Below are 220,653 nucleotides of genomic sequence, written 5' to 3'. Positions count from 1 at the left end.
GGAGCTGGAACGCGCCTATCGCGAGGCGCGCAACGACCCCGCCTATGTGGCGGAGATGGCGAGCCACCGCACCCACTATATCGGCCGCCCTTCGCCGCTCTATTTCGCCGAGCGGCTGACCGAGCATTTCGGCGGCGCCAAGATCTACCTGAAGCGCGAGGAGCTGAACCACACCGGCTCGCACAAGGTGAACAACGTCCTCGGCCAGATCCTGCTCGCCCGCCGCATGGGCAAGAAGCGCATCATCGCCGAGACCGGCGCCGGCCAGCACGGCGTCGCCACCGCGACGCTCTGCGCCCGCTTCGGCCTGGAATGCATCGTCTATATGGGCGCGGTCGACGTCGCCCGGCAGGCGCCGAACGTCTTCCGCATGAAGATGCTGGGCGCCACCGTCGTTCCCGTGCAGTCCGGTGCCAAGACGCTCAAGGACGCCATGAACGAGGCGCTGCGCGACTGGGTCACCAATGTGGAGACGACCTTCTACTGCATCGGCACGGTGGCGGGCCCCCATCCCTATCCGGCGATGGTGCGCGATTTCCAGTCGGTGATCGGCGAAGAGACGCGCCAGCAGATGCAGGAGGCCGAGGGCCGGCTTCCGGACAGCCTCATCGCCTGCGTCGGCGGCGGCTCGAACGCCATCGGCCTGTTCCATCCCTTCCTTGACGACCCCTCCGTCGAGATCTACGGCGTGGAGGCGGCCGGCCACGGCCTCGACAAGCTGCACGCCGCCTCGATCTCCGGCGGCAAGCCGGGCGTCCTGCACGGCAACCGCACCTATCTCCTCATGGACGAGGACGGGCAGATCCAGGAGGGCCACTCGATCTCCGCGGGCCTCGACTATCCCGGCATCGGCCCCGAGCATTCCTGGCTCAACGACATCGGCCGCGTCACCTATCTCTCCGCCACCGACGACGAGGCGCTGGAGGCCTTCCAGCTCATGTCGAAGGTCGAGGGCATCATTCCCGCGCTGGAATGCGCCCATGCCATGGCCAAGGTCGCCGAACTCGCGCCGACCAAGCCGAAGGACCACCTGATGGTGGTCAACCTCTCCGGCCGCGGCGACAAGGATGTGCCCCAGGTCGCCGAAATGCTGGGAACCAAGCTGTGACCACCCGTCTCGACACCCGCTTCGCCGATCTCGCGCGCGAAGGCCGCGCCGGCCTCGTCACCTACGTCATGGCCGGCGACCCCGACCGCGAGACGGCGCGGGCGATCCTCAAGGCCTTGCCGGGCGCGGGCGCCGACGTCATCGAGTTCGGCATGCCCTTCACCGACCCCATGGCGGACGGCCCGTCCATCCAGGCGGCCGGGCTTCGCTCGCTCGCCGGCGGGCAGACGCTGAAGAAGACCCTCGAGGACATCGCCTGGTTCCGCGAGGGCGACGCCGCGACGCCGATCGTGCTCATGGGCTATTTCAACCCGATCTACATCTACGGCGTCGAGCGCTTCCTCGCGGATGCCAAAGCCGCCGGCATCGACGGACTGATCGTCGTCGACCTGCCGCCGGAAGAGGATTCCGAGCTTTGCATTCCCGCCCTGAAGGCGGGCCTCAACTTCATTCGGCTCGCCACCCCGACCACCGACGACAGGCGCCTGCCGACGGTGCTCGGCAACACGTCGGGCTTCGTCTATTACGTCTCCATCACCGGCATTACCGGCGCGGCGACCCCGGATTTCGGCAAGACCGCCGAAGCGGTGGCCCGCATCAAGCGACACACGGACCTGCCGGTCGCGGTGGGCTTCGGCGTGAAGAACGCCGACCATGCGAGCGCGGTGGCGCGCGGCGCTGACGCGGTCGTCGTCGGCTCGGCGTTGGTCGAAGCGCTGAAGGGTTCTCTCGATGCCGAGGGCAAGGCGACCGCCGGCACGGTCGGCGCCGTCACCGGCCTCGTCGGCTCCCTCGCATCCGGCGTGCGCCATGCCCGCAAGGCTGCCGAATAAGCGCCGCCTTTCACCGCCATAGCCTCGATCCAGAAACCTCATTTTTCGTCAGGACGACATTCATGAACTGGATCACCGACGTTCTGCCCCCGAAGATCCGCTCGTTCCTCAAGCGGGACACGCCGGAGAACCTGTGGATCAAATGCCCGGAGACCGGGCAGATGGTCTTCCACAAGGATCTGGAGAGCAATCTCTTCGTCATCCCCGGCTCGGGCGTGCACATGAGGATGGGCTCCACCGCCCGCCTCCGCTCGATCTTCGACAACGGCACCTGGTTCGACGTGCAGCTCCCCGACGCGCCGCTCGACCCGCTGAAGTTCCGTGACGAGAAGCGCTACGTGGACCGGCTGAAGGACGCCCGCACCAAGACCGGCATGACCGATGCGATCAAGGTTGGCTACGGCAAGCTGGAAGGCCTCGCCGTCACCGTCGCCGTGCAGGACATGGACTTCATGGCGGGCTCCCTCGGCACCGCCGCGGGCGAGGCGATCGTCAAGGGCATGATGACGGCGGTCGAGAAGAAGACGCCCTTCATCATCTTCACCGCCTCGGGCGGCGCGCGCATGCAGGAGGGCATCCTGTCGCTCATGCAGATGCCGCGCACGACGGTTGCGGTGCAGGCGCTGCGCGATGCCAAGCTCCCCTATATCGTCGTGCTGACCAACCCCACGACCGGCGGCGTCACCGCGAGCTACGCGATGCTCGGCGACGTGCACATCGCCGAACCGGGCGCGCTGATCGGCTTCGCCGGGCCGCGCGTCATCGAGCAGACCATCCGCGAGAAGCTGCCCGAGGGATTCCAGCGCGCCGAATATCTGAAGGACCACGGCATGGTGGACATCGTCGTCCATCGCCACGACCTCCGGGCGACGCTGGCGCGGCTCTGCCGGGTGCTGACCAAGGCGCCGGTCGAGGCCGCCCAGGCTCCCGCCCCTGCGCCGACGCCGGCCGCCATCGCCTCCTGACGCGTCTCGCGGCGGGCGGCCGATGCCGCCCGGCACGTACCCGCCCACCGCCGTCCTGCCGGCAGACCACCGCCCCAAGTTGCCTCGCCATGACGGTTGCAGTCCCCATCGCCACCATTCTCGACCGGCTGGCGAAGCTCCACCCCAAGCTGATCGACCTGTCGCTCGACCGGATGACGGGGGCGCTGGAGCGGCTCGGCAACCCGCATCTCGCCCTGCCGCCGGTGATCCATGTCGCCGGCACCAACGGCAAGGGGTCGACCTCCGCCTTCGCCCGCGCCTTCCTGGAGGCCTCGGGCCGCACGGTCCACGTCTATACCTCGCCGCATCTGGTGACGTTCAACGAGCGCTACCGGCTGGGGGCGGCAGGGGGCGGGCGGCTGGTGGACGACGCGACGCTCGCCGACGTTCTCTTGGAGGTGGAGCGGGTCAACGAGGGCCAGGCGATCACGCAGTTCGAAATCACCACCATCGCCGGCCTGATGCTCTTCGCCCGCCACCCGGCCGATGCGGTGATCCTCGAGGTCGGCATGGGCGGGCGGTTCGACGCCACCAACGTGGTACCGCGGCCGGCGGTGAGCGTCATCACGCCGGTGTCGATGGACCATGCGGATTTCCTCGGCGACACCGTCGCCAAGATCGCCGGCGAGAAGGCGGGCATCCTCAAGCGCGGCCGCCCGGTGGTCGTCGCGCGGCAGACGCCCGAGGCCATGGCGGTGATCGAGACGGCGGCCGAGACGACGCGCTCGCGCCTGTTCGTCTCCGGCCTCGACTGGTTCGCCCGCTCCGAAAACGGCCGCTTCGTCTTCCAGGACGACGACGGCCTGATCGACGCGCCGCCGCCGCGGCTGGCCGGGGCCCATCAGTTCGAGAATGCCGGCACGGCGCTGATGGCGGTGAAGACCGCCGGCTTCTCCATGACGACGGCTGCGGTGGAGCGGGGCCTCCAGACGGTGGCCTGGCCCGGGCGGCTGCAGCGGCTGACGGGAAAGACCCTCGAGGCGCTGCCCACCGGCGCCGAGGTCTGGCTCGACGGCGGCCACAATCCCGGCGGCGGCGAGGTGCTGGCAAAGGCCGTCACCACCATGCAGGCGCGCCAGTCCAAGCCGCTGGTGATGATCGCCGGGATGATCTCGACCAAGGACCCGCGCGGCTTCCTCGACCATTTCAGGGCCCTCGCCCCGCGGGTTCTGGCGGTGCCCTTCGGCTATCCGGCGGCCCTTTCCGCCCCCGCCCTCGCCGAGGCGGCGCGGGCGGCGGGCCTCGACGCCACGGCCTGCGACAGCCTCGAAGCGGCGCTCGCCGCCGTGAAGAGCGAGCCCGGCCGCCTGCCGCCGCGCGTGCTCATCACCGGCAGTCTCTATCTTGCGGGCGAGGTGCTGGCGAAGGACGGCTGGGAGCCTTCCTGATCCCCTTCGGGAACCCGTCCGGCCGCCTTTCGTTGGTCATCCGACCCGAGGAGGACAGCCATGGACGATCCCGACCAGACCGCCCCCGTTCCGCGCGACGACGGACAGGTGCCGCCGCGGCCGCCGACACCCCGCGACAAGGACGAGATGAAGACCGGCAACCACCGCGCCGAACCGCCGGAGGCGGGAAAGGCGCTACCGGTCGAGGACCTCAACGCCTCCAACGACAAATAGGTCAGAACCGGCGCCGGAAGCTGAAGAGGTCGGCGTCGGGATCGCCGGTTCCCGCGATCTGCCCCCGCAGGATCTGCGCCGCCATCATCGAGAAGGTGATGCCGTTGCCGCCATAGCCGAGGACGGCGTAGCAGCCGGGCATGCGCGGCACCGGTCCGATCGAGGGCGTGCCAGTTTCGGAGGCGCCGAAGGAGCCGCACCAGGCGTAGTCGGCCTCGGTGTCGATGCCGGGGAGGACGGCCTCCAGCTTCGCCTGAATCGTCTTGATCTTGACCGGCAGCAGCGCGTCGCGGGTTTCCTCGTCCGCGAGGTCCTCGTCCTCGCCGCCGCAGATGATGCGCCCCTCGTGATCGGACCGCAGGTAGAGGTAGGGCTCCGACGCCTCCCAGACGAAGGGAAGGTCGGGCGAGAAGGCCCGCGGTTGCGGTCGGGTGGCGAGGCAGTAGGTCGAGACGACCCGGTGGACCTTGCGCGGCACCTTTCGCGGCAGTTCATAGCCCGTGGCGAAGACGAGAGTCGTGGCGCGCACCACCGGACCTTCCTCGGTCTCCACGGAGACGCCGCCCGCGGTCGCCTCCACCTGCGCCGCAGTCACCGGAGCGTAGAGCCTGGCGCCGCGCCCCAGCGCCGCACGGAGGAACCCGGCGGCGAGGCGGCGCGGATCGGCGGCGAGGTTGCCGTGGCCGAGGATCGCCGGCCGTCCCGCGATGCCGTAGCGCTCGCGCACCGCCGGGCCGGTCAGCAGCGAGACCTCGAACCCGGCCCTCCTACGCGCATCGGCCTCCAGCGCGAGCGCCTCGCGGTCGAGCAGGTCGCCGGCGAGATAGAGCGTGTCGCGATCGGCGAGGTCTGCGCTGATCCCGAGATGCACGGCGCGCTCCCGCAGTGCGCCGAGGGCCAGCTTGGAGCGCCGCCAGATGCGCTCCGCCCGGTCGAGCCCGATGCGGGCGGCGAGCTTGGTCAGCGGCGTGTCGATCTCGTATTGCAGCAGGGCGGTGGAGGCGGGCGTGGAGCCGAGCAGAGGCCCGCGGCGATCGAGGATGACGACGTCGAGCCCGGCATCGGTCAGCGCATCCGCCACCATCGCCCCGGAAATGCCGGCGCCGATCACGACCACGTCCGCCGTGAGGTCCCGGGTCAGTTCGAGGGTAGGAATGGCGGCGAGCGGTCGCGACATCCAGGGGGATCGGCCCGTGCGCAGGTCCCTGGCGACGGTGGCGGCCATTGGCAAACCTCGGAGTTCAGGGGAGACGATGGTGGCGACGAGATGCGCCCGTCAGCGAACAGGAATGCGCGAGGCCCGCTTTCGTTCCCTCCCCGGCTACCGCGGGGCGCGGCGGCTCGACGGGAGCGGCCGCGGCGAGCGGCAGGCCGGCCGGCGGCGGGGAGCCACAGGTCGGGAACGGCGGTGCAGCCGGCGGGCTCGCCACGGAAGCGGAATCCTGCTGTTCTCCGCCCATGACGCGAGAAGACGCACAGCGCCGGCCAAGGCGGCGCAGCCACCGGCGCGGGGGCGCCGCCCTGCTGCTCGCCGGCCTTCTCGCATCCTCGGGGCCGGCGGACGCCGAGACGGCGGCCTTCACCGCGGCGGATCGAGGCCGGCTCGACAGGCTGTGCCGCGCCACCGGCACGGCGCCTCCCTCCCCCGCGGCGCTGGCCGTCGCCGGGACGGCGGTGCGTGAGCATGAGGCCTTCGGCGGCCACGTTATCGCGCCGGGCGGGGCACTGGTCCGCTTCGGGGCGGTCGAAGCGGATGCGACGCGCGACGAGGCAGCCGGGCGCGGCGCTCCCTGGCGGCAGGTCATGCGCTACTGGGAGACGCTGGGGCCGTTGGGCGACGGGCCGCTGCAGGTCCGCCGCTTCCCACGCCTGGCGGAGGACGCGACGGCACCGGGCACGGGGGAACTGGTGCCGCTCGCCGAGATTCTCGCCCGCCTGCGCGGCACCAGCCTGCCCGAGGCCGAGCGCGAGGCGCTGGCGCAGGCGGCCTTTCGCGCCGCGGCTTCGGACATTCCCTGGTCCGCCGCCTTCGTGTCCCACGTGGTGGTGACCGCCGGCGTGTCGCGGCTGCGCTTCCAGGCGGCCATGGCCCATCTCGACTATGTCGCCGAAGCGGCGCGGCGCAGCCGCGACGAGGCGCAAGGGCTGTCGGCAGGCGCCTTCTACCGGGCCTGCGACCCGCGGCTGACGCCGCTGCGGCCGGGCGACCTCCTGTGCCTGCACCGCCACGACGGCCCCGGCGACTTCGCCGGCCTTGTACCGGCCCTGGCGGCGGGTGAGCGCCCGGTGTGGAACCTCCACTGCGACGTGGTGGTGGCGACGGATGCCCGCCGCCGGCTGGCGACGCTGGTCGGCGGCAACGTGCTGCAATCGGTGGCGCGGCGCGAGCTGAAGACCGACCGGCGAGGCATTCTGGCCCGGCCGCGGCGCGGCGGTGCCTGCCCTGCCGAGGGGCGGATCGGTCCCCTGTGCCATCCGGAAGCGGCGCCGTGGTTCGTGGTGCTGCAGGCGACCGATCCGGTCGACCCCTGAGCCCGCGCCTGCATTGAATGCAGGCCTGCCCACAAGATGGGCGCGACCTGCCGCCTCCGTTTCTGCTATTGTTGCACTGCAATAAGGAGTCGCGCCATGTCGGAGCACGTGCTGCGCCACCGGATCCACGAAGACGCCATCGCCCTCGTCTTGGGCACGCTCTTCGTCGCCCTCGGCATCGCCTTCTACGCCAAGTCCTCGCTGCTGACGGGGAGCACTGTGGGCATAGCCCTCCTGCTGAGCTACGCGACGCCGCTCAATTTCTCCGCCCTGTTCCTGCTGGTGAACCTGCCCTTCTTCGCCCTGTCACTGCTCAGGCTCGGCTGGGCCTTCACGGTCAAGACCCTGGCGGCGGTTCTTCTGGTCTCGGTCTTCTCACGACTGATGCCCTTCTGGCTGGAGATCGGCCATCTCAACCCCGTCTATGCCGCCATCGTCGGCGGCGGCCTGTTCGGCATCGGCCTCCTCATCCTGTTCCGCCACGGCATGAGCCTCGGCGGCGTCAGCATCCTCGCCTACTACCTGCAGGAGCGGCACGGCCTGCGTGCCGGCTATTTCCAGCTCGGGGTCGACATGCTGGTCATGCTGGCGGCGACCGCCGTCATCAGTTTCGACCTCGTGGCGCTGTCGGTGGCCGGGGTCACCGTCCTGTGCGCCATCGTCGGCATGAACCACCGCCCCGGGCGCTATGCCGGCGTGAGCTGACGAGGGCTCAATAGGCGTCGCGGCGGCGGATGAGCGCCACCGCAGCGAAGGCGCCGACCGCGCCGACGACCGACAACGCCACCATGGGCACGGGACTCATGGTCGTGCCCACCAGGGTGCCGGCGATCTGCGCCGCGATGGCGCCGAGCCCCATCTGAGCGAAGCCGACGATGCCGGAGGCGGAGCCCGCCGCCTCCGGCCGCACGCTGACCGCGCCGGCGATGGAACCGGGCAATTGCAGGCCGTTGGCGAAGGCGATCCCCGCCTGCGGCAGGAAGAGCCAGGCGGGATGGACCATCCAGCCCGCCAGGGCGATGGCGAACTGCACCAGCGCCATCATCACCATCATGGCGCTGCCCCAGCGGATCAGCCGGTCGGAGCCGAAGCGCGCGGCGTAGCGGCCGCAGATCGCGTTCCCCGCCATGTAGCCGCAGGCGTTCACCATGAACCACAGGCCATAGACGGTGGAGGACTGGCCCATGATCGTGACGGTGACGTGGGGGGCGCCGCCGACGAAGGAGAAGAAGGTGACGGAGGAGAGGGCGCCGATCAGAAGATAACCAACGAAAAAGCGGTTTCGGCAGAGCCCGCCGGCGTCCCGGAGGAGTTGCCCGAAGCTCGGCGAGGAAACGACGGCGCGGGTCTCCGGCAGGCGGACGACGGCGAGCGCCAGGGTGACGAGCGCGATGCAGGCCGTGGCGGCGAAGACCCAGCGCCAGCCGATCGTCTCCGTCATCAGTCCGCCGATGGAGGGGGAGACCATGGGCGCCACCACCATGGCCATGGTGACCCAGCCGATCATCGAGGCGGCACGGTCCTTGTCGAAGACGTCGCGGATGATGGCGCGGCCGATGACCTGGCCGGCGGAGGCGCCGAAGCTCTGCAGCACGCGGGCGACGATGAGCATGGCGGCGCTGGCGGCGAGCGCAGCGAAGAGGCTCATGGCGGCCGTGACGGCCAGCGCACCGATGATGACGGGACGGCGGCCGTAACGGTCGGACAGGGGCCCGAGGAAGAGCTGCGCCACGGCCATGCCGGCGAGATAGAGGGTGATGGTGAGCTGGATCGTACCGGGATCGGTTTCGAAATAGCGCGCCAGGCCCGGAACCGCCGGCAGGGGCAGGTTCAGCGCCATGGGTCCGATCGCGGCGAAGACGACGAGCAGCGGCACGAGGGCGCGCGGCGCGAGGCGGGGATCTGACATGAAGGGGATCTCAATCGTGGCCCCCGATGTCGCCCGGTTGGTCGGCCAGCGTCAACCCGCCGGAACGGAGGGGCGCCGGTCGCTGCCGGGAGGGCTGAAATCGCCGGCCCCCCCTGACGTTCGCGCGGCTGACGCCACGGGCGGTGGCGATATACAAGCGCAGATGGACCGGCCCTCGCCGGACGAGGAGACAAGCCGCGTGAACCCCGAGAGCCTGGACACCGACCGCCTCCGCCTCGCGCCCGTGGCCGAGACCGACTTCGCCGACCTCTGCCGTCTCACCGCCCACCCCGAGGTCGGCGGCAAGCTGAAACATGGCGTGCTGACCGAGGCCGAAACGCGCGCCCAGCTCGACACCTATCGGGCTACCTGGGACAGCCGTGGCTACGGCGTCTTCGTGATGCGGCGGCGGGAGGACGGCGCCTTCGTCGGCATCGTCGGGCTGTGGGACCACGACGAGGGCGTCGGCGTGGCGATGCGCTACGCGGTGATGCCCGAGCACCGCAGCCGGGGCTACACCAAGGAAGGCGCAATAGCCGTTCTCAAATTCGCGGAACAGCAGAACATTCATCCTGTCATGGCGGTGACGCGCGAAAACAATCTTGTCTCCAGGCAGATTCTGGTCGATCTGGGGTTCGCGCTGCGCGAGATCCGCGACACCGGTCACGCGCGCCTCGCCATCTTCGCGCTGGCCTCCGGGGGACCTGCATGACCGTCCAAGCCATGGCGATGCCGCGCCTGCTGATGCCGGGCTTCGTGCTGGCGGCGGGCGTCGGGGTGGCGGCCGTCCTCGCCGAGCCGCTGCTGGGCCAGGCGACCGGCGGCCGGCTGGCGCTTCCGGTCATGGTCATCGCCCTCGTCATCGGCATCGTACTGCATCCCCTTGCGGCACGGCCGGTCTTCGAGCCGGGGCTCACCTTCGCGGTGAAGAAGCTGCTGCGCTGGGCCATCGCGCTGCTGGGGCTGCGCATCGCCTTCGGCGACATCGTCGGCCTCGGCCTCGGCACGCTGGTGCTGGTGGTGGGGTCGATGGCGGCGACCATCGCCGGCGCCGTCTGGCTGGCGCGCCGCCTCGGCGTCGCCGACGGTTACGGCGCGCTCGCCGGCGCGGCGACGGCGGTCTGCGGCGCCTCGGCGACGCTCGCCACCACCACCGTCGTGCCGAACTATCCAGCCAAGGCCGCCGATACGGCCTTCACCGTGGTCGCTGCCAACGCCCTGTCGACGCTGGTCATGCTCGCCTATCCGCCGCTCGCCGTGGCGCTCGGCTTCGATGCGACGCAGACGGGTATCCTCCTCGGCGCCACCATCCACGACATGGCCCAGGTGGTGGGCGCCGGCTATGCCGTCTCGGAGCCGGTGGGCAACACCGCCGTCGTGGTGAAGCTGTTCCGGGTCTTCCTGCTGCTGCCGGTGGTCCTCGCCATCGGCTGGTGGTTCGCAAGGCGCGGCGGGGCGGCGGGCGAGGCGCGGGTGCCGGTGCCCGTCTTCGCGCTGGTCTTCCTCGCCCTGGTGGTGGTCAATTCGATCCTGCCGTCGGTGCCGGCGCTGGCGGCCCCCTATGCCGCGGTGAAGCCCTGGCTCGTCCAGCTCTCCAATGCCGGCCTGCTCATCGCCATCGCCGCGCTCGGCCTCGGCACGTCGCTCACCGCCATCCTGACCATCGGCTGGCGGCACGTGGCCGTCTTCCTCGGCGCCACGCTCGTCATCCTGGCGCTGGTGACGGCCGGCATTCTGGTGCTCTGACCGGGCGGCGAGGCGCGCGGCAGTTCCGCCGCCGCGGCTCTTGCCCGCCGCCGCGCCGCCGTCTAGGCCATTTGCGACAGGATTTCCGCTGATCCCGGCAAAGGACCATCCATGAGCGTCGCCAACGGCCGCAGCCTTCTCGCCATTCCCGGCCCGACCAACATTCCCGACCGCGTGCTGCAGGCCATGATGCGCCCGGCCGAGGAGATCTATTCGGGCCCGATGGTGGCACTCACCGACAGCCTGCTCGCGGACCTGAAGCGCGTCTTCGCCACCACGGCGCGCACCTACATCTACGCCGCCAACGGCCATGGCGGCTGGGAGGCGGCGATCTCCAACGTGCTGTCGCGCGGCGACAAGGTGCTCGTCCTCGCCAGCGGCCGCTTCGCGGTGGGCTGGGGCCAGATGGCCGCCTTCATGGGCGCCGACGTCGAGGTGCTCGAAGGCTCCTGGCGCGCCGCCATCGATCCGGCGACGGTCGAGGCGCGGCTCAGGCTCGACCGCGACCACGCGATCAAGGCCATCCTCATGGTCCAGGTCGACACGGCCTCGGGCGTCGCCAACGACGTGCAGGCCGTGCGCCGGGCCATCGACGCCGCCGGCCATCCCGCCCTGTTCATGGTGGACGGCGTCGCCTCGCTCGCCTGCATGAACTTCGAGATGGACGCCTGGGGCGTCGACGTCGCCATGTCGGCCTCGCAGAAGGGCCTGATGACCCCGCCCGGCCTCGCCTTCGTCGCCGCCAACGACAAGGCGCACAAGGCCCATGCGAAAGCCGACATGAAGACGCTCTACTGGGACTGGACCGCCCGCCAGGGGGCCGAGCATTACATGAAGTACTGCGGCACCCCGCCGGAGCACCTGCTCTTCGCGCTGCGCGCCGCCCTCGACATGATCATGGAGGAGGGCCTGCCTGCGGTGTGGAAGCGCCACGCCCTGCTCGCCGAGGCGACCCATGCGGCCATCGGCAAATGGGCGGAGGGGCAGGTCGTCTCCTGCAACATCATCGATCCCGCCCACCGGTCGCCCTCGGTGACGCCGGTCGTCGTCAACGGCGCCGATGCCGGAGCGATCTCGGCCTATGCCCAGCAGATCTGCGGCGTGACGCTGGGCTCGGCCATCGGCGACCTCGCCGGTCGCGCCTTCCGCATCGCCCATATGGGCCATGTCAACGCGCCCATGGTGCTCGGCACCCTCTCGGCGATCGAGATGGCGCTGCAGGCCCTCGACATCCCCCACGGCGAAGGCGGCGTCGCCGCGGCGGTCGCCTCCCTCGCCAAGGGCGCCGGCCTGCCATCCCGGCCTGCGGACAAGGGCGTGGCGGAGACGACCCTCGCCCTCGCCACCGCGCCGGCCTGAGCCGGCGCGGGCGTCGCGCCTCAGGCGACCTTCACCACCAGCTTGCCGAAGTTCTTGCCCTTGAGGAGGCCGATGAAGGCCTCCGGCGCCTTGTCGAGCCCCTCGACGACGTCCTCGCGATACTTGACCTTGCCCTCGGCGATCCAGCGGCTCATGTCAGTGAAGAACGCCTTGGACTGGTCGGCGAAGTCGCGGACGATGAAGCCGCGGAAGTTCAGGCGCTTCGTCAGCACGTCGCGCATCAAGAGCGGCAGGCGGTCCGGCCCGTCGGGCAGCGAGGTCGCATTGTACTGGGCGATGAGACCGCAGACCGGGATGCGGGCGAAGAAGTTGAGCAGCGGGAAGACCGCGTCGAAGACGTGGCCGCCGACATTCTCGAAATAGACGTCGATGCCGTCCGGGCAGGCCGCCTTGAGGTCGGCCGCGAAGGTCGGCGAGCGATGGTCGAGGGCGACGTCGAAGCCGAACTCCTCGGTGAGGGCCCGGACCTTGTCGGCGCCGCCGGCGATGCCCACCGCGCGGGCGCCCTTGATCTTGGCGATCTGGCCGACGGCCGAGCCGACCGGGCCGGTGGCCGCGGCGACGACGACGGTCTCCCCCGGCTTCGGCTGGCCGATGGTGAGGAGGCCGGTATAGGCGGTCATGCCGGGCATGCCGAGCACACCGACGGCGGTGGAGATCGGAGCCGCGGTGGGGTCCACCTTGCGCAGGTCCTTGGCATCGGCGACGGCGTGGCTCTGCCAGCCGGAATGGGACAGGACGATGTCGCCGGGGCGGAAGCGGTCGCTGTTCGAGGCGACGACCTCGGCCACCGTGCCGCCTTCCATGACGCCGCCGACCGGCACCGGCGCGGCATAGGACTTGGCGTCGTTCATGCGTCCGCGCATATAGGGGTCGAGCGAGAGATAGCGGATCTTCAGCAGGACCTGGTCGGGCCCCGGCTCCGCCAGCGCCGTCTCGGCGATGGAGAAATTGGCGGCGGTCGGCTCGCCGTGCGGGCGGCTGGCGAGCAGGATCTGGCGGCTGGTCGTCGGCATGGATGGACCTCCTCGGTCGCGCCCATCGGCGGCGCGGATGCGCGGGGCCGTCGGCGCCTCGCGGTCATCAGTAGTCGGCGGCGGGAGCCTCGGCAATCGGCCGCACGGTCGAGACGCCCGTACCGGACCCCGCCACGGCGTCGTGTGGCAAACCACCGCGGGCGGGCCCGGCCTGCGCCGCACGCGGGACATGCTCCCCCGGCTGTTCTACTGCTTGGAATAATTTTGCCGAATTCAACAGGTTCAAAAGAAGAATTGCGTAAGACTTGGCACTATTCATCGCCCCCATAGACCTATTTTTTGCAACCGGGCTTGACGAATGCGGAAACCTGCCCCATCCTTGGATCACCATCGTCGTGACTGCGCTGCGCCGCCTTTGTGAGTAACCAGGCGTCGACAACCGGAGATCCGGTGCGACAATTTCGTCTGGGCCGCCCGGCGCGCGGTTCGTGACTTTGACCTGGAGGACGCGACAGCGCGTTTCCGGTAGGCTTGAAAGACTTTTTTTCTTGAACAATCGAACTTTTGCGGACCTCGGCCTCGCCGAGCCCCTCCTGCGTTCCCTGCACGAAGCCGGCTACGCCACCCCGACGCCCATCCAGGCCAAGGCCATCCCGCACCTGCTGGACGATCACGACCTGATCGGCATCGCCCAGACCGGAACCGGCAAAACGGCGGCCTTCGCGCTGCCGATCCTGCAGCACCTGTCGGAAGACCTGGTGCGGCCGCCGGCCAAGGGCGTGCGCGCCCTCGTCCTCGCCCCGACGCGCGAACTCGCCCTGCAGATCTCCGAGAGCGTCGCCCGTCTGTCGAAGAACCTGAAGCTGCGCCACACCGTCATCTTCGGCGGCGTCGGCCAGAAGCCGCAGGCCGATGCGCTGGCCCGCGGGATCGATATCCTCGTCGCCACCCCCGGCCGCCTCATCGACCTGATGAACCAGGGCCTGGTGCGCCTCGACACGGTGACCCACCTCGTCCTCGACGAGGCGGACCGCATGCTCGACATGGGCTTCATCCGCGACGTGAAGAAGATCATCGCCAAGCTGCCGGACCAGCGGCAGTCCATGCTGTTCTCCGCGACCATGCCGACCGAGGTCGCCAAGCTCGCCCGCGACATGCTGTGGGAGCCGATGCGCGTCGAGGTGACGCCCGAGACCGTCACGGTGGAGGCGATCGAGCAGCACGTCTATCACGTCGGCACCGCTGACAAGCGCAGTCTGCTCGAGAAGCTCCTGACCGACCCGGCCCTCGCCCGCGTCGTCGTCTTCACCCGCACCAAGCACGGCGCCAACCGGCTCGCCGGCCAGCTCCTGAAGTCGGGTTTCTCGGCCGACGCCATCCACGGCAACAAGAGCCAGAACGCCCGCCAGCGGGCCCTCGCCGCCTTCAAGGCCGGCGAGTGCCGCATCCTGGTGGCGACCGACCTCTTCGCCCGCGGCATCGACGTGGCCGAGGTGACGCACGTCATCAACTTCGACCTGCCGAACGAGCCGGAGAGCTACGTCCACCGCATCGGCCGCACCGGCCGGGCTGGCCGGACGGGCATCGCCCTCGCCTTCTGCGACCCCAGCGAGCGCGGCCATCTCGCCGCCATCGAAAAGCTGACCCGCGTGCGCCTCGCCGTCGCCGGGTCTCCCATCCAGGCCTCGGCACGTGGCGATACCCGCCCGCCGCCGGCGCCTGCCAGGCGTCCGCAGCCCCGGCGACGGGCTGCCTGACAAATCCCTCCACCGCCAAACATCGAGGAGCATTCCATGGCGACCGGGACCGTTAAGTGGTTCAACCCCCAGAAGGGCTACGGCTTCATCCAGCCGTCCGACGGCGGAAAGGACGTTTTCGTCCACATCTCCGCCGTGCAGCGCGCCGGTCTGAACGACCTGCGTGAGGGCGAGCAGGTGTCGTATGAGCTGGCCACCGACCGCCGCACCGGCAAGCAGTCGGCCGATCAGCTGAAGCTGGCCTGATTTCGCCGAAGGCGACGAGGCTGGCCCCGCGGTCCGGCCTTGATGGACGTCAATCGTGGTGCCGTCCGCGGCGCCGCGCAGCCTTTTTCTAATGCACCGTAGCGGTCGCGCTCGCCAGTCCGGCGCCGACCTGGTCCAGGACGACGATCTCGGGATCCTCGCCCTCGGGCGCAGGCGACACCGACAGGACGAGAACGCCCGGCCGCCGCGACGAGACGAATTTTGCCACGGCCTGCGCCTGCGGATAGGTGTCGAGGTAGTGGATGTCTTCCGCCACCATGCGCGACCCCTTCTGGACGAAGGACACGACGGCATAGCGCGTTGCGTCCCCGCTGCGGCTCATTCCGTCGTCATTGGTGTCGGCGGATGGGGCCATGACCCGTCCCTGCTGGTGATTCGCCATGATCGCATACCCGGCCCGGATGGGGATCGGGCTTTGCCCCCACGTGTTTCCGCTTAAGGGAAAGTACCGCGGGCAGCCCTCCACGGACGGGCGGCCGTCCGCGGGGCTGACTGTCAGACGCGTGAGCGGAGCGGAGGTTCCCCGCCACCGGCTGGTCACATGGCGTGGCGCTGCTTCCACTCGCGCATCGCCGCGGCATCGCGCGGCGTGATGTCGGGGAAATCGGGATCGGCGGTGGCGGGTTCGAAATATTTCCACGACCGGGCGCATTTGACGCCGCCCGCCTTGGCGGGGACGACGGCCACGCCCCTGATGTCCTCGGCCCGGAAGGCCTCGCCAGGCCCCTCGCCCGCGACGATGCGGATGCCGGAGGTGATGGCGACCTCGGCGAGGTCGACGCCTTCCAGGGCCGCCAGCAGGTCCGGCTCGGCGATGTGCACGACGGGGGCGGCCTCCAGTGACGAGCCGAGCCGCTTGGCGGCGCGCTCCACTTCCAGGGCGCCGGTGACGGCGCGGCGCACGCGCCGGACCTTCTCCCACTTCTCTTCGAGTGCGGTATCGCGCCAAGCGGCGTCGGCTTCGTAAAAGCCGGCGAGATGGACCGAGCCGTCGCGGCCGTAGCGGTCCCACCAGGCCTCTTCCGCCGTGAAGGAGAGAATGGGCGCCAGCCAGGTCGTGACCGCGCGGAAGATCTCCTCGATCACCGCCAGCGTCGCCTTGCGCTCGGGCGACGAGACGGGGTCGCAGTAGAGGCGGTCCTTGCGGATGTCGAAATAGAAGGCGGAGAGGTCGACGTTCATGAACTGGGTCAGGAGCGCGAAGACCTTCTTGTAGTCGTATGCGGCGTAGGCCTCGTGGATCTGCGGCGACAGGTCGGCGAGCCGGTGCAGCATCAGCCGCTCGAGCTCCGGCAGGGCTACGGCCGCCGGCAGGGCCGACCCGTCGTGATGGGCGAGCGCGCCGAGCATCCAGCGGATGGTGTTGCGCAGCTTGCGATAGGCGTCCGACGTCGTCTGCAGGATCTCCTTGCCGATCCTCAGGTCGTCCGAATAGTCGGAGGCGGCCACCCACAGGCGCAGGATGTCGGCGCCGGACTGCTTGATGACGTCCTGCGGGGCGACCGTGTTGCCGAGCGACTTCGACATCTTGCGGCCCTCGCCGTCGAGCACGAAGCCGTGGGTCAGCACCACGTCATAGGGAGCCCGGCCGCGCGTGCCGCAGCTCTCCAGCAGGGAGGAATGGAACCAGCCGCGGTGCTGGTCGGAGCCCTCCAGATACATGACGGTGTCGGCGCCGCCGTCGACCTTGCGCTTCAGGCCCTCGAAATTCGGGAAGTCCTGCGGGCTCTCCAGGGTGAAGGCGTGGGTGGAGCCGGAATCGAACCAGACGTCGAGGACGTCGTCGACCTTGTCCCAGTCCGCGGCGTCGTATTGCGGACCGAGGAAGCGCTCCTTCGCCCCCGCCTTGAACCAGGCGTCGGCGCCCTCCTGACGGAAGGCCTCGGCGATGCGCAGGTTGACGGCCTCGTCCTTGAGGATCTCGCCGCTGTCGCGGTGGACGAAGACGGCGATGGGCACGCCCCAGGCGCGCTGGCGCGAGACCACCCAGTCCGGCCGGTTCTCGATCATGCCGCGGATGCGGTTTTCACCCGATTCCGGCACCCACTGGGTCTCGCCGATGGCCTTCAGCGCCCGCTGGCGGAGCGTCGTGCCGTCCGCATAGGGCTTGTCCATGGCGATGAACCACTGGGGCGTGTTGCGGAAAATGACCGGCTTCTTGGAGCGCCAGGAATGGGGATACTGGTGCTTCAGGCGACCGCGCGCGACGAGGTTGCCGGCCGCCGACAGGGCCTCGATGACGGCCGGGTTGGCGTCGCCCTTGTCGCCCTTGTCGGTGATGACCTGACGGCCCTCGAAGCCCGGCGCTTCCGCGGTGAAGCGGCCGTCGCCGTCGACGGTGTAGGGGATGCGGGTCTCGATGCCGCGCTCGGCGAGGATGCGGCCGTTGGCCATCCAGATGTCGAAGTCCTCGCGGCCGTGGCCGGGCGCGGTGTGGACGAAGCCGGTACCGGCGTCATCCGTCACGTGGTCGCCGTCGAGCAGGGGCACTTCGAAACCGTAGCCGAGATTGGCGAGCGGATGGGCGCAGGTGATGCCGGCGAGTTCCTCCGCCGAGACGTCGGCGACGAGTTCGAAGCCCTCGACCTTGGCCTGCTTGAAGACGCTTTCGGCCAGGGACTTCGCGAGCAGGTAGGTGTTGCCGACGCGCGCCCAGTTGTCCGCCGGCGCCGCCATGACGCGGTAGAGGCCGTAGGCGATGCGGCTGGAATAGGAGATCGCCCGGTTGCCGGGGATGGTCCAGGGCGTCGTGGTCCAGATGACGACGGAGGAGTGGCGGAGCAGCGCGAGCTTATCTGCGACGGCGCGCGCATCTGCACCGATCGATCCGACCTGGCGTACCGGGAAGGCCGCCCAGATCATGTCGCTCTGGTAGTCGTGATACTCGACCTCGGCTTCGGCCAGCGCGGTCTTTTCCACCACCGACCACATGACCGGCTTGGACCCGCGGTAGAGCTGGCCGGAGGCGGCGAACTTCAGGATCTCCTCGGCGATCTGCGCCTCGGCGTGGAAGGTCATGGTCTGGTAGGGGTTGGCCCAGTCGCCGACGACGCCGAGCCGCTTGAACTCCTCGCGCTGGACGGTCAGCCAGTGGGTGGCGAAGGCCCGGCATTCCTGGCGGAACTCGACGACCGGCACCTCGTCCTTGTTCTTGCCCTTGGAACGGTACTCCTCCTCGATCTTCCACTCGATCGGCAGGCCGTGGCAGTCCCAGCCCGGCACGTAGTCGCTGTCGAAGCCCAGCATCTGCTGCGACTTCGTCACCATGTCCTTGAGGATCTTGTTGAGCGCGTGGCCGATGTGGAGATGGCCGTTGGCGTAGGGCGGGCCGTCGTGCAGCACGAAGCGGTGGCGGCCGCGGGCGGCGCGGCGCAGGCGCCCGTAGAGGTCCATCTCCTCCCAGGCCTTGAGGATCTGCGGCTCCTTCTCCGGCAGGCCGGCGCGCATCGGAAAGGGCGTCTCGGGCAGCAGCAGGGTCTTGGAGTAATCGAAGGTCTCGGACGCTGCGTCAGCGGAGGTCTTGGACGTGTCGGACATGGGGTGATCGGCCGGGAATGGCGGCGGCAGGCCGCAGGTATCGGATCGGGTGAGAGCTGGAACCCCGGACCTCCGGACACACGCGCGAGGGCCGCGCGGCCTTCAGGAGGCCGGGCCGGTAATTCGCGAAGCGGAGCGGGCGGCGATGCGCATGGCCGTCTCTTAAGGGGAAGGCGGGCTGAAAGGCAAGGGCGGAGCGGCCTCAGCGGCCGGAGAGCACCCCCGCAAAGCCCTCCAGCCGCTCCCTCACCGGCGCCAGGCGCACGGCGGGCAGGATGGTGCGGGTCACCTCGACGATGGCCTGCCGCTCGGCCGGCTCCAGCCCGGCGGCATAGCGCGGCGCGGAGTCGCTCAGGGCGCGGGCGAGCGCGTCCGCATGGACGGACGAGAGGCTCGCATCACCCAGCATCATCAGGGTCCCCCGGATGACCTGTGTCGCGCCGAGGCGCAGGCGGTTCCAGCCATCCCGGCGGACCTGGTTCATCTGGTCGGCGGGAAGGGAACCCATGAAGGCGGTGGCCGCCTCCAGCGTCGCGCCGGAACAGCGCACCGAGAAGGCGAAGCCGGACATGATTTCATCGCCGTAGGTCTGCAAGTTCGCTGCGGCATCCGGGGCACCCGTTCCACGCGGATTGAACAGAAAATAGGACCTCAGGACCTGGCTTCCCGCCTCGCAGTAGGGCATCAGCACCGGCAGGTCCGCTTCGCTGGCGCGGCGGGCGGGATCGAGGGGCCTCACGTCCCAGATCGTGGCCAGCGCCTGGCGCACGGCCGGGTCGGTGATGCGCGGCATCTGGCCGGCGGGCCTGACCGCCTGCGCCAGCCCTTCGAAACGGGCGAGGGCCTCGCGCGCGGCGGCACCGTCGATCGCCAGGGCCCCTTGCTGGGCGGAGGCGCCGACCGCCGACAACAACGGCGCCAGCATGAGAACCGCCGCAGCGGCGATAGCCTGAAACGGTCGTGCCATAGCGAGAGCGCTCCTGTCGCCGTGGCCAAGCCACAGCCCGTCATGATCTCCCTAGCAAGTCTGGACCTTCGGTGAAACGATCCGCCCTGCCCTCCCTCGTCTCGGCTGCCATTCTCGCGATCAATGCCTCTGCCGCGCCGGCGCGGGAGGCGATCCGCGCCTTCCCGCCAGCCATGATCGGCACCTGGGGGTACGAGGCGCGGTCATGCACCGAGGAAAGCGACGACGGCCGCGTGGAGGTCAAGGCGCGATCGGTCACCTTCTTCGCCTCCTCCTGCAGCCTCAGCCGGTTCCGCTCACATCGCAACGGCGCAGTTTCCGGCCACGGCCGCTGCCGCGGCGAGGGTGAGACGACCACCGAGCGGGGCAGCGTGCGTCTCAGGCTCGAGGGGCCGACCAGCCTCGTCGTCGCCCTCAATGGCGGCGACGACACGCGGTACCAGCGCTGCGAGCGGCCGCTTCCGGTGCGTTGACCCTAAGGCGGTGAAACGGGCGCGGGCCTCCCCGCCCCTTCCCGCGGCACGGGCCAGAAACGGGTCCGTGCGAGAAGAGCGTCGTCTGGCCAAGCCCGGTGCTTCGATGCTCCGCCTCGCTCTCCTCGTCCTCCCCCTGATCTCCTCACCTGCCGGCGCGACGCCCGCCGTCCCCGCCGCCGCCATGCCGGACGAAATCCACGGCACCTGGGGAGCCGACCCCGAGGCCTGCACGCGTGCCGACAGCCGGGGCCGGATCAGGGTGGAAGCACGGGCCGTCCAGCTCTTTCATGCCACCTGCACCTTCGCCCGTATCCGCATCGTCGCCGACGGCATCTTCGAGGGCCGTGGACACTGCGTCGAGGTGAAGGGCGGCCGCCGCTATGAGGGCGGCGTGTCACTCATGGGGCTCGGCGACCAGTTGATGGTGAGCTACCGGGGCAGCCAGATATCCCGAACCTATCACCGCTGCGCGCGGCCGCTTCCGGTGCGCTAGGTCGCCGCGGACGGAACCCCTGCCCGCCCCGCCTCGTTCGTCCTGGGATCCCCCTTTCCCAGGAGTTCTGCCCATGACCGATATCGCCCGCGCGAAAGTGCTCATCCTCGCCACCGACGGCTTCGAGCAGTCCGAGCTCGAAGTGCCGCTGAAGGAGCTGCGCGACCGCGGCGCCACCGTCCACGTCGCCGCCCCCGCCAAGACGCTGAAGGAGGGCGAGATCATGGGCTGGGACGGCGCCGACTGGGGCCAGCCGGTGAAGGTCGACACGACGCTCGACAAGGTCGACGCCGCATCCTACGACGCCCTCGTCCTGCCGGGCGGCGTCATCAACCCGGACAAGCTCCGGGTCGAGGAGAAGGTCATCGCGATCATCAAGAGCTTCGTCGCCGACGGCCGGATCGTGGCGGCGATCTGCCACGGGCCCTGGCTGCTGGCCGAGGCCGGCGCGGCGGACGGCCGCCAGATGACGTCCTACGCCTCGATCCGCACCGACATCGAGAATGCCGGCGCCTCCTGGGTCGACAAGGAGGTCGTGACTGACGAGGGCATCATCACCTCGCGCTCGCCGAAGGACCTGCCGGCCTTCGTCGCCAAGATCGTCGAGGAGATCGGCGAGGGGCGGCACCAGCGCGCGGCCTGAGGCTCCTGACATCGCTCCAAACGACGAAGCCCGGCCATCGGCCGGGCTTCTGACGTTTCAGGGGCCACTGCCGCGAGCTACTCCGCCGCCTCGGCGTAGGGCGCCGGCTTCGTCCAGCGCAGGATCGGCGTGCGGGCGGCCCGCGTCTCGTCCAGGCGCCGGCGGGGCGCGTGATAGGGCGCGCCCTTGAAGCGGTCGACGTCGCCGCGCTTGGCGGCCATGGCGAGGTCGCGCAGTGCCGCGATGAAGAGGTCGAGGGAGGCCTTGGACTCGCTCTCTGTCGGCTCGATCAGCATGGCCCCGTGGACGACGAGCGGGAAGTACATGGTCATCGGGTGGTAGCCCTCGTCGATCATCGCCTTGGCGAAGTCGAGGGTGGAGACGCCGGTGTTCTTCAGCCAGTCGTCGTCGAACAGCGCCTCGTGCATGCAGGGCTGGTCGCCGAAGGGCAGGCTCATGAGGTCGGCGAGCGAGGCGCGGATGTAGTTGGCGTTGAGCACCGCGTCCTCGGAGGCGAGGCGCATGCCGTCGGCGCCGTGGCTGAGCATGTAAGCCATGGCGCGCACGAACATGCCCATCTGCCCGTGGAAGGCGGACATGCGTCCGAAGGGCTGCTCGCCCTTGGCCAGCTTGCCGCCCTCCTCGACCAGGGCATAGCCCTTGCCGACGCGGATGAAGGGATAGGGCACGAAGGCGGCGAGGCGCTCGGAGAGCACCACCGGACCCGAGCCCGGGCCGCCGCCGCCATGGGGCGTCGAGAAGGTCTTGTGCAGGTTGATGTGCATGGCGTCGACGCCGAGATCACCGGGGCGCGCCTTGCCGACGATGGCGTTGAAGTTGGCGCCGTCGCAGTAGAAATAGGCCCCCGCGTCATGGATCGCCTTGGCGATCTGCACGATCTCCTTCTCGAAGATGCCGCAGGTGTTGGGGTTGGTCAGCATGATCGCCGCCACCTCCGGGCCGAGCGCGGCCTTGACGTCGGAGACGTGCACCGTGCCGTCGGCCTGGGCAGGCACCGAGCGCACCTCGAAGCCGATGAGGGCAGCGGTGGCCGGGTTGGTGCCGTGGGCCGATTCCGGCACCAGCACGATCTTGCGGTGGCCCTCGCCCTTGGCTTCCAGCGCCGCCTTGATCGCCATCATGCCGGCGAGCTCGCCATGGGCGCCCGCCTTGGGGCTCATGGCGACGGCCGGCATGCCGGTCAGTTCCTTGAGATAATGGGCCAGCGTGTCGATGAGCTGCAGCGCGCCCTGGACGGTGGAGACCGGCTGGAGCGGGTGGACGTCACCGAAGCCCGGCAGCCGCGCCATCTTCTCGTTGAGGCGGGCGTTGTGCTTCATGGTGCAGGAGCCGAGCGGGAACAGCCCGGTGTCGATGCCGAAGTTCTTCTGGCTGAGCCGCACGTAGTGGCGCATCGCCTCGGGCTCGGTGAGGCCAGGCAGGCCGATGGCCTCGTCGCGGGCGAGCTTGCCGAGGCGCGACTTCACCTTCTTCGGCTCAGGGATGTCGACGCCTGAGACCTCCGGACGGCCGATCTCGAAGATCAGCGCCTCTTCGATCTGCAGCGCCTTGTTGCCGGTGAAGGTCGGGTGGGCGGCGGCGGTGCCGGTCTCGCCGGCGGAGGTGGGACGACCCTGGGTGTTCATGGACATCGTTCCGCTCCTCAGATGCTGGCGCCGAGCGCCGCCACGAAGGCGGCGCGGTCGTCGTCGGTGTTCACTTCGGTGTTGGCGACGAGGATGACGTCGGCCACCCCCTTGGTCTTCGGCCACAGGCGGGAGCCCGGCACGCCGGCCAGCACGCCCCTCTTCGCCATCTTCTCCACCACCTTGGCCGCATCGCCGGGCACGCGGATGGCGAATTCGTTGAAGAAGCTCTTGTTGAGCACCGTCACGCCGTCCACGTCGGCGAGGCGGTCCGCGAGGTCGCAGGCGTTGGCGTGGTTGACGGCAGCGAGGCGGCGCAGGCCGCTCTCCCCGAGCAGCGACATGTGGATGGTGAAGGCGAGGCACATCAGCCCGGAATTGGTGCAGATGTTGGAGGTCGCCTTCTCGCGGCGGATGTGCTGCTCGCGGGTGGAGAGGGTCAGCACGAAGCCGCGCTTGCCTTCGGCATCCACCGTTTCGCCGCAGAGGCGGCCCGGCATCTGCCGGACGTATTTCTGCTTGGTGGCGAAGAGGCCGACATAGGGTCCGCCGAAATTGAGGCCGACGCCGATGGACTGGCCCTCGGCGACGACGATGTCGGCGCCCATGGCGCCGGGCGGCGTCACCGCGCCGAGCGACACCACCTCGGTGACGACGGCGATGAGCAGCGCGCCGGCGTCCTGCGCCTTCCTGGCGATGGCGGCGAGGTCGTGGAGGTTGCCGAAGACGTCCGGCGTCTGGATCACCACGCAGGAGGTCTCGGCGTCGATGGCCGCAGCCACCGCCTTGAGGTCGGCGCCGGCGTCCTCCGGGTTCGGGGTCAGCGAGACGAGCCGGTCGGCGGCCATGCGCGAAACGGTCTCGATCGTGTCGCGGTAGTGCGGGTGCAGGTTGCCGGCGAGGACGGCCTTGCGGCGCTTGGTGACGCGGTGGGCCATGAGCACGGCCTCGGCGGCACCGGTCGAGCCGTCATACATGGAGGCGTTGGCGACCTCCATGCCGGTGAGCATGGCGACCTGCGTCTGGAACTCGAACAGGTACTGCAGCGTGCCCTGGGCGATTTCCGGCTGGTAGGGCGTGTAGCTCGTCAGGAATTCCGAACGCTGGATCAGGTGGTCGACGGAAGCCGGCACGTGGTGCTTGTAGGCCCCCGCGCCGACGAAGAAGGGCACCTCGGAGGCCGAGATGTTCTCCGCCGCCATGGCGCCGAGGATGCGCTCGACCTCCAGTTCGCCGCGCGCCTTCGGCAGGTTCACCGGGCCTTTCAGCAGCTTGTCCTTCGGCACGTTGGCGAAGAGGTCGTCGACGGCGGCGACGCCGATCTTGGCCAGCATGTCGGTGCGGTCTTGGGGCGTCAGCGGCAGATAGCGCATGGAGGGCTCCACTGACCCTCTCCCGTGACGGGAGAAGGTGCCCGCAAAAGGCGGGCGGTTGAGAGGTCGTCAGGGCGCGTGGCCCGTGGGGATGCTGTGGTGAGGCGGCTCGCCTCACCCGGGCCTGCGGCACGCTCCGCTCCATACGAGGAGAGGAGCCGCCCGGCTCACAGCGTGTCGAGGAAGGCCTTGTAGGCGGCCTCGTCCATGAGCTCGTCGAGCTCGGCGGGGTTGGCGATCTTCACCTTGAAGAACCAGCCCTTGCCGGCGGGGTCGTCGTTGACGGTGGCCGGCGCGCCCTCGAGGTCGGGGTTGGCCGCAGTCACCTCGCCGGAGACCGGGGAATAGATGTCGGAGGCTGCCTTGACGCTCTCGACGACGGCGGCGCTGTCGCCCTTCTTCACCGCCTTGCCGGCGGCCGGGAGCTCGACGAAGACCACGTCGCCGAGCTGCTCCTGGGCATAGTGGGAGATGCCCACCGTGCCGGTGTCGCCCTCGATGCGGATATATTCGTGGTCTTTCGTATATTTGACGGTGGCCATGGCGGGTCCCCTGAAGGCGTGTCGTGGACTGGATCAGCCGCGGAAATAGCGGTGCGGCGCGAAGGGCATGGTGACGATCTTGGCGGGCAGGTCCTTGCCGCGGACCTCCAGCAGGACGGGCGTTCCCGGCTCGGCGAAGCGGCGGTTGACGTAGCCCATGGCGAGCGGGCCGTTGATGGTGGGACCGAAGCCGCCGGAGGTGACGGTGCCGATGGGCTGGCCGTCGGCGGACTTCACCGGCGTGCCCTCCCGGGCCGGGGCCCTGCCGTCGGGCAGGATGCCGATGCGCAGCCGCGGCGCCCCGTCGGCGAGTTCCTTCTGGATGCGCGCGGCGCCGAGGAAGCCGCCCTCGGCGCGCCGGCGCTTCTGGATCGACCAGGTGAGGCCGGCTTCCACCGGCGATGTCGTGGTGTCGATGTCGTGGCCGTAGAGGCAGAGGCCCGCTTCGAGGCGCAGCGAATCGCGAGCGCCGAGGCCGATGGGCTTCACCCGCGCGTCGGCCAGCAGCTTCTTCGTGAGCGCGACCGCGTCGGCGCTCTTCACCGAGATCTCGACACCGTCTTCGCCGGTATAGCCGGTGCGGGAAACGTGGGCCCAGATGCCGTCGATTGGGAGGTCCACCGACGTCATGAACTTGAGGTTCGCCAGGTCTGGCGCGAGCGCCGCGACGGCCGCCACCGCCTCGGGACCCTGCACGGCGATCAGCGCGAGGTCGTCGGCGATCTTCAGCGTGACGCCCTCCGGCAGATGCGCCTTCAGATGGGCGTAGTCGGCGTCCTTGCAGGCGGCGTTGACCACCAGGTAGATCCAGTGCTCGTGGCCGGGATGGCCGAGGCGGGTGACCATCAGGTCGTCGAGGATGCCGCCCTCGGCATTGGTGAACTGGGAATAGCGCTGCTGACCCGGCTTCAGGGCCAGCACGTCGGCCGGAACGAGCTTCTCGAGGGCCGCCGCCGCAGTCTCGAACCGGCCGTCGGCGGGAATGAGGAAGCACTGGCCCATGTGGCTGACGTCGAACAGGCCGGCATGGGTGCGCGTCCAGTTGTGCTCGGTGAGGACGCCGGTCGGATATTGCACCGGCATGTCGTAGCCGGCGAAGGGCACCATCTTGGCGCCGAGCTCGCCATGCAGGGCATGGAGAGGCGTGGTCAGCAACGGTCCGCTCTGGGGTTCGCCCATGGATCCTGCACTCCGGCGCGCGGACGCGCCCGGGGTCAGCCGAACCGTCCGAAATGCGGGCTTGTCGCCCGCTCGCGCCCCTCTGTCGCAGGACCTGAGAGATTCACGTCAGGCTCGGTGAGAGCCGTCGGCTTACTCCGTCGGTGGGCCGGGATTGGACCTCCGGCCACTTTCCAGAATGCCATTCCACCGGCGGTCCTTTTTGCCTGAGAGGTTCCGGGGCCGTTGCTCCTTCGGCGCCGGGGGATCCCATCAACATGAAGACCACCCGGACTCTCCCGCCGGGTTCTTATGGCACGCCACCGCAATGGCCGGATCGGGTGGCGAAGTCAAGGCGATGCTGTGGGCAGCATTGCCTCAACGTCAGGCAGGCCTCAGCGCTGGGCGGTGCGGGCACGGCCGCGGCGCGGGCGCTCGGGCTGGGTCGCCTGGTTGTCGAAACCGACGAAGACGATGTAGGTCGCGAGGTCGCCGGGTTCGGGCAGCGGGAAGGAGACCTGATCCTCCACCTGGGTGAAGGCGACGTTGGGCGAGCCGGCGGGAATGTCGATCGGCACCTGGTAGAGGCGCGTCCAGACCGGCGTCGACAGGCCCTTGGTCACGGCGATGCGGATCGGCAGGTTCACCCGGCCGCCGTCGCCCTTCGGGCCGACCAGCACCCGGCCCTCGACGCCGACGCGGATGGTCATGGTCTGCCCGTCGATACGGCACTCGCGGGCGAGATCGGTGATGGTTCCCTGGTAGCGCAGCTCCGTCGGGCCCTCGCCGCCCTGGCGCCAGACGGCCGAGCCGTCGCGAATCTCGACACGCGGGCAGAGGTTGGCGTGCAGGGCCTGCTGGCCCTCCGGCACCGGCTGACCGAACAGCGCGTTGTGGACGGGCGAGCCGACGCCGGGAGCGGGCTGGGCCGCGGCCTGCGTCGTCTGCTGCTGCTGGCCACCGAACAGGTTGCCGCCGGTGCTGCCGCATGCGCCGAGCGCCAGGCCCGCCGCCAGAACAGCCGTCACTTTCCACATCCGCACGCCGCTACCTCGATTTACCGTCGCGATCGGCGCTTATAGCAACAGGCTTCGGGCGGAACAAAGGCCATCCTGCTGTCGTCCACCGGCAGCAGTCCGCCGCTTCCATCGCTGCCGATGATGGACAAGGCGCGTGAATTTCATGAGAAGGAGCCCTCGCGACCGTTATGCTGGCGCCCTCCCGGCTCCGGCCTTCCCATCCAGGACCGTCCGCATGACCTCTGCCCTCCTCGCCTCGCTGCGTCCGGAAGCCTCCACCGCCCCCGCCAGCGGCATCGTCGAGCTGTCGAAATATGCCCGCGCCGCCGGTGAGGTGATCCAGCTCTGGGTGGGCGAGGGCGACATGCCGACGCCGTCCTTCATCTATGAGGCGGCGACGCGCTCGCTGGCCGCCGGCGAGACGACCTACACCTGGCAGCGCGGCATTCCCGAACTGCGGCAGGCGATCGCCACCTACGCTTCTGACCTCTACGGCCGCGAGCTGTCGGCGGAGCGCTTCTTCGTCTGCGGCTCGGGCATGCAGGCGATCCAGATCGCGATGACACTGGTCGCCGGCGTCGGCGACGAGGTCATCATCCCCTCCCCGACCTGGCCGAACGCCCCGGCCGCCGCCGGTCTGCGCGGTGCGACACCGGTCTTCGTCGAACTCGACCACGGCAATCGCGGCTGGCAGATCGACCTCGAAAAGCTGGAGGCGGCGGTCACGCCGCGGACCAAGGCGATGTTCATCAACACGCCGTCCAACCCCACCGGCTGGACCGCCACGAAGGAAGAGCTCGCCGCCATCCTCGCCATCGCCCGCCGCCACGGCCTCTGGATCATCGCCGACGAGATCTACACCCGCTTCGTCTGGACCGAAGGGTCGCCGCGCCGCGCGCCCTCCTTCCACGACGTGCGCGAGGAGGGCGACCGCATCGTCTGGGTCAACACCTTCTCGAAGAACTGGGCGATGACCGGCTGGCGCACCGGCTGGGTCGAGGCCGACCCGGCGCTGGGCGACGTCATCGAGAACCTCATCCAGTATTCGACGTCCGGCTCGCCGGTGTTCATCCAGCGGGCCTGCGTCGTCGCGCTCGAGCGCGGCGAGAGCTTCCTCGCCCACCAGGTGACGAAGGCGCGCAAGGCGCGGGACATCGTTTCGGAGGCGATCGAGGCGACGGGACGCTGCCGTTTCTCGCGGCCCGACGGCGCCTTCTACCTGTTCTTCGGCATCGACGGCGTGACCGATTCCAACGCCGCGGCGATGAAGCTCGTCGACATCGCCAAGGTCGGCCTTGCCCCCGGCAGCGCCTTCGGCCCCGGCGGAGAGGGCCATCTCAGGCTCTGCTACCTGCGCTCGCCCGAGCAGATCGCCCTCGCCGCCGACCGCCTGAAGGCGGCCATTCCGCAGCTTTAGGAGCCGGTTGACGTTTGGTGATGTGAAGGCCGTTGCGCTCCGCATTTGTCCGTAGCATGATTTACGGATGAGGCGGGATGTCGCAGGCTGTTCCGCCGCGCCCCGCCGGCGGAGGATCGCATCGAACGCGCCGTCCCACTCTTGCCGCATGCGAACGACGCCCTCCTGTCGAAGGTCATCGACATGGCGGGCGACGCTCTCGTCGTGCTCGACGGCCAGGGGCTGATCACCGCCTTCGGCCGCGCCTGCGCGCCGCTGCTCGGCTGGACCGCCGCCGAGACCCTGGGACTGCCCTTCGCGACGCTCTTCGCCAGCCAATCCGTGGATGCTGGCGCGCTGAAAACCTGGGGCGGCGCACGGGAGATCGTCGGTCGCCACAGGGACGGGACACCGGTCGCGCTGCGGGTGGACGTCGCGACCGTCGAAGCGGCGAGCGGACGGCAGTTCGTCGCCGTACTTCAGCCCCGCCCCGCGGCGGACGAGGCCCATGCGGAGCGGCTCGCGCTGGTCGCCGCGATGGGCCCCGCCCTCGCCCACGAACTCAGCCAGCCGCTCACCGCCGCGGCCCTCTATCTGAGGGCGGCCGAGGGGTTGATCGGCGGAGACGATCGCGCCGCCGCCTTCGTCGGCAAGGCCAGGCACGAGGCGGAACGGGCCGGCAAGATCATCCGCGCCCTGCGCCGCTTCGCCGAGAACAGGCCGCCGGAAACGACGGCCGTGGACTTCGACGCGACGGTCGACGAGGCCCTCGACCTCGCCCTCGTCGGCCGCTCCCCGCCCCCCGATATCCGACGCAGCCGGGCCCCCGGAGGCCTCGCGGTGATCGCCGACCCGGTGCAGTTGCAGCAGGTCGTGGTCAATCTCGTCCGCAACGGCCTCGACGCCGTCGCGGAGCAGAGCACCGCCCGGCTGTGGATCACGACCGACTGCGAAGGCGGCACGGTGCGCCTGTCGGTCCGCGACAGCGGACCCGGCATCGCGGAAGCCGACATGGCTCGCCTGTTCGCGCCCTTCCGGTCGGCCAAGGCCGGAGGCCTGGGCCTCGGCCTCGCCATCTCCCGGACCATCGCCGAGCGCCATGGCGGGTCCATCAGCATCGAGCCCGGCGGCGACGGCCGGGGGGCGACCGTGTCGCTCGTCCTGCCCCTCGCAGGCCCGGCCGAGCATCACGTCGTGCAGCGGAGCTCCTGATCCATGTCCCATGACGACATCTTCGTGGTCGACGACGACCCCGCGGTCCGCGACGCGCTCAGTTCCATCCTCACCATGCAGGGCTTCGACGTGACCAGCTTCGCCGACGGCACCTCGGTGGTGTCGGCCGTGAAGGGTCATGTGCCGGCCTGCGTCATCCTCGACGTCAACATCCCCGGACCCTCGGGCCTCGACGTGCTGAAGCGCCTCAAGGCCGACGCCTGCGCGGCGCCGATCTTCGCCATGTCGGGCCAGGCGAACATTCCGATGGCGGTCGATGCCATCCGCAGCGGCGCGGTGGACTTCTTCGAAAAGCCCTTCGACGCGGAGCGCCTCGTCGGCCGCGTCCGCGAGGTGCTCGCCGAGGGTCAGCGCCCGAGCCGCAGGTCCGGCCAGCTCGCCTCGCATTTCCCCGGCATGGAGCTGCTCACTCCGCGAGAACGGCAGGTGCTGGAGCAGATCGCCGGCGGCGCCTCGAACAAGGAGGCTGGCCGCACCCTCGGCATCAGCCCACGCACCATCGAGGTGCATCGGGCGCGGATCATGGAGAAGATCGGCGCGCGCAATGCCGCCAATCTGGTGCGGATCGTCCTGACGGAGCAGTAACGCGCCGGGCCGTCAGCCGCGGCTGACGGCCGCCTGCTCGAAGGTCGCCATGCCCTGGTGGACAGCGAGGGCGTTGCGGACGATGCCGCAGGCGAGCGCGGCGCCGGAGCCCTCGCCCAGCCGCATGCCGAGGTCGAGCAGCGGGCGCTTGCCGATCCTCTCGAGCACACGGCCATGGGCCGGCTCGGCGGAGCGGTGAGCGGCGAGGCAATGGTCGAGACTCGCCGGGTCCAGCGCATGGAGCACGGCCGCCGCGGCGGTGACGACATAGCCGTCGAGAAGGACGGGGATGCGCTGCAGTCGCGCCGCCAGGATGGCGCCGGCGACGGCCGCGATCTCGCGGCCGCCGACCCGGCGCAGCACTTCGAGCGGATCGAGGCCGGACCCGCCAGCACGGGCGACGGCGCGGGCGACCACATCGGCCTTGCGCTTCAGCCCCTCGGCGTCGACGCCGGTTCCGGGGCCCACCCAGTCACGGGCCTCGCCGCCATAGAGGCCGTGATAGACGGCGGCGGCGACGGTGGTGTTGCCGATGCCCATCTCGCCGAGACAGAGCAGGTCGGCGCCGACGATGGCCTCCATGCCGAAAGCGATGGTCGCGGCGCAGCCGGGCTCGTCGAGGGCGTCGGCGGTGGTGATGTCGGGCGTCGGCACCTCGATGGCGAGGTCGAAGACCTTGAGGCCGATGTCGTTGGCGATGCAAAGCTGGTTCACCGCCGCGCCTCCGGCGGCGAAATTCTCCAGCATCTGGCGGTTCACGGCATCGGGGAAGGCGGAGACGCCCTGTGCGGTCACGCCGTGAGCGGTGGCGAAGATCGCCACCAGCGGGCGGTCGACCCGCGGCTTGCCGTTGCCGCTCCAGGCGGCGACCCATTCGACGATGTCCTCGAGCCGGCCGAGCGCACCCGCGGGTTTCGTCAGTTCGGCGTCGCGGGCGCGCACCTCGGCGACCGCCGACTCGTCCGGCCCCGGCATGCGGGTGAGGAGATCGCGAATGTCTTCGAAGGGCAGACCGGTCGGATTGGGAGGCGGCAGAACCATGAGGCGCTTTCAGACTCGGGGGCGTCGCGGGAGGCGAGCGGTAGCAGGACAGGGCAACGCGGCACAAGCCGGACTGGCGAACGGTCGCGGCTCTGGCTATGCCATTCGCCATGGACAATCCAGCCCTCTGGCGTGACACGATCGTTGCGCTTCGTTTCTTCTCACGCCTGCCGCTGCCGACCCTGCCCGGAGAGGCCGATCCGCACGGTCTGCCGGACTTTACCCGGCTGATCCGGGTGGTGCCGCTGGTCGGGCTCGTGCTCGGCGGGCTCGCCGGGGCGGTGCTGATCGCCGCCGGCCTGTTCTGGCAGCCGGTGATCGCCGCCCTCCTCTGCGTCGGGGCCGCGGCGGTGATGACCGGCGCCTTCCACGAGGACGGGCTGGCCGATACCGCCGACAGTCTCGGCGGCATGAGCAAGGAACGCCGCCTCGACATCATGAAGGACAGCCGCATCGGCACTTTCGGCGCCACGGCGCTGATCGTCGGCCTCGGCCTCCGGGTCGCGGGCCTCGCCGGGCTCGTCGCCGCCGTCGGGACAGGCCGCACGGCGCTGGCGCTGGCGGCCGCAGGTGCGGTGTCGCGCACGGTGGCGCTCGGCCTGCAGGTGCGCCTGCCGCCGGCGCGGGTCGAGGGCGTCGCCTATGCCACGGGCACGCCGCGCGAGGCGGACTGGCATCGCGCCCTGGCGCTCACAGCCCTGATTGCGGTCCTCGCCGTCCCAGCCGGCGGCCTTTTCGGCACGCTTTGCGGACTTTGCGTCGCAGGCCTCGTGCTGCTTCTGGCCATCCGCTTCGCCGATTCCCATGTGGGAGGGCAGACCGGCGACATCACCGGCGCGACGCAACAGGTGATCGAGATCGCCATGCTTCTGACCCTGCTGGCGGCTGCCACCCCATGAACGCGATCTCAGCGCCGCCGGCCCTGGAGAGCCCCTGCATCCGGCTCTGCCGCATCGACCCACAGTCCGGCCTCTGCCAGGGCTGCGCCCGCACGCTGGCCGAGATCGCCGCCTGGCTCGGCATGACCGGCGAGGAGCGCCGCGCCATCCTGGCCGACCTTCCCCGCCGCCGCGCCGGCGGAGGCGCCAGCGCATGACGTCACGCACCACGCTGTGGATCCTGCTCGTCGCCATCCTCCTGCTGGTTCTGCTGGTCGCGATCCGCTCCAGCGGGGTCGCCGCCGGCACGCTGGATGCCGGCGACTGGGGCTCGCTCGTCGGCCTCTCCATGCTCGCGGTGCTCTGCGGTGCCAGCGTGCTCGGCATGTTCCGCGGAAGGGCGGGAGAGGCGCTGCAGGCGGCGGTCGCCTGGCTCGCCATCTTCGCCTTTCTCGGCGTCATCTACACCTACCGCTACGAGTTCGAGCTGGTGGGCCGGCGGGTGATGGCGAACCTGGTGCCGGGGATGGCGAGCGACGGCGTCACCGGCACGCGCGAGGTATCGGTGCCGCGCGGCGGCGGCGGCACCTACGTGGTGCGCGTCGCCCTCAACGGCGCGCGGGCGACACCCATGCTGGTGGACACCGGCGCCTCGGCCCTGGTGCTCACCGAGGCCGACGCCCGGCGGGCCGGCATCAAGGTCGAGGAACTGTCCTTCACCGTCCCGGTACAGACCGCCAACGGACCGGCCCTCACCGCCTTCACGATGGTGCAGACCGTCGCCGTCGGCCCGATCGTCGAGCGGAACGTCAGGGCGCTGGTGGCGCGCCCGGGGGCACTGACCACCAGCCTCCTCGGCCACACCTTCCTCGACCGACTGGAGAGCTACGAGGTGCGCGGCGGACGGATGGTGCTGCGCGGGCGCAACTGACAGGCCTTGCCACGGCACCGCCCGCGGCGGCATTGTCCCGCCCCGACGACGAGGTCCCGATGAACCGCATTTCCCGCCGCGACACCCTGACAGCCGGACTGGGAGCCGGCATCGCCGCCCTCGGCGGCGCGCAGGCCGGCGCCCAGGCGCCCGGCGGCGGTGCGGCCATGGTGACGCTGCTGCTGGTCAACGACATCTACAAGATGGGCGAGGAGAACGGCCGCGGCGGCTTCGCCCGGCTCAACGCCATCGTGCGGGCGGAGCGGGCGCGCGGCGTGCCGCTGCTCTACGTCCATGCCGGCGACATGTTCTCACCCTCACTGATGTCGGGCTTCGACCAGGGCGCCCACACGGTCGAGCTCTGCAACATGGCGCCACCGGACGTCTTCGTCCCCGGCAACCACGAGTTCGACTTCGGTCCGGAGGCCTATGCCCAGCGGCGCGTCCAGTCGCGCTTTCCCTGGTACGCCTCCAACATGCGCGCCGCGGACGGTTCGCTGCTGCCCGGCCACGAGGACGGGCGCATCGTCGATCTCGGCGTGGTGAAGCTCGGCGTCTTCGGGGTTGCCCTGCCCAATACGCCGGAGGTCTCCTCCACCGGCGACATCCGCTTCCTGCCCACCATGGAGACGGTGCGGCGGGAGACGGCGCGGCTGCGGCGCGAGGGCGCCGACCTCGTCGTCTGCTGCGCCCATACCGACCGGCGGGAGGACGACGAGATCGTCCGCTCGCGCCTCGTCGACGTGCTGCTGACCGGCCACGACCACGACCTCGCCATCACCTATGACGGCCGCACCGTCATGGTGGAGAGCTCCGAGGAGGGCTATTACGTCACCGCCATCGACCTGACGCTGAACCGCGTCACCGTGGACGGGGTGACCCGCATGGCCTTCACGCCGGCCTTCCGGGTCAACGACAGCCGCCACGTGACGCCCGATCCGGAAACGCTCCAGCGGGTGCGGCAATACGAAAAGGTGCTCTCGGAGGAGCTGGACGTCGAGGTCGCCACGGTCACGGGCGAACTCGACACCCGCACGGCATCCGTGCGCTCCGGCGAGCAGGCGATCGGCAATCTCGTCGCCGACGCCATGCGCCGGGCGGCGGGCACCGATATCGGCCTGACCAATGCCGGGGCCATCCGCGGCAACCGGATCTATCCCGCCGGCCACCGTTTCACCCGGCGCGACGCCCTCAGCGAACTGCCCTTCGGCAACCGCACCGTCGTCGCCAAGGTCTCGGGCGCCGACATCCGCCAGGCGCTGGAGAATGGGGTGAGCCAGGTCGAGCAGCGCGCCGGGCGCTTCCCCCACGTCTCCAACCTGACGGTGGAGGTCGATCCGCGCCGGCCGGCGGGCAGCCGCGTCGTCTCGGTGCAAGTGGGCGGCCAGCCCCTCGACGACGACCGGGTCTATAGCGTCGCCACCAACGACTTCATGCTGCGCGGCGGCGACGGCTACACGACCCTCGGCCTCAGGGCACCGGACAAGGACGTGCAGGGCAAGCTCGTGGCGCTCGACCTGATGGAGCATCTGCGGGCGCTCGGAACCGTCGCGCCTCGCATCGAGGGGCGCATCATCCTGCGCTAGAGCGGCGTCGGGTACGGACGCGTTCTGCGCGCAAGAGCCCGGCACCTGCCCAGAACGCGCCTTGATCGGGCGCTAGCCCTGCCGGCCCGCCCCACGGAAGAGCACCATGCCCCCTGCCCTCACGCGCCGCGACGCCCTCGCCCTCGCTGCCCTCCTGCCGAGCGCACCGGCGCTCGCCGCCAGCCCCGACCGGCCGGACCTCGCCGGCATCTTCCGCGACCACGGAGCGAGTGGCACCTTCGCGCTGGTGGACGGCGCAACGGGCGAGGCGACGATCTCCGACGCGCGCCGCGCCGGACGGCGGCTCGTTCCGGCCTCCACCTTCAAGATACCGAACAGCCTCATCGCCTTCGAGACCGGTGCGGTGGCCGACGCCGACACCGTGCTGCCCTATGGCGGCGGGCGCACCTCGAACCCGGCCTGGGCACGGGACATGTCGCTCCGGGACGCCATGCCGATCTCCAACGTGCCGATCTTCCAGGAGGTGGCGCGGCGGGTCGGGCTGGCGCGCTATCGCGACTGGCTCGCGAAGCTCGACTACGGCAACCGCGACCCCGGCACGGTGGTGGACCGCTTCTGGCTCGACGGCCCCTTGCGCATCAGCGCGACGGAGGAGGCGCGGTTCAACCTGCGCCTGGCGCAGAAGGGCCTGCCGGCCTCGCAGCGGGCGCAGACCCTGGTCCACGACATCGTGCGGCTGGAGACCGCCGACGGCGCGACGCTCTACGGCAAGACCGGCTGGTTCGTGAAGCGCGGGGAGACGTCGGTCGGCTGGTGGACAGGCTGGGTGGAGCGCGGCAGCCGCATCCACGCCTTCACGCTGAACATGGACATGCCGCAGATGGCCATGGCGCCGCAGCGGCTGGAGATCGGCCGCGCCGCGTTGAAGCGGCTCGGAATCTACGGCTGAGCCGGAGGCCTCAGCCGAGGCCGTGGGTCACCAGGTCCCAGGTGAAGCGCAGGCAGACGATGAGCAGGAAGATGCCGAAGGAGAGCTCGAGCTTGCGCTTGGGCAGGGCGTGGGCGAGGCGCGCGCCGAGCGGGGCCGTCCACATGGAGGTCGGGATGAAGAGCAGGAAGCCGATCAGCGAGACATAGCCGAGGGCGAAGGGGAACTGGATGGCGGCGACCCCGGGGAACTCCGCCGCCTTGGGCCAGCCGGCATAGATGTAGCCGAGCGCGCCGGGGATGGAGATGAGGACGCCGAGACCCGAGGAGGTCGCCACGGCGTTATGGATGGAGCGGCCATAGGCCATCATCACGAGGTTGCCGAGCTGGCCGCCGCCGATGCCCATCAGGCTGGACAGCACGCCGATGACGCCGCCGGAGGCGATCATGCCGGCGCGGCCGGGCATCCCGGTGCCGAAATTCAGCTCCTTGCCGGTGAGCAGCCGCCAGGCGGAGAGGCCGGCGACGAAGACGAAGACCGCCTTGAACACGGCCGGCGGCGCATAGCGCGCCATGAACGAGCCGGCGACGACGCCGAGCACGACCGGGACCGCCCAGGCGCGCAGGATGTCCATGTCGACCGCGCCTTTGGCCTTGTGGGCCTGGAAGGAGCGGATGGAGGTCGGGATGATGATGGCGAGCGAGGTGCCGACGGCGAGCGCCATGCGCAGCTCGACCGGGACGCCCACCACGCCGAAGAGCTCGTAGAGCACCGGCACGATGACGGCGCCGCCACCGACACCGAAGACGCCGGCGAGGATGCCCGTGATGGCCCCGGCCCCGAGGAGCCCGACGGCGAGAATGGCGAGCTGGTCGTAGGGAACGCCGAAGAACATGGGGGACATCCGCGTCACAGGGAAGCGCGCGACTTAGCCCTCATGGCCGGGCGCGGCAAGTGCAAGGCGCGCGCAGCCGGCCTGCACGCCGGTGCCGACGTGGAACAGCGCCTGCAACATGGCGGATACAGGGGAAACGGGGCGCCGGCCCGGCGGCGAGCGGCAGCAAAGGGCGGGGTGCACAAGGGCGTCACAGGCGGACGACACCGGCCGGCCGAGAGGGCCACCGGGCGCACCGCTCCAACCGACCAGGAGACTGTCAGATGACCCGTTTCAAGACCTTCGCCGTCGCCGCCCTTCTCGTCTGCGCCGCCGGTGGCGCCATGGCCCAGACCGCCGGTGGCGGCGGCAGCGCCGGCGACGGCGGCGGCTCGATCGGCTACGACGCGCCGATCATGGCCATCCAGACCCCGGGCATTCCCCAGTCGCGGGTCGACGCGCAGCGCGACTCCGTCGTGATGTGCCGCTTCGAGGTGCTCCGCGGTCACTATTGCGAATCCGTCCGCACCCGCTGACCGGCCGAAACGACCCGACGAAGGGCGGCGCCACGCGCCGCCCTTTCGCGTTCATGCCACCTCAGGCGGCCATGTCGCGCCCGGCGGGCCGGTCGGCGACGAGGGCGAGGGCCTCGCGCAGCACCCGCGCGTCGGCACCCGGCTTCACAGCCTCGACCGACAGGTGGCGGCGGAACTGGCGGGCGCCGGGCACGGCCTGGAACAGGCCGAGGATATGGCGCGTCATGGCGGAGAGCCGCACGCCCTCGGCGAGCCGCGCTTCGACATAGGGAATGAAGGCCTCGATGGCTTCGGCGAGACCGGCGACGGGCGGCTCAACCCCGAAGAAGGCGCGGTCGACATCGCGCAGCAAGGCCGGCGACTGGTAGGCGGCACGGCCGAGCATGACGCCGTCGAGTTGAACACCGTCGCGGGGCGCGAGCAGGCTCTCAGCCTCGGCGATGCCGCCGATGCCGCCGTTGATGGCGATGGGCACGTGGCGCAGGCGCGCCTTCAGGCGAAACACCCGGTCGTAGTCGAGCGGCGGAACCTCGCGATTCTCGCGCGGCGACAGCCCCTGCAGCCAGGCCTTGCGCGCGTGGACGATCAGCGCGTCCGCGCCGGCGGCGACGACGGCGTCGGCGAAGGCGTCGAGGCCCGTCTCCGGGTCCTGATCGTCGATGCCGATGCGGCACTTCACCGTGACCGGCACCGCCACCGCCGCCTTCATCGCCGCGACCGCCCGCGCCACCTGATCCGGCACCGCCATCAGGCAGGCGCCGAACTGGCCGCCCTGGACGCGGTCCGACGGGCAGCCGCAATTCAGGTTGATCTCGTCGTAGCCGAAGGCTTCGCCGATCCGCGCCGCCTCGGCCAGCGCCCCGGCATCGGCGCCGCCGAGCTGCAGGGCCACGGGCTGTTCGCCCGGGTCGAAGCCGAGCAGGCGGTCGCGATCGCCGTGGATCACCGCATTGGCGGTCACCATCTCCGTGTAGAGCAGGGCATGGCGCGTGAGGATGCGGTGGAAGAACCGGCAGTGCCGGTCCGTCCAGTCCATCATCGGCGCCACGGAGAACCGCCAGGGGCCGGCGCGTCCGGACAAGTCAGCGTTCATGCGGGTTTCCGCTATACACATCGCCATCGTCGAGCATCGAAGCTCCGACATCCGGCGTTGTCGACGCCGTTCCCTCAGCGGATGTCGCAGCTCTCGGGCTCCCATGGGAGCCCCGTGGGGTACGGGTACCATCATCGACCGCAAACGCAAAAAGGGCCCCACCGTGGCCTCTCTGGCTCAGGCCGCGTTAGAGCCCTGAGGGACCGTCGGCAGGTGTGATGTCAGGGCCTGCGGATAAACGCGTTGCGGGCGGGCCGATCCGGCGGGCCGCCGTCGTCGCCGGCCCGGATGCCGGTCGTTCCCCGGCCTCCGACGCCTTCGGATTCGCCGGTTTTACGCTGCCGTTACGGCCGGAAGGCCGCTTCCGCCTCGTCCCTTTACGCCCGGCGATCCTAGCCTCCGGATCACATCAACCGGAGCTCTTCCATGTGGGTCGACTTCCTCTTCCTTGCCGGCGGCCTCGCCGGCTTCGCCCTGATCGCCGCCGCGGTCACCGGCGCCGAGCGCGTGTGAGGCGGCGATGACCTTCGACATCGGCCTCGGCCTCGCCTTCGCGCTCTTCGCCTTCGGCTACCTCCTGGTCGCCCTGCTGCGCCCCGAGCGCTTCTGAAAGCCCATCCCATGACACCGGACCTCCTCCAGGCCGCGCTCTATGCGGCTATCCTCGTCGCCGTCGCCGTCCCTCTCGGCCTCTATGTGGCCCGCGTCTTCGCGGGCGATGCCACCTTCCTCGCCCCGCTGGAGCGGGCGCTCCTCGCCCCCGCCGGCGTGCGCCCTGGAGACGGCCAGCACTGGACCCGCTACGCCCTCTCCCTCATCGCCTTCAACGCGTGCGGCTTCCTCGTCCTGTTCCTGGTGCTGCGCTTCCAGCACCTTCTGCCGCTGAACCCGCAGGGCTTCGACGGCGTGCCGGCGCATCTCGCCTTCAACACGGCGATCTCATTCGTCACCAACACCAACTGGCAGTCCTACGGCGGCGAGACGACGCTCTCCCACCTCAGCCAGATGGCCGGCCTGACGACGCAGAACTTCGTCTCCGCCGCCTCGGGCATGGCGGTGGCTGCTGCCGTGGCGCGCGGCTTCGCCGGACGTCAGGTGCGCACCATCGGCAATTTCTGGAGCGATTTGGTCCGGGCGGTGCTCTACGTGCTGCTGCCGCTTGCCGTCCTGCTCGCCCTCGCCTTCGTCGCCACCGGCATGCCGCAGACTCTCGCCGCCTCGGTGCAGGCGACGACGCTGGAGGGCGGCCAGCAGACGCTCGCGCTCGGGCCCGTCGCCAGCCAGGTCGCGATCAAACAGCTCGGCACCAACGGCGGCGGCTTCTTCAACGTCAACTCCTCGCATCCCTTCGAGAACCCGACGGCCATCTCCAACCTGCTGTCGCTTCTCGCCATCCTCGCCCTGCCGGTCGCCTTCTGCTTCGCCTATGGCCGCATGGTCGGCGACCATCGCCAGGGCCTGGCGCTCTTCGCCGCCATGGGGGTGATGCTCGTCCTCGCCTTCGCGGCGCTCTACGCGGCCGAGAAGACCGGCAATCCGCTGCAGGCGGGCCTCATCGCGCCGGGCGCCGGCAACATGGAAGGCAAGGAGGTGCGCTTCGGCGTCATCGGCTCGGCCCTCTGGGCAGTCGCCACGACGGCGGCGTCCAACGGCTCGGTCAACGCCATGCACGACAGCCTGACGCCGCTGGGCGGGCTCGTCGCCATGCTGCAGATGCAGCTCGGCGAGATCGTATTCGGCGGTGTCGGCGTCGGCCTCACCGGCATGCTGCTCTTCGTCATCCTCACCGTCTTCCTCGCCGGGCTGATGGTCGGCCGCACGCCGGAATATCTCGGCAAGAAGATCGAGGCGCGGGAGGTGAAGCTCGCCGCCCTGACGCTGCTGGTCATGCCCGTCGGCGCGCTGGCGCTGGCGGCCCTCGCCATCGTCACCGGCGCGGCGCAGGGATCGATCCAGGACGCCGGCCCCCACGGCCTGTCCGAGCTGCTCTACGCCTATTCCTCGGCCACGGGGAACAATGGCTCGGCCTTCGCCGGCTTCAACGCCAACGTGCCGTTCCACAACACGCTGCTCGGCCTCGCCATGCTCCTCGGGCGCTTCGGCTACATCGTGCCGATCCTCGCCATCGCCGGCTCGCTGGCGGCGAAGAAGACCGCCCCCGCGTCGGCCGGCACCTTCCCGACCCACGGCCCCGTCTTCGTCGTGCTGCTGGTGGTCACCATCCTGATCGTCGGCGCCCTCACCTTCCTGCCGGTCCTCGCCCTCGGCCCCGTCGCCGAACAGGTGTCGATCCTCGCCGGCAAGACCTTCTGAAAGCTCACAGACATGACCCACGTCCCCACTCCGGCGCCCGCGGCCGAGATCGGCCTGTTCGACGGCCGCATCCTGAAGGCGGCGAGCCTGCAGGCCTTCGCCAAGCTCGATCCGCGCGGCCTGGTGCGCAATCCCGTCATCTTCGTCACCGCGCTGGTGGCGGTGCTCGCCACCGTCCTCGCCGCCCGCGAGGTCGCTTCCGGCGGCGTCAACGCCTTCATCGGCGTGCAGATCGCCGTCTGGCTGTGGTTCACCGTGCTCTTCGCCAACTTCGCCGAAGCGGTTGCGGAGGGCCGCGGCAAGGCCCGCGCCGACGCCTTCCGGGCGACGCGCTCCAATGCCCGCGCCAAGGTTCTGGTCGAGGCCGCGCGCCGCGACGTCTGGCAATCCAAGGACGTCGACGACGTCACCATCGACGACCTCATCCTCGTCGAGGCCGGCGACACGATCCCGACCGACGGCGAGGTGATCGAGGGCGTCGCCTCGGTGGACGAGAGCGCCATCACCGGCGAGAGCGCGCCGGTGATCCGTGAATCCGGCGGCGATCGCTCCTCCGTCACCGGCGGCACCCGCCTCGTCTCGGACTGGCTGGTGGTGCGCGTCACCGCCCGCCAGGGCGAGACCTTCCTCGACCGGATGATCGCGCTCGTGGAAGGCGCCAAGCGTCAGAAGACGCCGAACGAGATCGCCCTCGACATCCTGCTCGCCGGCCTGACGCTGGTCTTCCTCTTCGTCGTGGTGACGCTGCCGGTCTTCGCCTCCTGGTCGAACACCGAGATTCCGGTGATCTATCTGGCCGCCCTCTTCATCACGCTGATCCCGACGACCATCGGCGGCCTGCTCTCGGCCATCGGCATCGCCGGCATGGATCGCCTCGTGAAGGCCAATGTGGTGGCCAAATCCGGCCGCGCGGTGGAGGCTGCCGGCGACATCGACGTGCTGCTGCTCGACAAGACCGGCACGATCACCTTCGGCAACCGCATGGCGGACGCCTTCGACGCGCTGCCGGGCGTCACCGAGCGCGACCTGGCGGAAGCCGCCTGCCTCGCCTCGCTCGCCGACGAGACGCCGGAGGGCAAATCCATCGTCGATCTCGCTACCCGCAAGTTCGGCCTCGCGCCGGCGGACCGTGCCGGCATGACCTTCATGCCCTTCACCGCGCAGACCCGCATGTCCGGCGTCGACCTGCCGGACGGCACCGCCATCCGCAAGGGCGCCTCCGACGCCATGCTGCGGCTGGTGGGCCGGCCTGCGGAGCCGGCGCTCGACGCCATCGTACGGCGCATCGCCATGAGCGGCGGCACGCCGCTGGTGGTCGCCCGCGACCGCCGCATCCTCGGCGTCGTGCACCTCAAGGACATCGTGAAACCCGGCATCCGCGAGCGCTTCGCCGAACTGCGGCGCATGGGCATCCGCACGGTGATGATCACCGGCGACAACCCGCTGACCGCCGCCGCCATCGCGGCGGAAGCCGGCGTCGACGACTTCCTCGCCGAGGCGACGCCGGAGAAGAAGCTGGAGCTCATCCGCAAGGAGCAGGCCGCCGGCCGCCTCGTCGCCATGTGCGGCGACGGCTCGAACGACGCGCCGGCCCTCGCCCAGGCCGATGTCGGCGTCGCCATGAACTCCGGCACGCCCGCCGCCAAGGAGGCCGGCAATCTCACCGACCTCGACAGCGACCCGACGAAGCTCATCGAGATCGTTCTGGTCGGCAAGCAGTTGCTCATCTCGCGCGGCGCGCTGACGACCTTCTCCATCGCCAACGATGTGGCGAAGTATTTCGCCATCCTGCCGGCTCTGTTCGTCACCGCCTATCCCGGCCTCGGCGTTCTCGACGTAATGGGCCTCGGCACGCCGCAGTCGGCGATCCTCTCGGCGATCATCTTCAATGCGCTGGTCATCGTCGCGCTGATCCCCATCGCACTGAAGGGCGTCTCCTACGTGCCGGCGTCCGCCTCCGCACTGCTCGCCCGCAACCTCACGATCTACGGCCTCGGCGGCCTGATCGTGCCCTTCATCGGCATCAAGCTGATCGACATCGTCGTCGATCTGCTGCGCCTCGCCTGAAAAGGAGGCTTCCATGCTCGCCCTTCTGCGCCCCGCCCTCGTTCTGATGGCGCTCTTCACCCTCCTGACCGGCCTCGCCTATCCGCTGGCGATCACCGGTCTCGCCCAGGGGCTCCTGCCCCGAGAGGCCAACGGTTCCCTGATCACGCGCGGCGACCGCGTCGTCGGTTCCGAGTTGATCGGCCAGGCCTTCGCAGGTCCGCGCTACGTCCACGGCCGCCCCTCCGCCACGACGGCCGTCGACCCGGCCGACGCCACCAAGACCGTCGACGCGCCCTACAATGCCGCCGCCTCCGGCGGCTCCAACCTCGGGCCCTCGTCCAAGGCCCTCCTGGAGGCGGTGCAGGCGCGCGTGACGGCGCTGGGCGTGACGCAGGCGCCGGCCGATCTCGTCACCGCCTCGGCCTCGGGTCTCGACCCGCACGTCTCGCCGACCGCGGCGATGGCGCAGGCGGCCCGCATCGCCGCCGCGCGCGGCGTCGCACCGGCACGGGTCGAGGCCCTGGTGCAACGCCACACGGAAGGGCGTAGTTTCGGCATCATCGGCGAACCGCGGGTCAACGTTCTCGCGCTCAATCTCGCCCTCGACGCGGAACTGCCCTGAAGCGCATGCCGACGACCGAACCCGACCGTCCCGACCCGCAGGCCCTGCTCGACGCGCACCGGCGCGACGGGCGGGGCCGCCTCAAGGTCTTCCTCGGCGCCTCACCGGGCGTGGGGAAGACCTTCGCCATGCTGGAGGAGGCCCGCCAGCGCCAGCGTGCCGGGCGCGACGTGGTGGTGGCGCTGGTCGAGACCCATGGCCGGGCCGAGACGGCGGGCCTCCTCGCCAGCCTCGAGGTGCTGCCGCGCAAGAGCGTCTCCTACCGCGGGCAGGCGCTGGAAGAGCTCGATCTCGACGGCCTGCTCGCCCGCCGGCCGCAACTCGCGCTGATCGACGAGTTCGCCCACACCAACGCACCCGGCGCCCGCCACCCGAAGCGCTGGCAGGACGTGGTGGAGGTGCTGGACGCCGGCATCGACGTCACCACCACGCTCAACATCCAGCACATCGAGAGCCTCAACGACGTCGTCGCCAGCATCACCGGCGTACGGGTGCAGGAGACCGTGCCGGACGAGGTCCTCCAGCAGGCGGACGAGATCGAGCTGATCGATCTGCCGCCGGAGGAGCTGATCCACCGGCTGCGCGAGGGCAAGGTCTATGTTCCCCAGCAGGTCGGCCGCGCGCTGGAGAACTTCTTCAGCCGCGGCAATCTCACGGCCCTGCGGGAGCTGGCGCTCAGGACGGCGGCGAGCCGCGTCGACGCCGACATGCTCAGCTACATGCAGGCCAATGCGGTCAAGGGCCCCTGGCCGACGCAGGAACGCCTGCTGGTCTGCATCAACGAAGCGCCGGTGGCGAAGGCGCTGGTGCGCGCCGGCAAGCGCATGGCCGACCGGGCCCGCATCGCCTGGATCGTCGCCACCGTCGTCACGCCGCGGCACGAGGCGCTCGGCGAGGAGGCGCGCGGCGCGACGGCGGACGCGCTGCGCCTGGCGGAGACGCTCGGCGCAGAGGTCGTGACCCTGCAGACCGAGTCGGACGTCGCCTCGGAGATCCTGGGGTTTGCGCGGAGCCGCAACGTCACGCGCGTGCTCATCGGCCGCCCCCGCAGCCGCTGGCCGCTCGGCCTGCTGCGCGAAGCGGTGGCCGAGCGCATCCTCGACCGGGCGACCGATTTCGAGGTCACGGTGGTGGCGCACGGCGCGCGCGCCGCGCGCCGCCGCATGCTGGAGACGGCGCGCCTGCCGCAATGGCGCCAGTGGGGCCCGATCCTCGTCGAAACGATGGGAGCCATGGCGGCGGCGACGCTCTTCGCCTGGCCGTTCTCGCCGCATCTGCCCGTGGCGTCCCTCGCGGTGGTCTACCTTCTCGCCGTGTCGCTGGTGGCGTTCCGCCGCGGCCTCGCGGCCGCCCTGCTCGCCAGCGGCCTCGGCTTCCTCACCTACAATTTCTTCTTCACGACGCCCTACTATTCGCTGGCGGTCGAGCAGTCGGAATCCGTCATTGCGCTGCTCGTCTTCCTGATCAGCGCGGTCTTCACCGGCACGCTGGCGAGCCGACTGAAGGCGCAGGTGGATTCGATGCGGGCAGCGCAGCGGCGGACCGAGACGCTTTACGACTTCGCGCGCCGGATCGCTTCCGCCACGAAGTCCGACGACGTCCTCTGGGCGGCCGCGGCCCACATCGCCGCGAGCCTCAACTGCCGGTCCCTGATCCTGATGCCCGACAGGTCCGGGGTTCTCGAACAGGTGCAGGGACATCCCTCCATCGACGAACTGGACGCCAAGGCCGAGGGTGCAGCGCGCTGGGCCTTCGAGAAGAACGAGCCGGCCGGGGCCGGCACCACCACCCTGCCCACCGCGGACTGGCTCTTCGTGCCGATGGCCACCGCAAGGAGCATTCTCGGCGTCATCGGCGTCCAGTTCCGCGACGCCGCCGGCGGTCTGGACCCTGAGACCAAGCGGCTGCTCCTCGCGGTCGAGGATCAGGTGGCCGTCGCCCTCGAACGGTTCACGCTGAGCGCCGATCTCGAGGACGCGCGGGTGCGCGCGGAAGGGGAGAAGCTGCGCTCCGCCCTCCTGAACTCGGTCAGCCACGACCTCCGGACGCCCCTCGTCACCGTCATCGGCGCCATCACGACGCTGGCCGACGGCGCGCCGGGGCTCAGCCCGGACGACCGGACCGAGCTGACCGCGACGGCGCTCGCCGAGGCCCGGCGGCTCGACCGCTACGTGCAGAACCTCCTCGACATGACGCGCCTCGGCCATGGCGTGCTGGAGCCGAAGCGGGCGAGCCTCGACCTCCGTGAGATCGTCGGCCGCGTCAGGGCCGACCTCGCCCGGGTGATCGAGGCGAACCCAGTCGTGATCGACATGCCGAAGGACCTGCCGAGGGTCCTCGTCGATCCGGTCCTCGTCGGCCAGGCCCTCGCCAACGTGGTGGAGAATGCGTCGAAATATGCCCCGCCCGGCAGTCCGATCACCATCGCCGCCAGGGCGGACGGCGGCATGGTGCGCCTGACCGTCACCGACGAGGGGCCCGGTATCCCTCCTGCCGAGCGCGAGAAGGTCTTCGATCTCTTCTACCGGGCGGCGCAGGGCGACGGCGCGCCCGCCGGAACCGGACTGGGGCTTGCGATCGTCCGCGGGTTCGTCGAAGCCCATGGTGGAGCCGTCGGCATCGAAGGCGGCCCCTTGGGCCGCGGGGCGACCGTCACCATGACCCTGCCGGCAGCCCCCGACCCCGAGATGCGGGACGACGACCGATGACCGACACCCCTTCCCCCGCGCGCGTGCTGGTGATCGAGGACGAGGCGCCCATCCGCCGCTTCCTCGCCATCGGCCTCGCCAGTGCCGGTTTCAGCGTGGAGGAGGCGTCCCGGGGCCGCGAGGGCATCGAGCGGGCGGCGACCTCGGCGCCCGACGTCGTCGTCCTCGACCTCGGCCTTCCCGATCTCGACGGCAAGACCGTCGTCGCCGCCATCCGCGAATGGTCACAGGTGCCGATCCTCGTCTTGTCGGTCCGCGATGCCGAGGAGGAGAAGATCGCCGCCCTCGATGCCGGTGCCGACGACTACGTGACGAAGCCCTTCGCCACCGGCGAGCTGATGGCCCGCCTCAGGGCGCTGATCCGCAGCCGACGGCCCGCGGAGGCCGACAAGCCCGCCGTGCAGATCGGCCCGCTGGTGGTGGACCTCGCACGCCGTGTGGTCACGCTCGACGGCATCGACGTCAAGCTGACGCGCAAGGAATACGACGTCCTGGCGCTGCTGGCCCGCCACCGCGGCAGGCTCGTCACGCACCGACAGCTGCTCACTACCGTCTGGGGGCCGGCGCATGTGGAGGACACGCACTATCTGCGCATCGCCGTCGGCCATATCCGGGACAAGCTCGGGGACGACGCCGCCGACCCGCGCTTCATCCTGACGGAACCGGGGGTCGGCTACCGGCTGAAGTGATGCCCGCGCGGGACATCAGATGCGGATCAGTGGCTTGCCGGTGAAGCCCCCGGCGAAGAGCTCTTCAATGACGGTCGGCACGTGTTCCAGGCCATCCCATATCGTCTGGAGCGGCCGGACCCGGCCTGCTTCGATCCACGACCACATCTGCTCTCGAAACGGACCCAGGCCCTCGACATGATCGGCGAACGGCAGGTAGCCCTGGAGGCGAATGCGCTGGGTGACGATGCGGTTGAGATGATGCATCACGTCGCGCGCCTGGTCGCGATTGTAGCTGCTGATCATGCCGCTCATCGCGAAGCGCGCATGGGGCCTTGCCGCAGCCAGCGCCGCGTCGAGATGCTCACCGCCGACATTGTCGATGTAGATGTCGATCCCCTGCGGTGCAGCAGCCGCAAGCTTCTCGGTGAGCGGCCCCGGTGACCTGTAATCGATCGCCGCATCCGCCCCGAGATCGAGAAGCAGACGCCTCTTGGTCTCTCCTCCGGCCGACCCGACGACCGTGAGGCCGAGCGCTTTGCCGATCTGGACCGCCGTGCTGCCGACGGCGCCGGCGGCGCCCGACACGAACATGGTTTCGCCCGGCCGCGGCTCGCCGATGTGCAGAAGCCCGACATAAGCGGTGTAGCCCGTCGACCCCAGTGCGTTCAGATAGTGGTGCGGGGGCGGCCCCGGCTTCGGCAGCTTCTCGAAACCAGCCGCGGGGCCTTGGCTGTAGTCCCGCAGGCCGTGCTGATGCATGACCAGATCACCTTCGGCCAAGGCTTGCGTCTTCGAGGCGACGACCTCCCCGATGGCCCATCCCTCCATCGGCCTTCCCAGAGCAAACGGCGGCAGATAGCCGCGTGTCTGCGCGGACATCCGCACCCGCATGGCGGGTCCGACGGTGAGCCAGAGGTTGCGCACCCGAACCTCCGCCTCGCAGAGAGGGGGATCGTCGAAGTCGTGCAGCGCGAAATGCTCTCGCTTCGGCAAGCCGTCGGGGCGATCGATGAGCGTCCAGGCTCGGGTTTTCCATGCCATTGGGGGCGACTCCGGTCGAAGGGCGGTGATGAGCCAGCAGGTTCGATCCACGCTACAGGCGAAGCCGGTAGCGGCTCGCCGGCTCCGCATGGAAGACCGACTGCAACATCCTCTGCGAAAGTGCCGTGTAGTCGCCCAGGAAGAACCCGCTTTGGAGCGAGGGCGCGGTGTGGAGGCGGAAGGCCGTCTGCGCGGCCGCACGATCGAGGCGCGTCGCATCGCGCTGGCCGAGGCCCCGGCGACGGGCGCGGCGCCACCGTCCGTTCCGGACGCCACAGCGGCCCATGTCTGCAAAGGACGCGGGAAGCAAACGTCTGCTCCTCGCGCTTCGCATGGTCCGGACACGCGCCCGTCGTCGGTCGTCGACGATGCCGGTCATTCGGCGGGCTGTGCCAGCGGACCGGCCCCTTCGTGCTGGGCGAGCGGGCGATTGCCCGCGAGCGCCCGCATCAGAACGTAGAAGACCGGCGTCAGGAAGATGCCGAAGGCGGTGACGCCGATCATCCCCGCGAAGACGGCGATGCCCATGGCCTGCCGCATCTCGGCGCCGGCGCCGACCGAAAGGACCAGCGGCACCACGCCCATGATGAAGGCGAGCGAGGTCATCAGGATCGGGCGCAGGCGCAGGCGGCTGGCCTCGATCGCGGCCTGAACCGGGGTCCGGCCGTCCAGCTCCAGCTCGCGTGCAAACTCGACGATCAGGATCGCATTCTTGGCGGACAATCCCACCAGGACGACGAGGCCGATCTGCGTGAACACGTTGTTGTCGCCGGCTGTCAGCCAGACGCCCGTCAGCGCCGCCAGGAGACCCATCGGGATGATGAGCAGGATGGCGATGGGCAGGGTCAGGCTCTCGTAGGTCGCAGCCAGCACGAGGAAGACGAGCAGGATGGCGAGAGGGAAGACGAGGAGCGAGGAGTTGCCCGCGAGGATCTCCTGATAGGCTAGGTCCGTCCACTCGAAGGCGAAGCCGCGCGGCAGCGTCTCGTTGGCGATGCGCTCGGCCACGGCCTGTGCCTGCCCCGAGGAGAAGCCCGGCGCCGGCCCGGCGTTGATGTCGGCGGTGAGGAAGCCGTTGTAGCGCATGGCGCGTTCGGCACCCGCCTCGGCCTTCACCGTCATCAGCGCGCCGAGCGGCACCATCTCGCCGGAGGAGGAGCGCACCCGCAGCCGGCCGATGTGCTCGGGGTAGGCGCGATACTGGGCGTCGGCCTGCACCCGCACGGTGTAGGTGCGGCCGAAGCGGTTGAAGTCGTTGACATAGGTCGAGCCGAGATAGGTCTGCAGCGTCTCGAACACGTCGGTGACCGCGACGCCGAGCTGGCGCGCCTTGGTGCGGTCGATGTCGGCCTGAAGCTGCGGCACGTTGACCTGGAAGGAGGAGAAGATGCCGGCGAGCTCCGGGGCCTGCATGGCCCGGCCGAGAAAGGCCTTCGTCGCCTGGTCCAGCGCCGCGTAGCCGAGGCCGGCGCGGTCCTCGATCTGCAGCTTGAAGCCGCCGACCTGGCCGATGCCCTGCACGGGCGGCGGCGGGAACATGGCGATGAAGGCCTCCTTGATGCCGGCATAGTGCTGGTTGAGCTGGCCGGCGATGGCGAAGCCCGAGAGGTTCGGCGCGCGCCGCTCCGCAAAGGGCTTCAGCGTCACGAAGACGATGCCGGCATTGGACGAGTTGGTGAAGCCGTTGATCGACAGGCCGGGAAACGCCAGCGCCGCCTCGACGCCGGGCTGCTTCATGGCGATCTCGCTCATCCGGCGCATGACCTCTTCCGTGCGGTCGAGGGTCGCCGCATCGGGGAGCTGGGCGAAGCCGACGAGGTACTGCTTGTCCTGGCTCGGCACGAAACCGCCGGGCACGGTGCGGAACAGGACGACGGTGAGACCGACCAGCACCAGATAGACCGCCATCATGACGGCCTTGCGCGACAGGATGCGCGTCACCCCGCCGCCATAGGCGTTCGAGCCGGCGCGAAACAGGCGGTTGAAGCCGCGGAAGAACCGGCCGAACAGCGTGTCCATGATCCGCGTCAGCCGGTCCTTCGGCGCGTCGTGGCCCCGCAGGAGCAGGGCGGCGAGCGCCGGCGACAGGGTCAGCGAGTTGATCGCCGAGATCACGGTCGAGATCGCGATGGTGAGCGCGAACTGCCGGTAGAACTGGCCGGTCAGGCCGGAGATGAAGGCGAGCGGCACGAACACCGCCACCAGCACGAGGGCGATGGCGATGATGGGGCCGGACACCTCGCGCATGGCCTTGTAGGTGGCCTCGCGGGGGGAAAGGCCCTCCTCGATGTTGCGCTCGACGTTCTCGACCACGACGATCGCGTCGTCGACGACGATGCCGATGGCGAGCACGAGACCGAACAGGCTCAACGCATTGATCGAGAAGCCGAAGACATACATCACCGCGAAGGTGCCGATGATCGAGACCGGCACGGCGACCAGCGGGATGATCGAGGCCCGCCACGTCTGCAGGAACACGATCACCACCAGCACGACCAGCAGCACGGCTTCCAAAAGCGTCTCGACGACGGAGCGGATGGAGGCACGCACGAACTGCGTGGTGTCGTAGGCGATCCTGTACTCCACCCCCTCCGGCATGATCTGACGGATGTCCTCCATCACCGCGCGCACGCTGTCCGAGACGGCGATGGCGTTGGAGCCGGGGGCCTGGAACACGCCCATGCCGACCGCCGGCTTGTTGTCGAGCAGCGAGCGCAGCGAATATTCGGCCGAGCCGAGTTCGATCCGGGCGATGTCGCGGAGCCGCACCACCGCGCCGTTCGGGCCGGTGCGCACGATGATGTCGCCGAACTCCTCCTCTGTCTGGAGGCGGCCCTGTGCATTGACCGAAAGCTGGAGGTCGAGGCCGGCCGGGCTCGGCGAGGCGCCGATGACGCCGGCTGCGGCCTGCACGTTCTGGCCGCGGATTTCGCGCACCACGTCGCTCGGGGAGAGGCCATGCTCTGCGACCTTCTGCGGGTCGAGCCAGACGCGCAGAGAATAGTCTCCTCCGCCGAAAATCTGGACCTGCCCGACGCCCTGCACGCGGGCCAAGCGGTCGCGGACGTTGAGCAGGGCGTAGTTGCGCAGGTAGGTCAGATCGTAGCGGCTGTTGGGCGACAGCAGGTGGACCACGATGGTCAGGTCCGGCGAACTCTTCACCGTGGTCACGCCGAGGCGGCGGACTTCCTCCGGCAGGCGCGGCTCGGCTTGGCTGACGCGGTTCTGGACGAGCTGCTGGGCCTTGTCGGGATCGGTGCCGAGCTTGAACGTCACGTTCAGGGTCATGACGCCGTCGGTCGTCGCCTGGCTGGACATGTAGAGCATGCCCTCGACGCCGTTGACCGCCTCCTCGATCGGCGTTGCGACGGTCTCGGCGATGACGCGCGGATTGGCGCCCGGATACTGGGCCCGCACGACGATGGTCGGCGGCACGACGTCGGGATATTCCGAGATCGGCAACGAGCGCAGCGACAGGAGGCCCGCGACGAAGATGAGGACGGAGAGCACCGCCGCGAAGATCGGGCGGTCGATGAAGAACTTCGAGAGGTTCATGGCTCGCCCCTTCCGGGCGTGATTTCGAGGGTTGCCGATCAGCGCTGGGCGCTGCCGGCGGAGGTGTTGGCGGCAACGGGACGGGGGGTGAGATGCCCGGCCATCGGCACCTGTTCCGGCGCGACCGTCCCGCCGGGCCGGACGCGCTGCAGACCGTTGACGATGATGCGCTCGCCGGGAGCGAGGCCGCCGGTGACGATGCGCAAGCCCTCATGGACGGCGCCGAGCGTGACCTCGCGATAGACGGCCTTGTTCTCGGCGTCGACGACCAGAACGAACTTCTTGTTCTGGTCCGTGCCGACCGCCCGTTCGGAGATCGCCAGCGCCGGGGCGGCGCGCGCCTGGCCCATGCGCAGGCGCACGAACTGGCCCGGCATCAGCGCGCCGTCGGCGTTCTCGAAGATGGCGCGCACGCGCACCGTTCCGCTCGCCCCGTCGATGCGGTTGTCGACGAAGCGCAGGCGGCCCTGCCGGCCGTAGTCGCCTCCGCTGGCCGTGGCCATGAGGACGGGAATCCGGTCGAGCGCGCGGTCGTCGGCATTGGCTTCCGGAAGCGTTGCGAGAGCGCGCAACATCGAGCCTTCGTCGGCGTCGAAGCCGGCATAGATCGGGCTCACCGAGACGATCGTCGTGAGCAGCGCCGCTCCCGCACCCTGGCCGACGAGGTTGCCGGGGGTGACCTCCATGCGGCCGATGCGGCCGCCGATCGGGGCGCGGATCTGCGTGTAGTCGAGGTTGAGCCTGGCGGTCTGGAGGGCGGCCTGCGCCGCACGCAGGTTGGCCTGCGCCTCCTTCATGCCGTTCAGCCGGGTGTCGAGGTCGCGCTGCGACATCGACTGGGTGGCGATGAGCCGCTGGCCACGCTCGTGCTCGGTGGTGGCGAGGGCAAGGCGCGCCTCGGCTGCCTGCACCTGTGCGTAGGCGCGCTCGAACTCGGCCTTGTAGGGCTCGGCGTCGAGGCTGACGAGAAGGTCGCCCTGCGCCACCACGTTGCCTTCCCGGAAGTGGATGGCCTCGATCACGCCGGCGACGCGGGCGCGCACCTCGACCCGCTCCACAGCCTCCAGCCGGCCGGAGAACTCCGCCCAGTTGATGATCTGATGCTGCTCGACGGTCGCGACCGAAACCGCGGGCGGCGGCATGGCGGCGGGGCCGGTGGTGCTCTGTGCCTTGTCGCCGAGACCGGGCCAGAAGACGGTGCCCCCCGCGATGGCGAGGGTCGCGGCAAAGCCGCCACCGAACAAGGCACGACGAATCGTTCCCTGAGACATGGGTTCATTCCTGTTTGCAAAAGAAAATCGGGGTCGCGCCGCCGTTAGGGCGGCGCAGTCGATCTGAAGAAGGTCACTAGCGGGTCGTGAACCGATTCAAGGCAGCAAGGCTCTCTCTCGGCGGCGGAATAGGCGCCCGGCCAGTCGGTCGGGCCGGGTTCGACATGCAGCTCCGCCCGGACCCCCGCCTTGCGGAGCTTGTCGGCATAGGAGGCGCATTCGTCGCGCAACGGGTCGTCCTCGGCGGTGACGATCAGCGCCGGCGGAAGGCCGGATAGGCGAACGGCGCCGAGCGGCGCGGCGTAGGGATGGGCGGCCCTGTCGGGCGAGCCGAGATAGTCGTGCCAGCCGTCGGCCCAGCGGCAACCGACCGGACCGGCGTCGGCGATGCGCAGCGAATGGGTGGCGAGGCAGGCATCGAGCATCGGCGAGAACAGGATCTGGCCGGCGAGCCGGGGCCCGCCGCGGTCGCGGGCCATCATGGCGAGAGCCGCGGCCAGATTGCCGCCAGCCTCTTCGCCCGCCACATGAAGGGGCGTCGTGCGTCCGCTCCAGGCCCGCCGCTTGGCATGAAGGGCCTGGAGGGCGCCGTAGATGTCTTCCAGCGTTTCGGGAAAGCGATGACCGGGCGCCAGGGGGTAGGCGACCGAGGCCACCGCCGCGCCCGCGTCCCGAAGGGCCTCGGCGACGCAGCGGCCGTTCTCGACCGAACCCGTGTTGAACGTTCCGCCATGGAGATGCAGGACGAGCGCGGCCGGCGCGGCGCCTCCGCAGCCGTAGATGCGCGCGGCGAGCGGGCCGAACTGGACCTCTTGTACGGCGGGAACGAGGGGGGCGGACATGGCTCAGCCATCAGGGGATGATGCGGAAAACTAGTATCCGTCCCACATTGAATAAAGATGCATATTGCTCCTACATTATTCACATATAGAAACAATATCGAGGTATCCGGCTGATGGACCAGCTCAGCGCCATGCGCGCCTTCGCCCGGGTGGTGGAATGCGGCAGCTTCACCCGCGCCGCGGACATGCTCGATATGCCCAAGCCCACGGTCACCAAGCTTGTGCAGCAGTTGGAGGCGCATCTGCGCGTCAGGCTCCTGAACCGGACGACCCGCCGCGTGACGGTGACCACGGACGGCGCCGCATACTACGAGCGGGCACTGCGCATTCTCGGAGACATCGACGAACTCGACGGCAGCGTAGCGGTGTCGCAGGGCAGCCCGCGTGGCCGCCTGCGCGTGGACGTCAGCGCCCTGCTGGCCAATCTGGTGATCATCCCGGAACTGCCCGGCTTCTGCGAGCGCTACCCGGACATCCAGATCGACCTCGGCCTCGGCGACCGGCCGGTCGACCTCCTGGCCGAGAACGTCGACTGCGTGGTGCGCGCGGGCACCATCGCCGACCAGAGCCTGGTCGCCCGGCGTATCGGCGAGCTCCACGTGATCACATGTGCCGCCCCGTCCTATCTCGCACGATATGGCGTGCCGCAGCATCCGACGGACCTCGAGCGCGATCATGTCGTGGTCGGCTATCGGATGAACGCCTCGGGGCGCGCATGGCCGATGGAATTCGACGACGGCCGGGAAACCCTGGAGATCCGCGCGCCGTCCGTCATCACGCTGAACGACGGCACCGGCTACGTCGCCGCCGTGCGCGCCGGGCTCGGGATCGGGCAGGTCCCGACCTTTGCGGTCCAGGACGACGTCGCGAGCGGTCGGCTCGTGCCGATCCTCACCCACCTGTCGTCCGAGGCGGTGCCGCTGCATATCGTCTATCCGCCCAATCGCCATCTCAGCAACAAGGTGCGTGTCTTCGTCGACTGGCTCGCCGATCTGTTCGCGCGCTGCACTCTCATGCAGCGCCGCACGACCGTTTCGGACTTCCGATCGCCGCCTCAGGCGCCCGGACAGGACTGACCCGAGGTTGCCGCCGTGCCGGTGATGAAGCGGAAGAAGCTCTCCGCCGCCGGCGACAACGACACGGAGCGGGGGAAATAGACGGCCGTCTGCCAATGCACCTGCGGCCCCGTCAGGGGGCGAAAGGCGAGACCGAAGCCGCGGACCAGCGGCGCCGTCATGGACGGGCAGACCACCGCGCCGCCGCGGACCCGCAGCATGGACAGGGCCGTGTTGACGCGGTTGACCGCCAGGATGTTCCGCGGCTGGTGGCGCGCCGTCACCTTGGCGAGCACGCTGACCGCGAGGTTCGGCATGAAATTGATGAGCGGCCGCTCGGTGAGATCCTTCCAGGCGACGGTGGTCCGGCGGGCCAGCGGATCGTCGTCGCGCAGGGCGACCCAGACGGGATCCGCCGTCAGTTCCGTCTCGGCGATCCGCTCGTCCACCAGCACGCCGGCCGGGCCGAAGCCGATGTCGACGCTGCCGTTCTGCAGGCCGTCCTGAACCTGCGCGATGGGCACGTCGCTGAAGCGCACCTCCACGCCGGGATGGGCCGCGCCATAGGCAGCGATCAGTTCGGGCAGCAGCGTGCAGGAGAGCGGCTCGGGGGCAGCGATGCGCACGACGCCGCGGCGGAGCTCCTTGAGCTGCGCGAGGCTGTCCAACGCCTCCTCGAGGCTCGCGAGGACACGGCGCGCCATCGGCTCGAACTGGGCGCCGACGGCGGTGGGGCTGACACTGCGGGTCGTGCGGTCGAGGAGCCGCAGCCCCAGCCGCGTCTCCAGCTCGCGGATCAGGCCGCTGAGCGCCGCCTGGGAGAGGTGCATGGCCTGCGCCGCCTCCGAGAAGGAGCCGGTCTCCAGCACGGCGATGAAGGCACGCAACTGGCGGAGCGTGACGTTGCTCGTCATGGGCGACCTCCGACAGGCTTCGGAAAATCCGATCAATCTGTCGGAAAATACATTTTGTACGATAATGCCGCCACTCCTATCGTCACGACATGAACGGGGACCGAACCCCGTCGGCGCGGGGCCGCGCCGGAGCCGGAAGGGCCGCGTGATGCGCGGCGCCGCCGATCCGAACGCTCCGCATCAGGAAACGCCATTCTCTATGAGGAGTGCTGCCCATGTCGGTTTCACGCCGGACCCTGCTCGCGGCGGCCGCCCTGTCGGCGCCAGCCCTCGGCACCGCCCGCGCCCAGGGCTCTTGGCCCTCGCGGCCCATCCGCCTCGTCTCGCCCTACGCCGCCGGCGGCGCCAGCGACATCTCGCTGCGCGTCCTCGCCGAGCGCCTGTCAGGGGTGCTCGGCCAGCAGTGCATCGTCGAGAACAAGCCCGGCGCCGGCACCCGCCTCGCCAACGAGATGGTGGCCCGCGCCGAGCCCGACGGCCACACCTTCCTCTATGCGGCGGCGCCCTATGCGCTGGCCGAGGCGCTCTACAGCCCGCTGCGCTACGATCCGCGCAAGGATCTTCTGCCCATCGCCATGACGGTGCTGGCTCCGCTTTTCCTGATCGTCAACGCCGACAGCCCCGCCAAGACCGTCGCCGATTTCGTCGCCCTGGCCAAATCCAAACCGGAAGGCGTCACCTTCGGCTCGCCGGGTCCCGGATCGCAGCCGCACCTCGCGGGCGAACTGCTGTTCAAGGATGCCGGCATCAAGGGCCTCGCCGTGCAGTTCCGCGGCGATGCGCCGGCCTATTCCGAACTGCTCGCCGGCCGCATCGACGCCACCATCACCGCCATCACCTCCGCCCTCCAGCTCATCGAGGCCGGCAAGCTGCGCGTCCTCGGCGTCGCCTCGGCCGAGCGCAGTCCGCTGTTCCCGGCCGCCCCCACCCTGCGCGAACAGGGCCTGTCGCGCGTCGTCGCCGCCGGCTGGTACGGCTTCATGGCGCCGGCGGGCACGCCCGAACCGATCCGCGCGCGACTGGAGGCCGAGACCATGCGCGCCGTGGGCGAGGGCGACGTCAAGCAGCGCTTCGCCGCCCTCGGCCTGGAGGCGCGGAGCGCCTCCGCCGCCGCCTTCGGCCGGTTCATCGAGGAGGAGACCACGCGGTGGAGCGGCATCATCAAGGATACCGGCATCACCGTCACCTAATGAGCCCGGCCTCCTCAGCGCAGGACGAAGACGCCGTCCTGACGGATCGCCTGCGCCGCGCTGGCGAGCCGCGGCCCGAGTTCGGTCTCGAAGGCCTCCGCCACCGCCCGGTAGCTCGGCACGGCGCAGGCGATGGCGACGCAGAGCCCGTCCTCGGTGCGGCCGAGGGGCGCCGCGGCGGCGGTGAGATTCGGCCGCCAGTCGCCGTATGAAACGCAGAAACCCTCCGTGCGGCAGCGCGCCACGGCGGCGGTGGTCTTCTCCGCCGAGCCGGCGAACTCCTCGGGATGGAGGTCGCGCAGCTCGACGAGCTTGTCCTCGTACTCGCGCCCCTGAAGGATGGAGAGCAGCGCCCAGCCTAGCGCCGAGCGGTGCAGCGGCCCGGTCTGGCCGATGTCGGGAACGTGCGGCCAGCCCGGCGGATTGCCCGCCGTCTGGATATGGACGAAGCAGTCACCGGACATCACCCCCAGCGAGCTGTTGCCGGAGAACATCGCGGCGAGATCCCGCATCGGGATCAACACCTCGTGCCGCCAGGGCATGGCCGAGAGCACCGGATAGCTCAGGGCGACGAGCCGGGGCGCCAGGCGGAAGCCGCCGCGCGCATCGCGGCGCAGATAGCCGACATGCACAAGGGTCTTGCACAGCCGCGACACCGTCGGCCGGTTCAGCCCGACGCGCCGCGCGATCTCGGCATTGGACAGCGAGCGGTCCTCGGTGGAGAAGCACTGGAGAACCTCGAGCCCGCGGATCAGGGTGGAGGACAGCGAGGCGTCCGGTTGAAGGCGGGCCGCGCCCTCCCCGTCGCCCTCCCTTGGCTTCGTCATATGACCTTGTCCGCCCGATAGGTCGCAATCTCGTCGTCGGTCAGGCCGACGATGGTCTTATAGATGTAGTCGTTGTCGGCAGCCACGCCCTTGGCGGCCCAGCGGATCCGGCCGGGATTGCGCTTGAAGCGCGGCACGAGCCCCGGCATGCGGACCGCGCCGAAATCCTCATCCGCCACGGGCACGATCGCCTCGCGCGCCCGGAACTGCGGGTCCTGGAAGATCTGGTCGATGGAATAGATCGGCGCCAGCGTGCCGCTGGCGTCGCGGAAGGCGCCCACCACCTCCTCCTGCGTGCGGGCGCCGATCCAGCCGCCGAAGATGCGGTCGAGTTCGCCCGCATGGGCGACGCGGCCCGCATTGGTGGCGAAGCGCGGGTCGTCCGGCAGCTCCGGCCGGCCGATGGCGCGGCAATTGTTGGCGAAGGTGCGGTTGGTGCTGCCCGCCAGCGACACATAGCGCTTGTCGGCGGTGAGGTAGACGTCGGACGGGGCGGAATACTGGTTGCGGTTGCCGCTGCGCTCGCGCACCTCGCCGAGCTGGTCATATTCGATCGCCAGCACCTCGATGATGCGCAGGATCGCCTCCGTCAGCGACAGGTCGATCTCCTCGCCCTTCTCGCGCTCGCCCTGCGCGACCCGCCAGAGCGCGGCCATGATGGCGAAGGCGCCGAAGAGCCCGCCGATCGGGTCGCCAATCGGATAGCCGGTGTGCATGGGCGGCAGGTCCTCGCTGCCGGAAATGCCCGTGAGGCCACCGACCGCCTCGAAGATGCGGGCAAAGCCCGGCAACCGGGCGTTCGGCCCGTCCTGGCCGAAGCCGCTCAGCCGCAGCACGACCAGCCGCGGATTGGCCTTCCACAGCGTCTCGACGTCGAGGCCCCAACGCTCCAGCGTGCCGGGCCGGAAGTTCTCGATGACGACGTCGCTCTGGCTCACCATCCGCAGGAACAGGGCCTTGCCCGCCGGCAGGCGCAGATCGAGCGTGCCGAAGAGCTTGCCGCGGTTGGTGACTTTCCACCACAGCGACTTGCCCTCCTTGAAGGGGGGAAAGCCGCGCAGGCCGTCGCCGAGCCCCGGCAGTTCCAGCTTCACGACCTCGGCGCCGAAATCCGCCATCAGAGTCCCTGCCATCGGCCCCGCGATGATGGTCGCGATGTCGAGGACGCGCAGGCCCTTCAATGGCCCCTGCGCCGTCTCCGCTGTCATGGCAAGCCTCCTGTGCGATCTCGTTTGTTTTATTATATGAAACGATTCTTCTGAATGTTACACATATTTGTAAGCCACAGAGGGAGACGGTGATGGTCGAACAGGACGTCGGGCGGACGGAGGTCCGCCGCGAGCAGGACGGGCGCGTGCTGAGGCTGGTGCTGGACGGTCCGAAGACGCGCAACGCCATCGGCCCGGAAGTCTACGAGGCCGTGCAGGCCGCCGTCGTCACGGCGGGCACCGACACCAGTATCGGCGCGATCGTCGTCACCGGGGCAGGCGGGTTCTTCACCTCGGGCGGCAATGTCCGCGCGCTCGAGGCGAGCGCCCGCGGGACGCTCGCAGAGGCGACGGTCAAGACGGACCGGCTGAACGCGATGATCCGCACCATCGTGGAATGTCCCAAGCCCGTCATCGCCGCGGTGGAGGGCGGGGCGGCCGGGGCGGGGTTTTCGCTGGTGCTGGCCTGCGATCTGATCGTCGCCGGAGAGGGAGCGAGCTTCGCGGCCGCCTATGTGCGGGTGGGGCTGAGCCCCGACGGCGGCATCACCCATTTCCTCGGCACCGCCCTGCCCCGCCAGCTCGTCATGGACATGTGTCTGACCGGCCAGCCCGTCGCCGCCCCACGGCTGGCGGCCGCCGGGATCGTCAATGCCTGCGTTCCCGACGGCGAGGCGCTCGCGCGTGCCATGGATCTGGCGACGCGTCTCGCCGCGGGTCCACCCCGGGCCATCGCGACCATCAAGCGCCTGGTGAACATGGCCGGGCGGACGGACCTCGCCGGGCAGATGGATGAGGAGGCCCGCGCCATCAACCTCGCGCGCTTCGGCGCCGAGGCGGCGGAGGGACTGCAGGCCTTCCTCGCGCGGCGGGCTCCCGACTTCAACCCGCCGGGCAAAGCCTGAGGCTCACGAAGGGTCGTCCGACCGCGGACACTCTTATCCGGCCTCGCCGCGCCGCCGCAAAGGGGCGCCGGTGCGGCCGAGGGTCCGGGCGAGGTCGAGGAAGGTCCTGAGAGCGGCCGACGGGTTGCGCCGGCCGGGATAATAGAGGCTGATGGGCGCCGTCGGCGGCGTCCAGTCGTCCAGGACCCGCTCGAGCCGGCCGGCGGCGAGGTCCTCCCGGATGTCGGCCTCCATGAAGAAGCCGATGCCGACCCCTTCCAGGACAGCCAGACGCGCCAGGCTCGCTTCGTCCAGCGTGATGGGCCCTTCCGCATCGATGTGGACCGCCTGGCCGTCCTTCTCGAAGGGCCAGCGATAGAGGGCGCCGTTCGGCAACCGGACGCGAATGCAGTCGTGGGCGAGCAGGTCGGGCGGAACCCTGGGGCGCTCCCTCGTCCGGAAGTAGGAGGGGGCGGCAACGACGGCGTGTCTCTCCGGCGGCCCGACCGGAACCGCGATCATGTCGCTCGGCACGAGATCGGCTCTCCGCAGGCCGAGATCGAAACCCTCGGCGACGATGTCGACGATGCGACCTTCGGTGACCAGGTCCACGTGCACCTGCGGATGGCGACGCAGGAATTCCAGGATGAGCGGAGCCATGATCTGCCGGGCTGCCGTCGCGAAGGCGTTGATCCGGAGCGTTCCGGAGGGAACGTCCTGCTGCGAGCGGACCGTGTCCATCGCGGCGTGGATGTCGTCGAGCGCCGGGCCAACCTTCTCGACGAAGGTTCGACCGGCATCGGTGAGCGACACGCTGCGGGTCGTCCGGTTGAACAGGCGCACGCCCACCTCCGCCTCGAGCCTGGCGATGAGGTTGCTGAGAGCCGTGGTGGAAAGGCCGAGGTCGAGCGCAGCGGCGCGAAACGATCCCCGGCGCGCGATGGCCAGCACCGCGTCCAGTTGTGTCAGGCCGAGGCGCGACATTGTCCCGTTTCCCGCATCAACACGTCCCTCTTTATCCCTGTTATCACAACAGAGGTCCAGCCCTAGCTTGTGAAGGCGCAGCGGTCGCTGCTCCGGCCGGATGATCCGTTCCGGATGCACGGCCCTCCTTCGACAGGGAAGAGACCCATGACCATCCAACTTCCACCGATCATCGCCACCTATTTCGACGCCGACAGGAGCGGCAGTGCCGAGCGGGTCGCCCATTGCTTCACGGCAACGGCCGTCGTCACGGACGAGGGTCGGACCCATGCCGGCCGCGACGCCATCCGGCAGTGGAAGGACGAGGCTTCGCGGGCCTACACCTACACCGCCAGTCCGCGTTCCATCGCGAGCGCCGGCGACCTGGTGGTGGTGACGAGCCACGTTGCCGGCGACTTTCCCGGCAGCCCCGTCGACCTGAACTATGTCTTCCGCCTCGAGGGCGACGCCATCGCCGCGCTGGAGATCAAGCCATGACGCCGTTCCTCACCCTGACGGGCAAGCGGGCGCTGATCACGTCCGGCACCCGCGGCGCCGGCGCCGCAACGGTCGCCCTGTTCCGCGAACTCGGTGCCGAGGTCCTGACGAGCGCCCGCACCTCTCCTCCCGGTCATGAGGCGGGCCCGCTCTTCGTCGCCGCCGACCTCACGACGGCGGAGGGCTGTGACGCGCTTGCGGCCGCGGTGCGACAGCGCCTGGGAGGCGTCGACGTCATCGTCCACATGCTGGGCGGATCGTCGGCGCCCGCCGGCGGCTTCGGCGCCCTCTCCGACGCGACATGGCACCGGGAGCTGGACCTGAACCTCTTTCCGGCAGTGCGCCTCGACCGGGCGCTGGTGCCGAACATGGTCGCCCGCGGCAGCGGAACCGTCATCCACGTCACGTCCATCCAGAGGGATCTGCCGCTGCCGGAGGCGACGACCGCCTATGCCGCGGCGAAGGCGGCTCTGTCCACCTACAGCAAGAGCCTGTCCAAGGAGGTCTCACCCCACGGCATCCGGGTCGTGCGGGTCTCACCGGGCTGGATCGAGACTGAGGCCGCCGTGCAATTGGCCGAGCGCCTGGGCGCGGAAAGCGGCGGCGGCATCGAGGAGGGCAGGAGACGCATCATGGCCTCGCTCGGCGGCATTCCGATCGGCCGACCATCGACACCCCTGGAGGTGGCGAGCCTGATCGCCTTCCTCGCCTCCGACAGGGCCGGCAGCATCACCGGCTCGGAATTCGTCATCGATGGCGGGACCGTGCCCACGGTCTGAGGGCCGTGCAGGGGTCCGCAAGGATCGCGCCGGGGGACGTCGAGCACCAGCGGGGGGAGCGTCGGCCGCCATGCGTGACTCACCGGCGCGGGCGAGCGGCCGGCAGCCCCTCTCGCGCGGGATGTTCCTGTCCGGCCCTAGAGGACCATGCTGCGGCGCCAGGCCGCCGGCGGCAGGCCGACCACGTCGCGGAACACGCGGGTGAAGTGGGCCTGGTCGGCGAAGCCGGTGGTCACGGCGATCTCGTTGAGCGGGATGCGGGCGTCGCAGAGGAGCTTCTGGGCACGGCGGACGCGGGCCTGCATGTGCCAGCGATGGGGCGGCACGCCGGTCGCCTCCTTGAAGGCCCGGCTGAAATAGGACTGCGACAGGCCGGTGATGCCGGCGAGCTGCTGCAGCCGGATGGGTTCGACGCAATGGTCCTCGATGAAGGCGGTGACCTTGTGCAACTGCCAGGCGGGCAGCGAGGGGCGGCGCGACGCCACCGCCTCCTCGTCCTCACGCAGGAGTTCGCCCAGCATGGCGAGCGCCACGCCGTCGCCGAACAGGCCGTGGCCGCCCTGGCCCGCGCATTCCTCGGCGAGGAGCCGGGCGAGGGCCAACATGCGGCGGTCGTCGAAGACCAGCCGGGCCCCCGCGAGGCGCGACGGCGGCAGGGGTCGCTCGAAGCGGGATTCCAGGGCCGCGAGATCGAAATGGACGTCGAGGTGGCGGAGCTGGGTCGCGGCCGGCACCTGCAGCCACAACGGCACACCGGCGGGGATGAAGCTGGCGTGCTGAGCCGCCCGGAGGGCGACGTCCGGCCCCTCCGGCCGCAGCCGTGCGTTGATCTCGCGGCTGGTCTTGTCGAGCACGACGAACAGACGGTGGTGGCGCGAGAGATAGACGCCCTCGGCCCCGGTCTCGGCCCGTGCATGCCAGAGATCGGCCACCACGCCGTCCCAGGACCGCCATTTCAGGTCGCCGATGGCGGAAATGCCGCGGATGTCGGCTTTCATATCGGGTTTGAAGACCATGACGGCTCCGTCGGGACCAGGACCTCATGCGTGCGGCTGCAGGGGCGGCAGAGGGAAACAAAAACATTCAACCCCGGACATGATCATGCAATACGCGGGTCGTGCAAGCGCCTATGCACCCTAATGGCCATTGTCGGCAAGATTAGAACCCTTCTTATGTAGGTTCGAATTGTAGTTTGGAGGCACCGATGGCGGGCATCGGGACGTTCACTAGAACATTTCTTATTTTATTCTCGGCAACATTGCCCATATCCGTGGCCAAAGCACAGACGCAACCAGTATCGGCCCAAGGCGCCACAGCATTGGGCGAGGTCGTCATCGAGCGCGAGGGCAACGAGGATCCGCTGGGGCCGGTGCGGGGCGTCGTGGCCAACCGCAGCGCCACCGCCACCAAGACCAACACGCCGATCCTGGAGACGCCGCAGGCGATCGGCGTCGTCGGCGCCGAGCAGATGCGCCTTCAGCAGCCGACGACCGTGACCGAGGCCACGCGCTATTCGGCTGGCGTGCGCAGCGAGACCTTCGGCGCCGATGCGCGCAACGACTGGTTCCTGATCCGCGGCTTCCCGCAGCAGACGACGGGCTATTTCCTCGACGGACTGCAGCTCTACTCGACCTCCTTCGCCACCTGGAAGCTCGACCCCTGGAGCCTGGAGCGTATCGAGATCCTGCGCGGCCCGGCCTCGACCCTCTATGGCGGCGGCGACCCCGGCGGCATCATCAACGCCATCAGCCGGCGACCACCCTCCACCTTCGGCGGCCGTGCCGAGACCGGCATCGACAGTTTCGGCAACGCCTATGGCGCGCTGGACGTCGGCGGCCCCGTCGACGCCTCGGGCAAGTGGCTCTACCGGCTCTCCATGATCGGCCGGCTCGGCGGCACGCAGACGGACTACACCGAGAACGACCGGTTCCACATCGCGCCCGCCTTGACCTGGCAGCCCTCGCCGGACACCAGCCTGACCATCCTCGCCTCCTACACGCGCGACCTGACGCGCGGGCAGAACTTCCTGCCCTATGTGGGCACCGTGGTCTCGGCGCCCTGGGGTCGCATCCCCACCAGCCTGTTCACCGGCAATCCCGGCTACGACCATTTCCGCCGCGAGCAGGCCATGCTCGGCTATGCCCTGAGCCATCGGGTGAACGACACGCTGACGATCCGGCAGAACGGCCGCATGGCCTATCTGTCGGTCGACTACCAGACCGTCTACGGCGGCGGCTATGCCACCACCGCCGCCGCGGCCGATCTGCTGCGCTACAATTTCGTCACGTCGCCGACCGCCTATCAGTTCAACCTCGACACCCAAGCCGAGTGGCGCTTCAGCACCGGCGCGCTCAGCCACACGCTGCTCACCGGCATCGACCTCAAGCGCTATCAGATCAACGACGACCAGGGCTTCGCCTTCGGCACCAACCTCAACCTGCTGAACCCGGTCTATACGCCGGTGACGCCCGTCACCTCGCGCTACATCCTCGGCACGGTGGTGCAGTCGCAGGCCGGCTTCTACGTTCAGGACCAGATCCGCCTCGGCGGTTTCAACCTCGTCCTCGGCGGTCGCTACGACAGCGTCAGCACCAGCCTGACCAACCGCCTGAACCCCGCCGCCGACACCAGCGACACCACGGGCCGGTTCACCGGCCGCGCGGCGCTCATGTACACGACCGCCTTCGGCCTCGCGCCCTATGTCTCCTATGCGACCTCGTTCAACCCGCAGGTCGGCACGAACGGCCTGACCGGCCAGTTGCTGCAACCCGAAACCGGCCGCGGCCTCGAGGCCGGCGTCAAGTTCCGGCCCACCGGCTGGAACGTCACGTTCGGCGCGGCGGTGTTCGACATCCGACGGGAGAACGTCTCCACCACCATCTACACGCCGGCCTTCGCCACCTCGCAGATCGGCGCGATCCGGTCGCGCGGCGTGGAGCTGGAGGCCAATGCCGATCTCGGCTCGGGGTGGAAGGTGATCGCCGCCTATACCCATGCCGATCCCCGCGTGGTGAGCGACCTCGACACCACGCTCATCGGCCATACCCCGGCCGGCATTCCGCGCCAGTTCGCCTCGCTCTGGGCGCACTACACGGTGCAGGACGGCGCCCTGGCCGGGCTCGGCTTGTCCGCCGGCGTCCGCTATGTGGGGGAATCCTTCGCCGACGGCGCCAACACCCTGCCCGTGCCGGCCTATGCGGTGGTGGATGCGGGGCTGAAATACGAGTACCGGAACTGGACCATGCGCATGACGGTCACCAACCTCTTCGACAAGACCTATGTCGCCAGTTGCTCCTCCGCGTCGGCCTGTTTCTACGGCGACCGGCGGCGGGCGACGGTCAGCATCGGCTATCGCTGGTGAGCGAGGGCGGCGACAGCTCCGAGGGCGCAGGAGGCGGCTTCGTCCTGGACGGAGCCTGCCTGTCCGCCGAGGGACGCCGCATCGTCGGACCGATCTCCCTGAGCCTGACGCGCGGCCGCGTCTACGGGCTGATCGGCCACAACGGCTCGGGCAAGTCCAGCCTGATGCGGATGCTGGCGCGACAGGCGGAGCCGGACGAGGGCGCCATTTCCTTCGACGGCCAGCCCCTCGTCGCGCTGGGCGGTCGCGCCTTCGCCCGCAAGGTGGCCTATCTCCCCCAGATCCTGTCGACCGGCGCCGGCCTGACGGTGCGCGAACTGGCGGGCTTCGGCCGCTATCCCTGGCACGGCCCGCTCGGCAGGCCCTCGGCAACCGACGCCGCCCTGGTGGACGAAGCGGTCGCGCTGACCGGGCTCGGCGCCCATGCGGACCGGCCGGCGGACAGCCTGTCGGGCGGCGAGCGCCAGAGGGCCTGGCTCGCCATGCTGCTGGCCCAACGCGCCGAGTTCATGCTGCTGGACGAACCCACGGCGGCCCTCGACGTCGCCCAGCAGATCGACATCCTCGGGCTGATCCGCGGGCTGTCGCGCATCAGAGCTTGCGGCGTCCTCATCATCATCCACGACATCAACATGGCCGCCCGCTTCGCCGACGAGATCATCGCGCTCCGCGGCGGACGGGTGGCGGCCGCCGGCCCGCCCGAGGCGATCATGACGGAGGCGACCCTGGAGGCGATCTACGGGGTTCCGATGCACGTGTTACGGCACCCCGGCGCCGGCTGGCCCGTGGGGCTGCCGCATTGACCCTGGCGGATCCCCGGAGGCGCCGGCTCCTCGCCGGCCTGGCGGCGGTCGCCTGGTCGGGCGCGGCACCGCCGGCCCTCGGTGCCGCCGCACGCGTCGTCGCCATCGACTGGGGCCTGGCGGCGACGCTGGTCTCGATCGGCGTCACGCCGGTCGGCGTCGCGGAGATCCCGCTCTACCGGACCTGGGTGGCGGAGCCGGCCCTGCCGGCCGCCGTCGCGGATATCGGCCTGCGGACGGCGCCCAATCTCGAGCGGCTGGCGGCCCTCAGGCCCGACCTCATCGTCATGGGGCAGCAGACGGAGAATGCGCGGGCCCTGATGGCCCCCATCGCCCCCGCCCTGGTGCTCGACATCTATTCCGGGCGACGGACGCCCCTCGCCGCGGCACGGGAGGCGGCCCTAAGCCTCGGCGTGGCCACGGGCCGCGAGACCGAGGCACGCGCCTTCATCACCGCCTTCGAACGGACCGCCGATACGGTGCGGGCGCGCCTCGCCGGCATCGACCGCCCCCTCCTGCCGATCGCCTTCCTGGATGCCCGACACGTCCGGGTCTATGGCCGGGGCAGCCTGCTGGCGGACGTGCTGGCTCGGCTCGGCCTGCGCTCCGCCTATGAGGGCGCGACCAATCCCTGGGGCTTCGCGGTTCTCGGCCTCGCGGAACTCGCCAGCCATTCCGACGCTCTGGCCGTCGTCATCGGCCCCACCCCGCCGGGGGTCGAGGCGACGTTGGCGCGGCCCGGCCTGTGGCGGGCCCTGCCCTTCGTGCGCGAGGGCCGGGTGCGGAGCATCGGGCCGGTGTGGGCTTTCGGCGACCTGTCGGCAGCCGCGCGCTTCGCGCAGGCGCTGCCGCCCGTGCTGGCGGGCAGCGCCCCATGACTGCCGGCCCGCAGACCGCCGGAGCCCCGCTCCGAAGGGCGGGACCGCTGGCCTGGTGCCTCGGCCTGGCCGGGCTCGCCCTCGCCCTCTTCCTCCTGCGGGCGGGCGAGGCCGTGCCGCCGGCGCGCTGGCTCTCCGCCGGGCTCGGCCGCGACGGCGACGTCGGGGGGCTGGTCCTCCACTACAGCCTCCTGCCCCGGCTGGCGGTCGCCTTCCTCTGCGGTGCCGCTCTGGCGACGGCGGGCCTCTTGTTCCAGGAGGCGCTGGGCAATCCGCTCGCCGCGCCGACGACGCTCGGTGTCTCGGCCGGCGCCCAGCTCGCCGTCACCCTGGCAGTCATCGGCCTGCCCGGCCTCGCGGGCTTTTCGCGCGAAGCGGTGGCGCTCGCCGGTGCCGCGGCGCTGACGGCGGCGGTCTTTGCGGTCACGTGGCGGCGCGGCTTCGCCTCGCTGCCGGTCATCCTCGCCGGACTGGTGCTGAATCTCGCCTGCTGGGCGGTGGCGACCACCTTGAAGCTGGTCAACCACGAATATGTCGGGACGCTGTTCCTATGGGGCTCGGGATCGCTGGAGCAGCAGGACTGGTCCGTCGTCTCGTTCCTCCTGCCGCGCATCGCGGTGCTGCTGGCACTCGCCGCGCTGGTGGTCCGCCCGCTGGCGCTGCTGGCGCTCGGCGAGGACAATGCCCGCAGCCTCGGCGTTCCGGTCGGCCGGTTCCGCATCCTCGTCCTCGGCCTCGGCGTCATGCTGACGGCGACGGTCACGGCGGCGGTCGGCATGATCGGCTTCCTCGAACTCGCCGCGCCGCAGATCGCGCGCATGGCGGGCGCGCGGCGGCTGTCGCAGCGCCTGTGGGCGACGCCCGTCATCGGTGGCGCTCTCCTGGTGATCGTGGACATCGCCGTCCAGGCGAGCGGCAACCTGCCGACGGGGGCGGCCACCGCGCTCCTCGGCACACCGATCCTGCTGTGGCTGCTGCCGCGCATCCGCCTGGGAGTGGCGGCCCCGACCCGGGACGGCCCGGCCGCCGGCTCCGCGACTGCGGGCCGCACCCCGCCCGGGCGGATGATCGCGGTGCTGGCGGTCTCCTGCATGGCCGCGGCGCTCGCCGCGACGCTGATCGGCCGCACGGCGGACGGCGGCCTCGCCCTCGCCTGGGGCACCGACCTCGCGGCGCTGGCGCCCTGGCGCCTGCCGCGGGTCGTGGCGGCGCTCACCGCCGGCGCCATGCTGGCGGCGGCCGGCGTACTGCTCCAGCGCCTCACCGGCAATCCCCTCGCCGGCCCGGAAATGCTCGGCATCGGCTCAGGCGTCGCGGCGGGACTCGTCGCGGCGCTGACCATCAGCCTCGTGCCCGGGCCGCTCCTCCTGCTGTCGGCCTCCACCGCCGGGGCCTTCGGCGTGGCGATGGTGCTCTTCTGGCTCGGCCGGCGCTCGCAATTCGCCCCCGAGCCGCTGGTGCTGACTGGACTGGCGCTGAGCGCCCTGCTCGACGCCGTGGTCGTCGCCTTCCTGGTGACCGGCGATTTCCGCGCCTCCAAGCTGCTCCTCTGGACCTCGGGGGCGACCTATTACGCCGACGGGCGAGCGGTCGCCGCCCTCCTGGCCGCGGCGGCACTGGGATTGCCCGCCGCCCTTGCGCTCGCCCGGTGGCTCGACCTCCTCGGTCTCGGACCGGTCGCCGCCGCCGGCCTCGGCCTCGACGTGCGGCGCGCGCGCCTCGCCATTCTCGCGGTGGCGGCGGGTCTCGCGGCGGCGGCGATGATGGCGGTCGGCCCGCTGAGCTTCGTCGGCCTGATGGCGCCCCACATGGCGCGCCTCGCCGGCTTCACCCGTGCGGCGTCCCAGATCGCGGCGGCGGTGGTGACCGGCGCCACGTTGATGGTGCTGGCGGACTGCGGCGGGCGGCTTGTGCTGTTCCCCTACGAACTGCCCGCCGGGCTGGTGGCCGCCCTGATCGGCCTCCCCTATGTCCTCGTGGCCCTGGCGCGCCGCCGTTGACGTTCGCCCTCCCGCGGAGGGCAGGACCGTGAGCAAGGTTCAGCCGCGACGTCATGGCACACGGGCGGTGGTTCGGCACGCAAGGCCGGAGCACGCGTTGTGGCGGCTGACGCGATGACCTGACGACACGGATCGCAAGATTCCAGACCGGCCGGCCGCCCGTTTCCCAATTTTCAGCCGCGCCGAGCGCCGCCTTCCCTTTCGAAAATACCTATTCTCTTTGTCATTTACGTCTGCTCCATCACCTGTTTCAGCACAGGCCTCCGCGCCTATTCGGGCGACAGGGCCGCAACATCGGCCTTTACAGGGAGACGACCCGCTCACATCCTGCTGGTCTTCCCGTAGATGAGGCAGAACCATGGCCCGTTCGCTGTCCCGCCGCCGTTTTCTCGCAACCTCCGCAGCCGTCGTCGCCGCGCCGTCCCTGTCGCTGTCCCAGGGCGCCAACGTGCTGAAATTCGTACCGCAGACGGATGTCGCCGTGCTCGACCCGGTCTGGACCACGACCTATCCGACGCGCGACCACGGCTACATGGTCTTCGACACGCTGTTCGGCATGGACGGCCAGTACCGCATGCAGCCCCAGATGCTGGCCGGCGCGCTGACGGAGAACGACGGCAAGGTCTGGGTGCTCACCCTGCGCGACGGGCTGAAGTTCCACGACGGTTCGCCGGTGCTGGCGCGCGACTGCGTCGCCTCGATCAAGCGCTGGGGCGCCCGCGACGCCTTCGGCCAGGTCCTGATGGCCGCGACGGACGAGCTCGTCGCCGCCGACGACAAGACCATCCGCTTCCGCCTGAAACACGCCTTCCCGCTGCTGCCGGACGCGCTGGGCAAGGCCTCGCCCAACATGTGCGCCATCATGCCGGAACGGCTGGCCGCCACGTCGCCGACGGAACGGGTCAACGAGATGGTGGGCTCCGGACCCTATCGCTTCCTTGCGGGAGAGCGGGTGCCCGGGGCGCTGATCGCCTACCAGAAATTCGACGGATACGTGCCGCGCTCCGGCGGGACGCCGGACTGGACGGCGGGACCCAAGGTCGCCCATTTCGAGCGCGTCGAGTGGCGGATCATGCCGGACCCCAACACGGCGATGGGGGCCCTCCGGGCGGGCGAGATCGACTGGTGGTACTCACCCGACGCCGACCTCCTGCCGGCGCTGAAAGCGATGCGCGGGGTGTCGACGCGCGTCATCGACCCCACGGGCTGGATCTCGACCATGCGGCTGAACCACCTCGTGCCGCCCTTCGACAATCCGGCCATCCGCCGGGCCGTGCTGTCAGCCGTCAGCCAGTCGGACTTCATGGAGGCCCAGACCAGCGACCGGGACCTCTGGAAGGACGGCGTCGGCATCTTCTGCCCGGGCACGCCGATGGCGACCGATGCCGGCATGAGCGCCATCACCGGCCCGCGCGATCTGGAAAAGGCGAAGGCCGCCATCCTCGCCGCCGGCTACAAGGGCGAGAAGGTGGTGGTGCTCGGGGCGGCGGAGATCGCCAGTTCCAAGGCTCTCTCCGACGTCGGCGCCGACCTCCTGAAGAAGCTCGGCTTCAACGTCGACTACCAGCTCTCCGACTGGGGCACGGTTGTGCAGCGCCGCGCCAAGACGGAGCCGGTCGAGCAGGGCGGTTGGAACGTCTTCCACACCTTCTGGAGCGGCACTGACCAGTTCACCCCGGCGGGCCACGCCTTCCTGCGCTCGCACGGCCGCAACGCCGCCCCCGGCTGGCCGACCATTCCCGCCATGGAACAGATGCGCGACGACTGGTTCCGGGCACCGACCCCCGAGGCGCAGGTGGCGCTGGCGCGGCGGATGCAGGAGCTCGCCTTCCAGGAGGTGCCCTACATCCCGCTCGGGCAGCGCTTCTTCCCGACCGCCTTCCGCAGCAACCTGACCGGCATTCTCAACGGCAACCCGGTTTTCTGGAACGTCAGGCGGGCGTGAGCCCGCCGCGGCCGGATCTGCTCGCCGCCGGGAACCATTCTGCCGCTCGCGCGTTCAGGGCGCGGCGAGGGGCAGTCCGCCTCGGCACAGACCGCGCGGGGACCAGCCTTCGGGCCCCTGCGTGAGAGGGGCAAGCAGCGTTGGACACTCCCAAATTCCTGGCCGGCGGCGGCCTGATGGGCGAGCGCATCCGCAGCTTCGACTGGTCCGCCCATCCTCTGGGAGCTCCCGCCGCCTGGCCGGCGAGCCTGAGGTCGGCGGTGGCGATCTGCCTGAACTCGGCCTTTCCCACGGCGGTCTACTGGGGGCGGGATCTGCTCCTGATCTACAACGACGCCTGGGCCCCGATCCCGGGCGAGCGCCACCCCTGGGCGCTCGGCAGGACGGGTGCCGAGGTCTGGTCGGACATCTGGCCGGTGGTCGGGCCGCAATTTGCGCGGGTCCTCTCCACCGGCGAGGGCTTCTCGGTCTTCGACCAGATGCTGCCGATGCAGCGGCTCGGGCGGGTCCACGAGACCTACTGGAACTACAGCTTCACCCCCATCCTCGACGAGGACGGGCAGGTGGTCGGCATCCTCAACCAGGGCAACGAGACCACCGACCGCGTGCTCGGCCTGCGCCGCCAGGAGTTCAAGCTCAAGCTGGAGGCCGCGCTGCGCCAGGAGAGCGACGGCCGCGCCATCATGCTGGCCGCGGCCGGGGCGCTCGGGCGGCATCTCGGCGCCAACCGGGTGGGCTATGGCGAGGTGCTGCTGGACGACGCAACCGTATCCCTCGACGTCTGCTGGGCGGACGGGGTCGCGCCGATCTCGGGCCGTTTCCCCCTGGACAGCTTCGGCGCAGAGGACATCGCCCGCCAGCGCCGCGGCCTCACCCAGAGCTGCGACGACGTGCTCGCAGATCCCGGCCAGGACGCAGCGGTCTGGACGGCCCTCGACACCCGCGCCTATGCCTCGGTGCCGCTCATCCGCCACGGCCGCTTCTCCGCCTCGCTCTATGTCAACTTCCGCGAGCCTCACGCCTGGACCAGCGAGGAGATCCAGCTCATCGAGGAAACGGGAGCCCGGACCTGGGAGGCGGTCGAGCGCGCCCGGGCCGAAGACGACCTGCGGGAGAGCGAGGCGCGGTTCAGGAACATCGCGGACAGTTCGCCGGTGATGATGTGGGTGACGGATGCCTCGGGCTACTGCACCTATCTCAACAGGCTCTGGTACGACTTCACCGGGCAGACGCAGGAGGAGGCGGAAGGCTTCGGCTGGCTTTCCGCGACCCACCCGGACGACAGGGCGATGGCCGAGGAGATCTTCCGCGAGGCCAATGCCGCCCACAAGCCGTTCCGGCTCGAATATCGCCTTCGCCGGGTCGACGGCGCCTATCGCTGGGCCATCGACGCGGCGGCTCCGCGATTTTCGCCGTCGGGAGAGTTCCTCGGCTATGTCGGCTCGGTCATCGACATCGACGAGCGGCGCAACGTCGAGGAGGCCCTGCGCCAGAGCGGGGAGCTACTGCGCCAGAGCGAGGACCGGCTTCGCACGCTCACCAACGTGATCCCCTCCTTCGTCTGGTTCGCCACGGTCGACGGCGACCTCCACTACCTCAACGAGCGCTGGTACGAGTTTACCGGCCAGAGCCCGGCGGAGGCCTTGCCCAACGGCTGGGCGGCTGCCCTTCACCCGGAGGACGCGGACCGCACCGCGAGGGCCTGGGCCCAGGCGCGCGAGAGGGCCGAACCCTACCGGATCGAAATGCGTTACCGGCGGCACGACGGCGCCTATCGCTGGTACGTGGCGCAGGCCGAACCGCTCCGGGACGAAACCGGCGCCGTGACCGCCTGGTTCGGCACCTCGACCGACATCCACGAACAGCGCGAGGCGAAGGAGCGGCTGGAGCTGGCGCTCGATTCCGGCGCCATCCAGGGCACCTGGGTGTGGGACGTGCCGGGCGACCGCGTCACCGCCGACGAGCGTTTTGCGCGGACCTTCGGCATCGACATCGACGAGGCGCGGACCGGCTTTCCCCTCACCAAGGCGGTTGCCGCCATCCATCCCGACGACCAGGCTGCGGTGCGCGACGCGATCCAGGGGGCGCTGGACACGGGCGGCAGCTACCGATGCGAATACCGCGTGCGGAACAGCGACGGCGTCTACCGCTGGGTGGAGGCGAGCGGCAAGGTGGAACTGTCGGCGGACGGCGGTCCCCTGCGTTTTCCCGGCGTGGCGGTGGACGTGGAGGCCCGGCGAGCGCTGGAGGCCGACCGGGATCGCGCGACATCGCTCCTCCAAGCCTTCTTCGACACGTTTCCGGGGGCCGCCTATGCCAAGGACCTCGAAGGCCGCATCCTGCTCGGCAACCGCGGCTTCGCCGAAGCCACAGGCCTGCCGCCGGAGGCCTTCCTCGGCAAGACCGCCCTCGCGTTCATGGCCGATGCGGATCAGGCCGGCGCCATCATGGCCAACGACCGGGAGGTCATGACGACGGGTGTCGCCCGGCAGGTCGAGGAGGACGTCGTCCAGCCAGACGGGACCTTGCTGCAGTGGCTGTCGATCAAGACGCCGCTGCGGGCGGCCGACGGCTCGGTCGCTGGACTTGTGGGGGTCTCCCTCGACATGACGGAGCGGCGGCAGGCCGACGACCGCGCCCGCCTGCTCGCCCGCGAAGTGGATCACCGCGCCAAGAACCTGCTGAGCGTCGTGCAGTCGGTGGTGCAGCTGACCAAGAGTGCCGACGTCGCCGCGTTCAAGGCGGCGGTGAGCGGGCGCATCCACGCCCTCGCGCGCGCCCACAGCCTCCTCGCCGAGAGCCGGTGGCAAGGCGTCAATCTCGACACGCTGGTGCGCGAGGAACTGGCGCCCTTCGCCCGCCCCGGCGCAGACCGCATCCATATCGAGGGGCCGTCCCTCCGGCTGCGCCCGGCGGCCTCCCAGGCCCTCGCTCTCGCCCTGCATGAACTCGCCACAAACGCCACCAAATACGGTGCGCTGTCCCTCGAACAGGGCAGCCTCGACGTCTCCTGGCGCTATGCGGGGGCGCCGTCCTCGCGGACCCTCGAACTGACCTGGCGGGAGCGCGGCGGCCCCCCCGTCCAACCACCGGGGCGCAAGGGCTTCGGCTCGACGGTGATCCGGACCTCGGTGGAACGCCAGCTCGGCGGCGAGGTGCGGCTCGACTGGGATCCCGAGGGTCTCTCCTGCCGCATCGACGTGCCGGCGGAAGAGCTCGAGGCCATGGCCCAGCCGGCCATGCCCGAGGTGCCGGAGCTCGCCGGCGCGGTCGAGGCCCCGGCGGTGTCGGGGCGCCGCGTGCTCATCGTCGAGGACGAGGCGCTGATCGCCATGGAACTCGAGCAGACGGTCATCGAGCTGGGCTGCGAGGTGACGGGGCCCGCGGCATCCTGCGAGGCGGCCCTCGCCATCATCGCGCAGGCGCCGCCGGATTTGGCGGTGCTCGACGTCAATCTCGGCCGGGAGACGAGCCGTCCGGTGGCCGAGGCGCTGCAGAGGCTCGGCGTGCCCTTCATCTACTGCACCGGCTATGCCGAGCCGCTGGACGACGGCGCCCCGCAGGCTGCGGCGGTGATCCGCAAGCCGTTCGACGTGAAGTCGCTCGGCGACGCCATCCGCCGCCTGTCGGAGACCCCCGGCTGACGGTGCCGGCGGGGTGCCGTCAGATCCGCTCCAGCCGGGCCGTCTCGACGACGCCCTTCCAGCGCTGGATCTCGGCGGCGACGAAGGCGCGCATACCGTCCGGCGACGTCGCCTGCGGCTTCACGCCGAGGAAGCCGAGCTGCTCCCTGACCTTCTCGACCTGCAGCGCCTTGGCGATGGCGGCGTTGAGCCTCTCGACGACGGCGGGCGGCGTTCCCGCGGGCGCGGCGATACCGATCCAGGACGGCACCTGGAAGCCCGGCAGGGTGGCGGCGACCGGCGGCACCTCGGCAAGGGCCGGCCACGGCTCGGGGCTGGTCACGCCGAGGCCGCGGATCGTGCCGGAGCGGATGGCGGCACCCGTGACGGTAATCGTGTCGACCACCAGGTCGATGCGGCCGGAGATCAGATCCGCCAGCGGCTGCATGCCGCCGCGATAGGGCACGTGGGTGAGCTTGATTCCGGCGGTGCCGGCGAAGAGCTCGCCCGTCAGGTGCTGGGTGGAGCCGAAGCCGACCGAGGAGAAGGTCAGCTTGCCGGGGTCCTTGCGGGCTGCCTCGATGACGTCGCCGATGGTCTTCAGCGGGCTCTCGGCGCGCGCGGCGACGATGAAGGGGAAGGTCGCCACCAGGGAGGCGAAGGCGAAGTCATCCACCGGATTGAAGCGCAGGTTCCGGTAGAGAGCCGCCGAGACCGCATGGCCGCCGGTGAGCAGGATGATCGTATGCCCGTCCGGCTGGGAGCGGGCCACCTGTTCGGAGGCGAGATTGCCGCCCGCGCCCGGCTTCGCTTCGACGACGACCTGCTGGCCGAGCTCCTCGGACAGGGCGTTGGCCATGACCCGCGAGATGGAATCGGCGTTGCCGCCGGCACCGAAACCGTGGACGAGAATGACGGGCCGGCTCGGCCAGGCCTGCGCCCGGGCGAAGCGCGGCACGAAGGCTGACGAGATCATGCCGGCGACGGCAAGGCGGCGTGTGGGCATCGGGGGTTCCTCGGGCTAGCGGTGTGGCTGCGGGCGGCCGGCGGCGACGCCGGGGCGACCCTCAGGCGGGGGCGAACTTGCGGTCGATCGTGTCCCAGCAGTCCGGATAGGCCCCGTCCATCAGGTCGAGGCTGGAGGCATACGCGGTGGGGCTCAGCGGAAAGCGGGTCTCGAACATGAAGGCCATGGTGCCCGAGAGCTTCTCGGGGTGGAGCGGCTTGTTGGAGGCCTTCTCGAAGGCCTCGGCGTCCGGCCCGTGGGCCACCAGGGCGTTGTGCAGGCTCATGCCGCCGGGCACGAAGCCGCCGGGCTTGGCGTCGTAGACGCCGTAGATGAGCCCCATGAACTCGCTCATGACGTTCATGTGGTACCAGGGCGGCCGGAACGAGTTCTCCATCACGATCCAGCGCTCGGGGAAGATGACGAAGTCGACATTGGCGGTGCCTGGCGTGTCGGACGCCGAGGTTAGCACCGTGTAGATCGACGGATCGGGGTGGTCGAAGAGGATCGAGCCGACCGGCGAGAAGCGCCGGAGATCGTATTTCACGGGCGCGAAATTGCCGTGCCAGGCGACGACGTCCAGCGGCGATTGCGGCAGGTCCGTCACGTAGAGCTTGCCGAGGGCCTTCACGAAGAGCCGGCAGGGCGTCTCCTTGTCCTCGTAGGCGGCGACGGGCGTGAGGAAGTCGCGGGGGTTGGCCAGGCAATTGGCACCGATGGGACCGCGCTCCGGCAGCGTCAGATAGGAGCCGTAGTTCTCGCAGACATAGCCGCGGGCCGGGCCGTTGGGCAGATCGACCTTGAACTTCATGCCTTTCGGCACGACGACGATCTCGCCGGGCGTGGCGTCGATGATGCCGCATTCGGTGAAGACGCGGATGGAATTGTCCTGCGGCACGAGCAGCATCTCGCCGTCGCAATTGTAGAAATAGTCGTCGCCCATGGACCTGTTCGCCACATAAACGTGGCTGGCCATGCCCGCCTGCATATAGACGTCGCCGCCGGTGCAGATGGTCCTGAGCCCCGACAGGAAGGTGCAGGGCTCGGAGGGGATGGGCACCGGGTGCCAGCGCATCTGGGCGATCGGCAGATCGCTCTCGTCGCGGCAGGGCGCCGTGCGGATCAGCCCGTGGTCGACCTGGCGGAAGCCGCGGCCGTGCTTCACCGAGGGCCGCATGCGGTAGAACCAGGTGCGCTTGTTGGTGTGGCGCGGCGCGGTGAAGGCCGAGCCCGAGAGCTGTTCGGCGTAGAGGCCCTGCGGCGCCTTCTGCGGCGAGTTGCGCATGATGGGCAGCGCGCCGGCGACCGCCTCGGTGGCGAAGGAATTCTCGAAGCCCGTCATGTAGGCGGTCGAGCCGTCGGAGGGCGACAGCACCGCCTCGCTGGAGGCGACGGTGACATGGGCGTTCATGGCTTCACTCTCCTTGCCGGGGCGTGCCTAGAGGTGGCGGCCGCCGTCGACGACGATGCTGCTGCCGGTCGTCAGGCGCAGATGCGTGACGGCGGCCAGGATGGACAGGGCGACGTCGTCGGGCTCGGCGACGGTGCGCAGGGGGGTGGAGGCGGCCTGTTTCTCGACGGCCTCGCGGCCGCGGCCGGGGACGAAGTCCGTGGCGACCGCGGCGGGGGCGACGGTGATGACGCGCGTCTCGGGCGCGAGCACGCGCGCGAGGGACAGGCTCATCGTGTCCAGCGCCCCCTTGGAGGCGCAATAGGCAATGGAACTGCCGAGGCCGGTCATGCCCGACAGCGAGGAGACGTTCACCACGACGGAATCCCCGCTGGCGCGCAGCAGCGGCGCGAAGGCGCGGACGGTGGCGAAGGGACCGCGGACGTTGGTGATGAGGATGCGGTCGAAGGTGGCGTCGTCCAGCGCATCGAGATCGGCGTGCGGCACCGCGCGGGTGACGCCGGCGGAATTGACGAGGACGTCGACCTTGCCGAACCGCTCGCGCACGATGGCGGCGGCGGCGGCGATGGCGGCGCTGTCCTCCATCGGCAGGCGCAGCGCCAGGTGGCCGCTGCCGGGAAGGCCGGCGGCAAGGGCTTCGGCCCGGTCCCGCCCCGCATTGTAGCCGACGACGACGGTGGCGCCGGCTGCCGCGAGGCGCTTCACCGCCGCGGCACCGATGCCGTTGCTGCCGCCCGTCACGACGGCGACGCGGCCCTGCAGGGCATATTCGCCCTGCCCGCCCTGGCGGAGATTGCTCATCGGTTCGCTCCTGCGGGTCGGGATGGACCATTCGGCCATCCCATGGTTGCGGTCAGGCTAAGGCGGCGGGGGCCGGCCGTCTGTCCCCATCGGCGGTGACAGGCGGGGAGGCGTGAGGGTCCCCGCGCGCGGGGAGGATCGTGCCGCGGCACCGGCCGAAGCCGATCGGGGTGAAGCCCTCGCGCTCGCAGCGCGCGGTGAGTGTCAGTTCGTCGCCGTCTTCGAGGAAGGTGCGCATCTGGCCGTCCGGCAGGGACAGCGGAATGCTGCCGCCACGGGTGATCTCGAGCAGGCTGCCGAGCGCATCCGGCCCGTCGCCGGAAATCGTGCCGGTGCCGTAGAGGTCGCCGGGCTCGAGATTGCAGCCGTTGCTCGTCTGGTGGGCGACCATCTGGGCCGGGGTCCAGTAGAGCCCACGGGAGGAGGCTTGGCCGAGGCGCCGGGGCGGCGTGCCGGCCGCCGCCATCGATGCCGTGCGCAGCCAGGCCGAGGCGCGGATGTCGACGCCGCCCAGGTCCTGGTCGGCGGGATCGAGCAGATAGGGCAGCGGGGCTGGATCGCCGGCGGTCCGTGCCAGGGCCGGGACGCGGAAGGGAGCGAGGGCATCCGCCGTTACGATCCAGGGCGAGATGGTCGTGGCGAAGCTCTTGCCGAGGAACGGCCCCAGTGGCTGATACTCCCAGGCCTGGATGTCGCGGGCCGACCAGTCGTTGAGCAGGCAGAGGCCGAAGATGTGCCGCCAGGCGCCGGCGATGGGAACGGGCTCGCCGATCTCGCTGGCGCCGCCGAGAAAGATCCCGAGTTCCATCTCGTAATCGAGGCGCAGGCTCGGCCCGAAGGACGGAGCCTCCTCGCCGTCGCGCCGCCTCTGGCCGTTCGGGCGGCGGACGGCCGCACCATCGACGCCGATGGTGGAGGCGCGGCCGTTATAGCCGATGGGAACGTGCTTGTAGTTGGGCAGCAGGGGCGACTGCGGCCGAAACAGGCTGCCGGCATTGGTCGCGTGCTGGATCGAGGCGAAGAAGTCGACGAAGCCGCCGGGGCGAACCGGGCGCAGCATCTGCGCCGTCTCGGCGGCGACGAGATGCGGTTCGAGCGCCGGCCGGTCGGGCGAGCCCGCCTCGAGCATCCGGACCAGCGCCCGGCGCAGGGCCGTCCAGAGCCGGGGCTCGCGTGCCATGAGCGGCGCGAGCGAGGGCGAGGCGAGCAGCGTGCGGGCGTCCTCGACCGCGTCGGCGAGGCGGTCCGCGATGCCCGCGAGGTCGAGGATGCGGTCGCCGATGGCGACGCCGATACGGCCGGCGACGTCGCTGCCGACGGGCCGGAAGACGCCGAAGGGCAGGTTCTGGATGGGGAAATCGGTGTCGTCCGCATTGGCGGCGGCAACCCAGCTCCGGCGGCCGCGCGCATGGGTCTCGTCGATCAGGCTCTGGGTCACGAAGCACTCCGGCTGGGGCGGGCGGGACGGCGCCCGCAGCACTCTCGCACGGCCCGGCGGCCGGCACTGTCACAGCGGACGGGGACAGCCCGTCCAGGGCCTGCTCACGACATCAGGCGGCGCATCAACTCGTTCTGCGAGCTGATGCCCAGTCGGGCATACGCCCGTTTGCGATAGGTCAGCACCGTGTTGAGGCCGATGTCGAGGCGCAGCCCGATCCCTTCCGAGGTGACGCCGAGGGCGATGAGCGCGCAGACCTGCCGTTCGCGCACGCTGAGGCCCGGCGCGAGGCTCGCGAGCCGGGCGTTGAACAGCGCCTCCGGGTTCTCGTCGGCGGCCGCCGTCTCCTCGTGGCGCCAGAGCATGGCCAGCAGCATCTCGGCCATGCCGCCGAGGCGCTCGACGTCCTCGGGCCGGAAGTCCTCGCCCCTCGCCCGGTAGAAGTTCAGCCGCATGGTGCGCGCCCCGCGGCTCTCCGCGACGGAGAGGCGGTGGCCGAGGCTGACGGCGGCGTAGCAGTCACGGCGGTAGTCGCCCTTCTCCACGTCGTCCGCGTCGATGTCGACGATGATCCGTCGGCCCTCCGGCCCGCGCAGCAGGCGCGTCACCGGATCGCTCTGCCAGTGGTGGCGGACGTAGCGTTCGGCCACGGTGCGCGCGAGCGGGCGAGGCCCGCCGTTCTCGGCCACGACGGTGCCGATGCGGTCGCCGGGCGCCTCGGCGAAGGCGGTGACATGGTCGGCGCCCACCGCGAGCCGCGACAGGGCGAGGAGGCTCTTGCCGAAGTCCGGCCGGCCGATCCGGGAGATGAGGTCGGCGAGAGATCCATGCGGCACGGCGCCCCGGCCGGCGAACTGCCCGATATCAAGGACATGCATGGCATCCTCCATGGGTCGGCGGGCCGACGGCCGCCCTCCCGAATTTTGCATTCTTGTTTGCATGCAAACTCGCATGCGTGTTAGCTGGCTGTCAATCGAGCCCTGGAGGGAGCCGTGCGCCTCGCCCCGTCGGAACCATCTCAACCCGCAGGCTCCGCCCCGCAGCGGCGGTCGCTGGAAGTCTTCGACCAGCTGCGTCGGGCGATCGTCACCGGCGAGCTGCGCCCGAACGAGCCGCTGATCGAGGCCGACCTCGCCGCCCGCCTGGCGGTGAGCCGCACGCCGGTGAGGGAGAGCATGCAGAGGCTGGCGGCGTCGGGCCTCGTCGTGCCGCGCAAGCGGGGCTGGGCGGTGCGCGAGTTTTCGCTGGAGGACGTCGCCCTCAACGCCGAGGTGCGTGCGGGGCTGGAGGGCTATGCGGCCGGTCTCGCGGCGCAGCGTGCGAGCGCCGAGGACATCGCGCTGCTGGAGACCATCCACCGCGAGCGTCTCGGCCTCGACCCGGAAGACGAAAAGGCGCGGGTGCGCACCAACCGCGCCTTCCACGATGCGGTCATCGCGGCGGCGCGCAATCCCAAGCTCGTCGACGCCATCGACGCGACGGGCCTGTTCTACTTCAACGGCGATGTCGTGCGCATGTCCTCGGCCGACCAGATGGCCGAGGGCAATGCCGACCACGCCCAGATCCTGGCCGCGATCGCGGCGCGCGACGCGGGTGCGGCCGAGGCCCGCATGCGCGCCCATATCGACCGCACCACGCGCATCATCCGCCGACGCTGAGCCGGCGTCGTCTCAGGGCAGGGCGTCCACCAGGGCGGCCGAGCTCGCGACGGCGCCGAAGACACCGCCCTGCATCTTCACCATCTTGATGGCGGCGAGGTGATTGCCGAGGTCGGTGGCGCCGCAGCAATCCTCCAGAAGCAGGCATTCGAAGCCGCGGTCGTTGGCCTCCCGCATGGTGGTGTGGACGCAGACGTCGGTGGTGATGCCGGTGAGGATCAGGTTGCGGATGCCGCGCTGGCGCAGGATCAGCTCCAGGTCCGTGGCGCAGAACGAGCCCTTGCCCGGTTTGTCGATGATGGTCTCGCCGGGCAGCGGCTTCAGCTCGTCGATGATCTCCCAGCCGGGCTCGCCGCGCACCAGGATCTTGCCGCAGGGGCCGGGATCGCCGATGCCGGCACCGATCTGCTGCGACCGCCACCGCTTGTTGGCGGGAAGGTCGGCGAGGTCCGGCCGGTGGCCCTCGCGGGTGTGGATCACCCAGTAGCCCTTGTCGCGCATGGCCGCGAGAACCCGGCGGATCGGCTCGATCGGCGCCCGCGTGAGGGAGATGTCGTAACCCATGGCGTCGACATAGCCCCCCTTCCCGCAGAAGTCGGTCTGCATGTCGATGATGACCAAGGCGGTGTCGGCGGGCGCGAGGGCACCGTCGAACGGCCAGGCATAGGGATCGGAAGCGATGGTCGGCATGGGCGAACCTTTGGTGGAACGGCACTGATGCGGAGGCCTGAGCAAGGCCTGTGCCTCTTGGCACTGGTCTTGCGGTTCCACGGGTGGAACCAGCGCAACAACCTTTGGCTGGCGGGTATCTGCACACTTGTTGTGCATTTATTGAGGCACATCGGAGCTATTGTATGCAATCGGCCCGCATCTCCCGCTACGTCTGGATGGCCGTGGGTCCGCTCGCGCTCTTCCTCGTCTGGTATGCCGTCAACCTGACCGGCCTGGTGACGGGCAGGCTCCTCCCCTCCCCGGTACGCACACTGCAATCGATATGGACTCAGGCCGTCTCGGGCGGCCTTGGGCCCGATTTCATACGGACCCTGTGGCGCACGCTGCAGGCCTTCGGCATCGCCGCAGCCTTCGGCGTACCCATCGGCATCGTCATCGGCGCCAGCGAGAAACTCTACCGCTCCATCGAGTTCCTGATCGACTTCTTCCGCTCGACGCCGGCGACGGCGATGTTCCCCCTGTTCATGATCATCTTCGGGCTCGGCGACTTCTCGAAGATCGCCGTGGCGGCCTTCGCCGCCTGGCTCGTCGTGCTGTTCAACGTCGCCTACGGCGTGATGAACGCGCGGCAGACGCGCATCCTCGCGGCCAAGGTGATGGGCGCCTCGCGCGCCCGCATCTTCAAGGACGTGATGTTCTACGAGTGTCTGCCGCAGACCTTCATCGGTCTGCGCACGGCCGTCTCGCTGGCGCTGGTCGTCATCGTCGTCGCCGAGATGTTCATCGGCTCCGACGACGGCCTCGGCAAACGCATCATCGACAGCCAGATCACCTTCGACCTGCCGCAGCTCTACGGGACGATCCTGGTCAGCGGCATCCTCGGCTACGGCCTCAACCTCATCTTCCTCGGGCTCGAGAAATGGCTGGTCCACTGGTCCGGCCGAGCCTGAAGCCCCGAGCAATCCCCAGGAGTCATCCATGACGAAGAGACGCGAATTCATCCTTGGCCTCGGCGCCGCCGTGGTCGCATCGGGAGCCCCGCAGGCCCCGGCCCTCGCCCAGGCGCGCGACAAGGTCGTCATGTCCTGGCTGCCGATCATGCAGACCATGGCCTTCTACGTGGCGCAGGAGGAGAAGCTGTTCGAGAAGGCCAACATCGAGGTCGAGGCGGCACGCTTCCAGGCGCCGAACCAGATTATCGACAGCCTCGTCTCGGCCCGCGCCGACGTCGGCGCGCCCGGCGCGGCGGCAGGCATCTCGGTGCTCGCCGAGAGCCAGTTCCCCGGCACGTTCAAGGTCTTCGGTCTGCAGGGCGGCGGCGTCGGCGTCAACCGCATCAACGACGGCCTGATCGTCGCCAACGGCTCCTCCATCACCTCCTTCGCCGACCTGAAGGGCAAGACGCTCGGCCACCTGCCGGGCATCCAGTGGCGAACCATCTCGCGCCACATGGTGCGCAAGGCCGGCCTCGACCCGGACAAGGACGTCAGGCTGGTGGAACTCGCGGTCGGGCTCCAGGTCCAGGCGGTGATCGCCGGCTCGGCCGATGCCACGCTGTCGCTCGAGCCGGTCGGCTCGATCGCCGTCGCCCTCGGCGAGGCCAAGCGGGCCATGACCAACCCCGTGGCCGCGGTGATCGCCGATCCCTTCTATTCCGGCTGCTCGCTGCTCACGACCAAGTTCATCAAGGACCGGCCGGCCGTCGCCCGCCGCGTGGTGGAGGTGCTGGACGAGGCGACGCGTCTCGCCGAGACGCAGTACGAGAAGTACCGACCGATCCTGCCGAAGTACACGGCCGTGAGGGCGGACCAGGCGGCCATCGTGGCCCAGCCCTACCTGCGGGCCTGGCGCGACCTCAACGAGACCGACCTCAAGTCCTACCAGGCGCTGGTGGACGTGTTCTCGGCCGAGGGCGCGCTGAAGACGCCGATGAAGGTGCAGGACATCATCCTGAAGCCTTCGGACCTCGCCTGATGACCATGGCGCAGAGGCAGCGGCAGGTGGAGGCGCCGGAGGGCGCCTCCTACCCCGACCTGCGGTGGTTCCCGCCGGGCACGCATATCACCGTCCGCGGGCTCAAGAAGGCCTTCGACGGCAATCCCGTCTATGTCGGCTTCGACATCGACCTGCCGAAGGGCAAGATCGTCTCGGTCTTCGGGCCGAACGGCTGCGGCAAGTCGACCTTCATCAACATGGTCGCCGGCCTGATGCCCATCGACGCCGGGCAGATCCTGTTCGAGGGCAAGACCATCGCCGAGACGCGCATCGGCTACGTCTTCCAGAACTACCGGGAGGCGCTGTTTCCGTGGCTGCGCGCCGTCGACAACATCCACTATCCGCTGCGCCTGATGGGCGTGCCCAAGGCGGAGCGCGACAGGCGGATCGAGGAACTGGTGGCAGGCTTCGACCTGAAGTTCGACCTCAACCGCTATCCCTACCAGATGTCGGGCGGGCAGCAGCAGACCGTCTCGATCATGCGCTCGCTGGTGATCGAACCGGAGGTGCTGTTTCTCGACGAGCCCTTCTCGGCGCTCGACTACGAGATGACGCTGATCATGCGCGACCAGCTCCAGAAGGTGCTGGTGGCGCGCGGCGTCACCACGGTGCTGGTCAGCCACGACCTCGAGGAGGCCGTCTATCTCGCCGACAAGGTGCTCATGCTCACCCGTCGCCCGTCCCGGATCGCCGACTACATGGACGTCGACCTGCCGCGGCCGCGCGATCCCTCCACCCTGACCGATCCACGCTTCATCGATCTGAAGGCGCGCACGCTCGAGGTCTTCCAGAACGCCGTGAGGGCCAGCTGACCATGACCGACGAGGCCGGCAAGGGACCGCCCTATCGCGGCTACCACGACATCGGCGGCCTGCCCGGCGGGCCGGTCGCCTGCGTCGAGCGGCCCTTCGACGACTGGCAGAAGCTGTCGGAGGCGATCCGCGGGGCGCTGGAGCAGAAGAACCGGACGGTCTCGCTCGACGAGATCCGCCGCGTCTTCGAGAGCTTCGGCGAGCACCTCTACGAGACGCTCGGCTTCTACGAGCGGCGGGCCGAGGCGCTGACGATCCTCCTCACCGAGAAGGAGATCGTCACCCGCGAGGAGGTTCTCACGCGGATGGACGCCATCGCCGCCTCACGCGGCCAGCGCGTCGATCACGCGGCCCGGACGGTGGAGGCGCTCTGATGCCGCGCTTCTCACCCGGCGACCGCGTGACGGTGCTCGACCTCGGCAAGCCGGGCCATGTCCGCATCCCCTGGTTCATCCGGCACAGGACTGGCCGGATCGAGCGCTATTGCGGCGCCTATCCCAATCCGGAGGACCTCGCCTTCGGCCGGCCGGGCCTGCCGGCCATCGATCTCTACCGCGTCCACTTCCCGCAGACCGACCTGTGGCCCGACTATGCCGGTGCGGCGAGCGACACGCTGGAAATCGAGGTCTACGACCACTGGCTCGAGCCGGCGGAGCCCCTGACATGACGCCCGAACCCATCGGCTACGCGGCGGATGCCGTCGATCCCTCGCGCCCCGTGGTCGAGGGCCACGAGGGGGCGGACTACTACGCTCTCATGACCGAGGCGCTGCACAAGATCCTGCTGGAGAAGCAGATCCTGGCGCCGGCCGACACCGACCGCGTCATCGCCGCGCTGGAGGCGCCGAACGTCACCTGGGGCGCGCGGATCGTGGCGCAGGCCTGGAGGGACCCGTCCTACAAGGCGCGCCTCCTCGCCGACGGCTCGGCCGCCGCCCGCGAGATGGGCTACACGATCAAAGAAGCGAAGCTCGTAGTGGTCGAGAACACCGCGCGCCTGCACAACGTGATCGTCTGCACGCTCTGCTCCTGCTATCCGCGGTCGCTGCTGGGGCAGCCGCCCTGGTGGTACATCTCGAAGAATTACCGCGCGCGGACGGTCAGGGAGCCGCGCGCCGTGCTGGCGGAATTCGGCGTCGACATCCCTGCCGAGGTGGAGGTCCGCGTTCACGATTCCAACGCCGACATGCGCTACCTCGTCCTGCCGAAGGCGCCGGCCGATGCGGCGGATCGGCCGTTCGAGGAACTCGTCGGCCTCGTGACGCGCAACATGCTCATCGGCACCGCCATCCCGGAACCCTATTCCGGGGCATGAGGGGGGCCTCGGTCCTTGAGATCGGGGGCGGAATGGTCCACCTCTCCCCCGGGTGTCGAGGGCGGCGGGGCCGATGGCGAAGACGCGCATACCGGTCTGGCGGCTGATCCAGAGCGACCTGGAGGCCGAGATCCGTGCCGGCCTGATCGGGCCGGGCGACCAGCTCCCGTCGGAAAACGACCTCGCCGAGCGCTTTTCCGTCAATCGCCACACGGTGCGCATGGCGCTCGCCAACCTCGCCATGCTCGGCCTCGTGCGGGCGCGCCGCGGCCGCGGGGTCTTCGTCGAGGACCGGCCGCCCGAATACCGCATCACCCGCGATTCCAAGTGGAGCGAGATCGAGCGGCAGATGAACGCCGGTCCCTCCGGGCGGGTGGTCGGCACCGAGGAGCGGCTGGCGACGACCGCCATCGCCGGCCATCTCGGCCTCGCCGAGGGCACCCCGCTGGTCATGGTCGAGACGGTGCGCGGCGCCAGCCCCTCGCTCCTCATCTACGGCTACCATCTCTTCGACGGCGCCCGCTTCGCCGGCATCGGCGAGGCCGTGGCGCGGTCGGGCAGCTTCACCCAGGCGCTGGCCGAATACGGCGTCGACGCCTTCTACCGCGCCTCGACCTGGATCGACTGCCGCATGCCGCGGCCGCGCGAGGCGGAGGCGCTCTCCATCCCGCTCGACGCACCCGTGCTGGTGATGATGTATGTCGACAGCGACGGCGAGGGGCGGCCGCTGCTCTACGGCAATGCCGTCATCCCCTCCGGCAGCCTCATCGTCCGCATCGACACGCTCTGACACAGGCTCCGTCATACGCCCGTTAACTTGTCGAGTTAAACGCGACAAGTGAGCCCTCCGGGGCGTCGATGGGCAGGGCGTCATGGCCGGAATTTCGCTGCGCGGCATCGCGAAGAGCTTTCGGGATACCCCGGTCCTCCAGGGCGTCTCCCTCGACATCGCGGCGGGCGAGTTCCTGACGCTGGTCGGTCCCTCCGGCTGCGGCAAGACGACGATCCTGCGCATCCTCGCGGGCCTCGAGACTCAGGACGCGGGCGACGTCGTCATCGGCGGGACCCTGGTCGACGACCTGCCGCCGAAGGCACGCGACATCGCCATGGTGTTCCAGTCCTACGCCCTCTACCCCTATATGACGGTGGCGGAGAACATCGGCCTGCCGCTGGAGATGCGCCGGCTCTCGGCGGCCCAGCGCCTGCCGCTGGTCGGGCGCATCATGCCCGGCGCGGCCACGACGCGCGCCGGCATCGCCGCCGACGTGACGGCAGTCGCCGAAGGCCTCGGCATCGGCCATCTCCTGGCGCGCCGTCCCGCCCAGCTCTCCGGCGGCCAGCGCCAGCGCGTCGCCCTCGCGCGCGCCATGGTGCGGCGGCCCAAGGCCTTCCTGATGGACGAGCCGCTGTCGAACCTCGACGCCAAGATGCGCGTGCAGGCCCGCACGGAAATCTCGGAACTGCACCGCAGCCTCGGCACGACCTTCGTCTACGTCACCCACGACCAGGCCGAGGCCATGACCATGTCGGACCGGGTCGCGGTGATGATGGGCGGGCGCCTGATGCAGGTCGCTTCGCCCCAGGTCATCTACGACGACCCGCAGGACCTGGCGGTGGCGACCTTCATCGGCACGCCGGAGATCAACACCCTGCCGGCGCGGATCGAGGCCGACGGCGGCCTCTCGGTGCTCGGCGCGCGCTGGCCGGTGGCGGTCACCACACCGGCGGGAGCGCAGGCGACCGTCGCCGTCCGGCCGGAGGTCCTGCTGCCCGCGGGGCGCGGCGAGGCGGCGATCAGGATCGCCGGGACGGTCCGCCATGTCGAGATGCTCGGCGCGGAGACACTGGTGCATCTGCGGGTGGCGGGGGCGGAAAAGCCCGTCGTCGCTCGGGTCGAGCCGGCCGTCGGGGCGCGGTTCCGCCCGGGCGACGAGGCCGCCTTCACGGTGGCGCCCGGGCGGGTGATGGTCTTCGCCGCGGACGGCCGGCGGCTGAAGGCGCAGGCGCTCACCGAGACACCGCTGCAGCCGCAGCGGATCGAGGCGCTCCATGTCTGACCTGGCGCTGCCCATGGCGGGAGCCGCGACCGGCCGCCGGCGCAGGGCGGCAGGCGAGGCGGCCGAGCAGATGGCGGCCTGGGTTCTCGCCGGGCCGGCCTTCGTCCTCATCTGGATCATGCTACTGGGACCGACCGTCGCCGTCTTCGTCCTGTCGTTCACCGACTGGACCTTCGGCATGCCGGAGATCGCCTGGGCGGGGCTCGCCAACTACCGCGAGATGGCCGCCGACGAGGTGTTCTGGAAGACGCTGCGCAATACGCTGGCCTATGTCGCCTTCGTCGTGCCGCTGTCGGTGTTCCTCGGGCTCGGCGCCGCGATCCTGATCGAGGCCGGCACCAGCCTGCGCGGCTTCTATCGCGCCGCCTTCTTCCTGCCGGTGGTTTCCACCCTCCTCGCCATGGCGCTGGTGTTCCAGTTCGCCTTCCATCCGACCGTCGGCGCCATCAACCTGACCCTCGCCTTCCTCGGCCTGCCGACGACCGACTGGTTGAAGAACCCCGACACGGCGCTCTTCGCCCTCGGCGTCATCGGCATCTGGCAGGCGATCGGCCTGTCCATGGTGCTCTTCGTCGCCGGCCTCAAGGCGATCCCCAGGGATCTCTACGAGGCCGCCGCGGTGGACGGAGCGGACGGCGCCTTCGAGCGGTTCCGGCGCGTGACCTGGCCGATGCTGGGGCCGGCGACGCTCTTCGTCGTCACCATCACCGCCATCCGCGCCTTCCAGGTCTTCGACACGGTGCAGGTGCTCACCGACGGCGGCCCCAACAAGTCCACCAACGTGCTCTTGTTCCAGATGTACCAGGAGGGCTTTTCCTTCCTGCGCTCGGCCTATGCCGCCGCCCTCACCGTCGTCTTCCTCGGCTTCGTCCTGCTAGTCACCGTCATCCAGGTGAAGCTGCAGGAACGCCACACCCACTACGGTTGAGGCGATCCCATGCGTACAAGGTCCCTCGCCGCCTCCGGCCTCGGCTTCGAGATCTTCCGCCACGCCGTCCTCGGCCTCGGCGCCGTGCTGATGCTGGCGCCCTTCGTCATCATGGTCTCGGTGAGCCTCAAGTCCTCGGGCGAGATCTTCTCGCCGGAGTTCAGCCTGCTGCCGAAGCAGTGGCACGCCTGGCAGAACTATGCCGACGCCTTCACCAAGCAGCCGCTCGCCCGCTACATCCTGAACGGCTTCATCGTCACCGGCGCCATCTTCACCTGCCAGCTCCTGACCGCCCTGCCCTGCGCCTATGCGCTGGCGAAGCTGCGCTGGCGCGGCAAGGAGACGATGTTCCTGCTGGTGCTGCTCGGCCTCCTGATCCCGCCGCAGGTCACCGCCATCCCGCTCTACATCCTGCTCTGGCAGCTCGGCCTCCTGAACAGCTATGCCGCCGTCATCCTGCCCTCGACCATCTCGGTCTTCGGCATCTTCCTGCTCCGGCAGTTCTTCCTCACCGTTCCCGACGACCTCATCAACGCGGCCCGCCTCGACGGGCTCGGCGAGTTCGCCATCGTCTGGCGCATCATGATGCCGACCGCCATGCCGGCGGTGGTCGCCTTCGGCGTGCTGTCTCTGGTGTGGAACTGGAACGAGTTCTTCTGGCCGCTGATCGTCATCCAGTCGGAGCATCTCGCGACCCCGCCGCTCGGCGTCGTCTACTTCGCCAATGCCGAGGCGGGGACGAACTACGGCCCGCTCATGGCCGCCGCCACCGCCATCACCGCCCCCCTCGTCATCGCCTTCCTCGCTGCCCAGCGCTGGTTCATCGACGGCGTCACCATGACCGCCGTGAAGTGATCTCGACCCACCGGAGACCGACCATGACTCTCATCGACCGCCGCCTGCTCCTCGCCGCCGCAGGCGCCACTCTGGCCGCCCCGGCGCTCGCGCAAGGCCGCCCGACGCTGAAGATCGGCCTCGGGCCGCAGCAGCCGACCCAGGCCGACACCCGCCGCGTCTGGGAGCCGGTCTACAAGGCCGTCGCCGAGAAGGTCGGCGCCAACCTCGAGCTCCAGGTCGCCAACGACTGGGCCGGCATCGCCACGGCGCTCGCCAACGAGCAGATCGACGTCGCCCAGATGGGTCCCTGGGGCTACATCCTCGCCAAGGTGCGGGGCGAGGCGCGCATCATCAACACCATGCTGGTCAACGGCATCCCCACCTACAAGGCCATCATCGTCGCTCGCCCGGGCCTGACGGTGGCGAAATTCCCCGAGGACGCCCGCGGCAAGTCGATGCAGATGCTCGATGTCGGCTCGACGTCCGGCTGGCTGGTGCCGACCCACTTCCTGCGCTCCAAGGGCATCGAGCCGAAGAGCTTCTTCGGCCGCTATGCGGAGGGCGCCTCCGCTGCCGCAGCCCAGATGGCGACCGTCAACGGCCAGGTCGACCTCGCCACCGGCTGGGACACCCACCGCAACACGATGATCCGCAACGGCACCATCCAGCCGACCTCCAATACGGTGGTGTGGGAATCCGACCCGCTGCCGAACGAGTGCGTCGTGGTCTCGAAGAGCTTCCCGCAGGACCGCGCGGCCGCCGTCGGCGCCGCTCTCGCCGGCCTCTCGGACGACGAGAAGAAGCTGCTGCCCTGGCCCTATACGGGCTTTGTGCCGGCCACCCACCAGCCCTATGAGGGCCTCGAGAAGATGGGCCGAGACCTCGGCGCCATCCGGACCTCGTGACCGTGGAAAGGTCCACCCTGCCGATCCGGCACGCCGACGGCTCCTACGCGGAGCCGCCGGTCGCCCTCCTCTCGCGCGAGAGCGTGACGCGGGCGGCGGTGATCCTCGCCGTCCTCGCCTTCGTGCTCGCCTCCGTGCGGGTCGCCGAAGTCGACCCGGCGAAGCTTGTGACGGGCCTGCCGCGGCTCTGGGCCTGGGCCTCGACCGCCTGGCCGCCCTATACCGGCGACTTCGACGCCTTCCTCTACCGGGCGCTGGAAACCGTCGCCATCGCGACGGTGGGCACGGCGGTGGCCACCGTGCTCGCCTTTCCGCTGTCGGTCTTCATCGCCCGCAACGTCACGCCATCGCCGCTGCTGTCGATCCCGGTCCGGGCGGTGGTCAATGCCTTCCGCGGCATCGACACGGTGGTCTTCGCCATCCTCTTCGTCGCGGCCGTGGGCCTCGGACCCTTCGCCGGCGTGCTCGGCATGATCGTCCATTCGCTGGGCGTCATCGCCAAGCTCAACGCCGAGGCGATCGAGACGATCCCGCCGGCGCCGCTGGAGGCCGCCGCCCTCTCCGGCGCTAACCGCACCAAGGTCGTCACCTACGCCATGCTGCCGACCGTGCTGCCGAACCTCGCCTCGGTGTCGCTCTACGTCTGGGAGGCGAACGTGCGCACCTCGACCATCCTCGGCATCGTCGGTGCGGGGGGCATCGGCATCGAGATCAAGGCGGCAATCGACCTCCTCGATTTCCAGAAGCTGCTGACCCTCTCGGCCATCGTGCTGGTGATGGTGACCGCCATCGACCAGTTCTCGGCCTGGCTGCGGCGGAGGCTCGTCTGATGCCCCCGGTGCTCAGCCTCAGCGGCGTGTCCAAGACCTATGGGCCGACCACCGCCCTCGCGGACGTGTCCTTCTCTCTCGCCCCCGGCGAAGTCGTCGCGCTGGTCGGCCCGTCGGGCGCCGGCAAGTCGACGGTGTTCCGCTGCGTGACGCGCCTCGTGGACCCCGACAACGGCAGCGTCTCGGTGCTCGGCCGCGACCTGGCGGGGCTCGGCGGGCGGGCGCTGCGCGAGGCCCGGCGCGACATCGGCCTCATCTTCCAGCAGTTCAACCTGATCGGCCGCATGTCGGCCCTCGACAACGTGCTGGCGGGCCGCATGGGCCATGTCGCGACGTGGCGGGTGGTCGCCCGGATGTTCCCCGCCGCCGACCGGCAACTCGCCCTCGCCTGCCTTGACCGGGTGGGGCTCCTCGACAAGGCCTATCAGCGCGCCGATTCCCTCTCGGGCGGCCAGCAGCAGCGTGTCGCCATCGCAAGGGTGCTGGCGCAGCGCTCGCGGGTGCTGCTCGCCGACGAGCCCGTCTCCAGCCTCGACCCGAAGGCCGCCGACACCGTTCTCGGCGTGCTGCGCACCGTGGCGCGGGAGAACGGCATCGCGGTCCTGTGCTCGCTGCACCAGGTCGACCTCGCACGCCGCTTCGCCGACCGGGTCGTCGCCCTGCGCGGCGGCCGTGTCGTGCTCGAAGCACCCGCCGGCGCCCTCACCCCCACCGCCTTCGCCGACATCTACGGCACCCCCGAGCCGCCGGCCGGCGGCCCAGCCCCTTCATCCTGCGAGGCGCCCCCGCGCATCGCAGCCGCCTGACGCATGCCCTCTCCTCACCGACCCTGGAGCCTTCCGATGACCCCGTCCCGCCGCACATTCCTGACCACGTCGGCCGCACTGGCCGGTTCCGTCGCCATGCCGTCCTACCTGCGCGCCCAGTCGACACCGGTGGAACTGCAGGTGCAGTACTCCATCCCCGTCCTCTTCAAGGACCTGATGGAGAAGATCGCGGCCGACTTCCAGAAGGCCAACCCGACCATCAAGGTGACGCTGCGCGCGCCGGAGGTCGGCTATGAGGAAATCCTCCAGCGCAACCTCCGCGACGTCGTCACCAACAGCCTGCCGGACGTCGCCTTTCATGGCCTGAACCGCCAGCGCACCCTCGACGAGCGCCGCATCCCGATCGACCTGAAGCCCTTCATGGACGCCGACCCGGAGACCGCCTCGCTCGGCTTCTCGCCCTCGCTCCTGTCGCTCGGCCAGACCGGCACGAAGCAGACGGGCATCGGCTTCGCCATGTCGACGCCGATCCTCTACTACAACGTCGACCTGCTGAAGGCCGCCGGCGGCGATCCGGACAAGCTGCCGACGACCTGGGACGAGGTGATCCGCCTCGCCGCCGCCATCTCCGCCCCGGCGCAGAACCGCGCCGGCCTGTTCTATGACTGGACCATCACCGGCAACTGGGCCTGGCAGGCTCTCGTCATGTCGCACGGCGGAACCATGCTGAACGCCGACGAGACGCGCGTCGCCTTCGCCGACGAGCCGGGCGAGAAGGCGATCCGCGTGCTGCGCAAGATGGTGGACGAGGGCAAGATGCCCGACATCCGCCCCGACACGGCCTTTCAGGACTTCTTCTCCGGCCGCCTCGGCATGTCGATGCAGTCCACCGCACAGCTCGGCCGCTACAACCGCGAGATCGGCGGGCGCTTCAAGCTGGTCTGCGGCCGCTTCCCGCTGTCGGCCGCCAATCCGCGCCTGCCGGCGGGCGGCAACGTCGCGATGATGTTCACCAAGGACCGCGCCCGCCAGGAGGCGGCCTGGAAGTTCATCAAATACGCCACCGGCCCGATCGGCGCGACGGCCATGGTCAACGCCACCGGTTACATGCCGGGCACCACCATTCCGGCGGAGCGCGAGGACATGCTCGGCAAGTTCTATCGCGACAACCCGAACCACCTCGTCGCCATCCGCCAGCAGGATGTGATCAACGGCTGGTACGCCTTCCCCGGCCAGAACGCGCTGCGCATCACCGACGTGATCAACGATCACCTGCAGTCGGTGGTGAACAAGTCGAAGGGTGCCGACGAGGCGCTGAAGGCCATGGCCGCCGCCGTCCAGCCGCTGCTGCCGCGCCGCGCCAGCTGACCGCTGCCTCTCCCGATCCGGCCCGTCCCGCCACCGGCGGGGCGGGCCTTTGCCTTTGCCGATTCCACCCGAGGAACCCCTCCATGTCCCGCGCCCCCCGCATCTGCATCGTCACCGACATCCACCACGGCAAGCCGTCCTTCTCGAAGGCGGGGCCGGCCGCGCTCGGCCTGATGGAGGAGTTCCGCCGCTTCGTCGCGGAGACGCGGCCCGACCTCGTGCTCGACCTCGGCGACCGCATTTCCGACGAAGCACGCGAGGCCGACCTCGTGCTGGAGCGCGAGGTGGCGGAGGCCTTCGCGCCCATCGCCGCGCCGCGATTCCATCTCGACGGCAACCACGACCGCGATTACCTCGAGGTTGCTGACAACGACGCCCTCCTCGGCCGCAGCGCCGGCCACGAGACGGTGGACGTCGGCGACTGGCGCCTCGTGATCTGGCGCGCCGATTCGAAGCTGCACCGGCCCACGGGCTTCGCTCTCCAGGATGCCGATCTCGCCTGGCTGGCGGCGACGATCGCGGCCGCCGACCGGCCGCTCGCCATCGTCAGCCACGTGCCCGTCTCCGGTCATTCGCAGGTCGGCAACTTCTGGTTCGAGAACAACGTGCGCTTCTCGACCTATCCCACCGCCGAGCGCGTGCGTGCCGTCTTGCGGACCGCCCGCGTGCCGGTGATCTGGATTTCCGGCCACGTCCACTGGAACACGCTGACCATGGTGGACGGCATCGCCCACATCACCCTGCAGTCGCTGACCGAGACCTTCACCACGGCCGGCGAGCCGGCGGGCGCCTTCGCGCTGCTCGAACTGTCGGACGATGTGCTCTGGCGCGTCCACGGCCGCGATCCCTTCGCCTGGTCCACCCGCACCGAGGCGCTCGCCCGCCGCTGGCTGTCGCCTCTGCCGGATTTCCGGGAGGTGATGGGCAGCAAGATGCACCAGGCGGCGGAGTAAGCTCTGCGCCATCCCTGCATGACGAAGCCCGCCCGGATCGCTCCGGGCGGGCTTTTCGCATGCTTCGCGGGTCGGGCTCAGCCCTGGCGACGCGGAATGAGGCGCGTGACCTCACGCGACATGTCGCGCAGGACCTCTTCCGGAGAGGCCTTCTGCTCGACGATGCGGGCGAGATTGTCGACCATGACCTGGGTGACGCGTACCGAGTTCTGGCCCGGGAAGGCGTACCACGGGATCATCAGGTGGACCTGCTTCGTCGCGGCCTGGAACAGCGGGTTCGCCTTGTAGAACTCGCCGAGATACATGGGATCGTCGATGGCGAGCTGGTTGCAGGGCACGTAGCCGGTGTTCCTGGCCATCAGGGTCGTGCCCTCGGCGGAGGTCGCGAACTTGATGAACTCCCAGGCCGCGGCCTGACGAGCCGGGTCCTTGGCGGTCATCATGGCGCCGGCGCCGCCGGTGGGCAGGCGGCCCTTGACGGGATCGATGACCGGCAGGGTGGTGGTCTGCAGCTCGAAATTGCTGCCGACCATGCCGGAGACCTGGCGCACCTGCGCCGTGGTGCGGAACATCATGCCCATCTTGCCGGCGCCGAAGGACTGCAGGTCGGCATTGCCGGTGAGGTTCGGCATCTTGCCTTCCTTGACCATGCGGTCGAGGAGACGGAGCGCGGCGAGACCCTCGGCGCCGTCGAAGGCGACCTTCGTCTCGTCCTCGGTCAGCATGCGGCCGCCGAAGCCGTAGAGCAGGGCGGAGAACATCCAGTCGTCGCCCGGCCAGCGGAAGAACATGCCGGTGTTGCCGTCGCCGAGGGCGGCGATCTTCGCCGACAGGGCGATGACCTCGTCCCAGCTCTTCGGGAAGGTCTCGGCGCTGGCGCCGACCTTCTTGAGGAGATCGACGTTCATGTAGCTGATCGGATTGGAGGTGGCGAAGGGCAGGCCGCACTGGACGCCGCCGTGGTGGCCGAGGCCGAGGATCGGCTTCGAGTAGCCGATCTTCGCGAGGTCGCCCTCACGGTCGAGGAAGGGCTTGAGGTCGGCGGCGATGGACCGCTCGGCGAAGAGGCGCAGGCGGTTGAGGCCCTGGAAGGAGACGTCAGGCAGGCCGCCGGTGGTCGCCTGGCGCAGCACGAGCTGGGCGCCGTCCTCGTAGGTGGGCGTCGGATTGACATAGGTGACCTTCACCTTGTCGCTCTTCTTGTTGAAGGCCTCGGCGACGGCCTCCATGGCGGCCTTGAAGATCGGCGGCATGGAATAGTGGGCGACGACCTCGACGGTCTGGGCGCGGACCACATGCGGCATGGCGATGGTGGCGGCGCCGGCCATCAGGCCGAGCGTCGTGCGGCGAGTGAGTTTGGTGGACATGACAACCTCGGTTCCGGGGCTGGTCTGAACGAGATCCCCGCCGGCCGGCCCCTCCGGCCCGCGGGGCATGAGGGGGTCAGGCGCGCGCCAGGAGGCGCGCGACGTCGCGGGCCATGTCGGCCAGCGCCGCATCGACGCTCGCCTTCTGTTCGACGACGCGGGAGACGTTGTCGGTGATGACGGATGTGATGCGGACGCCGTTGGAGCCGGGGAAGGCGTACCAGGGCACCATGATGGGCATCTGCCGGACGCCGGTCATGAACAGCGGGTTCTCGCGATAGAACTCGCCGAGATGGCGCGGGTCGTCGGCGGCGAGCTGGTTGACGGGCACGTAGCCGGTGCCCTTGACCATGACCGCGGTGCCCTCCGGCGAGGTGCAGTGACGCAGGAAGCGATAGGCGGCCTGCCGCTTCGCCAGGTCCTTGGCCAGCACCATGCCGGCGGCGCCGCCGGTCGGCAGGCGGCCGCGGGCGCGGTCTCCCAGCGGGAATTCCCAGGTCGCGAGCTGGAAGTTGCCGCCGAGGGAGCGCTGGGCCTGGCGCAGGAAGGCGGTGGACCAGAAATACATGCCGACCCGGCCGGCGGCGAAGGCCTGCGCGCCGGCCTCGCCGGACAGCGCGGGCATGCCGCCCTCCTTCACCAGGCGGTCGAGCACGGTGAGGGAGGCCCGGCCCTCCGGACCGGCGAAGCCGATCTCGCGCTCGGCCTCGTCCATCATCCGGCCGCCGAAACCGAAGAGCAGCGCCGAATAGATCCAGTCGCCCTGCCAGCGGTAGTAGGAGCCGTGGACGCCGCCGCCGAGGGCGGAAATGGCCTTCGAGGCGGCGATGATCTCGTCCCAGGTCGTCAGCTTCCTGTCGGGGTCGAGGCCGGCGCGGCGGAACAGGTCGGCATTGACGAAGACGATGGGGTTGGACGTGGCGAAGGCGAGGCCCGCCTGCACGCCGCCCGCCTTGCCGAGGCCGAGGAGCTCGGGCGTGTAGCCGAGCTTGCCGACATCGCCCTCGGCGGCGAGCAGCGGCGCGAGATCGACGGCGAGGCCGCGCTCGGCGATGACGCGCAGGCGGTTGAGACCCTGGAAGGAGAGGTCGGGCTGGCGGCCGGTCACCGCCTCGCGCAGCACGAGCTGGGCGCCGTCGTCGTAGCTGGCGCTCGCCTGCCTGTAGCTCACCTTGATGTCGGCGTTGGCGGCCATGAAGTCGGCGGCGAGCCGGTCCATCACGTCCTTGTAGACGGCGGGCATGGCGTAGTGGACGTCGATTTCTACCGGCGCGGCGAAGGCGAGGCGCGGGGCGGCGAGTGTCGCGGCGGCGGCGGCGAGGGCGGTGCGGCGGGTCAGGCGGGCGGTCATCGCGAACTCCGGTGGAAACGGGGGCGGGCCGGGCTCATCCCTTGAGCCCGGTCATGGTGATGCCTTCGATGAAGCGGCGCTGGGCGATGAGGAAGGCGGCGACCAGGGGGAGCGTGGTGAGGGTCGCTGCGGCCATCAGGGCGCCGAAATCGTCGCCCGCCTCCTCGGTGCGGAAATAGACGACGCCGAGGGCGGGGGTCGCGAGCTCGCCCTTCCCCGAAACGGCGATGAGCGGCCAGAACAGGTCGTTCCAGTGGGCGACGACGGAGAAGATCGCGAAGGCGGTGGCGGCGGGCCAGGCGTTGGGCACGACGATGCGCCAGACGATGGACCATTCGCCGAGACCGTCCATGCGCGCCGCCTGGATCAGCTCGTCCGGCATGGAGCGGAAGAACTGGCGGAACATGAAGATGGCGAAGACCGAGATGGTCGAGGGCGCGATCAGCGCCGCATAGCTGTTGAGGACGCCGGTCTTGGCGAAGGCGATGTAGAGCGGGATCGCCGGCACGTGGGCCGGGATGAGCAGGCCGAGCATGACGAAGGCGAAGAGCGTCTCGCGGCCGCGGAAATTGAGCTTGGCGAGGGCGTAGCCGGCCGGCAGGGCGAATGCGAGCTGGAAGACGAGGATGCCGAAGCAGACGATGACGCCGTTGAGGAGGTAGCGGCCGATCGGCACCTCGGAGAGGACGCGGCCGTAGTTCTTCTGGATGGCGAAAGTCTCGGGGATCAGCGACATGGAGGCGCGCCAGACCTCGTCCAGCGGCTTCAGCGACACCGAGATCATCCACAGATAGGGCATCAGGAAGAGCAGGCCGAGCGCGCTCAGGATGGCCAGGCGCGGCAGGTCGGCGACGAGGCTGCGGACGTTGGAACCGGGGATCATGGCCGCCTCACCCGTAGTGCACGCGCCGGTCGATGAGGCGCGTCTGGATCAGCATCAGGACGACCACCGCCGCCAGGAAGACGACGGTGATGGCGGCGGAATAGCCCATGCGGAAGTAGGTGAAGCCCTCGGTGTACATGGTGTAGAGCAGCACCTCGGAGGCCTTGTTCGGCCCGCCCTGGGTCAGCGTCGCGACGATGTCGAAGACGCGCAGGGAGCGGATCATGGTGATGGTCAGGACGAAGAGCGTCGTCGGGCCGAGGAGCGGCCAGGTCACCGTCCAGAACCGCGACCAGCCGGAGCGCACGCCGTCCACCTCCGCCGCCGCGTAGAGATCGCGCGGGATGGCGGTGAGCCCCGCCATGAACAGCACCATGTTGAAGCCGATCTGCTCCCAGACGCCGATGACGGCGAGGGTCCACATGACGCTGTCGGAGGAGCCGAGCCAGTTCGGGCCGACGATACCGAGACCGCGCAGCAGCGCGTTCACCGGGCCGATGGTCGGGTGGAACATGTACTGGAAGGCGGTCGCCATTGCGACCATCAGCGAGACGACGGGCAGGAAAAAGACGGCCCGGAAGAAGGTGCGGCCGCGACGGCCGCCCTCGATGGCGATGGCCAGCGCCAGACCGCCGATCACCGAAGCGGGGGTGGTCACCGCCACGAAGAAGGCGGTGTTGCGGAACGAGGTGACGAAGCCGCGGTCCTCCATCAGCTCGGCGAAGTTCGCGAAACCGACGAAGCGCAAGGCGGTGGCACCGAGTTCGTAATCGGTGAAGGCGATGGCGACGACGGCCAGCGTCGGCACCAGCAGCATCAGAACGAAGGCGAGGATGGCAGGTCCCGTGAGAAGCCAGGCGGCCAGCGCCTCGCCGCGGCCGATCGGGTCGGCGCGGCGGGCCGCCGGTGCAAGAGCAGCGGGGAGAGCGAGGTCAGACATAGCGCGGCACCCTGACCAGCGGCCCGGCGGCGGCGGGCGCCTGGACCTGGCGCGCCGCCTCGGCGCTGATCAGGCCGAGGCGGGTGCCGGCGGCGTCGAAGGCGAGGAGCCGCCCGGGCATCGGCGCGACGCAGAGGACGTGGCGCGAGGGCGTCGCCTCCCAGGCCGCGGGGTCGAGGCGGACGATCAGCTCCGTGCCGGTCGCCTTGTGCTCGCCGTAGACCAGCACCTCCGCGCCGAGGAACTCGACGTGGCGAACCGCCAGCGGCAGGCCGTCGGCGGCGGGCACGAGGTGTTCCGGACGGATGCCGGCCTGGATGCGGCCGGCTGCGCGGGGCGCCACCTCGCCGGTGACGAAACCGGCGACGACGACGCGGCTCTCGGCGTCGGTCTCGGCCGGCAGGATGTTGATGCGCGGCGAGCCGATGAACTTCGCCACGTCGACGGTCGCCGGCTGCTCGTAGATCTCGCGCGGCGAGCCGAACTGCAGCACGGCGCCGCCGAGCATGACCGCCACGCGGTCCGACATGGTCATGGCCTCGGCCTGATCATGGGTGACGTAGACCGTGGTCACACCGACGCGCCGGTGCAGGTCGACCAGTTCGCGCCGCATGTCGTGGCGCAGCGCCGCGTCGAGATTGGACAGCGGCTCGTCCATCAGGAAGGCCTTGGGGTGGCGGACGATGGCGCGGCCGAGGGCGACGCGCTGGCGCTGGCCGCCGGAGAGCTGGCCGGGGCGACGTTCCATCAGATGGTCGATGGAGAGGAGCTTCGCCGCCTCCTCCACTTCGCGGCGGATGGCAGCGCGGCGCTCGGCCGTGCCGGTGACGAGGCGGCCGAGGAAGGGTGCCCGCTCGAGCGCCGAGAGGCGGCGCATGACCAGCGGCAGGGCCATGTTCTGCGCGACCGTCATGTGGGGATAGAGCGCGTAGTTCTGGAACACCATGGCGACGTCGCGGTCGGCGGCGCGGCGGCCGGTCACCTCGGCGCCGGCGATCACGACCCGGCCGCGGTCGGCGCTCTCGAGGCCTGCGATGATGCGCAGGAGCGTGGTCTTGCCGCAGCCCGAGGGCCCGACCAGCGAGACGAAGGCGCCCTGGTCGAAGGAAAGGCTCACGCCCCTGAGGACGCGCGTCTCGCCGAAGGATTTCTCGATTGCGTCGAGGACGATACCGGCCATGGCCACCCGCTCCGTGATGGGGCTGGCCTACGCGGCTTCGACGACGGAACGGCAACGCACCGATGACGATTCACCGACGATTGGACGACGGCCGCGTGACAGCCCCACGCGTCCCGGCGCTGTCGTCGCAATGTCATGCGCCGTCCCTAGGCAGCCGGCATCCTCCACCCGGATTCGCGCCATGCTCATCGCCCATCTCACCGATCTCCACGTGCGCCCGCACGGGCTTCCCGCCTACCGCACGGCGGAGACCAACATGCTGACGGAACGGGCCATCGACGCGGTGCTGGCCCTCGATCCCCGGCCCGACGCGGTGCTGATCACCGGTGACCTCACCGACAACGGCCTTGCCGCCGAATACGAGAACCTGAAGCGGATGCTCTCCCGGCTGCCCATGCCGGTCTGGCTGATCCCCGGCAACCACGACCGCCGCGAGAACCTCAAGACGATCCTCGCGGACCATCCCGGCCTGTCGGACCATCCGCACTTCGCCCAGTGGGCGACCGACCTCGGCCCGGTGCGCCTCATCGGCCTCGACACCGTGGTGCCGGGCTCCGGCGCCGGCCGGCTCTGCGCCGAACGGCTCGCCTGGCTGGAGGAGCGCCTGGCCGAGGCGCCGGGCAAGCCCACCATCGTCGCCATGCACCACCCGGCCTTTGTCTGCGGCATCCATCACATGGACCGGATCAGCCTGATCGAGGGCACGGCCGAGTTCGAGGCCGTCATCCGCCGCCACCCGCAGGTGGTGCGCGTCCTCGCCGGCCATCATCACCGGCCGATCCAGGCGATGTTCGCCGGCACGCTCGCCATGGTCGCCCCGTCCGTCGCCCATCAGGTGGTGCTCGACCTCAACGACCGGCCGCCAGCGCATTTCAACTTCGAGCCTGCGGCCTTCCACCTGCACCTGTGGACGGAGGGCGCCGGCCTCGTCAGCCACACCGCCTATGTCGAGAAGGCGCCGGGGCCCTTCCCCTTCCTGCGCGACCCCGACTATCCCGGCGCCTGAGCGACGCCAGAGGAACCAAGTCATCCGGCCCCCGTTGAGGGAGCATTCCGGCACCCCGCCGGGGGTTCCCGCGAGGTGACGGAATGAGGCCCAACCGACCGAGCGTGCCCCATGGGGGTGCGCCATGCTGACCACGGCCATCGGCGGCCTCGCCGCCGTGCTCACCTCCCTCTCCTACCTGCCGCAGATCTGGAAGGCGTGGCAGACGCAGGAGACCGCCGACATTTCCTACGGCATGCTGGCGGTGCTGGGTGCCGGCCTGTCGCTCTGGGTCGTCTACGGCATCCGCCAGGGGGACTGGGTGATCATCGCCTCCAACATCGTGGCCGTCTCGCTCATCGCCGTGCTCGCCGCGATCAAGGCGCGGGCCGAACGCTGACGCCCCTCGCGGGGAACCGCACGGACGGCCGGCTCGTTCATCACCGCGCCCGGACCCACGCGCGAGAGCCGCCATGCCGATCATCGACCAGGTGAAGAACGTCGCCCGCAAGCTGATGGAGTCCCGACCGGCGCCCGATGCCCTGCGCGACCATCTTCGCAGCCGCAAGCCGATCGCCCGCCTCTTCCGCGACGACGGGACGATTCCCAACCATCCGCACTGGCCGCTGGTGATCTATCGCGCCCCGCTGGATCTGGAGGCGGTGGACACCGATCCGGCGGCCGCCCTCGACGCGCTCTTCGCACAGAACGGCTGGGGCCGCTCCTGGCGCGACGGCATCTACGACTTCACCCATTACCATTCGCAGGTCCACGAGGTGCTGGGCGTCGCCATCGGCACGGCGGAGGTCGAGTTCGGCGGCCCGCGCGGGCGGGTCTACGCACTCAAGCCGGGCGACGTCGCCATCCTGCCGGCGGGGACCGGCCACAGGCTGGTCTCGGCGAGCGAGGACCTTCTCGTGGTCGGCGCCTATCCCGACAAGGGCAAGTACGACGAGGTGACCGACAGCCGCCAGCGGCTCGACGCGAAGGCGCGGATCGCCGCCTGCCCGCCCCCGGACAGGGATCCGGTCTACGGCGAGGCAACCGGCATCGTGCTCCTCTGGGACTAGCCGGGACGGCCCGTCTCCTCCGCCGGTCGCCGGCGCCCCCCTCCGCCGAGGCCCCCATGCACCCGCTTCTCCGCTCCCTGCTCATCGCCCTGGCGACCGGCCTCGGCACCGCCGCTGCGGTGAGGCTCACCATGCCGCAGCCGGTTTCCCGCGCCACGAAGGACTCCGTGCCGATGCAGGCGGCGCTGGAGACGGGGCGCGGGCGGCAGGCGCGCAGGCTCGGGGAGATCACCGCCGCCGGCTGGAAGGACGTCCTCTGGCGCACCGCGGGCGAAGTGTCGAACGACCGGGTGGCGGCGGTGGCGGGCGGCGTGGTGTTCTTCGCGCTGATGGCGATCTTTCCCGCCATCGCCGCGCTGGTGTCGCTGGCCGGCCTCTTCGCCGATCGCGGGGCGATCGCCGGCGACATCGCCCAGCTCGTCGGATTCCTCCCCGATGGCTTGAGAACCCTCATTCTCGACGAGGTGGACCGCCACGTGGCGCAGGGCGACGCCGCGCTCGGTGTCACGCTCGCCGTCGGCCTCGGCTTCGCCCTCTGGAGCGCCAATGCCGGCACCAAGGCGGTGATCGAGGCGCTCAACGTCGCCTATGGCGAGCGGGAGAAGCGCGGCTTCCTGTGGCTCAATCTGATCTCGCTGACGCTGACCTTCGGCGCGTTGGGGGCGGCGCTCGCGTCGCTGTGGCTGGTGGTGGCGATCCCTCTCCTGCTCGACGCACTGGGGAGCGAGCCGCTGCGGCAGGCCATCGCCCTCGCTCGCTGGCCCCTGATCGCCGCGGGCGTGACCCTCGCCTTCGCCGTGCTCTACCGCTACGCCCCCAGCCGCCGCCCGCCGCAATGGCACTGGGTCTGGCTCGGTGCCTTCGCCGCCGCCGCGACCTGGCTTGCAGGCTCGGCGCTGTTCTCGCTCTATATCAGCCGCTTCTCCGATTTCGACGCCACCTACGGCCCCCTCGGCGGGCTGATCGCGGGCATGCTGTGGCTGTGGGTTTCGGTCATCGCCCTGCTGATGGGCGCCGAGCTGAATGCGGAGACGGAGCGCCAGACCCTGAAGGACACGACGGAGGGCGCCCCGCGCCCCCTGGGAACGCGCGGCGCCGTGGCGGCGGACACGGTGGGGGCCTCGACGGCCGGATGAGCCTGGAGACCAGGAGAGCGAAACCTTCGCGCAGCGGTCCCCGGAGAGGCCGTTCTTCTCCCGCACGGCGCTGCCGCAGAGGCTGTTTTGCTTTCTTTTTCAGCCCCTTGCCAAGCGCCGGCGGGATCGCTTCTTAAGCGACATGTCACTCGCTACCCTCGCCCCGAAATCCGCCTTCGACACCCCTGGCACCCTGCCCGCGGCCCGCCTCGTCGCCGCCGGTGTCGTGGCGGCGATCGCCCTCGCAGCCCTGACGGCGACGGGCTCGGGCCGCCTCGTCCTGCTCGGCGTCATCGGCCTCGCCATGGGGCTGGCGCTCTACCACGCCGCCTTCGGCTTCAGCCACGGCTACCGGGCGCTGCTGGCCGAGGGCCGCACCGCCCATGTCCGCGCGCAGATCCTGATGCTCGCCGCCGCGGTCCTGCTCTTCCTGCCCGCTCTGACCATGGGCGAGGTCTTCGGCCGGCCGGTGCGCGGCTTCGTCTTCCCGCTCGGGCTCGGCGTCGTCCTCGGCGCCTTCGCCTTCGGCCTCGGCATGCAGATCGCCGGCGGCTGCATCTCCGGCACGCTCTACAGCGCGGGTGGCGGGTCGCTGCGCATGTGGATCACCCTCGCCTCGGCGGTCGCCGGTGCGACCCTCGCCGCCTTCGCCGCGCCGCTCTGGGAAGGTTTGCCGCAATGGCCGGCGGTCTCGCTGCCGGCCGTTCTCGGGCTCGGTCCGGCCCTCCTCCTCCATGCCGCGCTGTTCGCCGGCGCCTATGCCGGGCTCCTCGCCCTCGAGCGCCGCCGCACCGGCGGGGTCGAGAGCATCGGCGGTCGCGGTCGCTGGCTGTCGGGGCCCTGGCCCTATGCCTGGGCGGCGCTCGCCCTCGCCGTCCTCAATTTCGCGACGTTGGTGGTCGCCGGCCGCCCCTGGGGGGTGACGCAGGCCTTCGCGCTCTGGGGCTCCAAGGCGATGGAAGCGGCCGGCCTCGCCGACCCCGTCTTCTGGGCCTTCTGGGAGGAGCCGACGCGGGTGGAAACCCTGATGCGCCCGCTCGCAGCCGACGCCACCACCGTCATGAACCTGGCCGTCATGGCCGGGGCTCTCGGTGCGGCGCTCCTCGCCGGCCGCTTTGCGCCCTCGCTGCGCATCCCCGCCGGGGCGGTGCTGGGCAGCGTCCTCGGCGGCCTGATGATCGGCGCCGGCGCCATCGTCGCCACGGGCTGCAACATCAGCGCCTTCTTCTCCGGCATCGCCTCCGGCAGCCTGCACGGCTGGCTGTGGATCGCCGCCGCCCTGCCCGGCGCCTGGCTCGGCGTGAAGATCCGGCCGCTGTTCGGCCTCACCTGACGCTCAAGCCCTCCGACGCGCCCGCATCCAGACCGCGAGGTCGAAGGCGAGCCGCGCCGTGGCGGCGGCGACCAGCAGGCAGAAGGCGGCCTTCGAGACGGTGCCCATCGCCCCCTCGATCAGCAGCGCATGGACGATGGTGCCGACGACGATCACCAGCGCCAGCGCCGTATGGCCGATCCGCCAGGCGGCCGGCGACAGGCGCAGCCGCTGCCGGACAGCCGCCAGCAGGGCCGTGGCGAAGACCGCCCACATGGCGACGACGCCGAAGGGCGAGAAAGACGTCGGCGACTGGAAGAGCAGGGCATCGATCACGTCGGGGGCGCTGGTGATCCACAGCCCTGCGACATGGGCGACGACGAGCGCGACGAGGACGACCCCGAGCCATCGGTGGGCCAGCCGCGCCCGGCGCGGCGCGAGGCCCGGCAGGTGACCGCCGGCGAGCAGCGGCTGCACGAGCAGCAGCGCCAGCCCGAGGATCCCGGCGAAACCGGCCGTGATATAGACCCCGTCCCGCCAGGCGAGCAGCGGGCTGCGCGCCGCGATCACCACGGGGACGAGGATGGCGACCGCCAGCGCGGTCCAGACCAGGACGACCCGGATGGTCGGCAAGCGGCTCAGACCGGCTGCAGCACGAAATGGGCGGCGAGGCTGGTGTCGCGGGCGCTGGCCATGACCGGGCGCAGGAAGACCGACCGGAAGCCCTCGCCCTCATAGGCGAGATGACCGTGAGCCTGGCCGAATGCCGGCACGATCTGCGGCATCTCCAGGCGGAAGCTGCCGTCGGCGGCGGTCAGGGTGGCGCCGTGGCTGTGGCGGTCGGACTCGCGCCCCTCGGTCGTATGGGCCCAGATCTGGATGCGGATGCCGGAGAGCGGTGCGCCGTCGCCGGCCCGCCGCACGGTGCCGGTCATCCAGAAGCCGCCGCCGCCGATGCGCTGCACCACCGGCGCACCGGGGATGTAGTTGTTGGCGCCGCCGCGCATCGTGGGGGTGGGCGCGAGGCCCTGCGTACGGGCGGGCAGGACGAGGCCGCCGGTCGTCAGCGCCGCGCCCGCCAGCGCCGCGCTACGGACAAGAAAGAGGCGGCGGGTCGATCGGTCGTCGGTCAAGGCGGTCCTCCTCGGCGTCCAGGTCTGTCCACTCTGCCGGAGAATAGGGCCTTACCGTGAACGGCACACCGGGATCACGGCGGTTTGAACGGCCCGCGCCCTCAGGCCGTCAGGCCGCCGAGATAGGACTGGAGCTGCAGGACGCCGCGCCGCATGTGATGCTCGATCTCGGCGATCATCGGCGCGAGATCGTCGCCGAGGGCGAGCTCGACATAGCGCTGGTGCGCATCGCCGAGGGGGCCGGAGCGGCCGTGGGCCTTCTGATGGACGGCGAGATAGAGGTGGAGGCGCGCCGAGATGCGTCGCCAGGTCTCCAGCAACAGCGCGTGGCCGCAATATTCGTAGACGGTGGAGTGGAACTGCACCTCGGCCAGGGAGGAGGCATAGCCGTCCCCCTTGGGCAGCGCCTCGAGAAGGGTGGCATGGCGGGACTTCAGCGCGCGCGCGAAGGCGGGCGTCCGCCGCTGCCAGATCTGCTGAAACGCCAGCGTCTCCAGCGCCGTGCGCAGCGAATAGATTTCGCTGATGTCGCCGGCCGAGAGGTCGACCACCCGCGTGCCCGTGTAGGGCACGGTGATCAGCAGCCCCTCCTCGGCGAGTTGCCCCATGGCCTCGCGCAGCGGACCGCGGCTGACGCCGAATTCGGCGGCGAGCTGAAGTTCGGTCACCGCCTCGCCGGGAGGAATGCGGCCGTCGATGATGGCGTGGCGCAGCCGCTCGGCGATCTGGTCGCGGAAGGTCGCCCGCCGGAGCTGGGCGATAGGTTCCGCGGGGATCGGCGACGCCGCGCGGCTCATCGGGCGACCCAGGCCTGGTAGCGCTCGGAGGCGAGCTGCGTCATCGGGCCAGGCTTACCGGCGCCGATCACCCGCCCGTCGATGCGCGTCACCGGCGTGACGCCGCCGAGGGTGCCGGTGACGAAGGCCTCGTCGGCGGCATAGACCTCGGCGAGGGTGAAGTCCTTCTCCCGGCAGACGGCTCCGGCATCCCGCCAGGCGTCGATCACCGCCTGGCGCGTCAGCCCCTTGAAGCAGTAGGAGCCGGTGGAGCTCCACAGTTCGCCGCGGCGGACGATGAAGAAATTGGTCGAGTTGCAGCTGGCGACGAAGCCGTGGGGATCGAGCATCAGCGCCTCGTCCGCTCCGGCATTGATGGCCTGGATCAGCGCCTGGATGAGGTTCAGGCGGCTGTGCGAGTTGAGGCGGAGGTCGAAGACGTCGGGCGTGCTGGTACGGAAGGTCGAGGTGAAGAGCGACAGGCCGCGGGCCTTCGATTCCGGCCGCGGCGTCTTGTACTCGGCGACGATGACCATGGTCGCCTTGCCGATGACGAAGCGCGGGTCCTGGTTCACCGTCGCCTTGACGCCGCGGGTGACCATGAGCCGGACATGGGCGCCGTCGGTCATGCCGTTGCGGTCGAGCGTCTCCGCGACCGCGGCGGCCACCTCCTCGCGGCTGCGGCCGATGTCGAGGGCGATGGACCCGGCGCCCTCGAACAGGCGGTCGAGATGGGCATCAAGCTGGATCAGCCGGCCGTTCTTCAGGCGCAGCCCCTCCCAGACGCCGTCGCCGAGCACGAAGCCGGAGTCGAAGATGGAGACCCGCGCCTCGTGGCGGGGCACGAAGGCGCCGTCGACATAGACGAGCACGGTTTCGTTGCGGGGATCGTCGAGATAGCCCTGGGCGCTGCCCGCGGTGCTGCTCATGGCACTGTTCCTGTCAGAAGCTGAACCGGCGGTGGCCGGCGATGAAGGCCTGGGTGAGCGGCCGACGCGGGTTCTTGAGCACCTCGTCGGGCGTGCCCTGCTCATAGATGCCGCCCTCGGCGAGGAAGAGGACGCGGGTGGCCATGTGATAGGCGAAGCCGATCTCGTGGGTGACGAGGAGCATCGTGCGGCCGTCCTCGGCGAGCGACTGGATGGTGTTCAGCACCTCGCCGACGAGGGCCGGATCGAGGGCCGAGGTCGGCTCGTCGAAGAGCAGGATCTCAGGCTCCATGGCCAGCGCCCGGGCGATGGCGACGCGCTGCTTCTGGCCGCCCGAGAGATGCGCCGGATAGGCCTCCGCCTTGTCGGCGAGGCCGACGCGGGCGAGTTCTGCGAGGGCGCGCGGCCGCGCCGCATCGCGCGACAGGCGTTTCACGGTGACGAGCCCTTCCATGACGTTGCCGACGACCGTCATGTGGGGAAAGAGGTTGAACTGCTGGAAGACCATGCCGACGCGCTGGCGCAGCCGGTTGAGCGCCCTCTCGTCATAGCGCATTTGCGTCGCGCCGCCGCGCTCGCGCGCTTCCCCCACCGCCTCGCCGGCGAGGATGACGCGGCCCTCGTCCGGACGCTCGAGGAAGTTGATGCAGCGCAGGAAGGTCGACTTGCCCGAGCCGGATGCGCCGATGATGGCGATGCGGTCGCCGGCCTCCACGTCGAGATCGACGCCGGAGAAGACGGGGCTCGCGCCGAAGCGCTTGCCGAGGCCCCTGAGCTGGAGAAGCGTGTCGGCCATGGGTCAGTCGCTCCGCGCCAGCCGCCGCTCGAGCGCGTAGGTGGCGCGCACCAGCGGGTAGAGGAAGAGGAAGAAGAGGGCGCCGACGACCGTGTAGACCTCCAGCGGGTTGAAGTTCAGGGACGCCACCAGCTTGCCCTGGTGGAGGAGTTCGACATAGGAGACGGCGGAAGCCAGCGTCGTCATCTTGAAGATCTCGATGCCGCGGTTGGTGAGCGCCGGCAGGACCCGGCGCAACGCCTGCGGCAGGACGATGCGGCGCAGCGTCTGCAGGCCGCTCATGCCGATGGAACGGGCCGCCTCCCACTGTCCCGGCTCGATGGACTGGATGCCGCCGCGATAGATCTCGGCGGAATAGGCGGCCGAGTTGAGCGAGATGCCGAGGATGGCGGCTCCGAACGGGGTGATCTCCACAGGCACCAGCATGGGCAGGGCGAAATAGAACCAGAGAATCTGCACCAGCACCGGCGTGTTGCGGAAGAACTCGATGAAGGCGACGGCGAGCCAGCGCAGCGGGGCGTGGGCAGAACGGCGCGCCAGCGCGACGAGGAGGCCGAAGCCGAGGCCGAGGACGAGGCAGATGGCGAAGAGGCGCACGGTACCGACGGCACCCATGGCGAGGGCCTGCCAGTTGTCGAGGATCGGGGCGAAGTCCCAGCGATAGGCCATCAGCGCGCCGCCATTTCGCCGCTCGCCGCCATGCGCCGTTCGAGGAGCGCGCCGAGGGCGCTGAACAAGGAGATGGTGACGAAGTAGATGAGGGCAGCGGCGGTGAAGACCTCGAGGGGCCGGAAGGTCTTCTGCGCCAGTTCGTTCGCCTGGTAGAGCAGGTCCGCATAGGAGACGGTCGCCACCAGCGTCGTCGTCTTCATCAGCTCGATGGAGCGCTCCATCATGGCCGGGAACATGCGCTTCACCGCCTGCGGCAGCACCACCCGCACCATGGTCTGGGACGGGCTCATGCCGATGGCGCGCGCCGCTTCCCTTTGGCCCCGGTCGACGGAGACGATGCCGGCGCGGAAGATCTCGGCGAAGAAGGCGCCGGACTGGATGGTGAAGGTGAGGGCCGCCGCCAGATAGGGCGTCATCTCGACGTTCACGACGATGGGCAGGCCGAAATAGAACCAGAAGAGCTGGACCAGCGGCGGCGTGGTGCGAAACACCTCGATGACGATGCCAGCCGGGACGGACAGCGACTTCGCCCCCGACAGTCGCGCCAGCGCCAGAGCGAGGCCCACCGGCAAGCCGCCGGCGAGCGCCACCGCCGTCAGGGCGAGCGTGCTGCGCAGCCCCGCCCAGAGCAGGTCGCCGTTGGCGAGGACGGGGCCGAAATCCCAGGCGTACATGGCCGGTGCCGCGTCAGCCGAGCATTTCCTTGATGATCGGCGGCGCCGCCTTCGGATCCAGCCCGAAGCCGGTGAGGAACTCCTCGTACCAGGTCTGGATCTGCCGGGTGCGGTAGTACTCGACGATGCGGGCGTCGACCCATTCCACGAAGGCCGTGTCGCCCTTGCGCACGGCGGCGCTCGACGGGTTGGACTGGGTCGGCTGCGGCACGACGATCTTGCCCGAGCCGAGGCGCTGGCGCGCGGCGATCAGCGGCGGATGGAACAGGCAGACGGCCTCGACGCGGCCGGACTGGAAGGCGGCGATGGCTTCGGTATTGCCGGGGAAACGCTGGATGGCGGCCTTCGACACTTCGGCGGTGAGGAAGCGGTCCATGCTGGTCGCCTGGGGCACGGCGATGCGGACCTCGGGCTTGTTGAGGTCCTCCCAGGTGCGCACGGCGAGATCGTCCTTCGCGAGGACGGCGAGCGAATAGTAGAGCAGCGGCGACTTCGGGAAGTCGACGGCCTGGGCGCGCTCGGGCGTCGCGTCGAGAACGAACATGATGTCGATGCGGTTGGCCTGAAGGGCGGCGACGGCGGTGCCCCAGGTGACCTCGACCGGCTCGAACCGCACGTTGAGGGCGGCGGCCATGGCCTTGCCGAGGGAGACGCCGACGCCCGAAGACCACTCGCCGGTGCGCGCGTCCTTGGAGTACCATGGCGGGGCCTGCGTGACGCCGACGCGGAGGGAGCCGCGCTGCTTCACCTGGTCGAGCGTGCCGCCGCCTTGAGCGTAGGCCGGCACGCCGAGGAGGGCGCCGCCCGCCGTCACTGCGAGAGCCGAGGCGAAACTGCGTCGGTCGATGGTCATGGATCCCCTCCAGGTCGCGTCGTCGCGGAGCCGGACCGGCTCGGAGGCCGAGTGAACAGGGCACATTGTCGATTGTCAACAATCTGCCATTTTCGCCCCGACGGACCTCCGCTCCCCTCACGTCGGGAACATAATGCCGACCTTACCGTTGGGCCCTCGACGCTGCGATTTCACAGGGGGATGACGATGAGCACTGCCAAAAGCGAAGGCCAGCAGCCGGAAGCACTCGCCACCTTCGCCGAAGCGGCCCGCGCCGACGGCAAGAAGCCCGCGGATGTCGGCCTCACGGCCACTTCGGACACCGCCCCGCTGGAGACCGATCCGCGCGCCAAGGACGAGGCTGCGACGAAGGTCCTGAAGCGCGGTGCGACCGGCGAGGACGAGGGCGTCGACGCCGCCGTGGACGCCCTGCCGGACCGGACCTCCAACAAACCCGATCCGGCCTGACCGTCCGGCAATCCCGAGGGACAGGGTCGGCGTGGAGCCAGCGTTCGGTCGTCGCGGGCTTGCCGGGCCGGAGCGGCTGACGTCCGTTCAGCGCGGCATGGACACCGGAGGGGGCGTCTCGGGCCTGCGGCACAATGGCCACCCCCGGCACACAAGTTCCTCTTGCGGAGGGCGGGTCCGCCCGCTCGATGGACAGAATGGCATCCCCCTCCCCCGAACTCCTCTTCTTCGCCCTCGGGGCGCTGCTCCTTCTCACCGTCCTCGCGGGCAATCTCTCCAGCCGGTTCGGCCTCCCGGCACTGATCGGCTTCCTCGCCCTCGGCATGGTGGCCGGGTCCGACGGCCCGGGCGGCATCGCGTTCGAGAATTACGGGGCAGCGCAGGCCGTGGGTGTCGCCTGCCTCGTCTTCATCCTGTTCTCAGGCGGGCTCGATACCGACTGGTCGATGGTGCGCGGGGTGATAAGGCCGGCTTTCGTGCTGGCGACGGTCGGCGTGGCGATCAGCGCGGCAGTGGTCTCCGTCGCCGCGGTTCTTCTCCTGGACTTCACGCCCCTGCAGGGATTCCTGCTCGGCGCGGTCATCGCCTCGACCGACGCGGCGGCGGTCTTCGCCATCATGCGCTCGCACGGGCTGCCGCTCGACAACCGCGCCTGCGGGCTCATCGAGCTGGAATCCGGCTCCAATGACCCGATGGCCATCTTCCTGGTCGGCGCCGGCATCCTGCTGATCACGGCGCCGGCCGCCGGGGTGTCGGGGCTGGTTCCAAGCTTCTTCGTCCAGATGGGTGTGGGGGCGGCCGTCGGCTGGGCCGTCGGGATGGGCCTGCCCGCCCTGCTGCGACACGTGCGCCTTCAGGTCGGGAGTCTGGCGCTGGTGGTTTCGGTGGGCGCCGCCCTGCTCGGCTACGGGCTCGCCGGCATTGCGGGCGGCAACGGCTTCCTCGCCGCCTACATCGCGGGGATCGTGGCCGGCAATCAGGACTTCCCGGGCAAGCGGTCCATCTCGCTGTTCCAGGATGGCGCCGCCTGGCTCGCACAGGTGGTCATGTTCCTCACCCTGGGTCTGCTCGTCTTCCCCGCGCAACTGCCCGCCGTGGCGGGGCCGGGCCTCGCCATCACTGCGGTCCTGATGCTCATCGCGCGGCCACTCAGCGTCTTCGTCAGCCTGGCGCCCTTCCGCGACTTCCACTGGCGGGAAAAGCTGTTCATCTCCTGGGCGGGGCTCAGGGGCGCCGTGCCCATCGTCCTCGCCACGTTCCCGATCGTTGCGGGGATCCAAGGCGCGCAGACGATCTTCAACATCGTCTTTTTCGTGGTGGTGGTGTCGAGCGTCATCCAGGGACCGACCATCGGCCTCGCCGCCCGCCTGCTCGGCATCACCGGCGCCTTACCCGCGCCGGGCCGGGACGGCGCCCAGAGCCCCGGCTAGATCCGCGGCGGGGCGTCGTGCCGGTCGAAGACCGGCCCGTCGTCCAGCGTCGGATCGCGTTCGCCGAGCGGGGTGTCCTCCGCCGCCTGGCGCAGGGATTCCTCGGTGGAGGTGAGGCCGTCCGAGGTTTCCTCGTCCGTGCCGGAATCCGCGACGCCGGTGACGTCGCTCGTGGGCCGGGCGGTGGAGATGCCGCTGACCTCGGCATCGACGAGGCTCTCCTCGCCGGGCTCCTTCTCGGCACTGGTCCCGCCCGGTGTCTCGAGCAGCACCCGGTCGTTGCGGGGAACTTCCGACTGGTTGGCGAACTCGCTGCGGTTCGCCTTTTCCGTCTGTGCGTCGATGCGATCGGCCATGACTGCCTCCTCACCTCAACAGACGCCTCAGGCGAGGTGTAGTTCCCCGCTTCGCCGAACCCACGGCAGCCTCCGGAAGGATGACAACAAGGCGAGTGTCGGGAACCTCGGCGCCCCAGCCGCGTTCACCGCGCGTCCGACATGCCCGAGAGGCTGACGCATGATCGACAGGTTCCTTTCCGAAGATCTTCTGAGAGCGCTCGACGCCTTCATCGCCGAGCAGCACCCCGGCCTCAGCCGGTACGACGCGCTGCGCCTCGCCTTCCACGACTGGGCGGCCAGGCACGGCTACCTCGACGCGTCGCTGGAGGAGAGCGAGATCTTCCCCGCCGGCGGCCGGGCGGTGGTGAGCCGCAGCGATCACAAGGAGGCGGGCTGCATGCTCGACCGCTTCATCCACGACAGCCGACCCGCCGACGGCAGTCATCCCGACGGGCGCACGCCGCAGGGCGAGTAGGAACGAACTGTTCTGCGGCGACATTGGCTCGGTATGCCGGTAACCCGAAGAGCCTGGACGCTCAGTCCTGCCCGCCGCCCGACCGGCGCCCCGGCGGCCGATTGGCCCGATCCACGAGGTCGTCGCGCCGGCCTCCCGGCTGGCTTTCCACGTAGTCCTCGCCGCGGCGGTCGCCCGTGTCCGGACGCCCGGCGGCGCCGGGGACAGCGAACGCGCCGTCACCCGCCTGGGGCTTGGTACCGTTGTGGCGCGTGATCCGGGGCTCCTCCGACCCCGGGATGCGGTCGTCGGTCATGCTCCACCTCCTCGTGCTAGGGGCCCGTCGCGGGTCCTCGGCAAGGGAACGGGCCAGCGCGTCGGCCGGTTCCCTCCGCCCTCCCAAGAGGAACATCGCCTGGCGCAAGCGGTTTCTGGCAGACCATCCACCACAGAGGAGGACTGTCATGGGTTGGTTTTCCAAAGACATCCAGACCATGGACGACCTGTTCGTCCATCAGCTGCAGGACATCTATTACGCCGAGCAGCAGATCCTGAAGGCACTGCCGGGCATGATCGACAAGGCGACCGATCCCCAGCTCAAGCAGGCCTTCGAGGACCACCGCAAGCAGACCGAGACCCATATCACGCGTCTGCAGGCGGTGTTCCGGATGCACGGCGCCGCCGTCAAGGGTCAGGACTGCCCGGCCATCGACGGCATCATCGAGGAGGCCGAGGAGGTGGCCGGCGAGGTGGAGGACAAGCGGGTCCTCGACGCAGCCCTGATCGCCGCCGCCCAGGCCGTCGAGCACTACGAGATGACCCGGTACGGCACTCTCGTTGCCTGGGCCAGGCAGCTCGGCCGGCCTGATTGCGCCGCCGAACTCGAGAAGACGCTGAAGGAAGAGCAGGCGGCCGACGAGAAGCTGACCGACATCGCCGTCAGCGCGGTCAACCGCAAGGCGGCCTGAACAGACGGCGGCGGGTCACGACCCGCCGCCCTCGCCGCTGCGGCGGCCCGGCTGGGCCTGCCGCGCCGATCGCTCGTGGGGTTGCGCCGCCAGATGGCCGGCGAGCAGGATGAGCGCCGCATCGACGGTGCGCTCCACGACCTCCTTGGGACCGATGTCACCGAAATCGAAACGCCGCACGGCACCCTCGGCGTCACCGGCCGTGGCGTCGTGCAGGGCGATATAGACGCGGCCGACCGGGTTTCCCTCCTCATCGGAGGACGGGCCGGCGACACCGGTGGTCGCCAGGGCAAGATCGGCGCCGGTCAAGTCCGCCGCACCTCTCGCCATCTGAACTGCCACGTCTTCGCTGACGGCGCCCTCCGGCCGCTCGAGCATCTCGGCCGGCACGGCGAGCACGCGTTCCTTGGTGGAGGGGGTGTAGGCGACGACGCCGCCGAGGAAGATCCTGGAAGCGCCGGGTCCGCTGGCGAGCGTCTGGGCCAGGCGGCCCGCGGTGCAGGATTCCGCGCACGCGAGGGTCCAGTCACGGTCCCTCAAGGCCTCCATCACCACTTCTACAAGATCCGTCATCGTCTGCCCGCAGCCTCGCCTGTGCGCGGGCCCCTGCCCGGCCTGAACGAACAACAGACGGAGCGCGCCGCCGTTCCTATGAGCGCACCCGTCAGGGAGCAGGGGCCAGGGGAGCCGAGCTGACGGGGAAGCGGAGCGTCACGACCGCATCGCCTGCGTCGTCGCGCATCTCGACTGTTCCGCCGAGGTCGGTGGCCAGCAGGGACACCATGCGCGTTCCGAATCCTCCACCGGCCTGCCCTTCCCTTTCGACCTTGCCGTTGCGGACCGTCAGGACCGCGCAGCCGGCCTCGGAGGTGAAGTCTACGCTCACGGCGGCCTGCGGCCCGCCGCCGTATTTGATGGCGTTCATCACCAACTCGTTGGCGATGAGGCCGGCGCGGATCGCCCTGTCCGGAGTGAGGGTCAGCGGCGCCACGGTGACGCGGCACCGGCCGGCATCGGCGAGCAGGGAGTGGCAGGTCTGTTCGGCGACCTGGGCGATGAGATCGCCGAGATCGATCACGTCCTCCCCCTCCACCCTGTGCAATTGCCGATAGGCCTCGGCGATGGCCATGACGCGGCCGCCGATCTGGCCGAGGAGTTCCCGGGTGCGCTCGTCCTTCACCGCGCGCTGCTGCAGGATGACGGTGGAGTTGAGCATCTGCAGGCTGTTCATGACCCGGTGGCTGAGCTCGCGCAGCAGCATGTCCTTGCCGCGGATCTCCGACGTCAGCCGGTCTGCGACGACGTTGAAGGCCTCCGCCAGTTGACCGAACTCACCGCGGCCGGCGACCGGCGAGCGGGCGTCGAGCCTGCCGGCGGCGAGGGACTGGGCCGCCCCGAGAATCTGGCGGAACGGTCGCGTGATCAGGTTGCGGGCCGTCATCCAGGCGAAGCCGAAGGCGGCGAGGAGGCCGATGAGGGAGCCCAGAACGGCGCGCTGGGTGGCCGCATGGAGATCGGAGAAGGCACTCTGACGGCTGACGCCGACGCCGATGAACAGGCCGGGGGACGGGCCCGCCTTCGCGACGTAGCCGACGATGCGCCTCACCGCGTCGAGCGGTGAGACATCCTCGAAACTGCCGTTGCCGGAGAGCCGGCGCAGGCCGGACCAGGTGGCCTCGGGGATGGCCCTGCCGACGAAGCGGTGGTGATCCGGCTGGCGCATCAGGATCCTGCCGTCGGCGTCGGCGACCGTCACCACGTGATCCTCGCTCCACGACGAGCGGGCGTAGCGGCCGGCGATCCAGTCGAGGCTGATGGTGGCGAAGACGACGCCCGCCGCGGCGCCGGCGACGTCGCGGCGCACCACCGCCACGTGAAGGGCGTGGCCCGCCGTCTGGCGGCCGTAGGCATAGCCGCCGACGACGAAGGTCTCCTGCCGCAGGGCGAGCTGGACATGCGGGCGATCGGCCACCGACGGCAGGCTGGCGCCGGCCGGCTGGTCGGAGGCACACATGACGGTGCCGGCCGCATCCGTGGCCGCCAGGGCGAGCACCCCGGCATTGAAGGGCCGCAGGGTGGTGAGGAGTTCGGCGCAAGCCGCCCATTCGCCCTGCCGGACCACCGGCACGTGAGCGATGGTCTCGACGAGACTGCGCGCGCCGTCCAGCAGACGCTCGAACTCGGAGGCCACATAGCGGGCTTCCTGGGCGACGCTCTCGCGGACCTGCCGTTCCCTCTCGACATGGTCGGCATACTCGTTCCAGGCCCCCACCCCGAGGACGGGAACGAGAAAGATGCCACCGAGTACGAACAGGCGCCGCCGAATGCTCATGCATCCTCCATCGCCGGGAACGATACCGGCGGGACGGACGACGTGGATTGCTTTTTGTTAAGCCCGAGCCCGGGCTAGCGGGGTTCCTTCTGCAGGTTGAGGTAGGTGGGGTCGAAGTCGGCGAAAGCGGCAAGGCTCTCGAAACTCGCGAAGAGCACCTGGCTGCCGGACCAGGACAGGAGCTTGCGGTTCCTGAGGTCCCGGATTGTGCGGTTCACGTGCACGGCGGACAGGCCTAGGATATCGCCGAGATCGGTCTGGGTGAACGCGCAGGTGAAACCGTTTGGCGCGGCGAGGCCGACAATGCTCAGCCGCATGTGGAGCTCGCAGACGAGATGGGCGAGCCGCTGCATGGCCGACCGTCTTCCGATATTGGCGATCGTGCTGCGCTGGATGGCACCGTCGATGACGGTGCAGAGCCACAGGAGGCGGCTGAGATGGGGGAACCGCTCGCCGAGCGCGACGAGGTGGCCGTGCGGCACCGCGGCGACCTGGCAGTCGCTCAGTGCGATGACCGAGTGGTCCATGACCTTCAGCAGCAGCGAGTGGAGATCGACGAAATCGCCGGGAACGTGGACGGCCGTGATCTGCCGTCCCTCCCGCGCCTGGACGACACGCCCGCACATGCCCTCGATCACCAGGGAGCTGCGGCCGGGCCGTGTATGGTCGGCGACGATCTCCGAGCCGCGCGGGCATGAGCGCAGGTGCACCGGCAGTTCGTGAAGGGCCCGCACCTCGTCGGCGGTGAGATCGTCGCGAACCGACAGGGCGGCGACCAGCGGCTGGAGGAGCGACTCAGCCATTACTCGGGCTCGGGGCGCGTACCGCTGCAGAGCGTCTGCGCGTCATATTTCAGCGAGGCGCGGAAGATAGCGGCGCCCACGCCGTTGCGGACGGTGATGCAGAGATAGCGGCTGTGGCCGTTGGACAGGAGGGTCTCCGCCATCATTTCGCTCAAGGCACGGACGGCCTCGCTGCAGGCCGCCTGAGAGGTGGGAAAGTCGAGAGACTGTTCCGCGGGAAGGGAAGACCCGTCTTCATCGAGATCGAAGAGATAGCTCGCCATCGCATCGACTCCGGAGCCGGAAAGGATTTGGTGTGATTGAAGCATCCCGTGGGAAACGATTGGCAACAGACGCTGTTCCTCAGAGGCACCTTTCCCGGCGCCGGGCGGCGGGTTCTCAGCCGGCGTCCCGCCCGCCCTTCTCCGCCTTGGCAAGGATCTCCTCGCGCTTGGCGAGCAGGTCCTGCAGGCGCGCCTCCTGGGTGGCCAGCATGTCGGCGAGCCGCTCCTCACTGGCGTTCCCGTCGGCGCTGGCGGCACGCTCGCTGATGTCGCGAAGATCGGCTCGCAGTCTTTCGATCATCTGGTCGAGCTCGGCGAGGTGGTAGACGTCGGAGGGGGCCATGTCGCTGTCCGTGCTGGAGAGAGAGCGACGGCAACCACCGGTGTCGCCCGCGGTTCCAAAAGGGTCCTGCAGGGCTGCCGCGCTCTCGGCTGAAGAACATCGCGTGACCGGGCGCGTTTTCCCTCCATACCGGACGAACCCGTCCGGTCCGGAGGAAACATGATGCAGACCAGACGGAATTTCTTCGCTCTCTCGGCCGCGCTCTTCGCAGTGGCCGCGACCGGCGCAGCCGTGGCCGCCCCGATCGAGATGCAGGCTGGCGGAGGCGGGGCGGGCGGGGCCGGGAGCGGCGGTGCCGGCGGCGGCCAGGATACCGGTGCGGGCAGCTCCTCCCGGGGACGCGCCGCTCCCAATCCGACCGCGCCGACCGTCGCTCCGCGCATGCGGCGCACCCGCCGGCGTCGGCGCATGCGGCGCCGTTCGCGCTGAACGACCAGGTTTGTCCGGAAGCGCCGCCCGATGTTCGGGCGGCGCTATTGTTTTGCGCGGGCCTCCCCCTCGGCGCCGGCAGGCTCCGCGGCCGGCGTGGAGTCGGCGGTCAACTTGGCCGGGCTGATGCCCGGCTTGCGCCCGCGGCGCCGCGGTTTTTCCCCGAGGGCGCGCAGCAGCAGCTCCGGCATGGCGAAGGTTCGCTCGCCGAGCCTGCAGAGCACGTCGCCGTTCTCCTCATAGCCGACGAGTTCCATAGGTGCGCCGCCCGAGCGCACCTGGACCCAGTCGCCGGGACTGAATTGGCGCTCGGGCGCGGCTGTGGCCATCAAAGGTCTCAGCCAGAATTCGCGACTTTTGCGGTGGGAAGCCATTTTGCAATGTTGGCCCTTCATGAAGCCGGGCGCACTAACACACGTTTATCGACGAGCAGTCTCCGGGCCGTCGGCAGCGGCCCGGAGCGAGGCGATGTCACCTGGACTTCTTGAACAGCTTGGCGGCGATCTCGTACATCTCCTCCGGCGCATAGTCCGGAGCGAAGACGTTGGGCTCGCCCTCCAGGTCGTGGATCTTGCCGCCCTCGGGCATGCCTTCCACGACCTCCAGCTCTCCAGCGGGATCGGTCGGCAGCGCCTCGCCGGCCCAGACGCCAGCGATCTCGCGATAGTCGGTCTCGCTGAAGGTGTAGAGGCGACGGTGCGAGCCCTCGTCCAGATACTTCTGGCATTCCGGGATGCGGTCGAGCGGAATGTTCGGAACGGGGAGCATCTTCTCGATGTCGACACCCGTGAGCTGCTTCAGCGCCAGGGCATAGGCATGGGCGTGGACGGAGCCGCGAACCAGCAGATAGCCGCAGACCTCGCGGCCGGTCGGATCGCTGAGCGTCTCGTAGACGCGCAGCTTGTGGAGACGGGCGCCGCACTCGAGGTGGAAATTGTGCAGCAGGTCGAAGATCACGTTCCCGGTGGTGGTTACGAAATCGGCGTTCCAGCTCATGCTGTTGGCGTTCACCGGCATCGCGCCGCCGGCATGGGAGGCAAAGCCGCTGACCGACCGCACGTCCTTCATGAACTCGTAAGGCGCGTCCGACGGATCTCCCGGGCCGACGATCTCGTCGTCGGGCCCGTTGGCGAGCATGGCGATCCCGTTGCTGACGAGTTCGACATGGCCCAGTTCTTCGGCCGTAATCGCCGCAACCAGACCGTAGAACGGGCGAAGCTTGGACTTGGAGCGAAAGTTGAAGCTCTGGAACAGATAGTTTCCGAGCGTCGACATCTCCCCGTATTTTCCGCCCAGCAGTTGCTGAAGCGCGCTGGCCGCATTGGGGTCGGCCGCCTTGGGAGCCGGTAACTCGACCTGCAGCTTGTCGATGCGCATGAACATGAAGCTTCTCCTGAGCCGGGATGCTGGAACAACCATCCGTTGCGGCGGTCGTTCCTAAAGCCCGCTTGGGGGGAAGGGCCGGCTGAGCGATCGGTTCCCCGAGAGACCGAACCGCCATGGCCTGTCCGTCTCCCGGCTGATGCCGATGCGCGGACCCGACACCACCGTCGGAGCGTCGAGAAGGGGCAGGAGCGAAAACGGCGCCTCGAAGACGGAGAGCCCGTCGTGGGCGCCGGTGACGCCGAGGGCGCGGGCGAGCCGGCCGGGCCCGGCGCAGAGGCGTTCGGAGGGCCCCTCGCCCCGCCTCGCCGCCATGACGTCGAGACCGTCCGTGGGTACCAGCGCCCGCAGCAACACGGCGGCACCAGGGGCGCTGACGATGTTCAGGCACCAGTGCAGACCGTAGGACCTGTAGACGTAGATGGTTCCGGGCGGACCGAACATGGCGGCGTTGGCCGTCCTCGGGCCGCGGAAGCTGTGCGACGCGGCGTCGTCGCGGCTGTAGGCCTCCGTCTCGGCGATGGTGCCGCCGACGCCGTCGACGGTGAAGTGCCAGCCGATCAGCGCGGAAGCCAGCGCCACGGGATCAGCCAGGGAGCCGTCGCGGAGACGGTCGAGAAGGTCCATGGGGCTGTCTCGACGAAACGGCCCGGAGCGGCGTCGTGCCGTCCGGGCCGAAGATGATCGACGGGGGCCCTCCCCCGCCACAGTGGTCGCAGGGATCAGGTCGAGCGGCCGGCCCAACCCTCGCCGCGCCAGGTCTGCGAACGCTCGTTGATGTCGTACGAGCCCTCGTTCAGCACCTGCCGGATGCGGGCGGCATTGCCGCCGTCGCGCACGCGCACCGTCACCACGGTGCCGCCGCGGCGCAGGCCCTCGGCATAGCCGTGCGCCTCGTCCTCGGACATGCCGGAGCCGACGAGGGCGCCGACCAGACCACCGGCCGCTCCACCGGCGCCGGCGCCGACCAGCGTGGCGGCGAGCCAGCCAGCCGCAACCACCGGGCCGAGGCCGGGAATGGCGAGCAGGCCCATGCCGGCCATCAGGCCGGCGGCTCCGCCGGCGACGGCACCCATGGTGGCGCCGGTGCCGGCACCCGTGCCGGCCTCGGAATCGGCATCATGGCGGTAGTCGCCATACTGGGAGCGCTCAACCGAGGTGTCGTTGGACATGATGGAGACGTCGCGATCGGCGACGCCTTCTCGGCGAACGCGCTCGACGGCCTGGGACGCGGCGGCATAGGTGTCGAAGATCGCCGTGACTGACTGTTCCATGTGATTGATCTTTCCTGTTATCGGGCCTGGATGTTGCCGCGGTAGTCGAGGCCGATCTCGACGGAGCGGCCCTGGTACTGGCCGCGACCGCGCCAGACCCCGTTGTCGTCCTTGGCGAGGCCGGTCACGCCGGTGATGCCCGCCTCGCGGAAGCGCTCGCTCGCCTGGCCTTCGGTGAAGCTGTTGGCGCCGTTCTCCAGCGGAGCGGCGTTGACGGCGCGGGCCGTCGTGGTCGCAGCCGGGGCGGAGGGTGTGCCGGCGCCGGGAGCCGGGGCCGACGGGGTCGTGGTCGGGGCAGCCGGCGGGGTGGTACCAGGGGCGGTGGTCTGGGCGAGTGCCGCCGTGCCGGCGATCGCCAGAGCGGCAGCAGCCGAAAGGATCGTCTTCATTCTTGGAGAGCCTCCGTTGACAGTGTGGGGACAACGGACTCGTCCTGCCGGGGTTCCTATCGGGGAAATTTTTCCACTCGCCGGGCGCGAAGGAGATTTCCCGCACTGCGACACCATGGACCCCTGCTTTTCAGGAACAGCCGTTCGGAACCCCGCGTTACCGCCCTGTCGATGCAGGAGGTATGGAATGGCGACGGGCGACTGGTCACGACGGCATGTTCTCGCCTTCACCATCCCGGCGACCCTCGCCGCGGCGGCGACCCCGGGCCTGGCGCGAACCATCCGCGGTCATGTGCCCTGGACGCCCGGCCGGGTCGATTCTCCCTATCCCTTCGACGGCGCGAGGTTCCTGACCCCGCAGGAGCGGCGCTGTGTCAGCGCCATGGTCGAGCGTCTCATTCCCAGCGATGCCCGCGGCCCCGGCGCCCGCGAGGCCGGCGTCATCGACTTCATCGACAACCAGCTCGCCGGTTTCTACGGGCGCGGCGAGCGCTGGTACATGCAGGGCCCTTTCGGCCCGTCGACGCCGGAACAGGGCTATCAGTTCGAGGAGCCGCCGGCCGGCTTCTACCGCCGGGGCATTGCGGCGCTGGATTCCGCCTGTCGCGAGCGGCACGGCGGCCGCGTCTTCGCCGACCTCGACGCCGCGACGCAGGACTCCGTGCTGGCGGCCATGGAAAAGGGTGAGTTCGAGCTGCCGGACGGCGTGCCCGCCAAGGCCTTCTTCGGCCTGGTTCACGAGAACGCCATCGAGGGCTTCTTCTGCGACCCGCTCTATGGCGGCAACCGCGACATGGTGGGCTGGCGCCTCGTGGGCTTTCCGGGCGCCCGCTACGACTACCGCCCCTATCTCGACCACAACGGCCAGCGTGTGACCCTCGAGCCCGTCGGGCTCAAGGGCGGCCCGGCTTGGACCCCGCGCTGACGCGCCTGCAGACGAGGACATTCCGGATGAAAAAGCTGCCGCCCGTGGACGTGGTGCTCGTCGGCTTCGGCTGGACGGGCGCCATCATGGCCCAGGAGCTCACCGATGCCGGGCTTCAGGTGCTCGCCATCGAGCGCGGCGCCTGGCGCGACACGCCGACTCATTTCCCGCCGACGACGGCGCCCGACGAGTTGCGCTGGTACTGGCGCAAGGAGATGTTCCAGAGCAACGCGCGGGACACGTTGACCTTCCGCAACAACAGGGACCAGGTGGCGCGGCCGATGCGGCGCTGGGGCTCGTTCCTGCCGGGCGAAGGGGTCGGAGGCGGCGGCGTACACTGGAACGGCCAGACCTGGCGCTTCCTGCCGAGCGACTTCGCGGCGCAATCGCACAACACCGCCCGCTACGGCGCCCTGCCCGAGGGCATGACCGTGCAGGACTACGGCGTCACCTATGACGAGTTGGAGCCGCACTACGACCGGTTCGACAAGCTCTGCGGCATCGGCGGGAAGGCAGGCAACCTGCGCGGCGAGATCGTCGAGGGCGGGAACCCGTTCGAAGGGCCGCGCAGCGCGGAATATCCCAATCCGCCGATGCACATGACCTTCTCCCAGAACCAGTTCATCCACGCCGCGCGACAGCTCGGCCTGAAGCCCTTCCCCGGCCCCTCCGCCAACCTGACCCGCCCGTACGTGAACCCGCTCGGAGCCCAGCTCGCGCCCTGCAGCTATTGCGGGTTCTGCGAGAAGTACGGGTGCGGCAATTATTCGAAGGCGAGCGCCCAGACCACCATCCTGCCCGTGCTGATGCGCAAGCCGAATTTCACCCTGAAGGTGCAGAACGAGGTGCTGTCGATCACCCGCGACAACACGGGACGCCGGGCGACGGGCGTCACCCATATCGACCTGGACGGGAACCGCTACGAACAGCCGGCCGAGCTGGTCATCCTCTGCGCTTATCCGCTGAGCAACGCGCGGCTGATGATGCTCTCCGGCATCGGCGAGGTCTACAACCCCGCCACCGGCGAAGGGCTGGTCGGCAAGAACTACTGCTACCAGGTCATGGCGGCCGCCCAGGTCTTCTACGACGACAAGTTCACCAACGGCTTCGTCGGCGCCGGCGCGCTGGGCGCCGCGGTGGACGAGTACAACGGCGACAATTTCGACCATACCGGGCTCGGCTTCATCGGCGGCGGCTACATCGCCAACTGGACGACCAACGCGCGTCCCATCGAGACCCACAGGACGCCCGAGGGCACCCCCACCTGGGGCTCGCAGTGGAAGGCGGCGGTGGCCGACAACTTCCTCACCTCCACCACGGTCGGCGCCCACGGCGCCTCCATGGCCTACGCCACCAACGCCCTCGACCTCGATCCCACCTACAAGGACGCCTATGGCCAGCCGCTGCTGCGCATGACCTACGACTTCACGCCCAACGACCGGGCCATGGCGCGCTTTCTCTCGGCGCGGGCGACGGACATCGCACGGCTCATGGGAGGACGCGAGGTCAAGGTCGTGCTGCGCGACGGTCCCTACGATTCCATGCCCTACCAGACGACCCACAACACCGGCGGCACGATCATGGGAACGACGCCGGCCAACAGCGTCGTCAATCGCTACCTGCAGAGCTGGGACGTGCCGAACCTCTTCGTCATGGGCGCCGGCGTGTTCCCGCAGAACGCCGGCTACAATCCGACGGCGACGGTCGCGGCGCTCACCTTCTGGGCCGCCGCTGCCATTCGCAGCCAGTACCTGCGCAACCCCGGCCCCTTGGTGCAGGCATGAGATCGCTCTTCCTCGCCACGGCCGCCCTCGCGGCGCTGTCCACCGCCGGCCTCGCCCAGACGACCAGCTATTCGCAGGTTGAGCGCGGGCGCTACATCGCCGCCACCGGCAACTGCCAGGGCTGCCACACCGTACCCGGAGAGGCGCCCTATTCGGGCGGTCGGCCCATGCCGACGCCCTTCGGCACGATCCACGCGCCGAACATCACCTTCGCGGAGCGCAGCGGCATCGGGCGCTGGACCAAGGACGACTTCTGGCGGGCGGTCCATCAGGGTATCAGGCGGGACGGACAGCGCCTCTACCCCGCCTTTCCCTATCCGCACTTCACGAAGATGCCGCGGCAGGACGTGGACGCTGTCTACGACTATCTCGCCGCGCTGCCGCGGGTCGAAAAGGAGTCGCCGCCCAATTCGCTGCCCTTCCCTCTGTCGTGGCGGCGGCTGATGGCCGGCTGGAACCTGCTCTACTTCACGCCGGGGGTGTACCAGCCCGACCCGGCGCGCTCCCCGGAATGGAATCGCGGCGCCTATCTCGTCGAGGGCCCCGGCCATTGCGGCGCCTGCCACACGGACAAGAACCTCGTCGGCGCCGACCGCAGGAGCCGCCATCTCCAGGGCGGCGAGCTCGACAACTGGGCGGCGCCCGACATCCGCGCCGGGCGCAACGGCGGCATCGCCCACTGGTCGGATGCCGAGATCGTCGAATACCTGAAGACCGGCCGCAACGCCCACACGGCCGCCGTCTCCATCATGTCCGAGGTGATCGAATATTCGACGCAGCTCATGACCGAGGCCGACCTCAAGGCCATGGCGGTCTATCTGCGCAGCCTCGACAGCCCCGCCCGCAGCGCGGCGACGAAGCCCGCCGAGAGCGTGATGACGGCAGGTCGGGCCATCTATGCGGACAATTGCAGCGCCTGCCACAGGGCGGACGGAACGGGCGTGCCGCGTTTCTTCGGCCCGCTCGCCGGCTCGAACAAGGTGCGCGATCCCAATCCCACCACGGTGATCCGCATCCTGCTGGAAGGCGCGCGCTCGGTGCCGACCCAGGCCCGCCCGACCCCGCTCAGCATGCCGTCCTACGCGTGGAAACTGACGGACGCGCAGATCGCCGCCGTGGCGAGCTATGTGCGCGCGAGCTGGGGCAACGACGCCCCTCCGGTGACCGAGGACACCGTGCGGAGCCTGCGCCAGACGCTGAAGGAGACGGCGGCGCACTGAACGCGCCGCCGCGGCTCTAGAGGCAATGGGCGGGGAGCAGCACCGGTGCGCCGGTGAAGAAGAGCCCGCCGAGGCCGGTCAGCGCCGATACCAGCCCGACCGTCCGCAGGAACGCCGACTCGGCCGGCCCGCCGCTCCGCCAGAGGAACCAGGCCCAGGCCGTGGCCATCGCCAGCAACGCCATCCAGGTGCCGATCAGGACCGCCTGAAGGAGGTTCAGCGGGCCGATGCGCAGGTCGGTCCAGCCGAGGCCGCAGCCGAGGCCATGCAGCGCGTAGAGGATGGAGAAGCCGGCTCCCCAGAGGAGAAGTCCTGCGAGAACCTTCACCACCAGCGCCATGACGAGCCTCCCGGACCTGCGACGGCGACGATCACCGCGACCGTCGCGAAGGCGGCATAGGCGCTCCACATCAAGGCGACCCTGATCTCGAGGCTGCGCAGCGCGGAACCCCAGCCGCCGACGAGGCGCCGGGCGACGAAGGCGAGCATCAGCCCGGCGACGGCGAGATGGACGGCGGCATAGGCGACGAGCACCCAGGTCACCGCGTCATAGGCGTGGGACCCCGCCGAGAGGCCGCCGCACCAGCCCGCAGTGAGGAGGCCGGCGAGGGCGAGGGCGGTCGCTCCCGCCGCCAGGCCCGCACTCCAGGCCGCGGGGGCACTCCGGCCGGCCATCACGGTGCGGAGCGCGTGGCGTCCGGCAGCGAGAGCGAGAAGAAGGGCCGCCACGGCCAGGAGGATCGGTGCGATCGACGGGGTGAAGAGGCGCGGCGGCGGCCAGCCCGGGGCGACCGTCGCGAGGAAGGCATAACCGAAGATGAGCGACATGAAGAAGCTGGCATCGGCGACGAGTGTGAAGACGCTGCCCCACCAGCCCGGCGCCTCGGCCGCCTCGTGATGCGGCGGAACGACGGCGCCGCCGCCGGTGTCCAGCGGGCCGACGTCGCGCCGCGCGCCGATGGCCGCCGCCCAGAGCCAGACCAGCACCACGACGGCAAGGACGGATACGGGCGTCAGCCAGTAGAGCCCGAAGAGCATGGCGAGGAAGAAGCTGCCGACGGCGAGCGCGGTGACGATGGGCAGGGGCGAATTGCCGGGCAGAATGACGATCTCGGTGACCCGGCCGGTCAGCATGTCGACGCCGAGCGTCTCGCGCAGGCCGTCTCGGGGCGTGGGCAGATGCCCCTCCCCCGCCGCGAGGCGGTGGGCGAGACCGGGGTCGTCCTCGAGCGGCCGGCGGCCGGTGACCGTCGGGAGGCTGGCGAAATTGTAGGAGGGTACCGGGCTCGGCATGGCCCATTCCAGCGTCTCCGCCTTCCAGGGATTGCGCGGCGCCCGGCGCCCGAACCTGACCGCGAGGGCGATGTCGATGAGCGCGACGGCGAAGCCGAAGGCCATGACGAAGCTGCCGAGCGAGGAGATGAAGTTGGGGATGTCCCAGCCGAGGCCGGAATCGTAGGTGAACACCCGCCGCGGCATGCCCATGAGGCCCGTCAGATGCATGACGAGGAAGGTGACGTTGAAGCCGGCGAAGACGAGGCAGAATGCGAGGGCACCCAGGGAGGGATTGGTCACCCGACCGGTGATTCGCGGCAGCCAGTAGTAAATCCCCGCCATCATCGGGAAGACGAAGCCGCCGATGAGCACATAATGGAGATGGGCGGTGACGAAGGCGGTGTCGTGGACCTGCCAGTTGAAGGGCACGATCGCGAGCATGACGCCGGTGAGGCCGCCGATCAGGAAGACGACGAAGAAGCCGCCGATGTAGAGCATCGGCAGGCGCAGGACCGGCCGGCCGGCCCAGAGCGTGGCGAGCCAGGCGAAGATCTGCACCACGGTGGGCACCGCGACCAGGGTGGAGGCGGCGGAGAAGAAGGCCAGCGCCAGATGCGGGATGCCGGTGGCGAACATGTGGTGCACCCACAGGCCGAAGCTGAAGAACCCGAGGACGAGGATGGACCCCACGATCCAGCCGTAACCGATCAGCGGATGGCGGGCCATGACCGGCAACACCATGGAGATGACCCCGGCACCGGGCAGGAAGATGATGTAGACCTCGGGGTGGCCGAAGAGCCAGAACAGGTGCTGCCAGAGCAGGGGATGGCCGCCTTTGGCGACGTCGAAGAAGGGCCAGCCGAAGGCGCGCTCGAGCTCCAGCAGGGTCGAGGCGAGGATGAGCGGCGGGAAGCCGACCACCATCATCAGCGCCGTGACCAGGATGTACCAGGCGAAGATGGGCATCCGCGACAGGCGCATGCCGTCGGCCCGCATCTTGAGGATGCTGACGGTGAGCTCGACGGAGGCGCAGACGGCGGAGATCTCGACGAAGGTGATGCCGAGCAGCCAGACGTCGGCATTGATGCCGGGCGTGAAGGCGCGCGAGGCGAGCGGCGTGTACATGAACCAGCCACCGTCGGGGGCGAGGCCCAGCACCATGGCGGTCAGCAGGATGAAACCGCCGAAGAGATAGCACCACCAGCCGAAGGCCGAGAGGCGGGGAAAGGCGAGATCGCGTGCCCCCACCATCTTCGGCAGCATGTAGAGCGCCAGTCCCTCGAAGAAGGGAATGGCGAACATGAACATCATCAGGCTGCCGTGCATCGTGAACAGCTGATTGAAGATCTCGGCGCCGACGAAGGCGGATCGCGGCGAAGAGAGCTGCGCCCGGATCATCATGGCGAGGACGCCGCCGATGGCGAAATAGGCGAAGGCGGCGATCATGAACCGCTTGCCGAGATCGCTGTGGTTGACGCTGACGAGGACGCCGCGCAGGCCCGGCGGCGTTCTCCAGACGGCGTCGAGCGCCTGGTGGCGGTGCAGCGCGTTCATGGCGTCCGTCCGGCGGTGAGGGCGGCCCAGGCCGCGGGGTCGTGGGCCTCGACGGAGAAGCCCATGGCGGTGTGGCCGGTGCCGCAGAATTCGGCGCAGACGCCGCGATAGGTTCCGGGGGTGTCGGCGCGCAGGATCATCCGGTTCCGCGAGCCTGGAACGGCGTCCATCTTGCCGCCGAGGCGGGGCACCCAGAAACTGTGGATGACGTCGGCGCTCGAGATCATCACCTCCACGGGCTGTCCGGCGGGAATGTCCAGGATGTCGGCGCGGGTGACGGGACCAGCCGCCGTGTCGCGGGTGAAGTGCCATCGCCATTGCTGCGCCCGTGCCTCCACCCTCAAAGCCGGGGTCACGCCGGCGGCGGTGATCCGCTCGCCCAGCAGCACGCCGTAGACGGTGACGAAGCTCAGGGCGACGAGCGGAAAGACGAGGCCGCCGCCGATCAGGAACAGGCGGACGGGAACCCGCCGGCCGCGAGCGTCTTTGAATGACAGGGCGAAGAGCCCGATGATGACGAGGAACGACGGAACGGCGATGGCCATCAGCACGAGGAAGATCTGCAGGATGCCGCCGGCCGCCGGGCCCGCCGGATCGAGGGCCGACAACGGGCCCGCGCAGCCGCCCAGAACCGCAGCGACACCGACGAGGACAGCGTGACGAGCACCCATGACCAGCGCAGGCAGAGGGACGCCGATCTCGATCCTCTCCACACCCCCCAGACGCTCGACGACAAGGAGACCCGCATCGCCATCGCGGGCCACCCGATCCACGCCATGCTGGTTGCCTTCCCGATCGCGCTGACGGTCTGCACCCTCGGCGCCGACCTCTTCTACTGGTGGACCGGCGACGCCTTCTGGGCACGGGCGGGCCTCTGGGCCATCGGCATGGGCTTCCTGATGGGCCTCGCCGCTGGCGTCTCGGGAACGGTGGAACTGCTGATGGTGCCGGGCATCCGGGCCCGCGCTGCGAGCTGGACCCATTTCACCCTCGCTGTGGTGCTGCTCTCGATGATGGGCGCCAATTTCGGCCTGCGCCTCTCCGGCTTCGAGCAGGCGGTGCTGCCCTGGGGCATCCTGCTCTCGGCCCTGTGTCTGGCCTTTACCGGGCTGACGGGCTGGCATGGCGGCAAACTCGTCTTCGACTATCAACTCGGCACCGTCGGAAAGGGGAGCTGACGGTTCAGCGGCACGCGCAGCCAGTCGGGCACCAGGTCGGGTGAGATCACCGGCTTGGCGAGGACCAGGAGAAGGACGGCCGTCATCACCGCGAAGGCGGCGGCGAGAACGAGAAAGGGGTGGACGAGCGGACTGAAGCGCCCCTTCTCGCCGAGTTCCACCACGCAATGGCCGAGATAGGCGTGGATGACCACGAGGGCGCCGACGAAGCCGAGCTTGGCGAAGAGCCAGGGCTGGAACAGCTCGCGGGCGAAGATCAGGCTGCCGCCGGCGACGGTGGCGACGACGGCGGCGGGGCTGACGCAGTAATTGTAGGCGTTGTGGGCGAAGATGCGCATCCGCGCCGCCTTGGGCTGCGGCGTCCTCACATGCGACCCGGTGAGCAGTAGCGGCAGGATCAGCAGCCCGGCGCACCACACCGCGAGGGCCGCGATGTGGACGAACTTGAGCAGCGCGATCATGCCTCCAGCTCCCGCAGCGCGCCGCGCGCGGGCGCCAGGGCGAAGAGGCCGTAGAGCAGGAAGGCGGGGACCCACATGAGCAGGCCGCCGAGCTGCTGGTCCGCCAGCGGGCTCAAGCCCCACGCGACGGGGGCGACGGCGTGGGCGGCATAGAGAGGCTCGGGCGCGAGGGTGAGAACCGCGGCGAGAAGCCCCATCTGGCCAGCGCCGGCGCCGATGGCGAGCAGCGCGCCGACCGGACGCGTCCCTCGCAGGACCTCGTGCCAGAACCAGACGAAGGCTACGAGGAGCGCGAGCTGCAGCAGCCAGTAGAGGACGTCGCTCGCCAGGGCCCTCTCGTAGAGGGCGGGCACGTGCCACATCCAGAGGACCGCGCTGGAGACGACCAGCGCCGCGCCCGTCCGGGCCGGGCCGACACGGGCAGGGAGCGCGAGCGCGAGAAGCGGCGCCACCACCACCACCAGCAGGACGTGATGGGCGGAGCGAGCGGAGAACAAAGCCGACGTCAGCGCGCAGAAGGGGGAGACGAAGGCCAGGACCAGTCCGCACCAGCCGGCGAGGAAGACCCATGGCCGGCGCCCCGCGGCGCCGTGGCGCAGGCCGATCACGAGGAGGGCGAGCAGGGCGGCGAGCAGCAGGGGATCGAGATTCCAGCGGGTCCACAGGTCCGCCGGCACCGGGGCCAGGCCGCAATAGGGGATGGCGGCGCGTGCCATCACGGGCCCGCCCCGCAGAGCCCTGTCCGCCTCCTCGCCATCGTAAACCCCGCCCTGCCGGTCACCATCAGCGGCTCAACGCGCGAGCTTGGATTTCGGCATGGCGACAGATGGTCGCGGTAAAAACGGCGTCGCGGCCGCGGCCGCAGGGAACCGTCGAAAGCCGCCGACGTTTTCCGCCTGTCCCGCCCTCGGTCGAGCGGTGGGCATGCCGGAGACGACCGGGAGCCCCTCCCCGCCTCCGGTGACACCGATCCTCGCCGCCGCGTCGAGTTCCGCGACGCCGAAATGGCGGTGCGGCAGACGACCGGACGGCCCTACCGGGCCCGACGGTCCGCGATGGTGCTCAAAGCCCCCAGTTGAGCACCATCGCACCCCGCTCGCGCGCCAGTTCGATCAGGCCGGCCTGAGCCGCCGGATGGGGAAGAGCCAAGGGATGGCGCACCGCCGCGGAGGCGATGACGCCGCCTTCCTTCATCAGGATTTTCGCAGCCGCCAGCCCACACTGGCGGTTTTCGTAGTTGATGAGCGGCAGCCAGCGCTCATAGGCCGCCTTCGCCGCTTCGCGGTCCCCCGCGAGATAGGGATCGATGATGGTGCGGATGCCGTCGGGATAGCCGCCGCCGGTCATCGACCCGGTGGCCCCGGCATCGAGATCGGCCATCAGGGTGATCGCCTCCTCGCCGTCCCACGGCCCCACGATGGCGTCGCCGCCGAGTTCGAGGAGGGTCCGCAGCTTCGCCGCCGCCTGGGCCACCTCGATCTTGAAATAGGCGACGTTGTCGATCTCCCGCGCCATCTTGGCGAGGAAGGCCGGCGACAGCGGCGTGCCGGCGACCGGCGCGTCCTGGATCATGATCGGGATGGAGATCGCCTGCGAGACCTTCTGGAAAAAGGCCTCGATGGCCGGCTCGCCGACGCGGAAGGTGGCGCCGTGATAGGGCGGCATGATCATCACCATCGCCGCGCCGAGGTCCTGCGCGCGCCTGGAGCGCTCGGCGCAGATATGGCTGGCGAAGTGGGTCGTGGTGACGATGACCGGCACGCGGCCCGCCACATGGGCGAGGACCGCCTGCATCACCGTCTCGCGCTCCGCGTCGGTGAGGACGAACTGCTCGGAGAAATTGGCGAGGATGCAGAGCCCTTGAGACCCCGCATCGATCATGAAGTCGATGCAGCGGCGCTGGCCGTCGAGGTCGAGTGTGCCGTCCTCGTGGAAGATGGTGGGCGCGACGGGAAAGACGCCGCGATAGGGGCGCGGATGGGCCATGGACGAAGCTCCCTGATGGCCGCGCATCGGCGGCTCTGTTCTGGTTGGGGCGGGTGCCGCCGGCGGACCGGCGGCACCCCTGGTCGAAACGCGTCAGCGTGCCGTCGCCAGCGCGATGGCGAGGCGGCAGGCGTTCTGGAAGGCGGGGATGTCGACCCACTCGTCGACGGTATGCGCCTCGTTCTGGCCGGCGCCGAAGGTCACCGTCTGGACGCCGTGGAGGGTCAGGTAGTTGGCGTCGAGACCGCCGTTGACGAGGCGCGGGTTGGGCGTCAGACCGATGGCCTCGATGGCCTGGATGCCGCGCTGCACGACCGGCGCGTTCCGGTCGATGGCGAAGGAGTGATACTTGCGCTGGCGCTTGAACTCGACGCGCCCGGTCTTGCCCTCGCTGCTGACGAGGGTGGCGGCGGCCTTGACGAAAGCGGCCTCGAAGGCGTCGGTGATGGCGTCGACGAAGGCCATGTCGTGGCTGCGGCTTTCGCCCTCCACGTAGCAGTAGTCGGTGACGACGTTGGTGGCGTCGCCCGCGCCGCGGCCGTCACGCCCCGCGACGGTGCCGACATTGCTGGTGCCGGCCTTGTCGCCCTTCACCACCTTGCCGAACCAGCCGCCGGCCTGGGCGTCCGCAAGCGCCATGGCGGCGATCATGCTGGCGGAAATGCCGCGCTCCGGCGCGACGCCGGCATGGGAGGCGCGGCCGAAGATCTCGACCGACCAGCCGTCGCCGCCGACCGCGCCGGTGACGACGTCGGCGGGGCGGGAGCCGTCGTAGTTGAAGCCCATGGCCACGGGCCCGACCATGTCGAGGTCGATGTAGCGGGCGCCCCAGAGGCCGCTCTCCTCGCGGACGCAGAAGACGAGCACCAGCGGCGGATGGTCGAGGTTCTGCTTGGCGAGTTCCGCCGCGAGGGAGACGAGCACGGCGCAGCCGGTGCGGTTGTCGCCGCCGAGCGCCGTGTCGCCGCCGGAGACGATCCTGTCGCCGACGATGCGCGCCTTGGCGCCGGCGCAGAGCGGCACGGTGTCGAGATGGGTGGAGAAGAGAAGCGGCTCGCCGTTGCTGAGGGCGCCGCGGCCCGGGATCTTGACGATCAGGTTGCCGGTCTCGGTGGGGACGGGAATGCGCGTGTTGGCATCGTCATAGGCGATGGCCTCGGCCGGAACGCCGGCCTCGACCAGCGCCTTGGCGACGTCCTCGGCGATAGCCTTTTCCTGGCCGGTGATGCCCTCGACGGCGAGGAAGCGCATCAGACGATCGAGCGCGGCTTGGGTATCGTGGGTGATCATGGGAACGGGGCCTGCGGTGAAGGAAGGGGGCATCATGCCGATCGGCACGCGGAGGAGGAGTGCGCCGCGGGCAAGGCCGCCCTGCCCGGGTGCGGGGCGTCAGCCGCGGAGCAGGCCACCGTAGCCATCGACCCGCGCGTCGACGCCGGCCGCCTGCAGGGCCCGCCAGAGGCTCGCCTGGTTGGCGGTGACAACGGGACGGGCGAGGGCTTTTTCCAGCGCCTCGATGACGGCGACGCAGCGCAGGCCGGTGCCGGCCAGAAGGATGGAATCGGCGTCCGCCGGACATTCCCGCACCACCTGGTCGAACAGCGAGCCGGTGTCCTGGTCCGTCGCCATGCCCGCGGGATAGAGGCCATCGGGCGGGATGCCGCGCCACTTGTCGAGCGGCCGGTAGCGCCAGGCGGCGGGAGCGGCGAAGCCATGAGCCTCGAGATAGGCCAGGGCCGAAGCGACGAGGGCATCGCTCATCCAGGCCGGCATGACGAGGAACGGCCGTTTCGACCCCAGGGCCGCGAGCGCCAGGCGCATGTCGAGGCCGTTGGTCGTGGCGATGGTCCCGGCGGGCAGCTCGGCGGCGAGCGCCGCGACGGCCGCCTCGTCCCAGCCGGGGCCGCCGACGAAGCTGCTGGACGAATGGGCGAGAACCGCCACGTCCGCCGCGATGGCGGTGAAGTCGCGGCAGCCGCGGGAGAGGTCGGGCGAGAGGCCGGCGCCGGTCCGGTCGGCGGTCCAGGGCGCCCAGGGCGAAGCAGAGGTGACGCGGGCGGCATGGACGGAGACGCCGGCGGGTCGCATGGCCCACCACTCCGCCTCGGGCACCACCTCCCGTCCGACGATGAAGAGGCCGATGCGGGCGCGATCGCCCCAATTGTCCACAGCGTTCATGGCGTCCCCCGCGTGCCCGACCCATTCCATACACCGGGGCCTGATGTGCGGCACCGCCCTTGCGCAAGTTCCATGATGATGGAATCATCGTCCACCACCCGAGAATGGATGATCCCATGCGGCTGCGCAGGCTGCCCCTTGCCCCCCGAGACCGGGATGCCGTAGAGCCGGTCGCGAAACAGCAGGATCTCTCGCCGCGCCACAATGGCGGGCCGCCGCTGGAGGATTACGAGGGGCCGCCCTGGGGCAAGGGCGATCCGCACGTCTTCCTGCACTGGAAGCGGGCGCACCGGGAGGCGTGGAAGAGCGTCTCGGCCGACGTCATGCGGTTCCGCATGGAGAAAGCCGACCGGCTCGGCCTCACCTACGAGGAATACACGCTGGAGATCCTCGAAAGGGGCCGCTACCTGCAGGTCGAGGACGTCGAGCGGATCGCCGAGATCAAGGCGCTGCGGCGGAGGCGCCGCCCGCGCTCCGCATGACACGTGGTCGCAACACCCCCTTACGCCGGGTCGCCCTGTCGTGGCAGCCTTCGCGGCGGGAGTGCCGTCATGCCGATCTATTCCACCGCCATATCCGAACTCGATGCTTTCGCTCTGGCCGACGCCTTCCGGCGCCGGACCCTGTCGCCCGTCGAAGCGGCGAAGGACGCCCTCGACCGGGCCGAGGCGAGCCAGGAGAGCGTCAACGCCTTCGCGCTGATCGACCGGGAGCGGACGCTCGCCTGGGCGCGCGAATCGGAGGCGCGCTGGGCGAAGGGCGAGCCGCTGAGCCCGGTGGACGGGGTCGGCGTCACCGTGAAGGACAACATGGCGGTGGCGGGCTGGCCGTCGCTGAAGGGATCGAAGGTCGTCCCGCGTGATCCCGTGACCTTCGACGCGCCGGTCACCGCGCGCTGCAAGGACGCCGGCCTCGTCATCCTCGGCACTACGACCATGCCGGAATTCGGCTGGATCGGGCTCTCCTCCTCGCCGCTGACCGGCCATACCCGCAACCCCTGGAACCCCGCGCGCACCGCCGGCGGCTCGACCTCGGGCGGCGCGGCCGCCGCGGCGCTCGGCATCGGCCGGTTCCATCTCGGCTCCGACGGCCTCGGCTCCATCCGCATCCCCGCCGCCTATTGCGGCGTCGCCGGCATCAAGGCGACCTATGGCCGGGTGCCGGCCTATCCGATCTCGGTCATGGGCGAACTCGCCCATCTCGGCCCCATCGCCCGGGACGTGCGCGAGGTCGCCGCCCTCCTCACCATCCTGTCCGGGCCCGACGCCCGCGACCCCATGGCCTGGAACACGCCGGCGCCCGACTATGGCATCGGCCTCGACGAGGGCGTGCGCCGTCTGCGCATCGCCTATTCGCCGCGCCTCGGTTTCGTGAAGAAGCTCGACCCGCAGGTGGAGCGCGCCGTGGCAGCCGCCGCCGCCACCTTCGCCTCCATGGGCGCCATCGTGGAGGAGGTCGACCCGCCGATCGAGGACCCCGCCCCCATCGCCTGGGACATCTGGAACGCCGGCGCGGCGCTGGCGCTCTCGTCCTTCAGCGACGAACAGCGCAAGCAGATGGACCCGGGCCTCGTCGCCTGCGCCGAGACCGGCTCGCGCTTCTCCGCCGCCCAGCTCATCGACGCGCTGCTCTACCGGCGCACGAAGACCGTCATCGCCATGGCCGAGTTCTTCACCCGCTACGACCTGCTCATCACCCCCACCATGCCGACGGGAGCCATCCCGCTCGGCGCCGACCTGCCGCCGCCTGGCTTCGCCGGCGAGGAGTCCTGGGGGCCGCTGTGGACCGACTGGTGCCCCTACACGCCGCCCTTCAACGTCACGCAGCAGCCGGCGGGGACGGTGCCCTGCGGCCTCGACGGCGACGGCCTGCCCATCGGCCTGCAGATCGTCGGCTGGAAGCGGCAGGAGGCGACGGTGCTCCGGGCGATGCGGGCCTTCGAATCGGAGCGGCCCTTCGCGCGCGTCCCGTTGTCGCATGCCCGCGCCTAACTCTCAGCCGTCTGCACGGATTTTGCGCGACAGTTGCCTGCGCTTCGGGATTGACACCTTCCGACCAAGCGTCGTCTGATCCGACCTTCTCGCGGCCAGGGGTCGATCAGGGGTCAATCCCGGCTGCGGAGTTCCAGGGGAGAGTCATCATGAAATCCGTCAAATTGTCCCGCCGCACCGTGATGGCCGGCGCCGCCGCGGCCGGCGCACTGGCGAGTTCGACAGGGGCCTCCGCCCAGGGCGCGGCCAACGTGCTGCGCGTCGTGATGCACTCGGACCTGCGCATCATCGATCCGATCTGGACGACCGCCTACATCGTCCGCAACTACGGCTACATGATCTACGACACGCTGTTCGCCCTCGACTCCAAGGGTCAGGTGCAGCCGCAGATGGTCGACAAGTACACGGTCAGCGACGACAAGCTGACCTACACGTTCACGCTGCGCGACGGCCTGATGTGGCACGACAACCAGCCGGTCACGACGGCCGACATCATCCCCTCCATCCGCCGCTGGGCCGCCCGCGATCCGCTCGGCCAGACCGTGATGGGCTTCGTCGGCTCGATCGAGGCCAAGGACCCCAAGACCTTCGAGATCAAGCTGAAGGAAGCGACCGGCCTCCTCCTGTTCGCCCTCGGCAAGCCGTCCTCGAACGTGCCCTTCATGATGCCGAAGCGCGTCGCCGAGACCGACCCGAACACGCAGATCACCGAGTTCATCGGCTCCGGCCCGTTCATGTTCGTGCGTGACGAATGGAAGCCGGGCGACAAGGCGGTCTACGCCAAGTTCGCCGGCTACAAGCCGCGCTCCGAACCCGCCGACGGCCTCGCCGGCGGCAAGGTCGCCAAGGTCGACCGCGTCGAGTGGCGCGTCATCACCGACCAGCAGCAGGCGATCAACGCCCTGCAGGCCGGCGAGATCGACATCATCGAGGCGCCGAGCCACGACCTTCTGCCGCTGCTGAAGTCCGACGACAACATCAAGCTGTTCAACTGGAACGTGCTGGGCAACCAGTACACCATGCGCTTCAACCACACGACGGCGCCGTTCAACAACCCGAAGATCCGCCAGGCGGTGCTCTACGCGCTGAACCAGGAGGACTTCCTGAAGGCGACCATCGGCGATCCGGAATATTACAAGGTCTGCAAGGCCATGTTCGTCTGCGGCTCGCCGCTGGAGACCATGGCCGGCATGGAAGACAAGCTGGAGTCGAACTTCGCCAAGGCGCGCCAGCTCCTCCAGGAGGCCGGCTACAACCGCGAACCGGTGGTGCTGCTGCACTCGACCGACCTGCAGGTGCTCACCAACCTGGCGCCGGTGGCCAAGTCGCTGCTCGAGCGCGCCGGCTTCGTCGTCGACATGCAGTCCATGGACTGGCAGACGGTCGTCGCCCGCCGCGTGAAGCGCGACCCGCCGACCCAGGGCGGCTGGAGCGCCATGCTCACCTCATGGGTGGCGGCCGACATCCTCAATCCGGTCATGGCCGGCTTCTTCAACGCCTCGGGCGACAAGGCGGCCTTCGGCTGGCCGAGCGACCCGGAGATCGAGACCCTGCGCGCCCGCTATGCCCGCGCCGCCACCGCGGCCGAGCAGAAGCAGATCGCCGAGGCGGTGCAGCGCCGCGTCTCGGAAGCCCCGACCCACATCCATCTGGGTCAGTGGTACTCGCCGGGCGCCCACCGCAAGAACATCTCCGGCTGGCTCGAGGCCCCGGCTCCGGTGTTCTGGAACATCGAGAAGGGCCGCGGCGCGTAAGGAAATGACGACAGGCGGCCGGGCGCGTCCCGGCCGCCGCCTTTCCCTTGCAGCGGGCCGAAAATTCCCATGTTGTCCTATATTCTCCGACGCCTCGCGGCGACCATCCCCGTTTTGTTCACCGTCGCCGTGATGGTGTTCCTCATGCTGCGCCTGACGCCGGGCGACCCCGCCGCGATCATCGCCGGCGACAACGCCACCTCGCAGCAGATTCTCGACATCCGCACCAAGCTCGGCCTCGAGCAGCCCATCCTGCAGCAGTTCTTCATCTGGCTCGGGGGCCTGCTGCGCGGCGAGCTCGGCGAGAGCTTCTTCTTCCGCAAGACCGTGTTCGAGCTCATCTCCGAGCGCATCGAGCCGACCCTGTCGCTGGCCTTCCTGACCATCGTCCTCGCCGTCGTCATCGCCATCCCGCTCGGGGTGGTCGCCGCCTACAAGCAGGGGACCTGGATCGACCGCATCGTGATGGGCTTCTCGGTCATCGGCTTCTCGGTGCCGGTCTTCGTGATCGGCTATCTGTTGATCTACATCTTCGCCATCAAGCTCGGCTGGTTCCCCGTCCAGGGCTATCAGCGGATCGGCAACGGCATCTGGCCGTGGTTCCGCAGCCTCGTGCTGCCCGCCTTCACGCTCTCCGTCATCTATGTGGCGCTGATCGCCCGCATGACCCGCACCAGCGTCTTGGAGGTGCTGTCGGAGGACTATATCCGCACCGCCCGCGCCAAGGGTCAGACGGAGATGAAGGTGCTGTTCCAGCACGCCCTGAAGAATGCCGCGGTGCCGATCGTCACGGTGGTGGGCATCGGCGTCGCCCTGCTGATCGGCGGCGTGGTGGTCACCGAGAGCGTCTATTCCATCCCCGGCCTCGGCCGCCTGACGGTGGACGCCGTTCTCGCCCGTGACTTTCCCGTCATCCAGGCGATCATCCTCGCCTTTTCCCTCGTCTACGTCCTGATCAACCTGCTCGTCGATCTGTCCTACACGATCTTCGATCCGAGGATCCGCTATTGACCGCCCCAGCCTCCACCGAGCCGCTCGCGAGCGCCGAAGCGCCCGCCGTCCCGGCCCCCGCAAAACCCACGGTCTGGCGCAAGCTCTTCCGCAGCCCCAACGTGGTCGTTGGCCTCGCCATCGTCCTCGTCATGGTCTTCATCGGCCTGATCGCGCCGCTGATCGCCACCTCCGACCCCACCGCCATCAATCCGGGCGCGCGCAACCGCCATCCCATGGCCGAGAGCACCATGCGCCTCGACGACGGCACGCGTGCCACGGTGAAGCACTACATGGGCACGGACACGCTGGGGCGTGACGTCTTCTCCCGCGTCGTCTACGGCGCGAGGGTCTCCATCTTCATCGGCGTCGCCGTGGCGGTGCTGTCGGTCAGCATCGGTCTCGTCATCGGCATGGTCGCCGGCTACATCCGCTGGCTCGACAGCATCATCATGCGGATCATGGACGGGTTGATGGCCATTCCCGCCATCCTGCTCGCCATCGCCGTGGTGTCGCTGTCGCGGGCGGGCCTGGTATCGGTCATCATCGCCATCGTGGTGCCGGAGGTGCCGCGCGTCGTGCGCCTCGTTCGCTCGGTGGTGCTGTCGGTACGCGAGGAGCCCTATGTCGAGGCCGCCGTGGTCTCCGGCACGCCGACGGTGAAGCTCGTCATCCGCCACATCCTGCCGAACACGGTGGCCCCGCTCATCGTGCAGGGCACGTTCATCTGTGCCTCGGCGATCCTGGTCGAGGCCATCCTGTCCTTCCTCGGCATCGGCATTCCGCCGGACGTGCCGACCTGGGGCAACATCATGGCCGAGGGGCGCCAGCTCTTCCGCATCTTCCCCCACAACATCCTCTATCCGGGCATCTTCCTCGCCCTCACGGTGCTCGCCGTGAACATGCTCGGCGACGGTCTGCGTGACACGCTCGATCCGAAAATGGAGAAGCGCGGATGAGCGCCCCTATCCTCGACATCAGAAACCTCACGGTCGAACTGCCGAAAGGCGCCGACCGCAGGAACGCGGTGGAGGACGTGTCCTTCGCCGTGTACCCCGGCGAGATCGTCTGCGTGGTGGGCGAATCCGGCTCGGGCAAGTCCGTCTCGTCCCATGCCGTCATGGGCCTGCTGCCCAAGGGCCAGCTCAAGGCGACCGGCGGACAGATCCTCCTCGAAGGGGAGAATGTCCTCGAGGCCAGCGCCAGCCGGCTGCGCGACCTGCGCGGCACGCGGATGTCGATGATCTTCCAGGAGCCGATGACGGCGCTGAACCCGGTCGTCACCTGCGGCGAGCAGATCGACGAGGTGCTGCGCATCCACACCGGCCTCGGCGCCACCGAGCGCAAGGAGAAGGTGCTGGCGGTGATGGATTCGGTGCGGCTGCCCGATCCGGCGAAGATGTACGACGCCTATCCGCACCAGCTCTCGGGCGGCCAGCGCCAGCGCATCATGATCGCCCAGGCGCTGGTGCTCGATCCCGTGCTGCTGATCGCCGACGAGCCGACCACCGCCCTCGACGTGACCACGCAGGCGCAGATCCTGAAGCTCATCGCCGAGATGCAGGAGCGCCGCGGCACGGGCGTGCTGTTCATCACCCACGATTTCGGCGTCGTCGCCGAGATCGCCCACCGCGTCGTCGTCATGCAGCGCGGCAAGGTGGTGGAGACCGGCACGGCCACCGAGGTGCTGAAGAACCCCCAGCACCCCTATACGCAGATGCTGATCAACGCCGTGCCGACGCTCACTCCGCCGGTGCGCGAGGAGCGGACGGGCGAGCTGGCGCTGGAGACGGTGAAGCTCTGCAAGGTCTATGGCGGCGGCGGCTTCTTCCAGAAGAAGCGCGAGGTGCGCGCCGCCTCCGACGTGGAGATCCGCGTGCGGCGTGGCGAGACGCTCGGCATCGTCGGCGAATCGGGCTCGGGCAAGTCGACGGTCGCACGCTGCATCGCCAGGCTGATCACGCCGACCTCGGGCGGCATCGTCGTCAGCAACATGGACATCGCCAATCTCCCCGAGCGCCAGCTCCGGCCGCATCGCAAACACTGCCAGATCGTCTTTCAGGACCCCTATCGCTCGCTCAATCCGCGACGTTCGGTCGGCGCCTCCATCATCGAAGGGCCGATGAACTTCGGCATGAGCGAGGCCGACGCCATCGCCAAGTCCCGCGACCTGATGAAGCTGGTCGGCCTGTCGCCCGATGCCCTCGACCGCTATCCGCACCAGTTCTCGGGCGGGCAGCGCCAGCGCATCTGCATCGCCCGGGCGCTGGCGATGGAGCCGGAAATCCTCATCGCCGACGAGGCGGTCTCGGCCCTCGACGTGTCGGTGCAGGCCCAGGTGCTCGACCTCCTCGACGACGTGCGCAAGAAGTTCGACCTCGCCGTGCTCTTCATCACCCACGATCTGCGCGTCGCGGCGCAGATCTGCGACCGCATCGCGGTGATGCAGAACGGCGTGGTGGTGGAACACGGCAAGACCGCCGACATCTTCGCCGCGCCCCAGCACCCCTATACGCGGGCGCTGTTCGACGCGGCGCCGGGCCGCAACTTCCAGTTCGCCCGGGTGGCCTGACAAACGGACGGCGGCGTGGGATCATCCGGAATGATCCGCGCCGCCCTCACGCTCCTCACCCTCGCTTTGGCCGCGCCATCCCAGGCGCAGGGCATCGACCCGTCCATCCTGCGGACGCTGGCCGGAACCTGGCTCGTCGCGCCGGCGAACGGCGAGCCGGGCTGCCGGGTGACGCTGGCGACCACGACCTCCATCGGCGGCTACGGCCTGACGACGTCGCCCGACTGCGCCCGGCGCGTGCCCGTCATCGCCGATGCGGCGGCTTGGCACCCGGTGGATGGGTTGAGTTTCCTCGGCCCGACACGGCAGACGCTCCTGGCGTTCCGCGAAAACGAAGATGCCTCCTATTCGGCCATGGAGCCGGACCCGGGCTATGTGCTGGTCCGTGCGCCGGACGGCGTCGACCGGGTGCCGAACGCCCGCGACGCCTTCGGCGACTGGGTGATGCGCCGGCCCGGCGGCGAAATCCTCTGCCGCGTGCATCTGTCGGACCGCCCGCCGCCAGGCGGCCAGGAGAGCTATGCGGTCAGGGTCACGCCCCAGGGCTGCCAGGCATCGGTGACGCGGCTGAGGCTCGCCTCCTGGCGCATCGAGGCGCCGAAGCTCGTGCTCTACGGCCTCGACGGCAACAGCCTGTCCTTCCTGCTCGGCCCCGCAGGCTTCACCAAGGACCCGGCGGAGGGAGGTCGTCCGCTGGTGCTCGAACGGGTGCGCCGGCCGTGACGGCGGCACGCCTCACCCCCGACACCCTCACCCGGCGCATCGCCCAGGGCCGCGGCGCGGGCGAAGCCGATCTCGTCATCCGCAACGTCCGCCTCTTCGACCTCGTCACCGGCAATCTCTTCGTCACCGACATCGCCATCTGCGGCGACACCATCGTCGGCACCTATGGCGGCTATCGCGGCCTGCGGGAGATCGACGGGCGCGGCCGCATCGCCGTGCCGGGCTTCATCGACACCCATCTCCACGTGGAGAGTTCACTCGTCACGCCGATGGAGTTCGACCGCTGCGTCACCCGCCACGGCGTGACCACCGCCATCTGCGACCCGCACGAGATCGCCAACGTGCTGGGCCCGGCCGCCATCGCCTACATGCTGGAGGGGGCCGGCCGCACGGTGATGGACCTCAGGGTGCAGCTCTCGTCCTGCGTGCCGGCGACGCATCTGGAAACCGCCGGGGCGCGGCTCGGCGTCGAGGATCTCGTCGCCTGGCGCGACCATCCCAAGGTGATCGGCCTCGCCGAGTTCATGAACTTTCCGGGTGTCGTGAACGGCGACGCCGAGTGCCTCGCCAAGATCGCCGCCTTTTCCGACCGGCACATCGACGGGCATGCGCCGCTGCTGGGCGGGCTCGACCTCAACGGCTATATCGCCGCCGGCATCCGCACCGACCACGAGACGACGACCACCGACGAGGCGCTGGAGAAGATCCAGAAGGGCATGACGGTGCTGATCCGCGAGGGCTCGGTGTCGAAGGACCTGCACGCTCTCGCGCCGCTCCTGACGGTCGCCACCTCCCCCTTCCTCGCCTTCTGCACCGATGACCGCAACCCGCTCGACATCGCCGAGGAAGGCCATCTCGACTTCCTCATCCGCACCGCCATCAGCCTCGGCGTGCCGCCGCTCGCCGCCTACCGCTCGGCTTCGCTGACCGCCGCCACCGCCTTCGGCCTCAGGGATCGCGGCATGATCGCGCCGGGCAAGCGCGCCGACATCGTCCTCCTCGACGACCTCGAGGCCTGCGCCGTCTCCGACGTCATCGCCGGCGGGGTGCTGGTCGGGCCCGATGCGTATGCGGGGAAGGTGCCGGTCGCCCCGGTCGGGCTCGACAGCATGAAGGCGCGGCCCGTTTCGGCGGAGGATTTCCGCGTGCCGGCGACGGGGGCCACCGCCCATGTCATCGGCGTCATCCCCGGCAAGATCATCACCGCCCACCTCACCATGGACCTGCCGGTCGTCGGCGGTGCCATGCAGCCCGATCTCGACCAGGACGCGGTCAAGGTCGCCGTCGTCGCCCGCCACGGCATCAACGACAATATCGGCCGCGGCTTCGTCCACGGCTTCGGCCTGAAGCGCGGCGCCATTGCCTCGTCCGTCGGCCACGACAGCCACAACATCTGCGTGGTCGGCGCGGACGATGCCGACATGGCGGCGGCGGTGAACCGGCTGGTCGCCATCCGCGGCGGCTTCGTGGTGGTGGAGGGCGGCCGGGTCCTCGCCGAACTCGCCCTGCCCATCGCCGGGCTGATGAGCGACCTCCCCTTCGAGGAGCTGATCCAGCCGCTGAAAGACCTGCGCGCCGCGGCGACCGGCCTCGGCGTGATGCTGGCCGAGCCCTTCCTGCAGGTCGCCTTCCTGCCGCTGCCTGTCATTCCGCACCTGAAGATCAGCGACCGAGGCCTCGTCGACGTCGACCGCTTCCAATTGATCGGGTGAGCTCAGGAAACGGGCGGAGAGATCGGGTGTCGGCCGGCGCGCCGCCCTGTCACGACGGGTCATGGAGACCCGCCCATGACCGAGACCACCTCACCCTCCCCTTTCGCCCGACTCCTCGCCACCGCCGGCTTCGTGCAGGCCGCCGACCAGATCGCGCTCGCCGCCCTGCCGGTCACCGCGGTTCTCGTACTCGGGGCGGGGCCGGGCCTCGTCGGGGTGCTGGTCGCGGCGCAGACCGCCGCCTGGCTCCTCGTCTCGCTGCCCGCCGGGGTGATCGTCGACCGCCTGCCGCGCCGGACTGTCCTGCTCGCGGCGCTGACCCTCTCCTTCGCCGGAGCGCTGGCGGCGCTTGCCGCCGCGGCTCTCGGCCAGGTGGCGCTGCTCGGCGCCGCAGCCTTCCTCTCGGCGGCGGGCACCGTCACCTTCGTCCTGGTCCAGATCGGACTGGTGCCCGAGATCGTCGCCCCGGCCGACCTGCCGAGAGCCAATGCCCGGATCGAGCTGATGCGGGCCATGGCGAGCACCGCCGCGCCCTTCCTGGTCGGCTTCCTCGCCACCCGCGTCTCGCCGCTCGCCGGCTACCCCCTGGCGGCGCTCCTCGCCCTCGCCGCCCTCCTCTGCGCTGCGACCCTGCACTTCGCGGCACGGCCGACGCCGGCAACGAAGCCTGCGCTGTTCACCGCCATCGCCGAGGGCGCCCGCTTCGTCGTCGCAGACCCCCTGCTGCGGGCCATCGGACTCTGCGCCGTGTTCTGGAACTTCGCCTTCGTCGCCCTCATCGCGGTCTTCGTGCCCTTCGCCCTGACGCGGCTCGGCACGGATGCGGCAGGCGCCGGCCTCGCCCAGGGCATCAACGGGCTCGGCATGATCGCCGGCGCCGCCGTCGCGCCCTTCGTCTTCGCGCGGGTGCAGCCTCGGGCCGTGCTGCTCTTCGGACCCGTCTCCTCGGCCCTCGGCGCGGTGCTGATGGCGCTGTCTCCGTCCTTCGGCGGGCTCGCCATGGCGGCCCTCGCCTTCGGGCTCATCGGCTTCGGACCCATGCTCTGGCTGGTGATGCAGACCTCCGTCCGCCAGATCGTGACGCCGCCGGCGCTGATGGGGCGGGTCACCGCCACCATCCAGGTCGCGATCTACGGCGTCAGGCCGCTCGGAGCCCTCGCCGGCGGTGGGGTCGCGGCGATGTTCGGCCTCGACGCGGCGCTCGGCCTCGTCGCGGCGGCCTTCGCCGCCTCGGCACTGGTCTCCCTCGCCTCGCCCCTCGCGCGGCTCGCGACCATGCCGCATCGCGCGGGCGCGGCAGGCGCGCTATGACGATCCGGCGCTTGGCGCTGTCCGGCCTTTGGCCTAAGACAGCGCCACCATTCGCTTGAGGATCATCGCCATGGCCGTCGCCGCGCTCACCCCCGCCTCCGGCTCCTACGTGAAGGACAACGAGGAGTTCAACTGGGAAGACCCGCTGAACCTCGACGGGCTGCTGACCGAAGAGGAACGCATGGTGCAGGAGACCGCCCGCACCTATTGCCAGGAAAAGTTGCTGCCGCGCGTCACCTCGGCCTTCCTCGACGAGCGCTTCGACCGCGAGATCATGACCGAGATGGGCGAACTCGGCCTGCTCGGCTCGACGATCCCCTCCGAGTATGGCGGAGCCGACCTCGGCTATGTCGCCTACGGCCTCATCGCCCGCGAGGTGGAGCGCGTCGATTCGGGCTATCGCTCGGCCTGCTCGGTGCAGTCCTCCCTCGTCATGTACCCGATCTACGCCTACGGCTCGGAAGAGCAGCGCAAGAAGTACCTGCCCAAGCTCGCCTCGGGCGAGTGGGTCGGCTGCTTCGGCCTGACCGAGCCCGACGCGGGCTCCGACCCGGCCGGCATGAAGACCCGCGCCGTGAAGGTGGACGGCGGCTACGTGCTCAAAGGCTCGAAGATGTGGATCACCAACTCGCCGATCTCGGACGTGGCGGTGGTCTGGGCCAAGACGGACGAAGCCATCCGCGGCTTCATCGTCGAGCGCGGCATGAAGGGCTTCTCCACCCCGAAGATCGAGGGCAAGATCTCGCTGCGCGCCTCGATCACCGGCGAGATCGTGCTGGACGACGTCTTCGTGCCGGCCGAGAACATGCTGCCCAACGCCAAGGGCCTGTCGGGCCCGTTCGGCTGCCTCAACCGCGCCCGCTACGGCATCGCCTGGGGCGCCATGGGCGCCGCCGAGGACTGCTGGCACCGCGCCCGCCAGTACACGCTCGACCGCAAGCAGTTCGGCAAGCCGCTGGCGGCCACCCAGCTCGTGCAGAAGAAGCTCGCGGACATGCAGACCGAGATCACCCTCGGCCTGCACGGCGCCCTGCGCCTCGGCCGGCTGATGGAGGACCATTCCTTCGCGCCGCAGGCCATCTCGCTGATGAAGCGCAACAATTGCGGCAAGGCGCTGGACATCGCCCGCATGGCCCGCGACATGCACGGCGGCAACGGCATCTCGGCCGAGTACCACGTCATCCGGCACATGGTGAACCTCGAGACGGTCAACACCTATGAGGGCGCCCACGACGTGCACGCGCTGATCCTCGGCCGCGCCATGACCGGTATCCAGGCGTTCTTCTGATCGCCGGCGGCTTGTCGTGAGACATGGAGGCCCGGCCGTCGCGCCGGGCCTTTGCTTTTGGGGGAGGTGGTGCACTCACACCCCGTCACCTCCGGCCGAGCGCAGCGAGGGGAAGGGGATCCAGGAGTTGAAGGGAGCGCCCGATGGCCCATGGCCCCCCTTCCCTCGGCCTTCGGTCTCGCCGGGGGTGACGGGTGATGACGCCGGGAGCGGCCTGCCTCCGCGACGGATGTGGCCCTCACCGTCTCTGCGGGCGGGCGTTCGGCTCGGTCTGGATGGAGCTCAGATAGGCGACGATGGCCGCGGCGCGCTCCGCCGAGAAGGTGAACTCCGGCATGGCCGGATGGCCGGAGGTGAAGCCCTCGGCGAGGGCCTCCTCCAGCACGTCGACCGGATAGCGCTTCGACAGCTCGCGAAACAGCGGCGCGTTGGGATAGGGGCTCGTATCCGTCCGCCCCACCGCGTGGCAGAGGGCGCAGTGCTGGCGCACCAGCGTCTCGCCGCGCTGGACCAGCACCCGCTGGCTCTGGGCGAGGGCGTCGCCGGCCGTCAGGGCGAGCACGAGGAGGGCGGGCAGCAGGCGGGGGGACGACATGAGGCCTCCGGGGATGCGATGAGGCATGGTCCCATGTCCGCCCCCCTCGGACCTTGCGGTCGATCAACCCGCCAGCGCAACCAGTTCCCGCGTCAGGGCCGAAGAAGGATCGGCGAAGGGCGCGATCACGGTGAAATGGTTGGCGCCGGGCACGACCATCTCCCGTGTCCGGGCGCCCAGCGCGCCCCAGCATTCGCACAGCGTGCGGGTCTGGCGGTGATATTCGGCGGATTCCTCTCCCCCCACCACCGCCGTCACCTTCAGGCCCTTCGGCGGCGTCCAGACGAGCGGCGAGAGGGAAGCCGCCTCCCCCGCGTCCATGCCCATGGCCCTGTTGACGAAGGTCGGCACCAGCGGCGCCAGGTGGAAGAGGCCGGAGATGGGCATGGCGGCGGCGACGATGTCGGCCGGCTCGCCGATCCGCGGCCAGTTGGCCGCGGCCATGCAGGCGGCGAGGTGGCCGCCGGCGGAATGGCCGAAGGGCAGGATGCGGCGGCCGGTGCGCTCGCGCAGCACCCGGATGCAGGCGACCACGTCGTCGACGATCTTGGCGAGCTTCACCTGGGGGCACAGGTCGTAGCTCATCACCGCCACGTCGAGACCGTGGGCGTTGGCGCCTGCGGCCATGTGGCTGAAGGAGGTCTTGTCGAGCGCCTGCCAGTAGCCACCGTGGATGAAGAGGGCGATCGGCGCTCCGGCCCGCGGCGCCGCGGCGGGGAAGAGGTCATAGCGGTGGCGCTCGCCCGTGCCATAGGCCTGGTCGAGACCGGCATCGGGCCGTGCCGCGCGATAGGCCTCTGCATCCGCCGCCCAGCCGGCCATGACGGCGGGATGGTCGGGCACCATGGCGCGGTTGTTGTACTGGGCGTCGAGATCGATGGGCGTCATGGCATGTCCGAAAAGCGGAGATCGGCGGCAGCGGAGCCCGGAGCCATCGCCCCGTCAAGGCCCGGCGCGTCCGGCTGCCGCGCGTCGGGCGGGTGGCGAAGCGCACCGCGATTGACCTGCGGCGGGGCAGCGACTAGGCCTCCGCTTCACTCCACGGCCGGGGATGCGCGACCATGGTCTCCATCAAGCAGAAGGCGGCGCTGGCCTCGATCCTGGTCACGGTGGTGCTCACGGCCGCCAAGGCGGCGGTCGGTTTCGCCAGCGGCTCCATCGCAATCCTCGCGGAGGCCGCCCATGGCCTCGTCGACACCGCCGCCACCGTGCTGACCTTCTACGCCGTGCGTCTCGCCGACAAGCCGCCGGACGAGGAGCACCAGTACGGCCACGGCAAGGTCGAATCGATCGCCGCCCTCGCCGAGACGGCCTTCCTCTTCCTCGTCTCCGGCATCGTCGTGACCGAGGCGGTGCGGCGGCTGACGGGCGGCGGCCACCCGGTGGAGGTGACGCCAATCATGGCGGGCCTGATGGTCGCGGTCATCGCCGTGGACTACTGGCGCGTCCGCATCATGAGCCGCCTGGCGAAGGAGACCGGCAGTCACGCGCTCGAATCCGGCGCGCTGCATTTCGCCGCCGACATGGCGAGTTCTGCGGTGGTGCTGGCCGGCCTGTTCTTCGTCTGGGTGGGTTATCCGATGGCCGACGCCGTCGCCGCCATCGCGGTCGCCGTCATCATCTGCGTGATGAGCTGGAATCTCGGCCGCCGCACCATCGACACGCTGATGGACCGGGCGCCGCAGGGGGCGACCGAGGCGGTGATGGAGGCGGTCGGCGCCGTGCCCGGTGTCGTCGGGGTGGACAGCGTCCGGCTGCGCGAGGTCGGCACCGACACGCTGGCCGAGATCACCGTGAAGGTGAACCGCACCCTGCCTCTCGAAAGGGTGGCAGAGATCAAGTCCGCCATCGGCGCGGCAGCGGCGGGCGCCCATGGCGGCACCGTGACGACGGTCACGACCGAGCCCGTCGCGCTCGACGACGAGACGGTGATGGAGCGGGTGCACCTGACCGCGCGGCGCCATGCCCTCGCCGTCCACCACGTCACCGTCCAGCATCTCGGCGAGCGGCTCTGCGTCGGCCTCGATCTCGAGGTGGACGGGGCCCTGACCCTCGGCGAGGCGCACGAGATCGCCAGCCGGCTGGAGGCGGCGATCGGCGGCGAACTCGGCACGGACGTCGAGGTCGAGACCCATATCGAGCCGCTGCAGGTGGAGATGCTGGTGGGCAGCGACGCCGCCGCAACTCAGGTGACGGAGGCCGCGACCGCGCTCGCGGCGCTGGCGGCCACCACCGGACAGATCACCGACGTCCACAGCGTCCGGGTGCGCGACACCGCGCAGGGACTGGTGGTCACCTATCACTGCCGCGCCGATCCCGCCCTGACGGTGGAGGCGGTGCACGAGGCGGTGGACACGATCGAGCGGGGTTTCCGCCGCAGCCAGCCGCGGGTCATCCGCGTGGTCGGCCATACCGAGCCGGTCCGCGCCCTTCCCTCCCCTGCGCCGTCGCCGTAAAGGTCGGGCCCCGTCGGCATCCGAGGATCAGGTCATGCGCAGCGAACAGGCAAAGCCGGTGAAGCTCTCCGAGTACCGGGTCGCCGACCACGTGGTGAAGACCGTGCACCTCGACATCGTGCTGCACCCGACCGCCACCCGCGTCACGGCGGTGCTCGCCGTGGAGCCCCATCCGCAGGGGATCGCGGGCGCTCCGCTGGTCTTCGACGGCGACGGGCTGACCCTCGCCGCCATCGCCATCGACGGACGGACGCCGGCGCCGGAGGCCTATGAGGCGACGGCCGACCGTCTCGTCATCCACAATCCGCCTGCCGGCCCCTTCCGCCTGACCCTGGAGACGGTGGTGGACCCACAGGCCAATACCCAGCTCATGGGGCTCTACCGCTCCTCCGGCACCTGGTGCACCCAGTGCGAGGCGGAGGGTTTCCGCCGCATCACCTATTTCCCCGACCGGCCGGACGTGCTCGCCGTCTACACGACGCGCATCGAGGCGGAGAAGAAGGCGGCGCCCGTCCTCCTCGGCAACGGCAACCTCGTCGAGGCCGGGGACCTGCCCCACGGGCGGCACTACGCCGTCTGGCACGATCCGCACCCGAAGCCGAGCTATCTCTTCGCCCTCGTGGGCGGCGACCTCGCGGAGGTCTCCGACACCTTCACCACCCGCTCCGGCCGCGTCGTGAAGCTCGGCATCTTCGTCGAGCACGGCAAGGAGGATCGCTGCGCCTACGCGATGGACGCGCTGAAGCGCTCGATGCGCTGGGACGAGGAGGCCTTCGGCTGCGAATACGACCTCGACGTCTTCAACATCGTCGCCGTGTCGGACTTCAACATGGGGGCGATGGAGAACAAGGGCCTCAACATCTTCAACGACAAATACGTCCTCGCCCTGCCGGACACGGCCACCGACCAGGACTATGCGGCGATCGAGGCCATCATCGCCCACGAGTATTTCCACAACTGGACCGGCAACCGCATCACCTGCCGCGACTGGTTCCAGCTCTGCCTGAAGGAGGGCCTCACCGTCTTCCGCGACCAGGAATTCTCCGGCGACATGCGCTCCCGCGCAGTAAAGCGCATCGCCGACGTGCGCCTCCTGAAGAGCCACCAGTTCGCCGAGGACGCGGGGCCGCTGTCGCACCCGGTGCGCCCTGAAATCTACCACGAGATCAACAACTTCTACACGGCGACGGTCTACGAGAAGGGGGCGGAGATCATCCGCGCCCTGAAGGTTCTCATCGGCGCCGAGGCGTTCCGGCGCGGCATGGATCTCTATCTCGTGCGTCACGACGGCGACGCCGCGACGGTGGAGGACTTCATCGCCTGCTTCGCCGAGGCGAGCGGACGCGACCTCACCCAGTTCTTCCTCTGGTATCGCCAGTCGGGCACGCCGCAGGTCGCCGTCGCCACCCGCCACGATCCCGTCGCCGGCACCTTCACCGTCGACCTGAAGCAGACCCATCTGCCGACGCCGGGCCAGGACGTGAAGCAGCCCATGGTCCTGCCGCTGGCCTTCGGGCTGATCGGCCCGGACGGGGCGGAGCGTCCCCTCTTCACCGAGGACGGCAAGGCGGTGCCCGGCGTCATCGCCCTCGACGCGGCGCAGAAGAGCGTCACCTTCTCGGGGCATCCGACGCGGCCGGTCCTCTCCATCAACCGCGGCTTCTCCGCCCCGATCGTGCTGAAGACCGATCTGACCGCCGCCGATCTCGGCTTTCTCGCCCGCCACGACGGCGACGCCTACAACCGCTGGCAGGCGATCCAGACGCTGGCGACGGATCATCTGGTGGCGGCGAGCCGCAAGGGCGCCGCGCTGGCCGGCGGCGTCGACATCCTCGCCGACGCCCTCGCCGCCGTGCTGGCCGATGCCGGGCGCGATCCGGCCTTCGCGGCGCAGGCGCTGACCCTTCCCTCCGAATCCGACATCGCGCGCGAACTCGGCGCCGAGGTCGACCCGGATGCGATCCACGCCGCCCGCCGGGCGCTGCGGCTCGCCATCCGCTCCCGGCTCGACGGCACCCTCTCCGACGCCCTGTCGCGCTTCGCGACGCCCGGCCCCTACTCGCCGGATGCCGCCGCGGCGGGACGGCGGGCGCTGTGCAACGTGGCGCTGGACCTGTGGGCGTCGGGCGGCGAGGCCGACCGCCTCGCGACGGTGGCGGCCCGCCACCGCGACGCCGACAACATGACCGACCGCTTCGCCGCACTGGCGGTGCTGGCGCAGCACCCGGGTGCCGATCGCGAGGCGGCGCTCGAGGCCTTCCGCGAGCGCTACCGCGCCGATGCGCTGATCCTCGACAAGTGGCTGGCGCTCCAGGCGGCGATCCCCGAGGCGGCGACGCTCGACCGCGTCAAGGCCCTGCTCGCCGATCCCGCCTTCGCCATGACCAATCCGAACCGGCTGCGCGCCCTCGTCGGCAGTTTCGCCAGCGGCAACCAGACCCAGTTCAACCGGCCGGACGGGGCGGGCTATGCCTTCCTCGCCGAGGTGGTCATCGCCACCGATCCGCGCAATCCGCAGGTGGCGGCGCGGCTCCTCTCGGCCTTCCGGAGCTGGAGGGGGCTGGAGGCGGGGCGGCGGACGCTGGCGCGCGCGGCTCTGGAACGGGTGGCCGCCACCGCGACCCTGTCCGCCGACGTGCGCGACATCGTCGCGCGGTCGCTGGGATGAGCCGAAGCAAATCTTCCTAGCGGCGTTAACCAAAAATTTCCGCACGTGTGATTCGGCGACTCTAGACAGCCCTCCGGCAAATCGATTCTTATGACCGCGATTCGGAGGGGCTGGGGCTCGGTCTCCGAACGCAAATTCAGAGATTCGACGGGGGTACCGGCGATGGAGCGCAGTTCTGCGCCCAGCGCGGACGCGCTGATTCATGCCTTGAGACTGAACGGGTTCGCCCGCTCCGTCGACGCCTCCTTCGAGTCCTGGCTGGCCCCTTACGAGCCCGCCCTGCGCCGCCTCGTGCCCACCCTGATCATCGCCTTCCTGGTGGTGATGGGCGCAGGCGCGCTGCAACAGATCCTCAACAGCCGCACGGAGGCGCTCGTCGCCGTCAAGGCCGACCTCGACACCGCCGCCGCCGCCATCGAGATCGACCTCAACCAGCGCGTGGCCGCCACCGGCGGCGACGCCACGGCCGCCGTGCAGGCGGCCTTCGATTACACGGCGCCGCGAATCGGCGCCCAGGCCGGCCGCGTCATGCTGGCGACCGATCCCGCCGGCACCATCGTCGCGGTCGCCCCGGCCTCGGCCCGCGCCCGCTTGCTCGGCAAGCCGCTGCGCGAGGTCTTCGCCGCCATACCGCCGACGACGAGCAGCCCCACCCCGGTCCGTCTCTCGACGGAGGAGGACGCCGTCGTCATCGTACGCCCGCTGGCGGCGCCGCTGGCACAGTTCCTCGTGTTGCGCGACACCGATGAGGCGCTCGGCATGTGGGCCCGCAACTCGCTCCTGACCGGTACGCTCTTCGCCACCACCGGCCTCCTGCTCCTCGTCATCGGCCTCGCCTTCCACATCCAGACCATGCGGGCGGCCACCGCCGACATGATCAACCACAATGCCCGCGCCACCATAGACGCGGCGCTGGAGAGCGGCGGCTGCGGCCTGTGGGACTGGGAAATCGGCACCAGCCAGATGTACTGGTCGGCGTCGATGTTCGAGATTCTCGGCATCAAGGGCCGCGAGGGCCTGGTCACCTTCGACGAGCTGTTCCCCATCCTCCACCCGGAAGACGGCTATCTCGGCGGCATCTCCCAGCTCACCGATCTCGACCCCCGCAACGCCGTCGACTTCCAGTTCCGCATGCGCCACGCCGACGGGCGCTGGATCTGGCTCCGCGCCCGCGGCCGCGGCCTCACCCTCGCCGGCGTCGCCCATCCCCGCTTCGTCGGCATCGTCGTCGACATCACCGAGCAGCTCGAACTCGCCGCCCGCAACGCCGCCGCCGACCATCGCATCCGCGAGGCGATCGAGACGATCTCCGAGGCCTTCGTCGTCTGCGACGACCAGGACCGCATCGTCGTCTGCAATTCCAAGTTCCGCGAGCTCAACGGCCTCGCCGACGACGAGGCGCGCCCGGGCGCCGGCTATCGCGAGCTGCTCGCCGCCGCCGGCGGCGGCGCCAAGATCAAGCAGGGCCACATCCTGCCCACCCACGACCCCGACGGCTCGCGCAACTTCGAGGTGGAGCTCGCCGACGGGCGCTGGTTGCAGATCAGCGAGCGGCGCACCCATTGCGGCGGCTTCGTCTCGGTGGGGACCGACATCACCGCCCTGAAGCGGCACGAGTCCCACGTCACCGCCAGCGAGCAGCGGCTTCGGGCGAGCGTCGCCGACCTGCAGAAGAGCCAGTATGCGCTGGAGATGCAGACCCAGCAGCTTGCCGAGCTCGCCGAGAAATATTCCGAGCAGAAGACCCAGGCCGAGGAGGCGAGCCGCGCCAAGTCGGAATTCCTCGCCCATATGAGCCACGAGCTGCGGACCCCGCTCAACGCCATCATCGGCTTCTCGGAGGTGATGCGCGACGGACATTTCGGCCCGCTCGGGGCGAAGAAATACCTCGAATATGTCCGCGACATCCATGCCAGCGGCCACTTCCTCCTCTCCGTCATCGACGACATCCTCGACATGGCCCGCATCGAGGCCGGCCGGCTGTCGCTGGAGCTGAGCCCCACCTGCCTGGAGGAGACGCTGGAGGAGACCATGCGCGTCGTCTCAAAGATGGCGGCGGACAAGGAGATCCTGATGGAGGCGGAGGTGCCGGGCGGCATGGACCTCGTCGCCGACCGCCGCGCCATCAAGCAGATCACGCTGAACCTGCTCTCCAACGCGGTGAAGTTCACCCCGCGCGGCGGCATGATCTCGGTGCGCGCCCGCAAGGCCCGCGGCATCATCGCCCTCGCCATCGAGGATACCGGCATCGGCATTCCCCGCCACGCCATCAACAAGCTCGGCAAGCCCTTCGAGCAGGTGGAGAGCCAGTTCTCCCGCAACCACCAGGGCTCCGGCCTCGGCCTCGCCATCGCCAAGTCGCTGGCCGAGATGCACGGCGGGTCCCTGCGCATCCGCTCGACCTTCGGGCGCGGCACGACGGTGGTGGTGCGGCTGCCGGTCGCCGGCCCCAAGGCGAAGGCGGAGGCCTGAGACTTCGGGGGCCTTGCATCGGGCAAGTGCGTCCTTCGAGGCTCGCCCCCGTGCGACGCGGACGCGTCGCCGCGGGGCTCGCACCTCAGGATGAGGAGGGAGGTGTCCTTCATCAGGCCCAGTGGTGCCGGACGGTCGCGTTTCACCCGGCGGTGCAACCCACCACGCTCCTCATCCTGAGGCGCGAGCGTCAGCGAGCCTCGAAGGACGCACTTGGCCGATGCGGGGCGCCTGAAATCCCTTACAGCGGCCCGACGACGGCGACGAAGGCCTTGCGAACCTGGCGCTGCACCTCCGCCAGATGGGCGTCGACAGTGGCGAAATCGGGGAGTTCGCCGGCCCGCGCCAGCAGGCGCTTGAGACCGGGCGCGGCGGTCTGCGGGTCGAAACCCTCGACGAGGCAGAGCCTGAGGATCTGCGTCAAGCGCTGGTAGAAGCGGCAGGCCGAGCGCAGCACGTCGCCCTCGGTCGGCTTCAGCAGGCCCGCGGCGGCGGCCTTGTCGAGCACCCGCACCGTATTGGTGTCGAGAATGTCGGGATGGCGGTTGCCGTGGACGAGTTGCAGCGCCTGGGCGATGAACTCGATGTCGATGAGGCCGCCGCGGGCATATTTGAGGTCCCAGCGGTCGTCGTCGCCCTTGTCCTCGGCGATCGCCCTGCGCATGTCGACGATGTCGGCGAGGGTCGCCTTGGCCGGCCGTTTGCCAGTGAGGACGCGGCGGATGGCTTCCGTCACTTCCGCCTCGAAGCCGGGGGTCGCGGCGACGACGCGGGCGCGGGTCAACGCCATGTGCTCCCAGGTCCAGGCTTCCTTGGCCTGGTAGGCGCGGAAGCCGTCGATATGGGTGGCGACTGGACCGGAGCGGCCGGAGGGGCGCAGCCTGAGGTCGACGTCGAAGAGCACGCCCTCGCTGGTGGGGGCCGAGAGGGCGCTGATCAGGCGCTGGGTCAGACGGGCGAAATAATGCCCGCCGCTGAGCGGTCGCGGCCCCGTCGAGGCGCTCTCCTTCGGATCGTGGTCGTAGAGGAGAATGAGGTCGAGATCCGACCCCGCCGTCATCTCGCGGCCGCCGAGCTTGCCCATGGCGACGACGGCCGTGCGCATGCCGCGGATGGACCCGTGGGAGGCGACGATCCAGTCGGTCACCGCGGCGTGCAGCGCCTTGATGAGCTGTTCGGCGAGGCGGGCGAAGGCCTGGCCGGCGGCTTCCGCCGAAACGGTGCCGGCGAGGACACGCACGCCGGTGAGGAAGAGCTGTTCCTGGCCGAAGATGCGGGCGCGGTCGAGCACGTCCTCGGCGTCGCGGGCCATGGCGAGGGTTGCGGCGAGGCTGGCGGCGAGATCGGCGTCGGAGGGCAGTTCGCCGAAGAAGGCGGGCTCCAGCAGCGCGTCGAGCACATGGGCGCGGCGGCCGAGGAGATCGGCGAGGCGCGGCGCCGAGCCGAGGATCTGCGAGATGAGCTCCAGCAGGTCGGGATGGCTGCGCAGGATGGCGAGGAGCTCGATCGGCTGGGAATGGCGCGTCAGCAGCCGGTCGAAGGCGCGCAGGCCGAGATCGGCGTCGCCGGTGCGCGAAAGCGCGTCGAGGAGGGCGGGGGCGAGTTCGGCCACCCGGTCGCGGGCGTCGCGGGCCCTGAGCCCGCCGGATTTCGGCTGCTGCCAGGCCTGGACGGTCGCCACCGCCATCGCCGGATCGGCGAAGCCGAGGTCGGAGAGCGCCGCCAGCGTCGTTCCCTTCGGCGGGTCGGTGGTGAGGTCCAGCGTGCCCTTGACCTCGGCGAGCGGCGGCAGCGCCTCGAAGAGCTTGGCATAGGCGGCCTCGACCGGTCGCAGCTCCGCAGTCAGCGCGGCGGCGAAGGCGGCGTGGTCGCGATAGCCGAGGAATTGGGCGATGCCGGTGACCGCCTCCGTCGTCTCGGGCAGGCTGTGTGTCTGTTCGTCCGCCACCATCTGCAGACGGTGCTCCACCCGCCGCAGGAACCGGTAGGCGCGCTCCAGCGCGGCCCGCGTCTCCTCGGTGACCCAGCCCGCCTCGCGCAGGCGATGCAGTCCGGTGACGGTGTCGCGCACCCTGAGCGCCGGGTTGCGACCACCGGCGATGAGCTGCTGGGTCTGGACGAAGAACTCGATCTCGCGGATGCCGCCGCGCCCCAGTTTGATGTTGTGGCCCTCGACGGCCAGGGCGTCGTGGCCGCGGAAGGCGTGGATCTGCCGCTTCATGGCGTGAACGTCGGCCACCGCGGCATAGTCGAGGTACTTGCGCCAGATGAAGGGCTGCATCTCCTTCAGGAAGGCCTCGCCCGCCGCGATGTCGCCGGCGCAGGGCCGCGCCTTGATGAAGGCCGAGCGCTCCCAGGTCTGGCCGATCGTCTCGTAATAATGGAAGGCGGCGGGGGTGGAGATCGCCACCGCCGTGGCGCCGGGGTCGGGACGCAGGCGCAGGTCGGTGCGGAAGACGTAGCCGTCGGCGGTGCGCTCCTGCAGGATCTTCACCAGCCGCTGGGTGAGGCGCACATAGGCGGGCTGGGCATCCTTGCCCGGCTTCATCGGCGCCACGTCGGGATCGAAGAAGACGATGAGGTCGATGTCGCTGGAATAATTCAGCTCGAAAGCACCGTGCTTGCCCATGGCGAGAACGATGTAGCCAGAGCCGACCTCCGCCTGTCTGGGGTCGGCGGGCGCCAGCATGCCCTGATCGGCGAGGTCGCGCATCAGATGGGCGACGGCCTCGGCCACCGCGAGGTCCGCCGTCTCGGTGAGGGCCCGGGTCACCTGCTCCAGCGGCCACACGTCGCCGATGTCGGCGACGGCGACCAGCAGCGCCATCTGGGCACGGAAGCGACGCAGCGCCCGACCGACGCCCTCGTCGCTGCGCGCCTTGCGGCAGGCGGCGGCCGCCTCCGCCTTCAGCCGGGCGAAGACGGCCTCGGGAGCCTCGGACAGCACCGCCAGCAGATGAGCGGGATCGTGGCCGGCGATGGCGGAAAGGAAGGGCGAATGGGCGAGGACCCCGGCGACGAGGGCGCGGGCCTTCGGCGCCTTCAGCACCCGGTCGAGCGCGGCGCGGAGCTCGCCGTCGTCGACGGCGGCGAGGAAGCCGGCGATGCGCTTCGCCACCGTCGCGCCCTTCGGCAGGACGGGGGCGGCCGCCAGCCGGTCGATCAGGCTTGCATGCGAATCAGACGGGTCGGGCGGCAACGCTCGGGTCATCGGCCGATCGTGGCAGACGCAGCGCCACCTTTAAACCCGGCCGGTTGTCCTCGAGCACGAGACGCCCGCCATGGAGGCGCGCCACGGCCGCCGCGAGGCTGAGGCCGAGGCCGGACCCGGGGCGGGAGCGGCTCGTCTCCAGCCGCACGAAGCGGTCGAGCACGCGGCCGCGGTCGGCGTCGGCGATGCCGGGGCCGCGGTCGGCGATGGTGACGACCGCCTCGCCGTCCTCGGCGGCGACGGTGACGGCGACCTCGCCGCCCTCCCCCGTGGCGCCGTATTTCAGCGCATTGTCGACGAGGTTGGCGACCACCTGGCCGAGCAGTTCGCGATTGCCGGTGACGCTGACCGGCGCGGCCGTGACGGTGAGGGCGACGTGCGCCTCCTCCGCCACCGGCTCATAGAGTTCAGCGACGCCGCGGGCGATCTCGGCGAGGTCGAGCCGCACCATGCCCTCGCGCTGGTTGCCGGCCTCGGCACGGGCGATCATCAGGAGGGCGTTGAAGGTGCGGATGAGCCCGTCGGACTCCTCGATGATGCCGGTGAGCGCCGCGCGATAGGCGGCGTCGGAGCCGCCGACCCTCAGCGCCTCCTCCGCCTTGTTGCGCAGGCGCGTCAGCGGCGTCTTGAGGTCGTGGGCGATGTTGTCGGAGACCTCCTTCATGCCGGCCATCAGCGCCTCGATGCGGGCGAGCATGTCGTTGACGGAGCCGGCCAGGCGGTCGAGTTCGTCGCGCGAGCCGGCCGTGGGCAGGCGCCCGGTGAGGTCGCCCTCCATGATGCGGCGGGACATCTCGGTCATGGCGTCGACGCGCTTGAGCACCCGGCGGGTGACGAAATAGGCGCCGAGCAGACCGAGGACGATGGCGACGGCCACCGAGAAGCGGAAGCCGCGGCCGAAGATCTCGCGCATGCGGTCGCGCTCCTCGAGGTCGCGGCCGACCAGCAGGCGGAAATTGCCCGGCAGGCCGTAGACCTGGGCGATGGCGCGGTGCGGCCGGTCGGACGTGCTCTCGTCGGCGCGGCGATAGTCGGTCTCGATCCAGCCCTGGCGCGCGAGGGTGCCGGCAGGCAGCTCGCCGATATTGCCGGTCAGCGGCACGCCGGCGAAGGTGGCGACGAGATAGAGCGAGGCGCCGGGGCGGTTGCTGCGCTCGTCCACGACCTCGACGAGGCGGCGGATGCCGCCGATGGCATATTGCTCGGCGAGGCCCCGCACCTCCGCCGTGATGGTCTCGGTGAGCTGGTCGGTGAGCTGGCGCTGGGTGGCAAAGCCCAGCCAGCCGATGACGAAGCCGGCGAAGAGCACGAAGATGAAGAGATAGGCCGCGATGATCTTGAAGGCGGTCGTCGACAGCAGCGAGCGGAAGCCGGAAATCCGGCGTGCAGGCTTCGCCGCGGCGGCGCCGGACGGCGCGGGGGCGGCGGTCACGGGCGCACCGTATATCCCGCGCCGCGGATCGTGTGGATGAGCGGCTTGTCGAAGCCCTTGTCGATCTTGGCGCGCAGCCGCGAGACATGGACGTCGATGACGTTGGTCTGGGGGTCGAAGTGATAGTCCCAGACGTGTTCCAGCAGCATGGTGCGGGTGACGACCTGGCCGGCATTCTTCATCAGATATTCGAGCAGGCGGAACTCGCGCGGCTGCAGGATGATCTCCCCGCCGCCGCGGCTGACGCGGTGGGAGAGCCGGTCGAGTTCGAGGTCGCCGACACGATAGACGGTCTCCGGCGCGCCGGTGGTGCGGCGGCGGGAGAGCACCTCGATGCGGGCGAGGAGCTCGGAGAAGGAGTAGGGCTTGGGCAGATAATCGTCGCCGCCGGCGCGCAGGCCCTTCACCCGGTCGTCGACCTGACCGAGGGCGGAGAGGATCAGCGCCGGCGTGTCCCGGCCGGCGGCCCTGAGTTCGGCGATGACGGCGAGGCCGTCCTTCTTCGGCAGCATGCGGTCGACGATGAGCACGTCGTAGGGCCCGTCGGAGGCCATGGCGAGCCCGTCCTCGCCGTCGGCGGCGTGGTCGGCCACGTGGCCCGCCTCCTTGAAGGCCTTGACGAGATAGGACGCCGCCTCGCGGTCGTCCTCGATGATCAGAATCCGCATGGAGGGCATGTTACACGGGCTCTCGGGCGCTGTGCGAGACGGGGTCGGCAAAACACCGAAAAACGAGGCGGCCGGACATGGAGATCCGACCGCCCCGCTCGAGAGGATCCAGGCCGGCGGGGGGCGACTGGGGTTGCCGGCGCGGGATCACTCGTGAGTGGTGGCCGGCGTCGGAAAGGTTCGACGCCGGAGGACATCGCCTCAGCTCGGGTTGAGCGGAATGGCGACGAAGCGCTGGCCCTCGCCCGAACGCAGCCGGATCAGGGCCGAGCGGCGGCCGTCGGCGCGGGCGGCGTTCAGCGCCTCGCGCACGTCACGCAGCGAGGAGACCGAACGGCCCGCCACGTCGAGGATGACGTCGCCGGGACGGATGCCGCGCTGGGCGGCGGGCCCGGAGGGGTCGACCTCGGTAACCACCATGCCTTCGCCGCGGCCGGCCGGCTCGACCGAAAGGCCGAGACGCGGGGTGACCGGCGCCGCCTCGGGAGCCGGCTCGCCGCCGGGGGCGCGGCGGCCGGGCTGGGCCGAGGCCTCGTCGCCAGGCAGTCGGCCGAGGGTGAGCGGGAAGGCGCGCTCGGCGCCGTCACGGATGACGGTCAGGCGCACCGTGGTGCCGGGCCGCACCGCCGCGATGCGGCGGCTGAGCTCGCGGGCGTCCTTCACCGGCTGGCCGTCCACCGCGACGATGACGTCGGAGGGCTTCAGGTCGCTGCTGGCCGCGGGGCTTCCCGCCTGCACGCCGGCGACGAGGGCGCCCTCCGGCTTCGGCAGCTTCAGGCCCTCGGCGATCTCAGGCGTGATCGCCTGGATCTGCACGCCGATCCAGCCGCGCTCCACCGTGCCGCCCTCGCGCAGCGCGGCGATGACGGTCTTGGTCGTCTCGGAGGGAATGGCGAAGGCGATGCCGACATTGCCGCCCGAGGGGGAGAAGATCGCCGTGTTGACGCCGATCACCTCGCCGTTGGCGTTGAAGGTCGGACCGCCGGAATTGCCGCGGTTCACCGCCGCGTCGATCTGGATGAAGTCGTCATAGGGACCCGAGCCGATGTCGCGGCCACGGGCCGAGACGATGCCGGCCGTGACCGTGCCGCCGAGGCCGAAGGGGTTGCCGACCGCCAGCACCCAGTCGCCGATGCGCGGGGCATTGGCGGCGAAGCGGACGAAGGGGAAGTCCGTGCCCTCGGCCTTCAGCAGGGCGAGGTCGGTGCGCGGGTCGGTGCCCACCACCCTGGCCTTCACGGTGCGGCCACTGTCGAGGACGATGTCGGCCTCGGTGGCGCCGCGCACCACATGATTGTTGGTGACGAGGTAGCCGTCGGCGGAGATGAAGAAGCCGGAGCCCTGGGACATGCCGCGCGGGCCGCCGGGGCCACGGGGGCCGCCGAAGCGCGGGCCGCCGGGGGTGCCGGGGCCGCCGAAGCGCGGGTCGTTGCGGAACTGCTCGCCGAAGCGGCGCATGAACCGCTCCATCTGGCCGTTGTCGTCCTCGTCCATGCCCGGCAGCTCGCGATAGTTCATGGCCTGCGGGGCGGCCTGGGTGACGCGGACGGAGACGACGGCGGGCTTCACCCGCTCGACGACGTCGGCGAAGGAATTGGGCGCGGTGATCGCGCCCTGGGCGGTGGCGCTGGCGACGAAGGGGGCGCGGGCGGGCTCGAAGGCCAGGACGCCGGCGCCGACGGCGGCGATTGCGACGGTGCCGAGAAGGGCGGCACGAATACGGGACGTCATGGGGGAATCTCCACGAATGAGGGGACACGGGGTCTGCGCCGTGTGTGAGGGGAGATTGGCGCAGGGCGGATTACCTCACCCTGTCGGGGACATTACATCTTCGTAAGGTGCCGCGGTGGGGAGTGCGGCGGCTGCTTCACTGCCGATGGGGTCGTGGCCCCAGCCGCATCAGGACTTGAGCGCCGCCTCGAGCTTGGCCTTCTCTTCATCGCTCAGCGGCGTGACCGCGACGGGCGAAGGCTTGCGCCGGCGGGCGGCCATGAGGAGATAGCCGATGCCGGCGAGCAGGAAGACGATCGGCGCCCCCCAGAGCACAGCCGTGTGCCAGCCGAAGCGCGGGCGCAGCAGGACGAATTCGCCGTAGCGGGCGACGAGGAAGTCCAACACCTGCCTGTCGCTGTCGCCCGCAGCCAGCCGCTCGCGCACCAGCACCCGGAGGTCGCGGGCGAGCGGCGCGTCGGAATCGTCGATCGACTGGTTCTGGCAGACCATGCAGCGCAGATCCTGGCTCAGCGCCCGCGCGCGCTCCTCGAGGCGCGGATCGGCGAGGCGCTCGCCCGGCAGGACGGCGAAGGCGGGCGTCGCGGTCATGAGCGCGAGCAGAAGGGCGAGGACGCGCATCGCCTACTCCGCCGGCTGGACGGCGGCGGCGGCGCGGCGGGCCGAGGGCTTCGGCGCGCCGACCCTCAGCCGCCGGTCGGAGAGCGACAGGGCGCCACCCAGCATCATCACCAACGTGCCGATCCAGATGAGCAGCACCATGGGCTTGTAGAAGAAGCGCAGGGCGATGGAGCCGTCGGTGCCGGCATCGCCCGGCGAGACGTAGAGCTGGGAGACGCCGCGGGTCTTCAACGCCGCTTCCGTCGTCGGCATGGCGCGGGCCGTATAGACGCGCTTGGCGGGGGCGAGCGTGCCGGCGTCGACGCCGCCCTCGCGCACCGTCAGGCGCGCCACGAGGTCACGGTAGTTCGGGCCCTGCACAGGCACGAGGCCCTGCAGCGTGATGTCCCAGCCGGCGACGGAGACGCTGTCGCCCGGCCGCATCTGCACGATGGTCTCCTGCTTGTAGGCGGTCTCGCCGACGATGCCGAGCAGCATCACGCCGACGCCGGCATGGGCGATGGCGGCACCCCAGGCCGAGCGCGGCAGGCCGCGGGCGCGGGCGAGGCTGGTGGCCGCCGGCGCGCGGAAGAGCTGGACGCGCTCGGCGATGTCGAGCAGCGCGCCGACGATGACGTAGAAGGCGAGGCCGATGAAGAGCGGCGCCATCACCGGTCCGCCGGTGCTCACCGCATAGGCGACCAGGGTGGCGAGGATCGCCGCCGCGAAGGCGAGGGTGAGGCGCTGCGTCACCGCGACGAGATCGCCGCGCTTCCAGGCGAGGAAGGGGCCGAAGACCATGGCGATCATCAGCGGCACCATGAGCGGGCCGAAGGTCCAGTTGAAGAAGGGCGGGCCGACGGAGATCTTGGCACCCGTCAGCGTTTCCAGCGCCAGCGGATAGAGCGTGCCGACGAGGACGGCGGCGCAGGCGGCGGTGAGGAACAGGTTGTTGAGGACGAGCGCGCCCTCGCGCGACACCGGCGCGAAGAGGCCGCCCTGCTTCAGGGTCGGCGCGCGCCACGCATAGAGCGCCAGCGAGCCGCCGATGAAGGCGACGAGGATGGCCAGAATGAAGACGCCGCGCTCAGGATCGACGGCGAAGGCGTGGACCGAGGTCAGCACGCCGGAGCGCACCAGGAAGGTGCCGAGGAGCGACAGCGAGAAGGTGAGAATGGCGAGCAGCACCGTCCAGACCTTCAGCGCCTCGCGCTTCTCCATGACGATGGCGGAATGGAGCAGCGCGGTGCCGGCGAGCCAGGGCATGAGCGAGGCGTTCTCCACCGGGTCCCAGAACCACCAGCCGCCCCAGCCCAGCTCGTAATAGGCCCAGTAGGAGCCCATGGAGATGCCGGCGGTGAGGAAGATCCAGGCGACCAGCGTCCAGGGCCTGACCCAGCGCGCCCAGGCGGCGTCGAGCTTGCCGTCGATCAGCGCCGCCACGGCGAAGGCGAAGGACATGGAGAAGCCGACATAGCCGAGATAGAGCAGCGGCGGATGGATGGCGAGGCCGACGTCCTGCAGCAGCGGGTTGAGGTCGCGGCCCTCCATCGGGGCCGGGGTGATGCGGGCGAAGGGGTTGGAGGTCTTCAGGATGAAGAGCAGGAAGGCAGCGGTGATCCAGCCCTGCACCGCCAGCACGTTGGCTTTCAGGGTCAGCGGCAGGTTGCGGCCGAACAGCGCCACCAGCGCCGAGAACAGGGTGAGGATCAGCACCCAGAGGACCATGGAGCCCTCGTGGTTCCCCCAGACGCCGGAGATCTTGTAGATCAGCGGCTTGGTGGAATGGCTGTTCATGAACACGTTCTCGACCGAGAAGTCGGAAACGAGATAGGCGTGGGTCAGCGTCGCGAAGGCGAGCGCCACGAAGGCGAACTGGCCGAGGGCCACCGGCGGGGCGGTGGCCATGAGGGCGTTATCGCCACGCCGCGACCCCCAGATGGGCACGACCGACTGGACGAGCGCCAGAGCGAGGCCGAGGACGAGGGCGAAATGGCCGATCTCGGGGGACATCAGTTCGACCTCGCCGGGGCGTTCGGGTTCGGCGCGGGGTCGCCCGGCTTCCAGTGGCCCTGGCGCTTCAGGCTGTCGGCCACTTCCTTCGGCATGTAGTTCTCGTCGTGGCGGGCGAGCACGCTGTCCGCTCGGAAGGCGCGGTCGGGGCCGAGCACGCCCTCGGTGACGACGCCCTGCCCCTCGCGGAAGAGGTCCGGCAGGATGCCGCGATAGGAGACGGGGATGGCGTTGCGGCCGTCGGTGACGGTGAAGGCCACCTCCATGTTCTGGCCGCGCCGCACCGAACCGGCCTCGACGAGACCGCCGAGCCGCATGCGGGCGCCGGGCTGGAGGTTCTTCTCGACGATGTCGGTCGGCGACTGGAACAGGGTGATGGAGCCCGACAGCGAATAGAGCACCAGCCCGGCGGCGAGGCCGAGCACCGCCAGCGCGATGCCGATCAGCGTCAGGCGGCGCTGCTTGCGCGTCATGCCGCCGCGGACGAAGACGGGTGTGCCGGTGGTGGTCATGAGCCGCCGATCCCCAGTTCGCTGACCAGCCCGTCGAGCCGGCCGATCTTGTCGGCCTCGCCGGCGAAGCGCTGGCGGGCATTGGCCGCGGCCTCGCGGGCCTTGGCGGCTTCACCGAGGACGACGTAGGAGCGCACCAGGCGCATCCAGCCCTCGAAATCCGACCCGTCGGAGGCGAGACGGGCGGCGAGGCCGTCGACCATGGCGCGGATGTCGGGCGGCGCCGCGGGAGGCGGCGCGGGCGCCGCCGCTGGCGCCGGCGTGCCGCCGAGGCGGGCAATCTCCGATTGGAGCAGGCCGATCCAGGGGGCGCCGGCGGGTGCCTCGGCGACCAGCTTCGCCCAGGCACTGCGCGCCTCCTCCGTCCTGCCGTCCTGCTCGGCGGCGAGGCCGATGAAATAGCCGGCCTTGGGATGGCCGGGCCCGAGGGCGACCGCCCGCTCGAATCCGGCCTTGGCCTCGGCGGTGACGACGCCGCCGGCGGCGAGGGTCTGGGCCTCGGCGAGGTCGGCCTCGCGGTCGGCGGTGGCGCCGAGAATGCGCAAGGCGTTGCTCCGGGCGCGGACCGCGTCCGGCAGCCGGCCGAGCCTCAGATAGACGGGCGCGACGACCTCCCAGCCGCGGCCGTCGCCGGGATTGGCGGCGAGATGGGCCTCGATGCGGGCGATGAGGCCGGCCATGTCGGTGGGCGCGGGGGCGGCGCGCTGGCGCTCCGCCAGGGGCTGGCCGGAATAGCCGGGCTGACCCTTCAGGCCATAGGCGAGCGCGGCGACGGCGGGAATGACCAGGATGGCGCCGACCGCGACCATGCGGCGGCGGCGCGTGGCGCCTTCCCCGACGACGGCGGCGACGCGCTCGGAGGCGGCGATCAGCCGGCGCGAGACCTCGACGCGGGCGGCCTCCGCCTCGGCCGCGCCGATGAGACCCGCCTCCGCGTCGCGGCCGATCTCCGCCAACTGGTCCTTGTAGACGGCGACGTCCATCTCGGCGGCGGCTGCGGGGGTCGGGCGCGACAGGGGCAGGAGAACGGCGAAGATCGCCGCGGCAGTCATGGCCGCGATGGCGAGCCAGATCGTCAGGGAGCCTTCCATGGCCTTTGGGGGAACGTCCCGTCATGCGGGGGCGCCGACGGGCACCCACCCTCGAACGATGCTAAATAAAGCACCCGTCCCTGGGGGACAACGCTCAGGTTGTCGCGCTCCGGAAGGTTTGATGTCGCGCAAACGCGCCGCGATCAGCGCCCGGAGGCCTTGCCGCTGTTGATGGCGACGTCGGCGGCCTTCTGCAGCAGTTGCGCGTAGCTGGCGCCGAAGATGCGGGCCGAGAAGCGCACCGCGGCCTCGATCTGGCTGATCTTGAGGGCGCGGTCGACGTCCGGCGCGGAGCGGATGTTCTCCATGAGCTGCGTCAGGGTCGGGTCGAGATAGCCCTGGATCTCGGAGAAGACGCGGGTCGTCAGCTCGTTCAGCGCGATCTCCGAGGCGTGGCTGCGGCAGGTGTTGAGGAGATCGAGGCGCGCCTCCACCTCGCCCACCACCTCTTCGGTGATCGGCTGCATGGGCTGGTCGGTGCGCTGGCGCGGCCGGATGAGGCGGCGCACTTCGCCGGGAATGCCCTCGATCTCGGCCGAGAGCAGAGCGGCGAGATCGGCTCTGAGCTTGGCGACCCGCCGCTGCCAGGGGCCGTCTCCAGTCAGGCTCATGTCGGTGCGAAGGGAGCGGACGGAATCATGAAATTCCTTGATGCCGGCGGCGGCGCGGTCGCCCCGCCCCTCCTTGATCGCCCGCGATACTTTCTGGGTGGCCCGCTCGATGTCGCCGATGACGAGGTCGACGGCGGCGCGGTAGGGGCTGGCGGCGATCTTGCTCGGCTCGTCGCTGTCGGCGGCGAGAACGGCGAGGCGCACGAGCTGGGCGCGCTGCACCAGCCGGGCCTGGAGAAGGGCGAGGCTGAACGGCAGGAGCCCGGGCCGCGAGGCCGCCAGTGGGTCGAGCATGGCGCGGGCGTTGGCCAGCCCCTCGTCCGCGAGATTCTTGATGGAGGAGGGCGCCTTCGCCACCACCGAGGCGATCACGGGGGCGTCGTTGAGGACCGCCAGCACGTCGGCGAGGTCCTCGCGCACCCGCTCGTCGCCGAGGCGCACGTTGAGGCGCTTGCGCTCCAGCTCGCCGGAACCGGCCTGTTCCAGCGCGGCATAGGCGGCCACGCTGAATTTCGGCAGGAAATCGGCGATGGCGGCGGCGACCGGCACCTCGTCGCCGTCGACCTCCGCCCGGCGGCAGACCTGCTCCAGCGCGGCCGCCTCGTCGGGCTTGAGGTCACGCTTCAGGAAGGTCCAGATCGCCGGCAGCGAGGCACGCATGATGCGGCCGCGCACCTTGGTCTCCAGCCGCTCGTCGATGAGGAAGGGCTCGAGCGGGCGGAACAGCAGGCGCGGTGCGGCATCCTCGCGCCGGGCCTCTTCGGCAGGCGGCATCTTGGCCGGCGCGGCCGGGGCCGGTGCGAGACCGAGGGCAGCGACGATCATGTCGCCGCCGGGCACCTCCTCGCCTCGCGCTTTCGCCTTGGCGATCTCGCTGGAGAGGAGCTGTTTGGCGGAGTCGGGGAGCGCGGACAGATAGGCGCGCAACCGCTCCATGGACGAGGGAGCGGCGACGCTGTCCGGTCGGTTGACGGCGGCCTCGGTCATCGTGCCCGAAAGTAACCCGCCGACGTTAAGAAGTGGTGGCCGTGCGGCTCAGCCGACCGGCGTCCAGCTCCCGTCCGGGTTGCGGCAGGCGGTGCCCACGGCGGTCTGCGGCCGGCCGCCGACATAGATCGTGTGGGTGTATTCGCGGCAATAGGCGGCGCCGCGGTAATAGGTGCGGCCCGGCTCGACATAGCCGTAGGCCTTCTCCGAGCGCCATTCGGAGCGGCGGCCCTCGACCCAGACGACGCGCTCGGCCTCGTAGGCCCGCTGGCGGTCCTGGGCGTCGAGGTCGCGGCCGATGGCATTGCCGATCAGGCCGCCGATGGCGGCGCCGGCGAGACCGGCGGCGAGGCGCTCGCCCGGGCCACCGCCGAACTGCGAGCCGATGAGGGCGCCGGCCACGGCGCCGACGGCGGTGCCCGACTGCTCGCGGGTTTCGCAGCCGGCGACGGTGAGGCCGATCAGGACGGTGGCGGCGACGAGACGGAGGCGCATGGATGGAACCCGTTTGATGCCGGCTCGGGCCGGCGGGATGAGGACGGCGCCAATGTCCAGCCGAATGCGGCAAAAAGCGGGCGCGATACCGCCGGGGAGAGGGGAAGGGGATCCAGGAGGTGAGGTGGCGGCGACGCCCCCTCACACCGCCGGAAGCCGCAGCACCGCCCTCAGGCCCCCGGTCGGGGCGGCGTCGAGGCGCAGGCTCCCCTCGTAGAGGCCGGCAAGCTCGGCGACGATGGACAGGCCGAGGCCGGAGCCCGGCTTGGTCTCGTCGAGGCGGCGGCCGCGCCGGCCGACCGACTCGCGTTCCTCGGGCGTCAGGCCCGGGCCGTCGTCGTCCACGGTGATGGAGAAGAAGGCGCGGTCGGCCGAGGTCGGGCTCTGTTCGCGCTCGGCGGTGACGACGACCCGGCCGCTGGCCCATTTGCAGGCGTTGTCGACGAGATTGCCGACCATTTCCTCGAGATCGTTGCGCTCGCCGCGGAACATCACCTCCTGCGGCACGGCGCAGGCCACCTCGAGGTCGCGGTCGCGATGGACCTTCTGCATGGTGCGGGCGAGGCTGCCGACGACGTCGGCCACCGGCACCACGGTGGTGGCGACGCGGGCGCGGGCCGCGGCGCGCGCCCGGTCGAGGTGGTGGTTGACCTGGTCGCGCATGACCTGCGTCTGCTCGGCGACCTTGAGGGCGAGGGCGTCGTCGCGGCCGGCGGCCTCGTTCTGGATGACCGAGAGCGGCGTCTTCAGGGCGTGGGCGAGATTGCCGACATGGGTGCGCGAGCGCTCGACGATCTCGCGATTGGAATCGATCAGCGCGTTGACCTCGCGCGCCAGCGGCGCGATCTCGACGGGAAAGTCGCCCTCCAGGTGCTCCTGTTCGCCGGCACGGATGGCGGTGAGCCCGCCGACGAGGCGCTGCAGCGGCGCGAGGCCGACGCGCACCTGCAGGAGGGCCGAGACGCCCATGCCGACGGCGAGCATGATCAAGGTCGCCACGAGGATGAGGTTGAAGCCGCGCACGGTCGATAGGATGTCGTCGGCCGGGCCGGCGACGACGATGGTGAAGTCGCCGTCCTCGCCGAGCTCGACGACCCGCTCGACGGCGCGCAGGCGAACGCCGTTCGGCGCCTCGATATAGCCCTCGCGCGAGCGGGTGGGCCCGTCGGCGGCGGCCTCCGGGCCGAGGGTCGGCAGCCGCCCGTCGAAGAGGGAGCGCGAGGCGCGCACCTCGTTGCGGCCCGCATCGGTGCGCAGGATCTGCCAGTACCAGCCGGATTGCGGCAGTTCGAACAGCGGCTCGCCGAGATTGGCGCCGATGACGATGGAGGTGTCGTCCACCGCGCCCGCGATGTCGGCGATGAGCAGCTTCACATAGACCTGGATGCGGCGGTCGAAGCCGCGCTCGACGGCCGTGCGGTTGACGGCCGCCAGGACGATGCCGGTGACGGTCAGCAGCACCACCGCGAAAGTGAGCGCGAGGAGGAAGAGGCGCCGCGCCAGCGACGGCGCGCGGGGCGCGGCGGCCACGTCAGGGGCTCGCGGCGGGCTGCGTCGGCGGCTGGAGGATATAACCGAGGCCCCTCACCGTCTGGATCACCTCGACGCCGAGCTTCTTGCGCAGACGGCCGATGAAGACCTCGATCGTGTTGGAATCGCGATCGAAATCCTGATCGTAGATGTGCTCGACCAGCTCCGTCCGCGAGACGACCTTGCCCTGCTGGTGCATGAGATAGGCCAGCAGGCGGTACTCGTGCGAGGTCAGCTTCACCGGATTGCCGTCGACGGTGACACGGCCGGCGCGGGCGTCGAGGCGCACCGGGCCGCAGTTGAAATCGTTGGTGGCCTGGCCGGCGACGCGGCGCAGCAGGGCGCGCAGGCGGGCCAGCACCTCCTCCATGTGGAAAGGCTTGGCGACATAGTCGTCGGCGCCGGCGTCGAAGCCCTGCACCTTGTCGGACCAGCGGTCGCGGGCGGTGAGAATCAGCACCGGCATGGTGCGGCCGGAGCGGCGCCACTGCTCGAGCACGGAGATGCCGTCCATCTTCGGCAGGCCGATGTCGAGCACGACGGCGTCGTAGGGCTCGCTGTCGCCGAGATAGTAGCCCTCCTCGCCGTCGAAGGCCCTGTCGACGACATAGCCGGCATCGGTCAAAGCGGTGGTGATCTGCCGGTTGAGATCCGGATCGTCCTCGACGACGAGCAGGCGCAAGGGAAGGTCTCCTGAAATCTGGCCCGAAGGCTAGCGCACCTGGACGATCTGACCGTTCGTCGCGTCGATGCGCACGCGCACGACCTTGCCATGGCGGGCGACGACTGTCAGCAGGTAGACGAGCTGGTTGCCGGCACGGCAGAGCCGCGCATTGATGACCTCGCCGCGATGCTCGGCGCGCAGCGCGCGCTGCGCCTGGGAGAGCGGGATGGCCTGGCCGTCGGCGATGGCGGAGCGCCGCTCGGCCGGCGACAGGCACGCCATCTGCGCGAGCGCCGGCCCGGCGGAAACCGCCAGGGCGAACGCGAGCGCGGATGTGCGTGCAAGGGGCATGAGGGACTGTCGCAGGCCGATGAGCCGGTCACGCTAGTGGCGCGGTCTGAACCCCGGATGAATGGCTGTTCAGGATGGCGTGAGCGCGTCACCGTGTCAGCTTCGTGCTGGCCATCACCCGGAAGACGATGGCGCCGGCGAAGCTCACGCCGGTGGCGGCCTGGAGCAGCGCCTCGGTGAGCGCGCCCTGGTCGATGAGCTGGGTCTCGACACCGAAGACGGAGGCGAGGAGGCAGAAGAGGCCGACGAGGCTCGACCAGACGGTGCGGCTGGCGAGGATCGGCTTGAGGGTGGAGAGGTCGGACATATGCGGCTCCTGTGCTGGGGTGAAGGTGAAGCGTCGGCGGTCAGACGGCGAGGACGGCGTCGAGCGGATGGCCGGGTCCGGCCACCGCCGAGACCTGCGCGACGGTGAGGCGGAGGACCGACTGCGGCGCGCCGAAATCGGCGGCCTCGTCGGCGGCGGGGTAGAGGTGGGACGGCGCCGTGGTCTCCACGTCGCGGATCGGCGCCCCGTCGGCGGCGCGGATGGTGAGGCGATAGCGTTCGGCCGCCTCGCCGAGGCCGACCTCCGCCATGTCCCAGCCGTCGCCGCCGAGGCGGGTGCGGCGGGCCCATGAGATGCGGATTCCCGCCGCCTCGCGCCGCGCCCTCGCATGCACCGGCGCGAAGGGGGTGAGCGCGGTCATGTCGGCGGCGGCCTCCACCTCGGCCATGGCGGGATCGGCGGCGAGCAGGACGGAGGAGCCGATGCGCCAGCGGAAGGGCCGTCCCACGAGGTCGAGCCCGCTGCCGAGGGACACCAGCGGCCCGTCGAGCAGGACGACGCTTGCCCCCGCCGGCACGGGACCGGTGAGATGCTCGGTGCCGCGCTGGCCGCGGATGAGCCGGGAGAGCACCCAACTCCGCTCGGCCACCAGGGCCGCGTCGCGGAACTGCAGCACCTCCCAGCCGCCGGCGGGATGGCGAAGCGCCAGACCGTTGGCGCCGCCGAGCACCGCCGCCTCCGGCTGGCCGGCGAGCGCCCCGGTGACGAGTTCCACCGTGACGGAGGCGTGGCGGTCCCAGCGCCAGGGATCGCCGGCGGCGAGCGCGGTCAGGGTGCGGCCCATCAGCGAGGGTCGCTGCAGCGTGCCGACGGCCTCGTCACCGAGGCCCTCGCCGCCGCGCCAGACCGTGTAGGGACCGCGCCAGGGATCGGCGCTGACGGCGCAGAAGGCTAGCGGTACCGGTTCGGCCTCGGTCAGCGGCGGCAGGGCGAGGATGGCGACGGCCGGCGCGCCGGTTGCCGCCGGCCCCTCATAGCCGCGCCGCGCCGATCGCGGCCGCCGCGCCCGGACCGGCGGGGCCAAGCTCTCGGCCTCGGCGCGGCGCATCAGGCCACCCTCGAGGGTGGTGAGGCGGAACGCGGCGGGGCCCTCCTGACCGGACATGGTGACGGCGTCCCCGGGTTCGAGGCGCAGCGCCGAGGGCGGCAGGGCGAAGGTCGCCTTATCGCGGGCGGCCCAGAGCCGGTGCAGCAGCGCCTCGCCGCGCAGCGCCATCTCGCCGGGGTCGGCGGCTGCCGACAGCGACAGGCCCGAGACGCGGTCCGCCCCGCCGACGATGCGCCGGCTGGTGACGGCGGTGGCGCGGAAGTCGGCGTCGGTCTCGGCGAAGGCGATGGAGAGCTCCGCCGGCAGGTCGGCCGTCTCGGAGCGCGTCACCGAGAGCGGATGGCGCTCCTCCTCGTCGACCAGGCCATCCGCTTCGAGGCTCGCCACCGGCGGCCCGGCGCGGCCCAGCAGGACGAGACCCTCGCCGCGTTCCACCGCCTCGACGCCGAAGGCGCGGGCGATGCCCTCCAGCGCGTCGCGGGCGCTCATCGGCCGGTCGATGGAGAAACCGTCGAGCACACCCTCCACCTCTCCCGCCTCGACGGCGGCGACGCCGTACTCGCCGAGAACGGCCCGCATGAGGTCGCCGACCGGGGCCGAGCCGAGCCGGCCGTTGAGCCAGTGGCCGGTCTCCCAGTTGGCGCCGTCGGCCCAGACGTCGCCGGCGCGCGGAAAAGCCGGCCAGGGCCGGGCGTCGAAAGCCCAGAGCGCGATGCGCGCCGGGTCGACCATGGGCCCGCCATAGGCCGGCGAGACGGGGTTCGCTTCCGCCGTGCCGCCGAAGGCCGGGTCGAGGCGGGAGAGCACGGCCTCCAGGGCGCGGCGCTGGATCAGGTCGTCGCGGTCGCCGGAGGAGAAGGGCGGCAGGCCGCTCTCGCTCGACTTCGGGTCGGGGAAGACCGAGGGGCGGTTGGCGCCGCGGTCGACGGCGGGAAAGCCGAGTTCGGTGAGCCAGACCGGCTTCGACCGGGGCACCCAGGCGGTCGGCGCCGTCTCGACGCCGCCGAGGCGCGGCCGGTGCTCCTCCGACCACCAGGAAACGAGGTCCTTCTGGCGGAAGACCCAGGGCTTGCCGAGCCCGTCGGTGATCGGCGTGCGGGTTCCGGCGGCGCGGTCGAGGTCGGAGGCATAGTACCAGTCGAAGCCCTCGCCGCCGGCAAAGCCTTCCGCCAGTGCCGCGACGCCGTAGGGCGTGCCCGGCGTGTCGTCGCGCCGGTCGGCGAGCGGGGCGTACCAGTCGATGCCGACCGCGCCGATGTCCGCATGGGCCCAGAGCGGGTCGAGGGGGAAGTCGAGGTCGACGCCGCGGGCCTGGCCGCCATATTCGGTCCAGTCGGCGGCATAGGAGAGGATGGCGTCGGGCAGCAGCGCCCTCACCTCTCCGGCAAGATCGGCGAGCCCCTGGACGAAGGGATGGCCGGCGGCGCCGCGCACCCGCGTCAGACCCACCATCTCGGAGCCCAGGAGGAAGGCGTCGACGCCGCCGGCGGCCTTGGCGAGGGCGGCGAGGTGCAGGACGAAGCGGCGATAGCGCCACTCTTCCGGGCCGGCATAGGCGACCGCGTCACCGGCCACGGTGAAGTCGGACGCAGCCGCCGTGCCGAGGAAGTCCGCCACCTCCTCCGCCGCCGCCGCGGCGCCGTCGGTGGACCCTGGACGGCCGGGCGCCGGGGTGCAGGTGATGCGGCCGCGCCAGGGGTGCGGCGGCTGGCCGTCGGCCCCGGTCCAGGGATCGGGCAGCGCGTTCTCCGCCGGCACGTCCATCATGACGAAGGGGATCAGCGTCACCTTCAGCCCGCGCGCGCCGAGGTCGCGGATGGCGCGGACGACCGTGGCATCGGAGGGCGAGCCGCCATAGGACGGGCGTCCGTCCACTTCGCTGACCAGCCGGGCGGTGGCGCGCGTCTCGCCGGCCGCCTCCCAGACGAGGCCCGCAACCTCCTTGTCGCGCCGCTCCACGGCGGGACGGATGGTGCACCGGCCCGCCCGGAGGTCGTCGCCGAACCAGGCCACCACCAGAGAGACCGATTCGAGGTTCGGGCAGAGCGCCTGCGCCTCGTCCAGCGCCACGGTGAAATCGGAGCCGTCGCGGGTCGTGTGGCGCGTCTCGGGCGCCGAGCGGCCGTAGCCGTAGTCGCGAACGTGGACCGCCGGTTCGTAGCCGAATTCGGTGGCGCCGGGGATGACGACGAGGGCGCGGACCATCTCCTCCAGCGCCCCGACCGGCCGGATCACCTCGCAGGTGAGCTGCGGGATGCGGCTGCCGAAATCGTCCAGCGGCAGATTCTCGAAGACCACGTAGGCCAGGCCGCGATAGGCCGGCGTATCGCCGGCGCCCTCCTTGGCGACGATGAGCGGATCGGCCGGCTGGTCCTCGGTGCCGCGGTGGACGCGGATGGTCAGCCCCGCCTGGTCGAGCTCCTTGCCGTCGGCCCAGATGCGGCCGACGCCCGCGATCGGCCCCTCGCAGAGCCCGACGGCGAAATTGGCGGTGTAGCTGTAGCTGCGCCCGCGCGAGGCCCCCTTGCCGCCGCCGGCGGCCTGTTCAGTCAGCTTCGTCGCCCAGACGACCTGGCCGGCGACGCGCATGCGCCCGTAGACGCGCGGGATCGGCGCGCCCTCGGTGGAAGAGAGGACGTCGAGATCCTTCAGCCGCGGCCCGTCCGGCGGGCGGGCGCCAAACAGGGCCCGGTCGATCACAGCGCCGGCCAGCGCCCCGGCGAGGCGGCCGGCCACGACGCCGGCGGCGCCGAAACTGCCGCCGAGCGTGGCGCCGGCAAGCGAGAGGACGAGGGCGGCCATCAGGCGGTCTCCGGCGCGAGGTGCGGAAAGGCGAAGGCGTAGGCGAGGCGTCGGCGCCACCAGGGCTGGAAGACGATCTCGGCCACCGCCGCGCCGTCATGGGCGTGGATCAGCGTCGTCGGCCCCGTGAGGATGGCGCAGTGCTTGGCGGGAAAGCCGTCGCGCCAGCGGAACAGGACGACGTCGCCGGGCCGCGCCTCCCCCGCATCCACCTCGACGAGGTGGCGCCGCGCGGCTTCCGCCAGCGTCTCGTGGCCGTGGGCCTCAGCCCAGTCGGGCGTGTAGGGCGGCACGAAGACCGGTTCCGGGCCGATCACCTGCCGCCAGACCCCGCGGACGAGGCCGAGGCAGTCGCAGCCGATGCCATGGAGGGAGGCCTGGTGGCGGTAGGGCGTGCCGAGCCAGCCGCGCGCGGCGGCGACGATGGCGGAGCGTGTCGGCATGGGGTGATCCGGGGTGTCGTGGGCTGGGCTGGGCGCGGGAACACGAGACGACCCTCGCCCTCCGCCCTCTGACCGCGCGTCTGAAGCGGGCGCAGAGACGTTGCCGCTTCACCTCACCCCGGCGGGGAGAGGTGACGTGGAGCCTGACGGGCCATGGAGAGAGGCGGACAGGACGTCGAAGTCCCCCTCTCTCCGCCTGCGGGGAGAGGGTCGGGGTGAGGGGCCGATGCGACGGGGCTACCGCCCCGACACCGCCCCGTCGTGGCCGCCCTCGCCGGGCAGCGGCACGGAGACGATGCGGTCGATCCCCGGCATATGCGGGAAGCCGCGGAAGTTGGCGGCATTGGCGAAGCGGTCGCGGCAGGTGGCGAAGGCCTTGTCGCAGCCGACGGTGACGGCGACGGCGTCATCGACGGCGAGCGCTTCCGGCGGCATCTGCCAGAGGGTGAGCTTCATCCCGTCGGTCACCACCGTCGCCGCGGCGATCTCGACGGCGAAGCCCGCGGCCGCCCCGCTCGCGACGGTGAGCCGGCCGCCGACGAGGTCGTCCGCCGAGAGCCCGGCAAGGCCGGCGATGACGGGCGCCTCTTCGGCCAGGCGGACCACGGTTCCGGCGCCGTAGCGGCCGGGCGCGGCGAGGTCGACGCCGCAGCGGGCATCGCCGAGATCGGCTCCGCAGCGCGGTGTGAACAGCCGGCCGCGCTCGACGTCGAGGGCGGCGGCGAGCGAGCGGAGCTCGGCGCGGAAGGCGGGCCCCTCGCGGGTGACGGCGCCGAGCATCATCACCCGCAACAGAACGGCGAGCGCCGGATCGGTCCAGTCGACGCAATGGACCTCGACCCTGGCGCCGTCATAGCGCCCGGCGCGGATGTCGGCGGCGGAGACGGCCTCGTCCACCAGGGCGCCGGCGATCTCGGCGGTGCCGGCGGCGAAGCCCAGCTTCTCGGCGGCCGCGGTGGCGTCGAAGCCGCTGGCGGCCCGGCAGGTGACGCCGGCGACGACGAGGTCGCCGTCATGATCGGTGAAGCCGAGGACCACCCCGTCGCGGCGCCGGAGGATCCAGCATGTGGCGAGGGTGGTGCAGCCGGCGTCGAGGCGAGCCTGCAGGGCGGGAGGAATGGCGCGCATGGTTCACACCCTGATCTCGACCAGCGGGATGGAGGGGATCTCCCCCGCCGCGAAGGAGGTGAGGTTGACGTCGAGCCGGTCGGTGTCGAAGCGCACGGGCACGTCGAAGAGGAAGCCCGCCGTCACGGCCGCGCCGTCGGGGGGCGGGGCGGCGAGCGTCACCAGCCCGGTCGTCGCATCGAGCGTGAACGCCGCCGTCTCGACGCCGGCCACCGCCACCCGCACCGTGCCGGCCACCGGCTTGGCGATGGGCCTGACATAGGCACCGGGGCCGAGGCCGTAGGTCTTGGCGAGGGCGAATCCCGACGTCTCGCCGTCGCCCGTGCCGATCGGCTGATCGGCGGGGGACGGCGCCGCGCCGGGCTGGGAGGAGGCGTGATCCAGCCGGTCGCGGAAGCGGAAGCCGTGGAGGCGGCCGCGCCGCTCCTCGAAGAAGGCGACCACCGCCTGCAGGCCGGCGAGGCTCTTCACCCCATAGCCGGCGTCGTAGCGGCGGCGTGAATGTGCCCAGCGGGCGTTGCGCTCCTCGCGGCCCGAGCCGAGCAGGACGACGTCGGTGCGCCGCTCCGGGCCGCCGGAGGCGCCGAGCGCCACGTCGAGCGGGAAGGTCACCTCGTGAAAGGCCTGCATGGCGGGTCTCCGCTTGATCCTGAACAAGGCCGGCGGCGGTGCGCCGGGCGATGGTGCGGCGAACGCAACAGGAGACCCATCGCGTGAGCCACACCCCCCACGAACTCGCCGCCGAATTCCCCGAGAAGGCGGGGCTGATCTCGAAACTGAAGCAGACGGATGCCCATTTCGCCCGGCTCGCTGACCGCTATCACGCCGTCAATCGCGAGATTCACCGCATCGACGCCCAGGTGGCGCCGGCCTCCGACGACGCCGCGGAGGAGCTGAAGAAGGAGCGCCTGCACCTGCTCGACGAGATCGTCGCGGTGATGGAGAAGGCGGCCTGAGCCGTCACAGGCCGCGGCGCCCGCGCGCCACGGCCCTCGCGAGCATGGCGGTCACCTCGGCCTCGGAGCGGCGGAAGCTCGCCGCATCCGTGGCGGTGACGTTGACCACCACCGCGGGGCGCCCGCCGGCCCCGCCGGCGGCGACGCCGAGCCGTCCGTCGGCGGTGCGGGCGAGCGGCATCACCGCCTCCGCGCCGCTCTCGCCCATCAGGCCGGTGCGTCCGCCCGGCATGGGAAAATAGGTCGGCGCGGCGATGACGCCGCCCCGTGCCATGGGCACCAGGCCGGAGAGCGGCCCCGCCTCCGCGGTGACGCCGGCGCCGAGCCCGCGAAAGCCCATCAGCAGGTCCTGGAACGACGAGAAGAGCCCGTCCGTGACGGGGCGGATCGCCGCGCGCAGGGCCATGGCCGAGAGCTGCTGGCCGAGGGTCGAGATCACCGAGCCGAGATCCTGGCCCTTCACCACCGCATTGGCGAAGGCGCGGCTCATGGAGGTGCCGAAGCCGCGCGCCAGCTTGTCGGCCTCGCCGATCTCGCGGCGGAAGGCGGAGGTGTCGGCGGTGATCTCGACGGAAAGCGTGTCGACGGTGGTCATGGGAAACTCCTCAGTCCGGATAGGCGGCCATCAGCCGGTCGAGGGTCGGGCGGTCCACCGCACCGCCCGTCCGCCCGAGCCGGCCCTCGATGGCGGCGGCGAGCTCGCGCGGGGTCGCGCCCCAGAAGGCCGCGGGCGTCCAGCCGACGACGCCGAGGGCGAGGCGCATCACCTCGTCCCAGGGAAGGGGCTCGGCGGACCGGCGAAAGGGCCGCCGGGCGCCGCCTGCCCTCCCTCCCCTGCGGCGGCCGGAACAGGCTCCCCGCCCCCGAAGGTGGCGGTGAGCAGGTCGGAGACGATGCGCGCATAGGCGGCGGCGCCGCCGGCGACCGCGAGGCGCGACACCTCGTGGTCGGTGATGGTCTCGCCGGCGCCGCGCAGGCCTGCGGCGATGACGGCGACGAGGTCGCGCGCCGCCAGCCGGCCGGTGCCGAAGCGCTCGGCGAGCTCGACGAGGTCGCCCGCCTCGAAATGGGCCTCGAGCTCGGCGAGGGCCCCCAGGGTCAGCACCAGGCGGCGGCGGCTGCCGCCGATCTCGGCCTCGATCTCGCCGCGTCTCGCATTGGGCATGGGTTTTCTCCCTCGGCTCAGGCGGCGGTGAAGGCGAGCGGGCCGGCGCTCTCCAGCGCCAGGTCGTAGGTGACCTCGCCGTTGTGGTTGCCGGCAAATTCCAGCGCGGTGATCTGGAAGGCGCCCTCGACGGTGCCGAAATCCGGCACGACGACCTGGAAGTCGCGCACCGCCCCGTCGAAGAAGACCTGGCGCATCAGCGCGTCGGAGGCCTCGTCGCGGAAGATGCCGGAGCCGGAAACGGCGGCGCGCTTGACGCCGGTGCCGCCGAGGAGCTCGCGCCAGCGCCCGGCGCTCTCGGCATGGGTGACGTCGACGGTCTCGGCGTTGAAGCGAAGCTGGCGCGAGCGCAGGCCCGCGACGGTGACGAAGCCGGCGCCGTCGGCGATCTTGACGAGCAGGTCCTTCCCCTTCTGGGCGGCCATGGCGATCTCCTTGTGGGTTGGTCGGCGTTGGCGGGGAGCGACAGGCGATGCCCGTCCCTTCCCTCTCCCCGCTGGCGGGCAGAGGGTTAGGGTGAGCGGCGCCTCGTTGTCCTCACCCCGGCTCGGTGACCGCGCGGAAGCGGACCACGCCGTGGAAGGTGCGGCCATCGTCCTCGCGGCGGATGTCGGCGGTGGCGAAGCGCAGGTTGACGAGGCGGTGGCCGGCGGGGCTGAGCGGCACCTGCTCGAGCGCAGCGACGATCTCGCCCGCCACCACCTGCGCCTCGGTCTGGCCGCCCTGGCGCGACCAGACGTGCAAGGTGAGGGCATGTTCGTGGCCGGAGGACGAGCCGGTCGACCAGTCGGTGACGCGGGCCTCGCCGAGCGTCACATAGGGAAAGGCGGCGTCGCGCGGCGGTTCGTCCCAGATCTTCGGCCCGCCGAGGGCCGCGACCAGCGGGGCGTGGGCGAGAAGCCCGTCGCGCAGCGCCCGGCGGAGGGCGAGCGAGGCGGGAGCCATCACAGGCTCCCTGCGCGGACGCGGTCGGCGGCGGGCCCCAGCCGCGGCGCGGCGGGCCGGCCCTGCGTGCCGAACTCGCGGGCGAAAGCCTCGTCAGCGGCGTCGACGAGGGCCAGGCCGCCGCCGTCGCGGCGGACGAGGCGCACCGGCGGCCCGCCATTGGCGGCCTCGACCCGGAACCGGTCGGCGAGGCGGACGAGAAAGGGCGTCGTCCAGCCCGGCAGGCGGGCATCGGCGGAGAGGCCGCCAAAGGCGACGGTGACGGAGGGCTTCATGGGGCGATCTCCTCGCAGTGAAGGGTCATGAGGCGACGCGCCGGCAGGTCCTCGCGGATGGCGCGGATCTCGAAGATCCGGGCGCCCTTGCGAAGCCGGTGGGCGCCCGTCAGGCCGGTGAAGGCCCGGATGGTGATGCGGTGGGTGAGCCGCTGGGCGAGGCGCTCCTGGCTCATCGCCTCGGTGCCGCCGAGCGGTTCGATCAGCCCCCAGACGAGGGCGAGGGTCTCGTAGGCGCGGGTGACGCCGCCGGCGCCGTCCGGCAGCTCGTAGGGCGCCTCGACATAGAGGCGGTGGCGGAAGGCTCCAGGGTTCATGCCACCCTCCGCGCGACGAAGGGGGCGACGAGGTCTTGGACCATGCGCGGCATGACCGCGACCTCGTGACCGACGGTGACCAGCGAGCGGTTCTCGAACCAGTAGGCGGCGAGGAGCCGCAGCGCCTGCAGGAGCGGTGCCGGCACGTCCTCCGGCGGGCCGAAGCCGGCCGTGACGTCGAGCGCGATGCCGGCGAGCCGCGGGGCGGGCTGCGGCACCTCCCCCACCCGCCAGGCGAGACGCGGCGGCACGGCGGTGCCGTCGAGGCGGAAGCGGTCGGTGGGCACGGAAACCGCACCCTCCGCCGTGGTGACGGTGACGGCGTCGAGGCTCTGCACCGGCCCGAGCGGCAGGGCGAGGAGCCCCGTCGGCGGCCAGGCGTCGCGCAGGATGCGCCAGCCCTGGGTGACGAAGGCGCGCCCCGTCATCGCCTCGAGATGGGCTCGGGCGGCACTCGCGACCGAGCCGATCAGCCCGTCCTCCTCGGTGCCGTCGACCCGCAGGAAAGCCTTGAGCTCGGCGAGGGAGAGCGGCTCGGCGGCCGGGGGGGAGGTGAGGATCAGGCTCATCGGGGCCTCGCGGGTGCTGGTGATGCGTGGCGGTGACGGGCGTCGCGGTTCACGACGGCGTGTGGTCGCCGCCCGCCGCCTTCGTGTTGACACGGGCGACGGGCACGGGCCTTCTCGGACCCGACCCCGAACCGAGGTGACGACGTGCATTGGACTTTCCGGGCGCTGGCGGCGCTCGCTCTCGCCGGTGCGACGCCGGCTGCGGCGGTGATCGGCGGTGCGCCGGTCGCGGACGGCGACCCTGTCGCCGCCCAGACGGTGATCATCACGGGCGGCCAGGGCTTCTGCACCGGCGCGGTGCTGGGCGACAGGCTGGTGCTGACCGCCGCCCACTGCGTCGAGGGCGCCGGCCGCATCGCCATTCTCATCTTCGGCCCCGGGCGGCAGCCGCTGATCAACGAGATCGTCGACCGTCGCGTGCATCCGGCCTACCGCCGCGCCGACTGGCAGGCGCGGCGCACGGCGGTGGACCTCGCGGTGATCCGCACGGCGCAGCCCATCGGCCACGGCCGCCGGCCGGCGGCGCTCGCCGGCGGCGCCCTGCCTGCGGCCGGCGCGCCGATCCGGCTGGTCGGCTTCGGCCCCTCGGCGGAGGGCGACGCGCGCAGCGCCGGCACCCTGCGCTCGGCCGCCCTGACGGTCACCGGGCGCCCCTCGACCTACCAGGTGCGGCTCACCGGGCCGGCGGGGGCGGCGCTCGGCGCCTGTACGGGCGATTCCGGCGGGCCCGTCTATGCATCCGAAGCGGGGCGTCCCGTCGTATCGGGTATCGTGAGCTGGACGACCGGGCGCGGCGCCGCCCGCTGCGGCGCCCTGACGGGCACGGTGCCCGTCGCCCCCCACCGGCGTTGGATCGAGGAAGCCGTTCGCGGCCTTGGAGGTTCCTGATGCGTGTCCTGTCTCCCGCACGTTCGCTTCTGGCCGGCGCCGCACTGGCGGCCGGCCTCGCCGCGACGCCGGCCGGGGCGATCATCGGCGGCAGTGCCGTCGGACCGGGCGATGCCCTCGCCCGCTCCTCGGTGCTGATCGTCACGGGCGACGCCAACGGCTGCACCGGCACGCTGATCGGCCGGCGCAGCGTGCTGACCGCCGCCCATTGCGTCGCCGGCGCCCGGCTCGCGGTCGTCGCCTTCATCCGCCAGGGCCGCATCATCGCCCTGACGCCGGTGGTCGCCGCCGCGGGTCATCCGGGCGTGCGTGGCCCGACGGGCGCGACGGCGCCCATCGACGTCGCGGTGCTGACCATGCGCGACCTGCCGCCGGCCGGTTTCGCGCCGGCGCGGATCGGCGGGCGGGATCCCGCCCCGGGCAGCCGCGTCACCATCGCCGGCTTCGGCCGCCAGCAGCTCGACAGCATGAGGAGCGCCGGCCAGCTCCGGCGGGTGACCCTGCCGGTGCTGCAGCGCTCGCCCTCCGGCTATACGGCCCTCGGCGACATGCAGATGCTCGCTCGCGGCTTCGGCCCCTCGGCCTGCCAGGGCGATTCCGGCGGGCCGGCGCTCGCCGGCGGCAGCGTCGTCGGCGTCGTCAGCCTCGTCTCCGGGCCGCCGGAGACGCGGGGCTGCGGCTCGCTGACGGTGGCCATGCCGGTGGTGCCCATCGCGTCCTGGATCCGCGGGGCGGTGGCGACCGGCGAGAGCCGCGCGCCCGCCAATCCCCGCGTCGCCACCCTTCCTCCGCCGCGCGCTCCCGAGCGGCAGGGCCTGCCGCCCTGGGCACGGATCGACCGCGGCGGGAACTGAGGCTGTCAGGCGTCGAATTCCTTGTCGTATCCGACGAGGAGGTCGCGGCCGCCCTTGGGCATCGGGAAGCCGTAGCCGGCGCCCTGCCCCGGCCACGACAGGCGACCCTCCCGATGGGCGTCACACTCGCGTAGAGTTCGACGGCGATCTTCTGCATCGCCAGATGCAGCGCCTGCAACGCGTCGAACCCTGAGGCAGCACTCTCCCGGAGCGCATCCGGCCAGCCGATCTCGTAGCGGCACTGCCAAGCGCCGCCCTCCTCGGCAGGCACGAAGATGCTCACCGGCACCGGCAGGTCGCCGGTGGCCGTCGTCAGCGTCAGAACCCGCGTCCCGATAAGCATGGCAGCCTCCGGCAGGCCGAGGCCTTAAAGCCTAGCCGGCCTGCCGGGCCGGATCAGTCCGGCCGATGCCGGATCAGCTCGCCGCCACCTTCAGGAGCTTGATGGCGTCGTAGTCCGCCACCCCGCCGCCGACGCGCTTGGTCGTGTAGAACAGCACGTAGGGCTTGGCCGAATAGGGGTCGCGCAGGATGCGCAGGCCGAGCCGGTCGACCACGAGATAGCCGCGGCGGAAGTCGCCGAAGGCGATGGGCGTGGTGCCGGCGCCGATGTCCGGCATGTCCTCGGCCTCGGTGACGGGGAAGGTGAAGAGGCCGGCCGCCCCGCCGGCCTGGGCCGGCGGCGACCAGACATAGGCGCCCGAGCCGTCCTTCATCTTGCGCACCACCGCCTGGGTCTTGCGGTTCATGACGAAGCGGCCGTTCTGCCGGAACCCCGCCTTCAGCGCATAGATCAGGTCGAAGAGCACGTCGGCCGGGTCGTCCTCGGGGAAGGCGGCGGCCTCGCCGGTCACGGTGAAGCCGATCTTGCCCCATTCCCAGGCGCCGTTGGCGACGAGGGTCTGGGTGAGGAAGCCGGTCGGCTTGTTGACGCCGTTGCCGGAGACGAAGGCGGCACCCTCCTGCTCGGCGAAGACGGTCTCGACCTCGCCGGCGATCCAGCTCTCGATATCCACCGCCGCGTCGTCGATGAGGGTCTGGGTCGCCGCCGGCATGGCGTAGAGCTCCATGGCCGGGAAGACCTGCTCGGCGAGCACGGGACTGTCGGTCTGCGCGCGCGCCGCCGCCTCGCCGACCCAACCGGTGGCCGGGCCGGTGCGGGCGAAGGGCCGCTTGAAGGTGGCGCCCGACACCTGGCGGATGCCGGCGATGGCGCGGATCGGCGAGAGCGCCGAAAGGCGCTGCGTCACCGTCGCCTCGATCTCCGGCGGGGCGAGATAGCCGCCGTCGGGGCCCGAGCCGACCGACAGGGCGCGGGTCTCCAGCGTCCTGAGGCCGGTGGTCTCGCCGGAGCGGATATAGGCCTCGAAGGCGGCCTTGTGCTCGCTGGCGCCGGCCCGTCCGTCACGACGCTCGGGGGCGAGGGCCGGCCGGCGCGCCTCCAGCGCCAGGCGGTCGAGGCGGGCGAGCCGCTCGTCGAGCGCCCTGTCGAGGCGGGCAAGCTTCTCCTCGGTGAGGACGTCGCTCGCGCGCCGCTCGATCTCGGCGAGGCGGGTGTCGTTGGCCTCCTTGAAGGTCTCGAACAGGCGCATGACCTCATGATGGGTCACCTGCGCCTCGTGCGGCAGGATGGTCTTGATCTCGGGGGAGGCGTCGCAGTGGATCTCGGGCATGGGGTCCTCGGGGTCTTGGGGGTGGAGAAACGCAAAAAACCCCGCGCGAAGGCGGGGCTCAGGGAGGTGACCAGTGGCAGATGGTTCGGGTCAGGCCGCGACCCGCGTCACCCGCGCCCCGGCGAGCGCCGGGAAGGTGACGACCGAGACCTCCCAGAGATCGACCTCGATGAGCCGTCGCGGTCCGTCGCGGCGGCGGCGCTCGGCGCGCACCGCCTTGAAGCCGATGGAGAGGCCGTCGACGGCGCCGGCCGCGAGCAGGTCGCGTGCCTCGCGGCCCCGCGCGGTGAGGGTCACCAGCCGACCGGTGACGCGCAGGCCGACCGGGTCCTCCGCGAGAGACAGCCAGGTGCCGATGGGCTCGGCCGGGTCGTGCTGCCACAGCATGCGGATGCCGGCAGTGCCGCGGCGCAGCAGCGAGGCCGAGAAGGCGCCGCGCTCGACCACGTCGTTCTGCGCGTCGGGAATGCCGAAGAGTGAGGCGTAGCCGGTGAAGATGCCGGTCACGGGGTCGAGCCGCGCCGGGGGATAGGCCGTGGCGGGGCTCATGACGGGCTCCGCGGCGAACGGGCAAAGGGCGCGGCGACGAGATCGAGGGCGCTGATGCGCCCGCCCCCGCCCCGCGGCGGCGGCGGGCGGCGCTCCTCGAGCCTGGCGAGCGTCTCGACGAAGCGGCGGATCGGGTCGACGGCGGGCGTGGGCGTCCGTTCCGGCCGCAGCCGGTGGAGAAGGGTCTGGATCATGGCGATGTCCCGCGGAATGCCCTCCCGCGGGAGGGCGGCTATTGCTCCAGAAGCAGGGTGTTCTGGGCGAATTCGAAACGGCGCAGCTTCGACAGGTAGCTCATGCCGAGGAGGTTCACCGCCAGCGCGCCCTGCGGCAGCACCACGGCGTCGACGGCGGCGACGGCGAGCCCCTCCACCTCGAGGCGCGGAATGGTGACGCGCTTGCCCATGACGCGGCCGTTGGCCGTCTGCATGGGCGCGTCCATGGCCATGCCCGGCCGGACGAGGCCGAGATCGAGGCCGGTCGCCCAGGTCAAGGCGACGATGGTGGCGCCGGTGTCGACCAGCACGTCGAAGGCGCGGCCGTCGGCCCGGGCGCGGGCGCGGACATGGCCGTCGCGGCCGGCATAGAGGCGCTTGGCCGGATAGCCGCCGTTGCCGCCGGCCGGGACGGCGGCGGGGGTGGCGGTGGCGGCCGGCGGGGCGCGATGGACGGCGAAGCCGAGCAGCGTCTCGAAAGCGTCGGGCCGCAGCACGGCGAGGCCGGCGATCGGCACCATGAAGAGGAGGAAGGCTCTCGGCAGCATGACGGCGGGCTCCCTGCGCGCGGCCCATGCTGGCCGTGCCGTCCTTGGCGGGGCGTTAAGGCCGGCCGCGGCCTTGGCGACAGGGTCAACGGGCGGTCAACGGCATCCGAGACGAGAGGGATCATGCCTCCTCCCCGTCATGCGACCGGCGGCGGCCGGCCCGCTCGTTGAAGCGGGCGAGCTCGCGCACGAAGGCGTCGAAGCGGCGGTTGGCGGCTGCGAGTTCCTTGAGCGTCCAGACGAGGAGCCCCGTCGTGACGGCGGCCCACATGAACAGTGAGAGCGCCGCGATGTCGGCGCGCTCGACGAAGGCGCGCACGACCGGTTCGGCACCCTGGGGCAGCATGGCGGTCCTTTCGGGGGGTGGATGAAGCAGTCCCTTGCCCCTCACCCTTCCCTCTCCCCGCAGGCGGGGAGAGGGGGACTTCGACGACGGGCCTCTTTGAAGACGAGGATGCCAAGCACCGACGTTGCCGACGAGCCGCGACGCTGTTGCCCCCTCTCCCCGCGGGCGGGGAGAGGGAAGGGTGAGGGGCATGCGTACCGCCCACTTCCGTCCCACTCACACCGCCGGCCGCTCCCGCGGATAACCCAGCGCCTCGCGCTTCTCGCCGTCCGACAGGAACCCCGCCGCGCCGATGCGCCGCCACAGGCTCTCGCGTTCGGCGTGGAGGGCGCCGATGGCGTCCTCGTCGGGGGTCGCGTGGAGCGTTCCCTCCGGTACCAGCCAGCCGGTCAGCGCGCCGATGATCCGCCTGGCGAGCGGCAGAGCCGTGTCGCGGTGGAAGGCGCGGTTGGCCTCCTGGTAATTGGCGTAGGTGGCGTCGCCCGGAATGCCGAGGACCAGCGGCGGCACGCCGAAGGCGAGTGCGATCTCGCGGGCGGCGCCGTGCTTGGCCTCCATGAAGTCCATGTCCTTCGGCGACAGCGACAGCGCCTTCCAACTATTAACAGGACACACCCAATTGCCAAAACGTTTTGGCATGGCACGATGGATATGTCCCACCAGCGTCCGCTAACGCCCTCTCCTCCAGCACAAAAATGAGCGACAAAAGTGCCCACCCTCTGATGAAAGACGGGCGCCTTTGCCTCTGAGTTACTCTAGAGCGCCAACACCGCCGCCTCTGCGGCTGCAGCGTTGGCCAGCCCGTCAGCCTCCTCGTTAAGCGGATGGCCTGCATGTCCCCGCACCCAATGGAAGCTCACAGCGTCACCCATGACCGACGCGAGTTCATCTAGCCGGAGCCAGAGGTCGCGGTTGGCTACCGGCTTTCCGTTCGACTTCCTCCAGCAACGAGCCTTCCACCCCTGCCGCCATTCGTTGAGCCCCTTCACGGTCAGCTCGCTGTCGGACAGGATGCAGGCACGCTCGCCAGGCGGAAGGTGCATCAGCGCCTCGATGATTGCGCGGGCTTCCATACGATTGTTGGTGGTGTCGGCCTCGTGGCCGGACCTTTGGGCCTGCTGCCCTCCGCCGGCATAGACGAAAGCCCAGCCTCCGGGTCCGGGGTTGCCAAGACATGCGCCGTCGGTCGCGACAACGATATGAGGCGTCTGCGGCAGCGGCGGAGCGATGATGTGAATGGTCATGATGGTTCCTTTGAAATGATGAGGACCACGCTGGCGGGTCTGCCAGCGCGGCCGTTGTTGTTGTGAAAGGGAGATGCGGGCGCGGCCGTCAGCCGAGGCGAGCGAAGTTGCTTGTGTTGCCCCTGCCCCGACCGGGGTTGAACGACCAACCGGCGTCCCGCATAGCCACCTGCAGAGCGGGGCTCGCCATGAGACGGGCCCCATGCTTGCCAAGGTCGACGCCTGTACGCTCCATCACCTGGACTGACGTGAGCAGGTCGTCATCAGTGGACAGCAGGAGAGCAGCGATAGCCTCAGCGCCCCGGGCCTTGGTCTCGCCACCCATCACCGACGGGTCGATCACAAGCTCCGCCCCCGGAAACAGGTTGGCCCGATGGCGCAAAAAGCGGTCGAAGTCCGTCGTGATGAACAGCCTCTGCCGACCGCACACCCCTTCTTCGGAGATGTTGCGGGCGTTGCCGCGCATGGCGAGTTGCTTCATCCAGCGCAGGAGGTGGCCTTCCTCCAGCGCCTTGAAGTGCTTATGGTTCGTCCGAGGTCCCCTGATGGAGGCCAAGGCCGATGTGCTGGCGGGCTGGTCCACGAGCCCGTGGTACTGGCCGACGAACACCCGGCGGGGTGCATAGAACTCACCGAACAGGAAGACGCTGGTGGCGTGCTTCCAGCGGTTTGATCCAATGCCAGTCCCCCAGTGGCTGAAGGCGACCTTCCGGCCCTGCCAGACAACAGCATCATCACCGAAGCTGTCATTTCCGGGCAGGTAGCGATGGTCGAAGAGCGCCTTATGGGCGATGACCAGAACGCTTTCTCCTGGCTCAGTCCTCGCGATGACAGTCTCCTTGATCCACGCGGCATAGGGCTCGGCCGTCTTCGCGCTCCGAGTGATGTCCTTGATGTTCCTCCCGCGCCCTTTGCCGAGCCTTGGAGGAGCTAGGAGGGTCACCGTGAGGTTGTCGAAGGACACCTTCGGCGAAGGCACCTGGCTCCGCCACGACACCAGCGGGGTGACCCCGTCGATGTCGCTTGTGGCATCCAGCAGCACTGTCCCCGGAACCACCGGCATGGCAAGCCGGTAACCCACGAAGCAGCCGCCCTTCGGACTGTCGAAGCGGGACATGAAGGCGTAGCCGGTGGCAAGCGCCCGGGCGAACCCGATGACATTGCGGACCACCTCCTCCACCTCATCATTCCGACCGAGGAAGTCAGCCTCGACGGAGTTGAACCACGACTGGCTGGAGAGCTTGAGCGCCTTGTAGCTTCCCATGCCAGTGCGAGGAGCGTTCCAGACCGCCTCAAGGTATCTGTCGAGGTCGGTGACGGCGATGAAGGCTGCGCTCTCCTCACCGAACTCCCGCATGATCCAGTCACGGACCTTGCGGACATCCCCCTGATCGATGTCGAACAGTGCAACCTCATCCGGCCGCTCATCGATGATGGTCAGGGTCCGGGGCACACCGCGGAAGGTCTGGGCCTTCGCGCCATCGACACCCTTGTAGAGGGCATGGGTCGCGATGATCACGGGATAGGCGTCGAGGTCGTCCTTGCTGAACCGAGCCAGCGGCACGAACCCATAGTTGGCCATGCTCCACTCATCTGTCCGAGAACGATCATGGGCTCCCGTCCAGATGGCGAGCCTTTCAGCCCCGATCAGCTTGACGAGTTCACGGTAGGTCTCCTCGCTCTGGTCGATGGTCTGGCAGAGGAAGACGGCCGAGGCATCCGTCTGGGTTTCCACCAGCGCTGCGATGAGACCGAAGGCGAAGGAGGACTTTCCCGAGCCTGTCGGGGCCGAGACCACCCGGTACATTGCGTGGTCGGAAGCACGGTCCTGCATGGCCTGCCTGCCAGCATCCAGAATGGTGGCTGCTACAGAACGGTCGAAGGCGGTGATGGACCGGCCACGGTCAGCAGACTGGAGGTCTAGGGCTGCCCAGAATGCGGCTTCAAGGGCGTCGATGGTGATGTTGGAGTTGATGGTCATTCGAGGGGTCCAGAAATGAAAAAGCCCCCGCAATGCCGTTCTCTTTGGCATCACGGGGGCGATTGGGATTGGGGATGGTCAGGGGCTCCAGCCCGGTGGTCAGACCGGACGGAAGAAACGCCCCCGCAATGCAGAAGATTGATGCATCACGGGGGCTTTTTGGTCAGGCTCAGGTCAGCGTCGCGGCTCCGTCTGCGAGAGCATGGCGAGACCGATGACGGTCCTCCTGGTCCCGCTTTTCGAGCTTGGCGAGGGTGAGACCACCTCCACCGAGAGCCTTGGCGAGAATGCTGGCCATGATTCTGGCTGTACGGGGTGGGAGGTCGCGATAGGCTCTCTTCACCTTGCCGGAACGGTGGTCGAACCAGCGTCCTGCATTGGTCTCGGTCAGCCCCCTCACCCGCCTTACGAGTTGGTGACTGAAGGCTTCATCAGTCCTGAACCGGCGAGGCTCCATCTCCAGCATCATGAACATGGCCATGGTGGTGTCGATGACGGCCCGAGGGTCGCAGGATGATTGCAGCCTCAGGACCTCTTTGGCGGATTGGAGGTCGGACCTGAGGCCAGCCCTGGTCGACAGGAAGGCGATGGTGGCTTCCGCGTCTTTGCAGACACTACTCCAGCGCTCTTGGAGGGCGGTCCAGAAGGGGTTGGCGGGATTGGTCAGTCTCCTTCGTTCGATGAGGTCGAGATATGGCTTGAGGTCGGTCTTGGTGATGGCTTCTTGTTCAACGTCTCCATGGCGTCGAAGGCGGGACTTGTGGGTGTTGCAGTAGCGCCCATAGCGGGTCGTTCGGGCACCGCATCCGAGTGCACGGCAAATAGTCGTGAACTTTCTGAGATTTGTCAGACGGCAGAGAGTTGCGCCCGCCCCCTAAGGGACAGGCGCGGTTCAATGGAGAAGTCGATAGGCAGTGCCTGCAATCAGTCGGCGTGACTCATTGCGACGGTGATCTTTTCTCCGGCAACTGCGGAGCGCAGGAACGACCACGTGCGCGGAGCTTCCTTAAAGCTTCTCGGACCCTTGGTCCCGCGGAGACCGAACGCCACCCATCCATCCTCAGGATGACGAAGAACTGCAAAGGGCGCGCCGCGTTTCTGACTGGCGAAGGCCCACGCTCCGACCGGCATGCTACGGAAGTTCTGGGCGCTGAACTCATCGCAGAAGCTGATGTCGACAGCGGCGGCCGAACGAGCGGAGTTCGGGCAGATGACGGAGTTGAGGGCGGAAGACATGGGATTCCTTTAGCGCCTACATGGACGCAGCTATTGAGCCTCGGGAAAGACACCAAGGCGGTTGAGACAGGCCAGCAACTGGATGGAAGGCCGCCACGGCATGACGACCGTTAGCTTGAGTGGGGGGTATCAAACTTCGACGCAGTGGGAGCGCGGAGCCGCGAGCCAGTAGGTCTCTTGGCTAGTGGATCTAGGCGGTCCCAAAACGGACAGGCGAGGCCAACCTCGGCGTTCGCTCTATCTTGAGTGGGGGATATCTGGGCGGGTGGGGACACCGCTATCCGCATGCGTGCCAGAAAGCGTGGGATTGTCTCTCCGGGGTATACCCATGCGAGGCACAACCCCGAGACGCCATGGGCGTCCCATTTGGGTTGACGTCTGATTTCCAAGACGCCATAGCTACCGAGTCTAGATTCAAACGAGACACCGGAGCATACGCATGGCCATCTACGGGTACGCCCGCGTCAGCACGACTGACCAAGACCTGACCATCCAGATCGAAGCCCTCAACAAGGCCGGCTGCGACATCATCCGTCAGGAGAAGAAGTCGGGGAGCACCGTGGATGGAAGGACCGAGCTACAAACCATCCTCGACTTCATGCGCCATGGGGACGTGCTCATGGTCACCCGCGTTGACCGCCTCGCCCGTTCCATCGCGGACCTCCAGGACATCGTGCGGCAGGTCAGGGCTAAGGGTGGCAGCCTACGAGCCACGGATCAGCCGATCGACACCTCAACGGCCGCTGGCAAGGCGTTTCTCGACATGTTGGGGGTGTTCGCTGAGTTCGAGACCAACCTACGGCGGGAACGTCAGATGGAAGGCATCGCGAAGGCCAAGGCGGCCGGTGTCTACAAGGGGCGCCCTGCCAGCATCGATATGGCAGCAGTCAAAGAGATGCAGGCGGCTGGCCTTGGAGCAACCGAGATTGCCCGCCGGCTCAACATCGGCAGGGCCTCGGTTTACCGCATCATCAGCCCGGCGAAGGAAAGGAGCGTCACTGCGGTAGGGTGAGAGCCTAAAGAGGACGCACAGGAACCTAAATCCAGCGTGCCAACTGAAACGCACATCATCCAGACACAGCCGAGCACCTGACATGAGGCACCCCGGGAGGGGGGAATATCGGTCGTGCGGCTAGATCGACGCCGGCTCGCATAGTTGCTCTAAACATCCGGGATGCAGGCATGCTCAGGAGGCCCACTTTCAAGCTTGGCACGACCGCCGCTGGAGAGACGTCTCAAGGCCAAGCAGGTGTGATCTATGCCAGCGAAGTTAGAATCTGACTCGCTCCCAACCGTTGTGTTATCACTGAGCACCCCGCCGCAGTCAAAGATTGCCAGAACGTGCTGAAAACCCTTCGCATCAGAAACTACAAATCAATAGTCGACTCGGCGATATCGCTAGGCCGAGTTAATGTCTTTATAGGCGCAAATGGCGCCGGAAAAAGCAACGTCCTCGAGGCTATCTCTCTCGTTGGTGCCGCTCGCGCAGATAGACTGGATAATGAATTTCTATCTTCTCGCGGACTGCGCGTATCCCGCCCCGAACACATGCGCTCAGCCTTTAATGACGAGGGGCAGAATAAACCGATACTGATTTCTGCCAAATACCAGAACGAAGGGACAGTCACCTGTGAGTTTAATCATAACAATGAGCCATATGGACGCTGGGAGTGCTATTATCATGGTCGCGCCCCCAAAGAAATAAGCTTCACAGAGCTGCTGCAGAACTATTCAAAAATTCAAGCTAGCGCGACATTGAAGAAAAAAAATAGCGAGGAGCTTCTTCTTTCTATATTCAAGAAGATGAAAGATGCGCCTTTCGAGAAGATAGATGGTGGATTTCGAGTTAAAATCTCGGTGGAAGCCGATAAAGAAAATCCTTTAATCCAAAGCCTTCTCCGCTCGTGGCTGCGATTGCTCCCGAGCCATGAGGCCTTGGCAAATTTTGTTGTGTATTCACCTGAGAACTCATCCTTACAACTCTACCAATCCGAAGGGCAAATCGAGCCGCTCGGTCGGCATGGCGAAGGCCTTCTTAAGCTACTCGAAGTAATGCAGCGCGACTTCGCAGACGACATCACAGAAATCAAAAATGACATGAGAATGCTTGAGTGGTTTGACGACTTCGATCTGATACAATCAAATTCGTCAACAACGATTGCACTAAAGGACACATTTTTTTCAATAAACACCAAATATCTTGAGTTAAGTAGCGCCAATGAAGGATTTCTTTATCTATTGTTTTATTTTTCCTTGGTCTATTCTCGACTGACCCCAAGCATCTTCGCAATTGACAATGTCGAGACGTCATTAAATCCGCGCCTCTGCCAGGCGCTCATGACCGCGATGTCGAAAGCCGCAAAGCGACGGCGAAAGCAGTTATTTATCACGACGCATAGCCCGGCCGTGCTTGATGGACTTGATATCTCAGACACAGCGAACCGGCTCTTCGTCGTCTCCAGAGGTCCGTTCGGGGAGACCCGGATCAACCAGGTGAGCGCCCCCGCGTTGACCGATAGTGGTAGGCCACGCAAGCTCTCCAGCTACTACCTGGACGGCCTACTGGGTGGGCTGGCACCGATATGATTAAGACGTTTGCGCTTTTTACCGAGGGCGTCACCGATCAGTCCGTCCTGACAAATGTGCTGCATGGGGTCTTCGGCGATCAAGAATGGCAGATTCAGGTCAACCCCGTTCAACCAATGCGCGATGCAACGCATCAAAGATGGCAGGCTCCGCACGCGGGCTGGGAACTCGTCCTTGAGAAATGCTGCTCCGAGCTTTTGGAGACAGCTGCAGAAGCCAACGATTTTATCGTAATTCACCTTGATAGCGACTGCTGCTCACATACCAACATAAACATTCGAGTTGATGAGGACGGCGGACAACGAGACTGCGCACAATTCTCCAAAGAACTTATCGATACATGCATCGAGAAAATAGGAGCCAATAGATTAGAAGCACTAAATAAACCTGTAATTTTTGCAATTTCTGTTCACACAATTGAATGCTGGATATTACCTATTTACGCCGAAAGAGATGTTGATCGCAAAGCGACTTTAAACTGTGAAAATCGGCTTCGACGTATTCTTTCTCATAAGCGAATTAGAATGCAAAAAGAGCACCGCGCTTACAGCAATATTTCGAGAGAGCTTGCTCGACCCCAAGTTTTGCAGACAGCTATGACTCACTCGCCGAGCCTCTCCCGATTTCACGCTAGTTGCCGTGCGGCAGCCGGCCTTTAGGATGGAAACGGTCTGGAGGCTGTCCCACTACACGACAGCCTGGACCTATGGTCACTTTGTCTGAAACGCTGGCTGGTTTGAGCTTTTTAAACGAAGCTGAGCATAAGAAGCCGTGATCCCTTGTGAATTAGAAAAATTTCAGCGCCTTGCACTAGAGTTCTCAGCGCTCGCTGGCGTTTGCGCCACTGCCAATGACTTGCAGCGCCCCGTCCAGCAGCGGCCTCTGGAGCCCCCTCGCCTGTTCCCACGGCGCACACATTCAGACCTTAAGCTCCTCAGGCTCCCTCAAGATGACCGGCATGGCCTTCGGGTGAACGGCTCCAACCTCGGCATTCGGCTCGCACGTCAGGAAGCCGAAGAGTTCTGCGGTCACCTCGCCCTCCTTAGTCTTCCTTGTGCTGGTCCATGTCGTCCAGATGCCCGCAAAGAACGCCAGAGGGCGGTCCTCAGAGAGCGCGAACCACACCGGGGCCTTTTTACCCTCGGGCGTCGTCCCGTACTCCGAGAAGCTCGTCCATGGGACGAGACAGCGATGCTCCAGGCCGAGCCACCGACGCCAATGCGGGGATGCCACGTTCCTGACGTTCGTGACGCCCGGGTCCGCAGTACTCCCCTTCAAGGCAAACTGCGGCGAAGGCATACCCCAGCGGATTAAGGCTAGCTCCCGACCGTCCACACAGTTCCTCACGATAGGAGCCGGGTAGTCCGGGAAGATGCCTGGCATGGGGGGAAGATTGCCCGTGCGGTCGATAAGCGCCCGGGACAGCTCGATGATCGCCTGCTGGCCCTTCGTTAGGCTGTAGATGTTCCACATGGGGACCTCAGGCTTGTGCTGATCAGCTATCGCCTCGACATAGGCAAGGACGCCGGGCGATAGATTTTGGCCTTGTACACCATCTCGGATGACTGCCAGTCATGTTCGCAATTGCTCCCACAGACCTAGGTTGGTTCCGCCAGATGCACGAGGGGAGATTCGGCCCTCTCGTGAATTTCTGGACTCCAACGCCATGGGGAGTCCGGTCCCTCAAACGCGGTGACCGGCTGTACTTCATGCTGAAGGCCCCGGTCAGAAGGATTGGCGGCTTTGGAAACTTCGAGGGCTACCGAGACCGCAGGGCCGCGGACGCTTGGGCGGCATACGGGTTGGGCAATGGTGTCAGCAGCGCGTCGGAACTGGTCGAGAAGATTGCGGGGTTTGCCACGAAGCGGTCGGTCACATATCGGCCCATCGAAGACCCGGTGATCGGCTGTATCGAACTTAGTGGGTTGGTGACCCTCGACGAAGACAGCTACGTTAGGGCTGAGGATTACGGCGTCACGTTTCCGAACGAGGTGGTGAAGTACAAAACCTTCGACGGACCGGACCCGCTATCGCCTATCATGGAAGGGTTCTTGAGGCCCAGCCGCCCTTTCACACTGGTGGATGGCCAAGCGAACCGCATTCTCGCAAGCCGCAAAGACCGCCCCGGCCAGGCTGCGTTTCGGCAGGCTGTAATCGAGAACTACGGTGGCAAGTGTGCGGTCAGCGGCACTGGCCTCCCTCAACTTCTGGAAGCCGCGCATATCCAGCCGTATGTAAGCCCATTGAGCGACCACCCACAGAATGGCCTTTGTCTGAGAGTGGATCTTCATCGCCTCTTCGACGACGGACTTATCTCCGTCTCCCCTGAACTGAAGGTGGAGGTAAGCCCTCGATTGGCCAAATCACCTTATGCATCGCTCGCCGACAGGCGCCTAAGGACTCCTTCAAGATCATCCGTCTGGCCCTCTCCAGCTGCTCTAGAGTTCCATCGCAGGGAGGTCTTCAGAGCAACCTAGGAGGAAGGCTCGACCCAGTAAGGGCGGATGGATACCTCCCTGCTGCCGCAGACCGAGCAACGGATGCGGAGTCGCCACTGTACGTCATCGATCATGTCAGCGGGTGTCAGCCTCATCGCTTCCCAAGTCAGGTAGGCGAAGTTCCGGCAGCCATCAGCCCGGCAACGGACCCACGCGCCCCTCACGCCCTCCGCCTTGGCTCCCGCCACAGTGACATTGCGGGGCATCAGGGCAGCTTGAGGGTGTCGATGGCACCATGGAAACGCTGGCCACGAACGAAGCCGGTGGAGATTGCCCTGGCCCGATCGAGGGCAAGGACGGCTATGTCCTCCAGCAGCGCCCGAACTGCCTGCCGGGTGTCGCCACCGAACTCCTGAAGCACCTCATCGATGTCGGCTTCGGTGATCGCTTCGGACACGATTTCGCGGTCCCTGTGGCGTGGCTGGGTCATTGCTTTCTCCGAGCTAATGTTCCTGTTATGTTCTTTTCTGACGAATACGCAACCCCAATCACACGCCGTCACCGAGGGTCCTCAAGGGAAGCAGGGGAAATGTTTGACCCTTGACCACATCCGCGGCGACATGGATCATTTTGGCTCAATCGGAGGTTTTATATGAAAGCGGTCAGGCTGGGCGATTTGCTCGCCTCAGGAAACTTCGGGACTGCCACCAACCTACCTTGGACCCACTCGACGCTATCGAAGAACATCTTTGACATCGTCGGGGGAGGGAAAATTTTGGCTACCCCTTGCAATGTTTTCCATGGGGAAAAACTCTGCTACCTTTTCGTGGGTAGGCCAGCCTACAAGGTTCGCTTCGACGGAGAGGCCTCGTTCTGGCAGTTACCTCTTGTATTTGTCATTCGGTTCAGCGAATTACCGCCAATAAAGCGCATTTTCCCGTTTGACTCGGGCGCATTCGCGTCAGGTCGCCTGCCTGCCTACGTCACGGTTTTCGATCTAGAACGGTTCGACTGCGGCATTGATCCGGCTCAGGTTGGAAGGCTTATTTCTTTTTATTTTGGTGAACCGAAACGCTATTTTCAACGTAAACCGAACAGCTTAGATGATATCAGCACCACGCATTCACTTGGTCCGCGTCATCAAGAAGTTTTGGCTGTATCGCGATTGATGCAGGACAACGGCTCTGCAAAAACCGATGACCGCGCCGCCACAATCGAAATTCAGATTGATCAAGATATCCCTCTTTCTTCAGAGGATATACTCGGCGTCGTCATGCCTGATGAATACGCTAGGGACAATGAGCTAATAAAGGCCATCCGAAAGATAACTAAAACAATCAGAACGTACCCTATTCACCCACTTAACGTTGAAAATTACTATCATTCCATATATGAGCACGTCGCCGCGATATACAAAAAGAACGGCATCGTAATATGAAACGTATCGAGAGCGGTGTAGTTTATGGATATATAAAGCTCACTAAGACAGCCAGCGGCATCGGCGTGCCTATTGTGACCCACCCAGACTACAATTCGCTTTTCGTGCCAGAGAGCGATACAAGCCTTAGAGTCATTCAGTTTATTGACTTGGTTGACCCTGACGAATACAATATCGAATCTCTTCCAGTGTCCATGAAACCGATTCAATTGCGGATAGGCGATCCATGCCCTATTCCGGTTTGGATCAATAACGCCTTCCAAGTCATCAGCGGAGATCTAGCTCCGCGCAACCTTCAGTTTCTTTGGCCCGCTGACGCACATGATAGTCCGGTTTTCCGAGACTTGACCAAACTCCTTAGCGAAGCTGAGTCCGGTGCATTGGAAGAGCGGTCCCGAAACTGGCAGGCCGACGAACTGAAACGCTTGTTTTGGGGGTTGTTTGAAACACCGCCGAGCAGTTCGCCTTACTGGATTTCACGTTTCCGAACTGCTGTGAGGCACAGTCGGCAAGTAGCCGCTCCGCCCCACCCGATTGACTTAAGCTTAAACAAAACGGCCAATGAATGGCTGCGCCGTTTTGCAGTTAAGGTCTCTTTCGACAGACTCCAGAGTTTTATTGCCGCAATCGACGATGATATTTTAAATAAGGAAGAAACAAAAGACGTATTTTTCGGGTACTTTATAAACGGACTGTCGTCGCGGCTCGCTCCCACAATAATTGACGTTACTAAAGATTATGATACATTTCTTGATCTATTTCCGAGGGGGCTTTATGGCCGGTACTTGTCAAGGGGTTTCCCCCGAACACCCTTCCGGTATCGCTCCATCAAAGACTTGCCTGCGTTCGTGACCCAGGCTGTTGTTCAGGCCGACGAAAAACAGAAACTCCGGTTTGCTAGGGCTCTATCTTTTGTTGCCTTTGGCGGTGAACGGGCACCAGAGCCGGTCGCTCGTACTGCCCGCCTACTAATGCATCGCCACGCACAAGAATTCTTTCAGTACCAAGAGGAGATACGCAAATTTCACGCTCGAGAGAAATCCCGTTACGACTATAATCTCGTACTTCGTCAGGCCTTATACCACTATGATTCTATGCGTGATTTGGATGGGATCGAACATCCGGAAAGTCGCCTGAGTATCGCTAACATTGATTTCGGTGGGATCAGCGCCGAGTACATTTCGGACATTCGGCGATTAGCGGCGTCTGATGCAGAGCCACCGCCGCCGTTGGATTCGGTTTTTAGCCACAAAAGGACATCCAAACGCTAGCGCCGTACTACGGGACAAGGGTAGTCAGCGATTTGCTCGCCTGTCACGCATCGACGCGGCATAGAACACCGGCCCCCAGTCAAGATATGACCTGCCGCCCCCCTTCCACACGAACTCTATGTAGCCTCGGGGCTTACGTCGGGACGCCTCACGGTCGAAGTGGACAACGATGTGGTCCAGAACCTGGCGCAACTGCACTTGGATTCGGGGGGTGACCTCGCTGTCTTGGCTTTCCAGTAGGTCTGATAGGTCAGCGAGCCGCTTGAGCATCACTGGTCGAGCGGTGTCTCGGAACGCAGCGGTCAGCTCTGCCTGCTTCTCCTTCAATTCGGCTACGCCTTCGTTCACCTCTGCAAGCCGATCAACCAGTTGCGCTAGCGGGCGTTGAGAGATTGCCTCGACCAACCTCGCGGCCCGTCCCTGCATTTCACTCAAGGCATCCTCGACCGCCTCCAACTGCGCTGTGAGGTCATCATCATGGGTCGGGGCTTCCTCAATGAACCTCACAAAGTCGGCTCTCAGGGCGTCCTCAAGTACGGACTGACGGACGGTCCTGCATTCACAGGACTGGCCGAGCTTCGCGTTGTGGCAGACGAACACGTAGTAGAACGGTTTCGGGGGCTGACCCTTCCGCGCTCGGACCATCGGGCCTCCGCATTCCTCGCAGCGAACCAAGCCGGAAAACATCGAGGCGATGGTGCGGGGTGGTGATGCCCTCGGCTGATCAAGCGCCCGGACGGCTTCGTAGGTCTCTACGTCGATGACTGCCGGGAAATAGTTCCGGATGGGCTCCAACGGGATGCGTTTGCCCTCGACCATTCGATGGGGAACGAACGTGCCGATGACCGCAGGGCTTCGCAGCACCAGACGGACGTAGCTCCGGTGCCACCACTTTGCGCTTCCGAACGGCTTGATCCCTTCCTTGTTGAACAGCGAGGTGATCGCATGCTGCCCCTTTCCTTCAAGGGTAAGTGAGAAGATGCGCCGAACAATGGCGGCGCGCTCCTCAATCACCTTGAAATCCTTACCCGACCGCTCCAGCCAAGCGGGGACTAGAGAGGTGATCGCCTCGCCATCAAGGGCCCTTTGGCGCTTCCTGTTCCAGTCCGCCTTGATCCGTTGGGACTTCGTCTCGCTTTCCTCGTTCGCCCGGATCATCTCCAGCAGGCTGATCAATAGGTCGGTAGGGTTCGCGTTCACAGTGGCCCGGGAGTACTCGCGAGGAGTGCCCTTCAAGGTCACAAGAGTGATCCCGGCGTTGACGATTTGCAGGAATGTCGCCTGAGCATCGAGGATTGCCTCGCGGGACACCCGGTCTAGGCTCTCGACCAGCAGGTAACTTCCCTCCGGGATGATCTCCTCCTCGACCGCATCAAGAAAGGCTCTCAGGGCTCCCTTGCGACGGTTCTTGCCGGAGTAGGCCGAAACTCCCAGGTCCTCGAAGGTGGTGGTGCGGTCAAGGTCGAGTCCGCGTACCCGGCAAAAGTCTTCGGCAAGGGCCGTCTGGCGACGATAGCTGTCGCCTTTGCCCTGCTCCACCGTCGAGAAGCGCAGATAGCTGTAGGCCTTGGGTCGGGGCGTGGTCTGGTGCATGTGATCCTCGTCGGGGCATCAATACCCTCGGAGTCTTTGGATCACAATTGCTTCCAGTCGAGCCCGCCCTCCAGCAGCAGGGGGCGGCCGGCATTGCGGCTTCCCGAGAAGCTGTCGGCGAGTTCGGCCTTCAGCCGCTCGTACTGGTCCTCGGACAGGGTGCCGTCGCCGCCGGAATAGACGAGGGCCCCCGACGGCCGCGCGGCATTGTCGAGCAGCGCCTTGGTCCAGGCGGTGGCGGCGTTGTGGATGTCGATGGCGGCCGCGGCCGCGGCCAGCGGCGCCAGGCCGAAATGGTCGTCGAAGGGATGCGGCAGGGTGAGGTGGAGGACCGGCGGCACCGCGCCCTCCTGCCCGAAGCGCAGCGACCGGCCGTCCACCTCATAATCGTAGGCCGCGGGCCGGCCGTCGCCGCCGGGCACGAGGCGCATGCGGTCAGGGCGCAGAACGTGCAGCTCGCGCACCCGGCCCTCGACGCTCACCGCCTCGACATAGGCATTGCCGGTGAGGAGCAGGTGCGTCGCCAGCATCTCGGCAAGCGCCACGCGGTCCTGGCCCTCGTTGGGGCGCTCGATCAGCAGCGCCGCCGGATGGGCAGAGGCATCCGACCCTCCCTCCGTGAACTGGAAGGGGATCTCGGCTGCGGCGCGGGCGACGCGGGCGACGGCGCGGGCGGCGACCGGGTTCTTCGCCAGCGCCTCGCCATGGAAGCGCTTCGGCTCGGGCGAGGACCAGGCGGGCCGGCCGAGCGGCGACAGCGCGACGAGGGCGGCCGTGCGCGACCGCTTCGCCTCGGGAGCGCCGAGGAGACGGGAGAGGAAGGACATGGGGGGCTCCGCGTGGGGGCGGGGTGAAGGAGTCAGTCGAGGCCGATGATGACCTTGTCGGGCCATTCGGGATGGCTCAGCCAGATCGAGATGCGGGTCAGGTCTCTGGCCGACGGCATGGTGACAACCACCTCATCCAGGACGTCCCTGACCAGAACGCGACCACCGGGGGTCCTGAGCATCGAGGTGAAGTCCGGCGGACGGCCCGGATCAACATCGGTGTGGTCACCGAGGAGCACGTCGGTCGGGCCATCCTGTTCGGGATAGGCCTTGACGATGATGCAGTCGGGCGTGGCCCAGGCGGGCGCGGTCGGCGGGTCGACAACCGGAATGTTCGAGGCGGGGCGATCCTCAATGAAGAGGATCGAGTTGATCGGGGACGTCGAGACGCTTCGCTTCATTCCGGGGGTCCTCTGTCGTGTGCTTCTCGGCCTCCAGTCCATATCGAACCGCGGGTGGCGAATTCAGCCGAGGCCGATGATCACCTTGTCCGACCAAACAGGCCGGCTGAACCAGAGGCTGACCCGCGTCGTCGCGTCCGGGACAGCAACGGCGAAGACCTCGGTGTCGTCGACTTCAACGACTCGGATGAGGCGTGACGGGGTGGGGATCTCCTTGACGAATTTCGGCTCACGACCGGGATCGACCTCGGCGCGGGAGCCGATGACGACTTCCGTCTCAAATTCCGGGTCTCCACTGAGCAGGAAACTGATGGTGGTGGCCGTGGCGCAGGCCTGGCGGGCGAAGTCGTCAGGCTGGAAGATCGGCGGCTCGCCGCCGGCAGCATCTTCGAGGAACAGGACGGGATTGGGCGGGCATACTCTTGCGGTCTGCATCAGAAGCCTCCGCGACGCTGAATTCCTCGGACATAGCCACCTTGAGCCGCACTACACGCCGCACATTGTGGGAAAATTTCCTGCGGCTGGCCTGGTGGGTTGAGGGCTGTATTCCGTTGATGATCGGCGATCCAGCGCTCAAAAAGTCCCCCAGGATGCCTAACTCCGCAAGTGTGACACCCGTCACGATCGCCGAAAAACTGCAACCGTTCACGTTCGGGGCGGTTTAGCGCCCGATCAACGGGTGCGGGAAACGATTCCACTGCAAAGCGCCCTGGGCCGTTAACGCCGTATCGGATCAACTCAGCTTCTCAGGCTTCAGCTCTCGCCGCGACGTCCCTCCAATGCTCGATCTGCCCCTCAACGGTAGCCGTGAGGCTCTTCGGACCTGGCCAAGTGGGGTCGCGCAGCCTGACTCTTGCTACGATAGCATCTGCTCTTGCCTGCAGAACCGCGATTACTGCGAGTTGCGCCGGCGTGGCCTGAGACAACGGCGTGCCGCGGCGCATCGTCATCTCGCGCGGCGATGAGCCGCCGCCGTTGGTCCACTGGCCGCCGTCCGGGCTCCCGGCCGGGACGCGCGGCTGGTCGGGGTCGTAGCGACGGTGCAAGCGCAGCGCCGTCTTGAGGACGAGGATGTCCCAACGAAGATCCGCGATAGCGCGCCACAGGCGCACAGGGGCAATCGCGCTGCGGGGGTCCCCCCCCCCGGCACGCCCAGAAGGCTGCGGTGTCATGAGGCCTCCGAAGCGGGCCGATGCAGGGGGGCAGAAGGGCGCCGGAGGGCAGCGGTCGGCGCGGCACGTGTCAGCAGGCGATTGGCGAGGCGCGCTTGAAGCCTCACCCGCACCCTCCCCTCTGCCGAGGGGAGGGAGACTATGGCGTCGCGTAGGTTTGGCGCCGTCGGGCCAGGCCCGACCCGCGATCGCCATCGGGTTCGTCAGCGCGCGTACTGCGTCAGCGAGTCTATCGCAGGACGGCGATGCCGATCCCCCCTCGCCAGAGGGGAGGGTCGGGGTGGGGCATTCCCGACATCTCGGAGCGATGGGGACAAGCCCCTAAAGCCCCCTCACCCGCGCTTCCGCCCGAGGCCTGAGCGCCAGATGCGTCACCGCCCAGACCAGCGCGTCGAGCCGGTCGGGGCTGCGGCCGTTCGACAAGCCGTCGGGGCCGAAATCGGCGAGCTCGTCCTCCAGCGCCGGGAACCGCCCGGCGTGGCGGACGCGACCCTGCGCATAGAGGGCGGCGACCGGCTCGGCGCGCAGGTGCTTGGAGCGCGCCGCCCTGACCGGCGTCACCGGCACGTCGGGCGCCACCTCGCCGATCACCGCGGCCACCATGTCGCCGCCCTGGTTGACCTCGACGACGAGCGCGTCGGCGTCGAGCCTGCGGTAGAGCGTCGCCGCCCTCCCCGCCCATTCGTGCGGTTTGAGCCCCTCGGCACTCACATCCGCCAGCACGTAGACGGTGCCCTCCGCGTCGATGCCGCAGGCGACGATGCCGCAGGCATCCGCCCCCTTGCGGTGGGAGGCGGGAGGATCGACCGCCACGGCGATCCGCTTCAGCGTCGGCGCCGCACCCACCCTTTGGGCCTCGATGGCCTCGCGGGAGAACAGCGCCCCCTCGCGGTCGTCGATCAGTTCGCCGTCGAGTTCCTGCCGGCCGAGCCGGGTGCCGGCGTAGCGCGCCATCAGCGCCTTGACGATGCCCGGCGCGAGATTGGCGGCGTTCGCCGCGGTGGCCGAGCGCGTCACCACCGTGTCCGCATCGGCGAGCAGGCGGCGCATGAGCGGCGTCGCCCGCGGCGTCGTCGTCACCATGGCGCGCGGCCGCTCGCCGAGGCGGAGCGCGAAGCTGAGCATGTCCCAGGTCGCCTCGGCCTGCACCCATTTGCCGGTCTCGTCGGCCCAGGCGGCGTCGAATTGCGGACCGCGCAGCGCCTCCGGATCCTCCGAGGAGAAACCGTGGGCGACGGCGCCGTTGGGCCAGACGAGGCGGCGGCGCGAGGGCTCGAAGCGGGGCCGCTCGGCCGGAAAGCCGCAGGCTCTCAGCCCCGAGACCCCCTCCACCATGACCTCGCGGACCTGGTCGATGGTCTCGCCGACGAGGGCGATGCGGCCGGCCTTAGGGCCGAAGCCGTCGCGGCCGTGGACGATGCCGTGCACCCATTCGGCGCCGGCGCGGGTCTTGCCGGCGCCGCGGCCGCCGACGAAGGCCCAGACTCGCCAGCCGCCGCGCGGCGGCATCTGTTCGGGGCGTGCGAAGGCGGGCCAGAAGGCGCGGAGACGGGCGATCTTCTCAGGCTCGAGGGCCGCGATCCGGTCCGGGCTTGCCCGGATCAAGTTCCGCCGCAAGCGCCTCAGCCCAGGCGTCGGCGTCCACAGGCGCGGTGACGGCGGCATCGGCTTCTCCGGCATTGTCGCGGACGGCGAGGGCCTTGCGGTCGAGGGTGGCGAGGCGGTCGAGGGTGGCGGCGAGCGCGCCGAGGCGGCGGGCGGCGGTGGCCGAGGGGCCGCCGAGGCTCGCTTCCACCGCCTCGATCTCGCGCTCGGCGGCGGCGAAGAGGCGGCGCACCAGACGCGGCCGCTCGGGACACTCCGCGAGCCCAGGGCAGGGCTTGCCGGCATGGGAGGGCTCGGGCGCGGCGGGAGCGGTTGCGGGCACGGTCGGTGCCGGGCCCGGCAGCGCGGCGGCGACGGTGGCGGCCGCGCCCCGCCGGGTGGCGGGAGGGGCGAGCGCCGCCGTCTCGGGGCTGGAGCGGTTGGCAGGGGTCAAGGCGGGCCTCCGTCGGCGGGCCGGACGAAAAACGCCCGGCCGGGGTTTCCCCGCCGGGCGCAATTCTCGAACATGACGAAAACCTAGCCGACCAGCGTTACGCTGTCAAGGCTTATTTTCTCAGAATCGATTTATTTTCCGTCGCAAGTCAGGCCTTGTCGACGACGTTCTTCACGGCGTCCTTGGCGTCGCCCTTGGCCTGCTGGGCCTCGCCCTTGATTTCCTGCATCTTGCCCTTGGCCTGCATTTCCTTGTCGTCCATGGCCTTGCCGACGCCCTGCTTGGCGTTGCCCATGGCCTCGTTGGCCATGCCCTTGATCTTGTCGCCGGTGCTACCCATCAAACTTCTCCTCGGTGGTCGAACTGATGGACGAACAACCGGCGGGCCTGGGAATCGTTCCCTCACGGAGCCGTGATCCGACGGGCGGTGGGCGCCGCGTCGCCGCCGTCACCCCAGCTTCGCCGCCCGGAGCCGCAGCGCGTTGCCGATGACGCTGACGGAGGACAGCGACATGGCGGCGGCAGCGATCATCGGCGAGAGCAGCAGGCCGAAGGCGGGATAGAGAAGGCCCGCCGCCACCGGCACGCCGAGGGCGTTGTAGGCGAAGGCGAAGACGAGGTTCTGGCGGATGTTCGACATGGTCGCCTCGGAGAGCCGCCGGGCCCGGACGAGGCCGAGGAGATCGCCCTTCACCAGGGTGATGCCGGCGCTCTCCATGGCGACGTCGGTGCCGGTGCCCATGGCGATGCCGACATCGGCGGCGGCCAGCGCCGGCGCGTCGTTGACGCCGTCGCCGGCCATAGCTACGACGCGGCCCTCGGCCCGGTAGCGCTCCACTACGGCCGCCTTGCCCTCGGGCAGCACGTCGGCCTCCACCGCGGCGATGCCGAGCTGGCGGGCCACCGCCTCGGCGGTGATGCGGTTGTCGCCGGTCAGCATGACGATGCGGATGCCCTCTTCCGCCAGTGCCTTGAGCGCGGCCGGCGTCGTCTCCTTCACCGGGTCGGCGATGGCGATGATGCCGGCGAGCTTGCCGTTGACGGCGGCGAAGATGACGGTGGCGCCGTCGCGCCGCAGCTCGTCGGCGAGCGGGGCAAGGGCCGAGACGTCGACGGACAGGTCCTTCAGGAAGGCGGCTGAGCCGAGGGTGACGCGCTTCCTCTCCACCATGCCGTAGGCGCCCTTGCCGGCGGGAGAATCGAAGCCGAGCACCTTTGGAACGGCGATGGCGCGGGCCTCGGCCTCGCGGACCACCGCCTCGGCCAGCGGATGTTCGGAGGGCTTCTCGACGGCCGCGGCGAGGCGCAGCACCTCGTCCTCCTCGAAGCCGTCGGTCGTGACGACGGCGGTCACCGCCGGCCGGCCCTCGGTCAGCGTACCGGTCTTGTCGACGATGAGGGTGTCGACCGACTCCATCCGCTCCAGCGCCGCGGCGTCGCGGATCAGCACGCCGGCCTCGGCGCCGCGGCCGACGCCGACCATGATCGACATGGGCGTGGCGAGGCCGAGGGCGCAGGGGCAGGCGATGATCAGCACCGAGACCGCGGCGACCAGGGCGAAGGCGAGCTGCGGCGGCGGGCCGAACAGCGCCCAGGCGGCGAAGGCGACGACCGCCACCGCCAGGACCACCGGCACGAACCAGCCGGCGACCCTGTCGGCGAGGCGCTGGATCGGCGCCCGCGACCGCTGGGCGGTGGCCACCATCTGGACGATCTGGGCGAGCAGCGTGTCGCGGCCGACCTTCTCGGCTGCTATCACGAGGCCGCCCGAGCGGTTGAGCGTGCCGCCGATGGCGCGGTCGCCCGGCTCCTTGGTCACCGGCATGCTCTCGCCGGTCACCATGCTCTCGTCGACCGCCGAGCGGCCCTCGGTGACGCGGCCATCGACCGGCACCTTCTCGCCAGGCCGGACGCGCAGATGGTCGCCGACCTGCACCTCCTCCAGCGGCACCTCGGCCTCCGCGCCGTCGGCGGCGATGCGGCGGGCAGTCTTTGGGGCGAGATCCAGCAGGGCGCGGATGGCGCCGGAGGTGGCGTCGCGGGCCCTCAGTTCCAGCACCTGGCCGAGCAGGACGAGGACGGTGATCACCGCCGCCGCCTCGAAATAGACCGCAACCTCGCCGTGATGGTCGCGGAACGCGGCGGGGAACAGGCCGGGCGCCAGCGTCGCCACCACCGAATAGGTCCAGGCGACGCCGGTGCCGATGGCGATCAGGGTGAACATGTTGAGATGGCCGGTGACCACCGACTGCCAGCCGCGGACGAAGAAAGGCCAGCCGGCCCAGAGCACGACGGGCGTGGCGAGGGCGAGCTGCACCCAGCTCGACCAGCCGTGCGGCAGCGGGTTCCAGCCAAAGAGATGGCCGCCCATCTCCAGCACGAAGACCGGCAGGGTGAGCACGAGGCCCGCCCAGAACCGGCGGGTCATGTCGATCAGCTCCTCGTTCGGGCCGGCATCGGCCGTCACCACCATCGGTTCGAGGGCCATGCCGCAGATCGGGCAGGAGCCGGGGCCGACCTGCTGGACCTCCGGATGCATCGGGCAGGTGAACATCGTGCCTTCCGGCACGGCCTCGGCGGGCGGCGCGCTCGCCGGGTCGAGATAGCGCTCAGGGTCGGCGCGGAACTTGGTGACGCAGCCGGCGGAGCAGAAATAGTGCTCGACGCCGTGCAGGGTGGTCTTGTGCGGCGTCGTCGCCGGGTCGACCGTCATGCCGCAGACGGGGTCGATCACCTTGCCGTCGGCCGGCGCCGGATGGCCTTGGTCGTGGTGGGCGTGGCCGTGGTGGGCGTGGTCGTGATGATCGTGGTCGTGGTGCTTGCCGCCGCAGCAGCCGCCGGACGCCTTGGAATCGTGAACGGTCATGACCGGTCTCCTTCACTCTTGCGGCGAGCTGTAATCCTTCCCATCATTGGAAGGTCAAGCGGGCGATGGGCCGTCATGGACCGAACCCGCGGCGCCCCGCATTGATCCAGAGCACCGCGAGGGAAAGCGCATGAACATCGGCCAGGCCTCCGCCGCCTCCGGCGTCTCCGCCAAGATGATCCGCTACTACGAATCCATCGCGCTGCTGCCGGCGGCGGGCCGGCGCGACAGCGGCTACCGCGACTATGGCGAGGAGGACGTCCACCGCCTCTCCTTCGTCCGGCGGGCCCGCGACCTCGGCTTCTCCATCGAGCAGATCCGCTCGCTGCTGGCATTGTGGACGGATACCGGCCGGTCCAATGCCGACGTCCGGGCCATCGCCCGCACCCATCTGAAGGAGATGGAGGAGCAGGCGCGCAAGCTCGCCGACATGATCGGCACGCTGAAGGCGCTGGTCGGCTCCTGCGAGACCGGCCCGCGGAACACCTGCCCGATCATCGAGGAGCTCGGCGACCACAAGCCCGCGCCGGCGGCGCCGGTGAAGGCGCGGCGACGGGTCGCCTGAGGGGCGCGCCGACGTCGATGAGGGCGCGGAGCGGCATCGACAATCCTCCGCACGCCATCACGTCATGCCCGGGCTTGTCCCGGGCATGACGGGAGAGGGCCCCGCCCTCTCACGCCGCAGCCTCCAGGTAGGCGCTCGTTCCCTACTGGACCCCCTTCCCTCGGCCTTCGGCCTCGCCGGGGGTGACCGGTGCGGACGTTAGGCGGGCGAGATGACGTGGAGGCTCGGTCGGCGAGCGGAACGGAGCCGCCACTCCCCCTCACCCCTCCTCGCCGAATCCCTCGCCCGGCTTGCCCGGCGCCATGCGGATGAGGCGGGAGGTGGCCACCGCCGCCTGCCGGTGCTTCACCGCCTCGCGGTAGACCGGGTCGCGGATCATGTCGATGAAGGCCTGGCCGGAGGGATATTCGGCGATGAAGGCGATGTCCCAGCGCTCCGCCTCCGGCCCGATCAGGGTGAGGTCCGGCCGGCCCGACCAGACGATGCGGCCGCCGAGGCGGCGGAAGACCGGCCCGCTGTCGCGGCCATAGGCGGCGTAGGCCTCGCGGCCCGTGGCGGTGCGACCGTCCGCATAGGTCGCCTCAGGCTTCAGCTTCACGAGGTTGAGCATGTGGACCGGCTCATCGCGTGGCAGGTCCTTGAACAGGGCAAAGCGGTCCTTGGTCGGATCGACGTGGCCCGGCGTCTCGTCAGTCATGGCGGTTCCCTCCCCTCAAGGTGCCGGAACCGATCATGACCCGGCGGGGGCGACATCCTGATTCGGCCATTCGGCCAGATGGTGTTCGAGCTCCTGAAGCTCGGTCAGCTCATGCTCCCAGGCGGTGATGCGGCCGCGCACCGAGGCGCCGGCGACGTGGACCGTGTCCGGATCGCCGGAGACCAGCGGATGCCACCAGTAGAGATCGCGGCCCTCGGCCACGAGCCGGTAGGCGCAGGTCGGCGGCAGCCAGGAGAGCGAGCGCACCTCTTCCGGGGTCAGGCGCACGCAGTCCGGCACCTTCTCCTGCCGGCCGGGATAGTCGCGGCAGCGGCAGGCCTCGCCGTCGAGCAGGGTGCAGGCGACGGAGGTGAAGTGGATCTCGCCGGTGTCCTCGTCCTCGAGCTTGTTGAGGCAGCAACGGGCGCAGCCGTCGCACAGGCTCTCCCACTCCGCCTCGCTCATGGCCTCGAGCGATTTCACCCGCCAGAAGGGCGCTGTCTCGCCTGCAACGTCGTCGACCATCGGCGGGGTCTCCTGGCGGCGGCGCGGAGGGGGTTGAGGAGCGCGCCCGGTAACCCTGTTGGCAGAGAATGGTGGACGCAGTGCGGCGCCGTTGGCTCGCCCTGCCGATCTCCGATATGGTAAGCCAATCGTCAAGAGCTTGCCCGAAAGGGGTGCCCGGCTTGAGCGATCTCACTCCCAGCGGCGGGTGGGGCAGCGCCCTGAAGCGCGTCCTCCTCGACCTCGACGCCCGGTTGAACGACGGGGCCTGGCGCCTCGCCGGGGCGATCGGCCGTGGCTGGGAGAGGCTCGCCGACCTCGCCGACCGGGTGCAGGTCTATGGCTGGAAGCGGGTCGGCGCGGAGATCGCCTCGGAGGGCATGACTCTCGGCACCGGCGGCCTCGTGGTGCTGCTCATGCTCGCCATGCCAGCCTTCCGCGAGACCGAGGACGACTGGCGCAAGCGCTCCGAGCTCTCCGTCGTCTTCCAAGACCGCTACGGCAACGAGGTCGGCCGCCGCGGCATCCGCCACAACGATTCGGTGCCGCTGGAGGAATTCCCGGACCATCTCATCAAGGCGGTGCTGGCGACCGAGGACCGCCGCTTCTACGAGCACTACGGCATCGACCTGATCGGCACGCTGCGCGCCATCGCCACCAATGCCCGCGCCGGCGGCGTCGTGCAGGGCGGCTCGACCCTGACCCAGCAGCTCGCCAAGAACCTGTTCCTCACCAACGAGCGCTCCATCGAGCGCAAGATCAAGGAAGCCTTCCTCGCCCTGTGGCTGGAGTCGCGGGCGACCAAGAACGAGATCCTGAAGACCTATCTCGACCGGGCCTATATGGGCGGAGGCGCCTTCGGGGCGGAGGCGGCCTCGGAATATTATTTCGGCAAGTCGGTGCGCGACGTGACGCTGGCCGAGGCCGCTCTCCTGGCCGGCCTGTTCAAGGCGCCGACGCGCTTCGCCCCGCACGTCAACCTGCCGGCGGCCCGGGCCCGGGCCAATACCGTGCTCGACAACCTGGTCGAGGCCGGCTTCATGACCGAGGGCCAGGTGTTCGGCGCCCGCCGCAACCCCGCGACCCCCGTGGACCGCCAGGACGAGGCGGTGCCGAACTATTACCTCGACTACGCCTTCGAGGACGTGAAGCGTCTGGTGGCGGCGACGCCCTCGCTGGTGGACCGGGTGCTGACGGTGCGCACCGGCCTCGACCTCACCATCCAGAAACAGGCCGAGCTCTCCGTCGAGGCGATCATCCGCCAGTACGGCTCCGACTACGGCGCCAGCCAGGCGGCGGCGGTGGTGATGGAGGTGGACGGCACGGTGCGCGCCATCGTCGGCGGCCGCGACTACGGCGCCAGCCAGTTCAACCGCGCCACCGAGGCCATGCGCCAGCCGGGCTCCTCGTTCAAGCCGATCGTCTACGGCACGGCGATGCGCGAGGGCCTCATCAACGGCCGCTCGGTGGTGGTCGATCGTCCCATCTGTCTCGGCAACTGGTGCCCGCAGAACTACGGCCGCAGCTTCTCCGGCGCCACCACCGTCACCTCGGCGCTGGTCCGCTCCATCAACTCGATCCCGGTCATCCTCACCCAGCAGATGGGCCGCGGCGACAGCCGCGTCGGCCGGCAGAAGATCATCGCCACGGCCCGGGAGATGGGCATCACCCGCCCGCTGACCGATTCCGCCCCCCTGCCCATCGGGGCGGCCGAGGTGACGCTGGTCGAGCTCACCACCTCCTATGCGACCTTCGCCTCGGGGGGCCTCAGCGTGCAGCCGCACGCCGCAGTCGAGATCCGGAACTCCTCCGGCGAGCTCGTCTGGCGCGCCGACCGCGACATGCCGCAGCGCCGGCGGGTGTTTTCCACACAGGTGGCGACCGACATGAACGGCATCCTGGTGGGCGTCGTCGAGTCCGGCACGGGCCGGCGGGCGCAGGTCCAAGGCGTGCAGGTGGGCGGCAAGACCGGCACGACCAACTCCTACCGCGACGCGCTGTTCGTCGGCTATTCGAGCCAATTCGTCACCGGCGTCTGGTACGGCAACGACGACTATTCCCCGACCAACCGCATGACCGGCGGCTCGCTGCCCGCCATGACCTTCTCGCAGATCATGACCGCGGCGCATCAGGGCCTCGAGCGCAAGCCGATCCATGGCCTGACGATCGGGCCGCAGCCGGTGCCGGGCGTTCCCGCCGGCACCCAGACGCCGATGGCCGGCGTGCCCGACCGGCCGCAGATCCTGTCACGCTCCTCACTGGAGGTGCTCGGCCGCATCGACACGCTGCTGCGGGACGCCGCGGACACCCTGCGCACCGGTCCCCTGTCGGCACGGCCGGCGGGATCGGTGCTGCGCTGACCGGCCGGCCCGCCGTGGGGGACCATTGCTGACATGCGTGCGCTTCCCGGCCTCCTCCTGGCGCTCGGCATCGGCGCGGTGACGGGCCTCGGGCTGACCGCCCTGTCGGTCGGCCGGAGCACCGGGGCCGGCACGCTGCGCATCGGCCCCTGGCTCGCGACGCCGAAGGCGGGAACGCCCGAGGCCGATCCCTATGCCCGGGCGGTGACGGCCCGGCTCGGCACCCTGCCGCTGGCTCTCGCCGACGGCCTCGCCCTCGTCGCCGACCAGGACAGCACGGGCGCCGCCATCGACGGACGCTGCACCTATCGCGTCACGGGAAGCGTGCCGCCGGCCCGGTTCTGGACGCTGGCGGCGGCCCGCGCGGATTTCGCGCCCGTCGTGGAAGAGGGCCTGCGTCAGGGCTTCACCAGCTACGAGATCGTGCGGCAGTCGGAGGTGGCGACGGACGTCGTCGTGGCGCCGGAGGCGCGGCCCGGCAATTGGCTGCCGTCGGGGGGCGTGCCGGACCTGCGTCTCATCCTCCGCCTCTACGACACGCCGGTCGCCACGACGATCTCCGCCGCCACCGTGCTGCCCACCATCAGCCGGGTGAGCTGCCCATGATGCGCCTCGCCGACATCGCCCTGCGGCGGCTGCGTCGCCTCCTCGGGGTGCTGCCCTGGGTCGTCGCCGGCCTGCTGCTCGGCGTCGCGGTGCACATCCTGTCGGTCTTCGCCCTGCCGCGCCTCGCCCCCGACGATGCCCGGTCCCGGCTCGCCGGCGTCACCGAGGTGAACCGGCTGACCACCCTCTCCGGGCGCGGCGCCGTGGTGCTGCCGCTCGCCGACCCCGCCTTCGAGACGGCCGTGTGCCGCTTCGACCTCTCGGCGGGGCCGCTCCACGTCCGGGCGCCGGTGACGCCGCACTACACCGCCATCGCGCTCTACACCGCCACCGGCATCGCCTTCGGCGCCATCAACGACCGGGCGGCGACGCGGCGCACCCTCGACCTCTTCGTGGTGACCCAGGCGCAGCGGCGCGAGCTCTCCACCGACGAGGACGAGACGGCGGCCGACAACCTCATCCTCGTGTCGCCGACCACCGAGGGTTTCGTGCTGATCCGGGCGCTGGCGGTGCAGCCGAGCCTCGCGCCGATCGTCCGCGAGCAGCTCGCGGCGCAGTCGCTGTGCGAGATCCTGACGCCGGAACAGGCGCCCACGACGCAGTGAGGGCCGCCCCTACTTGCTGATGATCACCTCTTCCGGCGGCGGCGAACGCGGGTAGTAGCGCGGCGGCGCCTGTTCGACGCCGATGGAGCCGCGCGCCGGCAGCACGGCGCAGAGCCGGTCGAACTCGCGGATGTCCTCTTCGAGGCCGCGCAACTCGCGCTCGGCCATCACCGCGTCGTGTTCCGGCGTCGCGACGATCTGGGTGTTGAGGGCGCAGCGATAGGCGTCGGCATGCTGGCGCAGGCCGTGGCGCACCCAGGCGATGATGGTGCGGTTCTCGGCGATGCGGTCGCGCGCCGAACGGACCTGGACGGGGGTCAGCGTCGGAATATAGCCGAGCGCACCCTCGCGCACCCGGTCGGCCTCGAGCACCTCCCGCGCCTTCTCGCAGAAGGGGCGGATGCGCTGGCGGTCGGCGCGCATGTCGTCCGTCATCCGGATGAAGCGCGCCCGGGACGAGCGGTAGGCCTCCCGCTCGAGGGTGCGGCAATAGCCACGCGGGTCGGGATCGTAGCGGACGGGATCGCCGATGCGGGTGCGCCTGAGCTCGGCCCAGAACTGGTTCCAGCGGTCGAGGGGGTGGGTCGGCATCATCAGGCCGTAGCCCATCTGCCGCATCTCGCGCTCGGCGTCGGTGAAGGCGTAGCCCGAGACCGGCTCGTCGCGCAGGCGGGCGGCATGGCCGCCGGCCCAGGGCATGATCTCGTCGTTGAGGACGTTGGGCGCGGGACGGCCGAGGTCGCCCTGCGGCGCGCAGGCGGCGAGGAGGAGCGCCGCCGCGGCGAGGGCGAGCCGGGCGGGGGCCGGCAGTCGGGACGGGCGCGCCAGAGGCATGCCGAGGCCTTCCATCAGAGGGAGCGGCCCGTTCTCGGGATCGGTTCAGGCGCTCCTGCGCCCACGCTTCGGCCGGTCGCCGCCCTTGAGGGGCGGATCGACGGTGAGGACCGGCGGCGCGGGAAGGTCGTGGCGCTCGACGCGCACCACGGGGAGCACCAGGATCTGGCCGCTTGCCCCCGGATCGTCTGCGGCCGGGCGCAGCAGGCGCCGTCGTTCGAGCGGAAAGCGAAGCACTGCACCCATCTCGTCCTCCTTTTGCGCCTGCCCTCCAATGCGGCCATGCCCGGCGACAATCCGCCGACGCGCAGGGCCGACTTAACAGCGCTCATGGTTAACGACCGGTTACCCGCCATCGCGTCGTGGCACGGCTGCCCCGCCCCTCTCCCGCTTGACCCGCAGGCCGCCTGAAGGCCGGATCGGCCGGAGCACCGGAACCCGGATCCGCCATGGCAGAGCCCCTCGCAGAAGTCCCGCTTCTCTACGTGGTCGAGATCGACCTGCCGGAGGGCGCACTCGCGACCTTCTGCGACTGGTACGCCAACGTCCACGCCCCCCATCTCTACGAGGCGGGCTTTTCCACCTGCACCTCCTACCGGGCGGTGCGCGGCGGACTCGGGATCGTCGACGTCTATCAGGCGCCGGGCTGGTCGGTGTTCGAAAGCGCCTCCTTCGCCCGCTACCGGCGGGTCGCCGCCGCCGATCCGCACCTGCCGGCCTTCATGGTCGGCCTCCCCAGCATCCGCACGCCCTATGTCGGCGCGCCGAGAGCTGCGGATGAGCCGCTGGCCGCCGACTGGCTGACCGTGCTGCGCTTCGACGGCGCGGGCGGCGCGCTGCAGGCGGTGGCCGACTGGCTGGCGGACGGCGGGCAGCCGCTGCTGGCGGAGTGGGGCGTCGGGCGCGCCCGGCTGCTCACCCGCACCCGGCCGGCGCCGACCGGCAGCTCCGACCGGCCCTCCGCCGCCCTCGTTCTGGAGAGTTCCCGCGACCCCGGCGCGGCGCTTCCCGGGGATGCGCCGGCGGCGCTCCGCCACGCGCCGGGACCGCATTTCACCGGCCGCCGGCTCTATCCATGGCCGGACGATCCGGCGCTGCTCGCGGGCCGCAATCGTTAACGCGGTCTTTCCACTAACGGACTGCTAACGAGTTCGTTCGTATTGTCGGCAACCGTTCCTCCGCCCTCCGGTCGCCGCCCTTTCATGACGTCCCAGAGTCTCCCCAGCGTCCAGCGATTGATCGGCCTCGCGCGATCGAACGGCATCGACGTCAGGCCGACCCTGCTGCGGGTGATCGTCGACCAGTTTGTCGCCGAACGCTCCCATCCCGCGGCGGAGGTCACCCGGTTCGGCGAACTGGTGGTCAACCTCCTGCCGAAGGCGAGCGAGGCCGACCGCGCCGTCGTCGCCGCCAAGCTCGCCCGCCACCGGCAGACCCCGGCCGTCGTCGCCCGGCGGCTGGCCGCCGACAGCGGAGCGGTGGCGCGGCCGATCCTGACCCATTGTCGCGCCCTGTCGGACGACGATCTCTTCCTCGCCGTGCGCTCCGGCGATCCGGAGAAGGCGCTGGCCGTGGCCGAGCGCGAGGATATCGGCCTCGCCGCCCTGGTGGCGCTGGAGGCCATGGACGAGCCCGCCGTGAAGGCGGCCCTCGCCGCCCGCGTCGGCCGCCCGGCCCCGTCCCTGCGCGAGCCTCTCCTGGCTTCTCCCACCGACCTCGGCCGTCGCTTCCTCGCCGCCTCCACGGCCCAGCGCGAAACCATGCTCGCCGACCTCGCCATGTCGCAGCCCGCCCTGCCGCCGGGCCTCGGGCCGCGCGGCGGCGCTCCGACGCAGGAGCGCGGCCGGGAGATCGAGGTCGCCGCCCTGTCCCGTCGCGACGGCGCCCTCGGCGACGCCGTCGCCCGCGCCCTCGGCCTCGACCGCGCCACCGCGGCGCGCATCACCGGCGATCCCGGCGGTGAGCCGCTGGTGGTGGTCGCTCGCGCCCTCGACCTCGGCCGCGAGGCGACGACGCGCATCCTGCTCTTCGCCCACGAGGCCATCGGCACCTCGGTGGAGCGAATCGGCGCCCTCGCCGCGCTCTACGACGCCGTGCCCCGCGGCGTGGCGGTGACGCTGGTCCGGTCTTTCCAGGAGGTCGCCCCCGCCGCTCCGGCCAGGCCTGCCCGACACCAGCCGGTGCTGGCGCCCGACGCCTCGGACCGTGTCGGGGCGCGCCAGGCGTCGACCTCGGCCGCGCGCCCGGCGCAGCGATCCCCGGCGGCGCGACCGGCCGCGACGCGGTTGCCGAAGGGCTCCTGAGGCCGGTCAGGTCCGGGCGAGATCGACGAAGGCGCGGCCGTCACGGTCGTCCACGTCGACGATCCACAGATCCGGATCGAAGCGGGTCTCGCGCTCCAGCTTTTCGGCCACCCTCATCTCCTCGACGAAGACCTCCGGCCAGGCCGGCACGAAGAGCCGGTCGGTCGGGCGACCGTCGTCGAAGGCCGATTGCGGTGCCTGCAGATAGAGGGCGACCAGCCGGTCGGCGGCGCGCGACACCGTGACGGCGATGGCGCCGGCCTCGGCATTGCCCCGGCGGCGGAGCGTGGCGAAGCCGCCTTCGAGGCCGACGCGGCGGATGAAGGCGGAGACCCAGAAGTCCGAGGTGACCCGCATCAGCGGCGGGCGCCGGAACTCTCGGCGGCGATGAGGTCGCCGATGGAGCGCTCGCGGGGCGCCGGAGCGGGGCGCGGCGCCGGCACGGCGCGCGGATCGCGGGAGATGAGGTCGGCGATGGTCTGCGGCCCCAGGGGCGGCCTCGCCGCCGCCTGGGGAGCCGCCGCAGCGGGCCGGGCCGCCGCCGGCTGGCCGCGGCGCAGGCGGGCGAGCAGCGCTTCGGTGGCCTCGCCGGTGGCGGCGAGGCGCGCCTCCGTCTCGAAGCGGCGGATGGCCGCCTCGGTCTTCGGGCCGGAAACCCCGTCGACGGCGCCGTCATAGAGGCGGCGCCGCTGCAATTCGCGCTGCACGTCGGCGACGATGTCGGATTTGCTGCGCGCCGCGGCGGCAGGGGCTGCGGCGACCGGCTGCGGCTCGCTCGGCCGCTGCGCGATGCTGGCGGTCTGCTGCACGTCGGCGGGGCGCGGCGCAGGGGCGGGAGCCGGCTGGATCACGGCGGCGGCGAAGAGCGGCGCGGGATGGGGGCCGGTCTGGCGCAGCAGGGCGTTGCCGACGATGCCGGCCGCGACGAAGCCCATCAGGGCCAGGGCGAGGCGGTCGCCCGGGCTACGGCCCATGATCTGGCTCCAGACGGAGGCGCGCGGCGCCTCGTCGTCCATCTCCATGGAGGAACGCCCGCGGCGGGGACGCAGGTCCTCGTCGTCATAGGTCGCGTCACGCAATTTTCCGTCCCTCCTGGATCGTCTCCGCCGGGGGCGTGGCGGGGGCCAGCGGCAGCGACGCCACCTGGCCGTGGGTCTCGCAGTCCATCGGCATGCGCAGCGTCACCCGGGTGCCCCGGCCGAGCTGCGACGTGATCTCGAAGCGGCCGCCATGCAGTTCCGCCAGGCCCTTGACCACCGACAGGCCGAGGCCGGTGCCGTCATAGGGCCGGTCATAGCTCGAGCGCGCTTGGAAGAAGGGGCTGCCGATGCGCGGCAGGTCCTTGGCGGCGATGCCGATGCCGGTATCCGTCACCGAGAGCGACAGCCAGGAGCCGTCGCGGCGCAGGCCGATGGTCACCGAGCCGCCGGGCTTGGTGAACTTGACGGCGTTGGAGACGAGGTTGAGCAGGATCTGCCGGTAGGCGCGCTTGTCGCCCACCACCTCTTCGACGCCCTCGGGAACCTCTGCGCTCAGCGTCACGCCGGCGCCGCTCGCCTTCAGGTTCATCATCTGCACGCACTGGGCGATCAGCGGCGGCAGGGCGAAGGGCTCGGGCGTGATCTCGAAATGACCGCTCTCGATCTTCGACATGTCGAGGATCGAGTTGACGAGGTTGAGCAGGTGCTCGCCGGAATCGCGGATGAGCGTCGCATATTCGTGGCGGCGCGCCTGGTCGAGGCGCATGGCCTCCTCGTGCATCAGCATCTCGGAGAAGCCGTTGATGGCGTTCAGCGGCGTGCGCAGCTCGTGGCTGACATTGGCGAGGAAGCGGCCGCGGGCCTCGTTCGCCCGGTCGGCCTCGTCGCGGGCAGCCTCGACGGCGGCCTCGTGCCGCTTGCGCTCGGAAACGTCGCGCAGGACCGAGACCACCTGCTGGCCGTCGCCGCCGGCACCGGCGAGCGGGCGGCAGCGCATCTCCATCCAGATGAAGCCGGTCTGCCCCTCCGCCACGTCCTCGCGGCGCAGCCGGAACTCGGCCGATGCCTCGATCTGGCGGGAGGCGGCGATGGACAGGGCGTTGAGATAGGCCGGACGGTCGGCGACATGGACGCGGTCGAACAGGCTCTGGCCGTGCAGGCCGTAGGAGGGCACGCCGACGACCCGCTCGGCGGCGGGCGAGGCGAAGACCACCGCGCCGTTGCGGCTGTGGCAGGTGATGAGGTCGGTCATGTTCTCGGCGAGGAGCCGGTAGCGCTGCTCGCCGACGGAATGGACCTCCTCGCCCGCACGGCTCACCATCACGGCGGAGAGCGCGAGGCCGACGGCATAGACCACGGCGGCGAAGGCGGAGGCGAACCCGGCCACGGCGAGCTGGGTGGAGCCGAGGCCCGAAGGCGTCAGCACGCCGCCGAGCTGGAGGGCGCCGATGAGGCCGACGGCGCCGACGACCATGGCGCCGGCGCTGTGCACGACCCGGCGCGATCCCGACAGGACCGCTTCCGCCGGCACGAGGGCGAACCAGATGACGATGAAGGAGGAGAGACCACCGGACAGCAAGGCGATGATCGAGACGATGCCGGTCAGGGCCGCCGCCGAGAACAGGTGCGCCTGCTGGTAGGCGCCGGTGCGCGACAGGAAGGTGGCGATGGCGATGGGCAGCACCAGCCAGCCGAAGGCGATGGTCTCGACGAGGCCGGGGACGCCCTGGAAGGCGAGGAAGAGCGGCAAGGCCGAGAGGGCGACCAGGCCCGGAATCAGGCGGGTGGCGATGAAGGCCCTGTGGCGGGCGAACACGACGGGATCCACGGTCGCGGCCGGATGAACCAGACCGTCGAGATAGGATCTCACCGAACCGATCAACGCGCTTTCACGCAACGCACTCACCCCGAAACGCGGCGTCCGCCGTTCTCAATGCACTCAGGATTGCAGCCCCGCATGAAGGAAACGCTAAGTCGGCGCGCCTGCCGGCACGGGCGATGGACGGTATTTGCGTTTCGTCCTTCATGGTGAAGAAAGGCTTGCCGGCAACCGGCCCGGACGATCCCGACAATTTGCATAAACCTTAACCGAGATTCAGGCGGGTTTCCGGCGGATTCACCCTCTCCGCCAAGGCCGTGTTCACAGGTTGCGCCGATGATCGGCCACGACCGGAGCGGTGCCCTCGAGGCGACAACGACCGCCCGGATACAGGGCTCCAGCGACCGGAAACGGCGTCATGTCATTCCTCTTCAAGGCCGCCTTCTGGCTCGGCCTCGTCTTCTATGTGCTGCCCCCGTCGGCGCCTCTGCCGCCCTCGGCGACGAGCGAGCTGCCGTCCGGCGGGCAGGTGGCGAACGCGGTGATCCGCGGTGCCGTCCAGCTCTGCCGCGACAATGCCGAGACCTGCGCCCGCGGCGTCGGCGCCGTCACCGAGACCGTGCAGCGCGAGGTCATCGGCGAGGCCGTGCCTGCCGCCCGGGACACGCTGGTGCCGGCCGACCTGCAGGTGCCGTTCGGCGGCCTGGCGGTTCCCCCGGGTGCCGCGCCGAAGCGGGCGCCGCTGCCGCCGCGCCGGCCGGCCTGACGCGCGCGGCGCTTTGTTTCGGCGCCGCCCCGTCCTATATCCCGGGCATGAGCCAGCTTGCCGCGCCCGCCATCGACGAGATCAAAGAAGCCTTCGCCCTGATCGACGACTGGGAGGAGCGCTACCGCTACCTCATCGACATCGGCAAGGCCCTGCCGCCGCTCGCGCCCGAGCAGCGCAGCGAGGAGAACCGGGTGAAGGGCTGCGCCAGCAACGTCTGGCTCGTCACCCATGTCGAGCGGCCCGGCCCCGATGCGATCATGCGGTTCGAGGGCGAGAGCGACGCCCACATCGTCAAGGGCCTGGTCGCCCTGACCCTCGCCTTCTATTCCGGCCGCCCGGCCCGCGAGGTGGCGAGGGACGACGCCTTCGACCTGTTTCGCTCCTTCGGCCTCGAGCAGCACCTTACCCCGCAGCGCTCCAACGGCGTGCGCTCGATGATCGACCGCATCCGCCGCGACGCGGCGGCAGCGATGTCCGCCTGATCAGGCGACGAGCGTCGGCTGCAGTCCCGCGAGATCGGGCAAGGTCGCCACCGGGTCGGCGCCGGGATATTCGTTGGGCATGCCGGTGCGGTTGACCCAGACCGGCACGAAGCCGAAGCGGGCGGCGCCCGCCACGTCCCAGCGGTTAGACGAGACGAAGACGACGTCGCCGGCGGAGGGGACGCCGAGCGTTCCTTGCGCATGGGCATAGACGGCCGGCACGGGCTTGTAGGCGCCGACGTCCTCCACCGTCACCACCGCGTCCAGCAGCGCGCCGATTCCGGCGGCGGCGATGGCCTTGTCGACCATGGCGCGGGTGCCGTTGGTGAAGATGGCGGTGGTCTTGCCCGCCGCCTTCAGCCGGCCGAGGGCGGGCGCGACGTCGGGATAGGCGTCGAGCGTCTCGTAGGCGGCGAGCAGCGCCTGCCGCAGGACGGGGTCGGCGACGCCGTGGCGGGCCAGCGCGAAGTCGAGGCCGCGCCCGGTGAGGGTCCAGAAGTCCTCGAAGCCGCCCATCATGGTGGTGATCCAGGAATATTCGAGCTGCTTGGTCCGCCAGAGCTGGGAGACCGGCCCGGCGAGGGGCCCCAGCGGCGCGCCGGCGCGCTCCACGGCGGCATGGACGTCAAACAGCGTGCCGTAGGCGTCGAACATGAAGGCGGTGGCGGGCATGGTGTCGTCTCCCCCAAGGTCATCGTTGCCGAACCATCGCATCCTCGCGCGGCAGGGATCACCACAATTCATGATGACGGCGGCCGCTGCCACGCTAAATTCCGCCTCCCCCCGCCGGAGGAGATGCGCGATGACGAGCTGGTCGAAAACCTGGACCTATGTCGACGGCGATTGGCTCGAGGGCAATCCGCCGCTGACCGGGCCGCGCAGCCACGCCTTCTGGCTCGGCTCCTCCGTCTTCGACGGCGCCCGCATCTTCGACGGCAAGATGCCCGACATGGACCTGCACGCGGCGCGCCTGAACCGCTCGGCCGTGGCGCTCGGGCTGAAGCCCACCATGGGAGCGGAGAGCATCGTCGGCCTCGCCCGCGACGGTGCCAAGAAGTTCGACGGGTCGGTGCCGCTCTACGTCAAGCCGATGTACTGGGCCGAGGGCGATGGCCCCAGCGCCATCCTGCCCGACCCGGAGACGACGCGGTTCTGCCTCTGCCTCTACGAAGCGCCGATGGGCGCGCCCACCGGCATGTCCATCACCCTGTCCAAGTTCCGCCGCCCGACCATCGAGAACGCACCGACCGATTCCAAGGCCGGCTGCCTCTATCCGAACAACGGGCGGGCGCTGCGCGAGGCCAAGGCGCGCGGCTTCGACAATTGCCTCGTCATGGACATGGTGGGGAACGTCGCCGAGACCGCCACCTCCAACATCTTCATGGCCAAGGACGGCGTGGTCTACACGCCCATCCCCAACGGCACGTTCCTCAACGGCATCACCCGCCAACGCACCATCGCCCTGCTGCGCGAAGCGGGCGTCACGGTCGTCGAGCAGAGCCTGCGCTATGCCGATTTCGAGACCGCCGACGAGATCTTCTCCTCCGGCAACTATTCCAAGGTCGTGCCGGTGACGAAGATCGACGACCGGGCGCTGCAGCCCGGCCCGCTCGGTCGCAAGGCGCGCGAGCTCTATTTCGACTATGCAGCCGCCGGCCCGCACGTCTGAGGCGGGGACCGGCGGCCTTCAGCCGCCGACGTGGGCGCGGAAATCCTTGAGCGAAGCGAAGCGGGTGGTGCCCTCGGCAAGGTCCGCCTCGATGCTGCCGTCGCCATAGAGGCGGAATGAAATCCCGGCGATCACGCCCTCGCGCAGCAGTGGCGGCGCGGGCGGCGGCGGAGGCGTGGCGATCACCGGCTCCTGACGCGGCGCCGGTGTCGGCTTCGGCTCGAAGATGTCCTTCAGATCGTCCATCAGCGAGGCTGCGGGGTCGGCCGGCTTCTTCGGCGCCAGGATGTCGTTGAGCTCCGGGAAGTCGCGGGCGAGCGCCGCCATGGCGTCCTCGCGCGGGGCGGGGGCGGGAGGCGGCTCCGGGTCCGCACGCAGGGGCTCGGGACGGACGAGCTCCGGACGGCGCGGCGTCACGACCACCGGCGGGGCCACCGGAGCGGCGGGCGGCGGCTCGGCGGGAGCGATCGCGACCGGAGGCGCCTCGACCGGAGGCGGCGGCGGGCTCGCCAGCGAAGCCTGCAGCGCCTTTTCCAGTTCCTCCTCGATGGAGAGCTGGGCCGGCTCCGGCTGCGGCTCCGGCTGCACCTCGCGCAGCGGCTCGGGTCGGCGGGGCGGGACGATGTCCGGGGCGGCGACGGGCCGGGAGATGGTCT

218 protein-coding genes, 3 pseudogenes and 1 riboswitch (2 of these 222 only partly in view) are annotated in these 220,653 nt (G+C 69.7%); of the genes and pseudogenes, 101 read left to right on the top strand and 120 right to left on the bottom strand.

Translation table 11 applies throughout. The features are described 5' to 3' along the window. The 5 genes from trpB to C6569_RS21870 form a co-directional block, all read left to right on the top strand. Positions 1 to 1,108, top strand: the 3' portion of a protein-coding gene (gene trpB / locus C6569_RS03580) for a tryptophan synthase subunit beta (RefSeq protein ID WP_106747553.1). It extends 110 nt beyond the left edge of the window; 1,108 of the gene's 1,218 nt are visible here — the last part of the coding sequence; its start codon lies beyond the left edge, outside the window; the stop codon is at positions 1,106 to 1,108. Further along, positions 1,105 to 1,941: a tryptophan synthase subunit alpha gene (trpA, locus tag C6569_RS03575; RefSeq protein WP_106747552.1), complete on the top strand. Its 837-nt coding sequence runs from the start codon at positions 1,105 to 1,107 to the stop codon at positions 1,939 to 1,941. The genes trpB and trpA overlap by 4 nt, the downstream gene beginning before the upstream one ends. Before the next feature lie 62 nt (positions 1,942 to 2,003). After that, positions 2,004 to 2,906 carry an acetyl-CoA carboxylase, carboxyltransferase subunit beta gene (accD, locus tag C6569_RS03570; RefSeq protein WP_106747551.1) on the top strand — a complete coding sequence of 301 codons (903 nt, stop codon included), beginning with the start codon at positions 2,004 to 2,006 and terminating at the stop codon, positions 2,904 to 2,906. Positions 2,907 to 2,995: 89 nt separating this feature from the next. Beyond that, positions 2,996 to 4,315 carry a bifunctional folylpolyglutamate synthase/dihydrofolate synthase gene (locus C6569_RS03565; protein ID WP_106747550.1) on the top strand — a complete coding sequence of 440 codons (1,320 nt, stop codon included), beginning with the start codon at positions 2,996 to 2,998 and terminating at the stop codon, positions 4,313 to 4,315. Between the two features lie 60 nt (positions 4,316 to 4,375). Then, positions 4,376 to 4,549, top strand: coding sequence for a hypothetical protein (locus C6569_RS21870; RefSeq protein WP_181313896.1), 174 nt, complete (start codon positions 4,376 to 4,378; stop codon positions 4,547 to 4,549). A gap of 1 nt (position 4,550) precedes the next feature. Here the strand turns inward: C6569_RS21870 and C6569_RS03560 are convergent, their stop codons facing one another. Continuing rightward, positions 4,551 to 5,774 carry an NAD(P)/FAD-dependent oxidoreductase gene (locus tag C6569_RS03560; protein ID WP_106747549.1) on the bottom strand — a complete coding sequence of 408 codons (1,224 nt, stop codon included), beginning with the start codon at positions 5,772 to 5,774 and terminating at the stop codon, positions 4,551 to 4,553. 233 nt (positions 5,775 to 6,007) lie between these two features. Between C6569_RS03560 and C6569_RS03555 the strand changes: the two genes are divergently transcribed. Then, positions 6,008 to 7,081 (top strand): DUF2272 domain-containing protein, encoded by a 1,074-nt coding sequence (locus tag C6569_RS03555; RefSeq protein WP_106747548.1) that lies wholly within the window; start codon positions 6,008 to 6,010, stop codon positions 7,079 to 7,081. Positions 7,082 to 7,177: 96 nt separating this feature from the next. Then, positions 7,178 to 7,786 carry a YitT family protein gene (locus tag C6569_RS03550; RefSeq protein ID WP_106747547.1) on the top strand — a complete coding sequence of 203 codons (609 nt, stop codon included), beginning with the start codon at positions 7,178 to 7,180 and terminating at the stop codon, positions 7,784 to 7,786. Positions 7,787 to 7,793: 7 nt separating this feature from the next. Here C6569_RS03550 and C6569_RS03545 read toward each other — a convergent pair whose 3' ends face one another. Beyond that, entirely contained in the window at positions 7,794 to 8,990 is a 1,197-nt protein-coding gene (locus C6569_RS03545) for a multidrug effflux MFS transporter (RefSeq protein WP_106747546.1), read from the bottom strand. Here C6569_RS03545 and C6569_RS03540 point away from each other — a divergent pair. The 3 genes from C6569_RS03540 (at position 8,989) to C6569_RS03530 (ending at position 12,095) form a co-directional block, all read left to right on the top strand. Continuing rightward, positions 8,989 to 9,702, top strand: coding sequence for a GNAT family N-acetyltransferase (locus C6569_RS03540; RefSeq protein ID WP_181313895.1), 714 nt, complete (start codon positions 8,989 to 8,991; stop codon positions 9,700 to 9,702). The two genes, C6569_RS03545 and C6569_RS03540, sit on opposite strands and share 2 nt — an antisense overlap. Then, the gene (locus C6569_RS03535; protein ID WP_245898220.1) at positions 9,699 to 10,736 is read left to right on the top strand and encodes a YeiH family protein; all 1,038 of its coding nucleotides are present in this window, start codon (positions 9,699 to 9,701) and stop codon (positions 10,734 to 10,736) included. Before C6569_RS03540 ends, C6569_RS03535 begins: the two co-directional genes overlap by 4 nt. A 111-nt stretch (positions 10,737 to 10,847) precedes the next feature. Continuing rightward, positions 10,848 to 12,095 (top strand): pyridoxal-phosphate-dependent aminotransferase family protein, encoded by a 1,248-nt coding sequence (locus C6569_RS03530; RefSeq protein WP_106747543.1) that lies wholly within the window; start codon positions 10,848 to 10,850, stop codon positions 12,093 to 12,095. Positions 12,096 to 12,115: 20 nt separating this feature from the next. Here the strand turns inward: C6569_RS03530 and C6569_RS03525 are convergent, their stop codons facing one another. Beyond that, positions 12,116 to 13,132: an NADP-dependent oxidoreductase gene (locus tag C6569_RS03525; protein ID WP_106747542.1), complete on the bottom strand. Its 1,017-nt coding sequence runs from the start codon at positions 13,130 to 13,132 to the stop codon at positions 12,116 to 12,118. 509 nt (positions 13,133 to 13,641) lie between these two features. Between C6569_RS03525 and C6569_RS03520 the strand changes: the two genes are divergently transcribed. Both C6569_RS03520 and C6569_RS03515 read left to right on the top strand, forming a co-directional pair. After that, the gene (locus C6569_RS03520; protein WP_106747541.1) at positions 13,642 to 14,850 is read left to right on the top strand and encodes a DEAD/DEAH box helicase; all 1,209 of its coding nucleotides are present in this window, start codon (positions 13,642 to 13,644) and stop codon (positions 14,848 to 14,850) included. A gap of 36 nt (positions 14,851 to 14,886) precedes the next feature. After that, complete coding sequence (locus tag C6569_RS03515) at positions 14,887 to 15,096, top strand: cold-shock protein (RefSeq protein ID WP_106747540.1); 210 nt, start codon at positions 14,887 to 14,889, stop codon at positions 15,094 to 15,096. 88 nt (positions 15,097 to 15,184) lie between these two features. Here the strand turns inward: C6569_RS03515 and C6569_RS03510 are convergent, their stop codons facing one another. The 3 genes from C6569_RS03510 to C6569_RS03500 all read right to left on the bottom strand — a co-directional run bounded on the left by C6569_RS03510 (position 15,185) and on the right by C6569_RS03500 (position 19,621). Continuing rightward, positions 15,185 to 15,439 (bottom strand): hypothetical protein, encoded by a 255-nt coding sequence (locus tag C6569_RS03510; RefSeq protein ID WP_106747539.1) that lies wholly within the window; start codon positions 15,437 to 15,439, stop codon positions 15,185 to 15,187. 215 nt (positions 15,440 to 15,654) lie between these two features. After that, complete coding sequence (ileS, locus tag C6569_RS03505) at positions 15,655 to 18,654, bottom strand: isoleucine--tRNA ligase (RefSeq protein WP_106747538.1); 3,000 nt, start codon at positions 18,652 to 18,654, stop codon at positions 15,655 to 15,657. Positions 18,655 to 18,856: 202 nt separating this feature from the next. Continuing rightward, complete coding sequence (locus C6569_RS03500; protein ID WP_146144723.1) at positions 18,857 to 19,621, bottom strand: hypothetical protein; 765 nt, start codon at positions 19,619 to 19,621, stop codon at positions 18,857 to 18,859. 71 nt (positions 19,622 to 19,692) lie between these two features. On the opposite strand from C6569_RS03500, the gene C6569_RS03495 reads away from it, so the two are divergent. The 3 genes from C6569_RS03495 (at position 19,693) to C6569_RS03490 (ending at position 21,233) form a co-directional block, all read left to right on the top strand. Continuing rightward, the gene (locus C6569_RS03495) at positions 19,693 to 20,094 is read left to right on the top strand and encodes a hypothetical protein (RefSeq protein ID WP_106747536.1); all 402 of its coding nucleotides are present in this window, start codon (positions 19,693 to 19,695) and stop codon (positions 20,092 to 20,094) included. 106 nt (positions 20,095 to 20,200) lie between these two features. Further along, a complete protein-coding gene (locus C6569_RS21865) occupies positions 20,201 to 20,590 on the top strand; it encodes a hypothetical protein (protein WP_181313894.1) in 390 nt (129 codons plus the stop codon). Positions 20,591 to 20,663: 73 nt separating this feature from the next. Further along, a complete protein-coding gene (locus tag C6569_RS03490) occupies positions 20,664 to 21,233 on the top strand; it encodes a type 1 glutamine amidotransferase domain-containing protein (protein WP_106747535.1) in 570 nt (189 codons plus the stop codon). A 77-nt stretch (positions 21,234 to 21,310) separates the two neighbouring features. On the opposite strand, the gene gcvPB is transcribed toward C6569_RS03490, so the two are convergent. The 5 genes from gcvPB to C6569_RS03465 all read right to left on the bottom strand — a co-directional run bounded on the left by gcvPB (position 21,311) and on the right by C6569_RS03465 (position 26,980). Continuing rightward, on the bottom strand, positions 21,311 to 22,885 hold the full coding sequence (gcvPB, locus tag C6569_RS03485) for an aminomethyl-transferring glycine dehydrogenase subunit GcvPB (RefSeq protein WP_106747534.1): 1,575 nt from the start codon (positions 22,883 to 22,885) through the stop codon (positions 21,311 to 21,313). 11 nt (positions 22,886 to 22,896) lie between these two features. Beyond that, the gene (gcvPA, locus tag C6569_RS03480) at positions 22,897 to 24,252 is read right to left on the bottom strand and encodes an aminomethyl-transferring glycine dehydrogenase subunit GcvPA (protein ID WP_106747533.1); all 1,356 of its coding nucleotides are present in this window, start codon (positions 24,250 to 24,252) and stop codon (positions 22,897 to 22,899) included. A gap of 167 nt (positions 24,253 to 24,419) precedes the next feature. Next, complete coding sequence (gcvH, locus tag C6569_RS03475) at positions 24,420 to 24,794, bottom strand: glycine cleavage system protein GcvH (RefSeq protein WP_106747532.1); 375 nt, start codon at positions 24,792 to 24,794, stop codon at positions 24,420 to 24,422. 33 nt (positions 24,795 to 24,827) lie between these two features. After that, a complete protein-coding gene (gcvT, locus tag C6569_RS03470) occupies positions 24,828 to 25,973 on the bottom strand; it encodes a glycine cleavage system aminomethyltransferase GcvT (RefSeq protein WP_106747531.1) in 1,146 nt (381 codons plus the stop codon). A 183-nt stretch (positions 25,974 to 26,156) separates the two neighbouring features. Continuing rightward, a riboswitch (glycine riboswitch) is annotated at positions 26,157 to 26,264 on the bottom strand. An 83-nt stretch (positions 26,265 to 26,347) separates the two neighbouring features. After that, positions 26,348 to 26,980, bottom strand: a complete 633-nt coding sequence (locus tag C6569_RS03465) for a hypothetical protein (RefSeq protein WP_106747530.1) — start codon at positions 26,978 to 26,980, stop codon at positions 26,348 to 26,350. Between the two features lie 226 nt (positions 26,981 to 27,206). Between C6569_RS03465 and C6569_RS03460 the strand changes: the two genes are divergently transcribed. From C6569_RS03460 to C6569_RS03450, 3 genes are all read left to right on the top strand, one after another. Beyond that, positions 27,207 to 28,388 carry a pyridoxal phosphate-dependent aminotransferase gene (locus C6569_RS03460; protein WP_106747529.1) on the top strand — a complete coding sequence of 394 codons (1,182 nt, stop codon included), beginning with the start codon at positions 27,207 to 27,209 and terminating at the stop codon, positions 28,386 to 28,388. Between the two features lie 141 nt (positions 28,389 to 28,529). Further along, positions 28,530 to 29,579, top strand: coding sequence for a two-component system sensor histidine kinase NtrB (locus tag C6569_RS03455; protein WP_106747528.1), 1,050 nt, complete (start codon positions 28,530 to 28,532; stop codon positions 29,577 to 29,579). Between the two features lie 3 nt (positions 29,580 to 29,582). Beyond that, positions 29,583 to 30,185, top strand: a complete 603-nt coding sequence (locus C6569_RS03450; protein WP_106747527.1) for a response regulator transcription factor — start codon at positions 29,583 to 29,585, stop codon at positions 30,183 to 30,185. Between the two features lie 12 nt (positions 30,186 to 30,197). Here the strand turns inward: C6569_RS03450 and cobT are convergent, their stop codons facing one another. Continuing rightward, positions 30,198 to 31,226, bottom strand: coding sequence for a nicotinate-nucleotide--dimethylbenzimidazole phosphoribosyltransferase (gene cobT, locus C6569_RS03445; protein ID WP_106747526.1), 1,029 nt, complete (start codon positions 31,224 to 31,226; stop codon positions 30,198 to 30,200). Between the two features lie 110 nt (positions 31,227 to 31,336). On the opposite strand from cobT, the gene C6569_RS03440 reads away from it, so the two are divergent. From C6569_RS03440 to blaOXA, 5 genes are all read left to right on the top strand, one after another. Then, positions 31,337 to 32,125: an adenosylcobinamide-GDP ribazoletransferase gene (locus C6569_RS03440; protein ID WP_181313893.1), complete on the top strand. Its 789-nt coding sequence runs from the start codon at positions 31,337 to 31,339 to the stop codon at positions 32,123 to 32,125. Further along, the gene (locus C6569_RS03435; RefSeq protein ID WP_106747524.1) at positions 32,122 to 32,322 is read left to right on the top strand and encodes a DUF1289 domain-containing protein; all 201 of its coding nucleotides are present in this window, start codon (positions 32,122 to 32,124) and stop codon (positions 32,320 to 32,322) included. The genes C6569_RS03440 and C6569_RS03435 overlap by 4 nt, the downstream gene beginning before the upstream one ends. After that, the gene (locus C6569_RS03430) at positions 32,319 to 33,035 is read left to right on the top strand and encodes a retropepsin-like aspartic protease family protein (RefSeq protein ID WP_106747523.1); all 717 of its coding nucleotides are present in this window, start codon (positions 32,319 to 32,321) and stop codon (positions 33,033 to 33,035) included. Before C6569_RS03435 ends, C6569_RS03430 begins: the two co-directional genes overlap by 4 nt. 59 nt (positions 33,036 to 33,094) lie before the next feature. Continuing rightward, the gene (locus C6569_RS03425; protein WP_106747522.1) at positions 33,095 to 34,621 is read left to right on the top strand and encodes a bifunctional metallophosphatase/5'-nucleotidase; all 1,527 of its coding nucleotides are present in this window, start codon (positions 33,095 to 33,097) and stop codon (positions 34,619 to 34,621) included. A 106-nt stretch (positions 34,622 to 34,727) separates the two neighbouring features. Then, positions 34,728 to 35,531, top strand: coding sequence for a class D beta-lactamase (gene blaOXA, locus C6569_RS03420; protein ID WP_106747521.1), 804 nt, complete (start codon positions 34,728 to 34,730; stop codon positions 35,529 to 35,531). A gap of 10 nt (positions 35,532 to 35,541) precedes the next feature. Here the strand turns inward: blaOXA and C6569_RS03415 are convergent, their stop codons facing one another. Beyond that, positions 35,542 to 36,405, bottom strand: coding sequence for a sulfite exporter TauE/SafE family protein (locus C6569_RS03415; RefSeq protein ID WP_106747520.1), 864 nt, complete (start codon positions 36,403 to 36,405; stop codon positions 35,542 to 35,544). Positions 36,406 to 36,668: 263 nt separating this feature from the next. Here C6569_RS03415 and C6569_RS03410 point away from each other — a divergent pair, with 263 nt between their 5' ends. Continuing rightward, a complete protein-coding gene (locus C6569_RS03410) occupies positions 36,669 to 36,920 on the top strand; it encodes a hypothetical protein (RefSeq protein ID WP_106747519.1) in 252 nt (83 codons plus the stop codon). A gap of 61 nt (positions 36,921 to 36,981) precedes the next feature. Here the strand turns inward: C6569_RS03410 and dusA are convergent, their stop codons facing one another. Beyond that, positions 36,982 to 38,013 (bottom strand): tRNA dihydrouridine(20/20a) synthase DusA, encoded by a 1,032-nt coding sequence (gene dusA / locus C6569_RS03405; RefSeq protein ID WP_106747518.1) that lies wholly within the window; start codon positions 38,011 to 38,013, stop codon positions 36,982 to 36,984. Between the two features lie 520 nt (positions 38,014 to 38,533). On the opposite strand from dusA, the gene kdpF reads away from it, so the two are divergent. Genes kdpF through C6569_RS03375 form a run of 6 tightly spaced genes read left to right on the top strand, consistent with a single transcriptional unit; the run spans position 38,534 to position 46,394 of the window. Beyond that, positions 38,534 to 38,623 carry a K(+)-transporting ATPase subunit F gene (gene kdpF, locus C6569_RS03400; RefSeq protein WP_106747517.1) on the top strand — a complete coding sequence of 30 codons (90 nt, stop codon included), beginning with the start codon at positions 38,534 to 38,536 and terminating at the stop codon, positions 38,621 to 38,623. An 11-nt stretch (positions 38,624 to 38,634) separates the two neighbouring features. Continuing rightward, positions 38,635 to 40,326: a potassium-transporting ATPase subunit KdpA gene (kdpA, locus tag C6569_RS03395; protein ID WP_106747516.1), complete on the top strand. Its 1,692-nt coding sequence runs from the start codon at positions 38,635 to 38,637 to the stop codon at positions 40,324 to 40,326. Between the two features lie 12 nt (positions 40,327 to 40,338). Beyond that, entirely contained in the window at positions 40,339 to 42,393 is a 2,055-nt protein-coding gene (gene kdpB, locus C6569_RS03390; RefSeq protein WP_106747515.1) for a potassium-transporting ATPase subunit KdpB, read from the top strand. A gap of 13 nt (positions 42,394 to 42,406) precedes the next feature. After that, positions 42,407 to 42,997 (top strand): potassium-transporting ATPase subunit KdpC, encoded by a 591-nt coding sequence (gene kdpC, locus C6569_RS03385; RefSeq protein ID WP_106747514.1) that lies wholly within the window; start codon positions 42,407 to 42,409, stop codon positions 42,995 to 42,997. Positions 42,998 to 43,002: 5 nt separating this feature from the next. After that, positions 43,003 to 45,705, top strand: a complete 2,703-nt coding sequence (locus C6569_RS03380) for a sensor histidine kinase (protein ID WP_106747513.1) — start codon at positions 43,003 to 43,005, stop codon at positions 45,703 to 45,705. Then, on the top strand, positions 45,702 to 46,394 hold the full coding sequence (locus C6569_RS03375) for a response regulator (RefSeq protein WP_106747512.1): 693 nt from the start codon (positions 45,702 to 45,704) through the stop codon (positions 46,392 to 46,394). The genes C6569_RS03380 and C6569_RS03375 overlap by 4 nt, the downstream gene beginning before the upstream one ends. Positions 46,395 to 46,409: 15 nt before the next feature. Here C6569_RS03375 and C6569_RS03370 read toward each other — a convergent pair whose 3' ends face one another. From C6569_RS03370 to C6569_RS03350, 4 genes are all read right to left on the bottom strand, one after another. Beyond that, the gene (locus tag C6569_RS03370; RefSeq protein ID WP_106747511.1) at positions 46,410 to 47,417 is read right to left on the bottom strand and encodes an NADP-dependent oxidoreductase; all 1,008 of its coding nucleotides are present in this window, start codon (positions 47,415 to 47,417) and stop codon (positions 46,410 to 46,412) included. Positions 47,418 to 47,792: 375 nt separating this feature from the next. Further along, the gene (locus C6569_RS03360; protein WP_106747509.1) at positions 47,793 to 50,972 is read right to left on the bottom strand and encodes an efflux RND transporter permease subunit; all 3,180 of its coding nucleotides are present in this window, start codon (positions 50,970 to 50,972) and stop codon (positions 47,793 to 47,795) included. 38 nt (positions 50,973 to 51,010) lie between these two features. After that, entirely contained in the window at positions 51,011 to 52,243 is a 1,233-nt protein-coding gene (locus tag C6569_RS03355) for an efflux RND transporter periplasmic adaptor subunit (protein ID WP_106747508.1), read from the bottom strand. 44 nt (positions 52,244 to 52,287) lie between these two features. Further along, entirely contained in the window at positions 52,288 to 53,085 is a 798-nt protein-coding gene (locus C6569_RS03350) for an alpha/beta hydrolase fold domain-containing protein (RefSeq protein WP_106747507.1), read from the bottom strand. Positions 53,086 to 53,198: 113 nt separating this feature from the next. On the opposite strand from C6569_RS03350, the gene C6569_RS03345 reads away from it, so the two are divergent. Beyond that, positions 53,199 to 54,161: a LysR family transcriptional regulator gene (locus C6569_RS03345; RefSeq protein WP_106747506.1), complete on the top strand. Its 963-nt coding sequence runs from the start codon at positions 53,199 to 53,201 to the stop codon at positions 54,159 to 54,161. Here the strand turns inward: C6569_RS03345 and C6569_RS03340 are convergent. Next, positions 54,140 to 55,054 (bottom strand): LysR family transcriptional regulator, encoded by a 915-nt coding sequence (locus C6569_RS03340; RefSeq protein ID WP_106747505.1) that lies wholly within the window; start codon positions 55,052 to 55,054, stop codon positions 54,140 to 54,142. The two genes, C6569_RS03345 and C6569_RS03340, sit on opposite strands and share 22 nt — an antisense overlap. Before the next feature lie 215 nt (positions 55,055 to 55,269). On the opposite strand from C6569_RS03340, the gene C6569_RS03335 reads away from it, so the two are divergent. Continuing rightward, positions 55,270 to 56,244 carry a Bug family tripartite tricarboxylate transporter substrate binding protein gene (locus C6569_RS03335; RefSeq protein WP_106747504.1) on the top strand — a complete coding sequence of 325 codons (975 nt, stop codon included), beginning with the start codon at positions 55,270 to 55,272 and terminating at the stop codon, positions 56,242 to 56,244. A 14-nt stretch (positions 56,245 to 56,258) separates the two neighbouring features. Here C6569_RS03335 and C6569_RS03330 read toward each other — a convergent pair whose 3' ends face one another. Both C6569_RS03330 and C6569_RS03325 read right to left on the bottom strand, forming a co-directional pair. Beyond that, positions 56,259 to 57,071 (bottom strand): IclR family transcriptional regulator, encoded by an 813-nt coding sequence (locus tag C6569_RS03330; RefSeq protein ID WP_106747503.1) that lies wholly within the window; start codon positions 57,069 to 57,071, stop codon positions 56,259 to 56,261. Then, positions 57,068 to 58,279 (bottom strand): CaiB/BaiF CoA transferase family protein, encoded by a 1,212-nt coding sequence (locus C6569_RS03325; protein WP_106747502.1) that lies wholly within the window; start codon positions 58,277 to 58,279, stop codon positions 57,068 to 57,070. Before C6569_RS03325 ends, C6569_RS03330 begins: the two co-directional genes overlap by 4 nt. A gap of 92 nt (positions 58,280 to 58,371) precedes the next feature. Here C6569_RS03325 and C6569_RS03320 point away from each other — a divergent pair, with 92 nt between their 5' ends. Beyond that, positions 58,372 to 59,184: an oxepin-CoA hydrolase, alternative type gene (locus C6569_RS03320; protein WP_106747501.1), complete on the top strand. Its 813-nt coding sequence runs from the start codon at positions 58,372 to 58,374 to the stop codon at positions 59,182 to 59,184. Between the two features lie 33 nt (positions 59,185 to 59,217). Here C6569_RS03320 and C6569_RS03315 read toward each other — a convergent pair whose 3' ends face one another. Further along, positions 59,218 to 60,147, bottom strand: coding sequence for a LysR family transcriptional regulator (locus C6569_RS03315; protein ID WP_106747500.1), 930 nt, complete (start codon positions 60,145 to 60,147; stop codon positions 59,218 to 59,220). 147 nt (positions 60,148 to 60,294) lie between these two features. Between C6569_RS03315 and C6569_RS03310 the strand changes: the two genes are divergently transcribed. Then, a complete protein-coding gene (locus C6569_RS03310) occupies positions 60,295 to 60,624 on the top strand; it encodes a nuclear transport factor 2 family protein (protein ID WP_106747499.1) in 330 nt (109 codons plus the stop codon). Further along, positions 60,621 to 61,403 (top strand): SDR family oxidoreductase, encoded by a 783-nt coding sequence (locus C6569_RS03305; RefSeq protein ID WP_106747498.1) that lies wholly within the window; start codon positions 60,621 to 60,623, stop codon positions 61,401 to 61,403. The genes C6569_RS03310 and C6569_RS03305 overlap by 4 nt, the downstream gene beginning before the upstream one ends. Before the next feature lie 137 nt (positions 61,404 to 61,540). Here the strand turns inward: C6569_RS03305 and C6569_RS03300 are convergent, their stop codons facing one another. Next, positions 61,541 to 62,419, bottom strand: a complete 879-nt coding sequence (locus C6569_RS03300; RefSeq protein WP_106747497.1) for an AraC family transcriptional regulator — start codon at positions 62,417 to 62,419, stop codon at positions 61,541 to 61,543. A 302-nt stretch (positions 62,420 to 62,721) separates the two neighbouring features. On the opposite strand from C6569_RS03300, the gene C6569_RS03295 reads away from it, so the two are divergent. The 6 genes from C6569_RS03295 (at position 62,722) to C6569_RS03270 (ending at position 74,034) form a co-directional block, all read left to right on the top strand. After that, the gene (locus C6569_RS03295) at positions 62,722 to 64,764 is read left to right on the top strand and encodes a TonB-dependent siderophore receptor (protein WP_181313892.1); all 2,043 of its coding nucleotides are present in this window, start codon (positions 62,722 to 62,724) and stop codon (positions 64,762 to 64,764) included. Further along, the gene (locus C6569_RS03290) at positions 64,761 to 65,567 is read left to right on the top strand and encodes an ABC transporter ATP-binding protein (RefSeq protein WP_215905785.1); all 807 of its coding nucleotides are present in this window, start codon (positions 64,761 to 64,763) and stop codon (positions 65,565 to 65,567) included. Before C6569_RS03295 ends, C6569_RS03290 begins: the two co-directional genes overlap by 4 nt. Beyond that, positions 65,564 to 66,445: an ABC transporter substrate-binding protein gene (locus C6569_RS03285; protein ID WP_181313891.1), complete on the top strand. Its 882-nt coding sequence runs from the start codon at positions 65,564 to 65,566 to the stop codon at positions 66,443 to 66,445. The genes C6569_RS03290 and C6569_RS03285 overlap by 4 nt, the downstream gene beginning before the upstream one ends. Then, on the top strand, positions 66,442 to 68,445 hold the full coding sequence (gene fhuB / locus C6569_RS03280; protein ID WP_106747494.1) for a Fe(3+)-hydroxamate ABC transporter permease FhuB: 2,004 nt from the start codon (positions 66,442 to 66,444) through the stop codon (positions 68,443 to 68,445). The genes C6569_RS03285 and fhuB overlap by 4 nt, the downstream gene beginning before the upstream one ends. A gap of 358 nt (positions 68,446 to 68,803) precedes the next feature. Further along, on the top strand, positions 68,804 to 70,390 hold the full coding sequence (locus C6569_RS03275; RefSeq protein ID WP_106747493.1) for an ABC transporter substrate-binding protein: 1,587 nt from the start codon (positions 68,804 to 68,806) through the stop codon (positions 70,388 to 70,390). Positions 70,391 to 70,530: 140 nt separating this feature from the next. Then, a complete protein-coding gene (locus tag C6569_RS03270; RefSeq protein ID WP_106747492.1) occupies positions 70,531 to 74,034 on the top strand; it encodes a PAS domain S-box protein in 3,504 nt (1,167 codons plus the stop codon). Between the two features lie 19 nt (positions 74,035 to 74,053). Here the strand turns inward: C6569_RS03270 and C6569_RS03265 are convergent, their stop codons facing one another. From C6569_RS03265 to C6569_RS03245, 5 genes are all read right to left on the bottom strand, one after another. After that, positions 74,054 to 75,019: a tripartite tricarboxylate transporter substrate binding protein gene (locus tag C6569_RS03265; protein ID WP_106747491.1), complete on the bottom strand. Its 966-nt coding sequence runs from the start codon at positions 75,017 to 75,019 to the stop codon at positions 74,054 to 74,056. A 61-nt stretch (positions 75,020 to 75,080) separates the two neighbouring features. Beyond that, positions 75,081 to 76,430 carry a homogentisate 1,2-dioxygenase gene (gene hmgA, locus C6569_RS03260; RefSeq protein ID WP_106747490.1) on the bottom strand — a complete coding sequence of 450 codons (1,350 nt, stop codon included), beginning with the start codon at positions 76,428 to 76,430 and terminating at the stop codon, positions 75,081 to 75,083. A 27-nt stretch (positions 76,431 to 76,457) separates the two neighbouring features. Next, positions 76,458 to 77,231, bottom strand: a complete 774-nt coding sequence (locus C6569_RS03255) for an SDR family NAD(P)-dependent oxidoreductase (RefSeq protein WP_106747489.1) — start codon at positions 77,229 to 77,231, stop codon at positions 76,458 to 76,460. Positions 77,232 to 77,283: 52 nt separating this feature from the next. Next, positions 77,284 to 78,669: a fumarylacetoacetase gene (gene fahA / locus C6569_RS03250; protein WP_215905784.1), complete on the bottom strand. Its 1,386-nt coding sequence runs from the start codon at positions 78,667 to 78,669 to the stop codon at positions 77,284 to 77,286. 104 nt (positions 78,670 to 78,773) lie between these two features. Next, positions 78,774 to 79,547: a helix-turn-helix transcriptional regulator gene (locus C6569_RS03245; protein ID WP_181313890.1), complete on the bottom strand. Its 774-nt coding sequence runs from the start codon at positions 79,545 to 79,547 to the stop codon at positions 78,774 to 78,776. Between the two features lie 114 nt (positions 79,548 to 79,661). On the opposite strand from C6569_RS03245, the gene C6569_RS03240 reads away from it, so the two are divergent. Then, positions 79,662 to 80,327 carry a GntR family transcriptional regulator gene (locus tag C6569_RS03240; protein WP_106747487.1) on the top strand — a complete coding sequence of 222 codons (666 nt, stop codon included), beginning with the start codon at positions 79,662 to 79,664 and terminating at the stop codon, positions 80,325 to 80,327. A gap of 12 nt (positions 80,328 to 80,339) precedes the next feature. On the opposite strand, the gene biuH is transcribed toward C6569_RS03240, so the two are convergent. After that, positions 80,340 to 81,017 carry a biuret amidohydrolase gene (biuH, locus tag C6569_RS03235; protein WP_106747486.1) on the bottom strand — a complete coding sequence of 226 codons (678 nt, stop codon included), beginning with the start codon at positions 81,015 to 81,017 and terminating at the stop codon, positions 80,340 to 80,342. Positions 81,018 to 81,181: 164 nt separating this feature from the next. On the opposite strand from biuH, the gene C6569_RS03230 reads away from it, so the two are divergent. The 15 genes from C6569_RS03230 (at position 81,182) to C6569_RS03160 (ending at position 93,765) form a co-directional block, all read left to right on the top strand. Further along, positions 81,182 to 81,949, top strand: coding sequence for an ABC transporter permease (locus C6569_RS03230; RefSeq protein ID WP_106747485.1), 768 nt, complete (start codon positions 81,182 to 81,184; stop codon positions 81,947 to 81,949). A 28-nt stretch (positions 81,950 to 81,977) separates the two neighbouring features. Continuing rightward, complete coding sequence (locus C6569_RS03225) at positions 81,978 to 82,973, top strand: ABC transporter substrate-binding protein (protein WP_106747484.1); 996 nt, start codon at positions 81,978 to 81,980, stop codon at positions 82,971 to 82,973. After that, positions 82,973 to 83,806 carry an ABC transporter ATP-binding protein gene (locus C6569_RS03220; RefSeq protein ID WP_215905783.1) on the top strand — a complete coding sequence of 278 codons (834 nt, stop codon included), beginning with the start codon at positions 82,973 to 82,975 and terminating at the stop codon, positions 83,804 to 83,806. The genes C6569_RS03225 and C6569_RS03220 overlap by 1 nt, the downstream gene beginning before the upstream one ends. Positions 83,807 to 83,808: 2 nt before the next feature. Next, positions 83,809 to 84,180, top strand: coding sequence for an SH3-like domain-containing protein (locus C6569_RS22465; RefSeq protein ID WP_106747483.1), 372 nt, complete (start codon positions 83,809 to 83,811; stop codon positions 84,178 to 84,180). After that, positions 84,180 to 84,473 carry an SH3-like domain-containing protein gene (locus tag C6569_RS22460; protein ID WP_106747482.1) on the top strand — a complete coding sequence of 98 codons (294 nt, stop codon included), beginning with the start codon at positions 84,180 to 84,182 and terminating at the stop codon, positions 84,471 to 84,473. Before C6569_RS22465 ends, C6569_RS22460 begins: the two co-directional genes overlap by 1 nt. Beyond that, positions 84,470 to 85,120, top strand: a complete 651-nt coding sequence (locus C6569_RS03205; protein ID WP_106747481.1) for a nitrile hydratase subunit alpha — start codon at positions 84,470 to 84,472, stop codon at positions 85,118 to 85,120. Before C6569_RS22460 ends, C6569_RS03205 begins: the two co-directional genes overlap by 4 nt. Before the next feature lie 73 nt (positions 85,121 to 85,193). Further along, positions 85,194 to 85,910 carry a phosphonate metabolism transcriptional regulator PhnF gene (phnF, locus tag C6569_RS03200; RefSeq protein WP_106747480.1) on the top strand — a complete coding sequence of 239 codons (717 nt, stop codon included), beginning with the start codon at positions 85,194 to 85,196 and terminating at the stop codon, positions 85,908 to 85,910. 82 nt (positions 85,911 to 85,992) lie between these two features. After that, complete coding sequence (locus tag C6569_RS03195) at positions 85,993 to 87,177, top strand: ABC transporter ATP-binding protein (protein ID WP_106747479.1); 1,185 nt, start codon at positions 85,993 to 85,995, stop codon at positions 87,175 to 87,177. After that, positions 87,170 to 88,105, top strand: a complete 936-nt coding sequence (locus C6569_RS03190) for a carbohydrate ABC transporter permease (RefSeq protein ID WP_106747478.1) — start codon at positions 87,170 to 87,172, stop codon at positions 88,103 to 88,105. The genes C6569_RS03195 and C6569_RS03190 overlap by 8 nt, the downstream gene beginning before the upstream one ends. Before the next feature lie 9 nt (positions 88,106 to 88,114). Further along, entirely contained in the window at positions 88,115 to 88,960 is an 846-nt protein-coding gene (locus C6569_RS03185) for a carbohydrate ABC transporter permease (protein WP_106747477.1), read from the top strand. Positions 88,961 to 88,983: 23 nt separating this feature from the next. After that, positions 88,984 to 89,847 carry a phosphate/phosphite/phosphonate ABC transporter substrate-binding protein gene (gene phnD / locus C6569_RS03180; protein ID WP_106747476.1) on the top strand — a complete coding sequence of 288 codons (864 nt, stop codon included), beginning with the start codon at positions 88,984 to 88,986 and terminating at the stop codon, positions 89,845 to 89,847. 2 nt (positions 89,848 to 89,849) lie between these two features. Next, positions 89,850 to 90,677: a phosphonate ABC transporter, permease protein PhnE gene (gene phnE / locus C6569_RS03175; RefSeq protein WP_181313889.1), complete on the top strand. Its 828-nt coding sequence runs from the start codon at positions 89,850 to 89,852 to the stop codon at positions 90,675 to 90,677. Beyond that, positions 90,677 to 91,483 carry a phosphonate ABC transporter ATP-binding protein gene (gene phnC / locus C6569_RS03170; protein ID WP_106747474.1) on the top strand — a complete coding sequence of 269 codons (807 nt, stop codon included), beginning with the start codon at positions 90,677 to 90,679 and terminating at the stop codon, positions 91,481 to 91,483. The genes phnE and phnC overlap by 1 nt, the downstream gene beginning before the upstream one ends. A gap of 36 nt (positions 91,484 to 91,519) precedes the next feature. Beyond that, positions 91,520 to 92,812: an ABC transporter substrate-binding protein gene (locus tag C6569_RS03165; RefSeq protein WP_181313888.1), complete on the top strand. Its 1,293-nt coding sequence runs from the start codon at positions 91,520 to 91,522 to the stop codon at positions 92,810 to 92,812. Between the two features lie 83 nt (positions 92,813 to 92,895). Next, the gene (locus C6569_RS03160) at positions 92,896 to 93,765 is read left to right on the top strand and encodes a metallophosphoesterase family protein (RefSeq protein ID WP_106747472.1); all 870 of its coding nucleotides are present in this window, start codon (positions 92,896 to 92,898) and stop codon (positions 93,763 to 93,765) included. 77 nt (positions 93,766 to 93,842) lie between these two features. Here the strand turns inward: C6569_RS03160 and C6569_RS03155 are convergent, their stop codons facing one another. From C6569_RS03155 to C6569_RS03135, 5 genes are all read right to left on the bottom strand, one after another. Continuing rightward, a complete protein-coding gene (locus tag C6569_RS03155; RefSeq protein ID WP_106750875.1) occupies positions 93,843 to 95,132 on the bottom strand; it encodes an ABC transporter substrate-binding protein in 1,290 nt (429 codons plus the stop codon). Positions 95,133 to 95,208: 76 nt separating this feature from the next. Further along, the gene (locus tag C6569_RS03150; protein ID WP_106747471.1) at positions 95,209 to 96,483 is read right to left on the bottom strand and encodes an ABC transporter substrate-binding protein; all 1,275 of its coding nucleotides are present in this window, start codon (positions 96,481 to 96,483) and stop codon (positions 95,209 to 95,211) included. A gap of 34 nt (positions 96,484 to 96,517) precedes the next feature. Next, positions 96,518 to 97,366 (bottom strand): carbohydrate ABC transporter permease, encoded by an 849-nt coding sequence (locus tag C6569_RS03145; RefSeq protein WP_106747470.1) that lies wholly within the window; start codon positions 97,364 to 97,366, stop codon positions 96,518 to 96,520. A gap of 7 nt (positions 97,367 to 97,373) precedes the next feature. Further along, positions 97,374 to 98,306: a carbohydrate ABC transporter permease gene (locus C6569_RS03140; protein WP_106747469.1), complete on the bottom strand. Its 933-nt coding sequence runs from the start codon at positions 98,304 to 98,306 to the stop codon at positions 97,374 to 97,376. Next, the gene (locus tag C6569_RS03135; RefSeq protein WP_106747468.1) at positions 98,299 to 99,486 is read right to left on the bottom strand and encodes an ABC transporter ATP-binding protein; all 1,188 of its coding nucleotides are present in this window, start codon (positions 99,484 to 99,486) and stop codon (positions 98,299 to 98,301) included. The genes C6569_RS03140 and C6569_RS03135 overlap by 8 nt, the downstream gene beginning before the upstream one ends. 181 nt (positions 99,487 to 99,667) lie before the next feature. On the opposite strand from C6569_RS03135, the gene C6569_RS03130 reads away from it, so the two are divergent. The 5 genes from C6569_RS03130 to C6569_RS03110 all read left to right on the top strand — a co-directional run bounded on the left by C6569_RS03130 (position 99,668) and on the right by C6569_RS03110 (position 104,010). Beyond that, positions 99,668 to 100,492, top strand: a complete 825-nt coding sequence (locus C6569_RS03130; protein WP_106747467.1) for a phosphodiesterase — start codon at positions 99,668 to 99,670, stop codon at positions 100,490 to 100,492. Between the two features lie 124 nt (positions 100,493 to 100,616). Next, positions 100,617 to 100,871 (top strand): SemiSWEET family sugar transporter, encoded by a 255-nt coding sequence (locus tag C6569_RS03125; protein ID WP_106747466.1) that lies wholly within the window; start codon positions 100,617 to 100,619, stop codon positions 100,869 to 100,871. A gap of 73 nt (positions 100,872 to 100,944) precedes the next feature. Further along, entirely contained in the window at positions 100,945 to 101,541 is a 597-nt protein-coding gene (locus C6569_RS03120) for a cupin domain-containing protein (protein WP_106747465.1), read from the top strand. 56 nt (positions 101,542 to 101,597) lie between these two features. Further along, on the top strand, positions 101,598 to 102,677 hold the full coding sequence (locus C6569_RS03115; protein ID WP_106747464.1) for a YihY/virulence factor BrkB family protein: 1,080 nt from the start codon (positions 101,598 to 101,600) through the stop codon (positions 102,675 to 102,677). Between the two features lie 142 nt (positions 102,678 to 102,819). Then, entirely contained in the window at positions 102,820 to 104,010 is a 1,191-nt protein-coding gene (locus C6569_RS03110) for a YeeE/YedE family protein (RefSeq protein WP_106747463.1), read from the top strand. Positions 104,011 to 104,013: 3 nt separating this feature from the next. On the opposite strand, the gene C6569_RS03105 is transcribed toward C6569_RS03110, so the two are convergent. The 8 genes from C6569_RS03105 to C6569_RS03070 form a co-directional block, all read right to left on the bottom strand. Continuing rightward, a complete protein-coding gene (locus C6569_RS03105) occupies positions 104,014 to 104,622 on the bottom strand; it encodes a ferric reductase-like transmembrane domain-containing protein (RefSeq protein ID WP_106747462.1) in 609 nt (202 codons plus the stop codon). Positions 104,623 to 104,627: 5 nt separating this feature from the next. Next, positions 104,628 to 105,122, bottom strand: coding sequence for a peptidase associated/transthyretin-like domain-containing protein (locus C6569_RS03100; protein ID WP_181313887.1), 495 nt, complete (start codon positions 105,120 to 105,122; stop codon positions 104,628 to 104,630). A gap of 101 nt (positions 105,123 to 105,223) precedes the next feature. Continuing rightward, complete coding sequence (locus C6569_RS03095) at positions 105,224 to 105,919, bottom strand: GntR family transcriptional regulator (protein ID WP_106747461.1); 696 nt, start codon at positions 105,917 to 105,919, stop codon at positions 105,224 to 105,226. Next, the gene (locus tag C6569_RS03090; RefSeq protein WP_106747460.1) at positions 105,916 to 106,827 is read right to left on the bottom strand and encodes an aminotransferase class IV; all 912 of its coding nucleotides are present in this window, start codon (positions 106,825 to 106,827) and stop codon (positions 105,916 to 105,918) included. Before C6569_RS03090 ends, C6569_RS03095 begins: the two co-directional genes overlap by 4 nt. 13 nt (positions 106,828 to 106,840) lie before the next feature. Continuing rightward, positions 106,841 to 107,623 carry an amino acid ABC transporter ATP-binding protein gene (locus tag C6569_RS03085; protein ID WP_106747459.1) on the bottom strand — a complete coding sequence of 261 codons (783 nt, stop codon included), beginning with the start codon at positions 107,621 to 107,623 and terminating at the stop codon, positions 106,841 to 106,843. Between the two features lie 3 nt (positions 107,624 to 107,626). Next, a complete protein-coding gene (locus tag C6569_RS03080; protein ID WP_106747458.1) occupies positions 107,627 to 108,292 on the bottom strand; it encodes an amino acid ABC transporter permease in 666 nt (221 codons plus the stop codon). After that, positions 108,292 to 108,969: an amino acid ABC transporter permease gene (locus C6569_RS03075; protein ID WP_106747457.1), complete on the bottom strand. Its 678-nt coding sequence runs from the start codon at positions 108,967 to 108,969 to the stop codon at positions 108,292 to 108,294. Before C6569_RS03075 ends, C6569_RS03080 begins: the two co-directional genes overlap by 1 nt. A gap of 13 nt (positions 108,970 to 108,982) precedes the next feature. Beyond that, positions 108,983 to 109,822, bottom strand: coding sequence for a transporter substrate-binding domain-containing protein (locus tag C6569_RS03070; RefSeq protein WP_106747456.1), 840 nt, complete (start codon positions 109,820 to 109,822; stop codon positions 108,983 to 108,985). 186 nt (positions 109,823 to 110,008) lie between these two features. Here C6569_RS03070 and C6569_RS03065 point away from each other — a divergent pair, with 186 nt between their 5' ends. After that, positions 110,009 to 110,269 (top strand): hypothetical protein, encoded by a 261-nt coding sequence (locus C6569_RS03065; protein WP_106747455.1) that lies wholly within the window; start codon positions 110,009 to 110,011, stop codon positions 110,267 to 110,269. Between the two features lie 197 nt (positions 110,270 to 110,466). Then, positions 110,467 to 111,699 carry a potassium/proton antiporter gene (locus C6569_RS03060; protein WP_106747454.1) on the top strand — a complete coding sequence of 411 codons (1,233 nt, stop codon included), beginning with the start codon at positions 110,467 to 110,469 and terminating at the stop codon, positions 111,697 to 111,699. Here the strand turns inward: C6569_RS03060 and C6569_RS03055 are convergent. Next, positions 111,696 to 112,055 (bottom strand): hypothetical protein, encoded by a 360-nt coding sequence (locus tag C6569_RS03055; protein ID WP_106747453.1) that lies wholly within the window; start codon positions 112,053 to 112,055, stop codon positions 111,696 to 111,698. The genes C6569_RS03060 and C6569_RS03055 overlap by 4 nt on opposite strands. A 160-nt stretch (positions 112,056 to 112,215) precedes the next feature. Here C6569_RS03055 and C6569_RS03050 point away from each other — a divergent pair, with 160 nt between their 5' ends. Beyond that, positions 112,216 to 112,512: a hypothetical protein gene (locus C6569_RS03050; protein ID WP_106747452.1), complete on the top strand. Its 297-nt coding sequence runs from the start codon at positions 112,216 to 112,218 to the stop codon at positions 112,510 to 112,512. Positions 112,513 to 112,573: 61 nt separating this feature from the next. Here C6569_RS03050 and C6569_RS03045 read toward each other — a convergent pair whose 3' ends face one another. Then, positions 112,574 to 112,807, bottom strand: coding sequence for a hypothetical protein (locus tag C6569_RS03045; protein WP_106747451.1), 234 nt, complete (start codon positions 112,805 to 112,807; stop codon positions 112,574 to 112,576). Positions 112,808 to 112,955: 148 nt separating this feature from the next. On the opposite strand from C6569_RS03045, the gene C6569_RS03040 reads away from it, so the two are divergent. After that, positions 112,956 to 113,459, top strand: a complete 504-nt coding sequence (locus tag C6569_RS03040) for a YciE/YciF ferroxidase family protein (protein WP_106747450.1) — start codon at positions 112,956 to 112,958, stop codon at positions 113,457 to 113,459. A gap of 15 nt (positions 113,460 to 113,474) precedes the next feature. On the opposite strand, the gene C6569_RS03035 is transcribed toward C6569_RS03040, so the two are convergent. From C6569_RS03035 to C6569_RS02985, 10 genes are all read right to left on the bottom strand, one after another. Beyond that, positions 113,475 to 114,008: a CinA family protein gene (locus C6569_RS03035; protein ID WP_245898309.1), complete on the bottom strand. Its 534-nt coding sequence runs from the start codon at positions 114,006 to 114,008 to the stop codon at positions 113,475 to 113,477. Between the two features lie 115 nt (positions 114,009 to 114,123). Next, positions 114,124 to 115,791, bottom strand: a complete 1,668-nt coding sequence (locus C6569_RS03030) for a sensor histidine kinase (protein ID WP_106747448.1) — start codon at positions 115,789 to 115,791, stop codon at positions 114,124 to 114,126. Between the two features lie 74 nt (positions 115,792 to 115,865). Continuing rightward, entirely contained in the window at positions 115,866 to 116,594 is a 729-nt protein-coding gene (locus C6569_RS03025) for a Crp/Fnr family transcriptional regulator (protein ID WP_106747447.1), read from the bottom strand. Next, positions 116,594 to 116,857 (bottom strand): DUF6894 family protein, encoded by a 264-nt coding sequence (locus tag C6569_RS03020; protein ID WP_106747446.1) that lies wholly within the window; start codon positions 116,855 to 116,857, stop codon positions 116,594 to 116,596. Before C6569_RS03020 ends, C6569_RS03025 begins: the two co-directional genes overlap by 1 nt. A 115-nt stretch (positions 116,858 to 116,972) precedes the next feature. Next, positions 116,973 to 117,200, bottom strand: coding sequence for a hypothetical protein (locus C6569_RS03015; RefSeq protein ID WP_106747445.1), 228 nt, complete (start codon positions 117,198 to 117,200; stop codon positions 116,973 to 116,975). 473 nt (positions 117,201 to 117,673) lie between these two features. Continuing rightward, entirely contained in the window at positions 117,674 to 117,958 is a 285-nt protein-coding gene (locus C6569_RS03005) for a YodC family protein (protein ID WP_106747443.1), read from the bottom strand. 142 nt (positions 117,959 to 118,100) lie between these two features. Then, positions 118,101 to 119,012 (bottom strand): manganese catalase family protein, encoded by a 912-nt coding sequence (locus C6569_RS03000; protein WP_106747442.1) that lies wholly within the window; start codon positions 119,010 to 119,012, stop codon positions 118,101 to 118,103. 54 nt (positions 119,013 to 119,066) lie between these two features. Continuing rightward, a complete protein-coding gene (locus tag C6569_RS02995; RefSeq protein WP_106747441.1) occupies positions 119,067 to 119,639 on the bottom strand; it encodes a DNA-3-methyladenine glycosylase in 573 nt (190 codons plus the stop codon). 95 nt (positions 119,640 to 119,734) lie between these two features. Next, positions 119,735 to 120,286, bottom strand: coding sequence for a general stress protein (locus C6569_RS02990; protein ID WP_106747440.1), 552 nt, complete (start codon positions 120,284 to 120,286; stop codon positions 119,735 to 119,737). A 17-nt stretch (positions 120,287 to 120,303) separates the two neighbouring features. Then, complete coding sequence (locus C6569_RS02985; protein WP_106747439.1) at positions 120,304 to 120,675, bottom strand: hypothetical protein; 372 nt, start codon at positions 120,673 to 120,675, stop codon at positions 120,304 to 120,306. A gap of 187 nt (positions 120,676 to 120,862) precedes the next feature. Between C6569_RS02985 and C6569_RS02980 the strand changes: the two genes are divergently transcribed. Genes C6569_RS02980 through C6569_RS02970 form a run of 3 tightly spaced genes read left to right on the top strand, consistent with a single transcriptional unit; the run spans position 120,863 to position 124,604 of the window. Further along, positions 120,863 to 121,600, top strand: a complete 738-nt coding sequence (locus tag C6569_RS02980; protein ID WP_106747438.1) for a gluconate 2-dehydrogenase subunit 3 family protein — start codon at positions 120,863 to 120,865, stop codon at positions 121,598 to 121,600. A gap of 26 nt (positions 121,601 to 121,626) precedes the next feature. Continuing rightward, positions 121,627 to 123,384: a GMC family oxidoreductase gene (locus C6569_RS02975; RefSeq protein ID WP_106747437.1), complete on the top strand. Its 1,758-nt coding sequence runs from the start codon at positions 121,627 to 121,629 to the stop codon at positions 123,382 to 123,384. After that, entirely contained in the window at positions 123,381 to 124,604 is a 1,224-nt protein-coding gene (locus C6569_RS02970; protein WP_106747436.1) for a cytochrome c, read from the top strand. Before C6569_RS02975 ends, C6569_RS02970 begins: the two co-directional genes overlap by 4 nt. Before the next feature lie 16 nt (positions 124,605 to 124,620). Here C6569_RS02970 and C6569_RS02965 read toward each other — a convergent pair whose 3' ends face one another. Genes C6569_RS02965 through C6569_RS02955 form a run of 3 tightly spaced genes read right to left on the bottom strand, consistent with a single transcriptional unit; the run spans position 124,621 to position 128,104 of the window. Next, the gene (locus C6569_RS02965) at positions 124,621 to 124,944 is read right to left on the bottom strand and encodes a hypothetical protein (RefSeq protein WP_106747435.1); all 324 of its coding nucleotides are present in this window, start codon (positions 124,942 to 124,944) and stop codon (positions 124,621 to 124,623) included. Continuing rightward, positions 124,929 to 127,433: a cytochrome c oxidase subunit I gene (gene ctaD, locus C6569_RS02960; protein WP_106747434.1), complete on the bottom strand. Its 2,505-nt coding sequence runs from the start codon at positions 127,431 to 127,433 to the stop codon at positions 124,929 to 124,931. Before ctaD ends, C6569_RS02965 begins: the two co-directional genes overlap by 16 nt. Beyond that, on the bottom strand, positions 127,430 to 128,104 hold the full coding sequence (locus tag C6569_RS02955; protein ID WP_106747433.1) for a cytochrome c oxidase subunit II: 675 nt from the start codon (positions 128,102 to 128,104) through the stop codon (positions 127,430 to 127,432). Before C6569_RS02955 ends, ctaD begins: the two co-directional genes overlap by 4 nt. Here C6569_RS02955 and C6569_RS02950 point away from each other — a divergent pair. Beyond that, on the top strand, positions 128,090 to 128,611 hold the full coding sequence (locus tag C6569_RS02950; protein ID WP_425440697.1) for a DUF2231 domain-containing protein: 522 nt from the start codon (positions 128,090 to 128,092) through the stop codon (positions 128,609 to 128,611). The genes C6569_RS02955 and C6569_RS02950 overlap by 15 nt on opposite strands. Here C6569_RS02950 and C6569_RS02945 read toward each other — a convergent pair. The 5 genes from C6569_RS02945 to C6569_RS02925 all read right to left on the bottom strand — a co-directional run bounded on the left by C6569_RS02945 (position 128,581) and on the right by C6569_RS02925 (position 133,236). Then, the gene (locus C6569_RS02945; protein ID WP_106747432.1) at positions 128,581 to 129,072 is read right to left on the bottom strand and encodes a CopD family protein; all 492 of its coding nucleotides are present in this window, start codon (positions 129,070 to 129,072) and stop codon (positions 128,581 to 128,583) included. The genes C6569_RS02950 and C6569_RS02945 overlap by 31 nt on opposite strands. Then, entirely contained in the window at positions 129,069 to 129,788 is a 720-nt protein-coding gene (locus C6569_RS02940) for a cytochrome c oxidase assembly protein (RefSeq protein ID WP_106747431.1), read from the bottom strand. The genes C6569_RS02945 and C6569_RS02940 overlap by 4 nt, the downstream gene beginning before the upstream one ends. A 346-nt stretch (positions 129,789 to 130,134) precedes the next feature. Continuing rightward, on the bottom strand, positions 130,135 to 131,058 hold the full coding sequence (locus C6569_RS02935; RefSeq protein WP_181313885.1) for a dihydrodipicolinate synthase family protein: 924 nt from the start codon (positions 131,056 to 131,058) through the stop codon (positions 130,135 to 130,137). Between the two features lie 93 nt (positions 131,059 to 131,151). Beyond that, a complete protein-coding gene (locus C6569_RS02930) occupies positions 131,152 to 132,348 on the bottom strand; it encodes a M20/M25/M40 family metallo-hydrolase (protein ID WP_425440696.1) in 1,197 nt (398 codons plus the stop codon). 99 nt (positions 132,349 to 132,447) lie between these two features. Continuing rightward, complete coding sequence (locus C6569_RS02925; RefSeq protein WP_146144722.1) at positions 132,448 to 133,236, bottom strand: aspartate racemase/maleate isomerase family protein; 789 nt, start codon at positions 133,234 to 133,236, stop codon at positions 132,448 to 132,450. A gap of 116 nt (positions 133,237 to 133,352) precedes the next feature. Between C6569_RS02925 and C6569_RS02920 the strand changes: the two genes are divergently transcribed. The 10 genes from C6569_RS02920 to C6569_RS02875 all read left to right on the top strand — a co-directional run bounded on the left by C6569_RS02920 (position 133,353) and on the right by C6569_RS02875 (position 145,577). Beyond that, positions 133,353 to 133,718 (top strand): hypothetical protein, encoded by a 366-nt coding sequence (locus C6569_RS02920; RefSeq protein ID WP_106750871.1) that lies wholly within the window; start codon positions 133,353 to 133,355, stop codon positions 133,716 to 133,718. Positions 133,719 to 133,787: 69 nt separating this feature from the next. Further along, positions 133,788 to 135,227 carry an amidase gene (locus C6569_RS02915; protein WP_106747428.1) on the top strand — a complete coding sequence of 480 codons (1,440 nt, stop codon included), beginning with the start codon at positions 133,788 to 133,790 and terminating at the stop codon, positions 135,225 to 135,227. Between the two features lie 149 nt (positions 135,228 to 135,376). Continuing rightward, positions 135,377 to 136,981 (top strand): ABC transporter substrate-binding protein, encoded by a 1,605-nt coding sequence (locus C6569_RS02910; protein ID WP_215905782.1) that lies wholly within the window; start codon positions 135,377 to 135,379, stop codon positions 136,979 to 136,981. Positions 136,982 to 137,050: 69 nt separating this feature from the next. Then, a complete protein-coding gene (locus C6569_RS02905; RefSeq protein ID WP_106747427.1) occupies positions 137,051 to 137,992 on the top strand; it encodes an ABC transporter permease in 942 nt (313 codons plus the stop codon). Beyond that, a complete protein-coding gene (locus C6569_RS02900; RefSeq protein ID WP_106747426.1) occupies positions 137,989 to 138,930 on the top strand; it encodes an ABC transporter permease in 942 nt (313 codons plus the stop codon). Before C6569_RS02905 ends, C6569_RS02900 begins: the two co-directional genes overlap by 4 nt. After that, a complete protein-coding gene (locus C6569_RS02895; protein ID WP_106747425.1) occupies positions 138,927 to 140,543 on the top strand; it encodes an ABC transporter ATP-binding protein in 1,617 nt (538 codons plus the stop codon). The genes C6569_RS02900 and C6569_RS02895 overlap by 4 nt, the downstream gene beginning before the upstream one ends. Before the next feature lie 30 nt (positions 140,544 to 140,573). Continuing rightward, on the top strand, positions 140,574 to 141,266 hold the full coding sequence (locus C6569_RS02890) for an AprI/Inh family metalloprotease inhibitor (RefSeq protein ID WP_106747424.1): 693 nt from the start codon (positions 140,574 to 140,576) through the stop codon (positions 141,264 to 141,266). Next, positions 141,263 to 142,978 carry an adenine deaminase gene (gene ade, locus C6569_RS02885; RefSeq protein WP_106747423.1) on the top strand — a complete coding sequence of 572 codons (1,716 nt, stop codon included), beginning with the start codon at positions 141,263 to 141,265 and terminating at the stop codon, positions 142,976 to 142,978. Before C6569_RS02890 ends, ade begins: the two co-directional genes overlap by 4 nt. Positions 142,979 to 143,053: 75 nt before the next feature. Beyond that, positions 143,054 to 144,289: an MFS transporter gene (locus tag C6569_RS02880; protein WP_106747422.1), complete on the top strand. Its 1,236-nt coding sequence runs from the start codon at positions 143,054 to 143,056 to the stop codon at positions 144,287 to 144,289. 70 nt (positions 144,290 to 144,359) lie between these two features. Next, positions 144,360 to 145,577 carry an acyl-CoA dehydrogenase gene (locus C6569_RS02875; protein ID WP_106747421.1) on the top strand — a complete coding sequence of 406 codons (1,218 nt, stop codon included), beginning with the start codon at positions 144,360 to 144,362 and terminating at the stop codon, positions 145,575 to 145,577. A 238-nt stretch (positions 145,578 to 145,815) separates the two neighbouring features. Here the strand turns inward: C6569_RS02875 and C6569_RS02870 are convergent, their stop codons facing one another. Together C6569_RS02870 and C6569_RS02865 are read right to left on the bottom strand one after the other, a co-directional pair. After that, positions 145,816 to 146,172 (bottom strand): c-type cytochrome, encoded by a 357-nt coding sequence (locus C6569_RS02870; RefSeq protein WP_106747420.1) that lies wholly within the window; start codon positions 146,170 to 146,172, stop codon positions 145,816 to 145,818. A 63-nt stretch (positions 146,173 to 146,235) separates the two neighbouring features. Next, positions 146,236 to 147,060: an alpha/beta hydrolase gene (locus C6569_RS02865; RefSeq protein ID WP_106747419.1), complete on the bottom strand. Its 825-nt coding sequence runs from the start codon at positions 147,058 to 147,060 to the stop codon at positions 146,236 to 146,238. Between the two features lie 173 nt (positions 147,061 to 147,233). Between C6569_RS02865 and C6569_RS02860 the strand changes: the two genes are divergently transcribed. The 3 genes from C6569_RS02860 to C6569_RS02850 all read left to right on the top strand — a co-directional run bounded on the left by C6569_RS02860 (position 147,234) and on the right by C6569_RS02850 (position 153,768). Continuing rightward, on the top strand, positions 147,234 to 148,628 hold the full coding sequence (locus C6569_RS02860; protein ID WP_106747418.1) for a cation diffusion facilitator family transporter: 1,395 nt from the start codon (positions 147,234 to 147,236) through the stop codon (positions 148,626 to 148,628). A 34-nt stretch (positions 148,629 to 148,662) separates the two neighbouring features. Continuing rightward, positions 148,663 to 151,296, top strand: coding sequence for an aminopeptidase N (gene pepN / locus C6569_RS02855; protein ID WP_106747417.1), 2,634 nt, complete (start codon positions 148,663 to 148,665; stop codon positions 151,294 to 151,296). Between the two features lie 207 nt (positions 151,297 to 151,503). Continuing rightward, on the top strand, positions 151,504 to 153,768 hold the full coding sequence (locus tag C6569_RS02850) for a sensor histidine kinase (protein WP_181313884.1): 2,265 nt from the start codon (positions 151,504 to 151,506) through the stop codon (positions 153,766 to 153,768). Positions 153,769 to 154,009: 241 nt separating this feature from the next. Here the strand turns inward: C6569_RS02850 and C6569_RS02845 are convergent, their stop codons facing one another. The 18 genes from C6569_RS02845 to C6569_RS02760 all read right to left on the bottom strand — a co-directional run bounded on the left by C6569_RS02845 (position 154,010) and on the right by C6569_RS02760 (position 176,043). Further along, positions 154,010 to 156,979: a bifunctional [glutamine synthetase] adenylyltransferase/[glutamine synthetase]-adenylyl-L-tyrosine phosphorylase gene (locus C6569_RS02845; protein WP_106747415.1), complete on the bottom strand. Its 2,970-nt coding sequence runs from the start codon at positions 156,977 to 156,979 to the stop codon at positions 154,010 to 154,012. Then, positions 156,948 to 158,411: a sensor histidine kinase gene (locus C6569_RS02840; protein WP_106747414.1), complete on the bottom strand. Its 1,464-nt coding sequence runs from the start codon at positions 158,409 to 158,411 to the stop codon at positions 156,948 to 156,950. Before C6569_RS02840 ends, C6569_RS02845 begins: the two co-directional genes overlap by 32 nt. After that, positions 158,408 to 159,079, bottom strand: coding sequence for a winged helix-turn-helix domain-containing protein (locus tag C6569_RS02835; protein ID WP_106750869.1), 672 nt, complete (start codon positions 159,077 to 159,079; stop codon positions 158,408 to 158,410). The genes C6569_RS02840 and C6569_RS02835 overlap by 4 nt, the downstream gene beginning before the upstream one ends. 201 nt (positions 159,080 to 159,280) lie before the next feature. Beyond that, complete coding sequence (locus C6569_RS02830) at positions 159,281 to 160,810, bottom strand: Do family serine endopeptidase (RefSeq protein WP_106747413.1); 1,530 nt, start codon at positions 160,808 to 160,810, stop codon at positions 159,281 to 159,283. Between the two features lie 168 nt (positions 160,811 to 160,978). After that, entirely contained in the window at positions 160,979 to 161,431 is a 453-nt protein-coding gene (locus C6569_RS02825) for a cytochrome c-type biogenesis protein (RefSeq protein ID WP_106747412.1), read from the bottom strand. 3 nt (positions 161,432 to 161,434) lie between these two features. Next, positions 161,435 to 163,423, bottom strand: a complete 1,989-nt coding sequence (locus C6569_RS02820) for a heme lyase CcmF/NrfE family subunit (protein WP_106747411.1) — start codon at positions 163,421 to 163,423, stop codon at positions 161,435 to 161,437. After that, positions 163,423 to 163,896 (bottom strand): cytochrome c maturation protein CcmE, encoded by a 474-nt coding sequence (gene ccmE, locus C6569_RS02815; RefSeq protein ID WP_106750868.1) that lies wholly within the window; start codon positions 163,894 to 163,896, stop codon positions 163,423 to 163,425. Before ccmE ends, C6569_RS02820 begins: the two co-directional genes overlap by 1 nt. Positions 163,897 to 163,931: 35 nt before the next feature. Further along, positions 163,932 to 165,014, bottom strand: coding sequence for a c-type cytochrome biogenesis protein CcmI (gene ccmI, locus C6569_RS02810; RefSeq protein ID WP_106750867.1), 1,083 nt, complete (start codon positions 165,012 to 165,014; stop codon positions 163,932 to 163,934). Positions 165,015 to 165,169: 155 nt separating this feature from the next. Continuing rightward, on the bottom strand, positions 165,170 to 166,624 hold the full coding sequence (locus C6569_RS02805; RefSeq protein WP_146144721.1) for a hypothetical protein: 1,455 nt from the start codon (positions 166,622 to 166,624) through the stop codon (positions 165,170 to 165,172). Positions 166,625 to 166,672: 48 nt separating this feature from the next. After that, positions 166,673 to 167,119 carry a glycine zipper 2TM domain-containing protein gene (locus C6569_RS02800; protein WP_106747409.1) on the bottom strand — a complete coding sequence of 149 codons (447 nt, stop codon included), beginning with the start codon at positions 167,117 to 167,119 and terminating at the stop codon, positions 166,673 to 166,675. Positions 167,120 to 167,260: 141 nt separating this feature from the next. Beyond that, complete coding sequence (locus C6569_RS02795) at positions 167,261 to 168,649, bottom strand: ATP-binding protein (protein WP_106747408.1); 1,389 nt, start codon at positions 168,647 to 168,649, stop codon at positions 167,261 to 167,263. Position 168,650: 1 nt separating this feature from the next. After that, positions 168,651 to 169,331 carry a response regulator transcription factor gene (locus C6569_RS02790; RefSeq protein WP_106747407.1) on the bottom strand — a complete coding sequence of 227 codons (681 nt, stop codon included), beginning with the start codon at positions 169,329 to 169,331 and terminating at the stop codon, positions 168,651 to 168,653. A 30-nt stretch (positions 169,332 to 169,361) separates the two neighbouring features. After that, positions 169,362 to 169,664 (bottom strand): PepSY domain-containing protein, encoded by a 303-nt coding sequence (locus tag C6569_RS02785; protein WP_106747406.1) that lies wholly within the window; start codon positions 169,662 to 169,664, stop codon positions 169,362 to 169,364. Between the two features lie 88 nt (positions 169,665 to 169,752). Further along, positions 169,753 to 169,971 carry a hypothetical protein gene (locus C6569_RS02780; RefSeq protein ID WP_106747405.1) on the bottom strand — a complete coding sequence of 73 codons (219 nt, stop codon included), beginning with the start codon at positions 169,969 to 169,971 and terminating at the stop codon, positions 169,753 to 169,755. Between the two features lie 40 nt (positions 169,972 to 170,011). Continuing rightward, on the bottom strand, positions 170,012 to 173,842 hold the full coding sequence (locus tag C6569_RS02775; RefSeq protein WP_106747404.1) for a baseplate multidomain protein megatron: 3,831 nt from the start codon (positions 173,840 to 173,842) through the stop codon (positions 170,012 to 170,014). Beyond that, positions 173,842 to 174,285 (bottom strand): DUF6950 family protein, encoded by a 444-nt coding sequence (locus C6569_RS02770; RefSeq protein WP_106747403.1) that lies wholly within the window; start codon positions 174,283 to 174,285, stop codon positions 173,842 to 173,844. The genes C6569_RS02775 and C6569_RS02770 overlap by 1 nt, the downstream gene beginning before the upstream one ends. A gap of 237 nt (positions 174,286 to 174,522) precedes the next feature. Further along, positions 174,523 to 175,413 (bottom strand): DUF2163 domain-containing protein, encoded by an 891-nt coding sequence (locus tag C6569_RS02765; protein WP_106747402.1) that lies wholly within the window; start codon positions 175,411 to 175,413, stop codon positions 174,523 to 174,525. A gap of 3 nt (positions 175,414 to 175,416) precedes the next feature. Then, positions 175,417 to 176,043 (bottom strand): DUF2460 domain-containing protein, encoded by a 627-nt coding sequence (locus C6569_RS02760; protein ID WP_106747401.1) that lies wholly within the window; start codon positions 176,041 to 176,043, stop codon positions 175,417 to 175,419. An 83-nt stretch (positions 176,044 to 176,126) separates the two neighbouring features. Here C6569_RS02760 and C6569_RS02755 point away from each other — a divergent pair, with 83 nt between their 5' ends. Continuing rightward, positions 176,127 to 176,369, top strand: coding sequence for an HP1242/YdcH family protein (locus C6569_RS02755; protein WP_106747400.1), 243 nt, complete (start codon positions 176,127 to 176,129; stop codon positions 176,367 to 176,369). 4 nt (positions 176,370 to 176,373) lie between these two features. On the opposite strand, the gene C6569_RS02750 is transcribed toward C6569_RS02755, so the two are convergent. The 8 genes from C6569_RS02750 to C6569_RS02715 form a co-directional block, all read right to left on the bottom strand. Continuing rightward, a complete protein-coding gene (locus C6569_RS02750) occupies positions 176,374 to 176,964 on the bottom strand; it encodes a phage tail tape measure protein (protein WP_106747399.1) in 591 nt (196 codons plus the stop codon). A gap of 10 nt (positions 176,965 to 176,974) precedes the next feature. After that, positions 176,975 to 177,133, bottom strand: a complete 159-nt coding sequence (locus tag C6569_RS02745) for a phage tail assembly chaperone (RefSeq protein WP_106747398.1) — start codon at positions 177,131 to 177,133, stop codon at positions 176,975 to 176,977. Continuing rightward, complete coding sequence (locus C6569_RS02740) at positions 177,133 to 177,534, bottom strand: gene transfer agent family protein (RefSeq protein WP_106747397.1); 402 nt, start codon at positions 177,532 to 177,534, stop codon at positions 177,133 to 177,135. Before C6569_RS02740 ends, C6569_RS02745 begins: the two co-directional genes overlap by 1 nt. Before the next feature lie 17 nt (positions 177,535 to 177,551). Further along, positions 177,552 to 177,959 carry a phage major tail protein, TP901-1 family gene (locus C6569_RS02735; protein ID WP_106747396.1) on the bottom strand — a complete coding sequence of 136 codons (408 nt, stop codon included), beginning with the start codon at positions 177,957 to 177,959 and terminating at the stop codon, positions 177,552 to 177,554. A gap of 112 nt (positions 177,960 to 178,071) precedes the next feature. Next, positions 178,072 to 178,479, bottom strand: a complete 408-nt coding sequence (locus C6569_RS02730) for a DUF3168 domain-containing protein (protein WP_106747395.1) — start codon at positions 178,477 to 178,479, stop codon at positions 178,072 to 178,074. Further along, positions 178,479 to 178,754: a hypothetical protein gene (locus tag C6569_RS02725; protein ID WP_106747394.1), complete on the bottom strand. Its 276-nt coding sequence runs from the start codon at positions 178,752 to 178,754 to the stop codon at positions 178,479 to 178,481. Before C6569_RS02725 ends, C6569_RS02730 begins: the two co-directional genes overlap by 1 nt. Next, complete coding sequence (locus C6569_RS02720; RefSeq protein WP_106747393.1) at positions 178,751 to 179,071, bottom strand: head-tail adaptor protein; 321 nt, start codon at positions 179,069 to 179,071, stop codon at positions 178,751 to 178,753. Before C6569_RS02720 ends, C6569_RS02725 begins: the two co-directional genes overlap by 4 nt. Further along, a complete protein-coding gene (locus C6569_RS02715; protein WP_181313883.1) occupies positions 179,068 to 179,640 on the bottom strand; it encodes a head-tail connector protein in 573 nt (190 codons plus the stop codon). Before C6569_RS02715 ends, C6569_RS02720 begins: the two co-directional genes overlap by 4 nt. 144 nt (positions 179,641 to 179,784) lie before the next feature. Between C6569_RS02715 and C6569_RS02710 the strand changes: the two genes are divergently transcribed. Beyond that, positions 179,785 to 180,528 (top strand): S1 family peptidase, encoded by a 744-nt coding sequence (locus tag C6569_RS02710; RefSeq protein WP_106747391.1) that lies wholly within the window; start codon positions 179,785 to 179,787, stop codon positions 180,526 to 180,528. Next, the gene (locus C6569_RS02705; RefSeq protein ID WP_106747390.1) at positions 180,528 to 181,382 is read left to right on the top strand and encodes a trypsin-like serine protease; all 855 of its coding nucleotides are present in this window, start codon (positions 180,528 to 180,530) and stop codon (positions 181,380 to 181,382) included. Before C6569_RS02710 ends, C6569_RS02705 begins: the two co-directional genes overlap by 1 nt. 181 nt (positions 181,383 to 181,563) lie before the next feature. On the opposite strand, the pseudogene C6569_RS22490 reads toward C6569_RS02705, so the two are convergent. From C6569_RS22490 to C6569_RS21650, 11 genes and pseudogenes are all read right to left on the bottom strand, one after another. Beyond that, positions 181,564 to 181,725, bottom strand: a pseudogene (locus tag C6569_RS22490) (DUF6968 family protein); the annotation flags it as partial. A 73-nt stretch (positions 181,726 to 181,798) separates the two neighbouring features. Continuing rightward, positions 181,799 to 183,055, bottom strand: a complete 1,257-nt coding sequence (locus C6569_RS02700) for a phage major capsid protein (RefSeq protein WP_106747389.1) — start codon at positions 183,053 to 183,055, stop codon at positions 181,799 to 181,801. Between the two features lie 90 nt (positions 183,056 to 183,145). Further along, positions 183,146 to 183,604, bottom strand: a complete 459-nt coding sequence (locus C6569_RS02695) for an HK97 family phage prohead protease (RefSeq protein WP_425440695.1) — start codon at positions 183,602 to 183,604, stop codon at positions 183,146 to 183,148. Continuing rightward, positions 183,601 to 183,798 (bottom strand): hypothetical protein, encoded by a 198-nt coding sequence (locus tag C6569_RS02690; protein ID WP_106747388.1) that lies wholly within the window; start codon positions 183,796 to 183,798, stop codon positions 183,601 to 183,603. Before C6569_RS02690 ends, C6569_RS02695 begins: the two co-directional genes overlap by 4 nt. Positions 183,799 to 183,836: 38 nt before the next feature. Next, a complete protein-coding gene (locus C6569_RS02685; protein ID WP_106747387.1) occupies positions 183,837 to 184,367 on the bottom strand; it encodes a retropepsin-like aspartic protease family protein in 531 nt (176 codons plus the stop codon). Positions 184,368 to 184,488: 121 nt separating this feature from the next. Next, entirely contained in the window at positions 184,489 to 184,713 is a 225-nt protein-coding gene (locus C6569_RS02680; RefSeq protein WP_106747386.1) for a hypothetical protein, read from the bottom strand. Between the two features lie 216 nt (positions 184,714 to 184,929). Further along, positions 184,930 to 185,310, bottom strand: a pseudogene (locus C6569_RS02675) (phage portal protein); the annotation flags it as partial. A 158-nt stretch (positions 185,311 to 185,468) separates the two neighbouring features. Further along, positions 185,469 to 185,957, bottom strand: coding sequence for a ribonuclease H family protein (locus tag C6569_RS02670; RefSeq protein WP_106747384.1), 489 nt, complete (start codon positions 185,955 to 185,957; stop codon positions 185,469 to 185,471). Positions 185,958 to 186,045: 88 nt separating this feature from the next. After that, a complete protein-coding gene (locus C6569_RS02665; protein ID WP_106747383.1) occupies positions 186,046 to 187,938 on the bottom strand; it encodes a DEAD/DEAH box helicase family protein in 1,893 nt (630 codons plus the stop codon). Positions 187,939 to 188,107: 169 nt separating this feature from the next. After that, positions 188,108 to 188,419: a hypothetical protein gene (locus C6569_RS22135; RefSeq protein ID WP_245898218.1), complete on the bottom strand. Its 312-nt coding sequence runs from the start codon at positions 188,417 to 188,419 to the stop codon at positions 188,108 to 188,110. Between the two features lie 443 nt (positions 188,420 to 188,862). Next, entirely contained in the window at positions 188,863 to 189,174 is a 312-nt protein-coding gene (locus tag C6569_RS21650; RefSeq protein WP_146144720.1) for a hypothetical protein, read from the bottom strand. A 439-nt stretch (positions 189,175 to 189,613) separates the two neighbouring features. On the opposite strand from C6569_RS21650, the gene C6569_RS02655 reads away from it, so the two are divergent. The 3 genes from C6569_RS02655 to C6569_RS21645 all read left to right on the top strand — a co-directional run bounded on the left by C6569_RS02655 (position 189,614) and on the right by C6569_RS21645 (position 192,419). After that, complete coding sequence (locus C6569_RS02655; RefSeq protein ID WP_106747381.1) at positions 189,614 to 190,186, top strand: recombinase family protein; 573 nt, start codon at positions 189,614 to 189,616, stop codon at positions 190,184 to 190,186. A 329-nt stretch (positions 190,187 to 190,515) separates the two neighbouring features. Continuing rightward, positions 190,516 to 191,760, top strand: coding sequence for an AAA family ATPase (locus tag C6569_RS02650; protein WP_106747380.1), 1,245 nt, complete (start codon positions 190,516 to 190,518; stop codon positions 191,758 to 191,760). Then, the gene (locus C6569_RS21645) at positions 191,757 to 192,419 is read left to right on the top strand and encodes a hypothetical protein (RefSeq protein ID WP_146144718.1); all 663 of its coding nucleotides are present in this window, start codon (positions 191,757 to 191,759) and stop codon (positions 192,417 to 192,419) included. Before C6569_RS02650 ends, C6569_RS21645 begins: the two co-directional genes overlap by 4 nt. Positions 192,420 to 192,579: 160 nt before the next feature. On the opposite strand, the pseudogene C6569_RS02645 reads toward C6569_RS21645, so the two are convergent. Continuing rightward, positions 192,580 to 193,233 (bottom strand): annotated as a pseudogene (locus C6569_RS02645) (SOS response-associated peptidase). A 236-nt stretch (positions 193,234 to 193,469) separates the two neighbouring features. Here C6569_RS02645 and C6569_RS02640 point away from each other — a divergent pair. Further along, complete coding sequence (locus tag C6569_RS02640) at positions 193,470 to 194,237, top strand: HNH endonuclease (RefSeq protein WP_181313882.1); 768 nt, start codon at positions 193,470 to 193,472, stop codon at positions 194,235 to 194,237. Between the two features lie 226 nt (positions 194,238 to 194,463). Here the strand turns inward: C6569_RS02640 and C6569_RS02635 are convergent, their stop codons facing one another. Next, positions 194,464 to 194,688, bottom strand: coding sequence for a hypothetical protein (locus C6569_RS02635; protein ID WP_106747378.1), 225 nt, complete (start codon positions 194,686 to 194,688; stop codon positions 194,464 to 194,466). Positions 194,689 to 194,850: 162 nt separating this feature from the next. Here C6569_RS02635 and C6569_RS21640 point away from each other — a divergent pair, with 162 nt between their 5' ends. Together C6569_RS21640 and C6569_RS21635 are read left to right on the top strand one after the other, a co-directional pair. Further along, positions 194,851 to 195,636 (top strand): hypothetical protein, encoded by a 786-nt coding sequence (locus tag C6569_RS21640; RefSeq protein WP_146144717.1) that lies wholly within the window; start codon positions 194,851 to 194,853, stop codon positions 195,634 to 195,636. Continuing rightward, positions 195,633 to 196,907 carry a hypothetical protein gene (locus C6569_RS21635; protein ID WP_146144716.1) on the top strand — a complete coding sequence of 425 codons (1,275 nt, stop codon included), beginning with the start codon at positions 195,633 to 195,635 and terminating at the stop codon, positions 196,905 to 196,907. Before C6569_RS21640 ends, C6569_RS21635 begins: the two co-directional genes overlap by 4 nt. A gap of 24 nt (positions 196,908 to 196,931) precedes the next feature. Here the strand turns inward: C6569_RS21635 and C6569_RS02630 are convergent, their stop codons facing one another. The 8 genes from C6569_RS02630 to C6569_RS02590 all read right to left on the bottom strand — a co-directional run bounded on the left by C6569_RS02630 (position 196,932) and on the right by C6569_RS02590 (position 205,804). Next, positions 196,932 to 198,500 carry a recombinase family protein gene (locus C6569_RS02630; protein ID WP_106747377.1) on the bottom strand — a complete coding sequence of 523 codons (1,569 nt, stop codon included), beginning with the start codon at positions 198,498 to 198,500 and terminating at the stop codon, positions 196,932 to 196,934. 41 nt (positions 198,501 to 198,541) lie between these two features. After that, positions 198,542 to 199,327 carry a phage portal protein gene (locus C6569_RS02625; RefSeq protein ID WP_106747376.1) on the bottom strand — a complete coding sequence of 262 codons (786 nt, stop codon included), beginning with the start codon at positions 199,325 to 199,327 and terminating at the stop codon, positions 198,542 to 198,544. A 32-nt stretch (positions 199,328 to 199,359) separates the two neighbouring features. Next, on the bottom strand, positions 199,360 to 199,728 hold the full coding sequence (locus C6569_RS02620) for a hypothetical protein (protein ID WP_106747375.1): 369 nt from the start codon (positions 199,726 to 199,728) through the stop codon (positions 199,360 to 199,362). A gap of 63 nt (positions 199,729 to 199,791) precedes the next feature. Continuing rightward, a complete protein-coding gene (locus C6569_RS02615; RefSeq protein WP_106747374.1) occupies positions 199,792 to 200,163 on the bottom strand; it encodes a hypothetical protein in 372 nt (123 codons plus the stop codon). A 1,058-nt stretch (positions 200,164 to 201,221) separates the two neighbouring features. Next, positions 201,222 to 202,481 (bottom strand): DNA-packaging protein, encoded by a 1,260-nt coding sequence (locus C6569_RS02605; protein ID WP_483878700.1) that lies wholly within the window; start codon positions 202,479 to 202,481, stop codon positions 201,222 to 201,224. After that, positions 202,462 to 202,938, bottom strand: coding sequence for a hypothetical protein (locus C6569_RS02600; RefSeq protein ID WP_106747372.1), 477 nt, complete (start codon positions 202,936 to 202,938; stop codon positions 202,462 to 202,464). Before C6569_RS02600 ends, C6569_RS02605 begins: the two co-directional genes overlap by 20 nt. Positions 202,939 to 203,086: 148 nt before the next feature. Continuing rightward, entirely contained in the window at positions 203,087 to 203,278 is a 192-nt protein-coding gene (locus C6569_RS02595) for a CsbD family protein (RefSeq protein ID WP_106747371.1), read from the bottom strand. A 108-nt stretch (positions 203,279 to 203,386) separates the two neighbouring features. Next, on the bottom strand, positions 203,387 to 205,804 hold the full coding sequence (locus C6569_RS02590) for a heavy metal translocating P-type ATPase (protein ID WP_106747370.1): 2,418 nt from the start codon (positions 205,802 to 205,804) through the stop codon (positions 203,387 to 203,389). 130 nt (positions 205,805 to 205,934) lie between these two features. On the opposite strand from C6569_RS02590, the gene C6569_RS02585 reads away from it, so the two are divergent. Beyond that, positions 205,935 to 206,369: a MerR family DNA-binding protein gene (locus C6569_RS02585; protein ID WP_106747369.1), complete on the top strand. Its 435-nt coding sequence runs from the start codon at positions 205,935 to 205,937 to the stop codon at positions 206,367 to 206,369. A gap of 259 nt (positions 206,370 to 206,628) precedes the next feature. Here C6569_RS02585 and C6569_RS02580 read toward each other — a convergent pair whose 3' ends face one another. Both C6569_RS02580 and C6569_RS02575 read right to left on the bottom strand, forming a co-directional pair. After that, the gene (locus C6569_RS02580; protein ID WP_106747368.1) at positions 206,629 to 207,066 is read right to left on the bottom strand and encodes a DUF1330 domain-containing protein; all 438 of its coding nucleotides are present in this window, start codon (positions 207,064 to 207,066) and stop codon (positions 206,629 to 206,631) included. 33 nt (positions 207,067 to 207,099) lie between these two features. Then, entirely contained in the window at positions 207,100 to 207,591 is a 492-nt protein-coding gene (locus tag C6569_RS02575; protein ID WP_106747367.1) for a YcgN family cysteine cluster protein, read from the bottom strand. Positions 207,592 to 207,752: 161 nt separating this feature from the next. On the opposite strand from C6569_RS02575, the gene C6569_RS02570 reads away from it, so the two are divergent. Genes C6569_RS02570 through C6569_RS02560 form a run of 3 tightly spaced genes read left to right on the top strand, consistent with a single transcriptional unit; the run spans position 207,753 to position 211,141 of the window. Next, positions 207,753 to 209,930, top strand: coding sequence for a transglycosylase domain-containing protein (locus tag C6569_RS02570; RefSeq protein ID WP_245898217.1), 2,178 nt, complete (start codon positions 207,753 to 207,755; stop codon positions 209,928 to 209,930). A gap of 33 nt (positions 209,931 to 209,963) precedes the next feature. Next, positions 209,964 to 210,536 carry a DUF1214 domain-containing protein gene (locus tag C6569_RS02565; RefSeq protein WP_106747366.1) on the top strand — a complete coding sequence of 191 codons (573 nt, stop codon included), beginning with the start codon at positions 209,964 to 209,966 and terminating at the stop codon, positions 210,534 to 210,536. Beyond that, a complete protein-coding gene (locus C6569_RS02560) occupies positions 210,533 to 211,141 on the top strand; it encodes a DUF1254 domain-containing protein (RefSeq protein WP_106747365.1) in 609 nt (202 codons plus the stop codon). Before C6569_RS02565 ends, C6569_RS02560 begins: the two co-directional genes overlap by 4 nt. Before the next feature lie 9 nt (positions 211,142 to 211,150). On the opposite strand, the gene C6569_RS02555 is transcribed toward C6569_RS02560, so the two are convergent. Then, positions 211,151 to 211,975 carry a hypothetical protein gene (locus C6569_RS02555; protein ID WP_146144714.1) on the bottom strand — a complete coding sequence of 275 codons (825 nt, stop codon included), beginning with the start codon at positions 211,973 to 211,975 and terminating at the stop codon, positions 211,151 to 211,153. A gap of 45 nt (positions 211,976 to 212,020) precedes the next feature. Continuing rightward, positions 212,021 to 212,221, bottom strand: a complete 201-nt coding sequence (locus C6569_RS02550; RefSeq protein WP_106747363.1) for a hypothetical protein — start codon at positions 212,219 to 212,221, stop codon at positions 212,021 to 212,023. A gap of 203 nt (positions 212,222 to 212,424) precedes the next feature. Here C6569_RS02550 and C6569_RS02545 point away from each other — a divergent pair, with 203 nt between their 5' ends. Next, a complete protein-coding gene (locus C6569_RS02545; protein WP_106747362.1) occupies positions 212,425 to 213,093 on the top strand; it encodes a hypothetical protein in 669 nt (222 codons plus the stop codon). Between the two features lie 84 nt (positions 213,094 to 213,177). After that, positions 213,178 to 214,278, top strand: coding sequence for a DUF2336 domain-containing protein (locus C6569_RS02540; protein WP_146144713.1), 1,101 nt, complete (start codon positions 213,178 to 213,180; stop codon positions 214,276 to 214,278). 6 nt (positions 214,279 to 214,284) lie between these two features. Here the strand turns inward: C6569_RS02540 and C6569_RS02535 are convergent, their stop codons facing one another. Genes C6569_RS02535 through C6569_RS02525 form a run of 3 tightly spaced genes read right to left on the bottom strand, consistent with a single transcriptional unit; the run spans position 214,285 to position 217,128 of the window. Further along, positions 214,285 to 214,635, bottom strand: coding sequence for a DUF1491 family protein (locus C6569_RS02535; protein ID WP_106747360.1), 351 nt, complete (start codon positions 214,633 to 214,635; stop codon positions 214,285 to 214,287). Further along, on the bottom strand, positions 214,635 to 215,357 hold the full coding sequence (locus C6569_RS02530) for a peptidoglycan-binding domain-containing protein (protein ID WP_106747359.1): 723 nt from the start codon (positions 215,355 to 215,357) through the stop codon (positions 214,635 to 214,637). Before C6569_RS02530 ends, C6569_RS02535 begins: the two co-directional genes overlap by 1 nt. Beyond that, complete coding sequence (locus C6569_RS02525; RefSeq protein WP_245898216.1) at positions 215,350 to 217,128, bottom strand: sensor histidine kinase; 1,779 nt, start codon at positions 217,126 to 217,128, stop codon at positions 215,350 to 215,352. The genes C6569_RS02530 and C6569_RS02525 overlap by 8 nt, the downstream gene beginning before the upstream one ends. Before the next feature lie 367 nt (positions 217,129 to 217,495). Between C6569_RS02525 and C6569_RS02520 the strand changes: the two genes are divergently transcribed. Together C6569_RS02520 and C6569_RS02515 are read left to right on the top strand one after the other, a co-directional pair. Beyond that, the gene (locus tag C6569_RS02520) at positions 217,496 to 217,843 is read left to right on the top strand and encodes a hypothetical protein (RefSeq protein WP_106747357.1); all 348 of its coding nucleotides are present in this window, start codon (positions 217,496 to 217,498) and stop codon (positions 217,841 to 217,843) included. Positions 217,844 to 217,890: 47 nt separating this feature from the next. After that, complete coding sequence (locus C6569_RS02515) at positions 217,891 to 218,328, top strand: SufE family protein (protein WP_106747356.1); 438 nt, start codon at positions 217,891 to 217,893, stop codon at positions 218,326 to 218,328. Here the strand turns inward: C6569_RS02515 and C6569_RS02510 are convergent, their stop codons facing one another. Further along, a complete protein-coding gene (locus C6569_RS02510; RefSeq protein ID WP_106747355.1) occupies positions 218,329 to 219,000 on the bottom strand; it encodes a haloacid dehalogenase type II in 672 nt (223 codons plus the stop codon). 130 nt (positions 219,001 to 219,130) lie between these two features. Here C6569_RS02510 and C6569_RS02505 point away from each other — a divergent pair, with 130 nt between their 5' ends. Then, positions 219,131 to 219,997 (top strand): branched-chain amino acid aminotransferase, encoded by an 867-nt coding sequence (locus tag C6569_RS02505; protein ID WP_106747354.1) that lies wholly within the window; start codon positions 219,131 to 219,133, stop codon positions 219,995 to 219,997. A gap of 18 nt (positions 219,998 to 220,015) precedes the next feature. On the opposite strand, the gene C6569_RS02500 is transcribed toward C6569_RS02505, so the two are convergent. Next, on the bottom strand, positions 220,016 to 220,653 hold the final stretch of the coding sequence (locus C6569_RS02500) for a hypothetical protein (RefSeq protein WP_106747353.1). 1,132 nt of this gene lie beyond the right edge of the window; only the last 638 of its 1,770 coding nucleotides appear in the window; its start codon lies beyond the right edge, outside the window; it ends in the stop codon at positions 220,016 to 220,018.

This window comes from Phreatobacter cathodiphilus, assembly GCF_003008515.1.
In the GTDB taxonomy this organism is placed as follows: Bacteria; Pseudomonadota; Alphaproteobacteria; order Rhizobiales; family Phreatobacteraceae; genus Phreatobacter; species Phreatobacter cathodiphilus.
This window is presented reverse-complemented; position numbering and strand designations above follow the sequence as displayed.

What these genes read in the sequence shown, in the direction of transcription:
- C6569_RS02590 (WP_106747370.1), bottom strand. Translation starts at nt 205,804, where the DNA reads ATGACCGTTCACGATTCCAAGGCGTCCGGCGGCTGCTGCGGCGGCAAG.
- C6569_RS02580 (WP_106747368.1), bottom strand. Translation starts at nt 207,066, where the DNA reads ATGACTGACGAGACGCCGGGCCACGTCGATCCGACCAAGGACCGCTTT.
- kdpF (WP_106747517.1), top strand. Translation starts at nt 38,534, where the DNA reads ATGACCTTCGACATCGGCCTCGGCCTCGCCTTCGCGCTCTTCGCCTTC.
- C6569_RS03550 (WP_106747547.1), top strand. Translation starts at nt 7,178, where the DNA reads ATGTCGGAGCACGTGCTGCGCCACCGGATCCACGAAGACGCCATCGCC.
- C6569_RS03375 (WP_106747512.1), top strand. Translation starts at nt 45,702, where the DNA reads ATGACCGACACCCCTTCCCCCGCGCGCGTGCTGGTGATCGAGGACGAG.
- C6569_RS02620 (WP_106747375.1), bottom strand. Translation starts at nt 199,728, where the DNA reads ATGAAGCGAAGCGTCTCGACGTCCCCGATCAACTCGATCCTCTTCATT.
- C6569_RS02695 (WP_425440695.1), bottom strand. Translation starts at nt 183,604, where the DNA reads ATGAGCCCCGCCACGGCCTATCCCCCGGCGCGGCTCGACCCCGTGACC.
- C6569_RS03555 (WP_106747548.1), top strand. Translation starts at nt 6,008, where the DNA reads ATGACGCGAGAAGACGCACAGCGCCGGCCAAGGCGGCGCAGCCACCGG.
- C6569_RS02880 (WP_106747422.1), top strand. Translation starts at nt 143,054, where the DNA reads ATGACCGAGACCACCTCACCCTCCCCTTTCGCCCGACTCCTCGCCACC.
- C6569_RS02845 (WP_106747415.1), bottom strand. Translation starts at nt 156,979, where the DNA reads ATGACCCGAGCGTTGCCGCCCGACCCGTCTGATTCGCATGCAAGCCTG.
- C6569_RS21640 (WP_146144717.1), top strand. Translation starts at nt 194,851, where the DNA reads ATGAAAGCGGTCAGGCTGGGCGATTTGCTCGCCTCAGGAAACTTCGGG.
- C6569_RS03380 (WP_106747513.1), top strand. Translation starts at nt 43,003, where the DNA reads ATGCCGACGACCGAACCCGACCGTCCCGACCCGCAGGCCCTGCTCGAC.
- C6569_RS03415 (WP_106747520.1), bottom strand. Translation starts at nt 36,405, where the DNA reads ATGTTCTTCGGCGTTCCCTACGACCAGCTCGCCATTCTCGCCGTCGGG.
- C6569_RS02690 (WP_106747388.1), bottom strand. Translation starts at nt 183,798, where the DNA reads ATGATCCAGACCCTTCTCCACCGGCTGCGGCCGGAACGGACGCCCACG.
- C6569_RS02720 (WP_106747393.1), bottom strand. Translation starts at nt 179,071, where the DNA reads ATGAACCCTGGAGCCTTCCGCCACCGCCTCTATGTCGAGGCGCCCTAC.
- C6569_RS03510 (WP_106747539.1), bottom strand. Translation starts at nt 15,439, where the DNA reads ATGAGCCGCAGCGGGGACGCAACGCGCTATGCCGTCGTGTCCTTCGTC.
- C6569_RS03165 (WP_181313888.1), top strand. Translation starts at nt 91,520, where the DNA reads ATGACCCCGTCCCGCCGCACATTCCTGACCACGTCGGCCGCACTGGCC.
- C6569_RS02940 (WP_106747431.1), bottom strand. Translation starts at nt 129,788, where the DNA reads ATGGCACGCGCCGCCATCCCCTATTGCGGCCTGGCCCCGGTGCCGGCG.
- C6569_RS03190 (WP_106747478.1), top strand. Translation starts at nt 87,170, where the DNA reads ATGTCTGACCTGGCGCTGCCCATGGCGGGAGCCGCGACCGGCCGCCGG.
- C6569_RS03075 (WP_106747457.1), bottom strand. Translation starts at nt 108,969, where the DNA reads ATGTACGCCTGGGATTTCGGCCCCGTCCTCGCCAACGGCGACCTGCTC.
- C6569_RS02740 (WP_106747397.1), bottom strand. Translation starts at nt 177,534, where the DNA reads ATGCCCAATGCGAGACGCGGCGAGATCGAGGCCGAGATCGGCGGCAGC.
- C6569_RS03255 (WP_106747489.1), bottom strand. Translation starts at nt 77,231, where the DNA reads ATGAGCAATCTCCGCCAGGGCGGGCAGGGCGAATATGCCCTGCAGGGC.
- phnC (WP_106747474.1), top strand. Translation starts at nt 90,677, where the DNA reads ATGCCCCCGGTGCTCAGCCTCAGCGGCGTGTCCAAGACCTATGGGCCG.
- C6569_RS03160 (WP_106747472.1), top strand. Translation starts at nt 92,896, where the DNA reads ATGTCCCGCGCCCCCCGCATCTGCATCGTCACCGACATCCACCACGGC.
- C6569_RS02750 (WP_106747399.1), bottom strand. Translation starts at nt 176,964, where the DNA reads ATGACCACCGTCGACACGCTTTCCGTCGAGATCACCGCCGACACCTCC.
- C6569_RS03000 (WP_106747442.1), bottom strand. Translation starts at nt 119,012, where the DNA reads ATGTTCATGCGCATCGACAAGCTGCAGGTCGAGTTACCGGCTCCCAAG.
- ileS (WP_106747538.1), bottom strand. Translation starts at nt 18,654, where the DNA reads ATGTCCGACACGTCCAAGACCTCCGCTGACGCAGCGTCCGAGACCTTC.
- C6569_RS02515 (WP_106747356.1), top strand. Translation starts at nt 217,891, where the DNA reads ATGAGCCAGCTTGCCGCGCCCGCCATCGACGAGATCAAAGAAGCCTTC.
- C6569_RS03335 (WP_106747504.1), top strand. Translation starts at nt 55,270, where the DNA reads ATGTCGGTTTCACGCCGGACCCTGCTCGCGGCGGCCGCCCTGTCGGCG.
- C6569_RS22460 (WP_106747482.1), top strand. Translation starts at nt 84,180, where the DNA reads ATGCCGCGCTTCTCACCCGGCGACCGCGTGACGGTGCTCGACCTCGGC.
- C6569_RS03005 (WP_106747443.1), bottom strand. Translation starts at nt 117,958, where the DNA reads ATGGCCACAGCCGCGCCCGAGCGCCAATTCAGTCCCGGCGACTGGGTC.
- phnD (WP_106747476.1), top strand. Translation starts at nt 88,984, where the DNA reads ATGACTCTCATCGACCGCCGCCTGCTCCTCGCCGCCGCAGGCGCCACT.
- C6569_RS03500 (WP_146144723.1), bottom strand. Translation starts at nt 19,621, where the DNA reads ATGGCACGACCGTTTCAGGCTATCGCCGCTGCGGCGGTTCTCATGCTG.
- C6569_RS03140 (WP_106747469.1), bottom strand. Translation starts at nt 98,306, where the DNA reads ATGTCTGACCTCGCTCTCCCCGCTGCTCTTGCACCGGCGGCCCGCCGC.
- blaOXA (WP_106747521.1), top strand. Translation starts at nt 34,728, where the DNA reads ATGCCCCCTGCCCTCACGCGCCGCGACGCCCTCGCCCTCGCTGCCCTC.
- C6569_RS03320 (WP_106747501.1), top strand. Translation starts at nt 58,372, where the DNA reads ATGGTCGAACAGGACGTCGGGCGGACGGAGGTCCGCCGCGAGCAGGAC.
- C6569_RS02725 (WP_106747394.1), bottom strand. Translation starts at nt 178,754, where the DNA reads ATGAAGCCCTCCGTCACCGTCGCCTTTGGCGGCCTCTCCGCCGATGCC.
- C6569_RS02760 (WP_106747401.1), bottom strand. Translation starts at nt 176,043, where the DNA reads ATGCAGGCCTTTCACGAGGTGACCTTCCCGCTCGACGTGGCGCTCGGC.
- C6569_RS22465 (WP_106747483.1), top strand. Translation starts at nt 83,809, where the DNA reads ATGACCGACGAGGCCGGCAAGGGACCGCCCTATCGCGGCTACCACGAC.
- C6569_RS03370 (WP_106747511.1), bottom strand. Translation starts at nt 47,417, where the DNA reads ATGGCATGGAAAACCCGAGCCTGGACGCTCATCGATCGCCCCGACGGC.
- C6569_RS02905 (WP_106747427.1), top strand. Translation starts at nt 137,051, where the DNA reads ATGTTGTCCTATATTCTCCGACGCCTCGCGGCGACCATCCCCGTTTTG.
- C6569_RS03030 (WP_106747448.1), bottom strand. Translation starts at nt 115,791, where the DNA reads ATGAGCATTCGGCGGCGCCTGTTCGTACTCGGTGGCATCTTTCTCGTT.
- C6569_RS02640 (WP_181313882.1), top strand. Translation starts at nt 193,470, where the DNA reads ATGCTGAAGGCCCCGGTCAGAAGGATTGGCGGCTTTGGAAACTTCGAG.
- C6569_RS02800 (WP_106747409.1), bottom strand. Translation starts at nt 167,119, where the DNA reads ATGCGCCTCCGTCTCGTCGCCGCCACCGTCCTGATCGGCCTCACCGTC.
- phnF (WP_106747480.1), top strand. Translation starts at nt 85,194, where the DNA reads ATGGCGAAGACGCGCATACCGGTCTGGCGGCTGATCCAGAGCGACCTG.
- C6569_RS02715 (WP_181313883.1), bottom strand. Translation starts at nt 179,640, where the DNA reads ATGAGCCTGATCCTCACCTCCCCCCCGGCCGCCGAGCCGCTCTCCCTC.
- C6569_RS03530 (WP_106747543.1), top strand. Translation starts at nt 10,848, where the DNA reads ATGAGCGTCGCCAACGGCCGCAGCCTTCTCGCCATTCCCGGCCCGACC.
- C6569_RS03490 (WP_106747535.1), top strand. Translation starts at nt 20,664, where the DNA reads ATGACCGATATCGCCCGCGCGAAAGTGCTCATCCTCGCCACCGACGGC.
- C6569_RS02870 (WP_106747420.1), bottom strand. Translation starts at nt 146,172, where the DNA reads ATGTCGTCCCCCCGCCTGCTGCCCGCCCTCCTCGTGCTCGCCCTGACG.
- C6569_RS02865 (WP_106747419.1), bottom strand. Translation starts at nt 147,060, where the DNA reads ATGACGCCCATCGATCTCGACGCCCAGTACAACAACCGCGCCATGGTG.
- C6569_RS03220 (WP_215905783.1), top strand. Translation starts at nt 82,973, where the DNA reads ATGACCATGGCGCAGAGGCAGCGGCAGGTGGAGGCGCCGGAGGGCGCC.
- C6569_RS03035 (WP_245898309.1), bottom strand. Translation starts at nt 114,008, where the DNA reads ATGGAGGCCTTGAGGGACCGTGACTGGACCCTCGCGTGCGCGGAATCC.
- C6569_RS03230 (WP_106747485.1), top strand. Translation starts at nt 81,182, where the DNA reads ATGCAATCGGCCCGCATCTCCCGCTACGTCTGGATGGCCGTGGGTCCG.
- C6569_RS02985 (WP_106747439.1), bottom strand. Translation starts at nt 120,675, where the DNA reads ATGAAGACGATCCTTTCGGCTGCTGCCGCTCTGGCGATCGCCGGCACG.
- C6569_RS03460 (WP_106747529.1), top strand. Translation starts at nt 27,207, where the DNA reads ATGACCTCTGCCCTCCTCGCCTCGCTGCGTCCGGAAGCCTCCACCGCC.
- C6569_RS03090 (WP_106747460.1), bottom strand. Translation starts at nt 106,827, where the DNA reads ATGAGCAGCACCGCGGGCAGCGCCCAGGGCTATCTCGACGATCCCCGC.
- C6569_RS03330 (WP_106747503.1), bottom strand. Translation starts at nt 57,071, where the DNA reads ATGACGAAGCCAAGGGAGGGCGACGGGGAGGGCGCGGCCCGCCTTCAA.
- C6569_RS03275 (WP_106747493.1), top strand. Translation starts at nt 68,804, where the DNA reads ATGGCCCGTTCGCTGTCCCGCCGCCGTTTTCTCGCAACCTCCGCAGCC.
- C6569_RS02535 (WP_106747360.1), bottom strand. Translation starts at nt 214,635, where the DNA reads ATGCGGGTCACCTCGGACTTCTGGGTCTCCGCCTTCATCCGCCGCGTC.
- C6569_RS02730 (WP_106747395.1), bottom strand. Translation starts at nt 178,479, where the DNA reads ATGGCTCCCGCCTCGCTCGCCCTCCGCCGGGCGCTGCGCGACGGGCTT.
- C6569_RS02575 (WP_106747367.1), bottom strand. Translation starts at nt 207,591, where the DNA reads ATGGTCGACGACGTTGCAGGCGAGACAGCGCCCTTCTGGCGGGTGAAA.
- C6569_RS02545 (WP_106747362.1), top strand. Translation starts at nt 212,425, where the DNA reads ATGGCAGAGCCCCTCGCAGAAGTCCCGCTTCTCTACGTGGTCGAGATC.
- C6569_RS02875 (WP_106747421.1), top strand. Translation starts at nt 144,360, where the DNA reads ATGGCCGTCGCCGCGCTCACCCCCGCCTCCGGCTCCTACGTGAAGGAC.
- C6569_RS03145 (WP_106747470.1), bottom strand. Translation starts at nt 97,366, where the DNA reads ATGATCCCCGGTTCCAACGTCCGCAGCCTCGTCGCCGACCTGCCGCGC.
- C6569_RS03430 (WP_106747523.1), top strand. Translation starts at nt 32,319, where the DNA reads ATGACGTCACGCACCACGCTGTGGATCCTGCTCGTCGCCATCCTCCTG.
- C6569_RS02765 (WP_106747402.1), bottom strand. Translation starts at nt 175,413, where the DNA reads ATGCGCGCCATTCCTCCCGCCCTGCAGGCTCGCCTCGACGCCGGCTGC.
- C6569_RS03565 (WP_106747550.1), top strand. Translation starts at nt 2,996, where the DNA reads ATGACGGTTGCAGTCCCCATCGCCACCATTCTCGACCGGCTGGCGAAG.
- C6569_RS03410 (WP_106747519.1), top strand. Translation starts at nt 36,669, where the DNA reads ATGACCCGTTTCAAGACCTTCGCCGTCGCCGCCCTTCTCGTCTGCGCC.
- C6569_RS02770 (WP_106747403.1), bottom strand. Translation starts at nt 174,285, where the DNA reads ATGCCGACACGCTCCGCCATCGTCGCCGCCGCGCGCGGCTGGCTCGGC.
- C6569_RS03195 (WP_106747479.1), top strand. Translation starts at nt 85,993, where the DNA reads ATGGCCGGAATTTCGCTGCGCGGCATCGCGAAGAGCTTTCGGGATACC.
- C6569_RS03355 (WP_106747508.1), bottom strand. Translation starts at nt 52,243, where the DNA reads ATGTCTCAGGGAACGATTCGTCGTGCCTTGTTCGGTGGCGGCTTTGCC.
- accD (WP_106747551.1), top strand. Translation starts at nt 2,004, where the DNA reads ATGAACTGGATCACCGACGTTCTGCCCCCGAAGATCCGCTCGTTCCTC.
- C6569_RS02780 (WP_106747405.1), bottom strand. Translation starts at nt 169,971, where the DNA reads ATGTCCGACCTCTCCACCCTCAAGCCGATCCTCGCCAGCCGCACCGTC.
- ctaD (WP_106747434.1), bottom strand. Translation starts at nt 127,433, where the DNA reads ATGAACGCGCTGCACCGCCACCAGGCGCTCGACGCCGTCTGGAGAACG.
- C6569_RS02565 (WP_106747366.1), top strand. Translation starts at nt 209,964, where the DNA reads ATGCGTGCGCTTCCCGGCCTCCTCCTGGCGCTCGGCATCGGCGCGGTG.
- C6569_RS02700 (WP_106747389.1), bottom strand. Translation starts at nt 183,055, where the DNA reads ATGCCCGAGATCCACTGCGACGCCTCCCCCGAGATCAAGACCATCCTG.
- gcvT (WP_106747531.1), bottom strand. Translation starts at nt 25,973, where the DNA reads ATGGGCGAACCCCAGAGCGGACCGTTGCTGACCACGCCTCTCCATGCC.
- C6569_RS02685 (WP_106747387.1), bottom strand. Translation starts at nt 184,367, where the DNA reads ATGCTGCCGAGAGCCTTCCTCCTCTTCATGGTGCCGATCGCCGGCCTC.
- C6569_RS02895 (WP_106747425.1), top strand. Translation starts at nt 138,927, where the DNA reads ATGAGCGCCCCTATCCTCGACATCAGAAACCTCACGGTCGAACTGCCG.
- C6569_RS02970 (WP_106747436.1), top strand. Translation starts at nt 123,381, where the DNA reads ATGAGATCGCTCTTCCTCGCCACGGCCGCCCTCGCGGCGCTGTCCACC.
- C6569_RS03095 (WP_106747461.1), bottom strand. Translation starts at nt 105,919, where the DNA reads ATGAGCCGCGCGGCGTCGCCGATCCCCGCGGAACCTATCGCCCAGCTC.
- C6569_RS03310 (WP_106747499.1), top strand. Translation starts at nt 60,295, where the DNA reads ATGACCATCCAACTTCCACCGATCATCGCCACCTATTTCGACGCCGAC.
- gcvH (WP_106747532.1), bottom strand. Translation starts at nt 24,794, where the DNA reads ATGGCCACCGTCAAATATACGAAAGACCACGAATATATCCGCATCGAG.
- pepN (WP_106747417.1), top strand. Translation starts at nt 148,663, where the DNA reads ATGCGCAGCGAACAGGCAAAGCCGGTGAAGCTCTCCGAGTACCGGGTC.
- C6569_RS03185 (WP_106747477.1), top strand. Translation starts at nt 88,115, where the DNA reads ATGCGTACAAGGTCCCTCGCCGCCTCCGGCCTCGGCTTCGAGATCTTC.
- C6569_RS02550 (WP_106747363.1), bottom strand. Translation starts at nt 212,221, where the DNA reads ATGGGTGCAGTGCTTCGCTTTCCGCTCGAACGACGGCGCCTGCTGCGC.
- C6569_RS03450 (WP_106747527.1), top strand. Translation starts at nt 29,583, where the DNA reads ATGTCCCATGACGACATCTTCGTGGTCGACGACGACCCCGCGGTCCGC.
- cobT (WP_106747526.1), bottom strand. Translation starts at nt 31,226, where the DNA reads ATGGTTCTGCCGCCTCCCAATCCGACCGGTCTGCCCTTCGAAGACATT.
- C6569_RS03425 (WP_106747522.1), top strand. Translation starts at nt 33,095, where the DNA reads ATGAACCGCATTTCCCGCCGCGACACCCTGACAGCCGGACTGGGAGCC.
- C6569_RS02555 (WP_146144714.1), bottom strand. Translation starts at nt 211,975, where the DNA reads ATGCCTCTGGCGCGCCCGTCCCGACTGCCGGCCCCCGCCCGGCTCGCC.
- C6569_RS02825 (WP_106747412.1), bottom strand. Translation starts at nt 161,431, where the DNA reads ATGCGCGTCCTCGCCCTTCTGCTCGCGCTCATGACCGCGACGCCCGCC.
- C6569_RS02890 (WP_106747424.1), top strand. Translation starts at nt 140,574, where the DNA reads ATGATCCGCGCCGCCCTCACGCTCCTCACCCTCGCTTTGGCCGCGCCA.
- C6569_RS03080 (WP_106747458.1), bottom strand. Translation starts at nt 108,292, where the DNA reads ATGGCCTATCGCTGGGACTTCGCCCCGATCCTCGACAACTGGCAGGCC.
- C6569_RS21635 (WP_146144716.1), top strand. Translation starts at nt 195,633, where the DNA reads ATGAAACGTATCGAGAGCGGTGTAGTTTATGGATATATAAAGCTCACT.
- C6569_RS03120 (WP_106747465.1), top strand. Translation starts at nt 100,945, where the DNA reads ATGCCGATCATCGACCAGGTGAAGAACGTCGCCCGCAAGCTGATGGAG.
- C6569_RS03205 (WP_106747481.1), top strand. Translation starts at nt 84,470, where the DNA reads ATGACGCCCGAACCCATCGGCTACGCGGCGGATGCCGTCGATCCCTCG.
- C6569_RS03130 (WP_106747467.1), top strand. Translation starts at nt 99,668, where the DNA reads ATGCTCATCGCCCATCTCACCGATCTCCACGTGCGCCCGCACGGGCTT.
- C6569_RS03435 (WP_106747524.1), top strand. Translation starts at nt 32,122, where the DNA reads ATGAACGCGATCTCAGCGCCGCCGGCCCTGGAGAGCCCCTGCATCCGG.
- C6569_RS03040 (WP_106747450.1), top strand. Translation starts at nt 112,956, where the DNA reads ATGGGTTGGTTTTCCAAAGACATCCAGACCATGGACGACCTGTTCGTC.
- biuH (WP_106747486.1), bottom strand. Translation starts at nt 81,017, where the DNA reads ATGCCGACCATCGCTTCCGATCCCTATGCCTGGCCGTTCGACGGTGCC.
- C6569_RS03125 (WP_106747466.1), top strand. Translation starts at nt 100,617, where the DNA reads ATGCTGACCACGGCCATCGGCGGCCTCGCCGCCGTGCTCACCTCCCTC.
- C6569_RS03360 (WP_106747509.1), bottom strand. Translation starts at nt 50,972, where the DNA reads ATGAACCTCTCGAAGTTCTTCATCGACCGCCCGATCTTCGCGGCGGTG.
- C6569_RS02585 (WP_106747369.1), top strand. Translation starts at nt 205,935, where the DNA reads ATGAACATCGGCCAGGCCTCCGCCGCCTCCGGCGTCTCCGCCAAGATG.
- C6569_RS03560 (WP_106747549.1), bottom strand. Translation starts at nt 5,774, where the DNA reads ATGGCCGCCACCGTCGCCAGGGACCTGCGCACGGGCCGATCCCCCTGG.
- C6569_RS03020 (WP_106747446.1), bottom strand. Translation starts at nt 116,857, where the DNA reads ATGGCGAGCTATCTCTTCGATCTCGATGAAGACGGGTCTTCCCTTCCC.
- C6569_RS21645 (WP_146144718.1), top strand. Translation starts at nt 191,757, where the DNA reads ATGATTAAGACGTTTGCGCTTTTTACCGAGGGCGTCACCGATCAGTCC.
- kdpC (WP_106747514.1), top strand. Translation starts at nt 42,407, where the DNA reads ATGCTCGCCCTTCTGCGCCCCGCCCTCGTTCTGATGGCGCTCTTCACC.
- C6569_RS02655 (WP_106747381.1), top strand. Translation starts at nt 189,614, where the DNA reads ATGGCCATCTACGGGTACGCCCGCGTCAGCACGACTGACCAAGACCTG.
- C6569_RS02945 (WP_106747432.1), bottom strand. Translation starts at nt 129,072, where the DNA reads ATGATCGCGCTGCTCAAGTTCGTCCACATCGCGGCCCTCGCGGTGTGG.
- C6569_RS03065 (WP_106747455.1), top strand. Translation starts at nt 110,009, where the DNA reads ATGAGCACTGCCAAAAGCGAAGGCCAGCAGCCGGAAGCACTCGCCACC.
- C6569_RS02595 (WP_106747371.1), bottom strand. Translation starts at nt 203,278, where the DNA reads ATGGGTAGCACCGGCGACAAGATCAAGGGCATGGCCAACGAGGCCATG.
- C6569_RS02670 (WP_106747384.1), bottom strand. Translation starts at nt 185,957, where the DNA reads ATGACCATTCACATCATCGCTCCGCCGCTGCCGCAGACGCCTCATATC.
- dusA (WP_106747518.1), bottom strand. Translation starts at nt 38,013, where the DNA reads ATGAACGCTGACTTGTCCGGACGCGCCGGCCCCTGGCGGTTCTCCGTG.
- C6569_RS03345 (WP_106747506.1), top strand. Translation starts at nt 53,199, where the DNA reads ATGGACCAGCTCAGCGCCATGCGCGCCTTCGCCCGGGTGGTGGAATGC.
- C6569_RS02860 (WP_106747418.1), top strand. Translation starts at nt 147,234, where the DNA reads ATGGTCTCCATCAAGCAGAAGGCGGCGCTGGCCTCGATCCTGGTCACG.
- C6569_RS02680 (WP_106747386.1), bottom strand. Translation starts at nt 184,713, where the DNA reads ATGCTGCCCCAGGGTGCCGAACCGGTCGTGCGCGCCTTCGTCGAGCGC.
- C6569_RS03155 (WP_106750875.1), bottom strand. Translation starts at nt 95,132, where the DNA reads ATGTCCACCAAACTCACTCGCCGCACGACGCTCGGCCTGATGGCCGGC.
- C6569_RS03340 (WP_106747505.1), bottom strand. Translation starts at nt 55,054, where the DNA reads ATGACGAGCAACGTCACGCTCCGCCAGTTGCGTGCCTTCATCGCCGTG.
- C6569_RS02955 (WP_106747433.1), bottom strand. Translation starts at nt 128,104, where the DNA reads ATGGGTGCTCGTCACGCTGTCCTCGTCGGTGTCGCTGCGGTTCTGGGC.
- C6569_RS03115 (WP_106747464.1), top strand. Translation starts at nt 101,598, where the DNA reads ATGCACCCGCTTCTCCGCTCCCTGCTCATCGCCCTGGCGACCGGCCTC.
- hmgA (WP_106747490.1), bottom strand. Translation starts at nt 76,430, where the DNA reads ATGAACGCCCATGTCACCGTCGCCTCCAGCGAGGCGGTGCTGTCGCCC.
- C6569_RS03440 (WP_181313893.1), top strand. Translation starts at nt 31,337, where the DNA reads ATGGACAATCCAGCCCTCTGGCGTGACACGATCGTTGCGCTTCGTTTC.
- C6569_RS03045 (WP_106747451.1), bottom strand. Translation starts at nt 112,807, where the DNA reads ATGACCGACGACCGCATCCCGGGGTCGGAGGAGCCCCGGATCACGCGC.
- C6569_RS02520 (WP_106747357.1), top strand. Translation starts at nt 217,496, where the DNA reads ATGTCATTCCTCTTCAAGGCCGCCTTCTGGCTCGGCCTCGTCTTCTAT.
- C6569_RS02785 (WP_106747406.1), bottom strand. Translation starts at nt 169,664, where the DNA reads ATGCCCCTTGCACGCACATCCGCGCTCGCGTTCGCCCTGGCGGTTTCC.
- ccmE (WP_106750868.1), bottom strand. Translation starts at nt 163,896, where the DNA reads ATGACGCGCAAGCAGCGCCGCCTGACGCTGATCGGCATCGCGCTGGCG.
- C6569_RS03265 (WP_106747491.1), bottom strand. Translation starts at nt 75,019, where the DNA reads ATGCCCACACGCCGCCTTGCCGTCGCCGGCATGATCTCGTCAGCCTTC.
- C6569_RS02615 (WP_106747374.1), bottom strand. Translation starts at nt 200,163, where the DNA reads ATGCAGACCGCAAGAGTATGCCCGCCCAATCCCGTCCTGTTCCTCGAA.
- C6569_RS02820 (WP_106747411.1), bottom strand. Translation starts at nt 163,423, where the DNA reads ATGTCCCCCGAGATCGGCCATTTCGCCCTCGTCCTCGGCCTCGCTCTG.
- C6569_RS03110 (WP_106747463.1), top strand. Translation starts at nt 102,820, where the DNA reads ATGTCACTCGCTACCCTCGCCCCGAAATCCGCCTTCGACACCCCTGGC.
- C6569_RS02990 (WP_106747440.1), bottom strand. Translation starts at nt 120,286, where the DNA reads ATGGAACAGTCAGTCACGGCGATCTTCGACACCTATGCCGCCGCGTCC.
- C6569_RS02935 (WP_181313885.1), bottom strand. Translation starts at nt 131,058, where the DNA reads ATGGCCCATCCGCGCCCCTATCGCGGCGTCTTTCCCGTCGCGCCCACC.
- C6569_RS03535 (WP_245898220.1), top strand. Translation starts at nt 9,699, where the DNA reads ATGACCGTCCAAGCCATGGCGATGCCGCGCCTGCTGATGCCGGGCTTC.
- C6569_RS03325 (WP_106747502.1), bottom strand. Translation starts at nt 58,279, where the DNA reads ATGACAGCGGAGACGGCGCAGGGGCCATTGAAGGGCCTGCGCGTCCTC.
- C6569_RS21865 (WP_181313894.1), top strand. Translation starts at nt 20,201, where the DNA reads ATGCTCCGCCTCGCTCTCCTCGTCCTCCCCCTGATCTCCTCACCTGCC.
- C6569_RS02540 (WP_146144713.1), top strand. Translation starts at nt 213,178, where the DNA reads ATGACGTCCCAGAGTCTCCCCAGCGTCCAGCGATTGATCGGCCTCGCG.
- C6569_RS02665 (WP_106747383.1), bottom strand. Translation starts at nt 187,938, where the DNA reads ATGACCATCAACTCCAACATCACCATCGACGCCCTTGAAGCCGCATTC.
- C6569_RS02775 (WP_106747404.1), bottom strand. Translation starts at nt 173,842, where the DNA reads ATGGCCGCCCTCGTCCTCTCGCTTGCCGGCGCCACGCTCGGCGGCAGT.
- C6569_RS03025 (WP_106747447.1), bottom strand. Translation starts at nt 116,594, where the DNA reads ATGGCTGAGTCGCTCCTCCAGCCGCTGGTCGCCGCCCTGTCGGTTCGC.
- C6569_RS03055 (WP_106747453.1), bottom strand. Translation starts at nt 112,055, where the DNA reads ATGGCCGATCGCATCGACGCACAGACGGAAAAGGCGAACCGCAGCGAG.
- C6569_RS21870 (WP_181313896.1), top strand. Translation starts at nt 4,376, where the DNA reads ATGGACGATCCCGACCAGACCGCCCCCGTTCCGCGCGACGACGGACAG.
- C6569_RS02925 (WP_146144722.1), bottom strand. Translation starts at nt 133,236, where the DNA reads ATGAACGCTGTGGACAATTGGGGCGATCGCGCCCGCATCGGCCTCTTC.
- C6569_RS02510 (WP_106747355.1), bottom strand. Translation starts at nt 219,000, where the DNA reads ATGCCCGCCACCGCCTTCATGTTCGACGCCTACGGCACGCTGTTTGAC.
- C6569_RS03225 (WP_106747484.1), top strand. Translation starts at nt 81,978, where the DNA reads ATGACGAAGAGACGCGAATTCATCCTTGGCCTCGGCGCCGCCGTGGTC.
- C6569_RS02505 (WP_106747354.1), top strand. Translation starts at nt 219,131, where the DNA reads ATGACGAGCTGGTCGAAAACCTGGACCTATGTCGACGGCGATTGGCTC.
- C6569_RS03135 (WP_106747468.1), bottom strand. Translation starts at nt 99,486, where the DNA reads ATGGCCGGTATCGTCCTCGACGCAATCGAGAAATCCTTCGGCGAGACG.
- C6569_RS02705 (WP_106747390.1), top strand. Translation starts at nt 180,528, where the DNA reads ATGCGTGTCCTGTCTCCCGCACGTTCGCTTCTGGCCGGCGCCGCACTG.
- C6569_RS02635 (WP_106747378.1), bottom strand. Translation starts at nt 194,688, where the DNA reads ATGACCCAGCCACGCCACAGGGACCGCGAAATCGTGTCCGAAGCGATC.
- C6569_RS02975 (WP_106747437.1), top strand. Translation starts at nt 121,627, where the DNA reads ATGAAAAAGCTGCCGCCCGTGGACGTGGTGCTCGTCGGCTTCGGCTGG.
- C6569_RS02915 (WP_106747428.1), top strand. Translation starts at nt 133,788, where the DNA reads ATGCCGATCTATTCCACCGCCATATCCGAACTCGATGCTTTCGCTCTG.
- gcvPA (WP_106747533.1), bottom strand. Translation starts at nt 24,252, where the DNA reads ATGCGCTATCTGCCGCTGACGCCCCAAGACCGCACCGACATGCTGGCC.
- C6569_RS03515 (WP_106747540.1), top strand. Translation starts at nt 14,887, where the DNA reads ATGGCGACCGGGACCGTTAAGTGGTTCAACCCCCAGAAGGGCTACGGC.
- C6569_RS03315 (WP_106747500.1), bottom strand. Translation starts at nt 60,147, where the DNA reads ATGTCGCGCCTCGGCCTGACACAACTGGACGCGGTGCTGGCCATCGCG.
- C6569_RS21650 (WP_146144720.1), bottom strand. Translation starts at nt 189,174, where the DNA reads ATGTCTTCCGCCCTCAACTCCGTCATCTGCCCGAACTCCGCTCGTTCG.
- gcvPB (WP_106747534.1), bottom strand. Translation starts at nt 22,885, where the DNA reads ATGTCCATGAACACCCAGGGTCGTCCCACCTCCGCCGGCGAGACCGGC.
- C6569_RS02965 (WP_106747435.1), bottom strand. Translation starts at nt 124,944, where the DNA reads ATGGCGCTGGTGGTGAAGGTTCTCGCAGGACTTCTCCTCTGGGGAGCC.
- C6569_RS03540 (WP_181313895.1), top strand. Translation starts at nt 8,989, where the DNA reads ATGAAGGGGATCTCAATCGTGGCCCCCGATGTCGCCCGGTTGGTCGGC.
- C6569_RS02980 (WP_106747438.1), top strand. Translation starts at nt 120,863, where the DNA reads ATGGCGACGGGCGACTGGTCACGACGGCATGTTCTCGCCTTCACCATC.
- C6569_RS02735 (WP_106747396.1), bottom strand. Translation starts at nt 177,959, where the DNA reads ATGGCCGCCCAGAAGGGGAAGGACCTGCTCGTCAAGATCGCCGACGGC.
- C6569_RS22135 (WP_245898218.1), bottom strand. Translation starts at nt 188,419, where the DNA reads ATGGCCATGTTCATGATGCTGGAGATGGAGCCTCGCCGGTTCAGGACT.
- C6569_RS02630 (WP_106747377.1), bottom strand. Translation starts at nt 198,500, where the DNA reads ATGCACCAGACCACGCCCCGACCCAAGGCCTACAGCTATCTGCGCTTC.
- C6569_RS03545 (WP_106747546.1), bottom strand. Translation starts at nt 8,990, where the DNA reads ATGTCAGATCCCCGCCTCGCGCCGCGCGCCCTCGTGCCGCTGCTCGTC.
- C6569_RS02930 (WP_425440696.1), bottom strand. Translation starts at nt 132,348, where the DNA reads ATGATCACCCACGATACCCAAGCCGCGCTCGATCGTCTGATGCGCTTC.
- C6569_RS03245 (WP_181313890.1), bottom strand. Translation starts at nt 79,547, where the DNA reads ATGCATGTCCTTGATATCGGGCAGTTCGCCGGCCGGGGCGCCGTGCCG.
- C6569_RS02920 (WP_106750871.1), top strand. Translation starts at nt 133,353, where the DNA reads ATGCGGCTGCGCAGGCTGCCCCTTGCCCCCCGAGACCGGGATGCCGTA.
- C6569_RS02830 (WP_106747413.1), bottom strand. Translation starts at nt 160,810, where the DNA reads ATGACGTCCCGTATTCGTGCCGCCCTTCTCGGCACCGTCGCAATCGCC.
- C6569_RS03085 (WP_106747459.1), bottom strand. Translation starts at nt 107,623, where the DNA reads ATGGCCGACACGCTTCTCCAGCTCAGGGGCCTCGGCAAGCGCTTCGGC.
- C6569_RS03070 (WP_106747456.1), bottom strand. Translation starts at nt 109,822, where the DNA reads ATGACCATCGACCGACGCAGTTTCGCCTCGGCTCTCGCAGTGACGGCG.
- C6569_RS03060 (WP_106747454.1), top strand. Translation starts at nt 110,467, where the DNA reads ATGGCATCCCCCTCCCCCGAACTCCTCTTCTTCGCCCTCGGGGCGCTG.
- C6569_RS03305 (WP_106747498.1), top strand. Translation starts at nt 60,621, where the DNA reads ATGACGCCGTTCCTCACCCTGACGGGCAAGCGGGCGCTGATCACGTCC.
- C6569_RS02995 (WP_106747441.1), bottom strand. Translation starts at nt 119,639, where the DNA reads ATGGACCTTCTCGACCGTCTCCGCGACGGCTCCCTGGCTGATCCCGTG.
- C6569_RS03525 (WP_106747542.1), bottom strand. Translation starts at nt 13,132, where the DNA reads ATGCCGACGACCAGCCGCCAGATCCTGCTCGCCAGCCGCCCGCACGGC.
- C6569_RS02805 (WP_146144721.1), bottom strand. Translation starts at nt 166,624, where the DNA reads ATGACCGAGGCCGCCGTCAACCGACCGGACAGCGTCGCCGCTCCCTCG.
- C6569_RS02560 (WP_106747365.1), top strand. Translation starts at nt 210,533, where the DNA reads ATGATGCGCCTCGCCGACATCGCCCTGCGGCGGCTGCGTCGCCTCCTC.
- C6569_RS02910 (WP_215905782.1), top strand. Translation starts at nt 135,377, where the DNA reads ATGAAATCCGTCAAATTGTCCCGCCGCACCGTGATGGCCGGCGCCGCC.
- C6569_RS03050 (WP_106747452.1), top strand. Translation starts at nt 112,216, where the DNA reads ATGATCGACAGGTTCCTTTCCGAAGATCTTCTGAGAGCGCTCGACGCC.
- kdpA (WP_106747516.1), top strand. Translation starts at nt 38,635, where the DNA reads ATGACACCGGACCTCCTCCAGGCCGCGCTCTATGCGGCTATCCTCGTC.
- kdpB (WP_106747515.1), top strand. Translation starts at nt 40,339, where the DNA reads ATGACCCACGTCCCCACTCCGGCGCCCGCGGCCGAGATCGGCCTGTTC.
- C6569_RS03015 (WP_106747445.1), bottom strand. Translation starts at nt 117,200, where the DNA reads ATGGCCCCCTCCGACGTCTACCACCTCGCCGAGCTCGACCAGATGATC.
- fhuB (WP_106747494.1), top strand. Translation starts at nt 66,442, where the DNA reads ATGACTGCCGGCCCGCAGACCGCCGGAGCCCCGCTCCGAAGGGCGGGA.
- C6569_RS03300 (WP_106747497.1), bottom strand. Translation starts at nt 62,419, where the DNA reads ATGGTCTTCAAACCCGATATGAAAGCCGACATCCGCGGCATTTCCGCC.
- C6569_RS02625 (WP_106747376.1), bottom strand. Translation starts at nt 199,327, where the DNA reads ATGTCCTTCCTCTCCCGTCTCCTCGGCGCTCCCGAGGCGAAGCGGTCG.
- C6569_RS02745 (WP_106747398.1), bottom strand. Translation starts at nt 177,133, where the DNA reads ATGCGCCTCGCCCTCGGCGTCGTCGGCTGGACGCCCGCGGCCTTCTGG.
- C6569_RS03350 (WP_106747507.1), bottom strand. Translation starts at nt 53,085, where the DNA reads ATGTCCGCCCCCCTCGTTCCCGCCGTACAAGAGGTCCAGTTCGGCCCG.
- C6569_RS02835 (WP_106750869.1), bottom strand. Translation starts at nt 159,079, where the DNA reads ATGCGGATTCTGATCATCGAGGACGACCGCGAGGCGGCGTCCTATCTC.
- C6569_RS03150 (WP_106747471.1), bottom strand. Translation starts at nt 96,483, where the DNA reads ATGACCGCCCGCCTGACCCGCCGCACCGCCCTCGCCGCCGCCGCCGCG.